Raw genomic sequence first — 230,686 nt, 5'->3', positions numbered from 1 at the left:
ATGCACGGCACGTCCGTGGACGGACACCGCGTCTTCGTGGGCCTGCCCCGCGGTGGAGGCACGTCGTGAAGGCCTGGCTGCTCGTGGGGGTCTGCGTGGCCGCGTGCGCGGTGGCGCCGTTCATCGGGCCGGCGCTGTCCCCGGACTCGGCGGACTTCATCTTCTGGCAGCTGCGCGTGCCCCGCACGCTGATGGCCATGCTGGTGGGCGGCACGCTGTCGCTCGTGGGCGCCGTGTACCAGTCCCTCTTCGCGAACCCGCTGGCCGCGCCCAGCACCGTGGGCACCACCGCGGGCGCGACCCTGGGGGCGCTGGTGGCCATCATCCTGGGGGCCCGGCTCGCCCCCGGCGGGCTGCCGCTCATCACCGCCGCCGCGTTCGTGGGGGCGCTCGGCGTCAGCCTGGTGGTGGCCGCCATCGCCGCGGGGCGCCGCGTGCGGATGAACGACGTGGTGCTCGCCGGCATCGCGTGCTCCATGGCGGCGAGCGCCATCGCCAGCGGCCTGCAGTTCACCGCGGACTCCGCGGAGCTCATGGCCGCCATGCGCTGGTCGCTGGGCCACCTGCCGCAGGTGGGCTACTCCGGCGTGTGGCTCATCACCCCGTTCGCGGCCGTCACCCTGGCGGGGCTGCTCGCCCTCACCCGCGCGCTGGAGGTGTTCATCGCGGGCGAGGAGCACGCGGAGTCCCAGGGCGTCCCCGTGCGCCGCGTGCGCACGGTGGCCATCGGCCTGGGAGCGCTGGGCGTCGCCGCCTGCGTCGCGTGGTGCGGGCCCATCGCCTTCGTGGAGCTCATCGTCCCGCACCTCGTGCGCCGGACGCTCGGTGTGAGCCGCCGCGTCCTGCTGCCCGGCTCCGTGGTGGTGGGGGCCGCGTTCCTCGCGTTGTGCGATGCGTCGGCGCGGGTGATCCTCCCCGGGCGGGAATTGCCCGTGGGAGTGGTGACGGCCGCGCTGGGCACGCCCCTGCTCGTCTCCCTGGTCGCCCGCGCACGCTCCTGAAGTCCCCGGCCAGACGAATGCGGCCCGCGAACGCCGGGGCCCTCGGGACGAGGGGTGTACGCGACGACTTCGGGTATATTCCGCGCCATGTGGGGCCCCCGGCTGGGACGCGCCCCTGGAACTTCACGAAAGGCTTTGGGCATGAAGCGGCTGGGTAGCGTGGGTTTGATGCTGGGCGTACTGACCCTGGGCGGGTCCTTCGGGTGCACCGACGAGAAGGAAGAGAAGGCCAAGGAGCACCGGGTCAAGGGCACCAACTTCCTCGCCGACAAGAACTACGCGGAGGCGGTGAAGGAGTACGAGGAGTCGCTGAAGATCGACCCGAACCAGGAGAAGGTCTGGGAGCGGAAGGCCTTCGCGCACCTGCAGGCGGGCCAGACGGACGAGGCCGCGCAGGCCGCGCTGAAGCTGGTGGACTTCGCGAAGACGCCCGAGGCGAAGTCCGAGGCCTACCGCAACGTCGCGGCGATGTACGCGAAGAACGGCCCGCTGGAGAAGGCCGAGCAGTACTTCCAGGAGTGCCTGAAGATCAACCCGAAGGACACCGACGCGCTGAGCTGGATCGCGGAGGTGCACTCGCAGCGCGGTGGCGCCCGCTCCATGTCCGCGCCCGCGGTCCCCGCGGAGCTGGACCTCGCGCTGAAGACGTATGATCAGGTCATCGCCATCAACCCGGACCTGCCCAATCCGTACCTGAACAAGCGCGTCGTGATGTTCAAGTACATCGAGCACGAGAAGGCGATGATGCAGGCCGCCGAGCAGGAGGCCGTGGAGGCCGCCACGCCGCCCAAGCCGGAGAAGGGCAAGAAGCCCGTGGTGGATCCGCAGGCCGCGGAGCGCGTCGCCGCCGCCAAGGCCAGCGCCGCCGAGCACGCCAAGCGCATCGAGGAGCTGACCGCCCAGGCCACCGAGGCGACCAAGCAGTTCGGCGAGGCGACCAAGCGCGCCAAGGCCGCGCAGGCGTCCGGCGCCACCAAGTAGTCCCGGCGGAGGGGACGGGGCCTAACGCCGGCCTCGTCCTCCCCCGAAGAGGGCCAGCAGCACGCCGCCCACGAGCGCGGCGCCGCCGCCCGCGACGTAGAGGGTGGTCTGCTCGGTGTTGCGGCCGGTGATGAGCTCGGTGGCGCGCTCGGTGAGCGAGTCCCGCGCCTTGAGCCCGGTGAACAGCAGCACGCCGCCCGCCACCGCGAGCATCAATCCCACGATTCGCACAGCACCCACACGGCCTCCTTGAGTGGAACGGCGGCGCGGCCGGAAGGCCCGGCCCCGCGCTCAACGCTTGCGCTTGCCCGGGGCTCCGCGCCCCGGCTTCTTCGCGCCCTTGGACCCGCCGGCCTTCTTCCCCGGCGCGGCCTTCTTCGAGGGCTTCGCCCGCGAGCTCGCACCCGCGGCCGCCTTGCGGAGCTTCTTGGACGCACCCGCGCGGCCGGCAGCCGCTCCCGTGGAGAGCTGGCCCTTCTGCGCGGCCAGCGCGCGGATCCGGTCGAAGCCCGGGTGTGGCGACGCGGCCGGAGCGGAGGCGTCGGCGTCGAAGCCCGGAGGCGTTAGAGCCTCGCGAGGCGCCCTGGCTCGCGGCGCCGACGCATCGTCCGAGTCCGAGCGCGCCGCCCCCCAGACTTCACGGGGGCGCTTCGCTCCGCGCGCGGCCTCACCGCCGAGGCGGTCCGCGTCCTGGAGCCCGCGAACGGGCCTCGCATCGCGAGCGGCCTCGTCACCGGAGCGGTCCGTGTCCACGAGGTCCTCGCGAGCCGCCGGGGCCTCCGGCGCCGCGCCGGGCTCACGGCCCTCATCGGACGCGGGGCGCGTGGGACGGATGACCTTGCGCTTGCCCTTGGCCGGCGTGGCCGGCGCCGCCCTGGGCGCGGGGGCCTCCTCCGTGCGGGCCCGCAGGACGCGGGAGGTGGCGCGGGCAGGCGCGGCCTCCTCGCGGCGTCCCTCCCGGCTGAACCGTCCTCGCGGACGCGACGTGGCCGGCGCCGCTCCCAGTGCCTCGTCGCCGTAGCCGGAGACCGTCGCGGCCTCGACCGTGGCGGCGTCCTCGGACGACGGCGGCTCCCACGCCTTCACACCGAGGAGCGGCTCCTCCGCCTCCCCGAGCGACCGCCACTGCGCCGCGTCCGCGGCCTCGTCCCCCGCGGGCTTCCGCCACGGCGTGCGGCCCGTCTTCGTGGCCTCGCGCTCGCGGCGTCCAGGGCGCTCGTGCCCCGCCGGGTGACGACGGCCCGGCGCCTCGTTCACGAACTCGCGGTGGCGCGACAGCGGGCGCGCCCCCCCGGTCCGCTGGAGCGGGGCCTCGTCCCCGAACTGGAGCGCCTCGAAGTCGATCTTCCGCGCCGTCGTGTTCGCCGACAGCAGCCGCACGCGCAGCTTCTGCCCCACGCGCACGCGCCGGCCGTTCGGATACACCAGCGAGTGCGTGCGCTTGTCCAGCTTGGAGCCCGGCCCCAGGGACTCGCCCTTCACCAGGCCCTCCACGTGGACCTCGTCCAGCTCCACGAAGAAGCCGAACTCGGCGATGCCCGCCACCGTCGCGTCGAACTCCTCGCCCACGCGGTCCTTCATCAGCAGGGCCGCGTAGAACGCCACCACCTCGCGCTCCACCGTCATGGCCGCGCGCTCGCGCTCCGAGCACTGCTGCGCCATGCCCTCCAGCCGCTCCTCTTCCCGGTCCAGCTGCGCGTCCGAGGGCCGCTTGCCCTTGCGCGCCCACACCGCCTTGAGGATGCGGTGCACCAGCAGGTCCGGATACCGCCGGATGGGCGACGTGAAGTGCAGGTAGTTCTCCGCCGCCAGGCCGTAGTGGCCCACGCGCGTCGCCGTGTAGACGGCCTGCATCATGGAGCGCAGCAACAGCTGGTTCAGCGCCCGCTGCTCCGGGTGCCCCTCCAACTGCGTGATGAACGCGTCCAGCTCCTTGGACGAGACGCCGTTCTCCACGTCGAGCTGGAAGCCATACGCCTCCGCCAGCACCGCGAACGCCGCCAGCTTCTGCGGATCCGGCTCGCCGTGGAACCGGTACACCGTGGGCAGGCCCTCGTCCTGGAAGTACGCGGCCACCGCCTCGTTGGCGGCCAGCATGCACTCCTCGATGAGCCGGTGGCTGTCCTTGCGCTCGCGCTTCTCCATGCGCAGCGGCAGGCCGTCCTCGCCCAGGACCACCTTGTGCTCCGGCACGTCGAAGTCGATGGCGCCGCGCGCCTTGCGCATGCCCATCAGCGCGCGCGCCAGCGCCATCAACTCCTCGAACCGGGGCTTGAGGAAGTTGCGGTGCGGCACGTCCTTGCCGTCCAGGACGTCCTGCACCTCGTTGTACGTGCAGCGCGCCACGCTGCGCATCACCGCCGGGTACAGCTCGTGCGAGCGCCGCTGGCCGTGGCGGTCGAACGTCATGTCCGCCACCATGCACAGCCGGTCCTCGTCCGGGCGCAGCGAGCAGATGCCGTTGGACAGCCGCTCCGGCAGCATCGGCAGCACGCGGTCCGGCAGGTACACCGACGTGGCGCGGTTCAGCGCCTCCGCGTCCAGCGCGCTGCGCTCCTTCACGTAGTGCGACACGTCCGCGATGGCCACCACCAGCCGCCAGCCCCCGGCCTTCGGCTCCGCGTAGACCGCGTCGTCGAAGTCGCGCGCGTCCTCGCCGTCGATGGTGATGAGCGGCAGCTGGCGCAGGTCGCGGCGGTTGCCCTCCGTGGCCTCGGCCTCCGTGACCTTCACCGCGAACGCGTCCGCCTCGTCCATCACCTCCGGAGGGAACTCGTCGGAGAAGCCATGCGCGAAGGCCGACCCCAGCACCTCCGCGCTCGGGTCGCCGGGCCGGCCCAGGGAGCCGGCCACCTCGCCGAACAGCCCCTGCCCGGGCTCCAGCAGGTCGGCGCCCACGCCCAGCCGCACCTTCACCAGGTCGCCGTCGCGCGCCATCTGCGTCGGCGGCACGCGGATGGGGCCCGGCAGGTTCGGATCCGTGGTCATCACCACCGAGTGCCGGCCCTGCGCCACGTAGGTGCCCACCGCCAGCTCGCGCCGCCGGCCGAGCACGCGCACCAGCCGACCCTCGAAGCGGCCCGGCCGCCCCGCCACCTCCACCAGGACGCGGTCGTTGTCGAGCGCCCGCTGCGCCTCGCCGGGCGGCAGGAAGATGTTCTCCCCCTCGCCCGACACGGGGTGCACGAAGCCGAAGCCGTCCCGGTGCACGTGGAGGATGCCCTCCACCGCGGGCTGCCCGGAGGCCTCGAAGCGGTCCTCCCGGAAGCCGCGCTGGAGCGAGCGCCGGAAGCCGCCGCCACGGAGGTCCGGGCGCTCGTCCCGGAAGCCGCCCCGGCGCTCCTCGCGCCCGCTCCCCGGCGCGGGGCCCCGCTTCTTGAAGGGAGGCGCGGACAGGTCGCGGCGGGCCGCGAAGGCGTCGTCGGGCGGCCGGGGCACGCGCGGCCCTTCCGGCCGGAAGCGCTTGCCCTCCTTGACGATGGCGCCCGCGCGCACCAGCTCACGCAGGACGCGCTTCAGCTCGGTCTGCTGGCCGGGGTTCAGCCCCGCGACGCGCAGGAGCTCCTTCACGCCCAGCGGGTGGTCGGCCTCGGCGAGGAGCTGTCGGATGTGATCTTGGGAGAGGCTCACGGTGGGGATGCGGCAAGGCCGCTGAGGGAACGGGTAAGCCCGAAGGGTGCGGGCGGGAACCCCCCGGCCCCCATTCGCCCTCCCTGGTAGACCTTGCGGTCCAGGGAGGGCCCGTGCGCCCGGACCGTCAGGGCTTGACCGTGACGTTGATCTTGAAGGAGCGCTCCACCACGCCCGGCGTGAACGCCTTGGCGAGGAAGAACTCCACTTCGAAGTTGCCGGGGTTGCGCGGCGTGAAGAAGAACTCGCGCGTGGCCGGGCCGCCCGCGGCCCCCGGCTCGAAGTTGGCCTCGCGCAGCCCCACGCGCTTGGCCAGCGTGGGCTCGATGGCCCAGGTGGCGCCGGGCTGCTCCTGGAGGCGCACGGTGAGGCCGTGGTTGAGCTTCACCTCCACGGACGCGGGCACCTCGCCCTCGACGTGCACCAGCTCCATCTCGTCGCGCGACACCGAGCGCGCCTCGGAAGGACGCGGCTCCACCGTCTCCGCGTTGATGCGGCCGCCCCAGCCGGACGTCTTGTCCACCACGCCCGTCACCTGGAGCGTCTGCCCCACGTGCTTGCGCAGGCCCTTGCTGGCCGCCTTTCCCTCGATGGCGAAGGACACCTGCTGGCGCGTGCCGCCGTTGGACACCACGAGCACGAAGTCCTCGCCCATCATCTCCAGGTTGCCCCGGATGCTGGCGAAGCCCTTGATGCCGGCGCCCATGCCCGCGGCGACGGCCATGGAGACCTCGCCGGGCGACAGGTAGCGCAGCTTCGGCTCCGTGTCCGCGGGCGTCGGCGAGACCTCCTCCACCTCCGGCTTCTTGGCGGAGTACTTGCGCACGTCCACCACGCCGCTGTGGTTGGTGGTCTTCTTGATGAGGCCGCTCACGGAGACCTTGTGGTCCACGTAGGCCGGCAGGACCTCCTGATCCGGCCCCTGCAACAGGAACGTCAGCTCGCGCTTGTCGCGGCCCACGACGACCAGGTGGGGCAGCTCGCCGCTGAGGACGAGCCGGCCCTTCAAGCTGCCCTCGCCCGTCACGCCGCGGCCCTCACCGGCGGTGAGCAGCTGCTCCATCTCGCGCTTCGTGAGCGGCTCGCCCACCGGCGGAAGCTTCGTCGCGCGCGGGCGCGGCTTCTCCACGGGAGGCGCGGCGGGGACGGTCGGAGGGGCCTTCGCGCCCGCCTTGCCCGCCGCCTTCTTCGCGGGCGCGGCAGCGGCGGGCTTCGCGGGCGCGGGCTTCGCGGCGGGCGCGGCCTTGCCAGGCTTCGCGGGGGGAGCCGCCTTGGCCGCCGCCTTCTTGGCGGCCGCGGGGGCCTTCTCCACCTTCTCCGCCACGGACTTCTTCGCCGCTGCGACCTTCCCCTTCGCCCCTTCAGCCACCGCCTTGACGACCTTCGTCGCGGCCGTCGCCACCTTCTTCGAGGCGTTCCTGATCAGATCCAGGCGGGCCGCGTTGTCCTTCTTCGCGGTAGGCTTCGCACCGGCTTTTGCAGCGGGAGTCGGCTTCTTCGCCCCGGACTTGGGCTTGGCCATCGACGCTGTCTCCTTGAGAATTTCCCGTGTGGTATCAACGGGTTGGCGGGACGCCCCTGCTGTTGGACGCGAGCCTCGCGATCACGGTTGCTTGTAACGATGATCAGCAGGGCTGTCAAACTAACACTTGATTTTCCCACGGACTTTGGGTGGGAGACGGACATGAGTGACGCCCCCGCATTGCTGCCGGTGGAGGAGGCCCGGGCGCGGCTCCTCGGGCTGTGCGCGCCGCTGCCCACCGAGTGGGTGCCCGGGGATGACGCCCTGGGGCGCGCGCTGGCCGAGGACGTCCACGCCCGCCGCACCCTGCCCCCCTGGGACAACTCCGCCATGGACGGCTACGCGGTGCGCTCCCAGGACGTCGCGGGCCCCCTGCCGGTGCGCCTCACGGTGGGCGAGACGGTGTTCGCCGGCGGACACCCCACCCGGGAGCTCACCCCCGGCACCTGCGCGCGGATCATGACCGGGGCGCCCCTGCCCCCGGGCGCGGACGCGGTGGTGATGCGCGAGCGCACCCGGTCCGCGCCGGACGCGCCGGACGCCGTGGACATCCTGGAGGCCGCGGGGCCGGGGAGCTTCGTCCGTCCCCGGGGCGAGGACGCGAAGGAGGGGGACGTGCTGCTGCGGCGCGGCACGCCGCTGGGCATCCCGGAGCTGGCGCTGCTCTGGGCGCAGGGCCAGGGCGCGGTGCCGGTGCCCCGCCGGCCGCGCGTGGCGGTGCTCTCCACCGGCGACGAGCTGTGCCGGGTGGACGAGCCCCCTGGCGACGGCATCGTGGACGTCAACGCCCCCGCCCTGGCCCTGGCCGTGCGGCGCGCGGGCGGCGTGCCCACGCTGCTGGGCATCGCCCGGGACACGCGGGAGGCCGTCCAGGAGGCCCTGTCCCGCGCGGAGGGCTTCGACGTGGTGCTGACCAGCGCCGGCGTCTCCGTGGGCGACCACGACTTCGTGAAGGACGCCCTGGAGGCCCTGGGCGTGAAGCGGCACTTCTGGCGCGTGGCCATCAAGCCCGGCAAGCCGCTGGTGGTGGGCCAGCGCGGCGGCGCCCTGTTCGTGGGGCTGCCCGGCAACCCCACCTCGTCCCTGGTGACCTTCGAGCTCTTCGTGCGCCCCGCCCTGCGCCGGCTCCTGGGCCACGCGGACGTGGAGCCGCCCCGGGTCACCGGCCGCCTGGAGGGGAGCCTCTCCAAGGCCCCGGGGCTCGCCCACTTCGTGCGGGTCACGGCCACCTGGCGGGCGGGCGAGCTGTGGGCGAAGCCCCTGGGGACTCAGACGTCGGGGGCCCTGCGTTCAGCTGCGGCAGCCACCCATCTGCTCCACTTCCCCCGGGAGCTCAGCAGCGTGACTGATGGCTCCCATGTGGAGCTGGTTCCCCTCTCGTGGGTCGCTTGAGCAACGCTGCCCCCTCCGCCTCATCCAAACAGGCGGGTTTCACCACCCCCATCGGGGTGTCACCTTGACTTGCATCCGATGGGGCGAGAAGTAACGGCCCCCTTCTGGGAGACGACCTACCATGTCCGACACTCGCACACCCCAGATCCTGCCGACCCGGAAGCCAACCCAGCACCTGGAGCGGTACTCGGAGGCGGACGTGCCCACGGCCCGCGGGGTGCTGAAGACCATCGTCTTCCGCGACAAGCGCAACGGGCGCGAGCACGTGGCGCTGGTGGTGGGCGAGCCCAAGGGCCTGGAGGGGGTGCCGGTGCGCATCCACTCCGAGTGCCTGACGAGCGAGGTGTTCGGCAGCCTCAAGTGCGACTGCCGCGAGCAGCTGGACCGGGCGCTGGACTTCGTGGCCCAGAACGGGCTGGGCGTGGTGCTCTACCTGCGCCAGGAGGGCCGGGGCATCGGCCTGGGCAACAAGATCAAGGCCTACGCCCTCCAGGCGAAGGGGCTGGACACCTACGAGGCCAACCGCCAGCTGGGCTTCGCGGACGACTTGCGCTCGTACGACATCGCCGCGGAGATGCTCCGGTCGCTGGATGTGCGGTCGGTGGACCTGATCACCAACAACCCGCTGAAGATCGCCGGGCTGGTGGAGGAGGGCGTGGCGGTCCGTCGCCGAATCCCTTCCCGGACCGAGCACAATCCGCATAACGTCGACTATTTGAGGACGAAGCGCGAGCGTACGGGGCACCTGATTGAGCTCTTCGCGGAGGACGACGACACGGAAGCCAAAGCCGGCTGAGCGCCCGGCCCGGCGGAGCACCGCGCGCTTCGAGGTGCGCTTCTGGGGGGTGCGCGGTTCCATCCCCTCGCCCGGCCCCGCGACGAAGCGCTACGGCGGCAACACGCCGTGCGTGGAGGTCCGCTGCGGCAATGAGCTGCTCATCTTCGACCTGGGCTCCGGAGCGCGGGGCCTGGGGGACGCGCTGGCGGCGACGCGAAAGCCCGTCAAGGCGTCCATCTTCATCTCGCACTACCACTACGATCACCTGCAGGGCCTGCCGTTCTTCTCGCCGATGTTCTCCCCGGCGAACGACGTGACGCTGTACGGCTCCCCCCGCGACGGCAAGTCGCTCAAGGAGATCCTGGCCGGGCAGATGGTGCACCCGTACTTCCCGGTGACGGCGGAGGAGGTGTTCCGCACGCGCCTGGCGTACCGGGACGTGGTGGTGGGCGAGGACATCCCGGTGGGCAAGGTCGTCGTGCGCACGCTGGAGCTGAACCACCCGGGCGGCAACGTGGGCTACCGCGTGGACTTCGGCGGGCGCTCGCTGGTGTACGCCACGGACGTGGAGCACGGCACCGCGCTGGACGCGAAGCTGTTCGACTTCGCGCGGGGCGCGGACGCGCTCATCTACGACTCCATGTACACGGAGGACGAGTACCGCGGCCGCAACGGTCCGGCCCGCACGGGCTGGGGCCACTCCACCTGGGAGGCGGCGGTGCGCGCGGCGGACGCCAGCGAGGTGAAGCAGCTGGTGCTCTTCCACCACGACCCGGGCCGCGACGACGCGGGCATGGATCAGCTGCTGCGCGAGGTGCGAAAGCACCGCAAGGCCACCATCGCCGCCAAGGAGGCGATGGTCCTCGAGCTGTAGCGGCGGTCACGGCCCGGGCGCGCGCAGCGCCCGGGTCACCGTCTCTCGCAGCCCCCGGAAGGGCAGCCGCGCGAGCGCCGTGGGCACGTCCACCCACTCGAAGGCGTCGTGCTCCGGGCCCAGGCGCACCTGCGTGTCCGGCGCGGCGCGCACCGCGAAGCCGTGCTCCTCCACCAGCCTCGGCGGCAGCGCTTCTCCCAGCGCGAACGCGTGGCGGTAGGCCAGGTCCACGACGGGGAGCGCGAGCCCCGTCTCCTCCGCCACCTCGCGGCGGGCGGCGTCCGCGGGGGACTCGCCCGGCTCCAGGCGCCCCGTCACCGTCTGCCAGAAGCCGCCGCGCTCCGGCGTCCGGCGCAGGAGCAGCACGCGCGCCTCCGGCCCCCGGCCGTGCACCACGGCGACGCTCACCGTGCGCAGGTCCACCGCGCCGTCCACGCGCCGCGCGTCGAAGACCTGGGTGAGCTCGCGCGCGAGCACCTCCTCCACGTCCGGGACGGACACCGGGTGGCCCAGCTCGCGCTGCATGGAGGTGACGCCCGCCTCGCGGATGCCGCACGGGACGATGAGCTGGAAGTGCTCCAGGTTCGTGTTCACGTTGAGCGCGAAGCCGTGCGTGGTGAGCCAGCGCGACAGGTGCACGCCAATGGCGCCGATCTTCCGCGCGTCCGGCGAGCCCTCCTGCCCCAGCCACACCCCCGGCCACTTGGGGATGGCGCCCGCCGTGAGCCCGAAGGCCGCGAGCGTCTGGATGAGGCCGCGCTCCACGTCGCGCACGTAGCGGCGCACGTCGCGGCGCTCGGGCGGCAACAGGAGGATGGGGTAGCCCACCACCTGTCCGGGGCCGTGGTAGGTGACGTCGCCGCCGCGGTTGGTGTCGAACACCTCCACGCCCTCCTGCGCGAGGCGCGCGTCGGTGGCGGTGATGTTCTCGCGCTTCGCGGCGCGGCCCAGCGTGAGGACGGGCGGGTGCTCCAGCAGCAGCAGCGCGTCCCCGATGCGCTCCTGAAGGCGGGCCTCGCCGAACAGGTGCATCAGCTTCAGCCCGTCCTCGTACTCCACCCGGCCCAGGCGGAAGACGGTGAGCGTGTTCATGGTGATCCCTTTCGCCCCCCTCGTGGGTTGTGGGATGGCACGGCGGGCGTCTGGGCCGCCTCCAGGCTCCAGCTGCCCGCGTAGACGCGAGCCAGCAGCGCCTGGAGCTCATGCCCCGCGCGTGGAGAGCGGACCGCCTCGGCCGCGAACGCGCCCAGGACCTCTTCCGACAGCGTGACCGCGGGCTGGCGCAGGGCCAGGGAGCGGCGGGCCACTTCGACCAGCTCCGGCACCGTGGGGCGGCGCACCGGGAGCAGCACCTGCACGCGCTCCAGCAGGGACACCGGCACGAGGCCCTGCACCGCTTCGATCATCCCGGCGGTGGTGGGGACGGGCAGGCTTCCGCCGTCCCCTCGCACCCACAGGCCCAGGGACGACGCGGCGCCCCGGGCGCTCATCACCACCGCGCGCGCCGGGTGGCTGGAGAGGAACGCGGTCAGCGTGGCCTGGGCCCGGGGCTCCAGGCGGTCCACGTCCTCCACGAGGAGCGGCTCGGTGCCCTGCGTGGAGTCCAGCGCGTCCACGGTCGCGAGCACGCCCTGGCCGCGCCGCTGGAGCGACTGGAAGAAGAGGCTCTTGCCGCAGCCCTCCGGCCCGACGAGCAGCAGGCAGCGCGCGCCCGCGTGGAGCGTGCGCTCCAGCAGGGTCTTCACCTCGTCGTGGCCCACCATCTCCACGGCCCCGGCGCGCGGCTCCTCCGCCACGGGCTCGCGCACCGCGGGCGCCGCGGCGACGCCGCCCAGCAGGGCCTGGGATTCGCCCAGGCAGCCCTTGCAGATGAACGCGCCCGCCGGGCCCGCCACCAGGTCGCCCACCTCGCCCCGGGGGCGGCAGCAGAACGAGCACCACGCGTCCAGCGCCGGATCCGCACGGGTGGGCCCCCGCTCGATGAGGCGCTTCTCGCGCCGACGGCCCCGCGTCGGCTCGGCGGGCGCGGACGCGGCGTCCTCGTCCGGCGGGCGCAGGAAGCCACCAGGGACGACGGAGTCCTCGTCCGGCGGGCGCAGGAGGCCGCTGGGGATGGCCGCGTCCTCGGCCCCGGAGGCGCGCAGCAGCCCGGTCGCCGGGTCGAGCGCGTCTTCTTCGGGGGGCATGAGCATGCCGCCAGGGACCACGACGTCGTCTTCACCAGCGCCGCGGTTCCCACCCGGGCTGACGGCCTGCGTCCGCCCGGACTGGGACCGCTGCTCGGTCGACGCGGCGCCCTTCGATGAAGTCGACGAGGCATCGCCGCTCGGAGCAGCATGCCGTTGGCCACCAGGAGCGGGAGCCTCCCGCTCCACGTGCGGGCCGTCCCCCTCGGTCCCGGCGGCATCCCCGGGCCGGGGAGCCGGGCTCGTGGCGTTGGCCTCGGAGGCGAGCCCGCCAGGAGGGGTGACCCCGCTCGGGGCGCACGGCGCGGCGGTGGACCCGCCACGCGGGGTTCCTTCGGGCTCGGGAGCCAGGCTCGTGGAAGCGGGCCCGTCATGCGGGGTGACCGCTTCAGCCGGCGACGGCGCGCCGACGGCGGCGATCCTCCCGGCGAGCCTGGGCAGGCCGGGCTCGGTGGCGAGCGGTGTGCCGCCGGTCACGGTGGGGTCCTCGTGGGCCGCCAGCGCGTGCGCCGCCGCGTCCGCCTTGTCGTTGAACGCGGCGGACACCTCATCGCTCCAGCTCACCGAGCGGAAGGTCATCGCGTCCTTGTTCCCCGCCATGGCCGCGGTGAAGGCGGGGCTGACGTCCGGCGCGCGGGCCTTCAGCTGGCGCGCCTGCCTCAAGAGCTGCGAGGCGCGCGAGGCGTGTCCGGACTTCTGGTACAGCGCGGCGGCCCGCTCCAGGCACTCCGCCGCTCGCGCGCGGTCCCCCTGGAGCTCGGCGGTCTGCGCGGCGCGGATCAACTCACGGGGATTGTCGGCCATCGCGGATGCCCGCCTTCAGCGCTGCTCTTCCGGAGGTCCCCCGCCTCCCGGCCGCCCCCCGGAGCTGGAGCGGTCGGGAGTCCCCACGACGCGTGCCCTCACGCCATCGCGAGGAACAACAGGTCCGGCGCTTCCAGGTACTTGATGATCTCGTACACGAAGCTCGCCGCGACATCGCCGTCGATGACGCGGTGGTCGCAGGACAGCGACAGGTTCATCATGTCCCGAACCACGACTTGGTCGTCCTTCACCGCCGGGCGCTTCTTCAGCTTGTGAACGCCCAGGATGCCCACCTCGGGGTGGTTCAGGATGGGCGTGGCGAACAGGCCGCCGCTCTGCCCCAGCGAGGTAATCGTGAAGGTGCCGCCCGTCAGCTCCTCCATCTTCAGCTTGCGGTCGCGCGCCGCCGCGCTCAGGCGGGAGATCTCCTTCGCCAGCTCGCCCAGCGTGAGCTGATCCGCGTTGCGCACCACCGCCACCGTGAGGCCGTCCGGCGTGGCCACCGCGATGCCGATGTTGTACTCGCCGCGCACCACCAGCTCCTGCGCCGCCTCGTCGAAGTTCGCGTTGAGGTGCGGGAACTTCTTCATCGCGGCGATGGTCGCCTTCACGATGAACGGCAGGTACGTGAGCTTCGTGCCGTCCCCGGCCGCCGCCAGCTGGCTGTTGAGCCGCGCGCGCAGCGCGACCAGGTCCGTGGCGTCCACCTCCTCCACGAACGCGAAGTGCGGCATCGTGAACTTCGAGCGCACCATCTTCTCGGCGATCTTCTTGCGCAGCCCGCGCAGCGCGATGCGCTCGTCGCCCTTGCCGGAGGCCACCGGCGCCGCCGGGCGCGCGGCCTGCGGCGCGAGGGCCGCGACCTCGTTCTTCTTCGGCGCGCCGGTGCCACCCTCCAGCGCCGCCACCACGTCCGCCTTCGTCACCCGGCCCTGCGGCCCCGTGCCGGAGATCTCCGCCAGGTCCAGGCCGTGCTCGCGCGCCATGCGGCGCGTGACGGGCGTGGCCAGCACCTTCGTGGCCTGCGCCGGGGCCGCGGGCGCCGCCTGCGCGGGGCTCGAGGCCGGAGCCGAGGGAGCGCCGTGCGGCGCCGGGGCGCCGTGGGCCGGCGCCTCCGCCGGGGGCGCGCTCCCCTCCAGCTCCAGCGTCACCAGCAGCTGGTGGACCTTCGCCATGTCGCCCTCACGGCCGTGCGTCTGCACGACGCGGCCGGCGTGGGGGCTGGGCACCGTGACGGTGGCCTTGTCCGTCATCACCTCGGCGAGCACCTGGTCTTCCTTCACCAGGTCGCCCGCCTTGACGTGCCACTTCACGAGCTCGCCTTCCGTCACGCCTTCACCGAGGTCCGGGAGCTTGAATTCGAAAGTCGCCATGAGGGGGAGTGTCTCTCTCGGGTTGGGGAAGGGGTGCGTCCGGTCAGCCGAGTCGCTCGACGCGCTCGCGCTCCATCAGGCCCTTCATGAAGAACTCGGCGGCGCGGTAGCTGGAGCGCACCAGCGGCCCGGAGGCCACGTAGAGGAATCCGAAGGACTCCGCCAGCGTCTTGTACGCCTCGAACTGCGCGGGCGTCACGAAGCGCTCCACGCGCAGGTGGTACTGCGACGGCTGGAGGTACTGGCCCAGCGTGAGCACGTCCACGCCCACGTCGCGCAGGTCCTTGAACGTGCGCTCCAGCTCCTCGTCCGTCTCGCCCAGGCCCACCATGACGGACGTCTTGGTGTAGACCCGCTCCGGGCGGTTCTTGAGGTACTCCAGCACGCGCAGGGACTGGCGGTAGGTGGCGCGGCGGTCGCGCACCGTGGGCGTCAGCCGCTCCACCGTCTCCACGTTGTGCGCCACCACGTGGGGCTTCGCCTGCGCCACCGTGGCCAGGTCCTCTTCCCTCCCCTTGAAGTCGGGGATGAGCACCTCCACGAGCGTGCGCGGGCTCTCCTTGCGCAGCTCCCGGATGGCGGACGCGAAGTGGCTGGCGCCCCCGTCCGGGCGGTCGTCGCGGTTCACCGACGTGACGACGATGTACTCGAGGTTCATCTCCCGCACCGCCTGCGCCAGATGGATGGGCTCCATCGGGTCCAGCGGCGGGGGCGCCCCCACCTTCACGTGGCAGAAGCGGCAGGCGCGCGTGCACACCTCGCCCATCAGCATCACCGTGGCGGTGCCTCCGCCCCAGCACTCGGCGATGTTCGGGCAGCGGGCCTCCTCGCACACCGTGGCCAGCCCCACCCGCTTCACGATGGCCTTCACCCGCTCATAGCCTTCGCCATGAGGCAGGCGCACCTTCAACCACTCGGGCTTCCGGGTGCTTTCTGGGACCTGTGGGAGAGGAAACCGATCAGGAGTCGCCATGGGTCGCGGGCCTTCTAGAAGGTGGGTGAAAGCAGGGTCAAGCGTGAAGCCCTAACGCCTCGCGTTAGCGCAAGCCAACCCCGAGGACAACTTCCAGCAGGTGTAACGCGGTGGACAGGGCGCGGCCATGTGGGGCGGGCAGGCCCATTCCGCCGTCGCCCACGATGAAGAACCCGGCCCCCGAGCGGCGGGGGCGCCTCCTCGCCCACCTTCCGGGCGACAGCCCACATGGCTTCGCGCTCCGGTTCGCGGCCCGGCCCCCGGAGGTGCGCGCTGGGTGAACCGTCGCGACAAGACAGCGGCGCCCGACCCTCCCAAGCGAGGACCGGGCGCCGCCGGGACCGCGTGCACGGGGGATTACTGACCGAGCACCTGCACCTCGATGCGGCGGTTCTGCACGCGGCCCTCGGGCGTGTCGTTGGAGGCGATGGGATTCGCGTCCCCCTCGCCGCTGACCTCGATGCGGTCCTGAGGAATACCGCGGCGCACGAGCGCCCGGCGCACGCTCTCCGCGCGGCTCTCCGACAGCTGGCGGTTGGCGTCCGCGTTGCCGGTGGAGTCCGTGAAGCCATTGATGCGCACGCGCGCGTCGGACTTCTCCTCCATCACGTCACCCAGCTCGCCCACCATGCGCTGGCTCTTCGCGGTGAGCTGCGAGGAGCCCGTCTTGAACTCCACGCCCTCCAGCACGAAGCCCTGCTCCGCGCTCGGGCCATTGAAGGCCTCGCGCAGGCTGTCGGCGTCCGTCACGCGCATCTTCTCCTGGCCGGAGCCGCCAGTGCCCTCGTCCTCCTGCTTCCCGGTGTCCGCCGCGCCCGCGGTCTGCTTCTCCGCGTCACCGGAGCCGCCGGTGCCCTCCTGGGGCTGCGTACCGGCCCCTCCCGTCGCGGGCGGGGTCGGCTGCTCGGCCCGCGGCGGGGTCGCGGGCTGCGTCGCCGGCGCGGGCGGGGGCGGCGTGGGCTGGGGCGCCTGCGCGACGCGGTTCTGCGCGGGCGGCGGCGTGGTGCGGCTCACCGGCGTGGCCCGCGCGGGCTCGTGCCTGCGTCCGCGCAGGGCGCCCCACGCGAGCGCGATCAAGGCCAGCAGGGCCAGCGGGATCGCCCAGCCGGCGATGCTCTTCTTGCGCTCCGGCGGGCGGTTGTAGGTCGCACGAGGCGTCGTCTCGCGCACGGTGTGCGTCTCCCGCACGGGCGCTGTCTCACGGACCTGCGACACGGTCTCGCGGTGGGGCTCGATGACCTCCGCGACCGCGTGGCGCGCACCGCCGAAGCCCAGGATGCCGCCCAGGCCGGCCGGCAGCGCGGCGGCGATGTTGTTGCGCTGGCCGTTGAGCATCTGCATCAGCCCGGACGCGCCCATGCGCTGGTCGCGCACCTGCTTGCCCAGCACGCCCATCAGCATGGGGGCGGCGAGGGACAGCAGCCGCATCGACGAGCCGGAGTTGCGCATCCCGCCGAAGCGCGTGAGCGCCTCGGTGATGCCGCCCAGCTTGTTGCCGAAGAGGCCGCTCAGCATCCCCTTGCCCCGCTCCTCCTCGTCGAGCAGCCCCTCGGCGACGCCGCCCGCGCGCGGGGGGGCGTCAGGGCCGGTGAAGCCTCCCTCGTTGAGCTTTGTCAGCAGGCGGTGGGCGCCGGCCTCGTTTCCCCCCTGGTCCACGACGCCCGCGGCCACGGCGGCGATGGCGCCGGGAAGCGCCTTGGTGGTCGCCTGCGGATCCTCGCCCAGCGAGCCGCTGACCTTCTGGAGCAACCCCTTCTGCATGAACTGTGATCCGACTGCTTCGATCAGATTGAACGCCATGTGATGCCTCCCGGTTGGGTTCCGCACCGGGATGGCCGGTGCGCGAAGCCAGCTCCCCACCGGACCGCGCGGGGCTGAGGGCTCTGAGCAATCGATACGGAGCCCCCCGAGTGCTGGTAAGCCCTTTACAGAGGGGCGTGGGAGAGCCCCCGGAGGCCCGTCACCTTCGCGGACGACTGCGAACGAGGGAGCCGTCCAGCCCCCGCGTTCACTTGCTCTGCGGCTTGTCCAGGAGGGCGCGTGGGAAGTAGTGCGCGAGCAACTGCTCCGCGGTCCATCCCTGACGTGCGAGCAGGGCCGCGCCGGCCTGGCAGAGCCCGACGCCATGGCCGAGGCCCTGCCCTTCGAGGAGGGCCTGGTCCCCCCCCAGCGTCAGCGAGAACCGCGCGCTGCGGATCCGATCCCACCCGGCGCGGGCCCCGAGCGCGCGGAAGAACGCATCCCCGCGGGCGTCGCGTCCCGATGCGCGATCCACGACGCGCACCACCGCGCCGCTGGAGTCCCGGTCCAGCAGCAGATCCTCCACCTGTGACGGCCCCCCGAGCGCCTCCGACGCGGCGGCCGACACCAGCGAGCGCGGCACGACGGCGCGCCATGGCGACGGGGGGCATTTGTCCGGCACGGCGGCGGCGCCGGTGAGGTCCGGCGCGCCGAACACGGCCACGGGCTCGGCCGTGTGTCCGCCGCAGCTGGCGTGGAAGGGAGCGAGGGCAATGGCCCCCCCGGGCAGTCGCAGCACCATGCCCTCCGTGGAGCGCGCGGCATCGCGGGCGCGGCGCAGGTGGCGGGCGAAGCCCTCACCGCGAAGGACCTGGCAGTGGGTGAGGTCGCAGGCCCGGGCCTCGTCGTGCCGCTTGCCGGAGGCGAGCACGTAGCTGCGGGCGGTGATGGCCTGGGCACGGAGCGCTTCGAAGGGCGTGTCGACCTCGGTCTCGCTCGCGGTGACGGCGGCGACGTAGGTCTCCAGCGCGAAGGTGGCGACGACGATCAACTCACCGTCCCGGGCCGCCAGCGACAGCGAGGCCTCGTAGCGCCGATCCAGGCCCCGGCCCCGGACGCGCCAGTTCCCCGCGGCGAGCCGCAGGGCGTGAGGCTGAGGGTGGCCATCCACGACGAGGGTGTTTCCCGAAGCCACGGCCTCCAACGAGCGAGGACCGTCGAGCCGCAGGCGCACGGGCCGGTGCTTGGAGAGGATCCGCACGTCGACCCGCGTATCGGGCGAGGGCTCCCGCGCATGGGCGTCAGGCTCGAAGGAGCTGCTCGCATCGGCCGGTGCGCGGACCGCGGGCGACGAACGCGCGTGGCGCGAGCGACCGGCCACCGGCTTCGCTTCGTCTCGCGCGGTTGACGCAGCCTTCCGCTTCGCCGCGTGGGCAGGCGCGAACCTCACCACGCCTGCCGCGCTCCTGCCGCTCCTTACGCGGGTCAGGAACGAAGCGCGCGGTAGCCGATGGGGCGCCGACCTCGATGGGGCGACCGCCTGTCGCTCCGCGAACGCAAGGACCACGCTCCCTGGGAATCGCACCCGCGCGGTGTCAATCGCGGGTGCCCCCTCGCACCGCGAAGGCGCGGCGTCATCCCACGCCCCCATGCTCGCGACGCCGGGCACCGTGCCCGCCACCAGCGCGGCGATGAGCACGGCCACGCCCGCCGCGTTCATCGGACGCGGTACCGCGTCACCGCCAGCGGTTCGGAGCCACCGGGCGCCCACAGCTCCAGCCGGCGCTCGCCCTCCACCGCCGGCAGGCGTGTCACGAAGGGTGGGCGCAGCTCGATGCGACGGCCGTCGTCCGTGCGCAGCTCCAGCAGCGTCGCGCCCTGGGGCGCCATCACCCGCACGGGCACCGCCTGCGCGCCTTCGGGCAGCTCCGGCTCCACCAGGAACTCGTCCCCGTTCGCCGGCAGGATGAAGCCGGGCTGCGCTCCCGGCCCTCCCCCGGCGCTCACGGACGCGGAGGCCAGGCCTTCCGCCTGGGCCCACGCGAGGTACGCCGGCCCCACGTCCAGCGCGCCGTCGCTCCGGTGCATGCTGCACGTGTGACGCGGCGCCGTGCCCGGCAGATAGACCTCCTTCATCGCGCCGGGGCAGTTCGGGCCCGCGCGATCACCGGACAGCGGGCAGATCTCCGCGGCCTCGAAGTGGCTCCGGTCCACCAGCGGCGCGGGACGAAGGCCCTTCATCGCCAGCGCCATCACCCGCGCGAACACCGGGCCCGCGCCCGTGATGCCGGACACCCCGCGCATCGGCGTGCCGTCGAAGTTGCCCACCCACACGGCCACCGTGCGCTCGCGCGTGAAGCCCGCCGCCCAGTTGTCCACGTGCGCCCGGCTCGTCCCCGTCTTCGCCGCCACGCGGAACGGCAGCCGCAGCGCATTGTCCAGGCCGAAGGCCGGCGCCCGCGCGGCCTCGTCCGCCAGCACGTCCGTGAGCAGCTCCACCGGGCGCGCCGCCAGGAAGCGGTGCTCCTCCAGCTCCAGCGGGATCCGCAGCGGCGAGCCATCCGGCCCGAACGCCGTGCGCACCTCCCGCAGCGGCCCCACCACCCCACCCCGCGCCAGCCCCCGGTATGCCCGCGCCAGCTCGCGCAGCGTCACGTCGCCGTTGCCCAGCACGATGCCCACGCCGTAGTGCGACGCGCTCTCCGTGAGGCTCTGGAAGCCCGCCTCGCGCAGCACGCGCAGCACCTGATCCGGCCCCAGCGCGTCCGCCACCCGCACGGCCGGGATGTTGTAGCTGGACGCCAGCGCCGCCCGCAGCCGCACCGGCCCGTGCACGCGCCGGTCGTAGTTCTTCGGCACGTACGCGCCGCCCGGCGTCGCCAGGTGCACCTCCACGTCCGCGAGCACGCTCGACGGCGTGAAGCCCTTGCTCAGCGCCAGGCCATACGCGAACGGCTTGAGCGCCGACCCCGGCTGCCGCAGCGACCGGACGCCATCGTTCTGCCCGCCCTTCTCCTCGTCCAGGAAGTCCGAGGACCCCACGTAAGCGAGCACCTCGCCCGTCGCGTTGTCCACGACGATGGCCGCCGCCTCGCCCACGCGCCGGTGCGCCAGCCCCCGCAGCTCCTCCGTGATGGCCTTCTCCACCGCCGCCTGGAGCGCGGGGTCGATGGTCGTCTCGATGCGCGCCGCGCGGTCCAGCCCCAGCTCCGGCAGCCGCTGGAGCAGCGCCGTCGTCAGGTGCGGCACCTCGAACACGCGCTCCGGAGGCACCAGGTCCAGCGGCGTCTCCTCCGCCAGCCGCGCCTCCTCCTTCGTCAGGAAGCCCTCCTCCACCATGCGCGAGAGCACGTCGCGCATCCCGGCCAGGGCCATCTCCGGCCGCCGGTACGGATCCCTCCGCGCGGGCGACCGCGCCATCCCCGCGAGCAGCGCCGCCTGCCCCACCGACAGGCGCTCCGCGGGCCGCCCAAAGTACCGCTGCGCCGCCGCCTCCACGCCGAACGTCGAGTTCCCCAGCGGCACGCGGTCCAGGTACTCCAGCAGCACCCGCTCCTTCGACAGGTGCGCCGTCAGCCGCAGCGCCCACAGCGCCTCGCCGGCCTTGCCCCACCACGAGCGCTCCCGGGGCACCAGCCTGCGCGCAAGCTGCTGCGGAATCGTGGACGCGCCGGACACGATGCGCCCGGCCGCCACGTTGTCGCGCGCCGCCCGGGCCACCGCCACCACGTCCACGCCCGGGTGCCTCGCGAAGCGTTGATCCTCCGCGGCGATGAAGGCCTGCCGCACCCGCGGGGGAACGCGGCCCCCCGGAAGCCCCACGCTCCGCCCATCCTCGCGGGAGAGCACCTCGCGCAGGGTGTGCCCCGTGCGGTCGGTGAGCACCAACGAGGACAGCGCTTCACGGGACAGCAACGTCCCCGGCAGGGGCCACGCGATGAACACCCCGCAGCCCACCGCCAGGAGCGCCGCGAGCACGACCACGGCGCGCGCCACCCCGCGAAGCGTGAGGCGCCTCCTCACTTCGAGGCGACCTCTTCCGGCAACAGCACCGGGAAGCGTCCGCCCTCGGAGCGACCGAACACCTCCGGCGCGTACATCTCCTCCGCGTGCGCGGGCTTGAGCAGGAAGTCGCCCGGCGTCGTGGCCCGGGCGACGAAGCTCGCCACGTGCACGCCCGGGGGAAGCTCGTCGGCGAAGAGCACCACGCGGTCATCGCGCATCTCCGTGTGGTTGAACGGCGACCAGAAGCGCGTCGCCCAGACGTTGCTGCCCTCGTCCGTCTCCGACAGGTCCTCCTCGCTCTCGTACTCGTAGCCCTCGCCGGGGCCCTCCTCCTCGCCGGAGCCCGCGGGGCCCGGCAGGCTCGCCGTGCTGGCCAGCGACGTGTCCACCGGCTCCAGGCCCGCGGGCAGCGGCACGTCCACCGCCACGAAGTTGCGCCGCATGGGCGTGGCCACGCGCACGCGCACGCGCACCAGCTCGCCCGCGCGCGCCGCCTTCGCCTGACCGCCGCCCGAGTACGGCTCGAACCAGCGCTGGACGATGATGCCCCGGTCCAGGGGGTCCACCGGCAGCTGCGCCGGCGCGTAGCGCAGGAGCGCCCCGTAGTAGAGGTTGCCCGTGCCGTTCACCCCGAAGGTGAAGGGCTGCGCCTTGTCCGCCGGCCCCAGCTTCTCCACCGGCACCTGCACCGTCTTCACCGCCATGTCGCGGCCGCGGAAGTCGGCGGAGGCAATCACCTGGCCGCCCAGCTTCACCACCGCCTCGAAGGACGGCGCGGCCGTCTCCTTGCGGCGCACGACCTCCGACAGCGCCATCAGCGTGAAGGCCGCCTCCTGCGTGTTGCGGAAGCGCCCGTCACCCTCGCGCGCGGACGCCAGGTAGCGGCCCATCTTCGACACGTAGGGGTGGTCCGGCTGCACGTCCACCAGCGTCTGGAGCACCAGCGCCGTGGTGCGCGTGTCGGAGGACCAGAGCGGCGCGTACGTCTTCGCGTCCGTCTCCTGGAAGTGCACGCCCGCCGCGGTCTCCTGGGCCGTGTTGAGCAGCTCCTGGAGCAGCTTCTGGCCCTGCGCGCGGTTGCCCTTCCCCACGAAGATGGCGTCCGTCAGCATCGCCCGCGCGAAGAGCGGCAGCTTCTGCCGCTGCTCGAACAGCTCGTTGTAGTACGACGGCCGCGGCGCCCCCATGCGCGCCAGCGTGTAGAGCGCGAAGGCCCGCGTCTCCAGCCCCTGCGCGGTGCAGCCATAGGCGCACTGCGAGCACACGCCCGCCGCGACCTTGTCCGCCAGGAACTTCTTCGCCTTGTCGAGCACGGCCGCGTCCACCGGGTAGCCCACCTCCTTCGCGCGCGCGAGCGCCAGCGTCGCGTACGCGGACGCATACGGCGACGAGCACTCGCTGGAGGTCCAGAAGCGGAAGCCGCCGTCGTGGTTCTGGAGCGCCTCGATCTTGCGCACCGTCGCCGCCACCACCGTGTCCGGATCCAGCGAGCCCTGCGTCTTCAGCGCGTCGTCGCTGAGGAAGCCGCGAACGAAGGCCTGCTTCTGCTCGTCCGAGCCGCCGGTCCACGGCACGCCGAACTTGCCGGACAGCTCGCGCAGCGCGACGAACGGCACCAGCCGCGACGACATCTGCTCCAGGCAGCCGTAGGGGTAGTCCACCAGCTGGTTCATGGACTCCTCGAACCCGCCCATCACCGTGGAGGACATCGTCACCGTGAGGCCGCCCATGCCCGGGCGCACGCCGCCCGGCGGCTGGAGCCCCTCCACGCGCTCGCTCGTGGTGTCGCCGTAGGTCGCCACCGCCTCCATGCCCATGGGCAGTTGCACGGGGATCTTCTGCTCCACCGCGTCCGTCTCCCCGCCGCCCGCGACGGCGAAGCGCAGCACCGCGGTGCCCGGCTGCTCGGCCACGAAGGTGAAGCGCACCTCGCGGGCCTTGCCATCTAGCGGCACCGTCTTCTCCGCCGGCCCCTCCACGCGCACGCCGGTGAGCTGCGCGGTGACCTTGGCCTCCTTGATGGCCGGGTTGGTGGTGTGGATGACCACGCCCGCTTCCGCCTTGTCACCCACGCGCACCAGCCGGGGGAGCGCCGGGAGCGCCAGCAGCGGCTTGGCCACCTGCACCTTGCTCTCGCCCACCCCGAAGCGGTCCGCGTCCGTCACGGCCACCGCCATGATGCGGAAGGTGGTCAGGTTGTCGGGCAGCGTGAACTCCACCTTCGCCTGGCCCTGGTCGTCCGTCTCCACGGACTGGAACACCGCCGTCGTCTTGAACTGGGTCCGGATGCCGGAGCCCGTCGTGTCGGAGCCGCCGGAGCCGCCCGGCCGCGAGCCCTTCTCGCCGTACAGCTTGCGCAGCACCAGGTGGATGAGCGGCTCGCCGATGCGCACCGACAGGCCGTGCTCCTGGAACATCGCGTCCACCGGATCCGGCGTCTTGTAGCCCGTCAGCCGCAGCACGCCCTCGTCCACGGCCCACAGGGTGACCTCGGACTTCGCGCCCTGGCCCGCCGCGTCCTTCACCGCGACGCTCACCGTCACCTTGTCGCGCGGGCGCTTCTCCTGCGCGTCCGGCGTCAGCGCCACCGACAGGCGCTTGGACTTCTTCTCCACCTTGAGCTGGGTGTAGCCCACGCGCACCGCGGGGCGGCCCGGGTCGTCGCCGGACTCGATGCCCTTGGCCGCCTCCACGCGGCCGCGCACCAGCACCACGCCCACGTAGACGTTGGGGATGGCGCCCTCGCCCAGCGGGACGTCCAGCGCGGTGGCGCTGCCCTTGAGCTTCACGCGGCGCACGCTGAGCACGCCCTCGCGCTCCACCGTGAGGATGGCGTCCGCCTGCGGGTACGGGCTCTTCACCAGGATCTTCGCGGTGTCCCCCACGTCGTAGAGCTGCTTGTCCGCCACCAGGTCGATGCGGTCCGTGTCGTTGCGCTGCCAGGACACCCAGCCGGAGCCGGTGACGTAGAGCGAGTCGCGCGTCGTCGCCTTGCGGCCCTTCGCGTCCGTGGCCACCGCCTCCATCACGTACAGGCCGGGCTCGGCGGGGGTGAACCTGCACGACTGCGGCGTCGCCGCGCTCTTCACGGAGCACTTCGCGGCCTCCGTCTCCACGGGCTCCGTGACGGTGAACCACTGGCCGCCGTCGCCCTTCTTGCGGATGGACTTCCACTCGCGGCGCTTGATGTTCACGTCCACCGCGACGCCCTCCTGGCGCTTGCCCTCGGGCGATACGGCGACCAGCTCCAGGCCCACCTCCTTGCCCGCCTCCGCGAAGCCGGTGGAGAGCACGCGCAGGCCCGCGTAGACGTCCGCGGGGTGCACCACGAGGAGGTTGCGGTTGGCCACGCGCTGGCGGTTGACGTCCTCCACCTCCGCCTCCACCGTGTACTCCCACGTCTTGCCGCCGGGCGCGTCCGCGGTGCCCAGCGCCAGCGCCAGCTGGCCCTGCGCGTCCGTGCGGCCGTCACCCGCGCCGAACGACTCGCTGCTGTGCTCCGGCTGGTCGTCGTCCCACCACCAGGTGTTCACGCCGAAGGTGAAGGCCTCGTTGCCCGGGGGCGCGAAGGAGGAGCTCTCGCGCTGCACGCTCCAGCGCACCTGCGCGTCGCCCATGGCGCCGCCGAACAGGTAGCGCGCGTCCACGCGGGCGGTGAGCGCCTCGCCGGCCGCGACGTCCTTCTTCGGCACCGCCACGTCCACGCGGAACTGCGGCGCGCGGTACTCCTCCACGCGGAAGCTGCCGCCGTAGCTCAGCGTCTCGCCGCCGACCTTCAGCTTCGCGGCCACGTCGTAGAAGCCCAGGGGCACGTCCTTGCCCAGCTTGAGGTCCGCGCGGAAGGTGCCGTACTTCGTGACGGTGGCCTCCGTCTGGAAGACCTTCTCGCCGCGCGAGCTGGTCACCGTCACCTGCGCCTTCGCGTTCGCGGGCGGCGACTTGAGGATGCCCAGGCGGCGGTAGCGCGCCACGCCCTTGAGCATCACGTCGTCACCCGGGCGGTAGATGCCGCGGTCGGCGAACACGAAGCCCAGGCTGTCCGGGACGCGGCCCTCCCACGCGCTCCGCAGCGAGAACGCGCCGGGCGACATGCCGCCCTCCCACGTGGACAGCGTCACGCCGATGTCCGAGTCCTTCACCGCGGACACCATGGCCCACGGCGTGCTCCAGTCGGACTCGTCCTTGGGCTTGAGCAGCTCCGACAGGCCCGGCACCTTCGCCAGGCCGTTGGCGTCCGTGGTGCCCGTCCAGTGCTCCGTGCCCGCCTTGTCCCAGAGCGTGAGCTGCGCGTCCGGCACCGGGGCGCCCGTCGCCAGCGACGTCACCCACACCACGCCGGAGGCGGCGCCCAGCTTCGCGTGCACCGCCAGGTCCGTCACCTGCCCGATGACGCGGCGCGGGTAGCGCTGCTTGAGCGACGGCGCATCGAGCTTCGCGAGGAACAGGCCCGTCTTCGCCCCGTTGAACGCCGGGCGCAGGTCGAGCGGCGAGGTGCGCTGCAGGTTGCGCTCCGCCTTCGTGTCCACCGTCGTCCGGTAGGGCTCCGTGGCCGGCCACGTGTTGGTGTCGATGAACCGCGCCATCTCCGCGGGGGACAGCGCCCACACCTCCGCCTGCACCTCCGGGACGTTCGTCGTGGTCAGCGGGATGGAGCCGTCGCCGGAGGCCTCCACCAGCGCCTCGCGCGAGCCGGAGTCGAAGGAGGGCTCCACGTCCGACAGCTTCACCTGGCCCTGGAAGGCGGGGCCCGCCTGGCCGAAGACGTCCTTGTAGCCCGCGGCGACCTTGATCTTGTACGTGGTGCCGGGGCGGTAGCGGCCGGGCAGCGACACGTAGGGGTTCTTCAGCTCCGAGCCCGACCAGGGCATCTGCGTCTGCACGCGCTCCCAGTCGATCTCCGCCTTCGGCTCCAGGGTCACCTTCCCCTTGAGCGAGGCCACGTCCAGCTCATTGGACGTGAAGAGGATGAGCGGGCCGTAGGAGCACGCCTCGTCGCCCCAGGCGAACACGCACGCGCTCGCGGACTCCACCTGGAGCGCGCCGTGGGTGGCGTAGGCGTAGCGGACCGCCTCGCCCATGGGCAGCGGGCCGTCCGTGCCCGTCAGCTCGCCGTCCACCACCAGGGTGAACTGCGTTCCCGCGGGCAGCTTCTGCGCGGGCTTGAGCTCGTACTTCACGCGCCGGTCCTGGGACTTGCGCTCCGGGCCGCTGCCCACCTGCACCTCCTTCAGCTCCGCGAACGGCGTCGCCTTCACCAGCGTGAGCGGCACGGGCGCGCCGGTCGCGGGCTCCAGGCGCGCGTGCTGCGCCAGGTCCTTCACCGCCTGGTTGAACACCAGGGTGAAGCCCTGCTCCGGCTGCAGCCAGCGGAACTCCGCCTCCGGCTGCGCGGACTGGAGCGAGGGGCGCGGCGTCTCGAACTGGAAGGTGTACGGCTGCGCCAGCGCGGTGCCGTCCATGGCCTTGAGGCCCGCGGGCACCGTCACCGTGTACCGCGTGCCCAGCTTCAGGGGCGAGCCCGGCACGAACTCCACGCTCGCAGAGCCCAGCCAGCGCCACTCGCCCTCCAGCGCCGGTTCGAGCTTCGCGGGGGCCGCCAGCCCGCGCTCCGCGGCGACCGAGCCCAGGGCGATCATGGGCTTGGTGAAGGTGATGGTCGGCCGGGCGTTGCCGTAGACCTGCCCCTGCGGCCGCGCGGCCGCGATGGAGAGCGGGCCCTGGGCCGCGGCGTCCTCGGCGTCGATCTTCAACGCGGGAGGCTCGGGCAGCGGCTCGACGGCGAGGCCAGGGGACTTGGAGGACGAAGCCGGCGCGGTGCCGGCCTCCGAGGGGCCGCCCTTCGCGTCCTTGTCGCCGCGCGAACACGCGGTGGCGACGGCGAGGCAGAGGGCCAGCAGAGAGAGTCTGCGCATGGTGGGGCTCACGGAGCTCCAGGGAGGGCACTCGTGCATGTCCCCCCTGAAAAATGACGCGAGCACCGTACCATGGGGCACCCCGCCCCGCTGTCACTCGTGCGTCATCCGGGGAGGCGTGGCGCGCCTCGAATTCCGAGCGATTGAGAGCCCCGGACCGGGACCGGAACCCGGCCGTAACGCAGCCGGCCATCCAGCACCGGGGGGCCGTCCGCGAGCACGGAGGTGGGCGCGAGGACCCGGGCGATGGACACGACGCAGCCGCCCAGCAGCTTGCGCCAGTAGGACCTGGGACGGCGAGGAGATGACGCCATGGGTGCCTCCATGCAGAGAGAGGAGGCATCAAGGTGGAAGGGGCGCGGCGGCCGGGCCATCGCCCCCGTGCGCAGGGGCCCTTCGTTCACCGGACAGTGGCGGGCCTCAGCCGCCGCGCAGCAGGGTGGCGCCCGCGCCGAGCCCCAGCAGGAAGGCCCCGAGGACGAGCAGCAGCACCCAGCGCGCGGCGACGCCCGTGGCGCGAGGTGTCTGCTGGCCGACGGTGGCGCGCGTGGGCGCGGACTCATCCGGCACGAGGATGCGGACCTGGATGGCGGCGGTGCGCAGCACCTCGTCCACGTCGGCGAGGAACTTCTCGTATTCCTCCGGGACCAGCTCCAGCGGCGTGCCGTGCTGGAACTCGTAGCGCTTCGCCACGGCCTCGTGGTTGCGCAGCGAGGCCTGTCCCTTGGCCACGTCCACCCAGCCCGCGACGAGCGCCGGCGCGACGCCCTTGCGGTCCACGAGCGAGATGGCCTGGCGGGCCTGCCTTCCGCCCGCGGTGCTGGGGCCCTCGGGCTCATCCACGCGGAGGATGCGGTGCGGGGTGCGGCCGTAGATCTTGTGCTGGAGCTCGGCCTTGAGGCGCTCCGCGAGCAGCGCGGAGTGGGTGGCGAACATGGTGCGCAGCTCGGGCGTCGCCTCCGCCTGCTGGCTGGCGGCCTGCGCGGAGGGGAGCGGCGCGAAGATCACCGGCTGGCTGGCCTTGCCGGGGGCGTCGCTGGCGCGGCTCGCGCGGGGAGGCTCGGAGGTGGAGCCATCCAACTCGGCGCCGCGGCCCGCGTGGATGAGCTCCGGGAGCGCGAAGTCCTCCTCCTTCGCGCCGCCGTCCTTGCCGTGGCTCCGCGCGGAGCCTCCGCCCCGGGCAGGACGGACGATCTCCGGAAGCCCCTGGCCTTCCTCACGAGCACCATTCCGACCCGGGCGGATGAGCTCCGGGAGGCCCTCCCCTTCCGCGCGCGCACCCGCGCGGCCCGGGCGGATGAGCTCCGGGAGGCCCTCTCCTTCCGCGCGTGGACCCACGCGGCCCGGGCGGATGAGCTCCGGGAGGTCCTGCCCCTCCTCGCGCGTCACCGCGCGCCCGGGACGAACGGCCTCCGGCGCGCCCTGCCCGCTCGCGCGCGCCTCTCCTCGCGCCGGGCGCCCTGGCCTCGCGGACTCCGGAAGCCCCCGGCCGTCCTCACGCGACGGACGCACGGCGGTCTCCGGTGCGGCGTAGGCCGCGTCGTCATCCTCCGCCCATGGGCCCGCGCGCTCGTCGTCCTCACGCGCCCGGGGCGGCGGCGGAGGCGTGAGCCCGTCCACGCGGGTCTCCAGGACGGGCTCGTCATCGTCGGGAACGGGAGGCGGCGTCATCCGCGTCTCGAGCCCCGTGAACTCGGGGACGCGCGGAGCCGAGGGGGGCGCGGCGCGCTTCTGGTTGCCCCAGGTCCTCCGGCCGGGATTCCCCGCGGCACGGGCAGCGGCCTCCGTGGCGTCGCGCTGCACGGAGGCCGGCACCTGGGTCTGCTCGGTCCGGACCTCCTCCGTCTCGTCCAGGTCGTCGTCGAGCGGTGCCACCCGGGTCTCGTCGATCCGCTCCGGCTCGTCGTTCCTGCGGTGCCCCTTGGCCATGTGCGCGACCTCTCGCGCCAGACCATAGCGCTTCGCACGACTTCCGGGGGATGCGCCGTACGCGTCAGTAGCGGGGCCAGTCCGGAAAGGCGATCTCGATGGCCCCCCCGAGCCACGACGCATAGGCCGCGTCATCCGCGAGGGGATACGCCTTCCCATACGTCCGCTCGAAGTGCTCCGCCCAGTGCGGCTGCGAGCCATCCAGGTCCGTGAAGCCGTACTCGCGCGCCAGCGTCCACGACGCGACCACGCGCCCCGCCCTGCGGTGGACCTTCGGATCCGCCGCGAGCGCCGCCACCGCGCGGCCCACGTATGCCGGCGTCTCCGACGCGATGAAGTCGGGGACGTCCTTCACCGCGTCGCGCCAGTTGGCCTCCGTCACCCCGAAGCCATCCAGCATCTCCTCCGAGCGCAGGAACCCCGGCGTCACCGCCAACGCCGTGATGTTCGTGCGGCGCAGGTCCCGCGACATCGCGAAGGCCAGCCGGATGACGGCCATCTTCGTCACGTCATACGAGACGCCGCCCCGGTACCCGAACGAGTCCCCATCCGTCACCTCCACGATGAGCCCCCGGTCGCGCTCCAGCATCAGCGGCACCGCGTAGCGGCTGGTGACGAGGTGCGTAGACACGGCGCGGTCGAACATGAGCCGCGCCTTCGCGGGCGACTGCTTCCAGAACGGCAGCCCCAGCTCGTGCAGCGCCTCCCCGCCCCAGATGTCGTTGACCAGCACGTCCAGCTTCCCGGCCTCGGAGCGGATGCGCCGACACAGCGCCTCCACCTCCTCCTCCACGGAGTGGTCCACCCGCACCGCGAGGCCCTTGCCGCCCAGCGCCGTCACCTGCTCCGCCGTCTCTTCGATGGTCTCCGGCCGGGAGGCCCCGCTCGCCAGGTTCCCCCGCACGCTGCGCCCGGTGCAGTACACCGTGGCCCCCGCCGCCCCCAGCATCGTCGCGATTCCCCGGCCCGCGCCCCGCGTCGCTCCCGCGACCAGGGCCACCTGTCCCTCGAGTGGCTTCATGTCCGTGCTCCCCTTTCACGCGCCACCTTGCCTGCCCAATCCTGACAACCCCTGTCATGATTCCCGCCCCAGGCTGCACCTCTCTCCCAGGCCGGAGGGCCCATGCGCGCGGATCGCCTCGTCCACCTGTTGATGCGCCTCCAGGCCCGCCCCCGCAGCACGGTGGGCCAGCTGGCGCGCGAGCTCCAGGTCTCCAGCCGGACCGTGCACCGGGACCTGGACGCGCTCTCCACGGCGGGCGTCCCCCTCTACGCCACGCGCGGGGCCGCGGGCGGCGTGGCGCTGATGGAGGGCTGGCGCACGCAGCTCACCGGCCTCACCCGCCCGGAGCTCCAGGCCCTGGCCACGGTGGGCGCCCCTGGAGCCCTGGAGGACCTGGGCCTGTCCACGCCGCTGCGCACGGGGCTGGTGAAGCTGGCGGCGGCCCTCCCCGCCCTCCAGCAACCCGCGCTGGAGCACGCGCGCCAGCGGCTCCACGTGGACGCCTCCGGCTGGTTCACCGGCCGCGAGCCCCTGCCCCACCTGGGCAAGCTGCGCGACGCCGCCTGGCAGGACCGCCGCGTGTCCCTCGGATACCAGGACTTCGAGGGCACCCGCTCCCGCCGGACGGTGGACCCCTACGGGCTCGTCATCAAGGCGGACCGCTGGTACCTCGTCGCCGGGACGGACAAGGGCCCGCGCGTCTTCCGGGGCGGGCGCATTGGCGACGTGCGGCTGCGCCCGCAGGGCTTCACCCGCCCGCCGGGCTTCGACCTGCCCGCGTTCTGGAAGGACTGGTGCGCGAGGTTCGCCACCGAGCGCCCCCGCTACGACGTCACCCTCTCCTGCACCGCGGAAGGGGAAGCCGCGTTGCGGAGGCTGCGTCCCCCGGCGGACGGTGAGCGCCTGGACAGGGCCCCCGCGGCACGCGGTGGGAAGCGGGAGGTGACGCTGAACTTCGAGCGGGAGGCCATCGCGGTCTCCCAGCTGTGCGAGATCGGGGCGGGCGTGGAGGTGCTCGCCCCGGAGCCGCTGCGCCAACGGCTGGCCGCGCTGGCGGCCTCGCTGCGGGCGCTCTACGGCGGGCCCGGCCGGGAGGGGCCGGGCCGCCGGGCCCGCTAGAAGTGCAGCGGGTGGCCCAGCGTGGCCTCGGCGCCCTCGTGCATGATCTCCGAGAGCGTCGGGTGCGCGTGGATGGTGTGGGCCAGCTCCTCGGTGGTGATCTCCAGCTTCATCGCGACGCAGGCCTCGGCGAGCAGCTCCGTGGCGTGCGGCCCGATGATGTGGATGCCCAGCACCTCGTCGTACTTCTTGTCGGAGACGATCTTGATGAGGCCCACCGACTCGTTGGAGATGGCCGACTTGGTCACGGCGCCGAAGGGGGCGATGCCCACCTTCACGTCATAGCCGCGCTCCTTGGCCTTCTTCTCCGTGAGGCCCACGGACGCCACCTCGGGGTAGCAGTACGTGGCGGACGGGGTCAGGTCGTAGTTGATGGGCGCGGGGTTCTTCCCGGCGATGTGCTCCACCACCATCACGCACTCGGCGCTGGCCATGTGCGCCAGCATCGGCGTGGGGATGACGTCGCCAATGGCGTAGACGTTGGGCTCGCTGGTGCGGCACAGCGTGTCGACCTTGATGAAGCCGCGGTCCACCTGGACGGCCGTCTTGTTCAGGCCCACGTCGTCCGTGACGGGCGAGCGGCCCACCGCCGACAGGAGGATCTCGGCCTCCAGCGTCTTGGTCTCGGAGCCCACCGTCATGGTGACGCGCACGCCGTCCGCGGTGTGCTCGACCTTCTCCACCTTGGCGCCCGTGTGCACGTCGATGCCGCGGCGGCGGAAGATCTTGTCCAGCTCCTTGGAGATGTCCGCGTCCTCGATGGGGAGCAGCGCGGGCATGTACTCCACGATGGCCGTCTTGCTGCCCACGTGGTTGAACACGGAGGCGAACTCGCAGCCCACCGCGCCCGCGCCCAGGACGATGATGCTCTTGGGGATGCGGTCGATGGTCAGGATGGAGTCACTGTTCATCACCCGCTTGTGGTCCACCACCACGTTCGGCAGGGACTTGGGCACCGAGCCCGTGGCGACGATGATGTTCTTCGTCTCCAGGGTCTGCTTGGAGCCGTCCTCCGCCGTGACCTCCACCTTGCCCTTGCCGGCGATGCGGCCGTGGCCCTTCACCACGGTGATCTTGTTCTTCTTCATCAGGAAGTCGATGCCGTTGGCACCCTTCGTGACGACCTTGTCCTTGTGCTTCTGGGCGTTGGCCCAGTTCACGGTGGGGTTCGCCACGTCGATGCCGAAGTCGGACGACTCCTTGATGTGGTGGAAGAGCGACGCCGTCCACAGGAGCGACTTGGTGGGGATGCAGCCGCGGTGCAGACACGTGCCACCCAGGCGCTTGTCCTTTTCGATGATGGCCGTCTTCAGCCCGAGCTGGGCCGCGCGGATGGCGCCGACATAGCCGCCAGGACCCGAGCCGATGATCACCACGTCGAAAGTCTCAGCCACACACGCCTCCGGTCATTTTTGCGGATGGAACTCGCGGGCGCTGATAACCCCCGGTCCCGGTTGGAATCAAGGAGTTTGCTCGTGCGTCGCTTCCCGCTCCACACGCTTCTCTTGATGCTAGTAGCGCTGCTGGCGTTCGCGCGCCTCTATTACGTGACGCACCGTGCCCCGCCCCCGCCGCCGGCCCCCGGGCAGGCGCCGGGCGCGACGCCGGTGAGGATCACCCCGCCCGACCTGGGCCCCGCCGCGTGCCGCGGGCTGGACGCCGTCCTGGGGGACCTCCTCGCCTCCGACGGCGGCACCGGCGCGGAGGCCGGCACGGCCTGGAGCGATGCGCTCCGGCAGCTCGGCGACTGCCCCGCACCTCCCGCCGCCGCCTGCGCCCGGGGCCCTGCGCTGGCCTCTCGCGCGCCTGCCTCGGGAGAGGGCAGCCCACCCCGCGAGCTGCTCGCCACCCTGTGCGAGCGCTGTGCCCCCGCCGACAACCCCTGCGGCCAGGCGGTGATGCGCGCGTTGCAGGAGGCCGCGCGGCGGGGGAGCCCCGACCTGCCGGAGGCGCGCTGGAGCCTGGAGCGCGCGGGGCCCGCCCTGGGCACGGCCTGCCAGGAGCTCGCGCGCCAGGCCGTGGGGCCCGCCGCCGTGACGGGGATGGTGATGGAGCCGGCGCTGCTGGCGCTGCTGGAGGAGCTGGCGCCCACGTGCGCGCGGACGGAGCAGGTGCCCATGTCGCTCGTGAACGCGGCGGCGGTGCAGCAGGGCCCGCGCGCGCCCCGGCTCGCGGCGGCGTACACGGCGGGCGCGCTGGAGACGAAGCCCCTCGATCCGGATCAGCACGCGGGGCCCGGGGACGCGCTCCGCGCCTTCGACCGGGACGAGCTGTCCGGCGTGCTGCTGCCCAAGGTCGATGCGGGCACGGACGGAGCGCTGCGGCTGGGGTACGCGCCGGCCCTGAAGGCCGTGGTGTCCTTCCAGGTCCAGGCCACGGGGCCGGGCTCCCTGCGAGCGCACATCCGCGCGCCGGAGGGCGTGGGGCGCGCGGAGCCGGACGGCAAGGGCTTCTTCGTGGATCCCACCGTGTGCCGCTTCCAGGGCACCGGCCGGTGGGAGATCTGCAAGCCCGCGGTCCCCGTGCTCGACGTGGACGCGGTGAGCGTCCTTCCGGAGCGGCCGGGGGTGGAGCTGAAGGAGCTGGAGATCATCGGCGCCCGGTAGCGCGGGCGCCACGACGCACGCGGCGCCGGAGGGCCTCCGACGTCGCCCGCGTGGGTCTCAGGCGATGAGGCCGCGCTCGCGCGCCTGACGGAAGATGGGCGCCGCGTCCTTCTTCAGGGCGGTGGAGACGTCCTTCACGATGGCGTCCGCCGACTTGGCGACCGACAGGTAGTTGTCGAACGTGCGCGTGAGGATGAGCACGCCCGAGATGATGACGCGCTGGAGGTTGTGCTGGAGGTCCGTGCCCTCGTACACGAGCCAGGACTGCTCACAGTAGCGGCGACCCTCGGCCACCATCTGGTTCAGGTGCGCGCGCTCGGTCGCGTCGGGAACCTTCGCCTTGGGGCTGATGGACGCGATGTAGAGCACGTTCTGTCCCAGCCGCTGCGTCGCGTCCTCCATCTGCGCCATGATGGCCTGGACGTCGTCCTTCGTCGGCGGGTTGTGCCAGCGCGAGAACAGGACGCGGTCGATGAGTTCGGATTGGTACGTGGCAGACACGAAGCCTCCGGGATGCGAACGCTGATGTCGACGGGGCCGCTTCGTCGGGCGCGGCCCGTGTCGCAGGCCGGAATCTGTACCAGGATCACCGAGGCGGTTGAAGAGTAGCGGACACACGCTTGCACCTTTGGGGCGCCTGTGTGCCAGCCACGCTGTGAGGATGCAGTGGGAGTGGACTACTGCACCCGGGTCGCAACTGACACGCCGGGATAATCCGGGAGTTCAGGGCACCTTCGGGCGTGCGCGAGCGGCGAAGACGGTGTCGAGCGTCATGGGTGGACTCCAGGGCGGAGCAGCTCACGCACGCGCCTGGCCAGCGCCGCGTTGGTGGCGGCCTCCATCCAGCCTCGCGGGTCCGCGTTCACGTCGTGCTCCGGACGGCGATGAAACGGCAGCGCGCGAGGGAATCCCAGCAGCGTCCACTGGGGCCCCCGAGTCAGTCCCGGTCTTGCTGCTTGCAAAGCCGTGCGCCCTTGAGCACAAGCGGCGCATGGCAACCTCCGACGTCCTCGTGGTGGGCGGTGGCGTGATGGGCTGTGGCATCGCGCTGAGACTCCGTCAGGCCGGCGCGCGCGTGACGGTGCTGGAGCGCTCCATCCCGGGCGCCGAGGCCTCCAGCGCCGCGGGCGGCATCCTCGCGCCCCAGTGGGAGGCGGACGGCCCCGGCCCCTTCTTCGAGCTGTGCCTGCGCAGCCGCGCCCTCTACGGGAGCTTCGCCGCCGAGCTGCGCGAGCTGTCCGGAGTGGACATCGCGTACCGGCCGTGCGGCCTCTTGCGCGTCGCGTTCGACGAGGCGGACCTCCACCGCGTGGAGTCCACCGTCGGCTGGCAGCACGGCCTGGGGCTGCGCGCCGAGCTGCTGGACGGAAAGGCCGCGCGCGCGCTGGAGCCGCACCTGTCCCCCACCGCAGTGGGCGCCGCGCACTTCCCGGATGATCACCAGGTGGACAACCGGCTCTTGGTGCGCGCGCTCACCATGGCCGCCGCGCGCGTGGGCGCGGTGTTCAGGAGCGGCTACGTGCGCGGCGTGGTGCACGAGCACGGCCGCGCGGTGGGCGTGGACCTGGATGGCGAGGTGCTGCGCGCGGACGCCGTGGTGCTGGCGGCGGGCTCCTGGTCATCCCTGGTCCAGGGGGCGGGCGTGTCGGCGCAGGCCGTGCGTCCGGCGCGCGGACAGATGGTGCAGCTACAGACGCGGCTGCCCCTGCTGGAGCGGGTGGTGACGTCCGCGAAGGGCTACCTCGTGCCGCGCGCCGACGGACGGATCATCGCCGGGAGCACCATGGAGCACGTGGGCTTCGACAAGCAGGTGACGGCCGCCGGCCTGGCGCGGATCCTCGACATGGCCCTGGAGCTATGCCCGGACCTGGCCAGCGCGCCCATCACGGAGACGTGGGCCGGCTTCCGCCCCTGGACCGAGGACGCCCTGCCGTACATCGGAGAGGGCCCCTCGCCCGGCCTGTTCCTCGCCACCGGACATTTCCGCAACGGCATCCTCCTGGCCCCCATCACCGCGAAGCTCGTCGCCCAGGCCGTGCTGGGGGAGAAGCCCTCGGTGGAGCTCGCCCCCTTCCGGTACGACCGGGGGACGCAGGCGCGCGGATGATCGGGGCGCTTGCCCGGCCTACCCTGGAAGGCGGGGAATGCCCAGAGGACCGGAGACGTTCACCCCGGCGCCAGGGCTCGCACCCCACCCTGGATGGCAAGGAGGCGAGGGGGTGATGATTTCTCGCACTCGTTCGCCTTTAATCCCTGGAAACCTCTAGAATCTTCGGCCGTGGAAGCCATCCCCCCCGCACCGCCCAGAATCCTGATCGTCGACGACGACGATTCCGTCCGCGACGTCATCTCCGTGCTCCTCCGCGAGGAGGGCTACAACTGCGTCGTGGCCAACGGCGCCGAGATGGCGCTCGACGTGGCGGGTGAAGAAGAGACGCCGCTCGTCATCAGCGACATGAAGATGCCGGGCCGCGACGGACTCTGGCTGCTGGAGAACCTGCGCGAGCGGCTGCCGGACACGTCCGTCATCATGCTCACCGGCTACGGCGACACCGAGTCCGCCGTGGACTGTCTGCGCCGGGGCGCGGTGGACTACCTGCTCAAGCCACCGAAGCTCACCGACCTCATCCGGGCGATCGAGCGCGCGCTCGCCAAGCGCCGCATCGAGATGGCCCGCAAGCGCTACCAGAAGAAGCTCGAGGGCAAGGTGCGCGACCGCACCGCCGAGCTTCGCAGCGCGCTGCACAACATCGCGAACACGTACCAGAACACGCTGCTGGCGCTGGTGGCGGCCCTGGACGCGCGCGAGCACGAGACGAGCGACCACTCCCAGCGCGTGGTCAGCTACACCTCCGCCATCGCCACCCGCATGGGCATCCGCGGCAAGGAGATGGAGGAGATCGGCCGCGGGGCGCTGCTGCACGACATCGGGAAGATCGGCGTGCCGGACGCGGTGCTGCTCAAGCCGGGCAAGCTGACCCCCGACGAGTGGCTGGAGATGCGGCGTCATCCGGAGATCGGCTTCCAGATGATCCAGAACATCCCCTTCCTCAACACGCCGGCGGAGATCGTCCTGTCGCACCAGGAGCGCTACGACGGGGCGGGCTACCCCCGCAACCTCCAGCGCAACGAGATCCACATCGGCGCGCGCATCTTCGCGGTGGCGGACACGCTGGACGCCATGACGAGCGACCGGCCGTACCGCAAGGGCACGACGTTCGCCAACGCCATCCAGGAGATCAAGCGCTGCGCCAACACGCAGTTCGACCCGGACGTCGTGAAGGCGTTCCTGGACATCGGGGAGGAGGGCCTCATCCGCATCAAGGAGGAGATGGCCCAGAAGAAGCTCAACCCGATGCAGGCCGCCGCGGACGCCGCCGAGTCCGAGGCCGAGCTGGCGCGGCTCACCGACCTGGATGACGAGCCGGACGCCTCGCCGCCGGTGGGCCCGAGCGCCACGCCGATTGGCGCGCCGCCCGTCACCATCCGTTCAGCGTCCGGCGGCGAAGGCTGACCCTGGCCACGGGAAGCGGTGCCTTTCCCCGCGGGGGTTGCTATCCATGAGGGCGGAAGGCCCCGTGATGACCGCCCCCCTGCCCGCTCCCGATCCGCTCGCCCCGCCGCTGTGTGACGCGCAGGGGCGGCGCATGACGTACCTGCGGCTGAGCATCACGGACCGCTGCAACTTCCGGTGCACCTACTGCTCGCCGGCGTCGTGGGGCGGCAGGAAGGACCTGCTCGACGCGGGCGAGTTCGAGCGCATCGTCTCCGTCTTCGCGCGCATGGGCATCCGGCGCGTGCGGCTGACGGGCGGTGAGCCGCTCGCCCGGCCGGACATCCTGGACATCGCCCGGCGCATCGCCGCGGTGCCTGGCGTGGAGCACCTGGCCATCACCACCAACGCCAGCCGCCTGGAGCCGCTGGCCGTGCCGCTGCGCGACGCGGGCGTCACCCAGCTGAACCTGAGCCTGGACACGCTGTCCGCGGACGTCTTCCGGCGCATCTCCAAGCAGGGGGACTTCGCGGCGGTGCTGCGCGGCATCGACGTGGCGGCGGGCGCGGGCTTCCAGTCGCTGAAGCTCAACGTCGTGGTGATGCGCGGCATCAACGACGCGGAGGTGCCGGAGCTGGTGACGTTCGCGCACGCGCGCGGCATCACCCCGCGCTTCATCGAGCTGATGCCCTTTGGGCAGGGCACGCCGGTGCCCACGGCGGAGCTGCTGGAGCGACTGGCGGCGGCGGGCCGCGTCCTCACGGAGGAGCCGCCGGAGGACACCGCCTCGCCCACGGCCGGCCCGGCGCGCTACTGGCGCACGGACAGCGGGCGCGTGGGGTTCATCTCCCCGCTGACGCAGAACTTCTGCGGCGGCTGCAACCGGGTGCGGGTGGCGTCCAACGGGGACCTGCGCAGCTGCCTGGGCGGCCGGGCGCAGGCGCCGCTGCACCAGCTCATCCGCGGCGGCGCGACGGACGCGGAGCTGGCCGTGGCCGTGCGCCGCGCGCTGGGGGAGAAGCCGGAGGGGCACCGCTTCACGGAGGCCGGAAACGGCGCCACGCTCCTGCCCATGATGGGCATTGGCGGCTGAGGGCTACTTCACCAGCCGCAGGTTCACGGGGTAGCGGTACAGCTGGCCCTCGTTCGCCTTGAGGCCGCCGATGACGCTGAACACCAGCGACGCGATGGCGACGATGGGCGCCAGGATGAAGCCCACGCCCACGCACATCAGCACGCCGGAGATGACCATGGCGATGAGCGTCGTGATCTGGAAGTTGAGCGACTCGACCGCGTTGCCGCGGATGAAGGACGACTCCTTGCCCTTCGCCAGCATCAGGAACAGCGGCACCGCCCAGCCCAGGAAGCCCGCGCCCACCACGAGGCCGGCGATGGAGCCGAGATGGGCCAACATCCCCATCGTCTTCTCGTCCTGCGTCGCCGTGGGCGAGCCGGTGATGAACGAACCAAACTGCTGATCCTCACGCTGCTGGGGGTCCATGTCCATGTGAGCCCTTTCTGAATTCAGGGGGCGCGATGGGTGCGCCCGGATGGGCGCACCATGACATGGCGTGTCGGTGCCTGTCATCCAGCGGACAAGGGGCGCGCGAGGAGGCCCCCGTCCGCCGGCTGGCTTCAGCGGTACAGCGCGTGTCCCGCCTTCTTGAATTCCTCGCTCTTCTCCTTCATCCCCTCCTCCAGGGCCTGGGCCTCGTTGACGCCGACCTTGTCCGCGTAGTCGCGCACGTCCTGGGTGATCTTCATGGAGCAGAAGTGCGGGCCGCACATGGAGCAGAAGTGCGCGACCTTGGCGCCCTCGGCGGGGAGCGTCTCGTCGTGGAAGGCGCGGGCGCGCTCGGGGTCCAGGGACAGGTTGAACTGATCCTCCCAGCGGAACTCGAAGCGCGCCTTGGACAGGGCGTTGTCGCGGGCCTGGGCGCCGGGGTGGCCCTTGGCGAGGTCCGCGGCGTGCGCGGCGATCTTGTAGGTGATGACGCCTTCCTTCACGTCGTCACGGTCGGGCAGGCCCAGGTGCTCCTTGGGCGTCACGTAGCAGAGCATCGCGGTGCCGAACCAGCCGATCATCGCCGCGCCGATGCCGCTGGTGAAGTGGTCGTATCCGGGCGCGATGTCCGTGGTGAGGGGCCCCAGCGTGTAGAACGGCGCCTCGTGGCACACGGCGAGCTGCTTCGTCATGTTCTCCTGGATGAGGTGCATGGGGACGTGGCCGGGGCCCTCGATCATCACCTGCACGTCGTGCTTCCAGGCCACCTTCGTCAGCTCACCGAGCGTCTCCAGCTCACCGAACTGGGCGGCGTCGTTGGCGTCGGCGATGGAGCCGGGGCGCAGGCCGTCGCCCAGGCTGAAGCTGACGTCATACGCCTTCATGATCTCGCAGATCTCCTCGAAGTGCGTGTAGAGGAAGTTCTCTTCGTGGTGGGCCAGGCACCACTTGGCGAGGATGGAGCCGCCGCGGCTGACGATGCCGGTGAGGCGCTTCGCGGTGAGCGGGACGTACTGGAGGCGCACGCCGGCGTGGATGGTGAAGTAGTCCACGCCCTGCTCGGCCTGCTCGATGAGGGTGTCGCGGAAGATGTCCCAGGTGAGCTCCTCGGCCTTGCCGCCGACCTTCTCCAGGGCCTGGTAGATGGGCACGGTGCCGATGGGCACGGGCGCGTTGCGGAGGATCCACTCGCGCGTCTCGTGGATGTTGCGGCCGGTGGACAGGTCCATGACGGTGTCCGCGCCCCAGCGGATGGACCAGACCATCTTCTCCACCTCCTCCTCGATGGAGGACGTGACGGCGGAGTTGCCGATGTTGGCGTTGATCTTCACCAGGAAGTTGCGGCCGATGATCATCGGCTCCAGCTCCGGGTGGTTGATGTTGGCGGGGATGATGGCGCGACCGCGGGCCACTTCATCGCGCACGAACTCTGGGGTGATGACCCGCGGAATCGCGGCGCCCCAGGAGTGGCCGGGGTGCTGGGCGGCGAGTGAGGCGTCGAGCTTCTGGTTCTCGCGCACGGCGACGTATTCCATCTCCGGCGTGATGATGCCCTTGCGGGCGTAGTGCATCTGGCTGACGTTGTGGCCGGACTTCGCGACGCGGGGCTTGCGGATGTGGCTGAAGCGCAGGCCGTTGAGGCGCGGGTCGGCTTCGCGGGCTCGGCCGTACTCGGACGTGATGCCGGCCAGCTCGTCGGTGTCGTTGCGGGCGCGGATCCAGTCCTCACGGACGGCGGGCAGGCCCCGGCGCAGGTCGATGTCAGCGGAGGGGTCGGTGTAGGGGCCGCTGGAGTCGTAGACGTGGACGGGAGGATTGGGGGTTTCGGGCCCGGAGTGGCCATGGTGGCGAGTGGGCGTCTGGGCGATTTCGCGCAGGGGGACGCGGAGGTCGGGGTGCAGGGCCCCGGACACGTAGACCTTGCGTGAGGCGGGAAGCGGGCCGCGGCTGATGCCCTCCAGCACCTTCCCATCGACCTTCAGGCTCTTGGACGCTCCACTCATCGGACGGCTCCTCGTGAAGGGCGGACGGGAGACGGGACGGGAGCATGGAGCGCCCAGACCGCTTCCCTCCGCCGGTGCTAACCGGTTCAGGTTCAAAGGGATCGGACGCGGAAACACGTCCATCTCAGCCCCCTTCCGGAGGCGCCCCTAGCGACTGCGGAGCGATGTAGCGCAGGGGGAAGCCCGCTTCAACCCGGCTGGAGGTGTGCTGGGGTCCAGTGGACGCACGGTGGCCCCCTGGGGAGGGGGCCGCCGCGGATCGGCGCGCCAAGGAGGCGCGCGCCCTTCTCAATGAATGCATGCGCCAACAGAAACCCTCTCATTCGAACCTTGGATGCATCACCCTCGGGCACACCTGGCTCCTTCTGCTCGCGTCAGCTTTTCCGCGCCCTCCTGACACGTCAACACCATCTCCTGACACGTCAAACACAAACCCTGTCACGTCAAGAATTTCCAGAATTTCAGCTTCAATCACAACAAAGCCTGCCGTAGACTGCGGACTTCCCCAACAGGAGTTCACATGCAACACCACCCAACCCGGACGGCACCGGCTCACGGCTTCGTGCGTCCCCGCTCGCTCGCGATGGTCGGAGCGCTCGCGATGCTGACGTCCTGCGCGACGAAGGGCCCTGTGGCTCCCGTGGTCGACGACACCACCCTCTTCGTCGGCAAGGTCATCACCCTGGACGACCAGGGAACCATTGCTGAAGCCGTCACCGTGGACCGCTACGGCCGCATCTTGAAGGTCGGGGCCGAGAAGGACCTGAGCGCGGGGCTCGGCGCGGGCGCCAGGCGCGTTGAGCTGAAGCCAGGCCAGGTCCTCCTGCCCGGGTTCATCGATCCCCACCTGCATGTGCAGCCGACGCTCCTCCAGAGCCTGCTGGGCACCCACAACCTGGCGCCCTGCCTGCCCCCGCCCTACAACCAGTCCGCGCCCGCGGAGTGCGCTCAGCACAAGGACCTGCTGAGCGCGCTGAGCTCGATGAAGGTGGCGCCCGCCACGCCCGAGACGGCCACCCAGTTCGTCCTCGGGATGAACCTGGACCCGTCGCGGCAGCAGTTCATCCCCGGCAAGTGTGACGTGAAGTCGGCTGAAGAGTTCATGCAGCAGCCGAAGCTCTACCTCGATGCGTGTGTGAGCAAGGAGCGGCCGGTCCTCATCCTCGACCAGTCGGGCCACCTCGCCTACGTGAACGAGAAGGCGTTCGAGATCGCCTGCCAGGGAAAGAAGCCCTGCATCCCGCCTGAGTCCGTCACGAAGAACGGAGGACGGTGGGTCCTCGGCAAGGACGGCCAGCACACGGGGCTGATCGAGGAGTCCGCCGGCTACGCTCCCTTCCTCGCGGCGACGCAGCAGGGGCTCCTGATGAACGCGGCCATCCCGAGCGGGAGCCTCCAGGAGCTCAACAAGGCCATCCAGGCCCTGCGTGAAGCCGGGCTCACCACCATCGCGGATGGCGGGCTGTCCAGCCGATCGCAGCTGGAAATGGTCAAGCTCCTCGCCGAGAACCCCGCCTTCCCGCTGCGCGTCACGGGCGTCGTGACCCACCTCGCGGCCGGAGCCGTCGTGAACAAGGACGGGGCCGTCGCCACGCCGGCGCTCAAGCCAACCGGGCCCGCGTGCACGCCGAGCCCGACCAATGACTGCGCGCTGCCCAAGTGGCTGGGGGCCGGCGCCATCAAGCTCTGGGTGGACGGCTCGACGCAGGGCTGCACCGCGCTCCTTGGACAGCCCTACGCCTACAGCGCGGACGGTCACTGTCCGAACGCCAAGGAGGGCCAGGGCGACTTCAAGAGCGCGAAGGCCCTCGCGGATGCCATGCGCCCGCTCTGGGCGAGCTCGGACTGGCGGTTCCAACTGCATGCCAACGGCAACGAGGCGAACCAGTGGGCCGTCGATGCGTTCTCACAGCTCCAGCTCGAGCAGCCCAATCCGCACCGGATGCTGCTCATCCACAACACCGTGGGTCAGGAGTCCGTCTCCCAGGCGATTGGTGAGCTGCGCAAGGGCACCCATGTCGCAGACCAGAAGACGGTGCCCAAGATGGACGTGCGGGTGACGCACCTCATTGGCCACGTCGCCTACTGGGGCGACGCCCTGGCGCAGATGCTCGAGAAAAACGGCGCACACAAGGACATCGACATCGACCCGGTGGACTTCGACCGCCGCAATGGCATCCCTTTCTCCTTCCACAGCGACTCGATGGTGACGCCAGCCCGGCCGCTCTGGTTCGTCGAGCAGGCCGTAACTCGCCGCACGTGGGCCTATCCGGACTTCCAGAAGACCTACGTGCTCGGCCCGCAGCACGCGACGACCGTCGAGGAGGCCCTGCGCGCGGTCACCATCGAGCCGGCCCGCCAGCATGAGATCGACAGCTGGGTGGGCAGCATCGAGCCGGGCAAGGTGGCGGACTTCGTCGTCCTCGGCGCCAACCCGCTCGACTACGACCCCTCCAAGGGCGGGAACCCGGCGACCATCAGCCAGATTCCGGTGATCCGGACGTACCTGGGCGGAAAGGACCCCGCGAGCAGGAACTGAGTGTGCTCCCAAGCGCGTCGTCTGTCTTTCGGGCGACGCGCGCTAGGACGCCTGGCGTTGGGCCCTTGCGAGCCCCGGCGTCACGATACGACTGCCACCCTCCCCAATCACACCTTCACGGTCTTCACCAACGGCAGCTCGCGCACGCGGGTCCCCGTGAGCGCGAACACGGCGTTGGCCAGGGCTGGCGCCACCGGGGGAACTCCGGGCTCTCCCACGCCTCCGGGGCGGCCGTCGCTGGGGATGATGTCCACGTGGATGCGCTTCGGCGTCTCCGCGATGCGCGCCAGACGGTAGTCGCGGAAGTTGCTCTCCACCGTGGCGCCGTCCTTCATCGTGATGGCGCCGTAGAGCCCCAGGCTCAGGCCAAACACCACCGCGCCCTCCATCTGCGCCCTCACGCGCTCCATGTTCACGATGGTGCCCGCGTCCGCGACGATCCACGCCTCGTCCACCCGGATGCGCTCGTCCGCGTCCTTCACCACCGCCACCACCACCGCCACGTAGGTCAGGAAGCTGCGGTGCGCCGCCAGCCCCAGCGCCCTTCCCTCCCGCTTGCGCTCGTCCCAACGCGCCAGCCCCGTCACCCGTTCAATCACCCGCCGCAGCCGCGCCGTGTCCACCGGGTGCTCTTCGATGGACTGGCCATAGTTGGGCACCTTCGCCACGCCCAGGTCCTTCGGCGTCACGACGCGCGAGGGACCCAGCACCTCCAACAACATGTCCCGCGGATCCGCGCCGCGCTCGTGCGCCAGCTCGTCGATGAAGCTCTGCACCGAGAACGCGTGGTAGATGTTCGCCACGGAGCGCAGCCAGCCGATGCGCGTGTGCGCCCTCGCCTCGCAGTTCTCCATCCGGACGTGGGGGATGGTCAACGGCAGGTCCAGGATGCCCTGCCCCAGCTCCCCGTCCCCCGCGAACGTCGCGTCGGAGAACGTCGAGCCGATGGGCGGGAACGCGATGCGCTGGTGCCACGCCACCACCTTCCCGTCCGCGTCCAGGCCCGCCTCCAGCCGCTGCGCGCTCGTGGAGTGGTAGTAGTCGTGGCGCACGTCGTCCTCGCGCGTCCACTGCACGCGCACCGGCGCGCCCACCGCCTTCGCCAACAGCGCCGCCTCCACCACGTAGTCCGGCTTCGACTTGCGGCCGAACCCACCTCCCAGCAGCGTCACGTGCACCGTCACCTTCGATGGGTCCAGGCCCAGCGCCTTCGCCACCTCGCTGCGCGCGGCCTGCGGGTTCTGCGTCGTGGCCCACACCTCGCAGGTGCCGTTCTCCACCTTCGCCACCGCCGCGGGCGGCTCCATGGGCGCGTGCGCCAGATGCGGCGTGTTGTACGTGGCCTGCACCCGCTTCGCCGCCTTCGCCAGCGCGCCCTCCGCGTCGCCGACGTTGCGCACCACCTTGCCCGGCCGGCCAATCACCTCCAGCAGCTGCTCGCGGTACGCCGCTGAATCGTAGACGGCGTTGTCCCCGCCCTCCCACGTCACGTCCAGCGCCGCGCGGCCCTTCATCGCCGCCCAGGTGTGGTCCGCCACCACCGCCAGCCCGCCCAGCGGCTGGAACAGGAAGGGCTTCGTCGCCGCCGGCAGCTCCACCACCTGCCGCACGCCCGGCACCGCCAGCGTCCTCGACGCGTCGTAGCGGGCCACCCGACCTCCCGCCACCGGCGGACGCGCGATGACCGCCGTGCGCATCCCCGGCAACACGATGTCCGCGCCGAACACCGCCCGGCCCGTCACGATGTCCGGCCCGTCCAAGAGCGGCAGCTCCTTGCCCAGGTGCTTGAGCTCGCTGCGCGGCCTCAGCGTCACCGCCTGCCTCTTCGGCACCTTCAGCTTCGCCGCATCGCTGGCCAGCTCACCGAACCTGAGCGAGCGCTGCGTGCCCTTGTGGAACACGGCGTGGTCGCGCGCCTCGCACTCCGCGGGCGCCACCTTCCAGCGCTTCGCCGCCACCGCCACCAGCATCGTGCGCGCCGTCGCGCCCGCGTAGCGCAGGTCGTCGAAGATCTTCCGCACGCTGCTGGAGCCGTCCGTGTTCTGGTCGCCGTAGGCTTCGTCACCGTCGCCCTGGACCACCTTCACGTGGGCCATGTCCGCGCCCAGCTCGTCCGCGATGAGCACCGGCAACGAGCTGCGCACGCCCTGCCCCATCTCCGAGCGGTGGCAGACGATGGTCACCACCCCATCCGGCGCCACGTGCACGAAGACGTTCGCCCTCAGGCCCTCCGTGGGCACCGCGGGCAGCGACGTGGGCATGGGCGCGGCGTGCGCCCTCGCGGGCAGGAACACCTCCAACCCCAGGCCCGCGGCCACGAGCCCCATGCCCTCCAACACCGAACGGCGCGACAGACGGATGCGCGTGTCTTGCATGGTGGCGGCCCTCACTCCGTCGGCAGTCCCGCCGCCTTCTTCACGGCGGTGCGGATGCGCGTGTACGTCCCGCAGCGGCAGAGGTTGCCCGCCAGCGATTGATCGATCTCCGCGTCGGTGGGCTTCGGCTTCCTCGCCAGCAGCGCCGCCGCCGTCATGAGCTGCCCCGCCTGACAGAAGCCACACTGCGGCACCGCCAGGTCCACCCACGCCTTCTGCAAGGGATGCGAGCCGTCCGGCGAAAGGCCCTCGATGGTCATCACCTCGCGGCCCTCCGCGCGGCGCACCGGCGTCACGCACGAGCGCACCGCCGCGCCGTCGATGTGCACCACGCACGCGCCGCAGAGCGCCTGGCCACAGCCGTACTTCGTGCCCGTCAACGTGAGCACGTCGCGCAGCGCCCAGAGCAGCGGCATCTCCGGATCCACGTCGAGGTCGTGCTCGGTGCCATTCACTCGCAGACGGATGCTCACGGTCGGATCTCCTCGCGCGGGCACTCCGCGCCATCCTTCACCCACGCGGCCACCAGGGCCCCGAACTCCGCCTGCGTTCCCGGCGCCGGCGCCCGGTCCGCTCCGGGCTTCCAGCCCCAGCCCACCAGCTCGTCATGCGCGGAGTGCTCGATCAGCTCCGCCAGGCTCTTTCCGCCGTTGCGCGCCGGGTCCTTCAGCTGCTCGCACAGCGAGCGCGGCGTGCGCCCCTCCCAGGCCATCACCTTCGGCGCCACGTGCCACCTGGGCGCGCCGGGGACCCGCGCCAGCTGCGCGTTGCGGTCCTGGTGGCACGACGTGCACTCCAGGCCGGGCACGCCCTGGTCCTCGGGGCCCCGGGCCACCGGCGGATCATGGACCCGGCCGTTCTCGCCCTGGAGGGGGCTGTCGCCCGCGGGGTGGCAGTTGACGCAGCGGGGATGCAGCATCACCCGGCTCGCCTCCAGGAACAGCGCCCGCGAGCGCTCCTTCTTGTCGCCGATGCCCGCGAAGGCCTCCGGCGGCCGGAGCGTCTGAGGATTCGAGGGCGGCGGCACCGCGGCCGGATGCGCGGCCCGCCCTCCGCATCCCGCGCTGAACAGGAGCGCCAGCGACAGCCCCGCGGCCCCCGCGCCCAGCACGGCTCCCAGTGCCTTCGAGCGAAGTCTCATCGTGCCCGGTCCATCCCTTCGGCCAGAGGTCGTCCAGCCCCACGCGCGGCCTCGCGAGGCCTGGAGGGGCCATGCTGCCCTGCCCCGGCCCTCGCCGAGCCTGTCAAAATGCCGCAAGGCCCGTGAAGGTTTTCTTCAGAACGGCTCCAACCCTGCGCGTGCAGGGCGCCGTCACGCGGCGTGGGAGACGGCGGCCGCCGTGAAGGCCCGGGCCTCCGCGCTCGCCGTGCGCCTGCACGCCCTGGTCGCGGTCCGTGCCTGGGTGACACGCGCCACCGACGGGATTGACGGAATGTCTTTCGGGGCGCGTGGAGGTTCCGCGCAAGTGCTCGGAATCGCAAGCGCGAGGCGTTGGAACGCGGTGTGTATTGGGAAGCGCGCAAGGAGATAGCCCGCCATGCGCCAGAGCCCCGCGTCGTCCGTGTTCTCCCTGACCCGCCTCTTCGTCGAGCAGTGTGCCCGCTGGAGGCTGCGCGAGGAGGTCATCGCGTTCATCCTGGAGTTCGGCACGCCTGCCCGGGCGTGCGGTGCCACCCACCTCACCGTGCACGAGCGCGACCTGCCGGTGGCGCTCCGGGACTCGTCCCTCGCGCGGCAGGCGCGAGGGTGGATCCTCATCCTCAATGACGAGGACCGGCTCCTCACCTGCTACCGCCGGCAGGACGCCTCGCGCTTCCTCAAGCAGAAGTCCAAGCGCCGCCCCGCGGGCATGCCGCGAGGCCACGATGACGTCCTGCGCGACCTGCGCCTCGTCCCTGCCTGAATCAGTCGAGCCCCGCCTTGCCCACGGACCAGTAGGCCTTTACCTTGGGCGTGGCACGCTCGCCGTCGCCTCGCAGCCGCGCGCGCAGCGCCTGGATGGACTGCGCCCGGCCCGTCATCACCAGCGTCGCTCCGGGCTTCGTGCGGAGGGCTTCACGCAGCCGCTCGTGGACCTGGGCCAGGTGTGCGTCGCCTGCCGTCCGCTCCACGTCGTGGCCCTCGAAGCCCAGCTCGCGCAGCGCGGGTGCGCAGTCCTCGCGGCGTGTGACCTCGAAGATGGGGGTGACGTCGCGCTTCGCGCCGGTGCGGAACGCGTGCGCCACCGCGAAGGACGTCTCGTCACCGAAGAGCACCACTGGCGCGTCTCCGGACGCGAGCGCCACCGAGCGCCCGGGCCCGAAGAACTGCACCGCGTCTCCGGTGCGCACCTCGCGGCCCCACTTCGCCCCCGGGCTGTCGCCGTGCAGGTAGACCAGGAAGGCCGTGGCCCCGCGCGCTTCATCCCACGACAGCGGCGTGTACGTGCGGAAGCCCAGCCCCGGCAGGAAGACCTGCACCTTGTCGCCGGGGGTCCACTTCTGCTCCCGCAGCGCGGGGCCCTCGCAGTCGATCCAGCGGAAGGCGCGCGACACCTCGCGCACCTGGGTCACCTTCGCGTCGGTGAAGAGGAAGCGGCCCAGCATGCTTCCCAGCATGGCCTTGGCGTTTGCCATTGAAACCTCCGTTCAGGCGTTCATACGCCCCTTGTGGGTGCATGGCTCGTGAAGTTGCGTGAAGGCGTCCGCACCTTCCAGGGAAGAACCCCCACGAGAGGAACCGGACATGGGCCCCTGGCACACCCGGGTGCGCTGGTTACGGACCAGCGGCGCCACCGTCCTTGCCATCCTGGCAACCAGCTCCTGCGCGATGGGCCCGGAGGAATACGGGCCGCAGGTGACGACGAGCTCGCAGAACCTGGACAGCTCCGTGTCCGAGTTCAGGGACGTGCTGTCCCCCTATGGCACCTGGGTCGACCTGCCGGACGTCGGCTGGGTCTGGCGGCCGGATCCGAACGTCGTGGGTCCGGACTTCGTCCCCTACGCCACCGGGGGCCGGTGGGTGTCCAGCGATTGGGGCTGGACCTTCGAGACGGATTGGGACTGGGGCTGGGCCCCCTTCCACTACGGCCGGTGGTTCACCACGCCCTCGATGGGCTGGGTGTGGTGGCCGGACAGTGAGTGGGCTCCCGCCTGGGTGGACTGGCGGTGGGGGGATGGCTTCGTCGGTTGGCAGCCCCTCGCGCCTCCGGGCATCAGCATCGGGCTCGGGTTGGGCTGGACGTTCGTGGGCGCGAGCGACTTCGTGCGGCCCGATGTCTGGCGCCACCGCCTGCCTCCTGAGCGCGTCCCAGGGTTGCTGCGCCAGACGCGCCCCGTGGGCGAGCACGTAGAGGCCCGCGCGGGACACTGGAACCGGGGGCCGGAGCCCAGCGAGGTCGCGCGGGTCACCGGGCAGGAGGTTCCACTCGCGAGGCCGATGACTCCGCCCACGGCCCACCCACCGCGAGGGCGCAGTGGGCTCGGCGTGGCCCCGTCACGCCCCTCGCCCTCCGTGCCACGTCACCCGGTTCCCGCGGCGCCGGTCCGCCCGCATGAGGAGGCGGCCCCACCGCCCGCCCCGACGATCCCCGGCGCGCCGCATGAGCCCGTGATGCCAGAGCCCGTCGCGCCTCATGAACCCGCGGCGCCGCACGAGCCCGTCGTGCCGGAGCCCGTCGCGCCTCATGAACCCGCGGCGCCGCACGAGCCCGTCGTGCCGCATGAGCCCGCGCCTCACGAACCGGCCCCTCACGAGCCAGCCCCCTCGCATCCGTCAGGTGGGCACACTGGCGGCTCGCATGGCCGCCGGTGACCGAAGCACCAACCTCGAAGACGCAGGGCCCTGGACCTCCTTCACGCAGTGGAGGGCGGGGCCGGTGGGGAAGCTGTCGCTGCGCAACGCGCTGGACGCGTGCACGCCTTGCGTCTACGCGGGCTGGAGGAACCGGCCGTCCACCAGGTGGTCGATGACATCGCGTGCGGAGTGCGGGTCCAGCTTCGCCTTCGCGCCCAGGTGCGTCACCGCGTTGGAGACGGTCGTGGGTTGCTCGAAGGCGGCCAGCGCGGCGAGGAGGATGGCGCCGTCCTCGCCCTGGGTCAGCGTGGGGTCGGTGAACCGGCGCGGGCTGATGGACGGCGCGCACGTCAGGGTGATGCCATCCACCGAGCGCAGGACCGTCACCGGCTCCTTCGCCAGCTTCGCGGGCGCCCGGTGGCTGCCCAGCCAGTCCCCCAGCGTGAAGCGCTTCATCGAGGGCGCGGTGTTGCGCAGCCGCGTGCGACCGCTGAGGGCGACGTGCTTCCTCGCGTCCCGGTGCTTCCAGGCCAGGGCGTCCACCCGGTCGGAGTTGCGCTGCACCGCGGCCTCCAGCTCCCGGTCCTGGAAGCGGATCATCGGCACGGAGACGTCGCCGGGCTCGCGGCGCTCGAAGTAGGCGAGGAACTCCGCGAACGTCTTCGCCTCCGTCACCATGTCGAAGCGCGCGGGGTGCTCCGTGACGAGCGCTCCGGGCTGCGCCTCCAGCCGCTGGTAGCCCACCACGCAGTCCAGGCCGATGATGCGCTCCACCAACCGCAGCTCCTCCGCGAGCCGCTCCTTGTTCGTGAACGGGAGGCCTCCGATGCCGGAGACTTCGATCTCCACGTTCGGGTGGCGGCGGACGGACTCGATGACGTCCAGCAGCTCAGGGTCCTTCGCGCACGGCTTGAGCAGGCCCTTGGCCATCTGCTCCAGCCGCTGCTGCTCGGAGAAGCAGCCGATGTCGATGACCATGTAGATGCGCTGGAACGTCTCCGCGAGCGCCGCGACCAGCTCCACGCGCGGCACGCCCCAGAGGAAGTACGTGCAGCAGTGGCGCGACAGGTCCACGCCCGCCCAGGTGCTCCCCAGGAACTCCGCCGTGCTGCCCGCGAAGTCGTAGCGCATCTGCCACGTCCGGCTGGCGATCTCCTGGTGGTCCCTGCGCACGTTCTCCTCCGCGCGCAGGAACGGCTTCGCGCGGCCGAAGTCCGCCTTCTGGTTGCCCCGCGCCCCGCCGCAGTAGAGGCAGTTCTCACCGCAGCCCTTCCCAGGCGCCACCCAGCCGGAGAAGGAGTGCAGGTCCATCTGACTGAGGAAGAGCTCGTTGAAGTGCGAGTAGTAGACGTCCTGCGTGTTGGTGGAGCGCTGCACGTACGCCAGCGGCAGCCTGCGCGGACGCCCCTCCGGGGTCCGCGTCACGCAGTTGGGTGGTGACGCCTCGCCGTTGCACAGCGCCAGCAGGGGGACCTCTCCGTCCCCCAGCACGACGTGGTCGATGCAGTCGTAGGCGCTCAGCTCCTTCCACCAGTAAGACGCGGAGTTGCCTCCCACGACGACGCGGATGGACGGGTCGATCTTCCGGACCGTCCGCGCGATGAGCAGCGCGCGATCCACGTGGTGGAACCACTTCAGGCTGATGCCAATGAGCTTCGGGCGCACGCGGGCGATGAGACGCTCGAAGGCGTCGGTCACCTCCCCTTCGCTCTCGTCTCCGTCGTACAGCCGCACGAAGGCCTCAATCCCGCCGCGCCGCAGATAGCTCGCCAGGTAGAGGATGCCGCACGTGGCCTCGCCCGTTCCGGCACCGACGAGGAGGACTGGCGAGAGGGCACGACCACTGCTCATGGGACGACCACCGACCTGGGAGGGAGACGGGGCCAGCGTAGGCGAATCCGGACAGCGCCCGCGTGGATTCGTCGCTCGCGCTCCCGCGGGGCCGCCGGCCTGCTCCCTGGCCGGCCCGAGCCCAGGGGGTCATGGGCGGTCGTCGAGCCGGCCCGAGCCCGCCGTCCCACGCCCGCGAGCCCCCCCCGCGTCCGGCGCCGTCGGCGATGGCTTCCGCCCCCGCCTGCGCCGTCGCCGCTTCGAGGCCGCGCCCGGGGGCGGTCCCCCCAGCGCGCGCAGGACCTGCGCGCGCACGCCGCCCTCCAACCGCAGCTGCTGCAAGAGCGCGTGCGCCTGACGGGCGCCCTGGGGATTGCGCACGGCCTCCCCCAGCCGCTCCATGATGTCGATGCGCAGCGCCACCGGCCCGATGACCTCGTAGCCGAAGGCCCGCGCGCTCCGGCCCGCCAGCGCCGCGACGCTCAGCACCGGCTCCTGGGGGACGCCCTGCGGACACGGCGCCTGGTTGAACAGCGCCGTCAACATGGCCCGCCGCTCCAGCGCCTGGGGCGCCAGGGCCTCCGCGACGTAGAGGAAACGCGGGCCCTCGTGGACGCCCTGGGCCCTCAATCGCTCACGCGACTCCTCGTCCAGGAGCCGCCACTGCTCGCGCGCCTCGCCCTGGGAGATGACGCCCAGCCCCTCCGCCAGCCGGTACGCGATGCCTCGCATCACCGGCGAGCGGCCCGCTCCCGTGAAGGACTCCGCGGGAAAGCCTCCCATGGCCTCCGTGACCAGGTCCCTCGCCAGCGCCACCAGCCGGCGCTCCAGGCGCTGCCGCGCGCCGCCCGTCCACACCTCCGGATCCGCCAGCGCCAGCTGCGGCGAGCGCCGGTCGCGCCCCCGCACCAGCCGGGCCAGCGGCTGCGCCTCGAACGAGATGCGCCCCGCCGCGTCCACCTCGAAGGCGTCGTGCGTCGCGTCCACCACGCGCTGGACGAACTGCTCCTCCGTCATCAGCCCGCTGTCCGCGCCCGGCACCTCCGTCAACAGCCGCCCCAGCTTGGCGAACGGACTGTCCGAGCCCCCCGACCGTGGCTGCGTGCTGGCCCTCACGAACCGGCGCGCGCTCCGCCTCGCGGCGCGTTGCACGAAGCGCTCCACCAGCCGCTCGTGCAAGGCATCGCCCAGCGCGTCCTCGATGCGGCGCGTGCGCTCCTGCCACTCCGCCGCGTCGTGCAGCCAGCCCGGGCGGTGGCTGATGTACGTCCAGATGCGGATGGCCGCGAGCCGATCCATCAGCGTGTGGAGGTCCCCGGACGCATCGTCCAGCGGCGACACCTGCCGTGTCAGCCACGCGGGGTCCAGCCTCCCGTCCCCGGCCGTCAGTTGGAGGAACACCTCGCGCAGCAGCGCGACGTGCTGCCCGAAGAGGCCCTTGCGGAAGTCCGGGACCTGGCAGACCTGCCACAGGAGCTCCACGGCGGCCTTGTCGGGGGTGAGCTCGCGGATGGCGGGCACCGCCGCCAGTCCCTTGAGCGCGTCGAAGTCGTCCGCGCGCTCCACCCGGATGAAGGCGCTGTCTCGCGGCGCCCGCGACAGCGAGTCCAGCAGCGCCTCCGGGCTGGAGAAGTCCAGCGAGGAGTTGCGCCAGATGAGGCTGCGCACCGCCGGGAAGCGGTGGGACTCGATGGCGGAGACGAGGCGCGGCGACAGCTCCGGCAGCGTGTTCAACGCCCCGAAGCTCCCGTCGTTGAGGTGGCGCCCCGCGCGGCCGGCGATCTGCGCCAGCTCGTCGGGGTACAGGTCGCGCTGCTCGGCGCCGTCGAACTTGGACAGCGTCGCGAAGGCCACGTGGTTGAGGTCCAGGTTCAACCCCATGCCGATGGCGTCCGTGGCCACGAGGTACTGGACCTCGCCGGATTGATACATCGCCACCTGCGCGTTGCGCGTCCGCGGCGACAGCGCGCCCAGCACCACCGCCACCCCGCCCCGCAGGCGGCGCAGCGACTCCGCCAGCTCGTACACGCGGTCCGCGGAGAACGCGACCACCGCCGAGCGCGGCGGCAGGCTCTTCAGCGAGCGACGCCCGGAGTAGCGCAGCTGCGACAGCCGCGTGGCGCGCTTCATGGACGCATGCGGAATCAGCGCCTGCACCATGGGCCGCATGGTGTCCGCGCCCAGGAACCAGGTCTCCTTGCGGCCTCGCGCGTGGAGCAGCCGGTCCGTGAAGACGTGCCCGCGCTCCCGGTGCGCGGCGAGCTGGATCTCATCCACCGCGAGGAAGTCGACCTCGCGGTCCGTCGGCATCGCCTCGACGGTGCAGATCCAGTAGTCGGGCCGGGGCGGCACGCGCTTCTCCTCGCCCGTCATCAGCGCGACCCGGCCCTCGCCCACCTTCGCGGTCACCCGGTCGTAGACCTCCCGGGCGAGCAGGCGCAGCGGCAACCCGATGAGGCCGGAGTCGTGCTCGAGCATCCGTTCGATGGCGCGGTAGGTCTTCCCGGTGTTCGTGGGCCCCAGCTCCGCCACGACGACGGACGGCCGGCTGGATGGGCGCGAGCTCATTGGCGAAGACTAACCCCGAACGCCCTCCTCCGCCCCCGAGGCTGCGAGGGACGTTCGCGGACGACGTCCTGGCCCGTGCCCGGCGTGGAGGCAGGCGTCGGCGACAGCCCCTTCCAGGAGCAACGGGCCCCGGGGCGGGACGGACAGGCGCGACGTCACCGGCCCGCGGGGGCAGGAGGGATGGCCATCCCTCCCAGGACCCTCCAGCTTCCCGACATGCAGCCGCCTGGAGGCAATCCCATGGACCGCCCGCCGTCCTCCATCATCGACCCGGGGATCCGCCTCACGCTGCTCAACGCCGCGCTCGCGAGCGAGGTCCTCTGCGTCCGGCGCTACACGCGCCACGCCCTCATGGCCGGGGGCGCCTGTCACGAGGCGATGCGGAGCGTGTTCGGCCTGCACGCGCGCGACGAGCAGGACCACGCGCTGCGGCTCGCCGAGCGCATCCAGCAGCTGGGCGGCCGGCCGGATTTCGTGGTGGGAGGACTCATGTCCCAAGGTGATACCCAGGACGACGACGGACGCACGCTGGTGGAGCTCTTGCGCGAGAACCTGGCGGCGGAGCGCGTCGCCATCGCGACGTACCGCGGCCTGCTCCACTCCTTCGCGGACCACGACCCCACCACGCGGCGGCTCCTGGAGGAGCTGCTCGACGAGGAGGAGGCGCACGCCACCGCCCTGCACGCCCTGCTGGAGCATTGAGCGCCCGGTCCGGCGGGTTCCTCGGGCGGGTCTCGAACGGACCCGCCGGGCCGTGGCTCCTCAGGCGCCGGGCGCCGGCTGCGCGTCGCGGTAGCGCACCATCCGATTCAGCGACGGGTCCCACAGGTTCAGCCGCAGGCAGCTCACGATGTCCTTGGCCGAGAGCGTGGTGACGTGCGGCCCCTGGAGCTCCGGGATGGCCGCCATCGCCTCCGGCAGCCGGTAGAACGGGATGCGCGGGTTGAGGTGGTGCACGTGGTGGTAGCCGATGTTGCCCGTGAACCACTCCATCACCGGCCCGAAGCGCATGTAGCTGCTCGCCTCCAGCGCCGCGTCCGCGTGGTTCCACGCGGCCTCCGGCAGGATGGCCACCTCGTCGAAGTTGTGCTGCGCGTAGAACAGGTACGTGCCCAGCGCATACGAGGCGAACAGCGGCCCCACGAAGGCGGTGAGGTACGCGCCCAGCCCCAGGAAGTGCCACACGGCCACGGACAGCGCGACGTGCAGGCCCAGCGCGAGCCCGGACGTCCAGTAGCGCTTCGGGTTCTTCACGAACGGCAGGAGGCACAGGCTGTAGAGGAACGCGGTGAAGTAGCCGAACAGCAGCGTCACCGGGTGACGCTCCACCACGTAGCCCAGCCGCTGGGCGCGGCTGGCCTTGCGCCACTGGTCCGTGGTCCAGGTGACGAAGGTGCCCGCCGAGTCCGCCGCGATGCGCGCGGTGTTGGCGTGGTGATGGTTGTGCGTGTCGTTCCAGATGCGCGCCGGCGTGAGCGTGAGCAGCCCCTGCACCTGGAAGAGGGCCTTGGCCCACCGGGACGTGGGCAGCAGCGCCCCGTGCATGGCGTCGTGGAAGAGGATGAAGCAGCGGATGAGGACCAGCGCTTCGATGAGGCCCCCCACGATGCGCAGGGGCCACCAGGGCGCGGCCACCGCCAGCGCCGCCGCGCCCGCGAGCGCCGCATAGGTGGTGGCGAGCGCCCAGAGGGAGCGAGCGGTGTCCTGGGCAGCGAAGGGACGCGTGCGGGCGATGAGGTCCTTGCTCGACGGCGACGCGGTTCGTTCCATGTCGACAGGGCTCCGGGGGTGACCGCCCGGCGACACACCGGGACGGATGACCGCGAGCGTTGTCCCATCCCCATGTCACGGCCGGGTCAGCGCCATCCATGACGCGCGAAAGGCGCCTCCGCGTCATGGATGACGCGGGAAGCCGTGGATCAGCGCTTCTTGCGCCAGGCGCGCAGCTCCGCCTTCTTCTCCTTGCCCACCGCGTCCAGCCGGTCCTGCCACACCTCGCGGTAGGGGCGCAGGGCCTCCACCACGGCGCGGGCCACCCCCAGGTTGCGGTACCACTTGGCGTCCGAGGGCACCAGGTGCCAGGGCGCCCGCTCGGTGGAGGTGCGTGCGAACACGTCTTCATACGCGCGCGTGTAGTCCGCCCAGTGCTTGCGGTCCTCCCAGTCGCCCGCGGAGATCTTCCACGCCTTGCGCGGCTCCTCCTCGCGCGCCAGCAGGCGCCGCTCCTGCTCGCCCTGGCTGATGTGGAGGAAGAACTTGAGGACGAGGGTGCCGTGCTCGGAGAGCAGGGACTCGAAGTCGCGGATGTGCTGGTAGCGCGACCGCCAGAGCGCCTTGGGGACCAGGTTGTTCACCCGCGCCACCAGCACGTCCTCGTAGTGCGAGCGGTTGAAGATGGAGAACTCGCCCAGCCGCGGGGTCTTGCGGTGAACGCGCCAGAGGAAGTCGTGCTCCAGCTCCTCCGCGCTGGGCACGCCGAAGGACGTGACGGACACGCCGCGCGGGTTGAGGCTGCCCACCACGTGCTTGATGGTGCCGTCCTTGCCGGCGGTGTCGCGGCCCTGGAGCACGATGAGGACGGAGTTCATCTTCGCGCCCCACAGCAGGTCCTGCAGGTCGAACAGCTCCTCGCCCAGGGCGTCGAACTCCGCCTTCGCCTCCCCCCGGTCCGCCTTCTTCGGCGGCGTCGTGGGGATGCGCTCCAGCTTCACCTTCGCGCCCTGCTTGTCGTTCAGGATGATGTCCATGGTCCCCTTTGCTCCAGGTGTGGCCCCAGCCTGCCTGAGCGCGAAGGGGGATTCCCACCGTCCCGGGCCAGGACGGCGGCGGAACGTCCGGGTCGAACCTTTCGAGGCCCGCCGGAGTCGCTCGGCCCCGCGCGGACGCAGGGCCGGCGCGCGACCTCCAGCGGCCGTGCAGGGCCTTCAGCGCCGCCACTCCAGCGCCGGCACCCGGGGCGGAGGCGGCAGGAAGGTGTGCGCCAGCCCCCGCAGGCCCCGCGCGAAGAACTCGTCGCGGATCCACTGGCTCAGCGCGGCCGTCTCGCCCTCGTGGCCGGGCGTCAGGCGGAACGTCGCGTGCCACTCCACGAAGGTCTGCCCGGTCGCCGTCACCGGCGTCACCCGCAGCTTCGCCACGTAGTCGCGCACGGGCAGCGGGCCCTCCAGCATCGCGTACGCATAGCTGCGCGAACGAGGGTCGTGCTCCAGCCGCACCTCCAGGTACACCTCGCCGTCGCGCGTGGTCAGCCGGCGCAGCGGGCCGCACCGCGGGCGCGTCACCCGTTCGCTGGAGACGACGCCCGGGTGCCAGCGCGGAAGGCTGTCGAAGCCCTCCACCCGGTCCCAGACCACGTCCGCGGGTGCCTGGATGAGCTGACTTGCATACGCCTCTGCCATCGGTGCCTCAGGTCGTTCTTGCATGGGTCGATTCAAGAAGGGCCTCCACGCCAGGGCGCACCCCTCGCGTGAGGCGGGTCCTCAGGCCGTCCGGCCCTGGAAGTCATCGCAAAGCCATACAGTCAACGAACACCGCTCCCCACCGCGTCGCACTTCGTTCATGCCGCCCCCCGTGTCAGGCATTGAGGCGCGTGATGTGCAGCGAGTACGGCGGAGGCGTAATCGTCCGAAAGGGCTGTTGTGAGTGCGCTGCAATCGGGCCACCTTGCTTGTGGCCTCGCGATCACCGGCCTGGCTGGAGGGGCTCGACCTTCAGGGCAGGGGTTCACGGGATGTAAAGCAATGCCCAGGCATGGCTGTTGAAGGCGCGGCGTGCCTGCACCTCGCCGAGGAGATGCCCGATGACCTCCGCTTCCGTCACCGAATACGAAACGCGCCTCTACTGGCAGGGCGCGAGGGGCGCGGTGCTGACGAGCGACCGTGCGCCCCCCGTGCCCATCGGCTGTCCGCTGGGGGGCCGGGAGGGTGGCCCCGAGGACGGGCGGTGGGACCCGGAGGCGCTGTTGGTGGGCGCGGTGGAGGGGCGCACGCTGCACGCGTTCCTGGACGGGGCCCGGGAGGCCGGCGTGGACGTGCTCTTCTACCAGAGCTGCGCCACCGCCCGGCTGGTGAGCGGAGGCCCCGAGCAGGCTGCCCAGTTCACCGACCTCATCGTCCGGCCGCATGTCGCCGTGGCCAGCCCGCGCGAGGCAGAGGACGTCCGCGAGCTCTTCGCCCGGCTGCCGGCGCGCTGCTTCCCCAGCTCCATGCTCCAGCTCACCCCGCGCATCGAGCCGGTGGTGGAGGTCTGGGCCCACGCCCGCCGCGCGGACGCCGGGGCTCCTGTCGAAAACCGCGCAGCCGGCCGCGACGAGACGGGCGCGGCGGTTCCCTGGGAGCGCGGCGTGCGCAGTGTGGAGGTGCATGCCGACACATCCACAGACGAATCCGCCCGCGAAGCCGGTGAAGGAGCCGGATCCGAAGCCCACGCCTGAGATCGAGCCGCCGCGGCCGCCCGCGCCGGAGAAGGACCCACCACCGGGCGAGCCCCGGCGCCGGGAGCCCCCGCCGCCCCGGCAGGACCCCGAGGTGGAGCCGGGCATCCAGGATCCACCGGCGCATGATCCGAGCCGGCCGGGGCCGCCGGAGATCATCGCCAGGCCGCCCGCCTGAGGGCTCCGCGCCGCGCGGCGGGAGAGCGCCTGCCCGCGCGGCCTCGCGGCCTTCTCGCGGGGCCGACACCCCCGGCGCCTGGCTGCTTTCACCGCAAGGAGCGGATTTGGCGGCCTTCCCTGAACCTTCGTCCAATGACCGCGTTGGCTGGAGCCGCGCGACGATGCAACTCGATGCGAGGAATCGTAGAGTGAACCGCGCTCGGCGCGCGCCATGCTCACGTCCTCCTTGACTCCCCTCCTCGTCCGAAGCTTCGCCGTCGCCGCCGCGTGCGCGGTGCTCCTGGGGCTGGTCGGGGCCTGGAGCGAAGGCCAGCCCCCGGGCGTCCGCGTGGCCCTGCTGACGGCGAGCGCGTTCGCGCTGGCGGCGGTGGGCGCCGGGCTCGCGCTGCGGGCGCTGACACAGCGCGAGCGCGAGTGCGCCCGGCTGCGGGCCCAGGCGGATGATGCGCGGGCGCTGCGCGACGCGGTGATGGACATCACGCCGGTGGGCTTCGCGTTCTACGACCGCGACCTGCGCTACGTGCACGTCAGCGCCGCGCTCGCCGCGATGAACGGCCTGCCGGTGGAGGCGCACCTGGGCCGCCACGTGACGGAGGTGCTGCCCGCGCTGGGCACGGCGCTCGCGCCCCGGCTGGCCCGCGCGCTGGAGTCGGACGCGCCCCTCCAGGACCTGAGCCTCCAGGTGGAGACGCCCGCGGCGCCCGGCGAGACGCGCTTCTGGTTCGGCAGCTACTCGCGCGTGCGCGGCGCGGGCGGCGCGGTGCTGGGCGTCATCGCGTCCCTGTCGGAGGTCACCGAGCGGATGCGCACGGAGGCCTCGCTCCAGGAGCACGAGGGCCGCCTGGACGTGCTCACCCGGTCGCTGCCGGACTACCTGTGGGGTGGGAAGCTGCGGGACGGCGGGTTGCGTGACTTCTACTGCACGCCCGTCGTGGAGCGCACCACCGGCTACCCGCCCAGCGCCTTCAGCGGCGCGGGTCCGGAGGGCGCGCCCTCGCCGCTGTGGGCGGAGATGATCCACCCGGAGGACCGGACGCGCTATCGCGAGTGCATCGAGTCGCTGGCGCTGGCCCCCAGCACGGAGGTGGAGATCGAGCACCGCATCATCTGCGCGGACGGGCGCGTGCGCTGGGTGCGCAGCCGCGCCGCGGCCTCCGGCCTGGACGACCGGGGGAGCGTGCACCTGGGCTGCGTCGTCACCGACATCACCGACCGGCGCCTCGCGGACGACCTGCGCCAGCGGCTGAACGACAGCTTCCGCCGCTCCGCGACGGAGTGGCGCCGCACCTTCGACGCGGTGTCCTCGCCGCTGGTGGTGCTGAGCGCGGACGGCGTCATCTACCGGCTCAACGACGCGGCCCGCGCGCTCTTCGACGAAGCGGATCCCTCCGGGCAGCCGCTGTCCGTGACGGCCGTGGGGGCGCCCTGGTCCAGCGCGGCGCCGCTGGTGGAGGAGCTGCGCGCGACGCACGGCAGCGCCAGCCGCCAGGTGCACGACGCGGCGTCCGGGCGGACCTGGGAGCTGTCCGCCGCCTGGATGGACGAGCAGGCCAGCCAGGATGCGCGCATCATCCTGGTGGCGCTGGAGGTCACCCGGCTGCTGGAGCTACAGGCCCACGTGCGCCGGAGCGAGACGATGGCCGCGATGGGCGCCATCGTCGCGGGCGTGGCCCACGAGGTGCGCAATCCCCTCTTCTCCATCTCCGCCGTCGTGGACGCGATCGAGGCCACCCATGGCGCCCAGCCGGAGCTCAAGCCCTACCTGGACGTGCTGCGCGGCGAGGTGCGCCGCCTGACGCACCTCACCCAGGAGCTGTTCGAGTACGGCCGCCCCACCCGGGGCGAGTGGACGGATGGCGCGGTGGGCGCGGTGGTCGCCGACGCCCTGTCCGCCTGCGCGCTCACCAGCGACAAGGCCTCCGTGAAGCTCGAGCGCACGGTGCCGGAGGCGCTGCCGCCGGTGCGCATGGACGCGCGCCGCCTGTTCCATGTCTTCCGCAACGTGGTGGAGAACGCCGTGCAGCACTCCCCGCCGGGCACGACCGTCCACGTCACCGCGGAGCCCGTGGAGGAGGCGGGGCGCGCGTGGGTGCGCTGCACCGTCCATGACGGAGGTGCCGGCTTCAAGAACGAGGACCTGCCCCATGTCTTCGAGCCCTTCTTCAGCAAGCGGCGGGGAGGGACCGGCCTGGGCCTGTCCATCGTCCAGCGCATCCTGGAGGAGCACCAGGGGCGCATCCGTCTGTCCAATCACCCCGAGGGAGGCGCGGAGGTGACCATCCTGCTGCCCGCCCTCTCCCCCGCCGGCAACACCGGCCCCACTTCGCAGTCACAGGTGTCATGACCCGCACCCGCATCCTCATCGTGGACGACGAGCCTGGCGTCCGTCTGGGCATGAAGGGCTACCTCACGCAGCACGGCTTCGACGTGGACGAGGCCACGAGCGTGGCCGAGGCCCAGGAGGGCTTCCGCGCGCACCGGCCCGACGTGGCGGTCATCGACTACCGCCTGCCGGACGGCACGGCGCTGGAGCTGCTGCCCCGGCTCAAGGAGCTGGACGCGGCGGTGCCCCTGGTGGTGCTGACCGGGCACGGCTCCATCGAGCTGGCGGTGCAGGCCGTGAAGGAAGGCGCCGAGCAGTTCCTCACCAAGCCGCTGGAGCTGTCGGTGCTGAAGGTCGTGCTGGAGCGGCTGGTGGCGCAGCGGCGCGAGCGGCAGCGGCTGTTGGCGGACCGCTCGCGCACGGCGCGCACGCAGGTGGAGCCGTTCCTGGGGCACAGCCCGGCCATCCGCGCGCTGCGCGACCAGGCGGAGCGCGTGCGCGACAGCGACAGCCCGGTGCTCGTCACCGGAGAGACGGGCAGCGGCAAGAGCGTGCTCGCGCGCTGGCTGCATGAAGGCGGTCCGCGCAAGGAGGCCCCGTTCGTGGACCTCAACTGCGCGGCGCTGTCGAAGGACCTGTTGGACTCGGAGCTGTTCGGCCATGAGAAGGGCGCGTTCACCAGCGCGGTGGCCGCGAAGCCGGGCCTGCTGGAGGTGGCGGACCGGGGCACGCTGTTCCTGGATGAGATCGGGGACATGGACGTGGCGGTCCAGCCCAAGCTGCTCAAGGTGCTGGAGGAGAAGCGCTTCCGGCGCCTGGGCGACGTGAAGGACCGGCGCGTGGACGTGCGGCTCGTGGCCGCCACGCACCAGGACCTACAGGTGGCCGCGAGAGAGAAGCGCTTCCGCAGCGACCTGTACTTCCGCATCAGCACGCTCATCCTCCACGTGCCGCCCCTGCGCGAGCGCGCCGAGGACGTGCTGGTGCTCGCGCGCCACTTCCTGGCGGAGATGGGCGCGCTGAGGGGCCGCGGACAGGTGGAGCTGGAGCCCGACGCCGAGCGCGCCCTCATGGCCTACAGCTGGCCGGGCAACATCCGCGAGCTGCGCAACGTGCTGGAGCGCGCCGTGCTGCTGTCCGGCGCGACGCGCCTGTCCCGCAGCGCCCTGCGCTTCGAGTCCCTCCTGCCCGCGGAGGAGCCGCTGGGCGACGACCTCACGCTGGAGGAGCTGGAGCACCGCCACATCGAGCGCGTGCTGGCGCGCGAGGGGGGCCACGTGGAGCGCGCGGCGACGAAGCTGGGCATCTCCCGCAGCTCGCTGTACGCGAAGATCAAAGGCTGGCAGCACAAGGGGAGCTGACGGTCGCGGGCTCGCAGCCCGCCCTTCGCGCCACTGGTTCCCCCTGACCGAACCACGGGAGCGAGAGCACGGCCCGGAGTCCAGCCCAGCCCCCGCGCGGCCCCATGACCCCGCCCGCGAGCAGGCGGACTCAGCTCTCCGCGGGCGGCCCGTTGCGGGCCTCCGCCACGAAGCCGGGCGCGGGCGGCACGCCGAAGTAGCGCGAGAGCTCCGCCTGAGCCTCGCGGGCCTGCGTCGCGCTGATGCGCCCCTCGCGCTCCAGCCTCCCGATGATGATGCCAGCGCGGGTGCGCAGAGACTCGGGCCGCTGGGCCGGCAGCCAGCGGCGTGGGGCGGGCAGCATGCCCGCGAGCATCGCGCCCTGCGCCACGCTGAGCGCCCGCGCAGAGACGCCGAAGTGCTCGCGCGCCGCCGCCTCGACGCCGTAGACGCCCTCGCCCCACTCCACGACGTTCAGGTACAGCGCGAGGATGCGCTGCTTGGACAGGTGGGACTCCAGCTGGCGGGCGATCAGCAACTCCTTCCCCTTCCGCAGCAGGCTGCGGTCCGTGGAGAGGTAGAGGTTCTTCGCCAGCTGCTGCGTGAGGGTGGAGGCGCCGCGCCCCAGGCGCGCCTCGCGCACCGACTGCTCGAAGGCGTTCTCCACCTCGGTCCAGTCCACGCCCTCGTGTCGGTAGAAGCGCGCGTCCTCGGAGCTCAGCACGGCGTCCACGACATGGGGGGCCACCGCGTCGAGTGCTACCCAGGTCTGGCGCACGCGAGGCCTCTGGCCCGCTTCGAGCGCCTCCTCGGCTCGCTGCGCCATGAGCGCGGTGGTGCGCGGGTTCTGCGTCCGCAGCAGGCTCACGTCGGGCAGCCGCGCGAACGTCACGCCGATCCAGACGGCGAGCAGCAGCCAGCCGCCGAGTGCCCAACGCCCCCAGCCGGGGCCGGCGCGCTTCCCCACGGCGCGCCGGGCGCCGGAGGAGAGCTGCTTCGTCTTCTGCGTCCGGACATGGGAGGCGCGCACGGAGGGAGGACGGGAGGCCATCGGTGCACGCACATCTGCCCCGATCAGGCGCCTCTGTCCAGAAGACGGCCAGCGCACACCCCACCGGCCCACCCATGACGGCGGCGCGCTGACGCGCTGTTTTACAATGCAGCCCACGCTCCACCGCTCCACTGGAATCCGTGGCACCTGTTTCACGCACCGTGATGGACCGCGTATGGTTTGAGCCCCCTCACGGAGGGCACATGCGATCAATCATTCTCGGTGGTCTGTTGGCGACGGCGCTGATGGCAGCGGGCTGTGGCGGTCCCATGGAGGAGGAGGAGGCCGCGGAGCTGGCCACGCAGGAGGCGCCGCTGCCGGACTGCTCCAACGTGCCGAACGCGGACCTGCGCAGGTACTACAACGACGCCGCGCACTCCCAGCTGATCGGCGAGTTTGGCTGCTACTGCGGCGGGCTCTACAACTGGGGCGGCCGGTCGGTCTACTCGGAGTACATCCTGGAGTGCTGAGCCGCTGACGTCGCAGGCGGGTGCCCCGGCTGCGCGCGCCGGGGCACACCTTCGAGCGGGTGCCTGAATGGGCCTGTGTCCCCCGTGAGCTTGACGCGTCAGCCGTCGCCCCGGATACGTCAGGCGGGTGGCGAGCCGTGGACCCGCCACGGAGTTCCGGTGGGTTCAGCGCTGCAAGTCATTGGCGTAGGAGGTGCAAAGGCATTCCCGCATCCGCGCGGAACCTCTCCGCTCGCGGATGTCACCCCCGAAGAGGAATGCCAATGACCACGATGTATGACGACCTGTTCTTCCGCTCCAACCTGTCGGACTACGGGCAGCTCCCTTCTCCCCCGCTGGCCTACGAGTCGCCGGACATCATCCCCGCGGGCCTCTACCCCACCAACAACCCGCAGGCCTTCTTCTCCGGCAACTACAACCAGGACGTGGGCCAGAACCTGGTGACCGACGGCCCCAACTACATCTACCTGCGGAGCAAGAACCTCTCCAACAGCGCGGAGAGCGGCAAGGTGTCGCTGTATTACACGCCGGCCAGCCTGCTGCTCTACCCGAACAAGTGGCAGAACAACGCGCTCAAGACGAGTGATTCACAGACGGAGGTCTTCCTGCCGTCCACCGCCCCGGGCGGCATCGCCGTGACGGACAACCCCTTCTTCTGGGAGCCGGGCGCCATCAGCGGTGACCACTACTGCCTCATCTGCCGCGTCTCCACGCCCAAGCACGACAACCCCGTGCCCCAGGTGGGCAGCTACACGGACATGACGGAGTTCATCCTCAACAACCCGGGCTTCGGCTGGCGCAACGTCCACCTCACGGACGCCAACAGCCCCACCTTCGACACGACCGTGGACTACACCCAGGGGACGGAGGCGGGGCGCATCACGTTCCAGCTCGAATGCACCAACGTCCCCGGCGGCGCCGCCGTCGCCTTCTCCGCGGGGACCCCGGGCCCCACTCCGCTCATCTCCCTGGAGCGGACGCCCGTGCCGCCGAACAACGGCAGCTGGAACACCTCCGTCACCTGCGACGTGCCCGCCAACTACCAGACGAACATCACCTACTCGTACTGGGCCAACGGCACCACGCCCCCGAAGGGCTTCCAGATCCGCCTCAAGGCCCTGGCCTACTTCGATGAGAGCAGCCGCTTCTTCCACAAGCTCCGCACGCCCCAGGAGCTGGGCGCGTCTCCGGAGCTGGCGCGGCGGATGAGCGCCCAGCGCGGCATCGTGCTCGGCTCGCACGCCACCATCGGCCGCTGAGCGGCCCCCTCGCGCGGTTCCAGGAGCGGTCACCGGGACGGGTCGTCGAACCGTCACCGGTGGTCGCTCCTCCTTTTTGGAACCGACGCCCCGCCGGCGGCCCTAGACGACCGCTCGCGATCCTCGATCGGCAGGTGGCGCCTGGGGCCGAAGACTCGGCCCCAGCCACAGACCAGACGCCCAGGAATCACGCCCCCTGGTTCAGTTCTTCGTCACCCGGGCCTCGCTCAACACCATGGACCAGTTGTCCATCAGGTCCACCTGCTGGCCGCCCTGCCCCTGCGCCGGGTACTTCAGCGACGCCTTCGTGTTCAGGTGGCTGCTCATGTAGATGAGCCGCTGGACCGCCGGCCCCGGCGGCCTGGGCTGGCCGTTCGCATCCCGCAGCGAGTCCCGGAAGCGCGCGTTCAGGTAGAAGGGCGGAATCGTCTGGTAGTTCATCCGCACGCGGATGCTCTTCCAGCCGCTCACCGCCGACAGCGGCACCTGGTAGACGAGCTGGTCCACCCCCTTCGCGGGCGACGTGCTGAAGTCCGGATCGGACGTCACGCTCGTGTCCTGGGGACCGAGCACGTAGGAGAACGGCTCGGTGAGGCGGGCGAGCTGCTGGAGGTTCAGGCCGAGGAGCACCTCATCCGGCTTGCGCTGCGCCGGGGCCACCCAGCCCTCGGGCAGCAGGCGGTTGTCCTTCACCTCCTTGAACTGCTGGAGCTCCAGGCTGGTGAGGTGGTTCGTGTCGTCCACCGCGCGCAGCTCGTAGATCTGCGCCTGGTCCTGCCGGGTGATGACCTGGTGGTGCGGCTGGAGCTGGGATGGGTCGGTGGTGAACTCGCTGGCCAGCAGCGCGCTGTCGCCCTGCTTGCAGACACCGTCGCAGATGACCCCCAGCGCGTTCGGCTGACCGGAGGCCCACAGCACCTTGTCGGCGGCATCCAGCACCTCGAACTGGAGGAACGCCCGGCGGAAGCCCGCGCCGCTGGGGAACTTGTGGCCCACGTTGCTGGTGACGGTGACGGGCACGTTCAGCGTGCCGCCAGCCTCCTGGTAGCTCCCCACCGAGACCAGGACCGCGGGCTGCGTCGGATCAAAGACGCCCTGCGCGGTGTTCACCGCCAGGTCCAGGATGGACTGCTCCGCGTTCAGCAGGTTCTTGGCGAAGGTGTAGTCGCGCTTGCCGTCCGCGAGCGGCTTCACCGAGCCATCCGGGAACTTCAGCGCGAGGAACACGTCGTCCACGCTCACCGCGCGGCCGGGCTGGAACACGAGCCGCAACGCGCGGGTCCCCCCGGGGATGGGCGTGGGGGTCGAGGCCCGCACGGACAGCCAGCGCTGCTTCGTCGCCGCCACCGGGGCGGAGCCGGCCGTGTTCGTCCAGGTCCCCGCGCCGGACTGCTGCTGAAGGGACAGCGTGCCGCACGGCTCGACGCCATCGCAGTACACCGTGGCCCCCCACTGCACGGTCGCGGCGCCCGCGGCCCGGTCGATGAGGTCCTGGTACGCGGACACGTCCACCGTCAGCGAGGCGCCCCCGCTCAACTGGAAGAACCGCGCGCCGTGGCTGGGGCGGATGGTCTGCCGGGCCAGCCCCTGCTGCTCGGTCACCGCCGTGACCGTCGCGCCGGAGTCCGGCGCCCAGCCGTCCGCCGTCAGGTCCGCCGTGGCGCCGACCTCCGCGCCCGGGTTGGTGACGAGGTTGGGCGTGCGCGCGAGGAGCTCCGGGCTCTGGAGATACGGCGGCACGCGCGAGTCCGGCTGGGCGTAGAAGTCCAGCCCGAGCACGTCCGGGAACTGCTGGAACATCTCATGGACGAACAGGTTGATGCCCAGGAGCGTGTGGCGGTTGTACTGCCGGGGCGGGAGCGTCGCGTTGTCGCGATAGAAGGCCGCCAGGTCCCCGTTCTGCTGCGCCACCTTCACGGCGCCATCGAACGGATCTGCGGGCGCGGTGAGCTGCATGTGGCACGTCATGCAGGTGGAGGTGGACTGGGCATAGCCGCTGTTGAGCCACTCGAAGTAGGTCGTCTGCTCGTAGGCCAGCTCCACGCACGGGTCGGTCAGGAACTCTCCCGTGGAGCTGAAGGTCGTCTGGTTCTGCGGGCAGCTCGCGGGGCGCTTGTAGACCCCCTTCGCCTCCACCTCCGCGATGGGCATGGAGGGCCGGTAGTCCGTGGGCACCTTGGGCAGCACGACGACGTGGCACGAGCCACAGACCATGGAGTCGCGCAGGTAGCTGTGCCCGCCCACCGTGGCGGCCGTCTCCAGGCTGAGGCCCGCGGCCGCCATGGGCTGCGTGTTCAGGCGCGTGTCCGGGCCCACGATGGCGCCCGGGCGCAGGTTCATGGACGCCGTGAAGGGGAACGGCGGCGGCTGCACGTCGTCGTCGAAGTTCTTGAGGCGGGCGGACACGTTGTCACCGAAGAGGGTGCCCTGCTGGGGGCCGTAGAAGGCCGTGTAGTCCGTGCCACTCCAGGGAAGGCCGCTGTCGGGCGCCACGGAGTGGCACGCGCTGCACGAGACGCCGTCGCGCCCCAGCGCGCCCAGCACCGCTTTTTCGGGATCACCCTTGGAGTTGTCAGGCGTCGCGTAGAGCAGGTCGTGCGTGAAGGGCCTGTGCTGGCTCTGCGCCTGGCGCTGGCCCAGCGGCGAGTGACAGCGCAGGCAGAGGTTGTCCACGTCGGGGGGGCGGTGCGGTGACAGGCCGCGCGTGGTCTCCACCTGCGCGAGGAAGATGGGATCGCGCCCCGCAAGCGCCTTCACGGACGCGCTCCAGTCACCGAAGGGAGACCAGTTGGCCGCGAGCGGCAGGGGCGCGCCGGGGTCCAGGTAGGACGGCTGCGCGTCGGCGTTCCAGAGCGTGTCCACGGAGGGCATCTGCCAGAAGGCCATGGACGGCAGGGCCTTGTAGGTGGACGGCGCATCGGCGGGCAGCGTGAGGTCGCTGTTGGCCAGCCAGTCCGCGTCATGGCAGGACTGACACACCAGCGAGGAGTTGAACCGCTGGCTGCCCAGGTCCAGCCCGTTGTGCGCGATGTCCAGGGTCCGGGCGGGCAGCGCCTGGAGCGAGCCCTTCGTCAGCGAGGGAAACGTGACGTCGCCTTGCCGGGCATAGAATGCGAGGAATTGCTGGGCCTGGATGTCATTCTCCTCCAGGGGCTGGGTCAGCTTGTCGCCGTGGGGAAAGACGGGATACGGCGTGGGCACGGTGCCCGGCGTGGGCACGGAGGTGACCTGGGCCGCGCTCACGGCCCCGCCGAGGGGCGGCGGCTGAACGGAGTCCGCCCCCCACTGCGCGCGTCCGACCAGGGCCACCACCACGGACAGGGCGCTCACGCCTCCCAGCGTGAGCAGGAGATATCGCTGACGACGTGTCATCATGGGACCATCCCGGTTGGGGTGAAGAAGAGAGGGCCGTCACGCGGCCAGGGCGCGGACAGCCAGGGACTGGCGCCGGTTGCGCCAGAAGGGGGCGTCGGGCCACCGCCGCTCCTCGCGGTAGTAGTGGTCCCGCGTCCGCAGGTGCTCCGCGAAGCCCAGACGCACCCGGGCCGCGTAGGCCTCCAGCGCGCCCGGACGGCCCCGCAGGTGCTGCTCCAGGGCCTCGGCCGCCAGCAGCGCGGAGCCGAGCGCCTGGGTGATGCCCTGGGACGACAGCGAGTCCAGCGTGCACGCCGCGTCCCCCACCGCGAGCCAGTGCTCCGCGTGGACCCGGTCCAGGCAGGCGACCGCCGCCGGCACCGCGCGCGGCGGCGCTCCGCTGAAGTCGCAGGCCTCCAGCCGCTCGCGGGTGGCGGTGGTGCGGGCCAGCAATCCCAGCCAGGCGTCCGGGCCGCGCACGCCGCGCAGGGACTCGCCATCTCCCATCAGCCCGACGACGACGCGGCGTCCAGGCAGCAGCGCGGAGTACCACCACCCCTCCGGCCGGGCCTCCACCAGCGCCTGCGTGCTGAAGGCCGCGCCCTCGCGCAGGAGGAAGTCGCCGTAGAGGGCGAAGCAGCGGTCCGCCACCCTCCGCCGCCCGCCCCGCGACGTGGCGAAGGCGGCCCTCCACCCGGTGGCGTCCACCACGAAGCGCGCGCCCAGGGTGGTGGGGCCCTCCACCGGATGGGACAGGCGCAGCTCAAAGCCCTCCGCGCCCAGGGCCTCGCACCCCACCAGCGCGGTGCCCGTGCGCACGGTGCCGCCGCGCTCCGCGACCTGGGCGCACAGGCTCGCGTCGAAGCGGGCGCGGTCCAGGTGCCAGGCCGACCCGAACGGGGCCATGAGCGTGTCGTGATGGCCCACGGTGGCGGAGCCCCAGCAGGACGCCGTGCCGCGCGACCGCAGGTGCCCGTCGCGCAGGAAGCGCTCCCAGACGCCCAGCCCCATCAGGGGCCGCCGTGCGTCGGGGGGCAGCGTCTCTCCGATGCGGGGCGCGCCGTGGGAGGTGCGCTCCACCAACGTGACGGACAGCCGCGTCCGGGCGCGCAGGGCCAGCGCCACTCCCGCGCCGGCCGGTCCTCCCCCCAGGACGGCGACGTCACAGTGGGCGTCGCTCACGGCAGTTGACCGTCCGACGTCAGCAGACGCTCCACCTCGATGTAGCGCGGCGCGGGATCATCCGCGGTGTCGGGCCCCTGGTCCTGCGGCCGGGCGTCCTTCCGGGCGAGGATGAAGCCCAGGCCCTTCCAGTTGGCGACCATCTGCTCGTCCTTGTCGAAGTTGATGTCGAAGGGACGCGTCCAGTAGCCCTGCTGCCATTGCTCGTCCGACCCCAGGTAGCGCACCTCGTAGGGGCGCTGCGACGGCCACCACCACAGGGAGGTGTTCTGCACGACCTGGTTGGAGCACTCGTTGAAGTCCGCCTGCCACGGCAGCGCCATGTACTTGGTGGCGTCCCCCGGCTCCAGGCCCTGGCCTTGGCTGGGGTTGGTGTCCCAATGCAGGCCGGTGCCATCCAGCGGGCGGTGCTTGAAGCGGAACGGCTCCATGAAGAAGTTCGGGTCGCGGGCGATCCAGGTCATCTCGATGCCCGGGCAGAAGGGCCCCCCCACGCAGTTCTCAAGCACCCCGCGGTCCAGCAGCTGCCCCGGGGTGGGCGTGGCCGTGCTGGGGGTGTCGTCGAAGAGGCCCTTGCTGAACTGGCTCAGCAGGAAGTACTGCGTCCGCGTGAGGGTGAGGAACCGCCGGGTGTGCTTGTCGGAAAGCGGATTGTCCCCCGCCATCTTCGGCATGCGGCCCGGATAGTCATTGGGCGAGTCCGGGTCGCGCACGTACTTCATGAAGTTGTGGGCGCTGGTCTGTGGCTTGGGAAGGTCCGCGTGCGCATCCACGCCCTGGTCGTTGATGCGCGCGGTCCAGCGATAGTCATTGGGGCGCTGGAGGATGGGCAGGATGTCCGCCTGGAAGTTGGGCCGGTAGCTGTCGTTGAAGTTTCCGCCCTGGCAGAGCGCCGGCTCCAGGTCCCGATGGATGACGAAGGTGTCCCGCAGCGTGTCGTACAGCGTGACCATGTTGAGGAGCTGGGGCGCGTAGGCTGGCGGGGCCACGACCATCCACGCCGGGAACTCCACCACCACCCGGGTGCCCCCCTCCAGGATGACCGTCGCGGTGACGGGCCCGTCCGACGTGTCGTCCCACCAGAAGTTGTTGTTGGCGTAGGTGTCCAGCCGCGGCTGCATGTAGGCCCGGGCCTGCATGAAGTCAGCGGTCTCCTGGATGTCCGCCGGGCTGTTGGACGTGTCCTTCGCCAGCTCCGCCACCATGGCGGCGCGGAGCGCCTCCTGCGTCGGGTAGCACTGGTCCGCCACAGGCTTGAGCTCCTTCAGGCGCTTGCGCTGCGGGTCCGTGAGGGTCGAATCGTCCTCCAGGATGTTGTCGATCAGGCCGGTGGAGAGGTCCCACACCGCCGTGGTGCCGGAGTGCCCCATGCCTCCCACGGTGTAGAGGTAGCCCTGGTCGTCCGCGATGACGCTCCCCAGCGTGGTGATGTCATTGCCTTCCGGCAGCAGCTGCGTCCGGGGAAAGGTCCGCGGGTAGCTCTTGCCCTGGGGGTCGTCGTTGGAGAACTCCGCGCGGAGCGGGAGCTGGTTGTTGCCCCGGCATGCCACGGTGCGGGGCCCCGGGTCGATGATGAGCGCCTTGCGGCCCGCGTCGTCCGTCGTGCGCGGATTGCGCAGCGGATGCGAGGCGTCATACACGCCGTCAGCGCCCTCCTGCTGCTGGAACTCGTACCAGGCGGCCTTCTTGTTCGCGACGTGGACGGTCCACTCGATGTCCACCACGCCATCAACGCCCGGCTGGACGCGCTTGCCCGGGGCGGTGGGGTTGGCGGGGTCGAACGTGTGGATCTGGAACCGGGCGGCCTGTCGGCGGATGCCCCCCTGCGCGTCGCGAAAGCGCGTCACGTCCCCGCCGGTCCGCTCCTGGGGCAGCCCTCCCGCGGTCTCCGGCCCCAGGTAGTAGTCCTCGCTGTCCCCGACACGGGCCACCCCGATCGCCGGGTGGATCTTGTAGCTGATGCCCATTGCAGCGCTCCTCCGGTGTTGGCCGGGAGTCCTGCAATTCATGGACCTTCATGAACAAGACTGGACTTGAGGAGCCGCGGAGGTTTGCGAGGCACCCGCCGCGAACCCTGACACGTCAGACTTGAAGACTGACGGGTCATGGCCCTGGCCTGACATGTCAGGTTCGAGCCGTATGGAGAGCGAAGCCAGGCGCCCCGACCGCTCCTGGCGACAACGCGGAGACGCGCACCCTGCCCGCGCGTGCCACTGCCGGGAGGTACTACGACATCGTGCAAGGCCATACGGCCTACACGGGAGTGACGCGCGAGGGACTGGGGTCGCCGTGCGTGGTACTTCGCCGTTCACGAAAGGAATGACCCCATGAGCACAGGAAGCTTCATCTGGTACGAGCTGATGACCCGCGACCCCGACGCCGCCGCGAAGTTCTACGGCGCCGTGGTGGGATGGGAGATCTCCGGCCCGTCCGCGCCCATGCCAAACGGAGTGGACTACCGCACGATCATGCGCGGCGATGGCGGCTCCGCCGGTGGCGTGCTGCGCCTCTCGCAGGACATGCTGGAGCATGGCGCACAGCCCGGCTGGTTCGGCTACCTGCACGTGGCCGAGGTCGATGCGGCCCTCCAGGCCATGGTGGCCGATGGCGCCAAGGTGCTGATGCCGAAAATGGAGCTGCCCGTCGGCACCATCGCGATGGTCGCCGACCCGATGGGGACGCCCTTCTACGTGATGGCGCCGATTCCACCACCCGGCAAGCCCGGAGCGAAGAGCGACGTCTTCGACGTGAAGGCGTCGCAGCACATCCGCTGGAACGAGCTGGGCAGCCCTGACCTCGCGCGCGCCAGGACGTTCTACGCGAAGCACTTCCACTTCCAGTTCAACGACGCGATGCCCATGGGCCCCCTGGGCGACTACTGCTTCATCGACCACGATGGCGTTCGGCTCGGGGCCATCATGCAGAAGCCCGCCGAAAGCCCTGGCCCCATCGGCACCTGGCTGTTCTACTTCGGCGTCGCCTCGGTCGCCGAGGCGCAGCGCGCCATCACCACCCACGGCGGCAAGGTGCTGCAAGGTCCGCACGAGGTGCCCGGCGGCGACTGGATTATCGTCGCAGCGGATCCCACGGGCGTCACTTTCGGGGTCGTAGGCCCCAAGGGCGAATGAAGCGAAGGAGCGCACTCATGGCGAACATCGAGAACAAGACCCGCCTCTGCCTCTGGTACGAACACAGCGCCGAAGAAGCCGCGGCGTTCTATGCCCGCACCTTCCCCGGCAGCTCCGTCGGCGCCAGGCACCTCGCGCCGGGCGACTACCCGGATGGCAAGGAGGGCGACGTCCTCACGGTGGAGTTCACCGTGCTGGGCATCCCGTGCATCGGCCTCAATGGCGGCCCCACCTTCAAGCACAGCGAAGCCTTTTCGTTCCAGGTCAGCACGAAGGATCAGGAAGAGACGGACCGCTACTGGAATGCCATTGTCGGCAACGGCGGCCAGGAAAGTCAGTGCGGGTGGTGCAAGGACAAGTGGGGACTCTCGTGGCAGATCACGCCTGCCGCCCTGACGGATGGCATGGGCGACCCGGATCCTGCCGCGCGCAAGCGGGTGTTCGCCGCGATGATGAAGATGAAGAAGATCGACATCGCGGCGATCAATGCGGCGCGCAAGGGTTGAGGCAGCCTCCCCGCGAGCCTGAACAAGGGGCCTGCGCCCACGTCGCGCGCAGGCGCCGGTGCTCAACTCGGTCTGATGCCCCCCGCCTGGTGTCTCAACAATCCGGTGCGGTGCAGGCTCGTCCTTCGACCCACCTTTCGACATGGGGACACCATGAACAAGCAGATCATCTTCAACCTGCCGGTCAAAGACCTCGATAAATCCAAAGCCTTCTTTTCCGCGCTCGGCTTCAGCTTCAATCCCAAATTCAGCAACGAGCGCGCGGCGTTCATGGACATCGTGGATGGCAGCATCCATGCCATGCTGACGACCGAAGCGTTCTTCAAGACCCTCATCCACAAGCCCGTCGTGCAGGCGAAGGACGCCAACGAGGTCGTCATCTGCCTGAGCTGCGAGAGCCGGGAGGAAGTGGACAGGCTGATCGCCAAGGCCCTCGCCGCCGGCGGCCGCACTCCGCATCCGCCCGAGGACCACGGCTTCATGTACGACCAGGGCTTCGAGGACCTCGACGGCCACCTGTGGAACCTTGTCTGGACGGCGCCGCAGGCATGATGCGGCCGGCCGGGCTGCTCGGCGCGCGGCCCTGATGGCGTGACGTTCAGCCCAGCGCGGCCCAGACGTAGACGGCCGAGTACGTCTGCGCCTCCGTCCAGATCTCCTTGCCCGTCTTCACGATGGTGGTGCAGTCGGCCAGCCACCGGGTGGAGTCGAACTCGAAGACCCCCGGCTCGGCCGCCACCACCACCGGCTCGCTCGCGCCCATGGTCACCGAGCTGAGCGGACTGGCGGACAGGCTGGTCGCGCTGAAGCGCCCGTAGAAGGACTGGAGCAGCACCGCGGCCTGGGTCAGCGCGACCGTCGCGTCCGTCCGCACGCGGAGCTTCGTCTTCCCCCAGTTGGTGTCGTTGACGGTGGAGGTCGACTCGTCGGCGACGATCCCGAACCACGCGTTCTCCTGGGCCTCGCCCAGCACGAGTCCCGACGGGCTCACCGTGCAGTTGGAGGCGCCCTTGCCCGTCAGCGTCCCCGCGCCCGTGACGTACGCGCCGCCCGGCTCGGTGAGGGACGCGGAGATGCCCGCCGACGCGCCCACGCCCCCGACGTCGTGGCTGCCCGAGGCGAAGTCGAGCTTGAAGCCCGACAGCACGGCGGAGGAGAACTCCGGCCAGGCCACCACGGCCTGGGGCCGGGACATCTGCCCCGTGGCCAGCTCGTCGCCGCTCACGACATAGCGCGTGCTGGACTCTCCGCCGACCCAGGCGATGACGGTGATCCACACCCTGGCGGACGACAGCGGCGTGCCCGTCACCTCCGCCTTCACCTTGACCTGCCGCCGGCTGTCCTCCCCCGCGTTCTCCCGCGTCAGCTTCACGCCGAACCCGGAGATGGGCGAGCCCCCCAGGTTCCCTCCCGAGGCCTTCGTGGCGAAGTTGATGTCGAAGCGCGAGATGCCATACAGCGCGAGCCCCACGTCGCCGGAGAAGTCGAACGTCGCCGTGTCCCCGGCCACCACTTCCTTGCGGCTGAACTCCCAGCTCATGACGCACCTCCAGGCCGCGGCCTTGCGATTTCGGCGATGACGAACGCCGTCAGGTTGCTCGACGGGGGCGGCGCGACTCCGTAGTCGTCTCCCGCGCGCGCGTTGAAGATGTTCAGGATGAGCGTCCCGGAGATGGTCTTCCCATTCGAGATGCTCAGCGCGTCGCTCGTGACGCCCGCCTCGAACAGCTCCAGGTCGCTCGTCTTGTCCCTCTCGAAGCTGAGGTTCACGTTCTGGAGGAGCACCCCAGCCCGGCGCACCGTCTCGCCCGTGTCCAGGGTGGGCGTCACGCTGAAGGCGCACGTCACGCCGTCGCGCTCGTCGTCGACCTCCGTCCACTTGCCCGACGACGTGTCGATGGACAGGACGCGGTAGCTGGTCACCCCGTCGGTGGACAGGAAGGCCACGTCCGCCGTTCCGGTCCGCTCCTCACCACCGCTCTGGGTCGCCGTCCCGCCGACCTTCGCCAGGGCGCCTCCGGGCTTCTCCACGGAGGAGGTGAAGGACAGGCTGCTCACCTCCTTCGCGCTGCTGCCCGCGATGTAGAAGCCGGCGAGGAACGCGCGGGCCTCCGCCGACGCGGAGGCGATGGGGATGGCCTCCGGCCACTGCCCGGCGAGCCCGTAGAGGTTGCCCGCCACCGCCTGGTACGCGGGGTTCATCAGCCCGAGCACCGCGACCACGGTGACGCGCACGAAGCTGTCGTGCCCGCTGCCGTCCGTCGAGCTGGCCGCCTCGGCGCCATCGTAGTTGGTCATCACCAGCGCCGCCGTCACGTGGACGGCGTCCTCGGTGAGGTTGGGCACCAACGTCACGCTGGCCTGTCCCACCGACTCGGAGGTGGAGCCGTTGTCGGCGTAGTACAGCCGGAAGTAGCTCAGCCCCGCCATCGCGGCGAGCACGCGCTCGCCGGGCAGCAGGTCTTCACTGAAGTCCACCTTCATGGGGGACGCCCAGGTCTTGTTCTTGGGCATCACCGCCGTCTTCACACAGATTCGCATCGACGCTCCCCCTGCTCAGGAAATTCCAAAGGGGCCGATGAGCCGGCCGGCAGGCCCCAGGTCCATGCCTCCCGAGCTGCCCATCACGCTCAGGTCCGACAGTCCTTCCAGCACCGCGCTGCCCGCGGATTCGAGCTTGCGCGTCAGCCGCTCCTTGAGCTTGTAGCGATTCTTGACGTAGCCGAAGGACGTCCCGCTCACGCCCACGGTCAGCCCCCAGGCCCCGTCCAGGAAGACGTTGAGGGCGTCCTTCCAGCCCGCCCCGAACTCGTTCTCGCCGTAGACGGCGAGCGTCACCAGGTTGGTCAGGGGAATCGAGACCAGTCCGGCGACGGTGTAGCCGATGGTGTTGCCCAGCGCGCTGTGCGGCAGCGCCACCGCGAATTGCTCCCAGGCGTCCTGGGCGGGGCTGAGCTTCTTCTGCAACTTGTCCCAGTAGGTGGCCTCGGACATCCACTTCTTCGCCTTCGTCGCGCGCGAGGCGTCTGGCTTTGCCGCGGCGTCGGCCAGCAGGCCGGCATGCTGCGTGAAGCCACGCACCTTCTCCTCGCGGCCCGCCCTGGCGCGTCCCTGGATGCCGCCAGAGATGCCTCCGCGGATGAAGCCGCTCACCGCCCCCACGCCCACCATTCCGGCGAACTCCTTCCAGCTCCATTCGTCGGCGGTCAGCGCGTAGGTCATCCCGTTCCAGCCGGCCGCGGAGAGGCTGCTCGCGAGCGCTGACAGCCCCGCGGTCCTCCCCATCGTCGTCACGTCCACGACCAACCCCGCCACCGTCCCCGCCGCGGTAGCGATGCCCGAGAACACGATGACCGCCGCGCGGGCGCCGCTCGAGATGGCGCCCGTGCGGTCCACCCGCGTGGTCGGGTGGTTGCCCGCGTAGGTGTAGGGGCTGGGGAACTCGTCGGCCGGGTCCGGCGCGTAGAAGCGGCCCAGCACCGGATCCAGGAGGCGGGCGTTGAGGTTGTAGAGGCCCGTCTCCGCGTCGTACTCGGCGCCGGAGAAGCGCAGGCGCATCCACGGCGCGGCGCCCGTCGCCTCCCGGGTCGCGCCGAAGGCGGCGTAGCCGAAGCCCTCCACCAGCGTGCCCTGCGCGTCGAACAGCGCGCGGGTGGAGCGCAGCCGGTCGCTCGAGGCGTGGTAGCGGACGCCGTCGCGGTAGACCAGGGGGCAGCCCGTGGGCCCCGGCACGTACAGCACGGTGCCGCTCCTCCCGCCCGTCACGAACAGCGGCTGGTTCTCCCCCGGGAAGCGCACTTCGCGCTGCTCACCGTCGGAGCCCTTCACCCGGGTGGCCACGCGGACGCCGTCGGCGTCGTAGGCGTACTCGACGGTGCGCGCGTCGCTGGCGCCGGGGCGGACCTGGATCCGGCGGGGCAGCGCCATGCCGGGCGCGTAGGCGAAGTCCAGGTCCACCGGTCCGGTGCCTCGGGTGCGGCGCGATGAGACCGTGCCATCGGCCCGCCAGGTGAACGACGTCTCGCCGCCGTCCGGCCACGCCACCCTGTCCAGCCGGTTGCCGCCCGGCGCGTAGGACAACCGCGCGCCGGAGAGCTCGCGGATGTTGCCGTTGAGGTCTCCCTCGTACTGGAAGCGCTCGGGGGCATCGGTGCCCTCCACGGTGTCGGAGGCGGTGATGCGGCCCAGCCCGTCGTAGCCGTAGGCGAGCTGCTCCCGGTGCGCGCCGAGCACCGCGCTGGTGCCCCGCACGTTGCTGTCGGGCGCGAAGGTGTACGCCTGCGTGGCGCTCGTCCCGGCGGAGGCGGCGGAGCGCAGCAGGTGGCCCGGCGAGTCGTATTCCAGCGCCCACGTCACGGGGCCGGAGCGGCTCGCGCGCACCCGCGCCATCGCATCCCACGCGAACGAGGCCAGCTCCGTGCCCGCCTCATCCTGGATGGAGGTGATGTTGCCCTGGACACCTCGGCCGTACCGCAGCGGCCCGGGCTGGGGGAGCAGCTCCCGCGGCAGTCCGAGCCGCACCAGCGCGTTCGTGTTGTCGTAGCCGAAGGTCACCTCCAGCGGCGCGGCCTCCTCGCCGTCGTCCCACGTCACGCGCAGGGTGCGCGCCTCAAGCTGTCCCAGCGGCGTCCAGCGATACGCGGAGTCCACCGTCGCGGGCGCGCCCGTGTCCTGGGAGCGCGAGCCCACCAGCTGCCCCAGCGCCAGCGCGTCCCAGCCGTCGCCGTCGTAGCGCCACACGCCCGTCGTCACCGCGCCCGAGCCCGGCTCCGTCAGCGGCCAGCCCGGGAGCTCCGCCCGTTCGAGCAGCAGCGGCTCGTTCCACTCGGCCGTCACGTGGCCGCGCGCCGTCATCCGGCTGAGCGCGTCGTAGGTCGTCCAGGTGATGCGCCCCTCGGCCGCGTCCGCCGCGGTCTGGGCGAAGCGCGCGCGGCCCCCCCGGTCGTGGACGTAGCGCGTCTCGCCCGCGTCGGGCGTGGACTCGCGCAGCAGCCGGCCCAGGCAGTCGTAGTCACGGACGATGGCCGCGTCCGTGCCGCTCCGCCAGCCGTCGGGGAGGATGACGCGCGTGCGCGTACCCGTGGGCTCCATGCCCAGGTCCATCGCGGAGACATAGGTGGATCCGTCCACCAGCGGCACGAGCACGGCGAGCGCGGCGTCCTTCGCGTCGCGCACCCGCAGGCGCCGCTCGCCCACGGGGGAGATGAACGTGGTGACGCGGAAGTCGGTGGCCGGCAGGTCCAGCCCCGGGAGCACCGCCGCGTCCGGCGCGTAGCGCACCTTCGCCGTGGGCCGCGAGTCGGCGGACGTGGTGTACGGCTCGACGATGGCCCACGCGGCGCCCGGCAGGCCCACCTCCACGGTGCGCCCCAGCGGTGACGCCTCCAGCAGGCGCCGCGAGTACGGGTAGCCCCCGTCCGCGGAGCAGCCCGCCTCGCCGTTCCAGTAGTCCGTCGCGTCGCCGGCCATGACGCCGCTGCCCGCGAGCGAGGCCTGGAAGGCCGGCAGGTCCACCAGCCCCGTCCGGTAGAGCAGCGGGGCCAGCGCCGCGCCCGAGCCGAAGTCACCGGGCACGGACTTCGTCTTCACGATGGTGCGCCCCAGCGCGTCCTCGATGAGCTGGTTGACGAGATAGGTGTCGCCCCCGAGCGCCTGGAGCTGACGGTCCGCGCCGGTGGAGTCCTGCAAGCGAGCCTGGATCACCGGCCCCTCCATCCACGCCAGGTTGCGCAGGCCGAGCGCACCGGTGCCGGACGTGAGCGCCGCGCCTCCGCGCACGCCCGCCGCCACGGAGAACACCAGGCCGCCGTCCGTCCAGAACAGCAGCCGGCCCCCCGTCACCACCAGCAGCAGCGAGGCCGGGCTGGATGCGCCCGCCCCCACCGGCGAGACACCCTGCCCGCCCACGTCCAGGCGCCAGCCGGCGTCCCAGGTGAGCCGCGCGGCGGTGCCCACCGTGAAGCCGAATCCCGGCGAGAGGCGCACCGGCCCACCGTCGACCGCGGTGGGCTCCACGTAGAGGGCCCACTCCTCCGCCTCCGGCGCGGTGGCGGTGAGCGACGCGGCGGTGGTGCCCTCGTGCAGCAAGAGGCCCGAGTCCGCGCGCCAGGCGCCCTCCGCCGAGGGCGTCCAGGCATCGCGCCACGCCTCGCCGTCGCGGAACGTCTGCACGGTGCCGCCGCGCGTGGCCTGGAGGGCCACCTGGGTGTTCGGGTCTCCCGGCTCGAAGGTGGCGTTGCGCTGGCGCGAGCTGAACTCCAGCTGCACGCCCTTCAGCTGTCCGTCCGCGCGCACCTGGCCCACCATGCGCCGGGTGGGGCCATAGAACGCCCGCGACGTCAGCCCTCCAGGGCCCACGTTGGCCGTCAGCTTCCGCGTCCCCGGCTCGAAGGCCTGCGCCATGACGTTGGCCTCGCGCGGGTAGAAGCCCACGTCGTCGACCCACAGCTCGCCGCCGCCCGCGTCGACGCGCAGACGGATGGAGAGCGGACCTTCGGACGCGAGGCGCGCGCGGTACTCGCCCAGCGCGATGGCCGCCTGCCCCCAGGTCCAGCGCCCGGAGGTGTCGTCCAGCGCGAGCCGGAGGGGCTCGCCCACCACCGTGCCTCCCGAGGTCACGGTGATGGTCAGCACGGGCGACGCGCCGGCCGCGGCGCCACGGGGACGCGCATACCAGCAGCCGGCGACGTAGGTGCGCGCGTTGTCGGCGGGCGTCAGCGGTGCGCGCTCCACGGCGGCGTCACCCCCTGGAAGCCACGCGCAGCGGACGCCGGTGTGGGCGCGCTCCGAGGTGATGGCGGCGCCTCCGGTGAAGGACCACGCGGCGACGGGCTCCTGCGACTCGAAGCCGCAGGCGTCGGCCTCCTGCGCGGCCAGGTCCGCGTTCGTCACCATCAGCAGCGGGAGCTGCCCGCTGGCATCCACCCGCGTGGAGTGCGCCATGCCCGAGGCGTCCTTCGACAGCGTGGCGATGCCCCGGGCGTCGCGCGTCAGGATGCGCGTGCGCGTGAACCATTCCGGAGGGACGGTGGCCGCGCCGAACGGGAACCGGGCGCCGTCGGAGGCAGTCGGGCCGCCCCAGTCGTAGCGGGCGGACACGTCGAGCACCGTGCAGCCTCCGGCCGTCTCGAAGGGGCCGTAGGTGGTGGCGGCGCACGCGGACACGGTGTCCACGCCGTCCTTCGGCCGCACCCGGGTGCGCATCTGCGCGACGCTCGTCAGCACGTTCTCCCACGCCAGGGCGCGGTAGGCGGGCACTTCGGCGGCGAAGGTGGTGGCCATCTCCGTCGTCCACGTCACGCCGTGGACGTCGCGTGTGTCGAACGACTCGGAGGTGGTGCCCCCCGTCAGCGGCGCGGGGAGTCCTCCCAGGTAGCCATAGCGCGTCTCCAGCGCGAGGCCGTCTTGCATGGAGCGGATGCTCGCTGGCCGCACGTAGGCGCCATGCAGCACCACCTCGCTCCACGTTCCCCGCGCCGCGTCCTGGAGCGACGTGAAGCCGGCGCGCGACGTGAAGACCTCCCAGGTGTTCGTCTCGCTGGCGACCAGTCCTCCGGTGTAGCCGCGCACCGCCGTGGGGGACCTCGGATCCTCGTCGCTGTCCACCGTGTAGCGGCGCCGGGTCGTGGGGTCCTCGACGGACCAGTAGAGGGCGCGCCCGTCCACGCGGCGGGCCTCGTAGACGGCCTGGGCGGACAGCGCCGCTTCGGCGGGGAACAGCGCGCGCAGGGCCTCCGGCACGGGGGTTCCCGGCGGTACGTCCGGCGTGAGGCCCAGCGCGGCGGAGGCGGGCGCGGCGAACAGCGCGGCGCCCTCGAAGGTGAGCGTCTGGAGGGGCTGGCCGTCCAGCATGCTCAGGCCCTCGCCCGTGGCCCCGTTGTCGTAGGTCGTCACGGTCCGCCCGGCGCGCGCGGCGGAGGGGTCGTCACAGCCGTCCCAGGCCGTGGAGCGGTAGTACTTGATGATCTCGCCGGATGGGTCGCACGCGGCGCTCACCCGGTCGAAGCTCCACACGGTGCGCAGCCGCTCGCCCAGGCCGGTGTCGATGGACAGCGAGCGCACCGGGAAGTCGACCAGCGCGCCCTGGATGTCGCCCCCCACGAAGCGGTGCAGCGTGAGGCTCGGCGCGCGCTCGAAGTCGGGCGCCGTCTGCGGGTAGGTGACGAGGGTCGAGGGGCCCGCGGGGCTCTTTCCCGCGCGAGGTGGAGACAGCAGCCCCTCGGGCGACAGGGGGCTGACGAACGTCTGTCCGGCGATGGTGGAGGTGGCCTTCGCGCGGCCGTTCTCCAGCAGCGCCAGGGCGATACGCGCGGCGCCCGCGCCCGGAGGCAGCCGCCACCCCGTGAAGTCCGGGGCCGCGTCGACGACGCTGAAGAAGTCCGTGCCTTCCGGAGCCCCCTCGTAGACGGGCTGCTCGCTCTCCGGCCCCTTCCACCCGGGCGCGGCGCCGCGGTACCAGACGGTGTTGGAGGCGACGATGAAGTCCTCGCCGGTGGCCGCGGGGTAGCCGGAGTCCTCTCCTGGCGGCAGGGCCGGCAGCGTCCTCGGCGCGCGCGCGAAGGTGCCGCTGTCGGCGTCGTACGCGAGCAGCCGCGTGGTGACGCCATCCGCCACGTTGAGCACCTGAAGCACCACGTCGCGCCCATATGCGTAGGCCAGCCAGCCCGGCCGGCCGCGCCCCTGGTCGGTCAGCGCCTCGGAGGTGTTCCAGGTCACGCCATCGAAGCGCCACAGGTAGCGGTCGGTCCCCACCAGCTCGTTGCCAGACACGGACGGCACCGGCGGCCATGAGGGCCGGGGCACCTGCGTGACGGAGGACAGGCGCAGGTCTTCCGCGTCCACGCCCTGCCCTGCCTGGAACTGGTAGTCCGCGTCCCAGCGGCGCACGCGCAGGGCGTAGCGGCCGGTGGCGTTGGAGTCCAGGGCCTCGCACCACGCCACCATGGAAGGACCGTCCGCCCAGGCCATCTCCGTCTGCCGGGGCCCCAGCTCCACGTCCAGGGAGCCGCCGTCGCTCCACCGGTGGTCGCCGTCCAGCCACGCCAGCGACACCGTCCCCTTGCCGTTGAGGTGCTGCCACAGCAGGTAGCGCTCGCCGCGCGCGAGCACCTGCATCGTCCGGCCGCGCACCGCGGGCGCATCGCCGCCACTCCACGCGCGCCGCTGCCAGTCCCACGTGAGCCGGTAGAGGTTGTCACCGGCGCCGTCGAAGCCGGAGACGACGGCCAGCAGGAAGCTCTCTCCGGCGGCGAGCCGGGCGCCCGTCGCCCTCGGGAAGGACAGCCACGAGGTGCCGGCTTCGCCCGAGTACGGCTCCCACTCCCACGCGCGCAGCGTGCCGCGCCGGAACGGGAGCACGCGCACCTCGTCGCCCACGCGGAAGGTCAGCCCGAAGAAGTCCATGGAGGTGACGCCCGCGAGCGTGTCCGCGTCCAGCGCCTGCTCCCCGTCGTAGACGAGCCCCTCGCTGGAAGTGGAGCGCTGCCAGCGCCCCGTCCACGTGTGGACCTGGAGGCTCAGCCGCCTGCGCTGCGCATCCAGCCAGCAGGTGACGGCGTAGTCCGGCCCCAGCCAGACGAAGGGCGTGTTGCCGGTGGCGCCGAAGCCCGCGGGCGGCGTGACGGTCAGGTCCCGCTCGCAGATGTCCAGCGGGATGGCGCCGTCGTACGTGAAGGTGCCGGTGGCGCCCTCGGGATAGGTGACGCGCGTGAGCGCGCCCGGGTGGGCCGCGCCCTCCTCCAGCGCATAGGCGAACACGTAGCCGGGCAGGCTGCGCCCGGCAGGGTCCTGCTCGGTGATGCCCGTGAGGAAGCGCTTGCAGAGGTCGGCGGACGACGCGGCGGGGGTGCCGGGCAGGGCCTGGGGCCGGGCGTAGTCCAGCGTCACGCGGTACAGCTCGCGGCCCGCGTCGTCCAGGACGCGCAGCTTGTCGAGGTACAGCGTCTCGTAGCGGTCCTGGAAGGCGTTGGGGGTGGTGAGGTTCTCCGGCGCCACGCCGTCGGCGGCGGGCACGAGCACCTTGTGCGGATCCTGGTACTCGTGGACGGTGGCCGTGTACCACTTGGGCGCGTAGTCCAGCGCCACGCTCCGGCCGCCCACGCCGGTGATGCGCGAGAGGTAGCAGGCCTTGGTGTACGGCAGCCCGTCGGGGCCCACGCGCTGCTCGACGGTGGGGAGCAGCCCGTCCGCGCCGCGCTCGAAGCCGTTGTACGCGTAGGTGACGCGGTCGCCGTAGCGGTCCACGCGCGCGACCAGGTTCCACGCGCGTGCGTACTGCGCCTGGCCCTCCCCGCGCGTCGAGCTGCCTACCCAGCCGCCCCGCTCGCCGCCGAAGCGCACGCCCCACTCGATGCCGTGGCCGGCGCTGGTGGCGAAGCCCTGGGAGGTGACGGAGACGCCACCGCCGAAGACCCGCTGCGTGCCCGAGTCGTCCACCGCCACCCAGCGCTCGTAGGTCGGGTAGTAGCGCACGCGCCAGAAGCTGAAGTCCTGCGGCTCGAAGCCGAGCCCGCCCGCCGCCACCGCGAGCACCTGGGCGCCGTCCGCGCCGGCCTGCTCCGACAGGACGAAGGACTGCTCGTGGATGGGATCCTCCACGTCCCAGGGGCCCTGCCCGCTGACGGTGGCCTCGGGGGACAGGGGGAGGCCGGCTCCGGCGAAGGCGGCGATGAGCTCCCGCGAGACGTGGGGTCCACCGAGCCGCGAGCCCAGCGCCGCGTCCAGCAGCGCGCGGACCCACGGGCGGGTGGTGGGCACCAGCCGGTTGCGAGCGCCTCCGGACTCCAGGCTGAAGCGCCGCGCGGCGAGCGACAATCCGCCATCCGACTCCGCGACGATCCGCTCGCGCGGGAGCATCCAGCCCAGGCCGACCACGCTCGTGGGCGCGTCGAGGTTCCAGCGCGTCGCGGCGAGGTGGATGGAGCTGTCGTAGGAGAGGCCCAGGTCGACCGCGAGCGTGTCGTCTCCGAGCTTCCCGGGGAGCTGGACCAGCGGGCGCTGGTAGCTCACCGAGCCTCGAAAGAGGTTGATGCTCTGCCTGAGGGAGCCGACGTCGGTCGAAGCGAATTGGGCAGGACGCTGCGGGGGGACCTGGTGGGGGGCGAGCGAGGAGGGCATGACGGTCCAGGGAGTGGATTTGATGGGCGCCCGTGATCCGCGGCGCGAGGCCCGCCGTCTTGCGTGGAGCGTGCCAGCACGCATCCAGGCCCGCGCGGGAGCGCCTCCCTGGGGAACACGGCGATGGAGCACGGGCTGACGCGTTGCCTGGACACGCGTGTGCGTTCGCGCGGAACGCACGGCGGCCTGGGGTGCCCACCTCTCCCCGCGCACGCGCGGATCCCTGGATCCTCGCCATCGCCTGCGTCAGCCTGTCGCGCGGTTCCCGTGCGCCCTCCCCGCCCGCTGCCAGTGAAGGCGCATCCCCAGCGGGTTCACGGCTTCGGCGCGGGCTCCTGGGCCGGAGGGTCGCGCAGGTCCGCGCGCACCACGGCGTCGCCGAAGCGCTCCACGTTGCTCAGCCACGCCGCCGCGTTCTTCACGTAGCGCGCGGTGCCCGCCGTGTCCCACTTGTTGTAGAGGCGCGTGAAGCCACCGTCGAAGATGGCCCGCTTGCCACCGTTGTCATAGAAGGCCGCCACCAGGTTGCCCGCCGAGCCATGAAGCAGCGGCGTGAGCTGCGGGCTCGGCTGGATGGTGGCGATGGTGATGCCCTCGTAGAGGTACTCGAGGCCCGTGGTGAGCAGGTGTCGGCGCAGCAGCCCCGGCCCCGCCCCATCCTTCCGCAGGCCGACGGTCTGGTCTCCCATGACGTCCCCCACCATGCTCGTGCCCAGCAGCGCCTTGCCCACCACGTTGGCGTCCGCGTAGTAGGGCGCGTTGTCGCCCCAGATGTACACACCGTGTCCCGCGTCGAAGAACTCCTTGATGACCTTCACGTGCTCGGGCGTCAGGTGCTGCGTCGAGTCGGAGATGATCCACAGCTGACACGCCTTCTGGAGTCCCTTGCGCAGCTTCTTGGGCTCGGGCGCGCTGTTGACCCAGCGGTACACGGAGAAGCCCTTCTCCTTCAGCGCGGCCTTCGGCAGGGAGAAGTCGAAGCCCTGCGTGTAGAACTGGAGCACGGCCACCGTCTGCCCCTCGAAGGCGCCGTCCACGGCGAGGTCGTTCTGGTTGCCTTTCGCGTTGCCCCAGCTGTCGCGCTGCGCGGGGCGCACCACTTCGCGCACTTCCCGGGAGCCGTCATCGCGCGTCACCTCTTCGCGAATGCGCTCCACGGGCGCGTTCTGCCCCGCCGCCCTGTTGTACTGCGCGAGGGCCGAGGTGGAGGACAGGACAATGGCAATGCAACAGAACAGCGGGCGGAGTGCGAGCACGAGAGCCTCGATGGGAAGGACGTGGCCCCTTCCACGCATGGCCCCGCGAAAAGTTCTCCCTCCCGTGCGCCATCACGCCGCTGATGCCAATAGCAGCCAGACATCGCGACGGCCCTCTCCATGAACTGCTCCTCTCTCACGCGCATCCAGGGGGCCTCGCCAACTCCAAGCGGGGGCCCGACCGCCCGCCTGTCCCTCCAGAAAACGCTGTCGCGCTCCCCGCGGGATTCCAGATTCCGGAGACCGGTCCAGGAACTGGAAAACAGACGCCGCAGGTCTCTCCCCTTCGCCCGCAATCCCTTGCAATGACTGAGATAGAGGGATGACGCCTTGCGTGGCACAACCGCTGCACTGTTGCTGTGCATGCACGGTAAAATCCTCCTCCTCGACTCCAAGCCCCCGGTTCGTGGGGCGACGGCGCGTCACCTGACGGCTGCGGGCTTCACCGTTCTCACTGCGCGCACGGATGGACAGGCGCGCGGCCTGCTGGACACGCACCCGTTCGACGCCGTCCTCATCGACCACCCCTTCGGCCGGCCCGGCCTGGAGGAAGGCCTGCGCTTCGCTCGCGACCTCCGCCTGCACGACGCGCACCTTCCCATCCTGCTGATGACGGCGCAGCCCCTGGACGAGGTGCGCCACTCGGCGTGGTCCAGCGGCATCACCAAGCTGCTGCCCAAGCCGCAGCTGATGCCCGTGCTCCTCCTCCACCTGTCCGCGCTCATCCCCGCCGCGGCCAACGAGGACCAGCCCCAGCCCATCCCGCTCGTTCGCTAGAGAACCGGACACCTCTTCTTCCCGGTTTCCGTCCGGATTCCGGAAAATGGATCCGCAACCTGGACAACTGCGCGTGGCGGACGCCCGTCCGCCTGGCCAAGTGGCTGTAAAGACTTCATCGCTCGTGGCTCCGGGTCCCTGGCCTCTCCCTTGCTCATGCCGCCTCGCGTGCCCCGGAACCTGCTGATCATCGACGACGAGACGGTCCTGTGCTGGGTCCTGGGCCGCTTCTTCTCCAGCGCCGGGTACGAGGTCGATTCGGCCACGGACCTCGACGAGGCCCTGGAGCGGGTGAAGCACGGCCGGTACGACCTGGTCATCAGCGACCTGCGGCTGAGCGGCACGCAGTCCGAGGAAGGGCTGATCATCGCGCAGCGGCTGCGCGAGGCCTCTCCCTGCACGCGCATGGTGCTGCTGACCGCTTTCGCGACCCCGGACCTGGGCTCCCGCGCACGGGCGCTGGGAGTGGACCTGGTGCTGAGCAAGCCCCAGCCCCTGCCGGACCTGGCGGAGCACGTGTCGCAATTGCTGGCAGGTTCGCGCTAGGACCGTCGTAGCGCGTGTGGACCGTGTCGGCCCTGCCCATTCACCGGGCAGCGGGACAGCGGGCTCCCGTCGAGGCGCGGCGCACGGCGGATCCACTCCGCGTTCGGGTGCCCCTCCGCCCCTGCACCTTCCAGCCATCCCGTGCCGCGTCTCTCGCGCGTCCCCAGGTGACGCGCCGGGACTTCGACCCGAGCGGATCCGCTTTCCGGAAAGTGGATCCGGATCCTGGACGACGCTCTCCGGGCGGGCGGGTTCAATATTCCAACCACTCGGAAGAACTCAGCGTCGTCCGGTCAACACGGCTGGCCCCGGCCTTGCTCTTCCGCAGCCCCGTGCCCCCGCGCCTCTTGATCTCCGACGACGCGCCTCCTCAGCGAATGTCCTCGGGTTCGGCGTTTCCCCTGTTCGTGAGCCGGTGCCTGTCAGGGCCGGTTCGCACGGCGCGAGCGGGTCGCGGCACCTCCCTGTCCCCCCTCCACCGACCCTCGACGCCGCACTCCCAACGGGTTCCCATGGCCCTCCCCCCCAGCGACCTCGCTCCCGTTTCCGACCGGGCCCCCGCCCCCCTCGCGCGTGCCTGGATGTTGTCGTGCCTGGTGCTCCTGGCACTCCTTCCCGCGAGGGCCTCCGCCGCGCCGGCGCTGCGCTACCAGGTGGATCAGCGAGGCGACTTCGTGCTGTTCGGCAACACGCTGTCGCAGGAGTGCCGCGGCGGAACGCCGACGCCGCTGGAGGGCACGGTGGGCGCCTGCGGCAGCAACACCGCCGACATCGCGTCGGACGTGCACTGGACCACCGACGGCCTCACGGCGTCCGCGAGCACGGCGGTGGCGCCGGGCGACTCGAAGAGCCAGGCGGTGCTGGTGCTGCCCCCGGGCGCGGAGGTGACGTACGCGCGGCTGTACTGGGGCGCGGTGCGCTCGGTGCAGAGCCGCGCGGGGCCCATGGCGCCCGGCACGTCCGTGACGCTGTCGCGGGTGGGGACGGACGCCTTCTCCACGCCCATCACCGCGGACAGCAGCAAGAGCTACACGTCCAGCAGCAACTATTCCTATCAGTCCACGGCGGACGTGACGGCGCTGGTGCAGCAGCGCGGCCCGGGCGCGTACCTGCTCTCTGACGTGGACGTGCTGGACTTCCGCAACGTCAACGACACCTTCCCCTACTCCGGCTGGGCGATGGTCGTCTTCTACCGGCTGGCCAGCGAGCCCCTGCGCAACCTCACGCTCTTCGACGGGCTGGATTCGGTGAGCAGCGGCTCAAGCGCGACGGCGACCCTGTCCGGCTTCCTGGTGCCGGCCTCGGGCTACTCGGCGAAGCTGGGCGTCATCGCCTACGAGGGAGAGAATGGGTACTCGGGCGACGCGCTGAAGTTCAACGGCGTGGCCCTGTCGGACGCGCAGAACCCGGCGACCAACTTCTTCAATGGCACGCGCAGCCAGCTGGGCGTGGCGCAGAGCAACGACGGGGACCTGCCGCGCCTCGCCGGCACGCCCGGCTCCTCCGAGGGCCTGGACCTGGACGTGGTGGACATCACCGCGCGCGTCTCCGCGGGCCAGACGTCCGCGACGGTGTCCGCCACCTCCTCGTCGGATCAGTACCTGCTGGGCGCGTTCATCACGTCCATCTCCACGCAGAAGCCGGACTTCGTCCAGACGGTGAAGAGCGTGGCGCCGGTGGCGCCGCGTCCGGACGGCAGCCTGCGCGGCGGCGACGTGCTGGAGTACACGGTGCATACGACGAACACGGGGGATGACTCCGGCATCCTCACCGTGCTCACGGACGACCTGCCGTCGAACGTCACCTACGTGCCGGGCTCGCTGCGGGTGACGTCGGGCGCCAACACCGGCGCGAAGACGGACGCGGAGGGTGATGACCAGGCCGACTACGACGCGGCGAACCGCCGGCTGACGGTGCGCCTGGGAACGGGCGCCGATGCCACGCAGGGCGGCGTCATCGAGATTGGAGAGAGCACCGAGGTCGTCTTCCAGGTGACGATCAACGTGGGGGCGACCGGCAGCATCGACAACCAGGCCATCGTGCGCAGCACCGGCGAGAAGGGCGCGCCGGAGACCTCCTTCCCGTCCTCGCCGCCGGTGGGAACCGGCCCCACGACGATCCCGGTGGGCGCTCCGTCCGCGCCCACGGTGACGGCGCCCACGGAGGGGACCACGCTGGCGACCTCCCAGCCCACCTTCAGCGGCACCGCGGAGGCAGGCAGCACCGTCACCGTGCGCGAGGGTGCGACGGTGCTCTGTACCGCGGCGGTGAACGCGTCCGGCGACTGGTCCTGCGCCTCCACCGTGTCGCTTCCAGACGGCGCGCACACGGTGAGCGCGCAGGCGACGGACGCCAACGGCAACCCCAGCGCCACGGCCTCCGTCGGGTTCAACGTGGACGCGACGGCGCCGGTGGCGCCGGTCATCTCCACGCCCACGCAGAACGCGGCGCTCAACACGACGACGCCGACGTTCACCGGGACCGCGGAGGCGGGCAGCACCGTCACCGTGCGCGAGGGCACCACCGTGCTGTGCACCACGACGGCCAATGCGTCCGGCGCGTGGTCCTGCCAGTCCGCCACGCTCCCGGACGGCCCGCATACGGTCACCGCCACGGCCCGTGACGACGTGGGCAACACCAGCCCGGCGAGCACCGCCGTTCCCTTCACCGTCGACACCACCGCCCCGGCGCTCCCCGTCGTCACCGCGCCCACGCCCGGTCAGCTCGTCGCCACGCCGACGCCCGTCATCGCGGGCACGGCCGAGGCCCACAGCACCGTGACCGTGCGCGAAGGCACCACCGTGCTGTGCATCACGACGGCCGACTCCAACGGCGCGTGGTCCTGCCAGTCCTCCTCGCTCCTGGACGGCCCGCACACCGTGTCCGTCACGGCCAGCGATGCGGTGGGCAACACCAGCCCCGCCCGCACGGTGTCCTTCACCGTCGACGCGACCGCGCCCGACGCGCCGGTCATCGCCACGCCCGCGAACGGCGCGACGCTGGACGCGGCCCCCATCAGCTACAGCGGCACGGCCGAGCCCGACAGCCACGTCACGCTGACCCTGGACGGCGCCCCGCTGGGCACCGTCACCACCCACGGCGACGGCGCGTGGAGCTTCTCGCCCGGCCCCGCGCTCGGGGACGGCGGCCACACCCTCACGGCCGTCGCCCAGGACGCCGCGGGCAACACCAGCCCCGTCGCCACCTCCAGCTTCACCGTGGACACCGCCGCGCCGGGCTCGCCGGTCATCACCGCGCCCGCCGCGAACGCCATCGTCACCACCGCGCGCCCGACCATCACCGGCACCGCCGAGCCCGGCTCGGAGGTGACGCTCGTCATCGGCGGGACCGCCTACGGTCCGCTGACCGTGGATGGCGCCGGCCACTGGAGCTTCACGCCGACCACCGACCTGCCCCAGGGCCCCATCACCGTCAGCGCCACCGCGATGGACGCGGCGGGCAACGTCAGCGACGCGGCCCAGCGGATGTTCAGCGTGGACTCGGTGGCGCCCGACACCGTCATCACCTCGCATCCCCCGGTCGCGAGCAACAGCCCGACCGCCACGTTCACCTTCCAGGGCACGGACGCGGACGTCGCCGACTTCACGTGCAGCCTGGACGACACCAGCGTGGCGTGCGCGTCGCCGTACACCGCGACGGGCCTGGAGGAGGGCCCCCACATGTTCACCGTCGCGGCCATCGACGCGGTCGGCAACGTGGATCCCTCGCCAGCCAGCTATACCTGGACCGTGGACCTCACGCCTCCCGACGCCCCCATCGTCCTCCAGCCCACGAGCGGCCAGGTGCTCACCTCCGCCTCGCCCGTCATCACCGGCACCGCCGAGCCGGGCAGCACCGTGTATCTGGTGCTCGACAACGGCGCGCCGCTGGGCCCCGTCCTCGTCAACGAGCAGGGCGAGTGGCAATACCCCGTGCAGGCCACGCTCGCGGACGGCGAGCACACGCTGAGCGCCACCGCCACGGACGCGGCGGGCAACACCAGCCAGCCCGTGTCGCTCACCTTCTCCATCGACACCGACGCGCCGGACACCACCATCGAGTCCGGCCCCGCCCAGCCCTCGAACAGCGCCAGCGCCACGTTCGAGTTCAGCTCCACCGGCGGCGGCATCGGCTACGAGTGCAGCGTGGACGACGCGGAGTTCACCTCCTGCGACAGCCCCTTCACCCTCGACGCCCTCTCCGAGGGTGAGCACACCCTCGCCGTGCGCGCCGTGGACGCGGCCGGCAACGCCGACCCGACGCCGGCCGAGTACACCTGGACGGTGGACCTGAGCCTCCCGGAGGCGCCGGCCATCACCTCGCCCGCGAACGGCGCCCTCCTCAACACGGGCGCGGTGTCCTACACCGGTACGGCCGAGCCGGGCACCACCGTGCGCGTCACCGTGGATGGCGTCTTCGTGGGCACGGCCGTGGCTGCGTCCGACACCGGCGCGTGGAGCTTCTCCACGGGCCCGGTGCTGGACACCGGCGCGCACACCGTCTCCGCGGTCGCGGTGGACGCGGCCGGCAACGTCAGCCCGTCCACGAGCGTCGCCTTCGGCGTGGACCTCGTGGCGCCGGACACGTTCCTCACCGCGTCCGTGCCCACCGTCACCTCGAACCGCGACGCCTCCTTCGAGTTCACCTCGGACGAGTCCACCGCGACCTTCGAGTGCCGCTTCGACGCGGGCGCCTTCGCGCCCTGCACCAGCCCGCAGGCGCACACGGAGCTGGCGGACGGCACGTACACCGTCCAGGTGCGCGCGGTGGACGCGGCCGGCAACGTGGACCCCACGCCCGCCACCTTCACGTGGACCGTGGACACCACCGCGCCGGACACGTTCATCCGCTCCGGTCCGGTCGCGGACGACGCGCCGAACCCGGCCACGTTCGACCTGGACGCCGACGAGCCGGGCGTCACCTACGCGTGCAGCCTGGACGACGGTCCGTTCACCTCCTGCGCGGATCCGGCCATCTTCACCGTGACGGCCGGCCCCCACACCCTCGCCGTGCGCGCCACGGACGCGGCGGGCAACACGGATGGGTCGCCCGCCACCTGGTCCTGGTCCGCGACCGATGACGCCGACAACGACGGCCTCACCGACGCGGAAGAGGCGCTGGCCGGCACCGACCCGCACAACGCCGACACCGACGGCGACGGCCTGTCCGACGGCGTGGAGGTCCACTCCGGCCGCACCGATCCGCTGGACGATGACTCCGACGATGACGGCCTGCTCGACGGCAACGAGGACGCCAACCACGACGGCATCACCCAGGACACCGAGACCGACCCCACCCTCGCCGACACCGACGGCGACGGCCTGACGGACGGCCTGGAGCTGGGCCTCACCCAGCCCCAGGGCACCGGCACCGACCCGGCCCGCTTCGTCGCGGACGCCGACCCCGCCACCACCACCGACCCGCTCCAGGTCGACACCGACAACGGCGGCGTCTGGGATGGCATCGAGGACAAGAACCACAACGGCCAGGTGGACGCGGGGGAGACGAACCCGCTCGACGCCTCCGACGACGTGGACGCGGACGGCGACGGCGTGGACAACGCCACCGAGTTGGAGCTGGGCCTCGACCCCTTCAACCCGGACAGCGACGGCGACGGCCTGACGGATGCCCTCGACGGCCTGGTCGACACCGACGGCGACGGCCTCATCGACGCGCTCGACACCGACAGCGACAACGACGGCCTGCTGGATGGCGAGGAGGACGTGAACCACGACGGCATCACCCAGGCCACGGAGACCGACCGCCGCAACGCCGACACGGATGCGGATGGCCTGAGGGATGGCCTCGAGGTGCGCGGGCAGAACCCCACCAACCCCCTGGTCAGCGACACGGACGGCGACGGCCTCTCGGATGGCGCGGAGGACGCCAACGCCAACGGCCTCCGCGACGCCAACGAGTCCGACCCCAACAACGCGGACACCGACGGCGGCGGCATCTCCGACGGCGTCGAGGTGAAGGGCGGCACCAACCCGCTCGACCCCGACGACGACTTCCAGGTGTTGGGCCGGGGCTGCTCGACGGGCGGCGCCGGGGGGCTCCTCCCGCTGGCGCTGGGCCTGCTGTCCGTGCCGTTCCTCGGCCGTCGCCGCCGGTCCCCCTCCGCCCTGGGGACGCTCCGGGGGCTGGCGCTGACGGTGGCGGCGGGGCTGGCGCTGGGCGTCGCGCCGCGCGCGGAGGCCCAGCCGACGGTGTCGCAGGCCATCGACGTGCAGCAGTACAGGCCGGGGCCGGGCGCGTATGACGTGCTGGGGCTCAACAGCGCCCGCGTCGCGCCGCACCTGACGTGGAACGTGGGCGCGTCGCTCAACTACGCGCACCAGCCGCTCAACTTCTACGACCCGCGGGAGGAGGCGTTCGTCTACCACATCGTGGAGCGGCAGGTGTCGCTGGACCTGATGGGCTCGGTGTCCCTCTTCGACCGGTTGGAGGTGGGCCTGGTGCTGCCGCTGACGGTCACCGGCTCGCAGCCCGCGGGCGCCGTGGCCGCGCCGTTCGCGGACGGCGTGGGCACGGCGGGCCTGGGCGACCTGCGCGTGGTGCCCAAGCTGGCGCTGCTGTCCAGGGGCGCGCTGAGCCTGGCGGTGGTCGCGCCCTTCACGCTGCCCACCGGCGGAGGGGACCACTTCCTGGGCGCGGACGGCCTCACCTTCCAGCCGCGCGTGGCCGGTGAGTGGGCCACGCCGTCGCTGCGGCTGCTCGCCAACGTGGGCGTGAACCTGCGCAAGGCGCAGGACCTGCGCAACCTGCGCGTGGGCAACGAGCTCGCGTTCGGCGTGGGCGCCGAGGTGCCCATCACCCAGGCGCTGTCCGCGCAGGCGACGCTCGCGGGCGCGGTGGGCCTCACGGAGTCCGACAAGGAGGAGTTCCCCCTGGAGCTGCTGGGCGCGGTGAAGTACCGCTTCGCCCAGGGCTTCGCCGCGCACGTGGGCGCAGGGCCGGGCCTCACGCGCGGCTATGGCACGCCCGCCTTCCGCGTCCTCGCGGGGCTGGCCTACACGCCGGGAGGCCCCCAGCCCCCGGCGGCCGCCGCGGCCCCGCGCGCGCCCACCTGCGCCCTGGGCCCCGAGGACTTCGACGGCTTCCAGGACGACGACGGCTGCCTGGATCCGGACGACGACAACGACGGCATCCCGGACACGGCCGACACCTGCCCCACCGAGCCGGAGACGGTGAACGGCTACCGCGACGACGACGGCTGCCCGGACACGGCGCCGGAGGCCCAGCCGACCCCCGAGGGCGTCTCGGCGCCGGCCCCGCTCACCCTCCCGCCCGCGTCCGTGGACACGGACGGCGACGGCATCCCGGACGCCGAGGACCGCTGCCCCACGGCGGCCGAGGACCAGGATGGCTTCGAGGACGAGGACGGCTGCCCCGACCCGGACAACGACAGGGACGGCATCCCGGACACGGCGGACCGGTGCCCGCTGGAGGCGGAGGTCATCAACGGCGTGAAGGACGACGACGGGTGCCCGGACAAGGGCGCGTCGAAGGTGCGCCTGGAGGGCTCGCGCATCGTCATCCTGGACAAGGTGTATTTCGCCACCGGCAAGGACGTCATCCTGCGCAAGTCCTTCCCGCTGCTGGGCCAGGTGGTCTCCATCCTGCGCAGCCACCCGGAGCTGGAGCTCGTGCGGGTGGAGGGCCACACCGACAGCCAGGGCGACGACGCGAAGAACCTCAACCTGTCGCAGCGGCGCGCGAACAACGTGCGCGACTGGCTGATGAAGGGCGGCATCGAAGGAGCGCGCCTGGAGGCGGTGGGCTACGGTGAGACGAAGCCGGTGGACACCAACGCCACGGCCAAGGGCCGGGAGAGCAACCGCCGCGTGGAGTTCAACATCCTGAGGACCGCCGGCCAGGCGGAAGGAGTGTCGCCGTGAGGAAGACGGGCGCCCCCCTGCTGCTGTCGCTGCTGCTGTCGGCCTCGCCCGTCACCGGGCTCGCGGCCGAGGCGGACGGCGCCTGCGGCGGACTGTCGTTCGACAACGGGCGGCTCACGACGGGCCACCCCCTGGCGCCGAAGGGGCCCCAGACGGAGGCCTGCCTGCGCGAGGTGGCGGAGGCCGTGAAGGCGCGCCCCGCCATCCGCGGCCTCACCGTGGCCGCTAAGGTGCCGGACGCGGAGCGCCTGGATGGCCAGGGGCTGGCGGTGGCGAAGGCCGCGGCGGAGGTGCTGGTGAACGCCGGCGTCCCCCGCACGCGCGTGTCCTTCGTGGCGCCCCCGGCCGACCCCAGCGCCCCGGCCCAGCTCCAGCTCGCCTACGTGGAGCGGCCCGCGCAGGCCCCGGTGGCGCGACTGCGCACGGCCAGCGGGCAGGTGACGGTGAGCCCCGGCGAGGGGCCGCCCACGCCGCGCCTCGCCGGAGACGCGCTGTACGCGGGCGAGCTGGTGGCGACGGACGACACCGGCCGGGCGGAGCTGGCGCTGGCGGACGGCAGCCTCCTCATCCTGTCCCCTCGCAGCGCCGTGCGCCTGGGCACGCTGGAGCTCACCGCCGAGCGCCAGCGCAAGGTGCTGCTGGACCTGGTGAGGGGCACGGTGGAGACGCAGGCGGCGCCGGGCGGCGCGGGCTCCACCTTCGAGGTGCGCACGCGCGGCGCGGTGGCGGGTGTGCGCGGCACGCGCTTCCGCGTGTCCCAGCAGGAGGACAGCACCAGCCGCCTGGAGACGCTGGAGGGCAAGGTCGCCCTGGGCGCGGAGCAGGGCTCCGTGGATGTGGACGCGGGCTTCGGCTCGCGGGTCCGGCCCTCCGAGGCGCCCGAAGCCCCCCGCGCGCTGCTGGCGGCGCCGACGCTGGAGCGGCCCCGGGGCGGCGCGTACCCGAAGGCGCCCCCGCTCGTGTGGAAGGGCGTGCCGGGCGCGAAGGTGTACCGGGTGGAGCTGGGGACGACGGCGGACTTCACGGGCGACGTGAAGGTCCAGGAGTCGACGAACCCCACGGTGGACGCGGCGGCCGGCCCAGGCAAGTGGTTCTGGCGGGTGCTGGCGGTCGACGCCGACGGCTTCGTAGGCTACCCGTCGAAGATCTTCAGCTTCGACGTCGCCGGGTGAGATGACGCTGCCTGCTCGTGGTCCCAGCTCCTCGTGGCTGTCCTCGCCCGCCCTGCCCCGGTGGCTGGGCGCGGGCGTGGGGCTGCTGCTCGCGGTGGGCGCGGCGGTGACGGGCGGCGCGCCGGGCGCGGGCGAGCGGACGCTGTACGACTTCACGGCGAGCCGGCTCCTGCCCCCGCTGCCGCCCGCCCCGGACCTGGTGCTGGTGGAGGTGGATGACCGCGCGCTCGCGATGCTGGGCGAGCGCTGGCCGCTGTCGCGCGCCACCTGGGCGAAGGCCTTCCAGGCGCTGGCGGCCTCCCGCCCCAAGGCGGTGGTGGTGGACATCCTCTTCGACGCGCCCGAGCCCCGCGACGCGCTGGACCTGGGCGAGGACGTGCTGGAGCGCCTGCGCGCGTCCGGACTCGCGGACACGCCCGCGGGCGCCTCGCTGGCCCAGGAGCTGGAGGCGCGGCTGTACGCGCAGGATGGCGACGCGCGGCTCACGGAGGCCCTGTCCTCGGTGGGCACCGTCATCCTGGGCAGCGTGGCGCTGGCGGACGAGCCCGGCGGCCTGCCCGTGCCGGGGGACCCGCTGTCGCCGGTGCCCTTGAAGGCGGACGCGCTGCGGCTGGCCGCGAAGGGCCTGTCCACGAACATGGCCCCGCTGCGGCTGGCGGCCTGGGGCAGCGGGACGCTGAACGTGCTGCTGGACGCGGACGGCGTCATCCGGCGCTATCCCTACGCGGTGCGGGTGGACGGCAAGGCGTGGCCGTCGCTGGCGCTGGCGACGGCGCTGCGCCTGTGGCCGGAGCGCGCGGAGGCGCTGCTGCGCGTGGCGGCCATCGACGACGGCTCGCCCCTGATGCGGCTGCCCGCGCCGGAGTGGCTGCCCCGCGTGAGCCTGGCGGACGTGCTCGCCGCCGGGCCGTCCTCGGTGGGGCTGGACCGGGTGCTGCGGGAGAAGACGGTGTTCGTGGGCGTCACCGCCACGGGGCTGCACGGCCAGAGCACCCTGCCCGGCCAGCTGGCGGTGCCCGGCGTGGAGATCCACGCCTTCGCGATGGACAACCTGCGCACCGGCCGGGTGCTGCGAGCCATGGGCCCCGCGCGGCTCGTGGGCCTGGTGGAGACGGCGCTGGTGCTGGGCGTGCTCCTCTGGCGCCGGGGTCGCGCGAGGAGCCTGGGCGCGGTGGTGGGCCTGGCCGCGGGGCTGCTCGTCGCGCACACGGCGTTCGTGGGCTGGCTCCTCGCGGTCCCGGGCTGGGTGGTGCCGCTGGTGCCCGCCGTCGTGGGCGTGGTGCTGGTGACGCTGGCGGAGACCGTCGAGCGCACGGAGGACCTCCAGCGGCAGCGCGGCGCCCTCAAGCGCCTGTTCGGCCGGTTCCCCCGGGAGGCGCCCCCCCCGCGTCGTGCAGCGCAGGACGCCGGAGCCCCCCCGGCGGACGGGGAGGCCGGGACGTCGCGCGCGCGTCCGGGCGATCCCCGCTCCTGACCGGGGACGGGACGGATCGTGGAAACCCGCGAGTGCCCTGCACCGCGGGCCCGTGGACAGGCGACACCTCACTTGAACAAAGGACCAGGGTACGCGCGCGAGGGCCGCGTGGCAGCATGGGCTGGACGCCATGCCCCGCTACGCCCTCATCGCCGAACCGGACCGCCACCGCGCCGCGGGCCTGCTCTCCCTCGTGCGACAGGAGGGGCTGGAGGGCGTGGTCGCGCGGGATGGCGCGGAGGCCCAGGACCTGGTGCGCCTGCGCGGCGCGCCCACGCTGCTGGTGACGGACCTGGCGCTGCCCCGGGTGGACGGGTTCGCGCTGCTGGCGTGGCTGCGGGGCCGCTCGGACGCGAGCGACACGGCGGTGATGGTGGTGACGGCGTTCGACGAGCTGCGCGTGCGCGCCTGGCAGCTCAAGGACGCGCTGGGCATCCACGCGCTGCTCAGCCGGCGCGCGGGGCCGGAGGCGATGCGCGACGGGATGCGGCGCGCGCTCGCGGGACAGCTCGCGGGCCACGGCCAGCTGGAGCTCGACGCGGAGGTGGAGCAGCGCCGGCTCGCGCGCATCGATGAGCTGAAGCTGGTGGAGCCGGGCCTGCCCGACGCCGGGTTGCAGGAGCTGGTGGCGGAGGTGGCGCAGGCCTTCGGCGTCCCCGTGGCGCTGCTGACGCTGGTGCTGGGCGACCGGCAGTGGTTCAAGGCGCACGTGGGGCTCCCCCCCGCGCTCGCGAAGGACCGCGGCACCCCACGCGACTGGTCCTTCTGCCACCACGTGGTGCAGGGCCGCGAGGCCATGGTGGTGCCGGACGCCACGCGCCACCCGGTGTTCCGGGACAACCCGCTGGTGCGCGACGGCATCGTCGGCAGCTACGCGGGCGCGCCGCTCATCGCCTCCACGGGGGACGTGCTCGGCTCGCTGTGCGTCATCGACACGCGCACGCTGATGCTCGGCCCGGAGGACCTGGCGGCGCTGCGCGAGCTGGCGGGCCGCGTGGCGGAGGACCTGGAGTACACCACGCTCCGGGGCCGGACACGCCCCGCCGCGCCGCGGCCCCCGGCCGCGACGGAGCCGGTGCTCACCGAGGCGGCGGCGCTGGCGCTCGTGCGTGAGGCGGTGAGCGCCCTGGCGGTGCCGGTGCTGGTGGTGGCGCCGGGCCGCAAGCCCTTCGCCGCCAACGCGGCCCTGGCGGAGCTCCTGGGACTGCCGGAGGACCGGCTGTCGGGCATGCCCTTCGATTCACTGCGCCAGCACGTCGCGAGCCTGACCGCGGATCCAGGCGGCACGCTGCGGCGGCTGGACCTGGCGGCGGAGGGCTCACGCGGGGTGGACCTGACGCTGTCCCTGGAGCGCCCCCAGCCGCGCGGGGTGCGCTGGGTGGCGCGGCCCTTCCTGGTGCCCGGCGGCGTCGCGCAGCTCCTGTCGCTGATGGACCTGAGCGGCGGCGCGGACCTGGAGGCCCAGCGCGAGCGGCTCTTGCGTCAGGACGCGCTCACCGGGCTGGACACGCGGCGCGTGGGCGAGGAGCGGCTGGCCAAGGAGATTGGCCGCTGCCGCCGGGAAGGGCTGCCCGTCAGCCTGGTGCTGGTGGACCTGGTGGAGCTGGGCGACATCAACCACTCCCGGGGCTTCGACGCGGGCGACGAGGCGCTGCGCGAGCTGGCCCGGCGCGCGGAGGGCCTCTGCCCTCCGCCGGGCTTCGCGGTGCGCTGGACGGGGGGCAGCTTCCTGCTCGCCCTGCCCGGGGCGGACGCGGTGGCCGCGGAGGCGGTGCGCCAGCGGCTGCACGACGCGCCCGGCCCGCCCGGCTGGGTCTCCATCGCCGTGACGGTGCAGGGCGAGGAGGATCCGAACGGCACCCTGGACCGGGCGCACGCCGCGCTGGCCCGCGCGAAGCCGGAGCGCAAGCCCGCCATCCAGAAGGACTGACGCGCCCCCCCGGGGCCCTCCGGGCGACAAGCCGGGCTGATGGGTGGGATGGCCCCCGGCTGGCAGGTCGGAGGCCGTGGGGAGCGTCAATGCCGTGAAAACCCCGGCGCCCCTGGCTATCGAAGGGCTTTCCCGCCCACCCGTGGCGCGAGGGTCCCCCACGATGATCCCCTTCTCCGTCCTCGACCTGTCCCCCGTCATCGCCGGGGGCGACGCCGCCCTGGCCCTCCGCAACAGCCTGGACCTGGCCCGCCACGCGGAGGCCTGGGGCTACAAGCGCTTCTGGCTGGCGGAGCACCACAACATGACGGGCATCGCCAGCGCGGCCACGTCGGTGGTCATCGGGTACGTGGCGGGCGGCACGTCGACGATTCGCGTGGGCGCGGGCGGCGTCATGCTGCCCAACCACGCGCCGCTCGTCATCGCGGAGCAGTTCGGTACGCTGGAGACGCTCTACCCCGGCCGCATCGACCTGGGCCTGGGCCGCGCGCCGGGGACGGACCCGCGCACCTCCGCGGCCCTGCGCCGGGGGCTGGGCGGCGCGGACAGCTTCCCCCAGGACGTGGTGGAGCTGCAGAACTACTTCAAGGCCCCCATGGAGGGTCAGGCGGTGCGCGCGGTGCCGGGCGCGGGCCTGCATGTGCCGCTGTGGCTGCTGGGCTCCAGCACCTTCAGCGCGCAGCTGGCCGCGGTCCTGGGCCTGCCGTTCGCGTTCGCGTCGCACTTCGCGCCCGCGCAGATGATGAGCGCGCTGCACCTGTACCGCACGCAGTTCCGCCCGTCGGACGTGCTCCAGAAGCCGTACGCGATGATTGGCGTCAACGTCTTCGCCGCGGACACGGACCCGGAGGGACAGCGCCTCTTCACGTCCCTGCTCCAGGCCTTCGTCAACCTGCGGCGGGGCCGGCCGGGCCCGCTCCTGCCGCCGGTGGACAGCCTGGACGGCCAGCTCAACGAGCTGGAGCTGGCGGAGATCGAGCACATGCTGGCGTGCACCGTGGTGGGCTCGCCGGACAGCGTGCGCGCGGGGCTCCAGTCCCTCCTGGAGCAGACCGGGGCCGACGAGCTGATGGTGACCGCGCAGATCTACGACCACGCCGCGCGGCTGCGCTCCTTCGAGATCGTCGCCCAGGTGCGCGATCAGCTCACGGCCGCTGACACGCGGCCCGCACCGTCCCCGCAAGCCGGGCGATGAGCCGGGCGTCGTGGCTGCCGAAGACGCGGCGCGCGCCGCCCGGCAGCCCCAGCACCAGGTAGTGGGTGTCCTCCACCACGAGCAGCGCGGCCATGGACGCGAAGAAGCCCAGGGCGGTGGCGACGAGCCCCGCCTCGTAGGCGCCCTTGAACGCGGACACGCTGACGGACAGCGCGGACAGCAGCGGCAGCCCCAGCGCCGCGGCCAGGCCCACCACGAGCAGGTAGGGCCACACCTTCGGGGTGCGGCGCGCGGTCTCCACCTGGAGCACGTCGCGCAGCGCCCAGCTCCGGGCGCCCACGACGAGCCGCTCGCCGGTGACGCGGACCTGGCCGGCCTGGAAGAGGCACGGCTCCCCGGTGTCCACCGCCGGCTCCGGTGCGGCCACCGGGCGGCGCTCCGCTTCACGCAGGGGGACAACGGGGCGCAGCACGGTGACGACGGCCATCGGTTCACCCATGGGTGGTCTCCAACAGAGGAAAGTGCGAGCGCAGGAGGGCGCGAAGCTCATCGAGCGGACGGCCCAGCGCGAAACATGCCCGGGCCCCCTGACACAGGGCGCGGGACACCAGGCGCTCGTCCGCGAAGGGCAGCAGGACGAGGACGGGCGCGGCGGCGGCGCAGGCCCGCGCGCGCGTCAGCACCGGGAGGATGCCCTCCCCACGCTCCACGTGCGCCAGCACCAGGTCCGGTCGGGCCGCGTCCGCGGCGTCCAGGAACAGGGCGATGCCCAGGTCGCCCAGCACGTCCGCCAGCAGCGACGCCAGGGACTCATCCGCACCGAGCAGCAAGGCCCGGGTTGTGCGCAGGGACACCACGGCCCCACGTCACAGCAAGCTACATGCCGGAACCACCGTCCCCCGGGGCCGCCGGGTGCTCACCCGTGGACCGTGGCAATCCGCCAGCCCGCCGTGGCGGATTGCCATTCCCGCCTCGGACCGGGGGGCAGGACGCGGCTACCGCTCCCGCTCGCGACGATGGATGGTGGACACATCGATGCCCAGCAGCTCCGCGGCGCGGGTCTTGTTCCCGCCGCAGTGCTGGACCATCCAGTGGATGTACTCCCCCTCCAGCTTGCGCAGGGTCCACACGCCTTCCTGGGCCTGCGCGAGCGGGGACGCGGCCTCCGGCACCGGCGCGTGCGGGCGCAGGTCCTCCAGCGTCACCAGCTCCCGGGGGACGAGCACCACCAGCCGCTCCACCAGGTTCTCCAGCTCGCGCACGTTGCCCGGCCACGGCATGGCGCCCAGCGCGGCCACCACCTCCGGTGCCAGCGACGTCACGCGCGAGCGCGGGTTGCGCGCGCGGGAGCGGGCGGTGAAGTGCTCCACCAGCTGCGGGACGTCCTCCCGGCGCTCCTTCAGCGAGGGCACCCGCAGCGTCACGACGTTGAGCCGGTAGAAGAGGTCCGCGCGGAAGCGCCCCTCCCGCACCCGCGCCTCCAGGTCCTGGTGCGTGGCCGCCACCACGCGCACGTCCACGGTGCGGCTCGCGTCCGAGCCCACCGCGCGCACCTCGCCGTCCTCCAGCACCCGCAACAGCCGCGCCTGGAGCTCCGTGGGCATGTCGCCAATCTCGTCCAGGAACAGCGTGCCGCCGTGCGCCTCCACGAACAGGCCCCGCCGCACGGACGTAGCCCCGGTGAAGGCGCCCTTCACGTGGCCGAACAGCTCGCTCTCCAGCAGCGGCCCCGGCAGCGCGGTGCAGTTGACCGCCACGAAGGGCCCGGCCGCGCGGGGCCCCTCGAAGTGGAGCGCGCGGGCCACCAGCTCCTTGCCGCTGCCGCTCTCGCCCCGGAGCAGCACGGGGGCCGCCGCGTGCGCCACCCGGTCGATGAGCTCGTACAGCGCGCGCATGGGCGCGCTCCGCCCCACCAGCGCGCCCAGCCCGGAGCGCTCCTGGGACGCCTGCTTCAGCGCCCGGTGCTCGGCGCGCAGCCGGCGGTCCTCCAGCGCGCGGCCCAGGTACAGCCGCACCTCGTCCAGGCGGAAGGGCTTGGTGAAGTAGTGGAACGCGCCCCGGCGCATCGCCTCCACCGCGCTCTCCACGCCGCCGAAGGCCGTCATCAGCAGCACGGGCAGCTCCGGGTCCACCGCGCGCGCGGCGTCCAGCACGTCCAGCCCGTCCACCTTCTCCATGCGCAGGTCGGTCAACACCGCGTCGTACACGCGCGAGCGGATGAGCGTCAGCGCCTCCTGGCCGCTCGTGGCCAGGTCCACCGTCCAGCCCGCGTCGGCCAGCGGCTCCTGGAGCATGCGCCCCATCTCCACGTGGTCGTCGACCACGAGGATGCGCGCGTCAGACGGCGAGTCGCTCGGCATGGCGCTCCTCTGGGACAGGGCGGGCCACCGGCCACAGCACGGTGACGCGGGTGCCCTGCCCCGGCGTGCTCTCCAGCTCCACCCGCCCGCCGTGGTTGCGGACGACGTGGGCCACCATCGTCAGCCCCAGCCCCGTGCCCTGCCCGCGCTTCTTCGTCGTGAAGAACGGATCGAACACCTGGTTGAGGCGCTCCTTGGGGATCCCGCAGCCGTCGTCGCGCACGGCGAGCGCGACCATCCCCCACGGCCCCTCCTCCGGCCCCGCCAGCACGGAGGCGGAGATCTCCACCGCGCCGCCCTCGCTGCACGCGTCGCACGCGTTGAGCGCGAGGTTGATCAACACCTGCTGGAGCTGATCCGCGTCCGCCGCCAGCGCGGGCACGGACTCCGGCACGTCCACGCGCAGGGTCACCCGCCGCCGCTCCGCCTCCACCAGCAGCAGCTCGTGCACGCTCCGGGCGAGCGGCCCCAGCGCCACCGGCCGCACCATCGCGGGCTGGAGCCGGGAGAAGTCCAGCAGCTGGCGCAGCGTGCGGCTCACCCGGTCGATCTGCTCGACGATGACGCCCAGCCCCGGGCCCTGCGGGTGCGAGGGCCCCAGCTTGCCCTGCACGTACTCCGCGCGGCCGCGCACCACGCCCAGCGGCGTCCCGATCTCGTGCGCGATGCCCGCGGCCAGCACGCCCACCGTGGCCATCTTCTCCGCGCGCAGCAGCTGCGTCTCCAGCGCGCGCACGTCGCTCAGGTCCTCCACCACCAGGAGCGCGCGCGTCTCCTCCTTGGGGTCGTCCGCCGTGAGCGGCACCGCGTGCAGGTTGTACGTGCCCTCGCCGCCGAAGAGCGCCAGCGGCTCGCCCAGCAGGCTCACCGGCCGGTCCTCCTGCCGCGCGGACGCCACCAGCGCGGCCAGCCGCGCCACCACCGGCGCCGGGGCCCCGGGGAACGCGGACGACAGCGGCGCTCCCGTCACGTTGCCGGGCACGCGCGAGCGCAGGGCCTGGTTGACCGCGCTGATGCGTCCGTCCTCCGTCAGCGCGAGGACGCCCGTGGGCAGGTGGTCCAGGATCTTCCGCGTCCGGTCATGGAGCGCGGCGAGCTGGGCCGCGTGCCGCCGGCTCTCCGTCAGCGCCACCGCGCGCCGCCGCGCCAGCACCACGTACACCGCGAAGGCCACCAGGAAGAACGCCACCAGCGCGCCCGCGCCCAGCAGCCGCACCACCAGCGCCTGCTCATGCGAGCGCAGCGCCGCGGTGGACACCAGCGTCGCCACCGCCCAGTGGCTGCCGCCGCGCATGCGGATGGGCGTGTAGACGGCCACCACCTCCGCGCGCCCCAGCCCCAGCCGCTCCGCCTCCAGCTCGGACAGGGGCAGCATGCCGCGCGCGCCCGCCTTCAGCCGGGACACGAGGAACGCGAAGCCCGGCACGCCCGCGTCCTTCTGGCCCGCGCGGCGGAACCACTCCGCGAGGCCCGGGTCGCTCGCGGAGGTGGGCTGGCCCTGCGTGCCCACCAGCAGCAGCCGCGCCTCCAGGTCCGACGTGACGATGCGCAGCGGCGCGAAGAACGACTCCGTGTCCACCAGCACCGCCACCGCGCCCTCGGGCTTGCCGTCCGTCGCGGGCAGGGCCGTGGCCAGGATGCGCAGCCAGCCGCCGTTGGCCGCGTCCAGGATGGGCGACGTCGTCAAGTCCCCCGGCGGACGCAGGAGCGCGCGGCGCGCCGTCTCCGCCATCTGCGCCACCAGCCCCTCGCGCGACACCTGCGGGTCCGGCTTCCGGTCCAACAGGAGCAGCCGCTCCGCGCCGTCGCCGTCGTACGCCGCGATGGCCTTGTAGTGGCCCACCGCCTCCAGGAGCGCGCGCAGCTCCCGCCGGTGCTCCGCCAGGCTCCCCGGCTGGGACATCAGCTCCCCGGCGAAGCGCAGGTTCTTGCCCACATCCTCCAGCGAATCCGTGACGCCGCCCACGGCCTCGTCCAGCTGCTTCTGCCGGTCCCCCGCGAACTGCTCCACCAGCGCGGTCCGGCTGCGCTTCACGAGCGTCCAGACCCCCACCCCCACGCTGGCCAGCGCGATGGACAACAGGAGGATGGGCAGGAGCGTGGACCGCATGGGTGCCCGCACCCTAACCCGCTGGGTGGTCCCAAGTCCTTGTTTCCAAAAGCTTTTGCCCTCCCTGCCCTCCAGCACTTGCCCGTTGACGAACCGCGTCGAGCGGTGCTACCTACCGGTCGGTAGGTGGATTGACCTACCGGTCGGTAGGTGGTTTCAGCCCGGCAGCGGCAGGCAGGCCGGCGAGGGAAGGCACGCATGACACCCACGGGGCGCAGACCGGACGAGGGCGAGCGGTACCGGACCATCCTGGAGACGGCGGCGCGGCTCATCTGCGAGCGCGGCTACGAGGGCACGTCGATGCAGGAGATCGCCGCCGCGTGCCGGATGACCAAGGCGGGGCTCTACCACCACATCCAGAACAAGGAGCAGCTGCTCTTCGCCATCATGAACTACGGCATGGACGTGTTCGAGGAGCAGGTCCTCGCGCCCGTGCAGGACGTGGCGGATCCGGTGGAGCGGCTGCGCCAGTGCATGCGGCAGAACATCCACCTGGTGACGAGCGGCCGCAGCAAGGAGGTCATCATCATCCTCCACGAGCACGCCACGCTCACCGGCGAGGCGCGCGAGTACATCGACCGGCGCAAGAAGCGCTACGTGAGGTTCCTGGAGGACTCGTTCGCGGAGGCCCACCGCCAGGGCCGCCTGCGCGGCGCGGTGGACCCCACGGTGGCGGCGTTCTCGTTCCTGGGGATGATCCTGTGGGTCTACAAGTGGTTCAAGCCGGACGGGCGCCTCTCCGAGGAGCAGATCGCCGACGGCATGGTGGAGCTGCTCTTTCCCTCCGGCGCGGCGGCCGTGAGCGCCCCGGCCCCCTCGGGTGACGACGCAAACGCGCCCGCGCTGCGCATGGTGCCGCGCGCCGCCTCCGGGGAGGAGCCCCAGTGAACCGCGCCCGGTGGAGCTCCCTGTCGGAGGCGGTGGCCTCCATCCCGGACGGCGCGTCGCTCGCGGCCGGCGGGTTCATGCTGGGCCGCGCGCCCATGGCGCTGGTGCTGGAGCTGGTGGCGCAGGAGAAGCGCGGCCTCCAGCTCATCTCCCTGCCCAACCCGCTGCCGGCGGAGTTCCTCGTCGCGGGCGGGTGCCTCGAGCGCGTGGAGCTGCCCTTCGGCGCGCTGGTGCTGGAGAACCGCGTGCGCCCCCTGCCCTGCCTCAAGCGGGCCATCGAGGCGGGCGACCTCGAGTGGCGCGAGCACGACGGCTACCGCGTGGTGCAGCGGCTGCGCGCGGCATCCATGGGGCTGCCGTTCATCCCGGCGCCGGACTCGGACGTGTCGGAGCTGGCGGAGGTGGACGCGCCGCGCACGGTGGAGGATCCGTTTACCGGCCGCCGCGTGCCGGTGGAGCCCGCCTACTTCCCGGACGTGGCGCTCATCCACGCGCGGGCGGCGGACGACAAGGGCAACCTGCTCATCGAGGACCCCACCACGGACCTGCTCGTCGCGGGCGCCGCGAAGCGGATCATCGCCACGGTGGAGGAGCGCGTGCCGAGGCTTTCGCGCGTCACCCTCCCCGCCTTCCAGGTGGAGCGCGTGGTGCTCGCCCCTGGCGGCGCGCTGCCCACGGGCTGCCTGGGCAGGTACCCGCATGACGACGCGATGCTGGCCGCCTACCTGGCCGCGGCGGACGCGGGTGACGCGAAGGGCTTCCTCATGTCGCTTCGCGCGACGCGGAGCGCGGCATGACGGCGACGGTGGACGTGACGCCCGCGGAGACGGTGGTGTCGCTGCTGGCGCGGGAGATCGAGGACGGCTCGGTGGTGGCCACGGGCGTGGCGTCGCCGCTGGTCATCCTGGCCATCGCGGTGGCTCGGGCCACGCATGCGCCGGGGCTGACGTATCTGGCGTGCGTGGGCTCGCTGGACCCCGCGCTGCCGGAGCTGTTCCCGTCGTCGGAGGACCTGCGCTACCTGGACGGCCGGTCCGCGGAGGTGAGCATCGCGGACCTGTTCGACCACGCGCGGCGCGGCCGGGTGGACACGGTGTTCTTCGGCGCGGCGGAGGTGGATCCGGCGGGTCGCACCAACATGACCGCGTCCGGCAGCCTGGAGAAGCCTCGCACCAAGTTCCCGGGCGTGGCGGGCGCGGCCACGCTGCGCCAGTGGGTGAAGAACCCGGTGCTGCTGGTGCCCCGGCAGTCTCGGCGCAACCTCGTCCCCCAGGTCCAGGTGGCCACGACCCGCGACCCCAGCCGTCCGGTGCGGCTCATCTCCGACCTGGGCACGTATGAGCTGGGCGGGCCCCGGGGCGCGCGGCTGTTGTCGCGGCACCCCTGGACCACCGTGGAGGGCATCTTCGAGCGCACCGGCTTCGAGCTGTCCGTGCCGGACGCGCTGCCCGTCACGTCGCTCCCGGACGCGCGCACGGTGGCGGCCATCCGCGCGCTGGACCCCCGCAACCTGCGCGACGCGCTCGTCGGCGGCTGAAGCACCGCTCCCCCACCCTTCAAGTCACACGGAAGAGAGGTACCGCATGGAAGCCGTCGTTCTTCGCCAGTTCGGGAATGCAGAGAACCTGCGTCTGGAGACCGTCCCGGTGCCCCGCCCGGGCAAGGGCGAGGTGCTGCTGAAGGTCCACGCGTGCGGCGTCTGCTACCACGACGTCATCAACCGCCGCGGCAACCTGCCCCGCACGCACGTGCCGGCCATCCTGGGGCACGAGGCCGCGGGCGAGGTGGTGGAGGTGGGCCCGGACACGGTGGGCTGGAAGGTGGGCGACCGCGCGGCGACGCTCCAGCGCATGTCCTGCGGCGAGTGCGCGCTGTGCCTCTCCGGTCGCAACAGCCTGTGCAAGACGGACAACCGCTTCTTCGGCGAGGAGCTCCAGGGCGGCTACGCGCAGTTCATGGTGGCCCCGGTGCGCGGCCTGGGCCGCGTGCCCGCCGACCTGCCCTGGGCGGTGGCGGCGACGGTGTGCTGCACGCTGGGCACCGCCGTCCACACGCTGCGCACGCGGGCGAAGGTGAAGGCCGGGGAGACGGTCCTCATCACCGGCGCCAGCGGCGGCGTGGGCCTGGCGGCCGTGCAGCTGTGCAAGGTGGACGGGGCGCGCGTCATCGCCATCACGTCCGGCGAGGCGAAGGTGGCGGCCCTCAAGGAAGCGGGCGCGGATGAGGTCATCGTCTCGCGCGGCCTGGACTTCGGGGCGGAGGCGCGCAAGCGCACGCAGGGCCAGGGGGTCGATGTCGCGGTGGAGATCGTGGGCAGCGCCACCTTCGATCAGACGCTCAAGGCCATGGCGCCCGGGGGGCGCGTGGTGGTGGTGGGCAACCTGGAGTCCGGGGTGGTGAACCTCAACCCGGGCCTGGTCATCGTGAAGGAGCTGGAGATCCTGGGCGCCTACGCGACGACGCGCGAGGAGCTGGATGAGTCGCTCCGGCTGACGGCCCGGGGCCTCATCCGCCCCTTCGTGTCGGAGGAGGTGGCGCTGGCGGACGCGGGCCGCGCGCACTTCCGGCTGGAGAACCGGGAAGTGGCGGGCCGGCTGGTGCTGGTGCCGCCGGCGGCGTGACGTGGACTGGACTCTCGACCTTTTTGACTTGAGGAGCTCCCCATGAAGAAGCGGGTTGGAATCGAAGCGCTGGCGGTGGCGGTCCCCCGGCGGTACGTGGACATCGAGGACCTGGCGCGGGCGCGCGGCGTGGACCCGGCGAAGTTCACCGCGGGCCTGGGCGCGAAGGAGATGGCGGTCAACGACCCGGGCGAGGACTCCGTGTCGCTGGCGGCCACGGCGGCCGCGCGGCTGCTCAAGCAGCAGGACGTGGACGCGTCCAGGCTGGGCATGCTGGTGGTGGGCACCGAGACGGGCGTGGACCACTCGAAGCCCATCGCGTCGCACGTGCACGGCCTGCTGAAGCTGCCGCGCGCCATGCGCACGTTCGACTCGCAGCACGCGTGCTACGGCGGCACTGCGGGCCTGATGGCGGCGGTGGAGTGGATCGCCTCCGGAGCGGCGGCGGGCCGCTCCGCGCTGGTGGTGTGCACGGACATCGCGCGCTACGGCCTGAAGACGGCGGGCGAGCCCACGCAGGGCGGCGGCGCGGTGGCGCTGCTGGTGTCGGAGACGCCGGACCTGCTGGCGGTGGACGTGGGGCTCAACGGCGTGAGCACCGCGGACGTGTATGACTTCTGGCGGCCGGTGGGCCGGCGCGAGGCGCTGGTGGACGGGCACTACTCCATCACCTGCTACCTGGACGCCCTGGCGGGCGCGTACCGGGGCTGGCGCGAGCGCGCCATGGCGCAGGGGCTGGTGCGCTGGGACTCGAAGCTGCCCAGCGAGCAGCTCGCTCGCATCCTGTACCACGTGCCCTTCTGCAAGATGGCGCGCAAGGCGCACGCGCAGGTGCGGCTGTGCGACCTGGAGGACTCCGGCGGCGGCCCGGCCACGCCCGAGGCGCGCGACGAGGCGGCGAAGTCGCAGGCCAGCTACGACGCGCAGGTGGCGAAGTCGCTGGGGCTGAACGCGCGCGTGGGCAACGTCTACACGGCGTCGCTGTACCTGGCGCTGGCGGGCCAGCTGCATGCGGAGGGCGCGGCGCTGGCGGGGCAGCGCATCGGCCTCTTGTCCTACGGCAGCGGCTCCTGCGCGGAGTTCTACTCCGGCGTCGTGGGGGAGAAGGCGGCGGAGCGCATGGCCCGCGCGGACCTGGACGCGGTGCTGGCGAAGCGCGAGCGCGTGTCGGTGGAGGAGTACGAGCGGCTGATGAACCTGCCCTACGACGCGCCGGAGGCGATTGCTCCGGAGCCGGGCACGTTCCGGCTGGCGGAGATCCACGAGTTCCGCCGCAAGTACGCGGGGGCGTAGGGACGCAACCGTCTCACGGTCGGATGCACGGGCGATGCGCGCTCCGGCGGGCATCGCCCGCCTGCTTTCACCGACCGTGGCGCGGGCGCCGCGGGGCCCGCTGGAGCCGGGGCGCCGGGCCTGAGAGGGCCCATGTCCCAAGTCGCCGGGGTCGCGTGTCCCAACAGGGCGGGCCCGGTGGCCGCGCGCGTCTCCGAGGGGACCATGAACGTGAATCGGCTGCGGACGTTGTTCTCCCAGGCCCTGCGGGCCTCCCTGGCCACGCCCCTGCTGCTCTCGGGCTGCGAGCGGGAGCCAGCTCCGGTGGTGGAGCCTCCCCCCAGGCCCGAGCCCGTCGACCTGAGCCAGCACTCGGAGGTCGCCTGTGTGAACGGCTTCCCTGCCCTCACGGGGCTGACCATCGACCCACCTCCGGACGTGCTCCAGGTGCGCACCGTCCAGCACCGGTTTCCTCCCGGTACGCCTCCGGCCGTCGTCCTCAAGGCGTCAGAGGGCGAGCCCTGCGCCACGGCGACGGCTCCCCAGGCATGCCTGGACCGGTTGGAGGCGGTGTTGGTCGATGGCGGCTTCCCGCGACTCTGTGGCTACAGCATGGAGTGCGACAAGAGCTTCCTCGCCACGACCCGAGGCGACGAGGTGGCGACCTACGCGACCGCGGACTCCGTCCGGGCCCTGCTCGGCCGCATCGATACTCCCGAGGAGGCCGCCCTCCTGGTCTACGCCTCGGGCTATGCCCTGTGCAGCCACCCGGCCTACGAGCGCGGCAAGGTGCGGGCCCTCCCCGACGGGACCTTCAGCGTCGTCAGCATCCAGGACTACGACTGCGAGACTCACGTGTACGAGACCCGGCACGACCTGACCGTGACGCCGTCCGGGGTCGTGACGGAGGTGGGCACGTTCCCCTTCAAGGAAGGCACGCCTGACTGCGTCGTCGGCCGCAGGCCCGTGGGGCTCCAGGGCTCCGGCGACAAGGTCTGCGAGGACGCGCGGGGAAACTACTTCGCGAAGGCCGCTCGCCTGGAGGCCGCCGCCATCCACGCCTTCCTGCGCCTGCGCGACGAGCTGGCCCTGCACGGAGCCGGGACGGGGCTACAGGACGCGGCGCTCGCGAGCGCCACGGACGAGGTCCGACACACCGAGGTCACCCTGCGGCTGGCCCGTCGCTTCGGCGCCACGCCGGTGCCTCCCGCCGTCACCGCCCTGCCGCTGCGCCCACTGGACGAGGTGCTGCTCGACAACGCGGTGGAGGGCTGCGTGCGGGAGACGTATGGCGCGCTGGTGGCGCACCATCAGGCGCTGCACGCCCGCGACCCGGAGATCCGCGAGGCCATGGCGCGCATCGCCGACGACGAGACCCGGCACGCGGGCCTGTCCTGGGACATCGACGCCTGGGCCATGCCCGGCCTGTCCTCCGAGGCTCGCGCCTCACTGCACGAGGCCCGGCGGCGGGCCCTCGCGGTGCTGCGCGCGGAGGTGGCCGTGCCGCTCGACCCGCGCCTCGCGGTGGAAGCCGGGCTGCCCTCTCCCGAGGTCGCGAGCGCGCTCCTGGATTCGCTGGAGCAGTCGCTCTGGAGCTGAGGCGCCCCGCGCTCACAGCCCCAGGAACGCGAGCACCGCCGCGAGGTCCTCGTCCGACAGGGCCTCGAGGCTGTAGAGCGGCATGGTCCCGCCCACGCCGAAGGAGCTGCCGTGCCGCAGCTTCTCGATGACCACCAGTCGCCTCGGGATGCCGGGGAAGAGCCTGTCGTAGTCGTCCGTCACCTCCGGCAGCAGCGACGCGAAGGAGGTCAGCCGCCCCTCGCCCGTATGCGGGGCGCCGTGACAGGTCTGACAGGCAGCGCGGTACACGGCGCCGCCCCGCCCGGCATCCCCCGGAGGCACCTCCTGGATGTCCTTCACCACCGTGAGCGGCAGCGCGGGCGCGTCCGCGGCCGGGCTGATCCGCGCCAGGTATTCGTACAGGGCCCGCGCCTTCGGCTCCTCGCGCGTGAGGGGCGTCACGCCGCGCATGAAGCCCAGGTAGCAGAAGTTCACCGCGCTCAGCAGGTCCGTCTCGTAGCCGCCCCACCACGTCTTCCGGGAGACCACGTTCCCCAGCGGGTAGCCCGCCAGCATGCGGTCCGGCTCGGGCGTGGTGCTGGCGGTGTGGCAGGTCGCGCAGGAGAAGCTGTTGAACTGGCTGTCCGACAGCCGCGCATCCTGGAACAGCGCCTCCCCGAACTCCGCCGCGGGCGTCGGGCCACCACAGCCCACCAGCAGCACGGCCAGCAGTCCCAGCCACCTCATGGCCGCCGCCCCAGCAGCGCCACCGAGTCCGGGAAGAGCCCCACCTGGACCGTCTTCACCACCCGGCGCTCCTCCAGCGACACCACGTGGAGCGTGCCCGGCGACAGGTGGTCTCCCTCGCAGACCGCCAGCGCATGGCGCTCGTCCGGCGTGAGCATCAACTGGTGCACGTTGAGGCAGCCGCTGGCCGCCAGCGGGATCTCCCCGGGCGCCGCCTCCGGGTGGGCCACGTCGATGACGGCGATGGAGTCCACGGACTGGTACGGCATGAAGAGCGTCCGTCCGTCGGACGTGAAGGCCCCGAACATCGGCGCGCCCGGCAGCCAGACCGTGCGCGCGGGGTCCATGGTGAGCGTCTCCGGATCCAGGTACTGCACCGCGCGGCTCGCGAGCGAGCTGACCCAGACCGCGCCCGTCGTGGGCGACACCGTGAGCGCGTAGGGCTGGTGGATGGGCACCACCGCCGTGCCGACGTTGTCCGCCACCTTCACGCGCTGCACCGGATGATCCGCCCGCTCCAGGTCCACGATGGCCACCTCGTCGGACCAGCAGGCGACGTAGGCGCGCTTCCCGTCCAACGACAGCCGGACCGCGTGGGGCGCGGGGCAGACCGGCACCATCGCCGTGCGCGTCATCGTCCGCGCATCGAGGATGGCCAGCCGCGCGTCCATCTCCGCCTCCGTGCCTCCCCGGCGGGCCACCTCCGCGATCCTCAGCAGGTCGAAGTGCGTCTGGTAGAGCGTCCGCCCGTCCGCGCTCAGGATGACGTCACCCGGGTTGGGATCCACGCGCGCGGACCCCACGACGGCGTGGGTCGTCGCGTCCAGCTTGAGGCAGTAGCCGTCCGCCTTCCCCGAGCCATGCGCCCCGTGCGGCCCGGAGCCGGAGCCGGGCACGTAGTTGGAGATGCCCACGTAATAGAAGTCGTTCTCCGGCGAGACGGCGGTGTGGTGCGGCCCCTCCAGCTCCACCGGATTGAGCCCCACCGGGAGGCGCGCCAGCTCCCCCCAGGCGGGTGACTCCATCCCCTCCAGGTCCAGCAGGCTGAGCGTGTCCTCCAGGTTGTTGGTGATGATCAGCCGCCCGGCGGGCCCCACCGGCGGCAGCGGCGCGGGCGCGGGCCACGGCGCGCCAATGCCGTACTCCAGCTCCGGCACCTGGAGCGGCCCCTCCGCGTCCGACGCTCCACACCCACCAAGCACCGCCACCAGCGACACGAGCGCCAGCAGGGCCCCCGCGCCGATGCCCCGCTTCACGCGAAGCCGAGCACGACGCCGCCCCAGCACCGCGAGCATCAGCCACGCGCCCGGCATCAGCCCCGGCGCCGCGGCACAGCCGTCCGAAGCCGAGGGTGGCTCCGCGGGCCCCGCGTCCGGCCGCGGGGCCACGCCCCCATCCGGCTCGGGCGCGCCGAAGAGCGTGGCCAGCTGCGGCCACAGGGTCGGACACCGCTGCTGCACCGGCGTCGAGGCGGGACAGAGGTGCGCGCCCTGCACGTCGCCGAGCTTGAACAGGGGCTCCCAGGTCGTGCCCTCGTCCTCGCTGCGCGCCAGCGCCCAGCCCCCGATCCAACCCGGGCCGCAGCCATAGAGCCTGCCGTTGAACCGCAGCGCGCAGGCGTTCCCGTTCGGCTCCGCCAGCTCCGTGAAGGGCCCCTCATCCAGGCTCCGGAACAGGCGCGTCGTCGTGGAGACCCAGACCGTGCGCCCGTCCGGGGACGCCTCCACGCTGGAGATGCGCTCATACGTGTCCATCACCGGCGTCAGCGTGGCGCCGCCGTCCGTGCTCTTGAGCAGCGAGTCGCGCCCCTGGGCGGAGATCTTCGCCCAGAGCACGTCGGGCGAGCTGTCACTCACGCGCAGCAGCACGAGGTCATACGGGAGCTTGAAGCCGGTGAGCGGCTGGGGCAGCCGCGTCCACGCGCGCCCGCCGTCGTCGCTGCGGACGAGGAACTGCCCCTCCGCGTCCTGGCCGGAGGCGTAGACCCGCAGCGGATCCGACGCGGCGACGCGGATGGCGGAGTACTGGGAGCCCGGCGTCGGCGCGAGCGCCTGGAGCCATGACTCGCCGCCGTCCTCGGAGCGGTACAGCCCGTTGCTCAGCGACGGCCGGCCGGTGCTGACGTACAGCAGCCGCTCGTCCGCCGGGTGCACCGCCAGGCTCGTGACCCAGGTGTCCTTGAAGAAGCCGTGCGGCGTCCAGGTGCAGCCGCTGTCGTCCGAGCGCACCAGCGCGCTCCCCGTCGCCGCCAGGATGGCCCCGCCCGACAGCCAGAAGTAGCGCTCGGGACGCCAGATGGCGATGCCCATCCCCTCCGGGCAGATCCACCGCCACGTCGTCCCGTGGTCGCGGGAGATGAGCGCGCCGGACGCGTCGCCCATGATCCAGTCGTCCTCGTGGCCACTGCGCACGCTGATGCTGCTCGCCTCGTCGGGCATGCCCCAGTGGGCCCCCGCCGGAGCGGCCCACAGCGACAGGAGCAGCGGCAGCCTCCAGGACAGGAGGACGGATGTCTTCTTCACGGTGTGGCTCCGGCGAGGCAACGCGCGGCCACGCCCCGGAACCGCTCCGGGACGCGGCCGCGCCTGGGGGACCGCTTCAGTTCGGGGCGTTGCGGTACTCGAAGTCCTCGAGCGTCATCAGGTAGTCGCCCTTGTCCTCGCGGTAGCGGATGCAGTAGCGCGTCGGGTAGAGGCCCGAGACCTCCATCGCCGGAGGCGCCTTGATGGGGCGGCAGTCCTCGGTGGGCTTGCTCCTGGCGAAGCTGCCCTCGACGACGGTCTCGAAGTAGGTGATGTGGCCGTCGTAGGCGCCGTAGACGAACGCCTGCGTGAAGGGCTCACCGTTGAAGGGCGACTCGGCGATGTCCGCCAGGTGGTTGCCCATGCGCGCGGACACGCCCTTCTGGTTCTCGAAGCCCGTCGGGTAGAAGGGCGCCGGCGGATCCTTGATGGCCTTCGCGTAGTCGTTGCAGTCCGTGTAGACGCCGCACGGGCCGGTGCGGATGAAGTTGCGCGTCACGAAGTCCTGCATGAAGAAGTGCAGGTCGAAGTGGCCCTTGTCGAACGCCCCGATGGGGCCGTGGCCCTTGCCCTGCCAGTTGAACATGATCCACTGGAAGGGGACGTCCTTCATCTTGGGGAACCAGAGCACGCGCTCGTGGCCGCCGTTGCACTCCTTCTCCGGGTCCGTCACGCCGTCGTTGTTCATGTCCCAGCACGTCTGCCCGTCGTTCGTCGGCTGGTGGGGCAGCATGGGCAGCGTGTCCATGGCGGCCTGGTCCACCGTGACGCCAATGGCCTTCACGGAGCCGTCCGCGTTCCTGTGGACGATGGACTGCACGTAGCCGTCGCCAAACGACACGCGGTTCTCCATCAGGTCGCACGTGCCGCGGTACGCGCCGTCCTTCAACCGCTTGGACAGCTCCTTCTCGGAGATCTTCTGGACCTTGTTGTCGACACAGGCCTCCACGGTCTCCCCTTCATCGGAACAGCCAGCCAGGCCCAGCAGGGCCGCACCCAGGATCCACGGACTCAGACGATGAAACACGGTTGCACTCCTTGTGAACGAAACGTGAACGAGGCAGGAACCCTGGCGACGGCTCACGCGCGCAGGGCGGACGACAGCGAGCCCACGAGCGCGTCGAGCCCGTGGCTGAACAGCGTGTAGTGATTGCCTTCCAGCTCCACGAGCTGGCCGCCCGAGGTGAGCCCCAGCCACGCCTCCGCGTTCTGCCGCGAGGCGCCGCCCGGCTGCGCGCCCCGGCAGAACCAGACGCGGCCGGCGTAGGGGCGGGCCTGGTAGGCGGTGAGCGCGCGCATGTTCGCCTTGAACACCTCCGCGTGCGCCCCCAGCGTCGCGTGGTCGAGCTCCGGCGCGATGGCCTCCTGCGCCCGCAGGTCCTCCACCACGCGCTCCAGCACGGCCTCCGCGGGCAGGTCCCGCAGCGCGCCCGCGTCCACCGACACGCGGCGGGCCGCCAGCGCGCCCAGGTCCTCGGCGAAGCGCGCCATCAGCGCGGCCTCGTCCATGACCTCCCCGCCCTGCCCCGCCGGCGGGACGAGCACGTCGATGAGCGCGAGCGTGGCGACGGTGTCACCCTGGGCCTGGAGCTGGCGCGCCATCTCGTAGGCGACGACGCCGCCCATGGACCAGCCGCCCAGGTGGTACGGGCCACGCGGCTGCACGTCGCGCAGCGCCTCCAGGTACGCGGAGGCCATGGCCTCGATGGACCGGGGCGGCGCGCCGGGGGGCACCTGGAGCCCGAAGACGGGCTGATCCGACCCCAGCTTCCGCGCCAGCTCCGCGTAGCAGAGGACGCTGCCTCCCACCGGGTGCACGAGGAAGAGCGGCGGCCTCGTGCCGGAGGGCTGGATGGGCACCAGCGCGCCCCGCCCCTCGCGCCGCGGCGCTCCGGGCCCGGACAGGGACGCGGCGAGCAGCGCGATGGTGGGCATCTCGAAGAGGGTCGCCAGCGGCAGCTCCCGGCCCAGCTCCTGGCGCAGCCGCGCCATCAGCCGCACCGCGAGCAGCGAGTTGCCGCCCACCTCGAAGAAGTTGTCGTGGATGCCCACCGGCCCGGGCAGGAGCCCCTCCCAGAGGCGGGCCAGCGCCGTCTCCAGCTCGGTGCGCGGCGGCACCCGGACGCCGGACTGCTTCTGCGGCTGCGTGCCCTCCAGGGCCGGCAGCGCGCCGCGGTCCACCTTCCCGTTCGCGCTGAGCGGCAGCGCGTCCAGCGTCACGAAGGTCTGCGGCACCATGTACTCCGGCAGCTTCGTCCGCAGCGCCTCGCGCAGCGCGTCCACCGCCGGGGGCGCCTCCGCGTCCAGCACCACGTAGGCCACGAGCCGCTTGTTGCCCCGCTTCTCCCCCACGGCGGACGCGACGGCGGCGCGCACGCCCGGGTGCTGGAGGAGCGCGTTCTCGATCTCCCCCAGCTCGATGCGGAAGCCCTGGACCTTGACCTGGAAGTCCTCGCGGCCCAGGAACTCGATGTCGCCGGAGGGCAGGAAGCGGCCCAGGTCGCCCGTGCGGTACAGCCGCTCGCCCGTCAGCGGGTGGCGGATGAAGCTCCTGCGGGTCTTCTCCTCGTCCCGCCAGTAGCCGCGCGCGACGCCCACGCCCCCGATGAAGATCTGCCCGGGCACCCAGGTGGGGCACGGCATCAGCGCGCCGTCGAGCACCAGCATCTGCTGGTTCAGCATCGCCTTGCCGTAGGGGATGCTGGGCCAGGCCGGATCCACGTCGCCGATGGGGTAGACGATGGACCAGATGGCCGCCTCGGTGGCGCCGCCCATGCTGTAGACGGCGGCGTTCGGGGCCACCGCGCGGATGCGCTCCGGCAGCGACACCGGGATCCAGTCGCCGCTCATCATCACCGTCTTCAGCTGGGGCCAGGTCTCGCCCAGGCCGGCCAGGTGGTCGGTCATCATCTCCATCAGCGCCGGGACGCTGTTCCACACCGTCACGCGGTGCTCGCGCACCAGCTGGAGCCAGCGGCCGGGCTCGCGCAGCTCGCCGGGCTCCGGGATGACCAGCGCGCCGCCCGCGGCCAGCAGGCCGAAGACGTCCCACACCGACAGGTCGAAGTTCATCGCCGACAGCGCGAAGCCGCGGCTGTCCGCGTCGACGCCGTAGCGCGCGTTGACGTCCAGGAGCGTGTTGAGCGCGGACCGGTGTTCGATCATCACGCCCTTGGGGTGGCCCGTGGAGCCGGACGTGTAGATGACGTAGGCCAGGTCCTCCGGGCGCTGCGCGCTCGGCAGCGCGTCCGCCGAGGGGCGCTGCGCCTCCGGACCGTCGACGGCCAGCACCGCGCCGGGCTCCACGCCCGTCAGGTCCAGCTGGAGCCAGGACTGGGTGAGCACCTGCCGGGTGCCCGTGTTCTCCAGGAGGTAGCGCAGGCGCGCCGGAGGCAGGTGGGCGTCGATGGGCACGTAGGCGGCGCCGGACTTGAGGACGCCCAGCGCGGCGACGACCTGCTCCCAGCCCTTCTCCATCACCAGGGCCACGAGCGCGTTGGGCCGGGCCCCCTGCTCCCGCAGCCACCGCGCGACGCGGTTGGAGGCCGCGTCCAGCTCCCCGTAGGTGAGCGTGCGGCGCGAGGTGATGACCGCGGGCCGCTCCGGCTGGAGCGCCGCGGCCCTGACGAAGGGCTCATGCATCAGGCCCCGCGGCACGGGCGCGGCCGTCGCGTTGGCCTGCCGGCGGATGTCCAGCTGCTCCGGGGGCAGCAGGAGCCGCGTGCGCTCCGTCCAGGCGGACGGCTCCTCCGCCAGCCGCGTCACCAGGCCCGAGTAGGCCTCGAACATGGCGTCGATCATCCCCGCCGGGAACAGCTCCTCCACGACGTCCCAGTTGAGGACGATCCCGCCGCCGTCCTCCACCACCTGGTGGTCCAGGAACACCTGGGGCGTGCGGATGCTGCTGTGGATCTCCTCGCCGCCCGTGCCCAGGGCGAGCAGGTGCTGGGCCAGGCCGGCCGGGGCCGCGTCGCCCTCGCGCGAGTGGAAGTTGATGGTGCTCGCGTAGACGACGGGCATGCGGGCGCGCCGCATGTCGCCGTCGCGCCGGTTGAGCTCGCGCAGGACGCGGACGCCGCTGAACGACGCCTGATCCAGGTCGTTCCACAGCTGCTGCTGGAGCCGCTGCGCCCGCGACGCGAGCGACTCGCCGCGCTCCACGTTCACCTCCAGCAGCGTGGTGGCGCTGAAGTTGCCCAGCACCCGGTCCACGTGCGGGTGCAGCGGCACGCGGTTGAAGAACAGCACGTTGAGCGTGAAGGCGCGGCTGCGGCCCCAGGTGGCCAGCACCTCGGCGTAGGCCGCGCACATCACCATGGAGGGCGTGACGCCCGCCTCGCGCGCCGTCTCCTTGAAGCGCGCCCACTGCGCCCTGGGCAGCCGGAACGAGCGGTGCGTGAAGCGCGGCAGCTCCAGCGTGCCCGGGTGCCGGGCCAGGGGCAGCTCCGGCGCGGGCGGCAGCCGGGGGACGCGCTCGCGCCAGTACTTCTCCGCGGCGGCGTACGCGGGGCCCTGCTCCAGCGCCTGCACGCCCAGCACGTAGTCCCGGAAGGTGATGTCGATGGGCCGCAGCGCTCCGGCGCCCTCGCGGTACACCGTGGACCATTCCTTGAAGAGCAGCGACGTGCTCCACGCGTCCACCACCAGGGCGTCGAAGCCCAGGTGCAGCCGCGTGCGCTCGCCGTCCAGCCGCGTGGCGCGCACGTCGAACAGCGGGAAGCGGTCCGTCTGGAAGACCTGGGTGGCCATCTCCGTGCGCAGGGCCGCGAGCGCGTGCTCCACCCGCGAGGCGTCCTGCCCCCGCAGGTCCACGGTGCGGATGACGAACGGGGGCACCGTGGGCAGCACGCGCTGCTGCCCGTCCGGCGTCACGACCGCGCGCAGCATGTCGTGGCGCTGGATGATGACGTCCAGGCTCGCGCCCAGCCGCTCCAGGTCCACGCCCAGCAGGTCCACCTCCAGGAAGAAGTACGTGGACACGCCGCCCAGCTCGAAGGAGCGGGTGCGGCCCAGCAGGTACGCCTGCTGGAGGTCGGTCATGCCGAAGGGCTCGTGGCGCCCCTCCGCGTCATGCCGGAGCACCTCCACCGACGCAGGCTCCGCGCTCGCGGCCGGCGCCAGCGCTGCGGGGGCGTCCAGCGGGAGCTGTCCCAGGATCTCCGCGCACAGCGCCTTGAGGCTCGCGCCCGCCAGCAGCCCGCCGAGCGACAGCGCCACGGACAGCTCGTTGGCGACCGCGCTCTTGAGCTCCAGCGCCATCAGCGAGTCGAAGCCCGCGTGCGCCAGCGGCGCGTCCACGTCCACGTCCGACGCGGAGGCGCGGAGGATGACGGCGACCTGTCCGCGCAGCCACTCGACGAGCCGGGGCGCGCGCTCCGCCACCAGCAGGCGCGCGAGCACGTCCCGCAGGCCCGACGCAGCAGGACGGGCGGCGCGCGCCGACGGCGTGGCCTCCGCCCGCGTCACCTTCTGGAGCGCTTCGGTCGTGGTGCGCTTGAGCAGCGCCCCCTCCGCGCGCAGGAAGACGCGGCCCTGCGCGTCCGCCACGTCCACGTCCGCGACGAGCGTCGTGTCCCCTTCCTTCCAGGGCCGCAGCCGCACGTGCGCCCGGGTCGCGGTCGCCGGCGTGGCGGGGCCGACCACGAAGCGCGCGACCTCGACGATCATGTAGATGGCGTCCGCGGGCACGTCCCCCGGCAGGCACGCGAAGACCGCCTGGAAGAGCGCGTCCACCAGCCCCGGGTGGACGCGGTAGCCCTCCGCCTCCTTCGCGTCGGGCGCCCGCATCGTCGCGAGCGCCTCGCCCTCGCGGAAGCGGACCTGCTCAATCCACCGCGCCGAGCGCCCCAGCACCAGCTGGCGCTGCTCCATGCGCGCGTAGAACTCCGCGCCGTCCAGCGTCTGCCCGCACCGCGCGAGGATGGCGTCCTCGGGCTCCAGGCCCCGCTCCTCCCGGGCCTCCGCGACGCGCCCGTCCACGTGCACCGCCCAGGCGCCGGAGTCCTCCGACGCGCCCGGCGGCAGGCTGTGGAGCGCGAAGCCCCGCTCGCCCCTCGCGTCCGGGGGCTCCACCACCAGGTGCGCGACGCGCGCCTCCTCCTCGTCCATGAGGAGCCCGCGCCGCACCGACAGGCCCTCCACGCGGCAGGCTCCCCCCTCGGGCGTCAGCGCGTGCCAGGCCTGGAGCGCGGCCTCCAGGAAGACGCCCACGTTCACCACCCGCATCCCGCCCATCCGGCAGTCCGCCAGACACGGGTGCCGAGCCGCGTCGTACCGCACGCGGAACTGCGCCGCGGGCAGCGGCGACGGCAGCCGGCTCCCCAGCAGCGTCGTCGAGCCTCCCTCCTCCAGCATGGCCGCCACGGGCCGGCTCCCCGCGCCGGGCGCGGGGGCGGCGTACCAGTACCGCTTCCGGTCGAAGGTGTACGTCGGCAGCGGGACCCGGCGTGGCTCGAGGCCCGCGTGCAGGCGGTCCCACTCCAGGTCGGCGCCGCGCGTGAACAGGGCGCCCGCGCTCTCCAGCATGGAGCGCTGGGGGGGGAGCCCCTTGCGCATCGACGGCAGGAAGGCGCGGTCCCCGGCGGGGGCGTAGCGCTTCACCATCCCGATGAGGTGCGGCGCGGGGCCGACCTCCACGAACGCGTCGAAGCCGTTCTCGAACAGCCACTCCATGCTGGCCTGGAAGCGCACGGCCTCGCGGGCGTGGTCGCGGAAGTAGCGCGGCCCCAGCGCGCCGGCGTCCACGGGCTGGCCGGTCAGGTTGGAGATGAGCGGGATGGACGGCTCGCGGAGCGTGAGCCCGGACGCCGCCTGCTCCAGCGCGTCCAGCATCGGGTCCAGCAGCGGCGAGTGGAACGCCTGCGAGACGTTGATGCGCTTGTGCTTGTGGCCCTGCGCCGTCAGCGCCTGGAGCACCTGCTCCACGGCGGCGGCCTGGCCGGAGATGACGATGTTGTCCGGCGCGTTCACCGCGGCCACGGACACGCGGTCGGCCTTCCCCTCCAGCGCCGCCCGCACCTGGGCCTCGCTGGCGAAGACGGACGCCATCGCGCCCGCCTCCGGGAGCGCCTGCATGAGCGCGCCGCGCACGGCGAGCAGCGCCACGGCGGCCTCGGGCTCGAAGACGCCCGCGACGCAGGCCGCGGCGTACTCCCCCACGCTGTGGCCCAGCACCGCCGCGGGGACGACGCCCCAGCTTCGCCAGAGCATGGCGAGCGCGTACTCCACGGAGAAGAGCGCGGCCTGCGTGTAGCGGGTCTGATCCAGCAGCCCCGCCGTGAAGCCCTCGCCGCGCAGGAGCGTGAGCAGCGGCACCTCCCAGTGGGCCTTCAGCGCCTCCGCGCAGCGGTCCAGCGCCTGCCGGAACACCGGCTGCGAGGCGTACAGCTCCACCGCCATGCCCGGGAACTGGCTGCCCTGGCCGGTGAAGAGGAAGGCCACCTTCGGCCCCTGCCCCACCTGCGCGCGCCCAACGGACGCGCCCGCGGGCAGCTCCCCCGCCGCGATGGCGGACAGGGCGTGCTGGAGCGACTCCAGGTCGTCCGCGGGCACCGCCACGCGCTCGGCGAACCGGGCGCGGCCGGTGTTCACGCTGAAGCACACGTCCTCCAGCAGCAGGCCCGGGTGCGTCGCCAGGTGCGACGCGTGCCGACCCGCCAGCCGCGCCAGCACGGCCGGGCTGCGCGCGGACAGGGTGAAGAGCTGGGTGCCGGGCTCGAAGGCGCGCGCCGGGCGCACCACCGCCGGGGCCTCCTCCACCACCAGGTGGGCGTTGGTGCCGCTCGCGCCAAAGGAGCTCACCCCCGCGATGCGCGGACGCGCGGCCCGCGGCCACGCCTCCGGCCGCGTGGAGATGGCCACCGGCAGCGCCTCCAGGTCGATCTCCGGGTTCAGCTCCCGGAACTGCACCTGGGGCGGCAGCTCCTCGTTCTGGAGGGCGAGGATGACCTTCATGAGCCCCGCGGCCCCCGCCGCCGGCTCCAGGTGGCCGATGTTGGCCTTGATGGACCCGATGCGGATCCGGTCCCCTTCCGCGCGGCCCTCGCCCAGCGCCGCGCCCAGCGCGCGGACCTCTATCGGGTCGCCGAGCGGCGTCCCCGTTCCGTGCGTCTCCACGTAGCTGACGCGGTCCGCCCCCACGCGCGCCGCCTTGAGCGCGCCGCGGATGACGTCCTGCTGGGCGGCCGGGTTGGGCACCGTGAGGCCGCCGCTGCGGCCGTCCTGGTTCACGCACGAGCCCCGGATGAGCGCGTGGATGTGGTCCTTCGCCGCCACCGCGTCCGACAGGCGCTTGAGCACGAAGACGACGCAGCCCTCGCCCCGGGTGTAGCCGTTGGCGTCGCGGTCGAACGTCTTGCAGTAGCCGTCCGGCGACAGCATGCCCGCGCGCGACAGCACCACGAACCACTCCGGGGACAGCAGCACGTTGACGCCGCCCGCCAGCGCCAGCGAACACTCTCCCGCGCGCAGGCCCTGACAGGCCTGGTGGAGGGCGACGGCGGAAGATGAACAGGCCGTGTCCACGGACAGGCTGGGACCGCGCAGGCCCAGCCAGTACGACAGGCGCCCGGCCGCGAACGTGGACGCGTTGCTGGTGAGGCAGTAGGCGTCCAGCTGCTCCAGCGGCGTCTCCTGCATCAGCTTCTGGCAGTAGTCGTAGTTGGTGATGCCCACGAACACGCCGGCCAGGCTCCCTTCGAGCTTGTCGAAGGGCTGCGCCGCGTTCTCCAGCGCCTCCCAGCTCACCTCCAGGAACAGGCGCTGCTGGGGGTCCAGCGTCGCGGCCTCGCGCGGGGAGATGCCGAACACGCCCGCGTCGAACCGGTCCACCTGCTCCAGGAACCCGCCCCGGAAGGGCTGCCCCTCGGGGGTCGTCGCCACGCCGCGCTCCGGCGGGAACGCGCGGATGCCGTCGCCTCCGGAGCGCAGGAAGCGCCACAGCGAGGCGGGGTCCTCGTTTCCTCCCGGCAGGCGGCAGGCCATGCCGACCACGGCGATGGGCTCGGAGCGCTGGGACTCGACGGCGTCGAGCTTCCCGCGGAACTCGCGGATGCGCTCCAGGGCGCGCTGGAGCAGCTCGTCGCGGTTGGGCGCCTCTGCGGAAACCGGCTGGTGGCTCATGACAGGTCCTTGCTGGAAATGGAGGAGGTCTCTTCGAGCTCCCGGGCCAGGAGGTCGGCGATGCTGTCGACGCCGCCTCCCGTCTCCAGGGCCCGCCCCTGGGAAGGCAGGGGCTGCGGCTCACGCGGCGGGAGGGGCGGCGCCGGAGGTGGCGCGACGAGCGTGCCCAGGTGCCGGGACAGCCGCTCCACGGTGGGGTTCTCGAAGATGACCGTCACCGCGAACTTGCGCCCCAGCTGCTGCTCCAGCCGGTTGCGCAGCTGCCCGGCCATCACGGAGTCCATGCCCATCTGGAAGAAGCCGCCCTTGGGGTCGAGCCGCGCGGCGTCGAACTTCAGGATGCGCGCCACCTCCGCGTGCACCAGCCCCCGCAGCTTCGCGGCCCGCTCGCGCTCCGGCAGCTCCGCCCAGCCCGCGAGCTGCGCGGAGGCAGGGGCGCGGACGTCGGCGGCGCGGCGGGCGGGCTCCGGCGGCGTGTCGCGCACGGCCGCGCGGGGCAGCTCCAGGCTGGTGGCGCGCGCGGACGCGAGCAGCGTGACCGGGCGCTCCTTGAACCAGAAGGACTCGCGCTCGAAGGGATAGGTCGGCAGGCGGAGGAAGTGCCCGTGGGGCGCCAGCAGCCGCTCCAGGCGCAGGCCCAGGCCCGCCGCGTGGAGCGCCGCCGCGGACGTCAGCAGGGCGCCCAGCGCGTCCTCGCTCGCGCGGAGGCTGGACACCGCCAGCACGTCCGTCAGGCCCTGCCGCCCGGCGGCCTCATCCACTTGGGCGGAGAACCCCGGCCCCGCGCCCAGCTCCACGAAGAGCAGGTGGCCCGCGCGCAGCGACTCCTCGACGCCCGGCACCACCGACGCGGGCCGGCGCAGGCAGCGCGCCCAGGCTCCGGCGCCCAGCGACTCCCCGTCCAGCGCCGTCCCGTCCGCCGAGGCCAGGGGCACCGCCGTGGGGCGCGGCGTCAGCCCCGCCAGCGCCGCGCCCAGCGCTCCGTCGGCCGCGTCCCCCTGCTCCATCAGGGCGGCGCACTCGCGGGCGACGCGCGCGGCGTCCTCCAGCGACAGCGCGCCCGCGACGTGGGCCGCGGCGATCTCCCCCACGCCCTGCCCGACCACCGCGCCCGGCTCGACGCCCCACGAGCGCCACAGCTCGGCGAGCGCCACCTGCACGGCGAAGTGCTCACCGACGCCATCCGCGCCCTGCCCCGGTTGGAGCGCGTCGCGACACCGCGCCAGCGCCTGGGCGAACACCGGACAGTCGCGGCCCAGCGCCGCGAGCCGGCTCGCGGACGGCCGGGGCTCCGCGGGGAAGAAGAACACGGGGCGCCCCGGCCTCCCTGCGGTGCCTTCCCATGCCCCCGGGGGCCGGACGCCCTGCTGGAGCGCGCGCAGCTGCTGGACGGCCTCCTCGCGGGTGCGGACGACGAGCCCCACGCGGTGATCGTGGTGCGTCCTGCGCAGCGCGGCGGTGGCGCAGACGTCCTCCAGCGACGCGTGCTGGCCGGGGCCGCTCGTCAGGTGCTCCGCCAGGCGGCGGGCCACGTTCGCGAGCGCCGCGCGGCTGCGCGCGGAGAGCAGCAGCAGGTGGGCGCGCTCCGGGCCAGCCAGGGCGGGCCGGGGGGCGGCCTCGGGCCGCGCGGACTCCAGGGTGCCGAGCACGACGTGCGCGTTGGTGCCGCCCGCGCCGAAGGCGCTGACCGCGCCATACCGGCGCTCCGCGGGGTCCGTCCACGGCGTGGACTCCGTGGGGACGAAGAGGCGCGTGCCGTCCAGGGAGATGTGCGGGTTGAGCGCCTGGAAGTGCAGGTTCGCCGGGATGAGGCAGTGCTTGAGCGACAGCGCCACCTTCAGGACGCCGACGATGCCGGCGCCCGCCTCCAGGTGCCCGATGTTCGTCTTGATGGAGCCGAGCGCGCAGGGCCGCGGCGCTCCATCCGCGGCGCCATAGATTTCAGAGAGGGCCTCCACCTCGATGGGGTCGCCCAGGGAGGTGCCCGTCCCGTGCGCCTCCACGAGCCCGACCTCCGCGCCGGTGAGCCGCGCGCGCTCCAGCGCCTTGCGGATGACGGCGCGCTGGGCGCCCCCGTTGGGAGCCGTGAGGCCGTTGCTGAGCCCGTCCTGGTTGACGGCCGAGCCGTGGATGACGGCCCACACCGGATCCCCGGCCGCGAGCGCGTCCGACAGCCGCTTGAGCACCACGACGCCGCAGCCCTCGCCGCGCACGTAGCCGTCCGCGCGCGCGTCGAACGTCTTGCAGCGCCCGTCCGGCGCCAGCGGCAGGCCCTTGGAGTGCGCCACCGACACCACGGGCGACAGGAGCAGGTTGAGGCCTCCCACGATGGCGGTGGAGCTCTCCCCGTGGCGCAGGCTCTGGCAGGCCTGGTGGACGGCCACCAGCGAGGAGGAGCAGGCCGTGTCGAAGGCCATGCTCGGCCCGCGCAGGTCCAGCAGGTAGGAGAGGCGGTTGGGGATGATGCAGTTCGTGCCGCCCACCAGCGAGTAGGTGCCCAGCGCCTGCGGCTCGGCGAGCTGGAGCTGGAGGTAGTCGTTCCCGTTGGCGCCCACGAAGACGCCGGTGTCGGTGCCCGCGAGCGCCTTCGCGCTCAGCCCCGCGTCCTCCAGCGCGTGCCACGCCACCTCCAGGAAGAGGCGCTGCTGCGGATCCATCTGCTCCGCCTCGCGCGGGGAGATGCCGAAGAAGTACGGGTCGAAGCGGTCCGGCGCGTCGAGGAACGCGCCGTAGCGCATGTGCATCCGCCCCGGCGCGGCGACGTCCGCGTCGTAGTAGCGCGACAGGTCCCAGCGGTCGGCGGGCACCTCGCTGACGGCATCCACCTTGCCGCACAGCATCTTCCAGAGGGACTCCGGGGTCTCCCCGCCCCCCGGGATGCGGCACCCGAGCCCGATGATGGCGATGGGCTCGCGGCCCCGGGACTCCAGGGCCTCGTAGCGGGCCCGGAGGTCCTTCAGCGCGTCGAGGCTGCGCTTGAGCAGCGTGGGGTCATTCGCGGTGGGCAGCGGGGCCGTCATGGTCAGGACTCCTTGATGAGCTGGTGGACCTGGACGAGCTCGGCCTCCAGCAGCCGCTCGAGCTCCAGGTCGGAAGGCAGGGCCCCGGCGGCGGGCGCCTCGGGCGCGGGCGGCGGCGGAGGCACGCGCGCGGGGGCGGGCCGGGCCGCGGGCGCGGACGGGGCCTGGCTCAGCACGAACCCCGTCAGCGCCTCCACGGTGGGGTGGTTCCAGAGCGCGGTGGCGGAGAGCCGGATGCCGGTGCGCGCCTCGACGCGGTTGCGCAGCTCCAGCGACATGACGGAGTCCATGCCCAACGTGCGCAGCGGCTGGTCCATGGGGACTCGCGCCGGGGCCAGCTTGAGCACCGTGGCCACCACCTGCCGCAGCTCGTCCTCGGCGCGGGACCGCCGCCGCGAGGGCTCCAGCGCGCCCAGCTCGTCGAACAGCGTCCGGGCTGGGGCGGTGGCCTGCCGGCCCTCGTCGCTCCGGGCCGCCGCAGGGCGCGCCACGTCCAGCACGCGGACCTTCAGCCCGTCGACGTGGAACAGCGGCTCGCCCGCGTCGGTGAACGCCACCAGGTCCACCTGGAACACCGGGCCCTCGCCGCCCGCGCGGCGGAGCGCGTGGACGTGGAAGGGCCCCTCCGGGAGGCGGTGGAGCGCGAACCCGTCCACCCCGACGCTGATGAGCTGCCGTCCCCGGAACACCAGGCTGGGCGGAAGCGTGGCGATGGAGAGCTGGAGCGCGGAGTCGATGCAGGCCACCTGGGCCAGCTCCGGCGCCACGGAGGCCGCGGGCGGAAGGACGCGCCCCAGCGCCTGCGCCTCGCGGGACCAGACGCAGTCCACGCCCCGGAAGGCGGCGCGGTACTCCAGCCCGCAGCCGGCCAGGAGCTCATAGTAGCGCACCGAGTCCAGGAGCATGGCCGCGGAGCCGCGCAGCGAGTCCCGGAGCGCGAGCGCCTCGCGCGCCCGCTCGCGGCCCACCGCCGCCCCCGGCCCCGTGTCCACCAGGGCCCGCGCGTGAGGCACCCACGCGCCGCCCTCGCCCGGGGAGAGCGTCTGGAGCTCGCGCTGGGACTCCCTGACGGACAGCACGGTCTGCACGCGCGGCGCGGGGCCCGTGCCCACCACCAGCGGCTGGGGGAACGCGATGTCCCGCAGCGCCACGGGGGCGCTCCCCAGCACCTCGCGCGCGGCCCGCACCGCCATGGACAGGAAGGCGGCGCCGGGGACGATCGCGTCACCGCCCACGCGGTGGCCCGCCAGGAAGGCGGACACGTCCTCGCCCCACTCCGCCTGCCAGTGGTGCAGCCGCGGCTCCACCGCGGACGGGAAGTGGCTGCCCAGGAGCCCCTCGCCGCGCGGGCTGGGGCCAGAGGAGGCGCGGGCCACGGCGGGCGCGGGCTCCAGCCAGAAGCGCTCGCGCTGCCAGGGGTAGGTCGGCAGCGGAACGCCGGGACGGCCCGCGCGGGCGATGGCGCTCCACGTGGGCTCCAGGCCCCGCGCGTAGAGCGCCGCGACGGAGCGCAGCAGCGTCTCGCGCTCGGACTCGTTGCGCCGCAGCGACGGCAGCACCTCGCCCGGGAGGCCCAGGTCGGCCAGCTCCTGCTCGACGGCCGGGAGGAGGATGGGGTGCGGGCTCATCTCGATGAAGACGTCGTGCCCCTCCTCGCGCGCGCGCCGCACCGCGGAGGCGAAGAGGACGGGGTCGCGCAGGTTGCGCACCCAGTAGCCGGGGTCGAAGTCTCGGCCGTCCGTCCGCGTGTCCAGGACGGTGGAGTGGATGGGCACCGCCGCGGGCATGGGCTGGACGCCGGCCAGCACCTCCAGGAGCTCGTCCTTCAGGGCGTCCATCTGCGGGCTGTGCGAGGCGACGTCCACCTTCACCCAGCGCCAGAAGACGCCGCGGGCCTGGAGGGCCTGGGAGATGACCTCCAGCGCCTGGGGCTGGCCCGACAGCACGGTGGACCGGGAGCTGTTGCTCACGGCCACGGCGACGTGCGCCTCGTGGCCGCGAAGGACCTCGCGGGCCTCGTCCAGCGTGAGCTCCGCGGCGAGCATGGCGCCCTGCCCGCTCACCCGACGGAGCAGCTGGCTGCGGCGGCAGATGATCCGCGCCGCGTCCGCGAGGCAGAGCGCGCCCGCGACGTACGCCGCGGCGACCTCCCCCATGCTGTGGCCGATGACCGCCCTCGGCCGCACGCCCCACGAGCGCCAGAGCGCCGCCAGCGCCGCCTCCACCGCGAACAGCACCGGCTGCACCACGTCCACGCGGGCCATGCGGGACGCGGACTCGGACGCCTCCAGCTCCTCCAGCACGGACCAGCCGGTGAGCGCGTGGATGGCGGCGTCACACCGCCCGAGCTCCGCGCGGAAGACGGGCTCCTCGCGCAAGAGCTGCCGCGCCATCCCATGCCACTGCGAGCCCTGGCCCGGGAAGACGAACACCACCGACGGGGCCTTCGCGAGCGCCGGGGTGATCAGCCGCTCGTGGGGCTCGTTGCGGGCGTATGCCTCCAGCGCCTGGGCCAGGTCCTCCCCACCGCGCGCCACCACCGCCAGGCGCTCCACGTGGTGCGTCCGGCGCAGCGCGGCCGTGCTCGCGACGTCCTCCACCGGCGTCCAGGGCGCCTCACGGAGCGCCCCGGCCATGCGCGCCGCCAGCTCCTGGAGCGCCCGCGACGTGTGGGCCGACAGCGGCACCAGCACGTCGCGGGCGGCGGGGGGGGCCGCCCCCGCGCATCCCAGGCGGAAGAGCGTGGCGCGCGACTCGTAGAGGGCCAGCCGCTCGTCCTCGTCCCGGGTGGTGGACGGCAGGACGACGGGCGGAGGCCGCCGGCCCTCCGCGGCCTGCTGGAGCGCGCCCACCAGCACGGGGTGGGGGCTGAGCTCCACCAGCGCGTCCACGCCGTCGGACACCAGCGACGCGAGCACGGGGGCGAGCCACACGGGCGTGCGCAGGTTCTGGCCGAAGTAGCGCCCGTCCACCTCCGGCCCGTCCAGCCGCCGCTGCCACGCGGTGGAGATCATCGGCAGGCGCGCGGGCTTCGGGCGGAGCCCGGCGAGCACCGCCTCCAGCTCCGGGAGGATCTCGTCGATCTGCGGGCTGTGCGCGGCGACGTTCACGCGGATCCGCGCGCACAGCTCCTTGCGGCGCTTGAGCTCCGCGAGGAGCGCGTCGAGCGCGGCCGGCTCCCCCGACAGCACGGTGGACCGGGGCCCGTTCTGGCCGGCCAGGACGACCGCGCCGCCCGTGGCCTCCAGCGGCCCGGTGAGCGCCTCGGGCGGCAGGTTGACCACGGCCATGCCGCCGCGGTCGGCGAGGAGCCTCTGGAGGCGGCTGTAGTGGTGGATGACGAGCGCCGCCTCCTCCAGGTCGAGGATGCCCGCGATGTGCGCGGCGGCGATCTCCCCCAGGCTGTGCCCCACGACGACGTCCGGGGTGATGCCCCAGGCGCGCCACTGCTCCGCCAGGGCCACCTGGAACACGAACAGGAGCGGCTGGACCACGTCCACGTCGTCGTAGCGGGCAGCGCCCTCCGCCTTGAACAGCTCCTCCCGCAGCGACTGGCCGGAGTGGACCGCCAGGGCTGCGTCCACGCGCTCGAAGGCCGTGCGGAAGGCGTCCTCCGACAGGAGCATGCGCCGGCCCATGCCCACCCACTGGCCCCCCTGGGGCGCGCAGACGAACGCCACTCGCGGAGGCCGGCCGGGCGCCGTCCCCAGCGACACCGCCCCCGTCACCCCGTCCAGGAACCCGCGCAGCCGCGCCTCCAGCTCGTGCCGCGTGCGCGCGCACAGCGTGAGCCGCTCCGGGCCGGCTGCGTCCGCCGCCAGCGCCTGGGGGAGCGCGTCGAGCGGCACGCCGGCCCGCACGGCGTCGAGCGCGCGCAGGGCCGCGGCCTTCAGTCCCTCCGCGTCGGAGGCCCCAAGCCCCACCCAGGCGAGCCGCGACGGCGGGGCCTCCTGGAGGACGACGTGGGCGTTGGTGCCGCCCCAGCCAAACGCGCTGACGCCAGCCACCGCCGGCCCGTCCGGCACCGGCCACGCGCGCGTCTCACGGGCGACCTCCAGGCGGAGCGCCTCGAAGGGGATGAGCGGGTTGGGCCGCGTGAAGTGGAGGCTGGGCACCACCGTGCGCCGCTCGACGCACAGGCAGGCCTTGAGGAAGCCGGCGATGCCCGCGGCCCCCTCCAGGTGGCCGATGTTGGTCTTCACCGAGCCGATGACCAGCGGCGGGCCCTCCGCGCGCGCCTTCGCGAACACGGCCCCGAGCGCGCCCGCCTCGATGGGGTCCCCCAGCGCGGTCCCCGTGCCGTGCGTCTCCACGTAGCCCACCGCGCCGGGCGCCACGCCCGAGCGCGCGTGGACCTGCCGGAGCAGCTTCTCCTGGGCCTCCGGGTTGGGGGCGGTGAGGCCGTTGCTCGGGCCGTCGTTGTTGCTGCCCGTGGCGCGGATGACGCACCGGATGGTGTCGCCCGCGGCGAGCGCGGCGGAGAGCGGCTTGAGGACCACCACGCCCCCGCCCTCGCCGCGGCCGAAGCCGTCCGCGCTCGCGTCGAACGCCTTGCACACGCCGTCCGGGGACAGGCCCCCGAAGCGGGTCAGCGCCACCATCGTGTGCGGCGAGGCCATCACGCTCACGCCCCCGACGATGGCGGCGGTGCTCTCCCCCGCCCACAGGCTCTGGCAGGCCAGGTGGACCGCCACCAGCGACGACGAGCACGCGGTGTCGATGACGAGGCTGGGCCCCTGGAGGCCCAGCACGTAGGACAGCCGGTTGGCGACCATGTTGAGCGCCTGCCCGGTGGCTGTGTGCGGGGTGATGCGTCCCGGCTCCGCGCCCCCCAGCTCCGCGTAGTCCCGCCAGATGGCGCCGACGAACACGCCCGTCGCCGTCGCGTGCAGCGCCCGCGGCACGATGCCCGCGTCCTCCAGCGCCTCCCACGCCAGCTCCAGGAACAGGCGCTGCTGCGGATCCATCTCCGCCGCCTCGCGCGGGGAGATGCCGAAGAACAGCGGGTCGAACCCCGCGATGTCCGGCAGGAACCCGGCGCGGCGCGGCACCCGCGCACCGCTCCCGTCGCGGTCCGCCTGCTGCAACCGCCCATCCGCCCAGCGCCCCTCGGGGACCTCCGTCACCGCGTCGCGCCCGGAGCGCAGGAGCTCCCAGAACGCGGAGAGGTCCGGCGCGCCGGGGAGGCGGCACGCCATGCCCACCACGGCGATGGGCTCCTCGCGGGCCACGGAGGGCGGCCCGGCCACCTCGGGGGCCGCCGCGTCCGCGTCGCCGGAGGCCAGGTGCCTCACGAGCGCGTCCACGCTGGCGCAGCGCCAGAAGACCGTGGGAGGCACCTCCCGGCCCAGCAGCTCGGAGAGCGCGCGGCCGAGCGCCACCGCGCCCAGCGAGTCCAGGCCGTAGTGGCTGAAGGGCCGGCGGACGTCGATCTGCTCCGGCGACAGGCCGTTGCGGGAGGCCAACGCCTCCAGCAGGTGGGCCCTGAGCGCCGACACCGCGGACACTTCCGTCGCAGGAGCAGAGTTGGTCAGCGCACCCATGGCAGTTCCCCCTGTCAGCCCTTCCCCAAGGGCCCGGTTCCCACGTCAGCGCGAGGCGGACACCGCCCGCGCCGGACACGACTCAAGACAAGACAATCCCGTCACCGCGAGGCGCGGTCGCGCGCGCCAGCGCGGAGGGCCTGGGCGCGGGACTTCGGATGGCTGGGATGAAGCCCGGGGGGCGCGGCCCCCGGGAGCGCTACGCCTGCCGCGCCGCCGCCGTCGCGGACGGGCGGGTCCACGCGAACTCCTTCAGGGCCGGCTCCAGCTCGACGCCGCCCAGGTGGTTCGCGTAGTTCACCAGCACCTGCTGCGACAGGGCCAGGAGGACGTCGAGCGCGGTGGCGCCCGTGAAGCCCTGGGCCGTGAACCGGCTCCAGAGGTCATCCCCCACGTACCCCTTCTCACGGACCACCGTGCGGGTGAACTCCGCGAGCACGTCCAGCCGGGGCTCCGGCAGCGCCGTCCCCGAGCGGAGCGCGGCCACGACCGCGTCCGGGACCTGGAGCTTGCGACACAAGTAGCTGTGGAAGGCCATGCAGTACGAACAGTCGTTCTCCCAGCCGATGGTCATGATGACCACCTCGCGCTCCACGGCGCTCAAGGAGGACTGGCCCAGCAGCGGCCCCATCTGGGCGAAGGCCTGGGTCGCGCTCGGTGACTCCGCGATGAGCCCCAGCAGGTTCGAACGGAAACCGGCGGACTTCTCCACCGCGGCCAGCACCGGACGGGACTGCTCCGGCGCGCTCTCAATCGTGTGAATCCTCAGTCGCCCCAAGACACACCCTCCCCTGATTTGGAGTGTCGGATTCATTTGACAATGCCACCTCAAGCATTGCGTTTCAACAAAGATTCACATTCCTCTCAAGATTTCCTTGCGCACCTCGCGCGGGATTTCAGGGTGAATTTCTGCATGATTATTCAGGACGAAATCACCTGCAATTTCAGTGGGTTGAAAATATCCCGGGAAGAATCGGCAGGTCCAGCGTAACGCCGGCCAGGGGTCGCGACCTTAATGACTGGCAAACCGCAATCCTGCGGCCTCAGGAGTATTCATGTCCCGTCTGAACCTTGTCGACGCTTCGCACGCCACGCTCAAACCCATCAAGGAGAAGCTGGGCGCCAACCTGCCGCCGCCGGTCCGGGTGCTGGCCAACTCGCCCGCGGCGATGAGCGCCTTCTTCGCGCTGCACGGGACGCTGGGCCAGGGGCAGCTGACGCCGCGCGTGCGCGAGCAGATCGCGCTCGCGGTGGGCAACGCGCAGGGCTGCCGCTACTGCGTCTCGCACCACACGCAGCTGGGCCGCAAGGCGGGCCTCTCCGACCTGGAGCTGGATCACGCGCGCTCGGGCAAGGCGCCGGACGCCAAGGTGGAGGCGGCGCTCCAGTTCGCCCGGCAGATCGCCGCGCGCCGGGGCGCGGTGACGGACACGGAGCTGGCGGCGGTGCGCGCCGCGGGCTGGAGCGACGGCGACGTGGTGGAGATCCTGGCCCAGGTCGTCGCGACCAGCTTCGGCAACTACCTCAACCACCTGGCCCAGACGGAGATCGACATCCCGCCGGTGGACCTGGTGCCCGCGGCGGTCATCGACGGAATCCACGCGTGACGGCGACCTTCGAACCCGGGGCCCGCTTCCCCGACCTGGAGCTGAGGGACGGCGCGGGCAGGCCCACGCGCCTGGGCGAGGCCATGGGCGGCGAGGCGGCGGTGGTCTTCTTCCTCCGCAACGCCGCGTGTCCGGTGTGTCGCAACCACCTGAAGACGCTGGCGAAGCGCCAGGGCGACATCGCGGCGAACCGGGCGAAGGTCCTCTCCGTCGTGCCGGATGGACCCGACGAGGCGCGGGAGCTGGCGTCGTGGCTGGGGCTGGCGGCGGTGCCGGTGCTCACCACCGGCACCGGCTCGCACGCGGAGGCGGGGCTGGAGCCCATCCTCTGGGGCAGGCTCCAGCCGAGCGGCACCGTATTGCTGGCCCCCTCCCGGGAGGTCGTCTACGGGAGGCAGTCCGCCCTCCCGCCGCTGGGCTTCAACGAGAAGGAGCTGATGACGGCGCTCGCGCGCGGGGCGCACCTCACGCAGTAGCGGACGAGGCGCGCCGTCCTGCGTCATCCAGGCTTTCCGGCCTTCCCCCTTCGGCGGATTTCGTCGAAGGGGGTTAGGATGGCGGAGCCATGTCTGAAGACACCCCTCCGGATTCCGCCACGGAGCGCGCCGCGTTCCTCTCCTGGATCACCCTGCTCGTCCACCAGCACCGCGCGCGCCTGGTGACGAGCGCGAGGCGCCGGGGGCTGCCGCCCGAGGACGCGCTGGATTGCGTCCAGGACGCGTTCGTCACGTTCCTGCGGATGCCGGAGGCCACGACGCTGTCCGCCCGCTCCAACGAGGTCGAGCGCCTGCTGTCGACGCTGGTGGCCCACGCCGCGCTCAACCAGCGGCGCAAGCTGGCGCGCCGGGCGTTGCCGGCGGAGTTCGACCTGCAAGAGGTGGCCGCGGACCTGCCTTCCGCGGACACGCTGGTGGCGGAGGCGGAGGCGCGGGTGAGCCTGGTGCGCTGCGTGGAGCAGCTGTCGCAGATGCAGCAGGCGGTCATCCGCTTGCGGCTCCTGGACGAGTGTCCGGGCGAGGAGGTCTCCACGCTGCTGGGGGTGTCGCCGGAGAACGTGCGCATCCTGCTGTTCCGCGCGCGCCAGCGCCTGCGGGAGTGCCTGGTGCTGGCCATGAAGGACCCGGGGCCGCCGCACCTGGCCGCCACGGAGACCGCGCCCCGGTCCCTCCAGGACTCCGCGGAGGCCCGGCGGCTCCGGCACTCCTGAGCGTCGCTACAGCACCTCCGCGCGCAGGTCGGGGAACACCTTCCCCACCTTGCCGAGCAGGTAGTCCCCATAGGTGCCCTGGAACGCGTGGACGCTCTGGCGGTCCCACCGCTCCGCGTGGTCGTCCGCGCCCGCGTCCTTCAGTGCGGGCGAGTCGATGGCCCGCACCTCCGCCGTCCAGTCCGGGTCGAAGAAGAGCGGCAGGGACAGCCGGTCGCGGCCCGCGCGGTTGCGCACCCGGTGCGGGGTGGAGCGGTACACGCCGCGCGTCATCCGGTCGAGCATGTCGCCGATGTTGCACACGAACGCGTTCTCCACCGGAGGCGCGTCCACCCAGCGCGTATGGCCGTCCTGGCGCGTCTTCACCTGGAGCCCGCCCGCGTCGTCCTGCTTGAGGATGGTGAGCACGCCGTAGTCGGTGTGCTCGCCCACGCCCCAGACCGGGAGCCCCTGGGAGTCCACCTCCGGGCCCGGCGGGTAGTTGAAGATGCGGAACAGCACCGTTGGATCCGCCATGTACCGCCTGGCGAAGAAGTCCGCCTCCAGGTCCAGGCTGAGCGCGATACCGGACATCAGCGCGTGTCCCAGGGACGTCAGCGCCGCCATGTACTCGAGCACCGCGCAGCCCAGTCCCGCCGGCTCCAGGGGGAACAGGTTCGGACCATGCAGCGGCGTGCCGGCGCGCACGCGAGGGTCATCCGGCGGCAGTTCCGTCCCGAAGTAGAGCCCCTCCTTGCGGTCCGGCCGGCCTGAAGTGAGCTCTCCGCCCACGGGGAAGAAGCCCCGCCACGCCCTCCCCCCGAGCCCCATGCGCACGCGCTGCTTCTCCTCCTCCGGCCGGGCGAAGAAGTCCCGGGCCAGCGCATCCAGCCGGGACTGGAGTCCCTCGTCCACGCCGTGGCCCACGACGTAGAAGAAGCCGGTGTTCCTGCAGGCCGCGCCCATGTGGGCGGCGACCTCCCGTCGGGACTGGGGACTCGACGTGGGGTCGACGAGGGCACGGACGTCGATGAGGGGCACGGTGTCCATGGTGCGAACTCTATGCAGGACATGAGGAGTTCGTTGAGCAATCCGGAGTGGAGACCAGGCTCGGGAGGACGCGTCCGGAGAGCCCCGGGTCCGGTGTTGCCCCTCAAGCGGGGACAGGCGGAGCGTCATGGGCAACTTCGTGGGCGCGCAGCGCTGCCGCCGCTCACGAGGCACGTGGGCCTGGAGAATGGGCCATGAAGCGCCAGAGGCGCGCAGTCCACCGAGCGAAGCGGCGCAGGGTCCCAGACCTCGAGCCGCCAGCCGTCGCAGCGCCTCACGCATGGTGCCCCGGCATACCCTGTCACGACGCGCCAGCTCCGCTTCCGAAGCGAACTCCCCAGATGGGTGTATCTGCCCCAGCGCGATCTTGCGCTCAATCTGCGCTTCCACGTACGCCACGAGCCCGCCCCGCTCCATCCCCATCCCCTTCCTTGTCTCAGCGTCGCCATCCAACCATGGGGGTCTGACATGGATGGATGCGCGACCCCGCCGTCCGCGTCGGCCCATATGGCGCGGCCCCGCGGAGCGCGAAAACCTGCCCGACTGTCGGACACGTCCGTGAGCTCCGGTTGCGGGTCGCGAAGCCCAGTCAGACTGTCGGACAGGCGCGTGGGCTCGCTCCTCAGTGTGAAACCCAGTCCGACAGTCCGACAGGTTCGCTGGCTCTGGCCCCAAAGCGTAGACCCGTCCGATTGCCGGACTCGTTCACGAGCACGGACCGCGGGCTGTGAAAACCAGTCCGACTATCGGACACGTTTGCTGACTCTGGTCCCGCAGCGCAGACCTGTCTGACTGTCGGACTCTCTCGCGAAACGAACCTCAGTTGGCGCGAACCTGTCCGACTGCCGAACTCGTTCGCGGAATCGGCCCCAGTTGGCGAGGACCTGTCTGACTGTCGGACTTGTTCGCGAGATCGAACCTCGGTTGGCGCGGGCCTGTCTGACTGTCGGACTCGTTCGCGACTTCGGCCCCCGTTGGCACGGGCCTGTCCGACTGTCGGACTCGTTCGCGACTTCGGCCCCAATTGGCGCAGGGCTGGCCGACTGTCGGACTCGGTCTCGAGTTCGGGCACCGTGTGGCGAAAGCTTGTCCGACTGTCGGACAGGTTTCCGGAAAGCGAGCCCGGCAGGTGGCCCTGTCCGTGCCCCATCATTGAGGCCGCGCAGGGATGAAGTCGCGCCCACCGGTGCCTCCGTTCGCAGCTCCACTTTGCATCCGCGAAGGAAGGCACTGCGGCCTCTGCCTGTGGCTTCGCGCTTGTCCCTCGTCGGCAAGGTGTCCCGACCTATCGCGACCTCCATTCGTGCCCTTACCCTTGGCCTCGTAATGGCACGACGTCGCGGTTCATCGCTGTCTCCGCCCGTGGCTTTGCCTCTGCATCCGCGTTGGCACGACGTCGCAGAGGACCGCCGATTCCATCCGTGGTTCACCTCTGCGACCGCGTCAACGTGACGTCGCGGTTCGCCGCAGACTCCCCCTGTGGCTTCGCCTTTGCGGCCGCCGTGACACGACCTCGCATTCCCCCCTGCTTCCATCCGGGGCCTGTGTGGGCATTCACCCAGGCACGACGTCGTGGCCCCCTGCTGCGTCCTTCTCCTGATGCCCTTCGTGGCGGCGGATGTCGGGAAGGTGGCAGGGACAGGTCCTCATGTCTATCCGCATCGGGAGCACTTCCCGCTACCCTTTCGGGCCATGACCTCCACTCGCGTCCCTGGCTCCCCGTTGCGGGTGGGCCTCCTCGGCTATGGCTTGTCTGGTTCTCGCTTCCATGGACCCCTCATCGCCGCGGAGCCCGCGTTGACCCTGGCCGCCGTGGCATCGAGCCGCGTGGACACCGTGACCCGCGACTGGCCTGGCGTCCGCACCGGCACCGTGGAGTCACTGCTGGCGGATCCGGACCTGGATGTGCTCGTCGTGTGCACTCCCAATGACTCGCACGCGTCGCTCGCGCGACAGGCGCTGCGCGCGGACAAACATGTGGTGGTGGAGAAGCCCGTCACGCTCGACGCGGACGAAGCGCTGCGACTGGATGCGCTCGCCAAGGAGCGTGGGCTGTGCCTCTCCGTGTTCCATAACCGCCGCTGGGACGGGGACTTCCTCACCGTGCGCCAGTTGCTGGAACAGGGACGGCTCGGGACGCTCTACAGCATGGAGAGCCACTTCGACCGCTTCCGGCCCCAGGTGAAGGCTCGCTGGAAGGAACAGAATGTGCCCGGCGGCGGCACGCTGTGGGACCTGGGCTCGCACCTCATCGACCAGGCCGTGCAGCTCTTCGGCCTGCCGGAGTCCGTGACCGCCGACCTCGGCCGGCAGCGCCCGGGCGCGCAGGGGACAGACTGGTTCCACCTGGTCCTTCGCTACGGCACGCTGCGAGTGGTGCTGCACTCCGGCTCCGTCGTGCATGCACCGTGGCCCCGCTTCGTTTTACAGGGCGACCGGGATGCCTACCTGAAGCACGAACTGGATCCGCAGGAGGGACAGCTCGAAGCAGGCTTGCGTCCCGGCCATCCGGACTTCGGCCGCGAGCCCGTGGAGCGCCATGGCCGGCTGCTCGCCTCGGGGGAGACCGTCACCACCGTGCCCGGCGACTACGGCCAGTTCTACCGGCAGCTCGGCGCCGCCATCCTCCATGGAGCGCCCGTGCCCGTGACGGCGCTGAGCGCGAGCGAGACCGTGCGCGTCATCCAGGCCGCGCTCCAGAGCGACCTGGAAGGCCGCCGCATCCCGCTGCTCCCTCGCGACTGACGCGCAGAGCATCTTCTCCAACACCCGGAACGTCGGCGACGCATGACCGGCATGCGTGCCATGGGAATGGAAGGCACGGCCCAGGTGTGAGTACCACGCATGGTGCGGCGTGAGCGCGCGCCTCACCAAAAGCCGCGCGCGCCGCTGCCCCAGCTCTCTCGCTCGAGTCTCCACCTCCTCGATGAGGTGCAGTGCCATGCCCTGGCCCCGTGCAACGGCAGCGCCACGTGCCGATCCAGGGACGGGGGCACTCCCTTCGGATGGAAGAACACGCAGCCGAAGCGGATGCCCTCCGCCTCCGCGACGAACGCGCCGCCATATCTGACAGCTCGCGCCGCATCACGGCCTCTGCCTTGTCGCGCGCGCCGGACGGTGGATACAGACAGCCACGGGATGACTCGGGGCGTCGCGTAGCACCTGCGAGCTCCGCGCAGCATCGGCGAGGTGGGCTTCGCGGATCCGGAAGAGCTCGGGCCTTCCCAAAGTCTAGCGGAAACGTCCAGCGCGAGCGTTCCAACACCACGGTGAAACACCGCTGAAATACGTCACCAGACACCATGCGTGGAGCGGAATTTCCGCAGGGTCCACGCGCCTCGCACCTCCGCGCTCCCCAGTTGGCTGACCGCCAGGTCCCCATGAGCAAATCGCTGCGGCCGTGTCGGAGGGCCTGTCTACTATCCCGCGCGCTCGCGAGTCCGGGAACCCGTCACATCGCCTTCCCGAGCGTTCGCGAGGCCCCCTCCCAAGGAGTCTCCGACCCATGGCCTCCACCCCTGAGCAGAAGCGCGCGCGGCTGGCGGAACTGCTTCGCGAGAAACGTCGCCCCGCGTCGCGGGTCCCGGCGTCGTTCGGTCAGGAGCGCATGTGGTTCCAGGAACGCCTGACGCCCGGGCAGGCCGGCTTGAACCTGCTCTATTCGGTGCGCATGCAAGGGCGGCTCGACGTGCCCTCGCTGGCGGGGAGCCTGAACGAAGTGGTGCGCCGCCACGCGGTGCTGCGCACCACCTTCGTGGAACAGGATGGACGGCCGTGGCAGCGCATCGCGCCCGAGATGGACGTGCCGCTGCCCGTGGTGCCGGTGGCGGATGCCGCGGAGGCCTGGCGCAAGTTGCACGAGGCGGCTCGCGAGCCGTTCGACCTGGAGCAGGGTCCGTTGCTGCGCGCCGTGCTGTTCGCCGTCTCCTCCACCGAGCACCTGTTGCTGCTCGCGCTGCATCACACCGTGTCCGACGGCTGGTCCATGGGCCTGCTGGTGCATGAGCTGGGCGTCCTCTATGAAGCCCTGGCGTCGGGCAGGACGCCGGAGCTGCCCGCGCTGGCGTTGCAGTACGCGGACTTCTCCGTGTGGCAGCGCGAGGCGTTGAAGGGGGAAGCGCTGGAGGCCGCGATCGATGCGTGGCGCTCGCGGCTGGATGCACGTGCCATCCTGTCGCTGCCCACCGATCGACCTCGCGCCAGCGGGGCGGACAGCCGGGGCGCGACCTTGTCCGCGATGCTTCCCGCGGCGCTGCTCCAGCAGTTGGCGGCCCTTGCGGCCCAGGAGGGCACCACCCTCTTCACCGTGCTGCTCGCGGGCTTCAAGGTGTTGCTGCTGCGCTACTCCGGACAGGAGGACCTCACCGTGGGCACTCCCGTCGCGGGGCGCTCGCGCGCGGAGCTGGAGCCGCTGGTCGGGCTGTTCGTCAACACGCTCGCGCTGCGCACCTCGCTCGCGGGTGACCCGTCGTTCCGCGCCCTCCTGGGCCGCGTGCAGGCGACGTCGGTGGAGTCCTTCGCGCACCAGGAGGTGCCCTTCGAGAAGCTCGTGGAGGTCCTCCAGCCGCCTCGCCACCTGGACGTGCCTCCGTTCTTCCAGGTGATGTTCGTCCTGCAGAACACGCCCCTTCCCACCGTGCGCCTGCCCGGGTTGTCGCTGGACGCGCAGCTCGTGGACAGCGGCTTCGCGCAGTTCGACCTCACCCTCTTCGCCTTCGAACAGCCAGAGGGCCTGCGCCTCACCGCCGAGTACCGCACCGCCCTCTTCGAGGAGGCCACGATGGCGCGGTTGCTGGGGCACCTGCGGGTCCTGCTGGAGGACGCTGGCTCCCGCCCGGATGCGCGCCTGTCGGAGCTGTCCCTCCTGGATGCGGCCGAGCGGGAGCGGGTGCTCCATGCGTGGAGCGGGCCCCGGCAGGCGTTTCCTCACGGCTTGCTGCTGCATCAGCTGGTGGAAGCGCAGGTGGCTCGCACGCCGGACGCGGCGGCTGTCACGTTCGCGGACGCCTCGCTCACGTACGCGCAGCTGGAGGCGCGGGCCAACCAGCTTGCGTGGCACTTGCGGTCGCTGGGCGTGGGGCCGGAGGTCCGCGTCGGGTTGATGCTGGAGCGGTCGCTGGAGCTGGTGGTGGCGCTGCTCGCGACGTTGAAGGCGGGCGGAGCTTACGTTCCGCTGGAGCCCTCCCTTCCCGCTCAGCGGCTCGCGTGGATGTTCGAGGACGCTCGGCCCGCCGTGGTGCTCGTCCAGGAGCGGCTGTCGGCGCGGCTGCCGCCCGGAACTGGCGTGCCGGTGCTGCGCCTGGATTCCCAGTGGGTGGAGGTGGCCCGGCAGCCGTCGGCGACACCGCCTCCCGTGGCCTCCGAAGACTCGCTCGCCTACGTCATCTTCACCTCCGGCAGCACCGGCCGTCCGAAGGGCGCGATGAACGCGCACGCCGGCATCGTCAACCGGCTCCTGTGGATGCAGGGGGCACAGCCGCTGTCACCAGACGATGCCGTGCTGCAGAAGACGCCGTTCAGCTTCGACGTGTCCGTGTGGGAGCTCTTCTGGCCGTTGATGACCGGTGCCCGGCTGGTGGTGGCCCGGCCCGGTGGACACCAGGAGCCGGGCTACCTGGCGGACCTCATCGCGCGGGAGCGCATCACCGTCACGCACTTCGTGCCGTCCATGCTCCAGGCGTTCCTGGAGGAGCCCGGCCTGGGCAAGTGCGCGTCGCTGCGCCGGGTGGTGTGCAGCGGTGAGGCGCTGCCGCTGGAGCTGGCGGAGCGCTGCCTGGAGCGGCTGCCCGGCATCCGGCTGCACAACCTCTATGGCCCCACCGAGGCCGCGGTGGAGGTCACCGCTCACGAGTGCGTGCGCGGAGCGCCGGGACGCTCCGTGCCCATCGGCCATCCGGTGGCGAATACGCGGATCCGGCTGCTGGATGCGTCGCTCCGGCCGGTGCCCCAGGGAGTGCCCGGAGAGCTGTTCATCGGCGGTGTGCAGGTGGGCCGCGGGTACCTGGGCAGGCCGGACCTGACCGCGGAGCGCTTCCTCCCGGACGCGTACAGCGACGCGCCGGGAGCCCGGCTGTACCGCACGGGGGACCTTGCCCGGTGGCTCCCCGACGGCGTCATCGAGTACCTGGGCCGCACCGACTTCCAGGTGAAGGTGCGCGGGCTGCGCATCGAGCTGGGAGAGCTTGAGGCCGCGCTGGAGCAGCATCCGTCCGTGCGGCGGGCCGTCGTGGTGGCGCTCGCGGGCGTCACGGCGGGCGACACGCGGCTGGTGGCGTATCTCGTCGGCGGGACGGACGTGCCGGGGACGGAGGCGCTGCGCGCGTTCCTCTCGGAGAAGCTCCCCGAGTACATGGTGCCTGGGACCTTCGTTTTCCTGGAAGCCCTGCCCCTGACGACCAGCGGCAAGGTCGACCGGAAGGCGCTGCCCGCGCCGGATGTGGGCTCGGGGATGGCGCCGGAGTACGTCGCGCCGCGCACGCCCTCGGAGGAACGGCTGGCCTCGCTCTGGGCGGAGCTGCTGCGCGTGGAGCGCGTGGGCGCGCATGACGACTTCTTCGCGCTCGGGGGACACTCGCTGCTCGCCACGCGGCTTCTCTCGCGCATCCGGGCGGCGTTCCAGGTCGAGCTGCCCCTGCGGGCGGTCTTCAAGGCGTCCACGCTCGCGGGGCTGGCTTCGGCGGTGGATGAGGCTCTGGGGCGGACCGCGGGTGCCCAGGCGCCGCCCTTGCGGCCCGTGTCGCGCGAGGGGGAGCTCGCGCTGTCCTTCGCGCAGCAGCGCCTGTGGTTCCTGGAGCAGCTCCAGCCCGGTGGCGTCGCGTACAACCTGCCGGGGACCGTCCTGCTCGAAGGCGCGCTCCACGTCTCCGCGCTGCGACGGGCCCTGGACGCACTGGTCGAGCGGCATGAGGTGCTGCGCACCACGTTCGTCCCCGGGACTCACGGCCCCGTCCAGCGCATCGAGCCGCGTGGCACGTGCCCGTTCGAGCTCGTGAACCTGGAGGAGCTGCCTCCGAGCACCCGCGACTCCAGGTTGAGGGACTTCATCTCCGCCCAGGCACAGCGGCCCTTCGACCTGGGCCGTGGCCCCATCTTCCGCGGGGTGCTCGTGCGGTTGGAGGAGACGCGGCATGTGCTGCTCGTCCTCACGCATCACATCGCTTCGGATGGTTGGTCCACGGGCGTGCTCGTGCGCGAGCTCGTGGCCCTCTACCGGGCCTTCGCCTCCGGACAGCATCCTTCGCTTCCGGTCCTTCCCATCCAGTACGCCGACTTCGCCGCGTGGCAGCGACAGTGGCTCCAGGGGGAGGTGCTTGCCTCGCAGCTTGCGTGGTGGCGCGGGCAGCTCGCGGGGGCGCCTCCACGCTTGATGCTCCCCACGGACCGGCCGCGTCCGGCGGTGCAGACGTTCTCGGGAGACTCGCTGGCGGTGCGCCTGTCGCGGGAGCTGACGGACGGAGTACGGACCGTGGCGAGGCAGACCGGCGCCACGCCCTTCATGGTGCTGCTGGCCGCATACCAGTTGTTGCTGTCACGGTACGCCGGGCAGGACGACGTCAGCGTGGGCGCGCCCGTCGCGGGCCGTACCCGCGCGGAGACCGAGGGCCTCATCGGCTTCTTCGTCAACACGCTGGTGCTGCGTGCGCGCATCGACCCACGCGCGTCGTTCCGCGCGCTGCTGGCCCAGGTGCGCGCCACCACGCTCGGGGCCTTCGAGCACCAGGACGTCCCCTTCGAGAAGCTGGTGGAGGAGCTCCAGCCCGCGCGCGACCCGAGCCACAGCCCGTTCTTCCAGGTCACCCTCACCCTCCAGAACACGCCCGCCGCGGAGTGGCGGCTGCCGGACCTCACGCTGCGCGAGCTGCCACCGCCCTCCACGCCGTCGAAGTACGACTTCAGCCTCATCCTCGAAGAGTCGCCGGACGGCTTCACCGGCGGCCTCCACTACAACACCGACCTCTTCGACGCGGCCTTCCTCCAGGGGTTGCTGCAAGCCTACGCCGCGTTGCTGGACGCGCTCCCCGGACAGCTGGACGTCCCGGTGGAGCGCCTGCCGCTGATGCCCACCGAAGCACGGCGCCAGGTCCTGGAGGACTGGAGCGGCGTCGCCTCCGTCCGTGACTTCTCCACGCAGTCCATCCCCGCACGCTTCGCGGAGCAGGTCGCGCGGGCGCCGGAAGCGGTGGCGCTCGTGTCCGAGTCCGGCAGCTGGACCTACGCGCGGCTCGATGCGCTGGCGAACCAGCTGGCGCACCACCTGCGCGCCTCGGGCATCTCCGAGGGCAGCCGCGTCGCGGTGCTGTTGCCTCGCTCGCCGGACCTCATCGTCTCGCTGCTGGCGGTGCTCAAGGCCGGGGCGGCCTATGTCCCCCTCGACCTGAAGGTGCCTCCCGAGCGCGGGGCCCTGCTGCTGGAACAGTCCGGGGCGGCGATGGTCATCACGCGGGAGGCGCTCGCGGATGAGCTGCCCTCGCTGCTGACGCCGCTGGTGCTGCTGGACGCGGACGCGCCCCGGGTGGCCTCCCATCCGGAGACCGCGCTCCCGGAGCCGCGCGCGACAGGGGACCGGCTGGCCTATGTCCTCTTCACGTCAGGCTCCACGGGGACGCCCAAGGGCGTCTGCGTCCCGCACCGCGCCGTGCTGCGGCTGGTGGCGGACAGCGGGTTCATGCGCTTCGGGCCGGATGAGGTCTTCCTCCAGCTCGCACCGGCCGCGTTCGATGCGTCCACGCTCGAGATCTGGGGCGCGCTGCTTCATGGGGCCCGGCTGGTGCTCGCGCCTCCGGGAGAGCTGTCCCTCGCGCGCATCGCGGAGGCGCTGACCGGGCACCGCGTCACCACGCTGTGGCTCACGGCCGCGCTCTTTGAACAGCTGGCCGTGCATCATCCAGAGGCGCTCGCGTCCGTGGCGCAGGTCCTGGCGGGCGGCGACGTGCTCCCGGCGTCCCGCGTGCGGGAACACCTGGCGCGGATGCGTCCGGGCTCGGTGTTGCTCAACGGCTACGGGCCCACGGAGAACACCACGTTCTCCACCACGCACCGGATGCAGGCGGGCGACCCGGTGGGGACCGCCGTTCCCATCGGGCGGCCGCTGCCCCACTCCACGGTCTACGTGCTGGACTCGACGATGCGGCCGGTACCTCCCGGCATGCCCGGCGAGCTGTACGTCGGTGGCGAGGGCCTCGCGTGGGGCTACCTCCACCAGCCCGCCCTCACCGCCGAGCGCTTCGTGCCCCACCCGTTCAGCGCGACGCCGGGTGCGCGGCTCTATCGCACCGGCGACCGGGTGCGCTGGCGCGCGGAGGGCGCGTTGGACTTCCTCGGGCGCACCGACTTCCAGGTGAAGCTGCGCGGCTTCCGCATCGAGCCGGGCGAAGTCGAAGCCGCCCTGCGCGGACTGCCGGACGTGCGGGAAGCCGTGGCCGTGGTGCGCGAGGACGTCGCTGGCGACAAGCGACTGGTGGCCTACGTCGTCGGCGAGTCCCTGGACGGCAAGGCCCTGCGCTCGGGCCTCCAGCGGCGGCTCCCCGACTACCTCATCCCCAGCGCCGTCGTGGTGCTGGACGCCCTGCCCCTCAACGCCAACGGCAAGCTGGACCGCTCCGCCCTCCCCGCTCCCGAGGCCCCCGTGGCTCCAGCGGAGACGGATGTCGCGCCTCGCGACGCGGTGGAGGAACAGCTCGCCGCCCTCTTCGCCGAGGTGCTGCACGTTCCTCGCGTGGGCATCCACGAGGACTTCTTCGAGCTGGGCGGGCACTCGCTGCTGGCCACGCAGGTGGTCTCGCGCGTGCGCTCGATGCTGGGCGTGGAGCTGCCCCTGGGTGACCTCTTCGCCGCGCCCACGGTGGAGACGCTCGCGGTCCGCGTGGCGTCCCTGCGCTCGGGAGCGGCTCCCCGGACGGGGACGCCGCCGCTCGTCGCGATGCCGCGCTCGGGTCCCGCGCCGCTGTCCTACGCGCAGCAACGGCTGTGGTTCCTGGATCAGCTCCAGCCCGAGAGCGCCTTCTACAACGTGCCCGGCATCCTGGTGCTCGAAGGCGCGCTGGATGCCTCCGCGCTGGAGCGGTCCCTCCAGGCGCTGGTGCGCCGGCATGAGGTCCTGCGCACCACGTTCGTGTCCGAAGGGGACTCGCCGGTCCAGCGTGTCCATCCCGATGCGACGCTCACGCTGTCCACGGTCTCACTGGAGGAGTTCCCAGCGGACCGACGTGAGGCCGAGGCGCACCGTCACGCCGCCGCGGAGGCCACGCGACCCTTCAAGCTGAGCACCGACCCCCTGGTGCGCGCCGTGTTGCTGCGGCTGGCCCCGCGGTGTCACTGGCTGCTGCTCACGCTGCACCACATCGTCTCCGACGGCTGGTCCATCGGGGTCTTCGCTCGCGAGCTGGGCGCGCTGTACCGGGCCTTCGCTGCGGGGCAGCCTCCGGCGCTGGCGCCCCTGCCCCTCCAGTACGCGGACTTCGCCGTGTGGCAGCGCTCGTGGCTCCAGGGAGACGTGCTCCAGGCGGAGCTGGGCTGGTGGCGTGAGCAGCTCGCTGGCGCTCCCACCACGCTGGAGCTCCCCACCGACCGGCCGCGCCCCGCCGCGCAGTCGTTCCGAGGCGCGTCGCTTCCGGTGGCCCTGTCCCCCGACGTGTCCGAAGCGGTGAAGGCGCTGGCGGCCCGGGACGGCGCCACGCCGTTCATGGTGCTGCTCGCGGGCTTCCAGCTGCTGCTGTCGCGCTACACGGGCCAGGACGACGTGCTCGTGGGGTCGGCCATCGCCAACCGCAACCGCGCGGAGACGGAGGGGCTCATCGGCTTCTTCGTCAACACGCTGGTGCTGCGTGCGCGCATCGACCCACGCGCGTCGTTCCGCGCGCTGCTGGCCCAGGTGAGGGCGACGACGCTCGCGGCCTACGCCCACCAGGACCTTCCTTTCGAGAAGCTGGTGGAGGACCTCCAGGAGACCCGGGACCTGAGCCGGTCTCCGCTGTTCCAGGTGGCGTTCACGTTCCAGAACGCACCCGGGGGGCCGCTGGACCTCCCTGGGCTTCACCTGGAGCTGCGCGGCGGGGAGAGCGCCACCGCGAAGTTCGACCTGGACCTCAGCCTCCGGGAACGGGACGGCGCGCTCTGCGGCGACCTCCAGTTCAGCACCGACCTCTTCGATGCCACCACCGTCACCCGGCTGATGGCGCACTTCGAGGCGCTGCTCGGCGCGCTCACGGCGCGGCCGGACGCCCCCGTGCGGGAGCATTCATTGCTCGATGCCACGGAACGCCGACGCGTGCTCGTGGACTGGAACGCCACGCACCGTCCGCTCGCCCCCCACACCGTGCCGGAGCTGTTCGCGGCCCAGGTCCTCCGTGCTCCAGACGCCATCGCGGTGCAGCACGAAGGGCAGGTGCTCACCTACGCGACGCTGGCGGAGCGGGCGCGGCGGCTGGCCCGGCGCCTGCGGGCTTTCGGGCTCCCCCCCGAGGCGCGGGTCGCGCTGTGCGTGGAGCGGGGGCTGGAGTTGGTGGTGGGGATGCTCGGCATCCTGGAGGCGGGCGGCTGCTACGTGCCCATGGACCCCGCCTATCCGCGCCCGCGACTGGCGTTCATGTTCGAGGACGCGGGCATCTCCGCGGTGGTGGGCCAGCGAGCGCTGCTGAGCGCCCTGCCCGACCACTCCCTGCCCACGGTGTGCCTGGACGTGGACGCGGACACGGACTGTCCTGAGCAGGCTCCGGCGCCCGCCTCCGCTGGCGACACCGTGCGGCCGGAGCAGCTGGCCTACGTGCTCTACACGTCGGGCTCCACGGGCACGCCCAAGGGCGTGGGCATCACGCACCAGTCCATCGCGCACCTGGTGCGGGACACGAGCTACGTCCAGGTGGGGCCGGACGACTGCATGGTGCAGGCAGGCACGCCCTCGTTCGACCTGGCCACCTTCGAGGTCTGGGGCGCCCTGCTCAACGGCGCCCGGCTCGTCATCCTGCCGCGCGAGGTGACGCTGGCTCCGGCCGAGCTGGCGCGCACGTTGCGCGAGGTGGGCGCCACCACGGCGCTCTTCGCCACGGCGCTGTTCCACACCGTGGCGCGCGAGGTGCCGGAGGCCTTCGCGACGATGCGGACGGTCCTCCATGCCGGCGAGGCGGCGAACGCGGACGCGGCGCGCGCGGTGCTGCGCGCCGGCCCTCCCGGCCGGTTGGTGAACCTGTACGGCCCCACGGAGGCGACCGTGGGCGTCACCACGCACGACATCGTGGAGCTGCCGGAGCACGCGACGTCGGTGCCCATCGGCCGGCCGATGTCGCGCGTCCAGACCTATGTGTTGGATGCGCACGGTCAGCCCGTGCCCGTGGGCGTTCCGGGCGAGCTGTACCTGGGCGGTGACGGCCTGGCGCGGGGCTACCTGGGCCGCCCCGCGCTGACGGCGGAGCGCTTCGTGCCTTCGCCGTTCGGCGACGCGCCCGGCGCGCGGCTGTACCGCACGGGCGACCGCGTGCGCTGGCGGGCGGATGGGACGCTGGACTTCCTGGGCCGCCTGGACACGCAGGTGAAGCTGCGTGGCTTCCGCATCGAGCTGAGCGAGGTGGAGGCCCTCCTCCGCCAGCACCCGTCGGTGAAGGCCGCGGTGGCTGGGGTGGTCGAGGACCGCCTCGTGGCGTGGTACGTGCCAGGCGGTCCGGTGGGGGCCTCGGCGTTGCGCGCCTTCATCTCCGAGCGGCTGCCCGCGCCGTGGGTGCCTGCCGCGTTCGTGTCGCTGGACGCCCTGCCGCTCACGCCCGTGGGCAAGGTGGACCGCAAGGCGCTGCCTGCTCCGGATGCGCGCTCCGCCGCCACCGGGCCCGCGGCTCCGGAGCGGATGACGCTCTTCCAGCAGCGCATCGCCGCGCTGTTCCAGGAGCTGCTCCGCCTGGAGTCCGTGGGGCTGCACGATGACTTCTTCGCCGTCGGGGGCCACTCGCTGCTGGCCACGCAGCTCGTCTCGCGGCTGCGCTCGACCTTCGGCGTGGAGCTGCCGCTGCGCGCGCTCTTCGATGCGCCCACCGTCGCCCGGCTCACGGAGCGGGTGGAGGCGCAGCTCCTCTCGCGCGTCGAAGGGCCGCGCGTCCCCGCCCTCGTCCCCACGTCGAGGGACCGGGACCTTCCGGTGTCCTTCGCGCAGCAGCGGCTGTGGGTGGTGGAGCAGCTCCACCCGGGGGGCGGTCGCTACAACCTCGCCACCGCGCTGCGGCTGGACGGCGCGCTGGACGAGGAGGCGCTGCGCCGCGCCCTGGAGTGGGTCGTCTCCCGGCATGAGGCCCTGCGCACCACCTTCGCGATGAAGGAGGGACAGCCCGTCCAGCGGGTGCACGCGGCAGGCGCGTGGGAGCTGCCGGTCACCGACCTGACCGCCGTCCCCCAGGACTCCCGCGAGGCCGAGGCCCAGCGGCATTCCGTGGACGAGGCCGCGCGCCCCTTCGACCTGGGACGTGGGCCGGTGCTGCGCACGAGGCTGCTCCGGCTGGGTGAGCGCGAGCACGTGTTGCTCCTGTGCATGCACCACCTCGTCTCCGACGGCTGGTCGCTGGGCGTGCTGCTCCGTGAGGTGGCCGGAGGCTACCAGTCCTTCGCCTCCGGCCGCGTGCCCGTGTTGCCGTCGCTGCCGGTGCAGCCCGCGGACTTCGCCGTGTGGCAGCGCGCCTGGCTCCAGGGGGACGCGCTGGCGCGGGAGGTGGCGTGGTGGAAGCAGCACCTCGCCGGGGCTCCCCAGGTGTTGGAGCTGCCCACGGACCGGGTGCGGCCGGCGCTCCAGTCCTCGAAGGGTGCGCTGCTTCCCGTGCACCTCCCCTCGGGAGCGGTGGACCGGCTGGTGGCGCTGGGCCGCTCGGCGGGAGCGACGCCGTACATGGCGCTGCTCGCGGTGTGGCAGGTGCTGCTGTCGAGGTACTCGCGGCAGGAGGAGCTGCTGGTGGGTTCGCCCATCGCCGGCCGCGACCGCGCGGAGCTGGAGGGGCTGGTCGGCTTCTTCGTGAACACGCTGGTGCTGCGCTGCCGCGTGCGTCCGGGGGACTCGTTCCGGACGTTGCTCTCGCAGGTCCGGGCCACGGCGCTCGCCGCGTTCGAGCACCAGGACCTGCCCTTCGAGAAGCTGGTGGAGGAGCTCCAGGTGACTCGCGACCTGAGCCGCAACCCGCTGGTGCAGGGGGTCTTCGCGCTCCAGAACGCGCCCACCGGGGAGCTGAGGGCACCGGGGCTCACGCTGCGGTCCGTGCCCGTGGACAACGCCACGGCGCGCTTCGACCTGGGCCTGTTGCTGCATGAGGCGCCGGACGGCCTGCGCGGCGTCCTCGAATACAGCACGGACCTCTTCGAGCGCTCCACGGTGGAGCGGCTGGCCGGGCACCTGCGCACTTTGCTGGACGCCGTCGTCGCCGCTCCGGACGCTCCGCTGGCCCGGCTGGAATGGCTCACGCCCGAGGAGCGCCAGCAGGTGCTCACGGCCTGGAGCTCCACCAGCGTGGAGTATCCGCGCGAGTCGAACCTGGTGGAGTGCTTCGCGCGCCAGGTCTCCCGGCGACCGGAGGCCATCGCGCTGGAGTTCGGGGATGCGCGCCTGACGTACTCGCAGCTCGACGCGCGGGCGAACGCGCTGGCCTGGACGCTGCGCTCGCACGGCGTGGGGCCGGAGGCGCTGGTGGCGGTGTGCCTGGAGCGCTCGGTGGAGCTCGTCGTCACGCTCCTGGCCATCCTCAAGGCAGGGGGCGCCTACGTCCCGCTGGAGGCCGCGTATCCCGCGCGGCGGCTGGCCCACATGCTGGAGGACGCGCCCCCGCGGCTGCTCGTCACCACCCGCGCGCTGCGCGCCTCGCTGCCGGTCTCCGAGCACGTGCCGTGCGTCTTCGTGGAGGAGGCACGCCTGGAGGGACAGCCCGCGACCGCTCCCGAGGTGGCGCTCTCCTCGCGAAACCTCGCGTATGTGGACTTCACGTCCGGCAGCACCGGCCGCCCCAAGGGCGTCGCCGTGGAGCACCGGGGTGTGCTGCGGCTCCTGCACGGCGGCTCCTGGGCCCGCTTCACTCCTGACGAGACGTTCCTGCTGATGGCGCCGCTGTCCTTCGACGCGTCGACGCTGGAGCTGTGGGGCCCGCTGGTGTCCGGGGGCAGGCTCGTGGTGTTCCCGCCCCAGCCGCCCACGGACCTGGCGCTGCTGGGGCAGGTCCTCCGCCGTCATGGCGTCACGTCGCTCTACCTGTCCGCGGGGCTGTTCGCGCAGGTGGTGGACGCGCGGCTGGAGGTGCTGCGCGGGCTGCGGCAGCTCTTCGTGGGCGGAGACATCCTGTCCCCCACGCACACGCGCCGCGTGGTGGAGACGCTGGGCCTCCCGGTCGTCAACGGCTACGGCCCCACCGAGGCCACGGTCTTCACCTGCTGCCTCCGCATGGAGCGGCCCGAGGACGTCCCGGGCGAGGCGATTCCCATCGGGCCGCCCCTGCCGAACACGCGGACCTTCGTGGTGGACGGCTCGCTGCGGCCGGTGCCCGTGGGGGTGCCGGGCGAGCTGCTCATCGGCGGGGACGGGCTCGCGCGCGGCTACCTCTCCCGCCCGGACCTCACCGCCGAGCGCTTCATCCCCCACCCCTTCGCCACCACACCCGGCGAGCGCGTGTACCGCACGGGAGACAGCGTGCGCTGGCGCGCGGATGGGAGCCTGGAGTTCCTGGGCCGCATCGATCGTCAGGTGAAGGTGCGCGGCTACCGCGTCGAGCTGTCGGAGGTCGAAGCGGCCCTCCGGGACTGGCCCGGCCTCACGGACGCGGCCGTGCTCGTGCGCGAGGACGCCCCCGGCGACAAGCGGCTGGTGGCCTACGTGGTGGCGGGCTCGCTGGACGTGCAGGCCCTGCGTGGCCACCTGCGGCAGCGGCTGCCCGAGTACCTGGTCCCGGCCGCGTTCGTCCCGCTGCCCGCGCTGCCCCTCACCGCGACCGGCAAGCTGGACCGGCAGGCCCTGCCCGCGCCGGACGTCGCGGCGAGCGCTCGCAAGGGGCGATTCGTGGAGCCCGCGGATCCGCTGGAGGCGCAGCTCGCCGGCATCTGGGCCCGGGAGCTGGGGGCCCGGAGCGTCGGCGTGCACGACCACTTCTTCGAGGACCTGGGCGGCACGTCGCTCACCGTGGTCCGCGTCGCCAGCCGCCTACAGGAGGCGCTCGGGCGCGACGTGCCCGTGGTCTGGTTGTTCGAGCATCCGACGGTCCACGGGCTGGCCCAACGGCTGGTGCGCGAGGGGCTGGGCCCGCGCCCCGACCTCGTTCCCGAGCCGCCACAAGCGCCGCCCACGGTCGCGGTCACCACCGCGGCGGAGGAGCCCGCCATGGCCGGTCCCGTCAGCGCTGGAGCTGGCTCCGGGTCCTCGGCGTCCGTGCCGGCTCCCGTCCCGATGCCTTCCAGCTCCGCGGCTCCTGTCGCGCCGGTGTCTTCCGCGGCCACGAAGGACGGGACGGCGGCGGCGCTGCTGTCGAAGGCCATCGCCATCATCGGCATGTCCGGGCGCTTCCCCGGCGCCGCGTCGGTGGAGGAGTTCTGGCGCAACCTGCGCGAGGGCGTGGAGTCCATCTCCCGCTTCACCCCCGAGGAGCTGGAGCCGATGCCCGGCCTTCCTCCGGGCGTGTCGCTGTCACAGCACCCGGGGTTCGTGCCCGCCCAGGGCGTGCTCACGGACATCGATCAATTCGACCCCGCGTTCTTCGACATGTCCCTGCGCGAGGCGCAGTGGACCGACCCGCAGCAGCGAATGTTCCTCCAGTGCGCCTGGGCGGCGCTGGAGGACGCGGGCATCGACCCCTCGCGCTTCCCGGGCGTCATCTCCCTCTTCGCCGGAGCGAACGAGTCCGGCTACGCGAACGAGGTGCGGCGGAGCCTGCCGTTGGACTCGGCGGCGTTCTTCGAGCTGTACGGCACCGCGACCTACCAGAGCCTGCCGACGAAGGTGTCCTACAAGCTGGGGCTCACCGGCGAGAGCATGCTCGTCTACACGGCGTGCTCCACGGGGCTCGTGGCGGTGCACGTCGCGTGTCAGAACCTGCTGGCCGGCCTGTCGGACGTGGCGCTCGCGGGGGCGACGCGGCTGTCGGTGCCGCAGCGCACCGGCTACGTGCACCAGGAGGGGATGATCTACTCCCCGGACGGGCACTGCCGCGCCTTCGACGCGAAGGGCCAGGGCACCGTCTCCGGCAGCGGAGTGGCCGCGGTGGTGCTCAAGCGGCTGGAGGACGCGGTCCGCGACGGCGACCCCATCCACGCCGTCATCCGGGCCACCGCCGTCAACAACGACGGGCGCGACAAGTCCGGCTTCACGGCGCCCGGTGTTCAGGGCCAGGCAGCGGTCATCACGCAGGCGCTGCGCCGGTCGGGCGTGACGGCGCGGGACATCGGCTACGTGGAGGCGCACGGGACGGCGACGCCGCTGGGCGACCCCATCGAGGTCGCGGCGCTCCAGCGCGCCTACGGCCTGGGTCCCGAGCACCGGGGCACCATCCCGCTCGCGTCGCTCAAGACGAACGTGGGACACCTGGACACGGTGGCGGGGCTCGCGGGGCTCATCAAGGTCGCGCTGTCGCTGCGCGAGGAGGAGATTCCCCCCAGCCTCCACTTCGAAGCGCCGAACCCGCGGATCGACTTCGACGCGGGGCCGTTCTTCGTCAACACGCGCTTGCGCCCCTGGCCTCGGGGGAAGACGCCACGGCGCGCGGCGGTGAGCTCGTTCGGCGTGGGCGGGACGAACGCGCACGCCGTGCTGGAGGAGGCTCCGGTCGCCCGGAGCGCTCCCTCGACGCGCTCGCACCAGCTGTTCGTGCTGTCGGCGCGCTCGCCGGAGTCCCTGGAGGCGGGGGCGCGAGCGCTGGCGTCGCACGTGCTGGCGGACCGGTCTCCGGAGGGGGTGGCGGCGGCGTCGCTGAAGCTGGCGGATCAGGTGCTGTCCGCGCGTTCGCCGGAGGCATTGGAGGCGGCGGCGAAGCAGCTGGCGCTGCGGGTGCTGTCGGCGCGCTCCGCGGAGTCCCTGGAGGCGTTGTCGGCGCGGTTCTCCGTGGAGGTCGCGGGGGATGCGGGGGCGTTCGCGGATGCCGCGTACACGCAGGCGGTGGGACGGCGGGCCTTCGAGTACCGGCGCACGGTGGTCGCCCGGGACGCGGAGGACCTGGCGAGGCAGCTTCGCAAGCCGGCCACGCCCGCGCGGCTGAAGGACGTGGAGGCCGCACGGCGGAAGCGCCTGGCCTTCGTCTTCTCCGGTCAGGGCTCGCAGCAGGTGGGCATGGGCCGGGAGCTGGACGCATCCGTGCCGGCGTTCCGAGCGCAGGTGGAGGCGTGTCTCGCGCTGATGGAGGCGCCACTGCGCTCGCGCGTGGAGGCGCTGCTGCGTCCGGGACCGGCCCCGGAGGCGGAGGCCTCCGCCGCGCTCTCCGACACGCGGGTCGCGCTGCCCGCGCTGTTCACGGTGCAGGTGGCGCTGGCCCGGCTGTGGCAGGCGTGGGGCATCGTCCCGCACGCGGTGCTGGGACACAGCTTTGGGGAGTACGCCGCCGCCTGTGTCGCGGGCGTGCTGTCGCTGCCGGACGCGCTGCGGTCGGCCGTGGTGCGGGGCGAGCTGATGCACCGGCTGCCGCCGGGCGCGATGCTCGGCGTGGCGCTGGCGGCGGCGGACGTCCAGCCGCTGCTCTCCGGACGGCTGACGATCGCGGCGCTCAATGCACCGGACCGGTGCGTCGTCTCCGGGCCCGTGGATGAGGTCGAGCGCCTCCAGGCGGTGTTGCAGCAGCGCAAGGCGGGTGCGGTGCGCATGCCGTCGTCGCATGCCTTCCACTCGGCGGACGTGGAGCCGTTGATGGGGGAGCTGGCGCGCGTGGTGGGTTCGCTCCAGCGGAACGAGCCCTCCGTGCGGTACGTCTCCAGCCTCACGGGGGCGCTCGCGCGTCCGGGCGAGCTGGCGGCGCCGGAGTACTGGGCCAAGCAGATGCGGCAGCCCGTGCGCTTCACCGACGCGGTGGGGGCGCTGCTGGAAGAGGGTTGCAGCGTGCTGCTGGAGGTGGGGCCCGGCCAGGACCTGACCCCGCTGATGCGCGCGTGCCTGGGCGAGGACCGGGAGCGCGTGAAGGCGCTCTCTTCGCTGCGCCGGGGCGGTGCGACGACGGAGCAGTCTGGCTTGTTGCAGTGCGTGGGGGAGCTGTGGATGCAGGGCCTGGACGTGGACTGGTCCGCGTTCTACGCCCACGAGCAGCGACGCCGCGTGCACCTGCCGACGTACCCGTTCCTGCGCAAGCGCTGCTGGGTGGAGCCTCGTGGCCCGGGTGGCGTGTCCGCGCACGATGCCATGGACAGCCGTGCTCGAACGACTGCTGCTGTGTCCGCCTCCAACGTGGCGGCGCCCGTGCTCCCGGACGAGGGAGCGGCGCTGGCACCTCCGCCGACCAGAATGACGGGGCCGTCCCCCGCTTCGCTCCCCGGCGTGGAAGCAACGCTGGCGCCGCCGCCTGCCACGATGACGGGGCCGGCCTCCGCTTCGCTCCCAAGCATGGGAGCAACGGCGACACCTCCGGCCGCTGAGCGCCCTGCCCTCTCCATCCCCGGTGGCCGTGAGGACGCGCCTCGCGGTGACGTCGAGGTCCGCATCGCCACGCTGTGGCGTGAGCGCCTGGGGGTGGACTTCGTCGGACGCGACGACAACTTCCTGGAGCTGGGCGGCAACTCGCTGATGGCCGCGCAGCTCCTCAACCAGCTCCGCGACGCGTTCCACGTCCAGGTGCCGCTGGCCGCGCTCTTCGAAGCGCCCACCGTCGCGGGCCTTGCCTCGCGCATCGAGCCGCTGCTCCAGCAGGCCCCCGCGCAAGAGCCCACGCGCGAGCTGCCGCTCGTGCCCCGCCCCCGGACGGAGCCGCTGCCCCTGTCCATCGTCCAGGAGCGCGTCTGGCGCCTGGAGCAGCACCTCCCCGGCCTCTCCGCCTATACGATCCCCTTCGTCCTGCGCCTGGAGGGCCCCGCCGACGCCGCCATCCTGGAGCGCGCCATCCAGGAGGTCGTCCAGCGCCACGAGGCCCTGCGCACCACCTACGACGCCGTGGATGGCCGCCCCGTGCAGCGCTTCCATCCGCACGTGCGCATCCCGCTCCCCATCGTGGAGGTGGGGGGCACGCCCGACGAGCGCGAGGAGGCCGCCCTCCGCCTCGCCCGCGAGGACGCCGCGCGCCCCTTCGACCTCGTGCGCGGGCCGGTGCTGCGCACCACGCTCGTGCGCCTGCGCGCGGACCTGCACCTGCTGGTCTGCGCCATCCACCACATCGTCTGCGACACGCTCTCCACGTCCCTCTTCCTCCAGGAGGTGGGCCAGCTCTACGCCGCCTTCCTCCAGGGCAGGCCGTCCCCGCTGGCCCCCCTGCCCGTGCAGTACGCGGACTTCGGCGCGTGGCAGCGACAGTCGCTCGCGGAGGCGCGCTTCCCGGAGCAGGACCCGTGGTGGCGCCAGCGCCTGGCCGGCATGCCCCGGCGGCTCGGAATCCCCACGGACCGGCCCCGGCCCACGAGCTGCCTGCTCACCTCCGAGCGCATGGTGCTCGACTTCCCTCCTGAGCTCGCCGAGGCGCTCGTCGCCTTCGGGCGCGGCGAGGGCTTCACGTCGTACATGACGGTGCTCGCCGCGTGGAACGCGCTCCTGCACCGCTACACCGGCCAGACGGACCTCATCGTCGGCACGCCCATCGGCAACCGCACGCGGCCGGAGCTGCTGCCGCTCATCGGCTACGTGGCGCACTCGGCCGCGTTCCGCACGCACGTCGGAGACGACCCGAGCTTCCGCGAGCTGCTGCACCGCGTGCGGCGCGAGGTCACCGACGTGCAGTCCCGGCCGGACGTGCCCTTCGAGCTGCTCGTCGAACAGCTCATCCCGGGCCGGGACATCGGCCGGGAGCGCATGACGGACACCGTGTTCGTCTACCACTCGAACCTGGAGATGGGCGGCGACGCGCTGGCCGCCGTCGGGGCCCGGGGCACCTTCATCGAAGTGCCGGGCACGCCAGTGCAGTGGGGCGCCACGCTGTCCGACCTGACGCTCATCCTCACCGAGGAGCCCGGCCGCGTGCACGGCGCGCTGGAGTACGCGACGGAGCTGTTCGACGCGTCCACCGCGCGGCGGATGCTGGAGCACCTCCAGGTGCTGCTCGCCGCGGCGCTGGCCCGGCCCGAGGAGCGCCTCTCCCGCCTGCCGCTCACCACCGACGCCGAGCGCCGCGTCTGGCCCGCTCCGCCGAACGTCACGCAGGCGCCGGTCCTGCCCGTCCGGCTGCGTGAACACGCCCTGCGGCATCCGGACGCCGTCGCCGTGGAGCAGGCAGGCCGGACCTGGACCTGGGCGGAGCTGGCCTCGCGCGCGCGACGGCTCGCCGCGCGGCTGCGCGAGCACGGGCTCCGGCACGGTGAGCCCGTGGCCCTCTGCCTGCGCGCGTCGCCGGAGAAGCTGGCCGCGCTGTGGGGTGTCCTGGAAGCCGGTGGTGCTCCGGTGGCGCTCGGGCCCACGGACCTGGACTCGCTGGCCGTCTATGCCGTGGAGGGCGGCGACGTGCCCCGGCTCGTCACCTGGCGGGGACTCTTCACATCCACGCGCCTGGAGGCCTCTCGCGTCCTGCACATCGACGAGGTGTTGGGAGACGCGTCGCCTGTGACGGACGCGCCGCCGCAGTCCTCGCCGGACTCCCTGGCGTGGCTGCTGCCCATGGGGGCGGGGCAGCCCGCGTGGGCCCTGAGTCACACGTCGCTCGCGGCCTTCTTCGCGGGGCTGGATGCCCGGCTGCGCCCGGCGCCGGGCACCACCTGGCTCGCCGCCTCCGAGCCCGCTCCCGAGAAGCCGGAGCTGGAAGCCCTCTGGGCGCTGTCTCGCGGCCTGCGCGTGTTGTTCCCGTCCGAGGCCACCTCCTCGCGCCGGAGCGCCTCGAACGCGGAGGCCGCGCGTCCGCTCCAGCTCAGCCTGTCGTACTTCGCCAATGACGAGGACTCGCTCTCCGGGCCCAAGTACGAGCTGTTGATGGAGGGCGCGAGGTTCGCGGACGCGAATGGCTTCTCCGCCATCTGGACGCCCGAGCGGCACTTCCACTCCTTCGGCGGCATCTACCCGCAGCCCGCGGTGGTCTCCGCCGCGCTCGCGTCCGTCACGAAGAACCTGCGCCTGCGCTCCGGCAGCGTCGTGCTGCCGCTGCATGATCCGCTGCTCGTGGCGGAGCAGTGGGCCGTCGTGGACAACCTGTCGCAAGGCCGCGTGGACGTGTCCGTGGCGACCGGCTGGCATGTGCAGGACTTCATCTTCGCGCCGGGGAACTACGCGGACCGGCGCAACATCCTGCTGCGCCACCTGGAGACGCTGCGCGGCCTGTGGCGCGGCGAGCGGCTGCGGCGCCCGGGCGGCAACGGCGTCACCGTAGAGGTGGGCCTGCGCCCGAAGCCGGTGCAACGCGAGCTGCCCGTGTGGCTCACCGCCACCGCGAACCCGGAGACGTTCCGGCTCGCGGGCGAGCTGGGCGCGGGCGTCCTCACGGGCCTCTTCGCCCACTCCCTGGAGGAGCTGAAGCCGAAGGTGGCGCTCTACCGCGAGGCCTGGCGCCGCAACGGGCACCCGGGCCGGGGCCACATCACCTGCATGCTGCACACGTTCCTCGGTGACGACGAGGCCGAGGTCCTCCAGCAGGTCCGCACGCCGCTGCTGGCGTACTTCCGCAGCTCGGCGGACATCACGACGTCGCTGCTCGCCGCGCAGGGGTATCAGGGGGAGATCGCCAAGGTGTCCCGCGAGGACCTCGACGCGCTCCTGGAGCACACCTTCGAGCACCACGCGAAGGGCACCGGCCTCATCGGCACGGTGGAGAGCGGCCTCCAGCGGCTGCGCGACGTGCGCGCCTCGGACGTGGACGAGGTGACGTGCCTCATCGACTTCGGGTTGGAGACGCCGGTCGTCCTCGAAGGGCTGAGGCGCCTGGCCAGGGTGCGCGAGGCCCTCGCCGCCGACGCGGCGTCACCCGCGGTGCGCGTGCGCGGAGAGCAGGAGACGGGCGCGGAGGAGCTGCTGGCCCTGGCGAGGCAGGCCGGTGCGGTGCTGGTGAACACCACGGCGCGGCTGGCCCGTGCGCTGACGGACCTGCCGGGAGCGCGCGAGGCCCTGGCGCCGGTGGGGGCCTGGGTCCTGGAGAGCGCGTCGGCGGAGCTGGCGTCGGCGCTCCAGCGCACCGCGGGCGGCGCCGTGTTGCTCGCGGGCGAGGCCCGTGACGGCGGGCTGTTGCCGCGTGCACCGGGGGAGCCGCTGCCTCCGGGCTTGGACGTCTGGGTGCTGGACGCGGCCGGAGCGCCCGTGCCCGCGGGCGTAGTGGGTGAACTGGCCCTGTCGGGCGCGGGCCTCCCCGCGTCGCTCTGGAGGGCGGCGGGCGAGACACCGCACCAGCTGGTGCCGCATCCGCGGAGCGCGTCCGCGAGCCTCTACCGCACCGGTCGTCCCGTGCGCCTGCGCGCGGATGGGCGCGTCGAGTCCGTGAACCTGCCGGGCGACAAGCTGTCCGCGCCGCGCCCCGCGTCGCCGCATGTGGCGAGTGCTCCAGCCTCGACCTGGCAGGCGGGAGCGCCGCACGCACCGGTGCGCCCAGGGACCTCGGCGGCGCCAGCGGGCACGGGCCCTGCCGTCACCCCGCGAACCGCGGCTCCGGACTCGACGTCTCCTGCCGCTGTCCCGGCCTCCCTCGCGGGTGTCCGGCCTGCATCGACGGTGTCCGCTGTCGTGGCCACCGGTGCCATCCCACGTGCGCCGCGAGACCGGCCGCTGCCGCTGTCGTTCGCGCAGCAGCGCCTCTGGTACCTCCAGGAGCTGGAGCCGGAGAGCACCGCCTACAACAACGCGATCATCTTCCGGCTCACGGGAGCGCTGGACGTCACCGCGCTCCAGACGGCGCTCCACGCGCTCGTGGAACGCCATGAGGTCCTGCGCACCACCTACGCGCTGGGCGAGACCGGCGCCGTGCAGGTCATCCACGCGAACGGCTCCCTCCCACTGGAGACGGAAGACGTCCCCGGCGACACGGCCGAAGCGCGCGAGGCCGCCATGCTTCGCCGGTGCCAGGCGTACACCGCCACGCCCTTCCACCTGGGCACCGGTCCCGTGGCCCGAGCGCTCCTGCTGCGGCTGGCGCCCGACACGCACGTCCTCCACCTGCTCCTGCACCACGTCGTCTCCGACGCCTGGTGCGCCCTGGTCCTCAGCCGCGAGCTGCCAGTCCTCTACGCCTGCGCCGCCACGGGCGTCCCGTCCGTCCTGCCGCCACTCCCGGTGCAGTACGCCGACTACGCCGTCTGGCAGCGCGCGTGGCTGCACGGCCCGGTGCTGGAGGAGCAGGCCCGCTGGTGGAGGGACCTGCTCCAGGGCGCGCCGCCGCTGGAGCTGCCCACCGACCATCCCCGCCCCGCCACGCAGTCCTACGCGGGCGCCGCCCATTCCTTCCACCTGCCCCGCGAGGTGTCCGAACCCCTGCTCGCGCTGGGTCGCCGTGAAGGCGCCACGTCCTTCATGGTCCTGATGGCGCTGTTCCAGGTGGTGCTCTCCCGCGCCTCCGGACAGGACGACTTCGCGGTGGGCACGCCCATCGCGGGCCGCTCCCGGCCCGAGGTGGAGAGCCTGCTGGGCTGCTTCGTCAACACGCTCGCCTTCCGCGCGAAGCTCGACGGGGCCCCGGGCTTCCGGGAGCTGATCGGTCGCGTGAAGCAACAGGCCCTGGGCGCCTACGCGCACCAGGACATGCCCTTCGAGCAACTGGTGGACGTGTTGCAGGTGCCCCGCGACCTGAGCCGCACGCCGGTGTTCCAGGTCATCCTCAACGTCATCAACGTGCCCGAGGCCCAGACGACCGGCGGCGCCGGGCTCCAGATTGGCGGCGTGGACGTGCCGGTGACGACGTCCAAGTTCGACCTGACGCTGGAGGTCTGGGAGCAGCGCGACGGCCTGCGCTGCCGCCTGGAGTACGCCACCGCCCTCTTCGACGCAGCGACCCTGGCCCGCATGGCGGAGCACCTGACCATGCTGGCGAAGGCCGTCGTCGCCGAGCCGGACGCGCCGGTCACCACCCTGCCGCTGCTCACGCCGACCGCGCGTGAGCAGGTGCTGCGCGGCTGGAACGACACGCGCGCGGACTTCCCCCGGGGCGCCACGCTCCATCAGCTCTTCGAGTCCCAGGCCAAACACGCGCCCGAGGCCATCGCGCTCCAGTTCGAGGACCAGCGCCTCACCTACGCGCAGCTCGATGCCCGCGCGAACCAGCTCGCGCATCACCTGCGTGCGCGCGGCGCGGGCCCGGAGACGCTCGTGGGCGTCTGCCTGGAGCGCTCGCTGGAGATGGTCGTCGCCCTCCTGGGCGTCCTGAAGTCCGGCGCGGCCTACGTGCCGTTGGAGCCGACCATGCCCGCGGAGCGGCTCGCGGGGATGTTGGAGGACACCGCCGCCCCCGTGCTCCTCATCCAGGAGCGCTTCCGCGCCTCGCTGCCCGCGCACGCCGCGCACGTCATCGCGCTCGACGGCCAGTGGGAGTCCATCGCCCGGGAGCCCTCCGTCCCGCCTTCGCCGCTCGCCGGTGAGGACTCGCTCGCCTACGTCATCTTCACGTCGGGCAGCACGGGCCGGCCCAAGGGGGCGATGAACGCGCACGCGGGCATCGTCAACCGCCTGCGCTGGATGCAGGCGCGCTACGGCCTGACGCCGGCGGACACGGTGTTGCAGAAGACGCCGTTCAGCTTCGACGTGTCCGTCTGGGAGTTCTTCTGGCCCCTGATGACGGGCGCGCGGCTGGTGCTCGCGCGGCCCCGCGGACACCAGGAGCCGGACTACCTCGTGGCGCTCATGGCGCGCGAGGACGTGACGGCGGTGCACTTCGTGCCGTCCATGCTGCGCGCCTTCGTGGAGGAGCCCGGCCTGGAGTCCCTGACGCGCCTGCGCCAGGTGATGTGCAGCGGCGAAGCCCTGCCCGCGGACCTGGTGCTCCGCGCCCAGGCGCGCATGCCGCACGCCACGCTGCACAACCTCTACGGCCCCACCGAGGCCGCCGTGGACGTGACGTCCTGGGAGTGCCCGCGCGACGCCGCGCTGCGAGCCGTCCCCATCGGGCGCCCCGTGGCGAACACGGCGATGTACGTCCTGGATGCCCACGGCCAGCCGGTGCCCGTGGGAATCCCGGGCGAGCTGTTCATCGGCGGCGTGCAGGTGGGCCGGGGTTACTGGCGCCGCCCGGGGCTCACGGCCGAGCGCTTCCTCCCGGACAGCTTCAGCGACACGCCCGGCGCGCGCATGTACCGCACCGGCGACCTCGCCCGGTGGCGCACCGACGGCACGCTGGAGTACCTGGGCCGCGCGGACTTCCAGGTGAAGCTCCGCGGCTTCCGCATCGAGCTGGGCGAAGTCGAAGCCACGCTGCTCTCCCATCCGGACGTGCGGGACGCCGTGGCCGTGGTGCGCCAGGACGTCGCGGGAGGACCGCGCCTCGTCGCCTACGTCATCGTGCGAACCGGGGCGCTCGATGTAGCGGGGCTGCGCGCGTTCCTGCAATCGAAGCTGCCCGAGTACATGGTGCCCTCCGCCATCGTGCGCATGGAGGCCTTGCCGCTCACCTCCAGCGGCAAGGTGGACCGCAAGGCCCTGCCCGCGCCGGAGGCAACCACTCAGCGGAGTGAAGAGCCCATCGCCCCGCGCGACGACAGCGAACGAGCCCTCGCGGAGATCTTCGCGCAGGTGCTCGGCCTCGCGCGGGTGGGCGTGCGCGACAGCTTCTTCGAGCTGGGAGGCCACTCGCTGCTCGCGACCCAGGTGGCCGCGCGCGTGCGTGCGCGCCTGGGCCGGGAGCTACCGCTGCGCACGTTGTTCGAGGCCCCCACCGTGGAGGCGCTCGCCCGGCGCATCGCTCCGGCCGAAGCCCGGGTGCAGGCTCCGCCACCGAAGGAGGCGACCGACCCCACCGGCCTCACGCCGCTGACCCGAGGCGTGCGGCCCGCCGTGCTGCCGCTGTCGTTCGCGCAGCAGCGGCTGTGGTTCATCCATCAACTGGGCGCCTCGGACGCGGCCTACAACATGCCGTTCTCGCTCCGACTGGAGGGCACGCTCGACCTCGGCGCGCTCCAGCGGAGCTTCGACCGGCTGGTGCGCCGTCATGAAGCGCTGCGCACCACGTTCCGCGAATACGAAGGAGCCCCGGAGCAGGTCATCCACGCCCCCGGTCCGCTGCCGCTGCGCCAGGTGGACCTCACCGGCCTCCCGGACCTGGAGCAGCGCCGCGCCGAAGCGTCGAGGCTGGCCACGGAGGAAGCGCGCACCCCGTTCGACCTGGAGCAGGGTCCGCTCCTCCGGGCCCTGCTGCTGAAGCTGTCACCCACGGAGCACGTGCTGGTGCTGAACCTGCACCACATCATCTCCGACGGCTGGTCCACCGGCGTCCTGGTGCGCGAGATGGGTGCGCTCTACGCCGCCCTCTCGCGGAACCTGCCCGCCCCGCTGCCCGAGCTACCGGTGCAGTACGCCGACCACGCGCTGTGGCAGCGCGGCTGGTTGCAGGGCGCGGTGCTGGAAGCGCAGCTCGGCTATTGGCGGAGGCAGTTGGAGGGCGCCCCGTCACACCTGGAGCTGCCCACGGACCACCCGCGTCCGGCGCGGCAGACCTTCCAGGGCGCCCTGATGCCGCTCACCCTACCGGCCGCCACCAGCGAGGCCCTGGAGACCCTGGCGAAGCGCGAGGGCGCCACGCCGTACATGGTGTTGCTGGCCGCGTTCCAGACCCTGCTCGGCCGCTACGCCGGTCAGGACGACGTGCTGGTGGGCTCGCCCATCGCGGGCCGCCGCCACGCCGAGTCCGAAGCGCTCATCGGCTACTTCGCGAACACCGTCGTCCTGCGCACCCGGCTGCGCGAGGACGACACGTTCCTCTCCCTGCTGACGCGTGTGCGGGACACCACCCTGGGCGCCTACGAGCACCAGGACCTGCCCTTCGAAAAGCTCGTCGAGGCGCTGCACCCCGCGCGCGACGCCTCCCGCACGCCGCTCTTCCAGGTCACCTTCACGCTCCAGAACGCGCCATTGCCGCCGCTGGCCCTGCCCGGCCTGACGCTCCAGCCGATGAACGCCGACCCGGGCGCCATCCGCTTCGACCTGGAGCTGCTGCTACACCGCGCGCCCGAGGGCTACACGGGAGGCCTCAACTTCAACACCGCCCTCTTCACACCCGGCACGGTGGACAGGATGACCCGGCACCTGCGGGTGCTGCTCGACGCGGCGGTGGCTTCGCCCACCACGCCGCTGACGCGCCTGTCCCTGCTGACGGCCGAGGAGCGGCACCAGGTGCTGGTCACCTGGAATGACACCGCGACAGAGTACCCACGCGACGCCTCCGTGCCCGCCCTGTTCATGGAGCAGGCCGCGCGCACGCCGGACGCCGTCGCGGTGAGGATGCCCGCGACCTCAGGGGTCCTCTCGCCGGGAGACGCCGAGCCCGCCGTTGCACGGGAGCTCACGTATGCCGAGCTGGATCGACGCTCGAATCAGCTCGCGCACCACCTGCGCCGGATGGGCGTGCGCCCGGGTGACCGCGTGGGGCTGTGCGTGGAACGTTCGCCGGAGCTCGTCATCGGCCTGCTCGGCATCCTCAAGGCGGGCGCGGCCTATGTGCCCGTGGAGGCGAAGGCGCCAGCGGACCGCACGACCTGGGTGCTCCAGGAGGCGGGCGTCAACGTGCTCGTCACGCAGGAGGCGCTGGCGGATGAGCTGCCGGCGGTGACCGGGCTCCTCGTGCTGCTGGACGCGGAGGCGGACCTGATCGCGAAGCAGCCGGACACGCCGCTGGACGTGCGGGTGCCCGCGGAGGCGCTGGCCTACGTGATGTTCACGTCGGGCAGCACGGGCCGTCCCAAGGGTGTCAGCGTGCCCCACCGGGGCATCGTGCGCCTCGTCCGGGGCAACGGCTTCATCGCCTTCGGCCCGGAGCAGGTGTTCCTCCAGGCCGCGCCGGTCGCGTTCGACGCCTCCACGCTGGAGCTCTGGGGCGCGCTGCTGCATGGCGCGAAGCTGGTGCTCGCACCGCCGCGCGCGCTCTCGCTGTCGGACCTGGGCGCACTGCTCGCCGTGGAGGGCATCACCACGCTGTGGCTCACCGCCGCCCTCTTCGAACAGATGGTCCTTCACGAGGGCGCATCGCTCGCGGGCGTGCGTCAGGTGCTGGCGGGCGGAGACGTGCTGCCCGTGTCCCGAGTGCGCGAACACCTGTCACGGATGGCGCCGGACGCCGTGCTCGTCAACGGGTATGGCCCCACGGAGAACACGACCTTCTCCACCACGTACGCGCTGCGCGCGGGTGACGCCGTGGCGCGCTCGGTGCCCATTGGCCGGCCGCTGGCGAGCTCCACCGCGTGGGTGCTGGACGCGCACCTCCTGCCCCTGCCGCCGGGGCTCCCCGGTGAGCTGTACGTCGGCGGCGACGGCCTCGCCTGGGGCTACCTCCAGCGACCGGACCTCACCGCCGAGCGCTTCATCCCCCACCCCCTCGCCACCACGCCAGGCGCCCGCCTGTACCGCACGGGCGACCGGGCGCGCTGGCGCGACGACGGCACGTTGGAGTTCCTCGGCCGCACCGACTTCCAGCTCAAGCTGCGCGGCTTCCGCATCGAGCCTGGAGAAGTGGAGGCCGTGCTGCGCCAGGTCCACGACGTGCGCGAGGCCGTGGTGCTCGCGCGCGAGGACGTGCCCGGTGACAAGCGGCTCGTGGCCTACGTGGTCCTCGACGAGGACAGCGCCGGCACCGCCCCCGTGAAGGCACATGCGCAGCGGCAGCTCCCCGACTACCTGGTGCCGTCCGCGTGGGTGGTGCTGCCAGCGCTGCCGCTGTCACCGAACGGCAAGGTGGACCGCAAGGCCCTGCCCGCACCCGAAGCACCCAGGTCGACCGAGGCAGCGCGCGAGGCTCCTCGCAATGCCCTGGAGTCCCAGCTCGCGGCCATCTGGGCGGAGGTGCTGCACCTGGACGCCGTGGGGGTCCACGACGACTTCTTCGACCTGGGCGGCCATTCGCTCCTGGCCACGCAGGTGGTGTCGAGGATCCGCGCGGTGCTGGGCGTGGAGCTGCCCCTGGGCGAGCTGTTCAACGCGCCCACCGTGGCCGCGCTCGCCGAGCACCTGGGCACTGTCGCGAACCGCCACGCGCAGGTGCCGCCGCTCACCCGGGCCCAGCGGCCCACACTGCTGCCGCTGTCGTTCGCGCAGCAGCGGCTGTGGTTCATCGACCAGCTCGAACCGGGCAGCGCCCTCTACAACATGCCCGTCGCCCTGCGGCTCCTGGGGGCGCTGGACGCGACCGCGCTGAAGGGAAGCCTGGACGCGCTGATGGCGCGGCACGAAGCCCTGCGCACGACCTTCCGCATGGAAGCGGGCCAGCCCGTGCAGCACATCCATGCCCAAGCCGCCGTGCCGTTGGAGCGAGTGGACCTGACGGCGCTGGAGGACGCCGAGGCCCGGCATCGCGAAGCGGAGCGCCTGGCGACGGAGGAGTCCCAGCGACCATTCGACCTGGAGCGCGGGCCGGTCATCCGCGCCCTGCTGCTCGAGCTCGGGGCGGAGGAGCACGTGTTGGTGCTCCACCTGCATCACATCGTGTCGGATGGTTGGTCGCTGGGCGTGATGGTACGCGAGCTCACCGCCCTCTACGCGGCCCTGCGCGAGGGCCGCCCGCCCGCGCTCCCGGAGCTGCCCGTGCAGTACGCGGACTACGCGCTCTGGCAGCGCGGCTGGCTCCAGGGCGAGGCGCTGGAAGCGCAGCTCGGGTGGTGGACCCGGCAGCTCGAAGGCGCCCCCCGCGCACTGGAGCTGCCCACCGACAAGCCCCGGCCCGCCGTCTCCAGCCAACGCGGTGACACGATGTCGGTGCACCTGCCCCTGGGCCTGTCCGAGCGGGTGGAGGCCCTGGCGAAGCAGGAGGGCGCCACGCCCTTCATGGTGCTGCTCGCGGCCTTCCAGACGGTGCTGCACCGCTACTCCGGCCAGGAAGACGTGCTGGTGGGCACGCCCATCGCGAACCGCCACCACGCGGCGACCGAGGGCCTCATCGGCTTCTTCGTCAACACGCTGGTGCTGAGAGGAAGCATCAGTCCCCGGACGACCTTCCGTGAGCTGCTGGCCCAGGTGCGCACCACCACGCTGGGGGCCTACGAGCACCAGGACATCCCCTTCGAGCGGCTGGTGGAGTCGCTGCAAGCGAAGCGCGACCTGGGGCGCATGCCGCTGTTCCAGGTGCTGTTCGCGCTCCAGAACGCGCCGGTGCCGGAGCTGTCGCTGCCCGGCCTCACCGTGCGCCCCGCCACGCTTGGGAAGCGGACCACGTCCCAGTTCGACCTGAGCCTGGACCTGGACCGCCGGGCGGACGGTTTCCGGGGAACGCTCGCGTACGCCACGGACCTCTTCGAGCGCCCCACGATGGCGCGACTCTTCACCCACCTGCGCGTGCTGCTGGAGGCGGTGGTCACGCGACCGGACGCACCGCTGTCACGGCTGTCGCTCATCTCGGAGGAGGAACGCCGCCAGCTCCTCGGTGACCTGGCAGGCAGCGCGTCACCCTTCGACGGAGAAAGCACACTGCACGGCGACTTCGAGGAGCAGGTGCTGCGGACCCCGGACGCGGACGCCGTGGTATTCGGGGACACGACGCTGTCCTTCCGGCGGCTCAACATCCGGGCCAACCAGCTCGCCTGGCACCTGCGGTCGCTGGGCGTGGGCCCGGAGGTGACGGTGGGCCTGTGCCTGGAGCGCTCGGCGGAGGCCATCATCGCGCTGCTCGCGGTGAACAAGGCCGGCGGCGCCTTCGTGCCGCTAGACCCCAGGGCGCCGGCCGCACGCAAGTCGTTCGTCCTCAAGGATTGTGGCGCGTCCGTGCTGGTGACGACACGGGCGCTGCAAGAAGCATGGCACCCGGAGGTGCCCCACCTGGTGCGGCTGGACGCAAAACCTGTCGGACAGTCGGACAGGTTCTGGGAGACCACGTCGGCCACGGGTGACCAAGAACCTGTCGGACAGTCAGACAGGTTTCGGACGACCACGCGAGTCCCAGGCGATCACGAACGCGTCGGACAGTCGGACAGTCATGAACCGGCTGGGCGAACGCTGGAGGCCCTCGAACCTGTCGGACAGCCGGATCAGCGCCGGGAGACCGTGTCGGCATCGGGCGACCACGAACCTGTCAGACAGTCGGACAAGCTTGAAGGGGCTGGGCGAGCACGGGGGGACAGCGAACCTGTCGGACTATCAGACCGGTTCTCAGAGTCACCGACGACGACGCTCGGAGACTTTGGACCTGTCGGACGGTCGGACCGATTGGGGAGCACCGGACCGGCACCGGGGACTCGCGGGCCTGTCGGACAGTCTGACCGATTGGGGATCGCTGGACCGGCACCGGAGGCCCGCGAACCTGTCCAACCGTCGGACTCGTTGGGGATGGCCGGGCCGGTAGTTGGGGCCCGCGAACCTGTCCGACTGTCGGACTCGTTGGATGGTGCCGTGCCAGAACCGGAAGCCTGCGAACCTGTAGGACAGTCGGACAGGTTTGGAGTGAGAGGGCGGGCGCAGAGGGGCCCTGGACCTGTTGGACAGTCGGACACGCTGGGTGTGGCCGACCCGGTACCAGAGGCCCGCGAGCCTGTCCGACCGTCGGACTCATTGGGTGAGGCCGGGTGGGCGCCGAGGGAACTCGAACCCGTCGGGCTGTCGGACACGATTGGGGAGGGCAGACGGGCTCCGGTGGACGCCAGACCTGTCGGGCTGTCGGACCGCTATGGCGAGGCCGGGCCGATACTGGGGGCCCGCGAACCGGTCCGACTGTCGGACCAGTTTGGCGCGGCCGGGCCGATACCGGGGGCCCGCGAACCTGTCCGACTGTCGGACCGGTTTTCGGAGAACCTGCCGCCGGCGGCGGGGCCGGGGAATCTCGCCTATGTCATCTACACGTCCGGCTCCACCGGCGCGCCCAAGGGCGTGATGGTGCGCCACCGCTCAGTGCTGCATTTGCGTCATGCGCTCCGGCGGACCGTGTACGAAGGACAACCGCCAGGGCTCCACGCCGGCCTCAACGCCCCGCTGTTCTTCGATGCATCCATCGGACAGGTACTCCCGCTGCTGGACGGCCACTGCGTATGCCCCATCCCGGAGGACCTCCGATTGGAGCCGGAGCAGTTGCTCGCGTGGCTGGAGCGGACGCGGGTGGACGCACTGGACTGCACGCCCGCGCAACTGAAGCTCCTCCTGGATGCGGGGATGCTGGAGCGCCCCCACGTTCCGGCGCTGCTGCTGGTCGGTGGCGAAGCGCTGGATGAAGGGATGTGGCAGCGGCTCGCCACGACCCGGCGCACGCGGACCTTCAACGTCTACGGCCCCACCGAGTGCACCGTGACCACCACCACCCTGGACCTGCGCGGAACGTCACACGCGCGGCCCGTCATCGGACGGCCGTTGGACAACCTGCGCGCTTACGTGCTCGATGAACGTCAGGAACTGGTGCCCTTCGGGCTGCCGGGAGAGCTGTGCTTCGCCGGTGAGGGCCTCGCGCGGGGCTACCTGGGGCGTCCGCACCTGACGGCGGAGCGCTTCATGCCGGATCCGTTCAGCACGGAGCCCGGCGCACGTATGTATCGCACGGGTGACAGGGCCCGCTGGCGCGAGGACGGCACGCTCGACTTCATGGGCCGCCTGGACTTCCAGGTGAAGCTGCGCGGCCACCGCATCGAGCTGGGTGAAATCGAGTCCATGCTGCGCACGCAGCCCGGTGTCCGGGATGCCATGGCCCTGGTGCGCGAGGATGCGCCAGGTGACGCGCGCCTCGTGGCCTATGTCACGCCAGAGGTGGACACCGGCTCACTGCACGATCACCTGCGGAGAAACCTGCCCGACGCAATGGTGCCGGCCGCCATCCTCGCCCTGCCCGCCCTGCCGCTGACACCGAACGGCAAGCTGGACCGCCTGGCGCTGCCCATGCCGGATGCGTCACGGCCCTCCACGCGGGGCTCCGAGCCACCGGCCACGCCCACCGAAGCACGCCTCGCCGCCATCTGGGAGGAGCTGTTGCGCGTGTCCGGCATCGGCTGTCACGACAACTTCTTCGAGCTGGGCGGACACTCGATTCTGGCCACACAGGTGGTGGCCCGCGTGCGCGCTCGCTTCGGGGTGGAGCTGCGCGTCCGGACGCTCTTCGAAACCCCCACCGTGGCGGGCCTCGCCGAGCGGCTGACGGACGCCGCGCCCAGGCCCGCGCTACCGCCGTTGACGAGGACGCACGAGGACGGACTCGCGCCCCTGTCCTTCGCGCAGCAGCGGCTGTGGTTCATCGATCAGCTGGAGCCAGACAGCCCGCTCTACAACATGCCCTTCGCGCTGCGGCTGTCCGGAGCGCTGGACGTGCCCGCCCTCGATCGCGCCTTCGACGTGTTGGTGCAGCGCCACGAAACCCTGCGCACGACATTCGAGGCCCTCGACGGCACACCCCGGCAGCGCATCCATCCCGCGCCCACGGGCGTGCTGCGCAGGGAGGACCTGGAGGCGCTGCCAGCGGAGGAGCGCGAGGCTGCGCTCTGGCGCCGGGTGGAAGCGGATGCGCTGCGTCCCTTCGACCTGGGCACGGGGCCGCTCGCGCGCTTCACGCTGCTGCGGCTCGACGCGCGGGAGCACGTGCTCCTCCTGTGCACGCACCACACGGTCTCCGACGGCTGGTCCTTCGGGGTGCTCGTGCGCGAGCTGGTGACGCTCTACGAAGCGTTCCATCAGGGTCAGCCGTCGCCCTTGCCGGAGCTGCCCGTGCAGTACGCGGACTTCGCTCGGTGGCAGGCGGCGTGGATGGAAGGCCCGGTGCTGGAGGGGCAGCTGGACTGGTGGAGGCAGCAGCTCGAAGGGGCACCCCACGCGCTGGCGCTGCCCACCGACCGGCCCCGTCCAGACCGCCGCTCCGCGCGCGGCGCGCAGTTGCCCGTCCAGCTGACGCCGGCCTCGAGTGACGCGGTGGAAGCGCTGGCGAAGCGCGAGGGCGCCACACCCTTCATGGTGCTCATGGCCGCGTTCCAACTGCTGCTGTCGCGGTACGCCGGGCAGGACGACGTGCTGGTGGGCACGCCCATCGCGAACCGCCGGCAGGCGGAGACCGAAGGACTCATCGGCTTCTTCGTCAACACGCTGGTCCTCCGAGCCCGCTTCACGCCGGATACGTCATTCCGGAAGCTGCTCGCCCAGGTGCGAGAGACCACGCTCGGCGCCTACGAACACCAGGACCTGCCCTTCGAGCGGCTGGTGGAAGCACTCCAGCCCGAGCGCGACCTGGGCCGCACGCCGCTCTTCCAGTCCCTCTTCGCGCTGCACAACACCGCCGAGCCAGAGGCCATCCTGCCCGGCCTCACGCTCAAGGCAGTGGAGGTCACCCCGCCAACCGCGAAGTTCGACCTGGACCTGGCCCTCACCCGGCGGCCCGACGGCTTCCAGGGGGCGCTCACGTACAGCACGGACCTCTTCGACTCCGCCACGGTCCAGCGGCTGATGGGGTACTGGAGCACCTTGCTGGAGACGGTCCTCGCCGATCCCGATGCGCCCCTGGATCGGAACTCCCCTCTGACGGACGAGGAGCGGCAACGGATGCACGTCCCGGAGGCCCCAGCCTCCCGTCCCTCCGAAGCCACCGAAGTCGCCCCACGCGACGACCTGGAGCGGGAGCTCGCGGCGCTCTGGGAGGAGCTGCTCGACGTGCGCCCCATCGGCGTGACGCGGCCGTTCTTCGAGCTGGGCGGCCACTCGCTGCTCGCCGTGAAGCTGATGGTGCGCATCCGCGAGCGCTTCCACCGCGAGCTGCCCCTGGCCGCCCTCTTCCAGGCGCCCACGGTGGAGACGCTGGCCCGACTGCTGCGCCAGGCGCCCGCGGTCTTCTCCCCGCTCGTGCCCATCCAGCGAGAGGGCTCGCGGCGGCCGTTCTTCTGCGTCCACCCGGTGGGCGGCAACGTGCTCGCGTACGCGGCGCTGGCGAAGCAGCTGGGCCCGGAGCAGCCCTTCTACGGGCTTCAGTCCCAGGGGCTCGATGGAAGCCGGCCGCCGCTCGACTCCGTGGAGGCGATGGCCGCGCTCTACGTAGCCGCCATGCGCACCGTTCAGCCCCACGGCCCCTACCGGCTCGGCGGCTGGTCCCTGGGCGGCGTGGTGGCCTTCGAGATGGCCCGTCAGCTCCAGGCCCGCGGAGAGGCCGTGGAGCTCGTGGCCCTCATCGACCCCAGCCCGGCGACGGAGGACCGCGTACCGCTCGACGTGGACGACGCGGACCAGGTGGCCGCGCTGTTCGAGCTCGACCAGGGGCAGCTCGCGACACCGGAGGCCGCCACGGCGACAGGGCGCGCGCTCCTGCACGTCTTCACCCGCAACCTGCGGGCCCTGAAGCACCACCGTCCCGGCACGTTCAAAGGCCGCGTCCTCCTGCTCCAGGCGGGCGACGCCCCGGCGCGCGGGGACGACGGCTGGAACGAGCGCGTCCACGGAACGCTGACGCGGGAGGTGCTCCCCGGCACCCACTACACGCTGCTGCGCGAGCCCCACGTCCAGCGGCTCGCGGAGCGGCTGACGCAGGCGCTCCAGCGCGATGAGGGGCGCCCCTGAGAGGACTGACAGGGCATCCCCAGGGAGGTGCCAGCGCGCGGGGCCAGGACGGGCACGCTCCCGGGGCGGCCACCTTGGCAAGGGCGCACGCACTTCACGCGCATCCGGTTGGCCCGCGCGACCTTGAGCGTGGACACCAACGAGCAGACCTACGCCACGGCCACTGGCGCGCTGGTGCACTCGCCGGACACCGTCACCTCCATGCCCTACGCCACGGCCATAGGCTGCAACACGACGGGCCCGGCCAACGCGGACCTGGGGGCACGCCGTTCTCCGCGCCCACCGAGCAGCTCGTCCCGTCACTGGCGAAGCGCGGGGCCGTGACGGTCGTCGGGGAGTTCCTCTGGTCGCCCAGCCGGGGGCCCGCGCAGTACACAGGCTTTCGTGGCGCGCATCCGGACCGCGAGGCCGCCCACCTTCCCCCCGAGGAGGTGGCCAACGCCGCGGGGGCCGTGCTCACCGAGGCGCTCTCGCTGGAGCGCGAGGACCTGCTCCGGGAGACAGCCCGCTGCTTCGGCATCCAACGGCTGACCCGGGCGGTGATCCCGGTCCTCGAAGCCGGGCTGACCTTGCTTCTTCAGCGAGGGCACTGCCAGGCCGATGGGGACCGGGTGGTGTGGAAGCGATAGCGCCGGAGGTCGTAGACCGCCGGACCGAGGTGGAGGGCGCGTCACGACATTGCCTTGCGCCGCGCTCGGCGCTCACCACCCCGTCAGCCCGGCGGCCTCACTCCTTCGTGAGGTCGTAGACCTCCTGGATGCTGTGGAGCGTCTGCTCGAAGTCCAGCTTCAGGTCCTGGAGGATGCCGTTGCGCAGGTCGAACACCCACGCGTGCACCGTGGGGAAGCCCCGCGCCAGATAGGACTTCTGCACGGCGGCGGTCTTGATGATGTTGATGCTCTGCTCCAGGACGTTGAGCTCCACCAGCCGCTCGTAGCGCCGCGCCTCGTCCGTGATGGCGTCCAGCTCCTGCTTGTGGAAGCGATACACGTCGCGGATGTTGCGCAGCCAGGGGTTGAGGATGCCCAGGTCCTTGGGCTGCATCGCCGCGCGCACGCCGCCGCAGCCGTAGTGGCCACAGACGATGATGTGCTTCACGTCCAGCTGCCGGACGGCGTAGTTGATGACCGACATCACGTTGAGGTCGACGTTGTTGACCAGGTTGGCGACGTTGCGGTGCACGAAGACGTCACCCGGCGCCAGGCCCATGATCTGGTTGGCCGGCACGCGGCTGTCCGAACATCCGATGTAGAGGAAGTCCGGCTGCTGCGACACCGACAGCTTGGTGAAGAAGTCCGGATCCGAGCGGAGCTGCTCCTCCGCCCAGAGCTTGTTGTTCTCGAAGATCTTGTCGTAGGGCGTCACGGCCGCGAACGTCGCACGAGCAGGGCCCACCGTCGAGCAGTCCCTTGCGCGAGTGTTCACGCGCGCCCACGAAGCATGCCGTCCCAGTACAGGCGCGGCAGCCCGTACTTCTTCAAGAGCCACAGGTCCCGGCGCTCCACGAAGGTGTTGATGAGCGGCAGGCTCGGCGCGGGCCGGCCCTCGTAGTCGAACTCGGCGAGCAGCATCCGCCCGTAGCCCGTCACCAGCGGACAGGACGCATAGCCGTCGTAGCGGGCCGTGGGCTCGCGCCCCGCCATCACCGCCACCAGGTTCTCCACGAGGACGGGCGCCTCCGCCCGGACGGCGGCGCCCGTGCGGGAGGTGGGCAGGTCGCTGGCGTCTCCAATGGCGAAGACGTTCGGGTGGTCCGGGTGCTGCAGCGTGTGCTTGTGCGCCTTGACCCAGCCCGCGTTCGGTCCGTCCGCGTGCGCCAGCGCGCTGCGCTTGATGAAGTCCGGCGCGCTCTGCGGCGGCGTGACGTGCAGCAGATCATACCCCAGCGTCACCTCCTCCCGGCGCCCCTCGCGCGTCACCGCGAAGACGGCCTCGCGGCGGGCCGCGCGCACCTCGACCAGGTCATGGCCGAAGTGCGTCTGGATGCCGTAGCGCTCCACGACGCCCTCCAGCACCCGGGCGAAGGGCTGCACCGCGAAGAGGGCCTTCCCTCCCGAGCCGAAGACGACCCGTGACCTCCCGGCGAGCGCGCTCCGGCGCAGGTGGTCCGCCACCAGGTACATGATCTTCTGCGGCGCCCCCGCGCACTTCACCGGCGTGGCCGGGTGGGTGAACAGGGCCGTGCCCCCCTGGAACGCCCGCACCATCTCCCACGTCTTCGGCGCGAGCCGGAAGTCGTAGTTGCTGGACACGAACGGCGTCTCCAGCGCCTCGCGCAGGCCGCGCACCCGGTCCCAGTCCAGCTGGATGCCGGGAGCGACCACGAGGAAGTCATAGGACACGCGCTCGCCACCTCGGGTGAGCACCTGCCGCTGGACGGGGTCCACCTCCTCCGCCCGGTCCCGGATCCACTGCGTCCCCCGGGGGATGTAGTCCGCCTCCGGCCGCACGGTGCTCGCGATGTCCGCGGCCCCGCCGCCCACCAGCGTCCACAGCGGCTGGTAGTAGTGATGCGCGGAGGGCTCGAGGACGGCGACGCCCTGCACGCCCTTGCGCTTCAGCCGCGCCGCGACCGTGAGGCCCGCGGTGCCACCGCCGATGATCAGCACCCGGTGGTGCTGCGTGGAACGGGACATGCCGTCCTCCATTGAACGCGGGCGAGCCTGCGCGGCGAGGCGGCCCGCGCCTACTGACCTCCGAGGTGGCGGAACGTCGAGGAGCGGACACCCCTGCCGCGCCCCCTGGCAGCCGGAGGAGGCGCTCCTCCCGTGATAGGAGCCTCGTCATGGTCTTCCGCCAGCTCTTCGACTCCGAGTCCTCGACGTACACGTACCTCGTCGGTGACGAGGCCACGCGTCAGGCCGTGCTCATCGACCCGGTGCTGGAGCAGGTGGAGCGCGACCTGCGGCTCGTCGGCGAGCTGGACCTCACCCTCACCCACGTCTTCGACACCCACGTGCACGCCGACCACGTCACCGCGTCGGGGACGCTGCGCGAGCGCACGCGGTGCCAGGTGGTGGCCGGAGCCGGCGGGGCCGAGTGCGCCGACCTCCACCTCCGGCACGGCGACACGGTGCGCGTCGGCGGGTGCGCCTTCCAGGTGCTCGCCACGCCGGGCCACACGGACGACAGCGTGAGCTACCTGCTGGGGGACCGCGTGTTCACCGGCGACGCGCTGCTCGTGCGCGGAAATGGCCGCACCGACTTCCAGAACGGCAACGCGGGCCAGCTCTATGACTCCATCACCCGCGTCCTCTTCCGGCTCCCGGACGCGACGCTCGTCCACCCCGGGCACGACTACCACGGGCACCTGGCGACGAGCATCGGCGAGGAGAAGCGGCACAACCCGCGCCTCGCGGGGAAGCGCCGCGAGGAGTTCATCCAGGTGATGAAGGACCTCCGGCTGCCGCCTCCCCGGAAGATCGACGTCGCCGTCCCGGCCAACCGCGCCTGCGGACGGCTCCCGCCGCCGGAGCGCTGACCTCAGGCCGGCTTCGCCAGCTCCGCGTCGATGGCCTGCACGAGCCGCGGATCGTCCGCCGTCACGTCCGGCGCGAAGCGGCCCGCGACGCGGCCATCCCGGCCGATGAGGAACTTCTCGAAGTTCCACTGCACCTCCGGCTGCGGGTTGGGCTCGATGCCGTAGCCCTTGAGGTTCGCGCGCATGGGCCCCTCCCCCGTGGCCTCCGGGATGGCGCCCGTCAGCGCGTGGTAGAGCGGGTGCTTGTCCGGCCCCACCACGGAGATCTTCGAGTACAGCGGGAAGGTCACGTCGTACGTGGTGGTGCAGAACTGCTGGATCTCCGCCTCGCTCCCCGGCTCCTGCCCCAGGAAGTTGTTCGCGGGGAAGCCCAGCACCTCCAGGCCCTGGCCCTGCCGGCTCGCGTAGAGCTTCTGGAGGCCTTCGTACTGGGGCGTCAGGCCGCACTTGGACGCGACGTTCACCACCAGCAGGACCTTGCCCCGGTACTGACCGAGCGTGCGGGGGGAACCGTCAATGCCGGTGAGGGGGATGTCGTAGAGGTTCTGGCTCATGTTCAGGCTCGGGCTCCGTTCGAGGGGCCGGCCACTCTAGCGCAGGCCCGGAGGGGGCCGGCGCCGGTCGGGTCCGGCAAAGTGCCAGCCCCGGTGTGGTGATTTGCGGCGGTCGCGGCGGGGCCCGTGGCGAGGTCCCCTGGGGGAACGACTGGCCCGGGCCTTGCGTTGTCCTGGCTCCTCTCCCCCATGCACCGGCTCCTCGCGCCCCTCGTCCTCCTGCTCGTCTCCCTGGCCAGCGTGGCGGGCGGCGCCGTGTGGTTCATCCAGCGCGACCGGCAGGCCCTGGTGGAGCAGTTCGCGCGCGACCGGCAGGCCCAGCTGGATGAGGCCGCCAGCGGCGTCGCCCGGTCCCTCGAGGACCTGGGGGACAACCTGCGCTTCGCGAGCGAGCTGCTCGCCCAGCCCGGCTCGGCCGCGGATCACCACAACGAGCTGCGCGCCCTGCTGGAGTCCGTGGGCCAGTATCGCGCCATCGCCGTGCTGGGCCCGGACGGCGACGAGCGGCTCTTCCTGGTGGACCACAAGTCGCGCCACCTGTCCCGGGAGGCCGTCCACCCCGCGGCGCTCGTGGAGACCGCGCGGCAGGCGCTCACGGCCCCGGCGGGGTACGTCATCCCCTCGCACCCCATCGAGGGGCCCGCCTCCTCCGGCTGGATGCGCGTCTTCGCCACCCGCCTCGACGCCGACGCGCCCGGGGGCGGAGGCGCCGTCGCCATCCTCGTGGACACCGAGCCCCTCTTCGCGCCGCTGCGCATGGTGACGGTGGAGGAGAACACGCGGCTGCTCCTCCTGGGCGCCCACGGCACGCCCGCCCCCATGAGCGACCCGACCCTGGCGTCCTGGTACCGGCGGCTGGAGGGCCCCGACGGCGCGCGCGTGCCCGGGCTGCGCGCGCTGGTGGAGCGGATGCGCGCGGGCGGGTCCGGGACGCTGCGCCTCCACGAGGCGGTGGCCTCGCGCCTGGGCCTGGGCTCCGCGGACGCGGTGGCCACGTTCCGCCCGCTGCGCATGCGGGGCGAGGCGTCCTGGTCCGTGGCGACGCTCTCCTCCACCAGCGCCCTGCGCTCCCACGAGCGCACGCTGGTGCTCCGCCTGTCGCTGGCGGCGCTCCTCGTGGCGGTGTTCCTGGTGGCGTTCGGGACCTATGTGGTGCTCGCCAACCGCCGCGCGGTGGCGCTCCGGGAGAGCCTGCGCCACGCCGCCCGGTTCGCGCACCTGCACGAGAAGACGCAGAAGATCCTCGACCACATCCCCACGGGCATCCTGGCCCTGAACCACGAGGGCCGCATCAGCGCCGTGAACCAGGCCCTGCGCGCGCGCCTGTCCGCCACCGCCGTGGGCAGCACGCTCCCTGAGGCCTTCCCCGCCGCGCCCGCGGCGGCGGTGCAGCGGCTGGAGGCGATGGTGCTGGCCGCGCGGGACCAGGGCGCCGTGCGCAGCCTGCACGGCGAGCCGCTCAGCCTCTTCAACGAGAAGGACCAGTTCAACGTCCACGCCGTCCCGCTGGAGCACGGCGACGGCGAGGCCAGCACGCTGCTCGTGCTGGAGGACCTGAGCAACGTGCGCATGCTGGAGGACCAGCTGCTGCGCGCGGAGAAGCTGGCCACGGTGGGCGTGCTCGCCGCGGGCGTGGCCCATGAGATCGGCACGCCGCTGGGCATCATCCGCGGCCACGCCGAGTACATGCTCCTGAAGGTGGGCGGCGTGGAGCACCCGCAGGGCCGGGGCCTCACCGCCATCGTCACGCAGATCGACCGGGTGAGCCGCATCATCCGCCAGTTGCTGGACCTGTCGCGCCTGCAACCCGCGCGGGCGGGCGTCGTCCCGCTGGCGCCCGTGGTGCGCGGCCTCCAGGAGCTGCTCGACGTGGAGGCCGAGCGCCGGCGCGTCCACTTCGAGCTGGACGTGCCCGAGCGGCTGCCCAGCCTGGCCGCGGACGCGGATCAGCTCCAGCAGGTGCTCCTCAACCTCGCGCTCAACGCCTGCGACGCGTGCAGCGCCGGGGGCCACGTGCGGCTGAGCGCGTCCGCGTGCATGGCGGGGGACACCCCGGCGGTGGAGATCCGCCTCCAGGACGACGGCCGGGGCATCGCACCGGAGCACCTGCACCAGGTGTTCGACCCCTTCTTCACCACCAAGAAGCGCGGCCAGGGCACGGGCCTGGGGCTGAGCGTGGTGGCGCAGATCGTCCGCAATCACGGTGGCCAGGTGGGGGTCGAGAGCGAGCCCGGCCGGGGCACCGTCTTCACGCTGCGGTGGCCGGTGGCCGCGGCGTCCGGCTGGGAGGAACGGCATGCCGTCTAGCGCGCGCATCCTCGTGGTGGATGACCACGAGGAGATGGGACAGATGTTGAAGGAGCCCCTCACGGACGCGGGCTACCGCGTGGACCTCTCCACGAGCGGCGCGGACGCCATCGCCCAGCTCAAGGCCCGCGTCTACGACGTCATCCTGTGCGACCTGCGCATGGAGGAGGTGGACGGGCTGGACGTGCTCGCGGCGGCGCGCCGCCACGACCCGGAGCTGCCGGTGCTGCTGATGACCGCCTTCGGCGCGGTGGAGAGCGCGGTGGAGGCGATGAAGCGCGGCGCCTGGCACTACCTCACCAAGCCCTTCCGGCTGGACGAAGTGCTGCTCCACGTCGGTCGGGCGCTGGAGACCCGCCGGCTTCGCTCCGAGCACCGCGACCTCAAGCGCCAGGTGGTCCAGCGCAACGGCATGGGGGCGCTGCTGGGCCACAGCGTGCCCATGCGCACGCTCTATGAGCTCATCGACCGCGTGGCGGCCTCCGAGGCGCCGGTGCTCATCCGGGGCGAGAGCGGCAGCGGCAAGGAGCTGGTCGCGAGGGCGCTGCACTCCGAGGGGCCGCGCAGCCAGGCGCCCTTCGTGGCGGTCAACTGCACCGCCCTGCCCCACGCCCTGCTGGAGAGCGAGCTGTTCGGCCACATCAAGGGCGCCTTCAGCGGCGCCACCACCACGCGCCGGGGCCTCTTCGTGGAGGCGGACGAGGGCACGCTCTTCCTCGACGAAATCGGGGACATGCCCGCAGAGCTCCAGGCGAAGCTGCTGCGCGTCCTCCAGGACGGCGAGGTGCGCGCGGTGGGCGCGGACGGCTCGCGCAAGGTGGACGTGCGCATCCTCGCCGCCACGCACCAGGACCTGGACGCGCGGGTGAAGGAAGGCCGGTTCCGGGCGGACCTCTTCTACCGGCTCAACGTCGTCTCGCTCCGGGTCCCCCCGCTGCGCGAGCGCACGGAGGACATCCCGAAGCTCGCCGAGCACTTCGTGGCCCAGGCCCGCGCCCGCAACCCGCGCTCCCCCGTCACCACCCTGTCCCCGGAGGTCGTGGCCACGCTCACGCGCATGCCGTGGCCCGGCAACGTGCGCGAGCTGGAGAACCTGGTGGAGCGCCTGGTCGTCCTGGGGGCGCAGCCCACCGTGGACCTGGCCCAGCTGCGGCTGCACACCTCCGACGGAGCGCCGGAAGCCCACCCGCTGGCCGCGGCCCACGGGCAGGTGGTGCCGCTGCGACAGCTGGAGGGTGAGTACATCGCGTGGGTGGTTGCCCGCTGCGGAGGCAACAAGACGCGGGCGGCGGAGCTGCTGGGGATTGATGTCTCCACCATCCACCGCCGGGAGCGGACCGACAGCGGCGTTTCGCAACGCTAGGACGACGCGCTTTGCCAGTCAGCGCGCCCCGCCGCGCGAGGCCCCAGAGGAGAGAACCGCGGCACAGCCCTTGCTCATGTCTCAGGGCATGAACCGAACCTCCTGGGTGCTCCTGATGTCTGTGATGGGTCTCACCGGATGCGCGCGGCGCGCGGCCAACCCCAGCACCGCCGACGCGGCGACCCATCCACCGCCGCCCGGCGTCAGCGACCGGGACCGCGCGCCACGGCCCGGACCGGATGACACGGAGCAGGCGCTCGCGGCGCTCAACGCCGCGCCCATCTACTTCCCGCTCGACTCGTCCCTCCTCCCGCCCGAGGCCACCGAGGAGCTGTCGCGCATCGCGCGGGCCTTGCGTCAGCGGAGCCTGGCGAAGGTGACGGTGGCGGGCCACACCTGCGAGCTGGGCACGACGGAATACAACCTCGCGCTGGGCCAGCGCCGGGCCGCGAGCGTGCGCGCCTACCTGGTGAACCTGGGCGTCGAGCCCGGGCGCATCTCCGTCATCTCCTACGGCGAGGAGCGGCCCGCCGACCCGAACGCCCCGGAGAAGAACCGCCGCGCGGAGTTCTCCTTCCGCCTGGCCGAGCAGGCCCGCGCCGGCGAGCTGTAATCCCTCTCAACCGACCTCCACCGCAGCCCCACTCATATGAGCCCCAGCGAAAACGCCCCCCTCCCGCCGTCTCTCGTCCGTTCCATGCGCTGGCCCCTGGGCATCGCCACCGTCGTGGCGCTCCTGAGCGGAGCGGGCATCTTCCTCCTGCGCACGTCGGAGCCGCCTCCCGCGCCCACGCCCGCCTACGCCGAGCCGACGCCTCCGGCGCCGCCTCCGCCCCCGGCGGTGCAGCTCTCCGGCACCGACGCGCGCGTGAGGGAGCTGTTGCGAGGGCTCTCCACGGACGCGGACTTCGCGCGCTGGCTGTCCGCCGGGGACCTGGCCCGCCGCTTCGCCGCGTCCGTGAACCTGGTCGCCGAAGGGCAGAGCCCGCGCATGCCGCTGTCCTTCATGGCACCCGCGGGGACCTTCCGCGTGACGAAGCGTCAGGGCCACACGGTGACGGCGCCGGAGAGCCATACCCGTTACGACGGAGTGGTCCGCGTCATCGTCTCCCTGGACGTGAAGAAGGCCGGGCCGGTGTATCAGGAGCTCAAGCCGCTGCTGGACGCCGCCCACGCGGAACTCGCCCCGCCGGGCCGGAGCCTGGACGCGACCCTGTCGCGGGCCATCGGACGCCTCACCCGGGTCCCCGTCCCGAAGACGCCTCCGGAGCTCACGCCGAAGGGCGCGCTCTATGCCTACGCGGATCCGAACCTCGAAGCGCTGAGCGCGGCGGAGAAGCACCTGCTGCGCATGGGCCCGGAGAACATGCGCAAGGTGCAGGCGAAGCTCACGGAGCTCGCGGCGGCCCTGGGCCTGCCATCAGCGGAGCAGGCCCGTCAGTAGGAGCGGGCTGCCTTCTCTCAACCGCCGCCGCGCGCAAGGCGGTCCGGGTCGCGGCGCCGACGCATCCACGAGGCCGTCACCCCTGCATCCGACGGCCTCGTCGAGGACCGCCTGCGCGACACGCCCCGAAGCCTCCGGGAGTCGGGCCTCCCCGCGCCGCACGCGTTCATGAAGCAGCTCCGCTCCAGCGCTGACATCGCGCCCGGCGCGGGCTCGATGTCTCGCATCCGCTGCCGTGGGGGCGGACGGGCCTGGCCGCCACTCCCTCCTTCGGCGCCCTCCCGACTGGCGGGAGCCACCCCTACGGCGCAGCTTTGATGCGGCCATGGACGTCCCTGCCTCGCTGCTCGACTTCTCACTGGTCCAGGGCCCCGTGCTCGGCTGGTCGCGGCGCCGCGCCCTTCCTCGGCGGGCTTCGAGGTGGGCGCGCATCCTCGCCCTGACGCTGGTGAGCTGGCTTCCGCTCTTCGCCCTGTCGCTCCTGGATGGAGGGGCGGTGTCGCGCGCCTTCCTCCGCGACGCGGCGACCCATGTCCAGTTCCTGGTGTCCCTGCCACTGCTCGTCGCGTCCGAGCGCTACATCGACCTGAGCCTCTCGGCGGCCGTGCGCCAGTTCGTCGTCTCGGAGCTGATTGCCGCGAAGGACCTGCCCCGCTACGAGGGCATCGCCAACAGCGTGGTGCGGACGCGGCGGAGCGTCCTCATCGAGGCGGGGTTGCTGGTCCTCTCCTTCGCCGCGTCCTTCCTGGACGTGCCCCACCTGACGATCCGTCCGTCCTGGCTCCACGCGGAGCCCCGGGGCCCGCTGACCCTGGCCGGGGGGTGGTACCTCGCGGTGAGCATGCCCCTCCTCCGGTTCCAGCTCCTGCGCTGGCTGTGGCACGGGGTCCTGTGGGCAAGGTTCCTGTTCAAGGTCTCCCGGCTGCCGCTCGCCCTCGTGCCCACCCATCCGGACGCGGCGGGCGGACTGGGCTTCCTCGGGACGGTCCAGGCCAGCTTCTCCCTCATCGTCCTCGCCGTGGCCGCCACGCTCACCGCGCATCGCCTGCCGCACGCCCCCACCACGGACTTCACCGACTACGCCCTGCACCTGTTCGCCTTCGCGCTCCTCTGCCTCGTCGTCGTCTTCGCCCCGCTGCTGCCCTTCTTCCGTCAGCTGCTGAGGGCGAAGCAAAAGGGGGACCAGGACCTCTCGGCCGTGGCGGCCTGGCACTCGCAGCGCTTCGAGCGGCGGTGGTTCCACCGCGAGCTTCCGGAGGGGCTGGACCCGCTGAGCGCGGATGACTTCTCCTCGCTCGCGGACCTGGGCACGTCCTTCAAGACGACACGCGGCATGCGCTCGCTCCCGGTGGACCTCCGCGCGGCGCTGACCGTCGTCGCCGCGGCCATGGCGCCCCTGGTGCCCCTGCTCCTCGCCAACCGGCGCTTCATCGAGGTGGTGCTGGAGCTCGGCAAGAGCATGCTCTGACTGGCCACGGGCGAGCCAGGCGGCCGAGGTGGCGCACGCGAGGCCCCCCTCCCCAAGGCTGTCCGACTGTCGATGGCGACCTAGGTTGCGCGGTGAAAGCCATTCACAGTGGGAGGGGTCCTCATGCTCGAAGGCAACCGTGTTCGCAGGAGCGCCCTCTGGGCGGCGCTCACCGTCGTCACGCTCACGACAGGCGCCTGGGCACAGGCGCCCGCCAGCGCCCCGGCGGAGGCCCCCGCGCGCACCCAGAGCGCACCGGAGGCCGGCCTCCCCACCGATGAGGAGTTCCAGTCCGCCATGCAGCGGTCCTACTCCGCGAACAAGGGGGTCACCGCCGGCAAGAACGCCGATTACATCCCGGTGCTCGCCAGGGTCGACCCGAAGCTGTTCGGCATCGCCATCCTCACCGTGGACGGAAGGGCCTTCTCCATTGGAGACACCGGCCACGCGTTCTCCATCCAGTCCATCTCCAAGCCCTTCATGGCGGCGAAGCTGATGTCGGAGCTGGGAATCCAGCGCGTGGAGGACAAGCTGGGGGTGAATGCCACCGGCCTCCCCTTCAACTCCATCGAGGCCATCGAGCGGAACAAGCAGCAGAAGGAGCCTCCCACCGGCAATCCCCTGGTGAACGCGGGCGCCATCGCCACCGTGGGGAACCTGAAGGCCGCGAACGCCGACGCGCGCTGGGACAGCGTCCTGGGCACCCTCAGCGCGTTCGCCGGCCGCGAGCTCTCGGTGGATCAGGAGATCTACAAGTCCGAGTCGAAGACCAACACCCGCAACCGCTCCATCGCGGACCTGCTCAAGGCGTATGACGTGATCCCCGGCAACCCGGCGGAGGCGCTCGACGTCTACACGCGGCAGTGCTCGGTGGCGGTGACCGTGAAGGACCTGGCCGCGATGGGCGCCACCCTCGCCGCGGGCGGCACCAACCCCCTCACCGGCAAGGCGGTGGTGAGCCCCGACGTGGCCGCGCACACCCTCGCGGTGATGATGACCGCCGGCCTCTACGAGGACTCCGGCACCTGGGCCTTTGACGTCGGCGTGCCCGCCAAGAGCGGCGTGGGCGGAGGCATCGTCGCGGTGGTGCCCGGCAAGTACGCGGTGGCCGCGTTCGCGCCGCCCCTGGATGAGGCAGGCAACAGCGTGCGCGCGCAGCGGTCCATCGAGTCCATCGTGAAGGACCTGGGCGGCAGCGTCTTCCACGTCGCGCGGCGTCCCGCGGCCCGGCCCTCGCCGCGGTAGGCGGAACGCACGGGGTTACCATGCCTTCCTGGATGGGATTGAGCTCACGCCCCGGGAGCCTTCACAGCCGCCTGGCGCTCAGCTCCTTCGCGACCTCGATGAAGTGGCGCAAGGGCATGGAGCGCTGGGCCCGGCTGGGGAAGTAGAGGAAGAAGCCAGGAACGGTGGGCGCATAGGCCTCCAGCACCCGCACGAGCCGCCCCGCGCGCAGCCGCTCCTCCGCGGCCGGCTCGAAGGCATACGCCAGCCCCAGCCCCGCCTCCGCGAGCGCCACGGTGGTCTGATTGTCATTGCTGACGACGCCGCCCCGCACCGGCACGCGCCAGCTCCGGCGGCCACGCTCCAGCTCCCAGGCGTAGAGCGTCCCGGTGGACTGCGAGCGGAAGGTGATGCACTCGTGCTTCAGGAGGTCCTCGGGGCGCTGGGGCGAGCCCTGGCGCGCGAGGTAGCCGGGCGCGCCCACCACCACGAAGCGGAACGCGTCGGTGAGCCGCACCTGCACCATGTCGCGCTCGATGGCCTCGCTCAGCCGCACGCCCGCGTCGTAGCCCTCGGCCACGATGTCCACGAAGCGGTCCTCGACGACGACCTCCACCTCCACCCGGGGATGGCGCTCCCGGAAGGTGGGGAGGACCGGGGTGATGAGGAACGGCACCGCCGAGCGCGGCACCGACAGCCGCAGCCGGCCCACGGTCTCGCCCGGCTGCGCGGAGACCTCGCGGATGGCGGAGAGGGCCTGGCCCAGCCCGGGACCGGCGCCTTCCACCAGGCGCCGGCCGGCATCCGTCAGCGACACGCTGCGCGTCGTGCGCGCGAGCAGCGTCACCCCCAGCTGCTCCTCGAAGTGACGCACCGACTGGCTCACCGCGGTCGTGGAGACGCCGAGCTCGCGCGCCGCGCCGCTGAAGCTGCGCAGGCGGGCCACGACGAGGAACACCTGGAGGTGGGGAAGGAGCGCCGGCTTCATCGCGAAGGTCCCTTCTCGGACAGCGTCACTTCATCATCAACCCTGGCTTCAAAGCCCATCCCCCCCTGCCTCCTGGTCGTCGGTTGGGGGCGGACATACCTGTAGGGAGCCATGACCCTGAAGAAAGAACCTTCCGCGCTCCAGAAGCAGCTGGGCGACTTCGCGCCCAAGCTGGTGCAGCTCACGGATGACGTGCTGTTTGGCGATGTCTGGGAGCGCCAGGGGCTTGCGCCCCGCGACCGCAGCCTCGTCACCGTCGCCGCGCTCACCGTGGGCGGCAACACCGAACAGCTGCCCTTCCACCTCGCCAAGGCCCGGGAGAACGGCCTCTCCGAGTCGGAGCTCGTCGAGGCCCTCACGCACCTGGCCTTCTACTGCGGCTGGCCCAAGGCCCTGTCCGCGATGAACGTCGCCAAGGAGACGTTCAAGAAGGCGGATCCACCGCGGGCCCCCGGAAAGGACCCGGCCCCACGCTAGAGGTCTCCCCGATGGACTGGCCGGAGGCGGTCTACCGGCCGGAGGGCGCCGGCCCGTGGGACCGCCTCTTTGAGCAGCCCGGCGACGACCCGCTCCAGCAGGCCGCGGGTCGTGGCCGCTCAGCGCTCGGCGAAGGCCTTCTCGGTGACGTAGTGGCCGGCCTCTCCCGGGGTGCCCTCCCGGAAGCCGCGCTCCTCCAGCATGACCGTGAGGTCCGCGAGCATGGCGGGGCTGCCGCAGAGCATCACCCGGTCGACCTCCGGGTTCAGCGGCGGCAGGCCCACGTCCTTGAACAGCTTCTCGCTGCGGATGAGATCCGTGATGCGGCCGGTGTTGCGGAAGTCCTCGCGCGTGACGCTCGGGTAGTACGTGAGCTTCTGCTTCACCAGCTCCCCGAAGAACTCGTTGCGCGGCAGCTCATGGAGGAAGAGGTCGTGGTAGGCCAGCTCCTCGGCCCGCCGGCAGGTGTGCGTGAGGATGACGCGGTCGAACTGCTCGTACATCTCCGGGTCCTTCACGAGGCTCAGGAACGGCGCCAGGCCCGTGCCCGTGCTCAGCATGTAGAGGTTCTTGCCGGGCAGCAGGTGCTTGAGGACGAGCGTCCCGGTGGCCTTGCGGCTGACCAGGACGTTGTCGCCCTCCTTGAGGTGCTGGAGCCGGGAGGTCAGGGGCCCGCCGGGCACCTTGATGCTGAGGAACTCGAGGTGGTCGTCATAGTGCGCGCTCACCATGCTGTAGGCGCGCAGCAGCGGGCGGTTCTCCACCTCCAGGCCAATCATCGTGAACTGGCCGCTGGCGAAGCGGAACCCCGGGTCGCGCGTGGTGACGAAGCTGAAGAGGGTGTCGGTCCAGTGGTGCACGCGCAGCACGGACTCCTTCATGAGGTTGCTCACGGTCGTTGACTCCCGAAGAGGGCCGGCGGCGTTCCCGTGCGCCTCGCACGAACGGCCGAACGCGCCAGTTAACGGGTGACGTTGTGCGACAGATTCCCTGTTGACACCAGGGAAAGCAGGCAGGCGGCCAGCTTCGGGCTTATCGCCGGGTTCAGGTCGCCAGCGGGTCGGCCGGCCAGGGCCCCCTCCCCCTCGTTTCCCCCCGGCGTCCAGGCTCGGGCCCGGGAAGCCACTGCCGCGGGAGGCAGGTGGGCCCCCTCTGGGTCCGCGTCAGGCCCCCCGGGCCGAGCCGCGAAGAGGCGCGCCTGCCCTGACGGCCTGGGGTCAGGTCCCAGGCGGCAGCGCGCGGACTCCATCCGCTTCACATCGCCATTCCCCGGACGCCGAGGTGCCAGCGCGGCGGCGCTCCCGAAAAAGCGCTCGCTCGAGTCATGACGCTGGCGTCGCGCCCACGCTCGCGGACTCCGGGTCCGCGGCGTCCGCACGCCCGCCGTGCCGCGACCGCCACCCGTGGGCGAGCCCCATGCCCACCAACATCGCGGGCACGAAGAGGAGCACCCCTGACGCCCCGCTGGCGAGGGAGGTGAGCGCGGGGCCCGGGCAGTAGCCTCCGAGCCCCCACCCCACGCCGAAGAGGCCCGCCCCCACGAGGAGCCTGGGGTCCACCCGCGTCGATGTGAAGGCAGGGAACGTCCCGGCGAACAGGGGGCGCTCACGTCGGAGGACGAGGGGCCGCAGCGCCGCATGGACGGCGATGGCGCCCGCCATCACGAAGGCGAGCCGGAAGTCCCAGTCCCCCGCGACGTCGAGGAACCCGAGAACGTTGGCCGGGTCCGTCATGCCCGCGAGGCCCAGCCCGACCGCGAAGAGAGCGCCGCTGAGCAGCGCACTGAGGTTGGAACGCATGGAGCGGCCTCCCTAGAAGACGTGGCGGACGAGGAAGACGGTGAGGCCGCCAGTGGCCATGAAGGTGAGCGTGGCGGCGATGGAGCGGGTCGCCCCCCGGCTGATGCCGCAGACGCCGTGTCCGCTCGTGCAGCCGTTGCCCAGCAGCGAACCGAAGCCCACCAGCAGTCCGGCGCCCACCAGCGTGATGGCGCCGCCGACGCCCGGGGGCGCGGTGGCCGCGAAGGTCCCGGGGCGCACCGCCGCCAGCAGCAGCCCGCCGCCCAGGAGCCCTGCGAGGAAGGACAGGCGCCAGGCGATGTCGCCGCGGGCGGGGGTGAGCAGCGAGCCCACCACCCCACTGATTCCGGCCACCCGGCCATTGGCCAGGAGGAGCAAGGAGGCGCTCAGGCCGATGAGCGCCCCGCCCACGAGGGGAAGGAGGATGAAGGAGGTCATGCCGGATGAGAGCCAGGTTCCACCGCGGAGGATTCGGACCGCGGCCAGGATGTATCACCGGGCCCCCTCCTGAATCCTTTCGCGGCGCCCTGGCTCTCACGGGCAGGAGGCTTCGACCATGATTTTCCGCCAGCTTTTCGATTCCGAGTCCTCGACGTACACCTACCTCCTCGGTGACGAGGCCACGCGGCAGGCCGTCCTCATCGATCCCGTGCTGGAGCAGGTCGACCGCGATCTACAACTGGTCCGCGAGCTGGACCTCACCCTCACGCACGTCCTCGACACCCACGTGCACGCCGACCACGTCACCGCGTCGGGCGTGCTGCGCGAGCGCACGCGGTGCACGGTGGTGGGGAGCGTGGGCGGCGCCGCCTGCGCCGATCTCCAGGTGCGCCACGGGGACGAGGTGCGCATCGGGCAACTCGTCTTCCAGGTGCTCGCCACGCCGGGCCACACGGATGACAGCGTCAGCTACCTGCTGGGCGATCGGGTCTTCACCGGCGACGCGCTGCTCGTGCGCGGCAACGGCCGCACCGACTTCCAGAACGGAGACGCGGCCCGGCTCCACGACTCCATCACCCGCGTCCTCTTCCACCTGCCGGACGCGACGCGCGTCTACCCCGCCCATGACTACAGGGGCTTCACGATGACGACCATCGCCGAGGAGAAGCGGCACCACCCGCGCCTCGTCGGCAAGAGCCGCGAGGAGTTCATCCACATCATGGAGAACCTCCATCTTCCCAAGCCCCGGAAGATGGACCTCGCCGTCCCGGCCAACCGCGCCTGTGGTCACACGGCGCCCTCACCCCAGGACGCGTGACGTCCCACGCGGCCCTCAGGAGACAAGCGATGACGCCCTCCCCCTATCAAGACCTCCAAGCCTCGCGGCTCGCCACGCTCGGCCTTCGTGGGCTTCGCCGGCTACCTGGGCCACGTGGAGGTCCCCTGGCGCGCGCTGGGGATCTTCACGGCCATCGCCGTGGCCGGGATCCTCCTCGGCACCTGGGCGTCCCACTACGTCTCCCAGGCGGCGCTCAAACGGGCCTTCTCCCTGTTCCTCGTCGTCATGGGTGTCTTCATCTTCTTCAAGAACCGCGAAGCGCTGCTCCCCTCGGGAGGAGCACCCGCGACGCTGTCGCGCCCCTGACCGACCGTCAGTGAGGCTCGTGCGGTCCGGTCACACGCTCGAACGAAACGCCCAGGTTCCCGACTGCTTCGAGGGCGGTCTTGATGTCCTCAGAGACGATGAACGCAGAAGAATAGCCTTGTATCCGAAAGACCCGGGCACCCTCTGATTTGGAAGGGTCGATACGCAGTCCGTAAATGGCACGGTACGTTCCGACTCTCTCCGGTGCGACACCCTCTGGAGGATAGATCTGCACCTCCTTGGAGTTTGTCTCATCAACGCATTTGAAGCACCTGGCTGCGTTGATGACAAAGAGTGGCTTCCTCGCTCCTGCGACTTCGATGGGGAACACCTGAACATCAGCAGGCGCCAGCTTGCGAAAGACATTCGCAGCCTGCTCGTCTGCGATAGGCGTTCTCCCTGAATTCGCCACAGAGAAGGACCGTTGTGGCCCGTCACGGAACGGCCTGCTCTTGAGGAGTCCTGGCTCTGGCAGGCGCCTTCCGTCCCCAAACATCCACGGGTCGTCTAGCTCGTCGCCAGATGCAAGAACAGGCAACTCCAGCACCCACTGAGGGACATCCGCAATTCCAACATCATAGTAATTTCCATTGAACATCCACTAGCCCTCTTTCGGCACAATCAGGCGCCGAAGCGCTGAACCTGGCGTCAGAAGCTCCTCTGCGATTCTGGCAAGCTCTTCGACCAGGCGACTCCGACACGCGTCCATGCTCCTGCATTTTCCTAGCGCGTCATTCAAGCGCCGCAATACCGCCTCGTGGTATTCGCGTGGATGAGGTCCCTGGTGTCCCCCGAGTCGGACTTTGTTGGAGACATCTTCCAGGGACATCCCGGCTCGGGCAAAGACCTCTTCGCACAACGGTGTCCAGGGACCGCCTGATACAGCCGAAACCGGGTTCTTGTTCGTACAGATGTGGTGAACCGGACCTTCAGCGTCACCCTGAATACCATTCGAGTACATCGCGACGACAGCGGTCGCGCCCGGAGCCAGCGTCACGTTCAGCACTCCAGCAGCGGGCAGCGCGATGGACGACACGCCGCCATTCATCGCCGCTCCGAGTTGGAAGCCCGCCTCGGCTTGTCCTCGGGACACAGCCTGGGGGAAGCCCGGGAGCCGGGGCCCCTGGGCCGCCATCGCGTTCCTCCCACCCAGGGCCGCCGTGACCAGCAGCACCAGGACACGCGTGCCGTTCGTCCCCAGCACCTTCCCGAAGCGATGACCGATGTCCTGCAACTCGAGGACGCTCGTTGCCCTCTCCGCGTTGTCCCACAGCCGCACGAAGCCCCGTCCCATCTCCCAGACAGGCACCACCCCCAGGTAGGCCACCATCGCCGCCGTCAACGCCACGGCGAGGACCTTCGTGACAGGCTCGGGCAGCGCCATCGTGAGGAGCACGGTCAGCGCCGCGGAGGTCACCATGGCCTTGAGCACCACCGGGTTCAGCAGCTTGCCGATCTCGGCCTCGACGCTCCCCCAGACCGTATCCAGCGCGAACGACAGGGCCATCAACGTTCGGTCCTTGCGCGAGAAGGGCAGCCCCGTGCCGTCCACCAGGGTCAAGCACTCGTCGCCCTCGGGGCAGATGCGCGAATACAGGGACTCCGGAGACACCCCAGCCCCCGAATCCGCGAGCCCCTTCGAGGATGCGAGCAACGACCGGGACCTCACCCACCCTCGCCGGTCGGCTGCATCCGTCTCGCGGAAGGCAACGTCCATTCGCATGTCGAGGAGGAGCTGCGTGAGGGCCGCCTTGAACTCGTCCTCACCCACCTGAACTGGGTCAACCTCCACCGACTCATGGACGACTCGCTGCCCATTCCCAACGTCGATGTGGACAACGCGGGGGGTCGCGCACCCCGCCAACAGAAGCAGCAAAGACGCCACTGCAATCAATCTCATACTCCCCCCAAGGTACCTTCCTGGAATCAGGAGGCGCGGCATCCTGACTTCAGGGTCCGACAATCCCAGCGAAGCTTGCGCGGTCCTCCCGCTCGGCACCGGCACGAGCGACCGGTCGCTGTTCGCGCCACGATTGGACGGGGGGAGTGGAGGACGTCAGGCTCCTTGATGCACCAGTTCCTCGGCCCGGTCGCGCGGGCACTCGAAACGGCGCGGAGCCTCGTAGGCAACATAGAAAAAGGGCTTGGGCGACCGAAGCCACCCAAGCCCTTGGACTTCTTGGAGCCGACATCCGGATTTGAACCGGAGACCTACTGATTACGAATCAGTTGCTCTACCAACTGAGCTATGTCGGCGCACCGAAAGCGGCGCGTAAGTACCACCCGCATCCGGACCCGGCAAGGAGTTTCTCCGGGGATCTTCAAGCCCCCGCCTCCACGCCCGCTTCTACCCCCCAGAAGCCCTGACATCCATGACACGGCGCATTCGTCGCGGTGACACACCGCGTTGGCTAAGTCCGCGACATTTCTCCATTAATTTGGAGAAATGCCCCTCCGCCAGACGGGTTGAATCCCCCGAGCGCCTGTGCACATAAGGGCGCCGCTTTCCCAGTGGCCCCCATTCCAGGTGGGCCCTCAAGGAGCGAGTTTCATCATGGCCAGCGAAGAGACTTTCATGCGCGCCCCGGCCCCTACGCCCAAGCGCACCATCTACACGGAGGCGATGGAGATCTTCCACTTCGCGGCGGATCTCATCGGCCTGGACAAGCGGGTGCGTCTGGAGCTCGAAGAGCCCGACTACGAGCACATCTTCTACGTCACCGCGAAGCTCAAGGACCGGCTCGTGCCGCTGTCCGCCGAGGCGGCGAAGTCCTTCGCCGACCTCTCCGTCACCCAGGTGCGCAACCCCGAGGGCCTGGAGCGCCTGGCCAACGGCAACCTCATCCTGAACGGCCGCGCCCTGCTGGGCTCCGACGTCGCCATCCGCCACGGCCACCTGCGCCTGCCGGACGGGCTGGTGTACCAGCTGGTCCCCGGTGAGTCGCAGCGCTTCAAGGCCTACCGCGTCCAGCACAACCAGGCCCGCGGCCCCTACAAGGGCGGCCTGCGCTACCACCGCGAGGTGTCCCTGGACCTCTTCAAGGCGCTCGCCGCGGAGATGACCTGGAAGACCGCCATCGCGGAGGTCCCGTTCGGCGGCGGCAAGGGCGGCATCCAGCTGGATCCGCGCGAGTACGGCCGCGAGGAGCTGGAGGCCATCACCCTGCGCTTCATGTACCGGCTCAAGAGCCTCATCGGGCCGAACATCGACATCCCGGCGCCGGACGTGGGCACCAACCCGGAGATCATGGCGCTGCTGTACCGCCAGTTCTCCGACGGTGAGCGCGAGCGCCACAACCTGCGCGGCATCGTCACCGGCAAGGACGTGCGCATCGGCGGCTCCGAGGGCCGCGGCAAGGCCACCGGCCAGGGCGTCGCGTTCTGCATCGAGGACTACTACGCCGACCGCGGCGAGAGCGTGAAGGGCAAGACCTTCGTCCTCCAGGGCTTCGGCAACGTGGGCAGCAACGCCGCCCTCATCCTGTCGAACATGGGCGCGCGCCTGCTGGCCGTGAACGACGCCGACGGCTCCATCTTCAACGGCGACGGCATCGACGTGAACGCGCTGGCCGCCTACGTGGCGGACCCCAAGAACCTCAAGCGCTCCGTCGTGGGCTTCCCCGGCGCCCAGCGCATCGAGAAGAAGGACCTCTGGGACGTGCAGGCGGACATCCTCGTCCCCGCCGCCCTGGGGGGCGAGATCACCGCGGACATCGCGGAGCGCCTCAAGGTCAAGCTCATCGCGGAGGGCGCCAACGGCCCCACCACCCCGGAGGCCGACCGCGTCCTGCAGAAGCGCAACATCGAGCTCATCCCGGACATCATCGCCAACGCCGGCGGCGTGACGGTGTCCTACTACGAGTGGATCCAGAACAAGCGCATGGAGCGCTGGAGCGAGGCGGAGGTCGATCAGCGCCTCGAGCGCGCCATGAAGCGCAACTACCGCATCATCCGGGACATCTCGCGCAACCAGCCGCGCAAGACGGAGATGCACGACAGCCGCCCGTACTGCATCGGGAAGACGGTGGACAGCCGCTGCGCCGCGATGATCCTCGCGCTCAAGCGCATCGAGGCCCACTACCTCCTCGAGGGCTTCTCGCAGTAGCCGGCTGAAGGCCGCTTCCCGCTTCGCCCCCCGGGGCACGGTGTCTTCCCGCTTCCATGGGGAAGGGCCGTGCCCCGCGGTGTCTCAGTGCATCACCCGCTCGCGGTCCACCAGGAGCAGCGGCGCGTCGTCCAGGGTCTCGTAGGCCACGATGCGCAGCCCCACCCCGCGGCTGTTGCCGGGCCGCCCGTCCTTGCGGCCGAAGGCCAGCGCCACCTGGTAGCGGACCTCGCACAGGCACGTCATCTCCGTGCCGTCCTCGCCCGCGAACGTCACCTTCAGCTTCTCGCCCAGGCTGAGCGAGTCGCGCACCTCGATGAACATGCCCCGCGCGCTGATGTTGCGGCCGATTCCCCGCATCATCCCATCCTGCGTGGACAGGTAAACGGTAAAAATCTTGTCAAAGCGCAGATGGGAGCGGCGTTCCTGGGGCTGCGTGTTCATTCGGGGAGGGCTCCGAAACAGGTGGGGACAGGGGCAAACTACACGGTAGCCAGATGTAGGCAAATAATCACCTACATCCACCCTGGCGCACCGTGACGCACCATGTTCCGGGCTCGGGAAAGCGCTGCCCCCGGCGCGGCCGGAAGTGGCACCATCGCCGGGCAGTCCTTCCCCCTTTTTTCCGGGAGTTCCTCTCCGTGAATCGCTTCCTGGCCGCCGCCTTTGCCCTCCTCGTGCCCACGCTCGCCCTGGCCGACGTGGACTCACGCTTCGCGAAGCTCCGCGACGAGTCCGAGCCCCTGGGGGGGCTGGGGGCCTTCCTGGAGAAGTACGTGGGCGAGTGTGACGGGGCGCTGGTGGATCCGCAGTGCAAGCAGCAGGCGGAGGCCTTCCGCAAGAAGTACACGGGCAAGCGCCTGTACATGATCGTCACCGAGGACGACGCGAACATGCTGTCCCCCGGCGACTTCAACCCCGGCACCAACGAGTACACCATCAACATCACGCCCTTCTTCGCGGGCGGGAAGTACGGCCTGTGCCACGGCGCGCCCAAGAAGACGGACGCGCAGGGCAACCCGGTGATGAACTACCTGGTGGTGAGCGGCACGGCGCCGGACATGTGGAACGGCGGCACCTTCGACCGCATGTTCCGGGCGCGGGGCGTGCGCGCGCAGGTCGTCTTCACGCCGCAGTCGGTGTGGACGCTGCCCAAGAAGGGCGGCGGGAAGAACTACGGCGTCAACGCCCGCATCGAGGCCATCCTCGTCACCGAGGGCCGCACCGGCAACCAGCTGGGGCTGTGGCTCAACGGCAAGGACGCGGGCGGCAGGTAGCGCGCCCGTCCTTCAGCGGGCGATGGCGATGTACTGGAGCGCGTCGCCCCGCTGGACGCGCAGGAGGATGCTGGCCCCGCTGCTGCCCCGCTCCAGGGCGGCCTTCACCGCGGCGGAGTCCTTCACCCGGCGGCGGTTCACCTCCGTGACGACGTCGCCCGCGCGCAGTCCGGCCTGCTCCGCCGGGCTGCGCGGCACCACGCCGGACACGAGCGCCCCCAGGAAGGCCTCGTAGCCCAGGGGCGCGGCCACCTCCGGCGTCAGGTCCCGCAGCACCAGCCCCAGGTCGTTCGCGCTGCTGCCGCCCCGCTTCGTGAGCCCCTCGGTGGCCTCCTGCGCGGGCCGGGCCACGAGCCGCACCGCCACCTCCTGGGTGCCGCCGTCGCGCAGCAGCGTCAGCCGCGCCTCCGTGCCCGGGGCCAGGAGCGCCACCTTGCGCAGCAGCTGGAGGTAGCTGCCAATGGGCCGGCCGTTCACCGCCACCAGCCGGTCCCCGGGGCGGATGTGCGCCTGGGCGGCGGGGCTGCCCCGGTAGACGTCCTTCACCACCGGCGCCGTGGCGGTGGTGTCCGCGCCGTCCTCGTTGATGACGACGCCCAGCCAGCCGCGCTCCAGCTTGCCGTTCTCCCGCAGGTTGGGCAGCAGGTCCTTCACCAGGTTGATGGGCACCGCGAAGCCGATGCCCTGCCCCTCGCTGATGATGGCGGTGTTCACGCCAATCACCTCGCCCTTCATGTTGAAGAGCGGGCCGCCGGAGTTGCCGGGGTTGATGAGCGCGTCCGTCTGGATGAAGTCGTCGAACTGGCCCACGCCCAGCACGCGCTCCTTGGCCGAGATCATCCCGTGCGCCACCGAGTGGTCCAGGCCGAACGGGTTGCCGATGGCCACCACCCAGTCCCCCACCTCCAGCGCGTCCGAGTCCCCCAGGAACACCGCCGGCAGCGTCCCCAGCCCCGCGCCGTTCAGCCGCAGGAGCGCCACGTCCGTGGACGCGTCCCGGCCCACCACCTCCGCGGGGAACTCGCGGCCGTCCGCCAGCCGCACGGACACCTGCTGCACTGGCACCTCGCGGGGGCCGTCCTTGCCCGGCGTGACGCCCGCGCCACTGGCGGACTCCGCCGGGCCCTGCGCGCTGGCCACCACGTGGTTGTTGGTGACGACGAGCCCGTCCGGCGTCAGCACGAAGCCGGAGCCGGTGGAGCGCTTCACCGCGCCCGCCACCGCGCCGGGCCCCACCGTGGTGATGTTCACCACGCTCGCCTCCACCGCGCGGATCAGCGGCGCCAGGGACGTGGGCGGCGTGAAGCGGGGCAGGCCCGCGTAGCCCGCGGGGCGCTCGCGCCACAGCGAGGACGCGCCCGCGGTGGCCGGCGCCTCGGTCGTCGCGGGCGGAGGCGCGGCGAACCAGGCCAGGTGCTCGCGCACGCGAGCCTGGAGCCAGGGCGTGAGCGGATCCCCGGCGGCTCCCGCCACCGGGGCGAGCGACACCACGAGAAGGACGCTGAGCAGTCGGACGGACACGGAGCGGCAGCTTACACGGCGGGCCATGGCGACAGGGCCCAACACGCTGACGGCCTCCGCCCTTCCCCGTCCGCGCCCCCGCCCGTGCGGGGGCGCGAGGGGGTGAGCTCAGGCCTGGGCGGGGGCCACGTACCGGGCCACCTTCACCCGGGCGGGGCGGATGACGCGGTCCTTCAGGCGGTAGCCCGCGCGGAACTCGGCGACCACCTTCTGGTCGTCGCCCTCCACCGGCGTCACCTCCATGTCCGCCGCCTCGGCCACGTTCGGATCATACGGGTGCCCCACCACCTGGATGCGCTCGATCCCGGTGGCCTGGGCCTTGGACAGCAGGCTGTCGCGGATCATCCGCACGCCCTGCACCACCGGGGACGTGTCCTGCGGGCTGGCGTTCAACACCAGGTCCAGCTCGTCGATGGCCTCCAGCAGCGTGCGGGCCACGTTGCCGCGCTCCACGTCGAGCATGCGCTCCCGCTCCCGGGAGATGCGCTGCTTGAACTCCTCGCGGTCCTTGGTGAGGTCCTGGAGGCCCCGCGCCAGCTCGTTCACCCGGCGGCGCGCCGCCTCCAGCTCCGCCTGGAGCCGCGCCACCTCGCCGTCCTGGGCGGACTCGGGCTGCGTTTCGGAGCTCGCGGCCTCCACCTCCGTGTCGGCGGGGGGCTGCGTGTCCGGGGTTTCGTCGCTGCGGGGATTGCCGTCCATTGTCGAACCTGCGCCAGGGGTTGGAAGAAGCGAACCGCGTGAGTGGCGCGAACGTAACCGCGAGGGCGGGTCTGTCAACGCGCCTAGTGATTGGACGGGGCCGCGGGCGGAGCCTCCGCCATGAAGCCGTGGTCCACCTGCCCGGTCACCTCGTCGATGATCTCCACCTGGGCGGCGCGAAGGGAGTAGTAGAGGAGCCACCGCTCGGCGGCCGTCAGCGTCCCCGCGGGCAGCGCCTCCTCGATCTCCTGCACCGTGAGCCGGCCGTCCTTCAGGCCCTTGGCGAACAACGCTTTGCGCGCGACGTAGCTCTTTCCGATCCGGTTCTCCACGGCGACGCCTCCTTGTCGCATGAAAGTAATTTCGCCCACCGGCCACCGCAGGCTGACGGTGAATCCGGTGGGCGACGGTCTGCCCGGAGGGCAGGCAGGCACGCGCTACGAGTCGAGCTTGCCCTCGGAGTGCTGCGTGGGCGGCACCGGCGGCTCGGTCTCCGTCCCCCCCACGGGGTGGGCGGAGATGACCGTGCGCGCCTCCGGGTGGAGCAGGCCGCGCTGCGCCTGCACCTTGGGCCCCAGGATGGTGATCATCGCCTCCTCCTCGATGACCTCCGTGGCCAGCAGCCGCGCCGCCAGGGCCTCCACCTTTTCACGGTGGGTGTGGAGGAGCGCCCGGGCCCGGTCCAGCGCCTCGGAGACCATCTTTCGGACCTCCTCGTCGATCATCCGCGCCGTCTGCTCGGAGTAGCTGCGCGACTCCGGCAGGCCCGCGGACCGCAGGAAGCCCGGCCCCTGCTCCCCGCTCAGCGCCACCGGCCCCAGCGTGCTCATGCCGTAGTCGCGGACCATCATCTTGGCGATCTCCGTCGCCTGCTTGATGTCGTTGGACGCGCCGGTGGACACCTCGCCGATGAAGATCTCCTCCGCCGCGCGGCCGCCCATCATGCCGGCCATCTTGTCGCGCAGCTCGTCGAAGGACATGAGGTAGCGGTCCTCCAGAGGCAGCGACATGGTGTAGCCCAGGGCCGCCAGGCCGCGCGGGATGATGGACACCTTCGTCACCCGCTCCGCGTAGGGCAGCATCCAGCCCACCACCGCGTGGCCGGCCTCGTGGTGCGCGACGATCTCCTTCTCGCGCTCGTTCATGCGGCGGTTCTTCTTCTCCAGGCCCGCCACCACGCGCTCGATGGCCTCGTCGAAGTCCGCCCGCATCACCGCGTCGCGGTTCTTGCGCGCGGCGAGCAGCGCCGCCTCGTTGACCACGTTGGCCAGGTCCGCGCCGGCGAAGCCCGGCGTGCGCGAGGCGATCTGCTTCAGGTCCACGTCCGCCGCCAGCTTCACGCCCTTGGCGTGGATCTCGAGCACGCGCTCGCGGCCGCGCTTGTCCGGGCGGTCCACCAGCACCTGCCGGTCGAAGCGACCCGGGCGCATCAGCGCGCTGTCCAGGATCTCCGGGCGGTTCGTCGCCGCCAGGATGATGAGGCCCGCGCGGCTGTCGAAGCCGTCCATCTCCGCCAGCAGCTGGTTGAGCGTCTGCTCGCGCTCGTCGTGGCCGCCGGCCACGCCCGAGTTGCGGCTCTTGCCGATGGCGTCCAGCTCGTCGATGAAGATGATGCACGGCGCCTTGGCCGTGGCCTGGGCGAAGAGGTCGCGGACGCGGGCCGCGCCGACGCCCACGAACATCTCCACGAACTCCGAGCCGGAGAGGTTGAAGAAGGGCACGCCCGCCTCGCCGGCCACGGCGCGCGCCAGCAGCGTCTTGCCCGTGCCCGGCGGCCCCACCAGCAGCACGCCCTTGGGGATGCGACCGCCCAGGCGGCGGAACTTCTCCGGCGTCTTGAGGAACTCGACGATCTCCCGGAGCTCGTCCACGGCCTCGTCCACGCCGGCCACGTCCTTGAAGCCCACGCCGGTGTCGGACTCCGCCTGCACCTTCGCGCGCGTCTTGCCGAAGGACATGACGCTCTGCGGCCCCTGGCCCATGCCGCCGGACATCCGGCGCATCATGAAGCTCCAGAAGAGGATGAGCAGGCCCATGGGGATGAGCCAGATCCACAACACCTCGCTGAAGCTGGACTGCGGGACGGCCTCGAACTGGATGCCCTTCTGCTCCAGCAGCGGCACCAGGCCCTCGTCACCGGGGACGCGGTAGGCCATCCACGGCAGGGCGCTGGGCTCGCTGCGCAGCGTGCCGCGCTCGCCCGGGGGCGGCTGGGCGTTGTCCTTCAGGTAGCCCTTCACCCACTCGTTGGAGATCTGCACGCGGCTGAACTGGTTGTTCTCCACCGCGTCGCGCAGTTGGCTGTACGACACCCGGCGCACGCCCGCGTCCTGAAACACGTTCCGGAACAGCAGGAACCCCAGGACGAGCAGGAGGATGTAGCCCAGTGGTGAGCCAAACTTGAACCCACCTTTCGTGGGCGTTGGCTTGTCGCTCTTCTTTCCGCGCGGGCCCATCCCCGGCGGCAGGTCCTGTGGCTTCATCGTCGGCACGCTCGCCCTCCCCCTCCCCCGTACACACCGACACCATGTCGTGTGACGGTTCCCTCAGCCGGCCAAAGATGGTCACCACCGCCAACCCGTCAACCGCAAGGCGTGACAGGACGATGACGAAACCGGCCGGGACTGTCCGCTCAGCGGCAGTCGACGCGCACCAGGGGCTCGCCCGCGAACTCACTGCCCAACAGGTAGCCGCGGCCATCCTGGAGGTACGTCACGGCCTCCGCCTGGGCCTGGCTGGCGCCCGGCACCTCCACCACCTGGGCCTGGACGAAGTCCTCCAGCCGCTTCGCGTCCGGGCGGCGCAGCTCCCACACGCGGGTGTACGTGCGCACCAGCAGGCGCTGGCCGGACGGGTGCAGGGCGGCGGCGGTGGACAGGCGGTCCACGTCGTCCGGCACGCGCAGGGTGCCCAGCTTGCGCGCCTTGCCGGTGGCCCCGGGCTTCAGCCCCTCCACGGCGTACAGGTCCCCCAGCGACGCGCGCGTCTTGGTGAGGATGCCCACCTGCCCGGAGCGGTCGTCGACGATCAGGGACTCGGCGTCGTGGGCGCCGTCCTCGTAGGTGAAGGGCAGCGCCTCCACCGGGAGCGTGGCGTCGGCGACGGTCGCCGGCTCCGGCAGCCGGAACAGGCGCACCTCCTTGCGCCGCTCGAAGTTGTCGCCGGTGTCCGCGAGGAAGACGCAGCTGTCCTTGTCGCCCGGCGCGCAGGGCCCCACGGCGACGTCCTCGATGTCGCGGGGGTCCGCGCCGGTGAGCGTCAGCGTGGCCTTCACCGCGCCCGTCTCGTCCAGGGCGAACAGCTCGAAGGCGTTGTTGGAGTCGTTGTGGCCCCAGAAGATGCCCGGGTGGCGCTGGCTGGCGGCCAGGCCGGACAGCTCCGGCACCTGGCGGGGCACGGTGCCCGTCTGGCGACCGTCCGCGTAGAGCAGGCACCCCTCCAGGCCGGTGGCGGGCACCTGCGGCATGCCGGCGTCCGGAGCCTGGGAGCCCGTGGGCGTGGGGCGGGAGCCGGAGCAGGCGGTGGACAGCAGGAGGCCCGCGGCGGCGAGGAGGCGCAGGGAGGGCCGCACGGTCAGTGGTCCAGGTCCAGCAGCCGGGCCAGCGTCTTCGCGTCCGCGTCGGGGAAGCGGTACTGGCCCATCTCCTCCAGCGCGACCCAGCGGTGGTCGTGCACGCGCAGGTGCTGGATCTCCGCGTCCGGGTGGCTCAGGCGGCAGCGGAACACCCGGAAGTCGATGTCATAGGTCGGGTACTCGTGGCGGGTGTGCATGACCCGCTCGAGCACCTCGATGTGGATGCCCATCTCCTCATGGAGCTCGCGGGCGAGCGCCGCCGTGTCCTGCTCCCCCTCCTCCACCCGGCCGCCCGGGAACTCCCAGAGCAGGGGCAGCGACGCGGTGGGAGGACGCTGGGTGATGAGGTAGCGACCCATCTCGTTCTGGAGCATCGCGCCGACGACTCGCACGTGACGACGGGTCATTCACTTCTCCTCGATTGGGGTCCCAAAGATGAACGGCAGGGTGCGGCGGCGTAACACAGCCCCTGCCCGGCGCCAATGCGCAAGGCCCCTCCTGGGAGCAGCGTGCGCACGCCCGGGACGCGTGGCCACCCCACCCGGCCCTGTCCGCCAGGAGCGGGCGCGGGGGCGGCGGGAGACGTGGCGGAGGCCCGGGCCTCGGGGGATGAGGGCTGTTGGGGACTTCACGTCCCGGGGAGGCGCCTCCCGGCCGGGCCACCGTCCTCACTGGGGGCATGTGGGATTCAAGTGACGTGCGGGCCGGATGGCGCCATGCTCGGGGGATGACACAGAGTCGGAGAGAGCGGGCCGAAGCGCTTGGCGCCGCGCTGAAGGCAGCGCGGCAGCAGGCGGGGCTCTCCATGGAGGAAGTCGCCGAGCATCTGGAACTGGGCGTGGAAGTCCTGGCCCGCGTCGAGCGAGGGGTGATGGTCCCCACCATCCCCACGCTGAGCCGGCTGTGCGCCCTGATGAAGTTGGATCCGGACAGCCTGCCGGACCTGCCGGAGCTGAGTGACTGACGCGGCTGGCGGGCCCCTCTCCGGCCCGCCGGCGCGTCGCCCGCCCGCCTCAGCCCAGCCGCCCCACGAGGTGCGGCTTCCCCTCCTCCGACAGCACCCGGAACGCCACGCCCGCGGACTCGCGCGCCGTCTGGAACGTCACGCGCGACGGCAGGAGGAGGGGCTTCTTGAAGTCGCACTCCAGGTGGAGCAAGTCCGCGTGGGCCGCCTCGCCCAGCTCCGCCACGCAGCGCGCGAGCGTCCACATGCCGTGCGCGATGGCGCGCGGGAAGCCGAAGGGCTTCGCGGTGAGGGCGGTGAGGTGGATGGGGTTGAAGTCGCCGGACGCCTGGGCGTAGCGGCGCCCGGTGTCCGCGGGGATGCTCCAGGAAGCGGGACGGCTGGACGCGAAGCGCGGGTCCTCCGGCGGGGCCTTGCGCGCGCCGTCCTTCTCCCTCCGGGCGGCGTGGCGGCGCAGCATGGTGCTGAGGGCCTGCCAGAGCAGCTCGCCGGTCTCCTGGGACTCGACGCGCGTCTCGATGTCGAACTCGTGGCCGACGGGCACTTCGCGCCGGGCCTCGAAGCGGCAGGTGACCGTGAGCGCGGTGGTGTCCGGCACGCGGCGGTGCTGCTGGATGTGATTGCGCACGTGCACGATGCCCATCGCGGAGTACGGGAAGTCGGGCAGCCCCAGCAGCTCCAGGTGCAGCGGCGTCGCCAGCACCTGCGGGTACGGGAGCGGCAGGAAGCCGTCGGCGTCGAAGCCGCAGGCGGCGCGGTAGCGCTCCAGCAGGACGGGCGACGCGCGGCAGCCGTGCGCCCGCAGCGCCAGGGCCGGCAGCGCGGCGCCGCCCCGGGACTTCCCGAAGGGATTGGCCGCGCGCAGCAGGGTCGCGGGCATCGACGGGAGCGAGTGCAGGTCGAGGATGGGTGCGGACATGCGGCGGATTCTCCGCCACCCGCTCCCGTCGCGCGCGGGATTTGTGCGAGGGCCCGCGTCAGCTCTTGAGCCCGTGCCGGCGCAGGAGCCGGTACAGGTAGACGCGGTCCATGTCCGCGGCGGCGGCGGCCTGGGACACCTTGCCTCCGTGCAGCTTGAGGAGCGCCTCGACGTAGTCCCGCTCGAAGGCCTCCAGCGCGCGGCGGCGCGACTCCGCGTACGTCTGCGAGGCGTCCACCGTGCGGGGCGCGACGGGGGCCTGGGAGCCCACGGCATCGGGCGCAGGGGGCGGCAGCGCGCGCTGGAAGACGAGGCAGCGCTCCAGGTGGTTGCGCAGCTCCCGCACGTTGCCCGGCCAGGGGGCGCGCTGGAGCCGCGCGAGGAAGTCCGGCGTGGTGAGCTTCGCCAGCTGCTCCGGCGTGGCCCCCAGCCCCTCCAGGATGCGCTCCACGATGAGCGGGATGTCCTCCGTGCGCTGGCGCAGCGACGGCAGCGGGATGCCCACCACCGCGAGGCGGAAGTAGAGGTCCGCGCGGAAGCGGCCCGCCTGGACCTCCGCGCGCAGGTCCCGGTGCGTGGCCGCGATGACGCGCACGTTGACCGGCTGGTGCGTGTTGGTGCCCAGGCGGCGGATCTCCCGGTTCTCCAGCACGCGCAGCAGCTTGGGCTGGAGCTCGGCGGGGAGCTCGCCGACCTCGTCCAGGAAGATGGTGCCTCCATCGGCCTCCTCGAAGGCGCCCATGCGGCGCTGGATGGCGCCGGTGAAGGCGCCCTTCTCGTGGCCGAACAGCTCGCTCTCCAGGAGGTTGGCCGGGAGCGCGCCGCAGTCCACGACGAGGAACGGCGCGCTCGCACGGGCCCCGGCGCGGTGGATGGCGTGCGCCGCGCGGCTCTTGCCGGTGCCCGTCTCCCCTTCCAGCAACACCGTGGCGTTGGACGCCGCCGCGCGCGCCATGCGCTCGAAGCTGTCCCGCGCCGCGGACGAGGTGGCGATCAGGTCTCCGAAGGTCGCCCGCATCGGCTCCGGGAGCGCCTCCACGGCCCCCGGCGCCACCTGCATCCGGAGCGTGGGCGGGGCCTCGTCGCGGTCCAGCGGCTCGGCTGTCACGGCCTCGTCTTGCGCGTCGTGGAGCGCGGGCGCGTACGCCGCCGCCGAGCCACCCCGCCCCCGGGCCCGGAAATGGCGCCACCGGACTCCGTCCACGAACGTCCCCGGCCGGTCGTCCGAAGCCCGTGCGCGCGCCCCCTTCTGCTCCGACTTCACCTCGCAGTGGAAACGCGGCACGGCGGACTCCTCGCTCGACGGATTCATTGAGGAAACGGTCCCCCCGGAACCGGTGACGGATGGTGGACCGCGCTCAGGAGGCGCGGAGGCTGTCGAGGCATGCCATCTCCGTCAGCCCACGGACGGACCTGTGCCCGGGACCCCTCCCGGGTGTGTTCCAGCACCCCTCACCCGGCTTTACGCCGGGGCTTTTGGATATTCCCGGACAATTTCGGGGCCGTTCCGGCTGCGCCGGAGCGCCGGGCCGTCAGCGGATCGTGACGTCCACCACGAAGCCCGCGGCGGCGGCTCCCTCGCGGGCGGCGTCGATGACGTCGGGGCGCTCATCGCCCACCCACAGGCCCAGCACGTCGTACACCAGCCACTGGGCCAGGGGCCGGGACGCGGCCTGCGCGGCCTCGCGGGGCACGCCGGACAGGGCGCCCTGAGCCTCCATCAACGCCCGGGCCAGCCGGGCCGGCGTCACCCACAGCTCCGGGCGCACGAAGGCGGGCACCAGGAAGAGGCAGAAGGCGGCCTCGGTGCGGGAGAGCAGCGCGTCCAGGCGCTCGCGGCCCAGGCGGAGCGTGGGCAGCCACTGCCCCTCCCCGCGCTGCTCCAGCTTGGCCACCGGCACGCGGACGACGCGGCGGGTGCGCGCGAAGCCCTCGCGCTCCACCGACACGACGAAGGCGACCTCGGATGCGGCTTCCGGCGGAGGCTCGGCGTGGCGGTGCACCGCCATGGACAGCGACAGCGGCGATGACACCAGCGACCCCAGGTCCGCCTGCACGCGCTCCAGCTCCGAGCGCAGGCCTTCGAGCAGCCCCGCGATCAGCTCCGGCGTCTCCTCGCGGAAGCGCCGGGGGTGGTGCTGGGCGGCCTCCGCCTCCACGCGGCCCACCGCGCCCACCAGCAGGTCCTCCAGGTCGCGGTCGCGCAGCCACGTGCGGCCGCCCACCGGCACCGAGCGCGTCGCGTGCAGGTGGCGCAGGGAGCCGGTCAGCGTCGCGGGTTCGGAGGGCTCGACGGGAGCGGCGCCCTGCCCCGCTCCGGCCTGGAGGAAGGACTGGAGCGCGCGGGCGCGGAAGCGGGCCCGGGGGGACGGGTGCTCCAGCATGCGGCGCACCAGCCGCCGGTCCGTGGCGGTGCGCACCAGCGACAGCGTGGCCAGCTCCGCCTCCGACGAGGCCTCGTCCGGCGCGCACCACAGGAGGAACTCGATGGCCGCCTTGCGCAGCACGGGCTTGTTGCCCATGCGCCGCGCGACCTCCGCGCGCCACGCGACGAGCCCGTCCAGCCCGGGACGCGAGGGCGTGCGGAAGCGCGGCCACATCTCCGCGCACTCCTCCGCCAGCCACACCAGGTGCGTGAAGCCGGACAGCGCCTCCAGCTTCGCGCGAGCGCGAGTGCGCCGCTCGAAGGCCTCCGGCACACCGCGCCGGACGGAGGCGCGGAACAGGCGCTCCTCCAGCCACAGGAGCGTGAGCGCCAGCGCGGGCTCGCTCTTGCGCATCGTGGCCTGGCAGTGGTCGAGCACGAAGCGCGCGTGCCCCAGGTCCGCGGCCGTCTCGAAGTCGCTCTGCACGAGCGCGCCCAGGGCGCCGCGCAGCCCGTCCACCGGGGGCGCGTCGAAGAGCGTGAGCAGGTCGCAGAGGTTCTCCACCACCGCGGGCGGCCCGCCCACCTCCACCGTGCGCGCCAGGAGGAGGCCCGCGCGCGAGCACCAGTCCGGCTCCTTGCGCCCGTTGGGGTAGCACGCGAGGAAGCCGCGCATGCTGCTCCGGCCGTCCGGCGACGTGGCCAGCGCGAAGAGGCGCTCGCCCAGCACTTCACTGGCCTCGCGCCACGGCATGCGGGCCGCGCGCGTGCGGATGAAGTCGGTGAGCTTGTCGCGGCCGCCATCGCGCGTGTCGGGGAGCAGGGAGCGCAGCTGCTCCAGCAGGTCCACCGACCTCGCCCCCGTGCCCATGACGTACTTGAGATCCACCTCCACCGCGCCCAGGAAGCGCAGCGCGCGGCCGTCGTAGGTGCAGGGCACGTCGCGCACCAGCGCCGACAGCGTCTCCGGGTGGCGCTTGAGGTAGCGCGTGAGCACCGTGGAGATGGTGACAGCGGACTCGCGATGGACGCGGTCCGCGCTCTCCGGATCGCCCGCGTCGCGGAGCGCCGTCACCGCGGCGTCCCGGCGCGCGAGCAGCTGCTTCAAGAGCCCGGGGCGCGGCTCTTCATACGGCCAGAGCAGCTCGCTGAGGGTGGACAGGAGGAAGAGGAGCTCCGCCGGGGTGCGCTCGCCCGGGGACAGCCGCTCCCACGCGGCGGCCTGGGCGCGCGTGCGCTCCTCCAGCGAAGCGCCGCGCACCCAGCGGGCGAAGTCCTCGCGCCACTCCGCGCTCGACGCCACGGCCTCTCGCGGCGCCGCGGCGGCGACGCGAGCGTGGAGCGCCAGGAGCGGCGCTGGCCAGGAGGCTTCAACCGACGGCGGCATGGGACCTCGAGAGGCTCACGCGAATGGCGCGTGGGCGCAAGCCCCGAGCACCCTGGAGCCTGGAGCCCAGCACCTGGAGCCTCGACGGGCTCACCCGGACCTCGGAGCGCTGGCGGGCACCAGGGCCGCGGGCTCGGGGCTGGGGGCCACGGTGATGACCACGGACTTCGACGTGGGCGTGCGGCTCTTCTCCGCGTAGCTGCCCACCGGCACCAGCACGTTCGCTTCCGGGAAGTACGTCGCCGCGCACTGGCGCGGGATGTTGTACGGCACCACCAGGAACTCGCGCGCCACCCGCCTCTCCCCCTGGAAGTGGCTGGTGAGGTCCACCTTCTGCCCCGCCGTCAGCCCGCGCGCCCGGAGGTCCTCCGGGTTGAGGAACACCACGCGCCGCCCCTGGCGGATGCCCCGATAGCGGTCGTCCAGCCCATACACGGTGGTGTTGTACTGATCATGCGAGCGCAGCGTCATCATCATCAACTGCCCGGGCTCCAGCCGGTGGCGCGGCATCTCGTGCACCGTGAAGTGCGCCTTGCCGTCCTTCGTCGTGAAGCGGCCCTCGCGAGGGCCGTTGGGCAGCGCGAACCCGCCGGGCTGGTGCACGCGGCGGTTGAAGTCCTCGAAGCCCGGGATGCAGCGCTGGATGAGCTCGCGCACCCGGTCATAGTCCTCCACCAGCGTCAGCCACGGCACCTTCGAGCGCGCCCCCAGCACCGCGTGCGCCAACCGGGCCACGATGGCGGGCTCGCTGAGCAGGTGCTCGGACGCGGGGGCCACGGCGCCGCGCGACGCGTGCACCATCCCCATCGAGTCCTCCACCGTCACGAACTGCCGCCCCGACGCCTGCACGTCGTGCTCCGTGCGCCCCAGGCACGGGAGGATGAGCGCGCGCTGGCCGTGCACCAGGTGCGCGCGGTTGAGCTTCGTGGACACGTGCACGGTGAGCCGCGTCCGACGGAGCGCCCGCGCGGTGAGCTCCGTGTCCGGCGTCGCGGACAGGAAGTTGCCGCCCATGGCGAAGAACACCTTCACGCGCCCATCGTGCATCGCCTGGATGGCGCCCACCGTGTCCAGGCCCGTGTGGCGCGGCGGCTCGAAGCCGAACTCCCGCGCCAGGGCGTCCATGAACTCCGGCTTCGCGTGCTCCCAGATGCCCATGGTGCGGTCGCCCTGCACGTTGCTGTGACCGCGCACCGGGCACACGCCCGCGCCCCGCTTGCCGATGCTGCCGCGCAGGAGCGTGAGGTTCACGATCTCCTGCACGTTGCCCACCGCGTTCCGGTGCTGCGTGAGCCCCATGGCCCAGCAGAAGATGGTGCGCTCGGAGCGCGCCAGGATGTCCGCGGCCGCTTCAAGCTGGTCGCGCGGCACCCCGCTCTGCTCCACCACGTCGTCCCACGACACCGTGGCCAGGTGCGCCACGTAGGCGTCGAAGCCCGTCGTCTTGCCCTCGACGAAGGCCCGGTCCACCACCGTGCCCGGCGCCTTCGCCTCCCGGTCCAGCAGCGCCTTGCCCAGCCCCTGCAAGAGCGCCACGTCCCCGTTGATGCGCACCTGGAGGAACAGCCTGTTCAGCGCCGTGCCCGGGCCGAACAGGTGCAGCACCTCCTGCGGGTGCTTGAAGCGGTTGAGCCCCGTCTCCGGCAGCGGGTTGACGCTGACGATCTCACAGCCCCGCCGCGCGGCCGCCTGGAGCGCCGTCAGCATGCGCGGGTGGTTGGTGCCCGGGTTCTGCCCGATGACGAAGATGGCCTGCGCGTGGTCGAAGTCCTCCAGCGTCACCGTGCCCTTGCCGATGCCGAGGGTCTCCGACAGCCCCGTGCCGCTGGACTCGTGGCACATGTTCGAGCAGTCCGGCAGGTTGTTGGTGCCGAACTGCCGCACGAACAGCTGGTAGAGGAACGCGGCCTCGTTGCTGGTGCGGCCGGACGTGTAGAAGGCCGCCTCGTCCGGGGAGCCCAGCGCGTTCAGCTCCTCCGCCACCAGCGCGAACGCGTCATCCCAGGAGATGGGCTCGTAGTGCGCGGCGCCCTCGCGCAGCACCATGGGGTGCGTGAGCCGGCCCGCCTTGCCCAGCCACAGGTCGGACTGCTCCGCGAGCCGCGCCACGCTCCACTCGCGGAAGAACTCCGGCGTCACGCGCTCCCGGGTGCCCTCCTCCGCCACCGCCTTCGCGCCGTTCTCGCAGTACTCCTGCACGGAGCGGTGCGCAGGGTCCGGCCACGCGCACCCAGGGCAGTCGAAGCCGTCCTCCTGGTTGATCTTCCAGACGAGCCTGCCGCCGCGCCACGGGCCCGCTTCGCCCAGCACGTGCTTGAACGCGCTCAGCACCGCGGGCACCCCGCCCGCCACCGTCTTCACCGGCCCCACGTCCGGAGCCCGGGTCTCCAACGGAGGCTGGGCCGCCGGCACCGCCAGCGCGCTCCCCTTCCCATCCTGGCCCTGATCCATGTCCCACCTCCGCGCGGCGCGACTCTACCGCACCACCGGCCCGAGCCAGCCCGCGGGCCTCGACAGCCCCTTCAAGGCCCGCCCGGGGCTCCCCCGTGCTCCACGCCAGCGCCTCCATCGACGCGCGCAAGGCCTGCTGACGCACAGCGTCCAGCGGGCTCCAGGGTGGCGGCGGCCCCGCACGCCGGCCCCCCCGCGGCCCCGGTGTTCGGTTAGGGTGCCCGCCAAAGCGCCCCTTCCTGGCGCCCTCTTTCCAGGAGCACTCCGCATGTCCCGCATCATCCGCGCCTCTCGCGGCACCACCCTCTCCTGCAAGGGCTGGGTGCAGGAGGCCGCGCTCCGGATGCTGATGAACAACCTCGACCCGGAGGTGGCCGAGCAGCCCGGCGACCTGGTCGTCTACGGCGGCACCGGCAAGGCCGCCCGGGACTGGCCCTCGTTCGACCGCATCGTGTCGAGCCTCCAGGGCCTCACCGACGAGGAGACGCTGCTCGTCCAGTCCGGCAAGCCCGTGGGCATCCTGCGCACGCACCCGGACGCGCCCCGCGTGCTCATCGCCAACTCCAACCTCGTGGGCCACTGGGCCAACTGGGAGCACTTCCACGAGCTGGAGAAGAAGGGCCTGATGATGTACGGCCAGATGACGGCCGGCTCGTGGATCTACATCGGCACGCAGGGCATCCTGCAGGGCACCTACGAGACCTTCGCCGCCGCGGGCCGCCACCACTTCGGCAGTGACGACCTGTCCGGCCGGCTCATCCTCTCCGGCGGCCTGGGCGGCATGGGCGGCGCGCAGCCCCTGGCCGCGACCATGAACAACGCCGTGTTCCTGGGCGTGGAGATCGACCCGCACCGCGCCCGGCGCCGCGTGGAGACGCGCTACCTGGACGTGGTGGCCAAGGACCTGGATGAGGCGCTGGCGCTGGCGAAGGACGCTCAAGCCAGGCGCGTGGGCCGCTCCATCGCCATCATCGGCAACGCGGCGTCGGTGTTCCGGGAGCTGTACAAGCGCGGCATCAAGCCGGACCTCGTCACGGACCAGACGAGCGCGCATGATCCGCTCAACGGCTACATCCCCACGGACCTGTCGCTGGAGGCCGCCGCGGAGCTGCGCAAGCGCGACCCGGAGGGCTACGTGAAGCGCGCCCGCGAGTCGATGATCATGCACGTGCAGGCCATGAACGACTTCCAGGCCGCCGGCAGCCACGTCTTCGACTACGGCAACAACCTGCGCGGCCAGGCGAAGGTGGGCGGCATGCCGAACGCCTTCGAGTTCCCCGGCTTCGTGCCCGCGTACATCCGCCCGCTGTTCTGCGAGGGCCTGGGGCCCTTCCGCTGGGTGGCGCTGTCCGGAGACCCGGAGGACATCCGCCGCACGGACCGCGCGGTGCGCGAGCTGTTCCCCGAGAAGAAGTCCCTCAACCGCTGGCTGGACATGGCGGGCGAGCGCGTGGCGTTCCAGGGCCTGCCCGCGCGCATCTGCTGGCTGGGCTACGGCGAGCGCGCCAAGGCGGGCCTCGCCTTCAACGAGCTGGTGCGCAAGGGCGAGGTGAAGGCGCCCATCGTGATTGGCCGCGACCACCTGGACTGCGGCAGCGTCGCGTCCCCCAACCGCGAGACGGAGGCCATGCGGGACGGCTCGGACGCGGTGGCGGACTGGCCCATCCTCAACGCGCTGGTGAACGCGGTGAACGGCGCGTCGTGGGTGTCGTTCCACCACGGCGGCGGCGTGGGCATGGGCTACTCGCTGCACGCGGGCCAGGTCATCGTCGCGGACGGCACGCCGGAGGCCGCGCGTCGCATCGAGCGCGTCCTCACGTCCGACCCCGCCATGGGCGTGCTGCGCCACGCGGACGCGGGCTACCCGGAGGCCATCGACGTGGCGAAGGAGCGGGGCGTGCGCATCCCCGGCCTCACCGCCTAGAGTGCGCCGGATGCCACGTCGCGTCCGAGCGTTGCTGATGACAGCGGGGGTGGGGGTGCTCGCCGGCTGCACGCCCACCACCGCCGGGCCCATGGTGATGCGCCTGGGCCCGGGCCTGCCCCGGGAGAACTTCTTCCAGTTGGGCGTGCGCGCCGGCCCCCGCCTCAACGCCCCGCAGCTGTCGGAGCGCGGCGAGCACGGCGCCTTCCAGGGCGACGCGAAGCCCTTCATCAACGAGCAGTGGGGCCTCGACCTCGACGGCTCGGTGACGGTGCCCGTGAGCGACCGGCTGTCGTGGCACCTCGGGCTCCAGGGCGAGTTCGTCGGCCTGCCGGTGCCCGGCTACGGCGTCTACTCGGGGGTGTCGTACTACGTCGGGTCGGAGCGGCTGGGGCTGGCCCCGGCCCTCTCCCTGCGCGGCGCGTCCGACTTCGGCCTGGGCGACACGGACAGCACCAGCAGCCTCTTCGGCGTGGAGGCCACCTGCGCCTTCACCGTGCAGCCGGAGCCCGGCATGTCGCTGGGCCTGGTGCCGTTCGTCAGCGTGCAGCAGTCGCTGGTGAACCCCGGCTCGCAGGTGACCACCTACCTCTATGGCGCCGTGGTGGCGGCGCAGCTCAAGTTCGGCGAGTCGCGCACGAAGCTGGAGCTGTCCGGCGGCTTCGGCCGCGCGCACTCGGGTGACACCCGTTGGAACGCGCCCCTGGCGGGCGTACGCGGAGGACGTTGAGGATGGAAGCCCTGGACCTGTGGGTGCGCAACACCTCCGAGGTGCTCACCGTGGAGGGCACCCACCGCCAGCCGGCGGAGGAGGCCCTCACGCCGCGCCCGGCGGCGGGCATCGGCGTGAGGGACGGCCGCGTGGCCTACGTGGGCCCCGAATCCGGCCTGCCGAAGGGCGCGCTCACGGACGCGACGGAGGTCATCGACGCCGAGGGCGGCTTCGTCGGCCCGGGCTTCGTGGATCCGCACACGCACCTCGTCTTCGCGGGCGAGCGCTCCCGGGAGTTCGACCTGCGCAACCAGGGCGCCACGTACCTGGAGATCGCCAGGGCCGGCGGCGGCATCGTCAACACGGTGAGCGCCACGCGCGCCGCGAGCGAGGAGGCGCTGGCCGCGCTCGCCCTGCCCCGCCTGGAGCGGCTGCTCGCGCAGGGCGTGACGACCGCCGAGGTGAAGAGCGGCTACGGCCTCTCCCTGGAGGACGAGCTCAAGATGCTGCGCGCGGTGCGCCGGCTGGGCGGGATGTCCCCGCTGGAGCTGGTGCCCACGCTCTTGTGCGCGCACGCCGTGCCCGCGGAGTACAAGGACCGCCGCGCCGAGTACCTGGACCTCTGCATCAACGAGATCCTCCCCGCCGTGGCGCGCGAGGGCCTGGCGCGCTTCTGCGACGTCTTCACGGAGGACAGCGCCTTCACCGTGGACGAGTCGCGCCGGCTGCTCAACGCGGCGAAGGCGCTGGGCCTCACGCCGCGCCTGCACGCGGATCAGCTCACCGCGTGCGGGGCCTCCGCGCTCGCCGCGGAGGTGGGCGCCGCCAGCGCGGACCACCTGGAGCAGGTGACGGACGAGGGCATCCGCGCGCTCGCCGCCGCGAACGTCACCGCCGTACTCGTACCCACCTCCACCCTCTTCCTGCGCATGCGCCCCTACGCGCCCGGCCGGAAGCTGCGCGACGCGGGCGTCAACATTGCTTTGGGTTCCAACGTGAATCCGGGCTCCTCCATGACGGAGAACCTGGCGTTGGTGCTGGGGCTCGCCTGCCTGGAGAACGGCCTGTCGGCCGCAGAGGCCTACTGGGCCGCCACCCGCGGGGCCGCGCAGTGCTTGGGGTTGCAACGGCAGGGGCGGATGGCCGTGGGTGACGCGGGCGACCTGGTGGTGTTCGCCTGTCGCGACTACCGGCATCTGCCTTATCATCTGGGGGTCAGTCACGCGCGCGTGGTGGTGAAGGGCGGACGTGTGGTGTTTCGCGCGCGAATGAATCACTGCCCCTGATTGGATGCCGCTGAACACCCGGCATTGGACAAGGGGGCAGGTGGAACTTCCGTCGTGGGCCGGCCGTTGTAGAGATCAGCTGCCACCATGTGCCGATTATTTGGTTTCAGGAGTGCCGTTCCCGCCGCTGTCCACACCGCCCTTGTCACGGAGAGGAATTCCCTCCTCATCCAGTCGCGTGAGCACAAGGACGGCTGGGGCATCGCCACCTACGGGGTGGATTCCTCGCCGCTCGTCGCGCACGGCGTAGGGCCCGCGCACAGCGACCCCGACTTCGAGCGCGTGTCGAGCCAGGTCTCCGCGCGCACGGTCGTGGCGCACATCCGCCTGGCCAGCGTGGGCGCGGTGGAGCTGCGCAACTCGCACCCGTTCCACTTCGGCCGCTGGTCCTTCGTCCACAACGGCACGCTGCGCGAGTTCGCGAAGCACAAGGCCGCCGTGGAGGCGCTCATCCACCCAGAGCTGCGGGTGAACATCAAGGGCACCACGGACAGCGAGCGCTGCTTCTACCTGTTCCTGTCGCGGCTGTCGGCGCGCGGGCCGCTCGACGGCACGGTGAGCGTGGAGGCGATGGCGCAGGCGCTCGCGGAGACGATGACGCTGGTGTCCGCGATGACGGACGTGCCGGGAAGTCGCGAGCCGAAGGAGCGCTCCGCGATGAACTTCCTCGTCACGGATGGCGAGGCGATGGTGGCCACGCGCCGCAACCGCACCCTCTTCATCTCCTCCGGCCTCAGCGGCTGCCCGGAGGTGCTGCGCGGGCAGAACACGCGCGTGCCGCTCCAGCAGTTCCTCGTCGCCAGCGAGTCGCTGTGCGGCGGGCCGCACTGGGTGCCCGTGGATGAAGAGGACGTGGTGGGCGTGGACGCGCGGCTCGTGTTCCACCGCTGGAAGGTGCAGACGCTGGCGGACGGCGTGCTGAATCCGCGGCCCGCGGCTCAGCACTCCATGGCCTGACTCACCCCAGCCACGCGTCGAGCAGCGCCGCGGGCCGCGCGCCGAAGGCCTCCACGTCGAGGCTCCGCGCCTCCTCGCCCTCGTGGCGGAGCGTGACGCGCAGGAAGTCGCGCGGCGCGGCCTGGGGGATGCGGTCCAGCCACTCCACGAGCATCGCGTGGTCGCCGCCCACCAGGTCCAGGAACCCGGTGGCGTACAGCTCGTCGTAGTCCGTCAGGCGGTACAGGTCCGCGTGGTACAGCGGGATGCGGCCCGCGTACGGATACACGATGGCGAAGGTGGGGCTGGCCACCTCGGAGCGCGCGACGCCCGCCCCTTCCGCCACGCCGCGCGCCAGGTGCGTCTTGCCCGCGCCCAGGTCGCCAATCAGCCCCACGAAGTCCCCGGGCTGGAGCAGCGCCCCCAGCTTCACGCCCAGCCGGTGCGTCTCCTCCGGAGACGGAGACACGAGCCGCCAGGAGCGCGTGGGCTGCGCCGCGCCGCTCATCGCGACCTCCGCGCCGCGACGAGGCCGCGGCCCACCCGCACGACCGCGCGCCGCGACGACACGCGCCACGGCGTCCGCGCGCCCGCCGCGCCGCTCATCGCGACCTCCGCGCCGCGACGAGGCCGCGGCCCACCCGCACGGCCCGCCCGACGCGCTGACACGCGCCACGGCGTCCGCGCGCGCGGCCCGTCCGACGCGCCGCTCATCGCTCCCACCGCACCCAGACGTGGCCCAGGCCCTTCAACAGGTCCGTGGCGATGAGGCCCATCAAGCCGCGCTGCCGGGCCATCAGGTCGCCCGCGAGCCCGTGGGCGTACACGGCCGTCCACGCGGCCTTGGGCAGCGGGATCCCCTGCGCGAGCAGCGCGCCGCACACGCCCGACAGCACGTCGCCCGTGCCGCCCGTGGCCATGCCCGCGTTGCCCGTGGGGTTGATGAACACGCGCCCGCCCGCCTCCGCGATGAGCGTGCGCGAGCCCTTGAGCACCACCGTCACGTTGAGCGACGTGGCCATGTTGAGCGCCACGCCCACGCGGTGCGCCTGCACGTCCTTCGTCGTCCGGCCCCACAGCCGCGCCATCTCCCCGGGGTGCGGCGTGAGCAGCACGGGCCCCTTCGCCTGGCTCAGCACCTTGAGGTCCTCCGCGACGGCGTTGAGCGCGTCCGCGTCCAGCACCGCGGGCATCTCCACCGAGGCCAGCAGGTCGCCAATCAGCGCGCCCGTCTCCGGCCCGCGGGGGATGCCCGGCCCGATCACCAGCGCGTCCTTGCCCTCCAGCGCGGCCTTGAGGGCCTCCAGGTCGCCCTTGCCCAGCGGGCCCTCGCCGGGCAGCGGGAGGCCCATGATCTCCGGCGAGTGCGCCATCACCCACGTCAGCGCCTCCGGGCGCGTCGCCACCGTGACGAGCCCCGCCCCGCTGCGCAGCGCGGCCAGGGCCACCATCGCCGCGGCGCCCGTCTTGCCCGGGCTGCCCGCCACCACCAGCACGTGGCCGTAGGTGCCCTTGTGCGAGTCCGCGCGGCGCCTGGGCAGCGCCTCCCGCGCGTCCTTCTCCTCCACCCGGAACAACTCCGCGCCGGACACCGCGCGCGAGGACTCGCCGCCCAGGCCGATGTCCACGCGCCGCACCTCGCCGCACAGCGACGCGCCAGGCTCCAGCTCGTGCGCGGGCTTCACGAAGCCAAAGGCCACCGTGACGTCCGCCTCCACGCACGGCGTGTAGGGCTCCGCCGTGTCGCTCTGGAGGCCCGACGGCACGTCCGCCGCCACCACCTTCGCCCCCGCGCGCCGCCACCGCGCGACCGTGCCGATGGCGTCCGCGAAGGCGCCCTCCGGCGCGCGCTTCAGGCCCGTGCCGAAGAGGGCGTCCACCACCACGTCCCCCGGGCCCGCCTCCGGCAGCGCCTCGAAGGCGCGCGGCGACTCACCGAAGCCCTCCAGCGCCTGGAGGTTGCGCTTCGCCTCCGAGGTGAGCTTGCCGGGGTCCCCCACCAGCGACACCACCACCCGGGCGCCGCCCTCCAGGAGGAAGCGCGCGGCGACCAGGCCGTCCCCGCCGTTGTTGCCGGGGCCGCAGAGCACCGTGAAGCGCCCCCCCGGGCCCGCGACGCCTCGGGCGGCCTCCGCGAGCGCGCGGCCCGCGTTCTCCATCAACAACCCGGACGGCATCCCGTGCTGGTCCTGGGCGGCCTTCTCGGCCTCTCGCATCTGGTTCGCGGTGAGCACGCGCTGCATGGGTTCCTCCCTCCCTACTTCGTCTGGAGCACCACCGTGGCCGCGGCCACGCCGGCATCATGGGTGAGCGCGAGCATCGCCTCCCATCCTCGCGCTTCCATCACCTCGCGGGCCACCCCGGAGAGCACGAAGCGCGGCGGGCCGCCCTCGCGCACCACCTCCATGTCCCGCCACTTCACGCCCGGAGGCACGCCCATCGCCTTCACCAGCGCCTCCTTCGCCGCGAACCTCGCCGCGTACGCGCTGGCCGCGTCGTGCCGGGGCGCGCAGTACGCCCGCTCGCCGTCCGTGTAGACGCGCTTCAGGAACGCGTCCGCGCGCGGACCGTCGAGGATGCGCTGGATGCGCTCGATGGAGCAGAGGTCCAACCCCAGGCCGACGATGGGCATACGGTCCTACCCCGGGTCGCGCATCAGCTCGAGCATCTCGCGCACCGCGCGCTCGAAGCCCACCAGCACCGCGCGCGCCACGATGGCGTGGCCGATGTTCAGCTCGTCGATCTCCTGGATGCGCGCGATGTCCTGCACGTTGTCGTAGTTGAGCCCGTGGCCGGCGGCCACGCCCATGCCCAGCTTGGCGCTCGCCTTGGCCGCGTCCACGATGCGCGCCAGCTCCCGCGCGCGCTCCTTCTCGTTGCGCGCCTCGCAGTAGCGGCCCGTGTGCAGCTCCACCCGGTCCGCGTTCACCTTGTGCGCCGCGCGCACCTGGTCCAGGTCCGGGTCGATGAACAACGAGACGGCGATCTCCCCGTCCTTGAGGTTCTTGATGATCTTCGCGATGGACTCGCGCTGGCCGGCCACCTCCAGGCCGCCCTCGGTGGTGAGCTCCTCGCGCCGCTCGGGGACGAGCGTCACCACGTCCGGCTTGTACTCGTAGGCGATCTTCACCATCTCCGCGGTGGCGGCCATCTCCAGGTTCAGGAGCGTCTGCACCGTCTCCCGGAGGATGCGCAGGTCGCGGTCCTGGATGTGGCGCCGGTCCTCACGCAGGTGGATGGTGATCTGCCGGGCGCCGGCCAGCTCCGCCATCGCCGCGGCCGTCACGGGATCCGGATACACGGTGCGCCGCGCCTGCCGCAGCGTCGCCACGTGATCCACGTTGACACCCAGTCGCTGTCCCATCGTCCCGCTCCTTGCGCTGGCGCGGTGCGGGATTGTCCGAAGGCCCGGGCCCGCGCCGGCCCCTCTATTCGTGGCCGGCGCCCGGAAGTCAACCGCTGTCGCTAGCCGTTGAGCGCCTTGGAGAGCGCCTCGACGATTTCGCGGGCGTATGCCTCGTTGCGCGCCGCGTCCTCGCCTTCAATCAGCACGCGGGCCTTGGGCTCCGTGCCGGAGAAGCGCACCAGCACGCGGCCGGCGCTGCCCAGCTTCTGCTCCACGTTCTTGATGGCCTTCATGACCGTGGGCAGCTCGCCCAGCTCGCGCTTCTGCTTCACCACGACGTTGAGCAGGGTCTGCGGCACCGGCTGGAAGATGGCGGCCAGCTCCGACAGCGGCTTCTGCTGGCGGCACATCACGGCCAGCAGCTGGAGCGCCGCGAGCGTGCCGTCGCCCGTGGTGGTGTGGTTCAGGAAGATGAGGTGGCCGCTCTGCTCACCGCCCAGGTTGTAGCCGTTGCGGCGCATCTCATCCACGACGTGCCGGTCGCCCACGCGCGTGCGGGCCACCTTCACGCCCCACCGGGACACCGCGCGCTCCAGGCCGATGTTGCTCATCACCGTGGCGACGAGCGTCTTCTTCTTCAGCTCCTTGCGCGCGACGAGCTCGCCCGTGCAGATGGCCATGATGGCATCGCCGTCCACGACGTTGCCCTTCTCGTCCACCACGATGAGGCGGTCCGCGTCACCGTCCAGCGCGACGCCCAGGTGGGCGCCGTGCTTCACCACCGCCTTGGCCAGGCCCTCCGGGTGGAGCGCGCCGCACTTGTGGTTGATGTTCTTGCCGTCCGGGGACACGCCCAGCGCGATGACCTTCGCGCCCAGCTCCTCCAGCACCGCCGGCGCCGTGCGGTACGCCGCGCCGTTGGCGCAGTCCACCACGATGGTCATCCCCTCCAACGTCAGCTCGCGGGGGAACGTGGCCTTCAGGTAGACGATGTAGCGGCCGCGCGCGTCGTCCAGGCGGATGGCCCGGCCAATCTTCGTCGCCGTGGGGCGGATGTTGTCGATCTCTCCGCTGGAGACCAGCTCCTCGATCTTCGCCTCCGTCTCGTCCGGCAGCTTGAAGCCGTCGCGCCAGAAGAACTTGATGCCGTTGTCCTGGTACGGGTTGTGGGACGCGGAGATCACCGCGCCCGCGTCCGCGCGCATGGACGTGGTGAGGTTGGAGATGCCGGGCGTGGGCAGCGGGCCCACCTGCTCCACGTCGACGCCCATGGAGATGAGGCCGGCGGCCAAGGCCTGCTCCAGCATGTACCCGGACAGGCGCGTGTCCTTGCCCACGATGACGCGGTGGCGGTGCGGACCGTTGCGGATGAGGTACGCCAGGGCGCGGCCCAGCTTCATCGCGACCTCGGCCGTCATCGGATAGACGTTGGCCACGCCACGGACGCCGTCCGTGCCGAACAGCCGCTCCGTCTTCTGCGCTTCCTTGAGGGGCATGCCCATCCTGTACGCCATGTGTGCCGCTCCACCTTTCCCATTGCCGGAAGGGCTCCGGCCACTCACGTCCGGGGCTTATACCCCGTCCGGCACGTGCGCCCGAAGCTAGGGATGCGGCGCCACCCAGGCAAGCACCCGGGCAGGCGGAACGGGCCCGTTCGCGACGCGCGGGCTTGCGCCCGTCATCCGCCGTACAGGTCCCCGCCGCCCCGGGCCCGCCGGATGGCGTCCGCCACGGCCAGCGCGTCCCGGACCTCGCCCACGTCGTGCACGCGGACCACGTCCGCGCCCCCCATGATGGCCATGGCCGCCACGGAGCCCAGGGTGGCCGCCAGGCGCTCCTGGGGGCCCTTGCCGCCCGCCAGCGTCCCGAGGAAGGACTTGCGGCTGGTGCCCACCAGCAGGGGCTGCCCCAGCCCGCGCAGCTCCTCCAGGCGGCGCAGGAGGAAGAGGTTGTGCTCCAGCGTCTTGCCGAACCCGATGCCCGGATCCAGGAGGATGCGCTCGCGCGGGATGCCGGCCTCGGTGGCCTGGAAGATCCCCTCCTCCAGGTAGTCCATCACCTCGCCCACCACGTCCTCGTAGCGGGGGGACTCCTGCATCGTCCGGGGCATCCCCTGGGTGTGCATCAGGCAACACGCGGCGCCCGCGGCGGCCACCACGCCGGGCAGCGCCAGGTCCGAGTGGAAGCCGGTGACGTCGTTGATGAGGTGGGCGCCCGCCTTGAGCACCTCCCTGGCCACCGCCGCCTTCGTGGTGTCCACGGAGATGGGCACGGTGCAGCGGCGCTTGATGCCCTCCACCACCTTGAGGACGCGCGACAGCTCCTCGTCCGCGGACACCGGCAGCGAGCCCGGCCGGGTGGACTCCCCGCCCACGTCGACGATGTCCGCGCCCGCGTCCACCAGCCGCAGCGCGTGCTCCACCGCGCTGTCCGCGTCCGGGAGGCTGCCGCCGTCGGAGAAGCTGTCCGGCGTGACGTTCACCACGCCCATGAGGTACGTGCGCGAGCCCCACTCGAACCGGCGTCCGCTCAGGGCCAGCGCCGGCACGACCTGGGGGGCCAGCGCCTCCTCCAGCGCGCGCGCCAGGCCGTCCGTGCGCGGGGACTTGCGGGCGAGCATGATGAGCCGGTCGAACTGCTGGCGGCTGCCGGACAGGAGCGCCTCGCCGGGATGGTCCAGGTGGCCGCCCGCCGTCCAGGTGGGCAGCTTCTCCCGCTCCCTGGAGCCGTGCGGCGGCACCAGCTCCTCCTCGTAGGAGGGGCGGCCCCCGGTGATGAGCACGTGCGCGTGGCCCAGCTCGCGCGTCAGGTGCTCCCGCAAGCGGGGCGACAGGTTCAGACGACGCAGGACGAGTGACAGGTCGTCAGGACGGTCTCGCGAGATGAGGCGGGCACGCAGCACGTTCGGGTCCCCTGCGGAGAGTCATGGAGGCGGTGGCGAACCCCAGGTCGACCGGCCCCATCCCCCCTGGATAGCAGGCCGTGACGAAAACGGAAAAGGCCCTCCCCGTGAAGCGGGGAGGGCCTTCGTCACTTCAGGAGGGAACCCCCAGAGGCGCTACGCCTTCTTCGGCTCCATGTTGGGCAGGCCCTCGAGCGCGTCGAGGATCTTCCGCTTGTCCTTCTTCTCCGTCGGCTTCGGCGTGGAGCTGATGCGCGGCGCCGGGCGCTCGCGGGTGAGCTGGCCACCCTGGAGGATGATGTTCACGTCCTCCGCGTCGAGCGTCTCGTACTCCACCAGGGCGTCGGACACGCGCTGGAGCACGTCCAGCTTGTCCGTGAGCAGCTGCTTGCCCAGGTTGTAGCAGCCCACCACGATGCTGCGGACCTCCGCGTCGATCTGCCGGGCGGTGTCCTCCGAGTAGTCCTTGGACGCGTTGAAGTCGCGGCCCAGGAAGACCTCACCGTCGCTCTTGCCGAACGCCAGCGGGCCCATCTTCTCGCTCATGCCCCAGCGGCACACCATGGCGCGCGCCGTCTCCGTCGCACGCTCGATGTCGTTCGCCGCGCCGCTGCTCATCTCGTTGAACATGAGCTCCTCGGCGATGCGGCCGCCCATGGCCATGGTGATCTGGTCGAGGATCTGCTTGCGGTAGCCGTTCACCTTGTCCTCGGTGGGCAGGCTCCAGGTGACGCCCAGGGCCTGACCGCGCGGGATGATGGTGACCTTGTGCAGCGGATCACAGCCGGGCAGCAGCTTGGCCAGGAGCGCGTGGCCGGCCTCGTGGACGGCCGTGTTCCGCTTCTCCTTGTCGGTCATGATCATGGACCGCCGCTCCGGGCCCATGAAGACCTTGTCCTTCGCCTGCTCGAAGTCCGCCAGGTCCACGCGCTCCTTGTTCTGGCGCGCGGCCATCAGGGCCGACTCGTTGACCAGGTTCTCCAGGTCCGCGCCCGTCATGCCGGGCGTCCCGCGGGCGATGACCTCCAGCTCCACCTCCGGGGCCAGCGGCACGCGGCGGGTGTGCACCTTCAGCACGCCCAGGCGGCCCTTGAGGTCCGGGCGGGGGACGATGATGCGGCGGTCGAAGCGGCCCGGGCGCTGGAGCGCCGGGTCCAGCACGTCCGGACGGTTGGTGGCGGCGATGAGGATGACGCCGTCGTTGGACTCGAAGCCGTCCATCTCCACCAGCAGCTGGTTGAGCGTCTGCTCGCGCTCGTCGTGACCGCCGCCCAGGCCCGCGCCACGGTGGCGGCCCACGGCGTCGATTTCATCGATGAAGATGATGCAGGGGGCGTTCTTCTTGCCCTGCTCGAAGAGGTCGCGCACGCGGCTGGCGCCGACGCCCACGAACATCTCCACGAAGTCCGAGCCGGAGATGGAGAAGAACGGGACGCCCGCCTCGCCGGCCACCGCGCGGGCGAGCAGCGTCTTGCCCGTGCCCGGGGGGCCCATCATCAGCACGCCCTTGGGGATGCGGCCGCCCAGCTTGGTGAACTTCTTGGGGTCCTTGAGGAAGGCGACGATCTCCTCCAGCTCCTCCTTGCACTCGTCCACGCCGGCCACGTCCGCGAACGTGACCTTGTTGTGGCTCTCGCTGAGGAGCTTGGCCTTGGACTTCCCGAACGTCATCGCCTTGCCGCTGCCGCCCTGGAGCTGGCGCATGAAGAAGATGAAGAACAGGAACAGGAAGACGACGGGCATCCACTGCCCGAGGATGGTCAGCCAGAGGCTGTTCTGCTCCTCGCGCTCGTACTTCACGTCCACGCCGGAGGCGCGGAGCTGGTTGAGCACGGCCACGTCCGGCGCGGGACCCGTCGTCCGGAACTTGTCGTTCGAGTCGCTGAACGTGCCGGAGTAGGTGTTGCCCTTGACGGAGACGGCCCGGACCTTCTTCTCCTCCACCTTGGTCAGAAGCTGGGTGAAGGTCGGTTCCTGCACCTGCTCGTTGCCCTGGGAGAAGAAATTGTAGAAGGCGACGAAGAGGACGATCAGGATGACCCAGAGCCCGATGGTCTTGTAGGTCGAACGCACGTTTCAGCTGCCCTTTCGGTACTCGGCGGGATGAGGGCCGTGCCAGGAGAAACCCTGGCGGAGTTCGTCATGTGCCCGGCGCCCGCCCGTGTGCAGGCCAGCGACGGACCGTATCAGCAACAGCAAAAAGCCCTCAACTATTTAGGGGACCGCGACCATCCCCTCGATTCGAGGCATCGACTCTATAACGGAGGGGTCTTTCGTTCGCTCGTGGGCGGCGGAAGGGCCCACAGCGACTGTCGGGAAGACCCCTCGCGCGAAGCGGCGCGGGGCTCGCTGGAGCGCGGCAGGACGCCGGGAAGCCACAGCGCTTCGCCGCGCGCGTCCACCACCACGGGTTGAGCGTCGCGCGCCTCCGAGGGAACGCGGGCATCCACCAGGGCGTCCTGCACCTTGCGGTGGCCCGCGCGCGTCCGGATGCGGTCGCCCTGGGTCCTCGAACGCACCGTGAGGGGCCATGCCGTCTCCGCTTCCAATCCCAGGGCCAACACACCTGGGGGCGGCGTTCCTTCCGCCACCTGGAAGCGCCACGCGCCGAAGTCGCCCCGCGCCCCCGGCCCCTCGAGCACGAGCGGCGCGGGCGCCGCGTCCCGCCGCGCCCCCACGCAGCGCACCCGGCCGCCGGTGGCCTTGAGGAGGAGGCCGCCGCTGAGCGGCATGGCGCCCCCGCGAGCCACCACCTCGCGTCCGCGCTCGAGCGTGGCGTGGTCCACCCGCGCGCCCGCCGCGCCCAGCAGCCGGGCGAGCACGCGGCGCGCCAGGGGCGGCTCCAGCGCGCGGAGCCCCACGGCCTCCAGCCCCCCGCCCGGCAGCGCCAGCCGCTCCCACGCCGCGTCCGCCAGCCCGGCGAGCAGGGCTTCGTCCTCCGAGGCGAGCCGCGCGAAGGTGGCCAGGTGCTCCACGGTGCTGAAGCCCGCCGCGCGGTTCAGCGCGGGCAGCACGTCCCGGCGCACGCGCGTGCGGAAGAAGGAGGGGTCCGCGTTCATCGGATCGCGCACGAACCCCACCTCCTCGGCGGCCAGGAAGGCGAGCACGTCCTCGCGCGAGCACGCGAGCAGCGGGCGGAGGAGCGTGGAGGCGCGCGCGTGGATGGCCCGCGCGCCCCGGAGCGCCGCCCCCCGGGACAGGCGCATCAGCAGCGTCTCCGCCTGGTCGTCGAGCGTGTGGCCGGTGGCCACGAAGTCCAGCCCGAGTTCCTTCCGCAGGGCCTCCAGCGTCGCGTAGCGCGCCTCGCGCGCCCGCGCCTCCAGGCCCGCCCCGGGTCCCAGCGCCAGCCGCCGGACGTGGCAGGTCAGGCCCAGGCGCGAGGCCAGCCCCACGACGGAGGTCACCTCCCCCGCGGCCTCAGGCCGGAGGCCGTGGTCCACCGTGGCCACCTCCACGCGCAGCGCCAGCGCCTCGCGCACGCGCGCCGTCCCGACGAGGAGCGCGGTGGAGTCCGCGCCTCCGGACACCGCGAGCAGCACCGAGCGCGAGCGGGCGCCCTGCTCGGCATAGGAGCGGGCGAGCGCGGCGGTCAGCGAGGGACGTGCAGGAGACGCGCGAGGCATGGCGCCCAGGTCCGGAATGGAGTGTCAGATGGCCGGGTTACAGAGTCGCGGTGGCCGGAAGGCGTGGGAAGACATTCCATGATTCCCACAACAGAAGGACGCGGGGCGGAAATAGAACGGCGCCTCGCGGTTGTTGGTCGGACGTTCTGGACTTCATGACGTTGGGCCTAGGGGTCCCCCCCCTCCCCCTCTGGGCCCACGGGGCCGCTTGGAGATTCGCTCCCGGCGGTCCCTCTTTCCGAAGCGCCCCGGTCTCCCTCGCGGAGGCCGGGGCGTTTCTCTTTTTTCACTTGCCACGCATTGTCGGAAGCGGAGCGTTCAGCGCGCGGGCGCACGCTTGAGTGCTCCGAAACCGTTGACCCTTCAGGGAGTCTGTCGGATAACCGCTCCGGTGTGTTCAGGTCGTCACCTCGAATCCGCCCCGGAGACCCAGGCATGGCAGGCACCGACAAGCGCAAGCAGTCGCTGTACTTCCCCGAGGAGATGCTGAAGGAGATCCAGGAGGAGGCGAACCGGCAGGACCGCTCCCTCTCATGGGTGGTGCAGCAGGCCTGGAAGATCGCCCGCGACCGCATCAAGTCATTCCCCGCCGTCAATGACGTCACGGGCGACGAGCGCAATGACCCGCGCGAAGAAAGGCCGTAGACAGGGCAATGGCCACCACGGATCACCGCAAGCAATCCCTCTATTTCCCCGAGGACATGCTGGAAGAGATCCAGCGCGAGGCGACCCGACAGGATCGTTCCCTGTCGTGGATCGTCCAGCAGGCGTGGAAGGTCGCCCGCGCTGACATCCGTCGGATGCCCTCGGTCAATGACGTGCTGGGCCCCCTGCCTCCACGGCCGGTGGCCGCCGCGGCGCAGACCGCCACCTCCGCTCCGGCGGCGGTGACGACCAGCGCCCCGGCCTCCTCGGACGAGCCCTCCAAGCAGTAGGGCACCGTCCGCCCCGGCCCCCGCAAGCCTCGCATCCGCGCGCGCTGTCAGCGCGGGGTGGGCCGGGCGGGCCGGGCACAGCTTTCGAACACGACGCGTGGGGCCTCCTTCAGGGCCTGCACCGGGCTGGGGTACGTGCTCTTCATGTACGCCGCCGCGATGTTGGCGTCCGTGCCGCCCAGCTTGCGCGCCGTCACCGGGTTGCGGTCCGGGTCCTGTCCGACATTGCCCAGGATGTTCCCGTAGCCGTCCCCTCCGTTCAGCAGGAACGTGGACATCGCCACGCGGTAGCGGATGGACGCGTCGTCGCGCGCGGGGATGGCCACGTCGCGCCCGCGCACCCGCAGCGCCGTCACCCGCTGGCCCACGGGACGCGAGCAGTCCACGCGCAGGGTGGTGCCCTCGGACACGTGGAGGAACGCGCCGGACGGCGACACGATGGCCTGCCCTTCCACGGCCAGCGCCTCCACGGAGTGCTCGAAGAGGTCCACCAGCTGCTTCTCCGTGAGGTCCACCGTCACGACGAGGTTCTCGAAGAGGATGACCTCGTGCAGGACGCCGTCGGTGAGCGGCCCCGTGCGCAGGGACGTGCGGGTGACGCACAGGCCCTCGTCGCGCAGCGAGCCGCCGTTGATGATGCCCAGGTCGGTGGGCTTCGAGGCGCCGTCCTCCGCGTGGAGGAACGCGTCCGCGGCCAGCTGCCCCAGCGCGTTGTTGTCGTGGCGGGTGAAGGCGGAGCCCAGCTGCACCTCCTCGCCCAGGTAGCCGACGATGGCGTCGGGATCGTCCACCAGGGGGGCGCAGGAGTCGTTGTAGGCGAGGCACCCGGGCAGCAGCGCGAGTGCCGCGAGCGCGGCGGTCAGGTGGCGGCGATCCATCAGTAGAAGGCCCTCAGGGTGAGGTAGCCGGACACGCCCTCGCGCGGCAGCAGGCCGGTGAGGCGGTCCGGCCGGGGCACGTCGTCGCGCAGGTCGTGGTCGAAGAGGTTCTGCGCGAAGAGCGTCACCTCGAAGTGCTCCCAGATGGGCTCGGTGCGCAGCTGCGCGGTGATGAGGCTGTAGGCGGGAATCTGGTAGCGGCGGATGAGCTCCAGCGTGGAGCGGTTGTTGTTGCGGCGCTCGGCGCCGGAGCGCACCACCACGTCCAGGTTCAGCCAGTCGCCCAGCGGCATGGACACGCCCGCGTTGAAGCGCGCCTGGGGCACGTCCGTGAGCAGGCGGGACTGGTCCGGCAGCTCCAGGTCCTGCGCGCGCGACAGGCTGGCGTTGACCCACGCGGCGGCGCGCTTCGACGCCTCCAGCCGGGCCTCCGCCTCCACGCCGTACACGCGCACGCCCAGCTCGCGGTTGCGCAGGGGGACGATGTTGCCGCTGGTGTCCACCGGGGTGATGGGCGAGGCGAAGTTCTGGAGGAAGGCGTTGGCGCGCACGCGCACGCGGGTGTCGCCCGCGGCCTGGACCAGGTCCATGCCCAGCTCGAAGGTGTCCACGGTGGTGGGCTGCAGGAGCGGGTTTCCCTCGAAGCGGCCCTGGTTGTAGGTGGTGTCGGGGATGCGCTCGACCAGTTCCTGGGGCGTGGGGGCGCGGAAGGCGCGGCCGTACAGCGCCTTGAGCACGAGCGCGTCCGACGCGGCGACGACCAGGCCCACGCGCGGGTTGACGCGCACCACCATCTTGCTCGTGTCGAGCACGCCCTCAGCCGCGTCCGCGTCCGGTAGCTGGATGGCGTCCAGGCGCAGACCGAAGGTGAGCGTGAGCGCGGAGAGCACGGTCCACTGGTCCTGCGCGGACAGGCCCAGGCTGAGGCGGCGGGCGGCCGCGCCCTGCGTGAGGTCCACCAGGCCCTCGGGGGCGGCGGGGCTGGGGCGCAGGCGGCCGTCGAGCGTGTAGTTGGTGGTGTAGTCGTAGCGGGACAGGGACTGCTGCTCGGCGACGAAGCCCAGCGTGAGGTGGTTCTCCTTGGCCAGCGCGAGGTCCGCGTCCACGGCGCCCGACACGGTGCGCACGGTGACCTGCGTCTGCTCGCGGAGGCCGTCGGGGAAGAGGCGCTCCGCGCCGGCGCCGGTGCGGAAGTCGTGGGGGGTGAGCTGGAACAGGCGGTCGGTGGACTGCTGATCGAACCCCAGCCGGGCGCGCACCTGGCCGCCGTCGGCGAGGGGCCGCTCCCAGGTGAGGTCCGCGAGGAGCACGTCCCAGGACAGCCGCGAGTCGTTGCCCACGGTGTCGAACAGGCCGACGAGCGCGTCCCGCTTCTCCGTGAGGTAGCGCGCGGTGACGCCCACGCGGCCGGCGCTGTCCAGGCCGTAGGACACGCCCCCGCCCGCGTTGAGGAGGAAGCGGCCGTCGCGGGTGCTGCCCGCCGGCTGCTCCACGTCGCGCAGCCCCTGGGCCACGGCCTCGTCGTCGAGCGCGTCGTGGCTGACGACGAGCGAGCCTCCCTCCTGGCTCCACAGGTCCAGGTCCGCGAACAGGCGCAGGTCGCCGGTGGTGTGCGCGGCGGACAGGTGGCCATCGGTGGCGAGCGCGAGGCGGCCATCGTCGCGGGGGACGCCGCCGGTGGTGATGGCGCCGCGCACGCCGTCCGCGTGGTTCGTGATGAGGTTGACGACGCCCTGGAAGGCGCCCGCGCCGTAGACAGCGGAGCCGGGGCCGCGGATGACCTCGATGCGCTCCAGGTTCTCCACCGGCAGGTTCATCAGCGCCTTGCCGTCGTAGAAGTTGTTGAGGCGGTGGCCGTCGAGGAGGAAGAGGACCTCCGCGTCGTTGCGCAGGCCCCGGATGGCGGTGCGGTGGAAGCCCTGCACGTCGCGGCTGACGGACACACCGGGCACCACGTCCAGCACGTCCGCCACGGTGCGGGCGCCCAGGGCGATCATCTGCGCGCGGTTGAAGGACGCGCCGATGGCCGGCACGGTGCGCACGGCCTCCTCCTGGAGGGTCGTCACCGCCAGCACGTCCTCCGCGCTGTAGAGCGCCAGGTCGTCATCCATGGTGGAGCGGGAGGAAGGCGACGCGCGGGAGTCGGAGCGGGTGTCTGGAGGGAGGTCCGCGTTGAGCGCGGCCATGGCGTCATCGGAGTCGCCCGGAGCCCGTGAGCCCTGGGTGTCCGCACGGCCGGGCGCCCGTGCATCCGGACCGCCCGTGCGGGTGGAGGCGCGCGGGTCGGACGCGTCCGCGCGGCGCGGGGCCCGCGGGTCCGCGCCATCCGTGCGGCTCGAGGCATGCGGGTCCGTCCCGTTCACGCGGGTTGGGGCGCGCGGGTCGGACGCATCCGCGCGGTTCACGGCGCGTGAGCCCGTGCCATCCGTGCGGCCCGGCTCGGCCGAGTCCGGACCATTCGCATGCGTGGAGGCGCGCGGGTCCGTGCCATCCGGAGTGCTCGCTGCGCGGGAGTCAGCGGCTCCCGGCCGGGTCGCAGCCCGGGAATCCGTGCCTGAGGCCGGGGGCGAAGCCGATGCGCCTCCCGCGTCGTTGCCCTCCCCTGCCGCCGACGGCGGCGCGAACGCATCGATTTCGGGTGCGGACCTCGGAGGCTCACGGGCCCCCCTGCGGCCCGGCGACGCACGGCCCGGCGGAGGCTCCGCGGGCTGCGTCCCCACCATCACCCTCGCGGGCCGGAGCGCGGACATGAAGAGCGGCGTGCGCGCTCCGTCCACCATGGCCGCCTCGACGAAGTACTCCACGCCGGGGGGCACCATGTGCTCGGCGGGGATCAGCGCGCGGTACAGGTCCCCGTACTGCCGCTCCATGGGGACCTGGACGTACGGCTCTCCCGGTCCACGATAGCGGACGAAGAGCTCCAGCACCCTGCCGCCATCCACCAGCGTCGCATCCAACTGGAGGGGCTGCCGGGCCTCGGCGCGAGGCGGCGCAGCGTGCAACAGCGCGGCCTCCTGCGCGTGGACGGGGGCCGCGGCGAAGACCGCGACACAGAGGATGAGCGTGCGAGGAAGAACGGTCTGCAAGATTGGAGACGATGGTCCGTTGCAGGGCGGTGCGAGTCAAGCCACCACCCCTGTCACATCCCGCTGATTTTTTGCCGCCCCCGCGAGCGCATGCGACGGTGCCTGCCGCTCCATGCGCGCGTCGCTTGCCCTTCACCTCGCCCTCTTCCGCCGTCAACGCGCCCAGATTGCCCGGGTGGTCGAGGGCCGCACCGAAGCCTTCCGCGCCTACGAGGCCCGCTACCGCCGGCGCACGAGCACCTATCAGCGCGTGGTCCCCCTGCACCACGTGCACCAGCGCATCGCGGCGTCGGACCTCGTCTACGTCGGCGACTACCACACGCTGCCACTGGCCCAGCAGACCTACCTGGAGCTCGTCGAGCGCGCCCTCGCCTCCGGGCGCCGCGTCGTCCTCGCGCTCGAGTGCGTGGAGGGCCGTCACCAGGCGGCGCTCGACGCGTACCTCGCGGGCCGGATGCCCGAGCGCACCCTGATGGCCCGGCTGGGCCACGGCCCCACCCCGGGCTTCGGTCCCGGCGCCGGCATCCGCGCGGTGCTGGCCTTCGCGAAGCGCCTCAAGCTCCAGGTGGCCGCCATCGACCGGCGGGCCCAGGGCGAGCGCTCGCTCGCGCTGCGTGACGCCTTCGCCGCGGAGCGCATCGCCCGCGTGGCCCGCGCGGAGGACGTCCCCCTGGTGATGGTGCTGGTGGGCCAGTTCCACGCCGCGCCCTGCCACCTGCCCGCGCAGGTGGAGCGCGCCCTGGGTGAGGCCCACCCGCGCCGGGGCCTCGTCGTGTACCAGAACGCGGAGGGCCTCTGGTGGCGGCTCGCGCGCGAGGGGCGGCTGGGCAGCGCGGAGGCCGTGGAGCTGGCGGACGGCGCGCTGTGCCTGATGAACGCCTCGCCCGTCCTCTGCCAGCAGAGCTTCCTGGACTACCTGGAGGCCGAGGGCGACGACGCGCCCCTCCTGGACCGCAGCGCCGCGGAGCGCTTCCGGGACATGGCGGAGCTCATCGGAGGGCTCGCGGGCGTGCCCGTGGGCCGCGAGCTGGACTCGGTGGAGGTGACGACGGCGGCGGACGGCGACGTGCTCGCCCGCATCCGCCGACGTGGCCGCTTCACCCAGTCGGAGCTGTCCCAGCTGCGCAAGCACATCCTCTCGCGCGAGAGCGGCTACATCCCCCGCGCGCGCACGGCCTACCTCGCGTCGCTGTCCCTCAACCACGCCGCCGAGGAGGCCACCCACTTCGTGCGCCACTGCGCCGTGGGCGACGCCATGGACGCCCCGCGCGGCGCGTCCGAGGCCTTCTATGCGCGCTGCCTGGAGGAGGCCCTGGGCTTCTTCGGCTCCAAGCTGATCAACCCGCGCCGCACCTGCCCCGGCATCCCGGAGTGGGCGAAGCGCTTCGGCGAGGCCCGGGGCCTGGAGCGGCAGATCGCCGCCTTCGTCCTCGCCCACAAGGCCACGGAGTCCGAGGCCCCCGACGAGGCCGTGAAGCTCCTCCCCCTGCGCCGCGACCGCCTGTTCCACGGCGTCAGCCACGCGCTGGGCTACCTGCTGGGGGACAGCCTCTACCGCGCCTTCGAAGCGGGTCAGGTGGACACCGACGACGTCCGCTCGCTCTTCCGGGATCCGCTCGAGGAGCCACGCGGCGCGTACCTCGCCTGGGCTGCTCGCCTGCGCGGGCTCTAGCCCATGGTCACGGTGACCCAGCTGAATTCCCCGAGCGCTTGAAGCTACATTCCGGCGGATGACCCCATCCCCTCGTCCGCGCGCGGGCGTTGTGTCCGCCGTCCTCCTGTCCCTCGCCGTGGGTCTCGTCCTGCCAGGGTGCTTCCTCGATCAGGGCGCCTGCGTCCATGGCTCGACGCTGTACTTCTGCTCGGACGACACCGAGGACGAGTGCCGCGACTTCTGGTGCGAGAGCTGGGACTACTGCGGCTACTTCGACGGTGACTCGTGCGAGGACATCGGCTTCACGGACGACATGGTCTCCCAGACCTCCTTCTCCGAGCCGAGGTCGCCTGACTGGAGCTGGGGAACGCCGTCCGGGGGCTCCAGCGGCAGCGGCAAGGGCGCGTGCGCCTATTACGACTCGAGCCTGAACCGCGTGCTGTGTGATCAGCGCGCGGGGGCCTCCAGCTGTTCGGGCAAGTGGCTGGGCAGCGGCACCGCCTGCTCCGACATGCGCTGCACCAGCAACACGGACCCCAACACCTGCACCGTGTCGGGCGGGAGCTCGGGCGGCACGTGCACGGCCACCTACCAGGGGCCCACCGGCGACGCGCAGGTCTACACGCAGTGCGCGTCCGTGTGGAACCACCGCTGCCAGCAGAAGAACGACAGCGCCGCGGACCAGAACTGCCTCGTGTACGACTCGCTCGAGGCGTCGGTGGACTGCCCG

General features: G+C 72.2%; 142 protein-coding genes, 1 tRNA gene, 1 pseudogene and 1 riboswitch (2 of these 145 only partly in view). Of the genes and pseudogenes, 65 read left to right on the top strand and 79 right to left on the bottom strand.

The window, feature by feature from the left end; genetic code table 11:
- The 3 genes from U8525_RS01510 to U8525_RS01500 form a co-directional block, all read left to right on the top strand.
- Positions 1–69, top strand: the 3' end of a protein-coding gene (locus tag U8525_RS01510) for an ABC transporter ATP-binding protein (RefSeq protein ID WP_374260097.1). The gene continues 726 nt to the left of window position 1, outside the view; 69 of the gene's 795 nt are visible here — the last part of the coding sequence; the start codon falls outside the window, past its left edge; it ends in the stop codon at positions 67–69.
- Positions 66–1,001: a FecCD family ABC transporter permease gene (locus U8525_RS01505; RefSeq protein ID WP_374260094.1), complete on the top strand. Its 936-nt coding sequence runs from the start codon at positions 66–68 to the stop codon at positions 999–1,001. The genes U8525_RS01510 and U8525_RS01505 overlap by 4 nt, the downstream gene beginning before the upstream one ends.
- Before the next feature lie 141 nt (positions 1,002–1,142).
- Positions 1,143–1,982 (top strand): tetratricopeptide repeat protein, encoded by an 840-nt coding sequence (locus U8525_RS01500; RefSeq protein ID WP_374260092.1) that lies wholly within the window; start codon positions 1,143–1,145, stop codon positions 1,980–1,982.
- 21 nt (positions 1,983–2,003) lie between these two features.
- Here U8525_RS01500 and U8525_RS01495 read toward each other — a convergent pair whose 3' ends face one another.
- The 3 genes from U8525_RS01495 to U8525_RS01485 form a co-directional block, all read right to left on the bottom strand.
- Positions 2,004–2,222, bottom strand: coding sequence for a DUF3185 family protein (locus U8525_RS01495; RefSeq protein ID WP_014396547.1), 219 nt, complete (start codon positions 2,220–2,222; stop codon positions 2,004–2,006).
- Between the two features lie 51 nt (positions 2,223–2,273).
- Positions 2,274–5,612: a ribonuclease R gene (gene rnr / locus U8525_RS01490; protein ID WP_374260090.1), complete on the bottom strand. Its 3,339-nt coding sequence runs from the start codon at positions 5,610–5,612 to the stop codon at positions 2,274–2,276.
- Positions 5,613–5,739: 127 nt separating this feature from the next.
- Positions 5,740–7,134 (bottom strand): protease inhibitor I42 family protein, encoded by a 1,395-nt coding sequence (locus U8525_RS01485; RefSeq protein WP_374260088.1) that lies wholly within the window; start codon positions 7,132–7,134, stop codon positions 5,740–5,742.
- 162 nt (positions 7,135–7,296) lie between these two features.
- Here U8525_RS01485 and glp point away from each other — a divergent pair, with 162 nt between their 5' ends.
- From glp to U8525_RS01470, 3 genes are all read left to right on the top strand, one after another.
- Positions 7,297–8,526 (top strand): gephyrin-like molybdotransferase Glp, encoded by a 1,230-nt coding sequence (gene glp, locus U8525_RS01480; protein WP_374260086.1) that lies wholly within the window; start codon positions 7,297–7,299, stop codon positions 8,524–8,526.
- 121 nt (positions 8,527–8,647) lie between these two features.
- The gene (ribA, locus tag U8525_RS01475) at positions 8,648–9,322 is read left to right on the top strand and encodes a GTP cyclohydrolase II (protein ID WP_374260084.1); all 675 of its coding nucleotides are present in this window, start codon (positions 8,648–8,650) and stop codon (positions 9,320–9,322) included.
- 34 nt (positions 9,323–9,356) lie between these two features.
- Positions 9,357–10,178: an MBL fold metallo-hydrolase gene (locus U8525_RS01470; RefSeq protein ID WP_374260082.1), complete on the top strand. Its 822-nt coding sequence runs from the start codon at positions 9,357–9,359 to the stop codon at positions 10,176–10,178.
- A 6-nt stretch (positions 10,179–10,184) separates the two neighbouring features.
- Here U8525_RS01470 and lipB read toward each other — a convergent pair whose 3' ends face one another.
- The 11 genes from lipB to U8525_RS01415 all read right to left on the bottom strand — a co-directional run bounded on the left by lipB (position 10,185) and on the right by U8525_RS01415 (position 30,121).
- Complete coding sequence (lipB, locus tag U8525_RS01465; RefSeq protein WP_374260079.1) at positions 10,185–11,270, bottom strand: lipoyl(octanoyl) transferase LipB; 1,086 nt, start codon at positions 11,268–11,270, stop codon at positions 10,185–10,187.
- The gene (locus U8525_RS01460; protein WP_374260076.1) at positions 11,267–13,168 is read right to left on the bottom strand and encodes a ClpX C4-type zinc finger protein; all 1,902 of its coding nucleotides are present in this window, start codon (positions 13,166–13,168) and stop codon (positions 11,267–11,269) included. Before U8525_RS01460 ends, lipB begins: the two co-directional genes overlap by 4 nt.
- A 98-nt stretch (positions 13,169–13,266) precedes the next feature.
- Positions 13,267–14,541, bottom strand: a complete 1,275-nt coding sequence (locus tag U8525_RS01455) for a dihydrolipoamide acetyltransferase family protein (RefSeq protein WP_374260073.1) — start codon at positions 14,539–14,541, stop codon at positions 13,267–13,269.
- Between the two features lie 43 nt (positions 14,542–14,584).
- On the bottom strand, positions 14,585–15,514 hold the full coding sequence (lipA, locus tag U8525_RS01450) for a lipoyl synthase (RefSeq protein ID WP_374260071.1): 930 nt from the start codon (positions 15,512–15,514) through the stop codon (positions 14,585–14,587).
- 357 nt (positions 15,515–15,871) lie between these two features.
- Positions 15,872–17,314, bottom strand: a complete 1,443-nt coding sequence (locus tag U8525_RS01445) for an OmpA family protein (RefSeq protein WP_374260068.1) — start codon at positions 17,312–17,314, stop codon at positions 15,872–15,874.
- A gap of 208 nt (positions 17,315–17,522) precedes the next feature.
- Entirely contained in the window at positions 17,523–18,515 is a 993-nt protein-coding gene (locus U8525_RS01440) for a SpoIID/LytB domain-containing protein (RefSeq protein WP_374260066.1), read from the bottom strand.
- 455 nt (positions 18,516–18,970) lie between these two features.
- The gene (gene pbpC / locus U8525_RS01435) at positions 18,971–21,277 is read right to left on the bottom strand and encodes a penicillin-binding protein 1C (protein ID WP_374260063.1); all 2,307 of its coding nucleotides are present in this window, start codon (positions 21,275–21,277) and stop codon (positions 18,971–18,973) included.
- Positions 21,274–27,171, bottom strand: a complete 5,898-nt coding sequence (locus U8525_RS01430; RefSeq protein WP_374260061.1) for an alpha-2-macroglobulin family protein — start codon at positions 27,169–27,171, stop codon at positions 21,274–21,276. The genes pbpC and U8525_RS01430 overlap by 4 nt, the downstream gene beginning before the upstream one ends.
- 104 nt (positions 27,172–27,275) lie before the next feature.
- Entirely contained in the window at positions 27,276–27,485 is a 210-nt protein-coding gene (locus U8525_RS01425; protein WP_374260058.1) for a hypothetical protein, read from the bottom strand.
- A gap of 106 nt (positions 27,486–27,591) precedes the next feature.
- Complete coding sequence (locus tag U8525_RS01420; protein ID WP_374260056.1) at positions 27,592–29,100, bottom strand: hypothetical protein; 1,509 nt, start codon at positions 29,098–29,100, stop codon at positions 27,592–27,594.
- Between the two features lie 64 nt (positions 29,101–29,164).
- Positions 29,165–30,121 carry an SDR family oxidoreductase gene (locus U8525_RS01415; protein WP_374260054.1) on the bottom strand — a complete coding sequence of 319 codons (957 nt, stop codon included), beginning with the start codon at positions 30,119–30,121 and terminating at the stop codon, positions 29,165–29,167.
- Positions 30,122–30,223: 102 nt separating this feature from the next.
- On the opposite strand from U8525_RS01415, the gene U8525_RS01410 reads away from it, so the two are divergent.
- Positions 30,224–31,222 carry a helix-turn-helix transcriptional regulator gene (locus tag U8525_RS01410; RefSeq protein WP_374260051.1) on the top strand — a complete coding sequence of 333 codons (999 nt, stop codon included), beginning with the start codon at positions 30,224–30,226 and terminating at the stop codon, positions 31,220–31,222.
- On the opposite strand, the gene lpdA is transcribed toward U8525_RS01410, so the two are convergent.
- A complete protein-coding gene (lpdA, locus tag U8525_RS01405) occupies positions 31,219–32,616 on the bottom strand; it encodes a dihydrolipoyl dehydrogenase (protein ID WP_374260049.1) in 1,398 nt (465 codons plus the stop codon). The genes U8525_RS01410 and lpdA overlap by 4 nt on opposite strands.
- 114 nt (positions 32,617–32,730) lie before the next feature.
- Between lpdA and U8525_RS01400 the strand changes: the two genes are divergently transcribed.
- Entirely contained in the window at positions 32,731–33,828 is a 1,098-nt protein-coding gene (locus U8525_RS01400) for a hypothetical protein (protein WP_374260047.1), read from the top strand.
- A gap of 57 nt (positions 33,829–33,885) precedes the next feature.
- On the opposite strand, the gene U8525_RS01395 is transcribed toward U8525_RS01400, so the two are convergent.
- Positions 33,886–34,329 carry a DofB protein gene (locus U8525_RS01395; protein WP_223646109.1) on the bottom strand — a complete coding sequence of 148 codons (444 nt, stop codon included), beginning with the start codon at positions 34,327–34,329 and terminating at the stop codon, positions 33,886–33,888.
- 490 nt (positions 34,330–34,819) lie between these two features.
- Here U8525_RS01395 and thiO point away from each other — a divergent pair, with 490 nt between their 5' ends.
- The 3 genes from thiO to moaA all read left to right on the top strand — a co-directional run bounded on the left by thiO (position 34,820) and on the right by moaA (position 38,414).
- Positions 34,820–35,935 carry a glycine oxidase ThiO gene (thiO, locus tag U8525_RS01390; RefSeq protein ID WP_374260042.1) on the top strand — a complete coding sequence of 372 codons (1,116 nt, stop codon included), beginning with the start codon at positions 34,820–34,822 and terminating at the stop codon, positions 35,933–35,935.
- Positions 35,936–36,106: 171 nt separating this feature from the next.
- Entirely contained in the window at positions 36,107–37,342 is a 1,236-nt protein-coding gene (locus tag U8525_RS01385) for an HD-GYP domain-containing protein (protein ID WP_374260040.1), read from the top strand.
- 67 nt (positions 37,343–37,409) lie between these two features.
- Positions 37,410–38,414, top strand: coding sequence for a GTP 3',8-cyclase MoaA (gene moaA / locus U8525_RS01380; protein ID WP_374260532.1), 1,005 nt, complete (start codon positions 37,410–37,412; stop codon positions 38,412–38,414).
- 3 nt (positions 38,415–38,417) lie between these two features.
- Here moaA and U8525_RS01375 read toward each other — a convergent pair whose 3' ends face one another.
- Positions 38,418–38,828, bottom strand: a complete 411-nt coding sequence (locus U8525_RS01375) for a DUF4870 domain-containing protein (RefSeq protein WP_374260038.1) — start codon at positions 38,826–38,828, stop codon at positions 38,418–38,420.
- A gap of 128 nt (positions 38,829–38,956) precedes the next feature.
- On the bottom strand, positions 38,957–40,828 hold the full coding sequence (gene thiC / locus U8525_RS01370; protein ID WP_374260036.1) for a phosphomethylpyrimidine synthase ThiC: 1,872 nt from the start codon (positions 40,826–40,828) through the stop codon (positions 38,957–38,959).
- Between the two features lie 46 nt (positions 40,829–40,874).
- Positions 40,875–40,987, bottom strand: a riboswitch (TPP riboswitch).
- 361 nt (positions 40,988–41,348) lie between these two features.
- Here thiC and U8525_RS01365 point away from each other — a divergent pair.
- Entirely contained in the window at positions 41,349–43,367 is a 2,019-nt protein-coding gene (locus U8525_RS01365; protein ID WP_374260033.1) for an amidohydrolase, read from the top strand.
- A 107-nt stretch (positions 43,368–43,474) separates the two neighbouring features.
- Here the strand turns inward: U8525_RS01365 and U8525_RS01360 are convergent, their stop codons facing one another.
- From U8525_RS01360 to U8525_RS01350, 3 genes are read right to left on the bottom strand one after another with little or no spacing between them, the layout of a single operon-like run.
- The gene (locus U8525_RS01360; RefSeq protein WP_374260030.1) at positions 43,475–45,742 is read right to left on the bottom strand and encodes a molybdopterin cofactor-binding domain-containing protein; all 2,268 of its coding nucleotides are present in this window, start codon (positions 45,740–45,742) and stop codon (positions 43,475–43,477) included.
- Between the two features lie 11 nt (positions 45,743–45,753).
- Entirely contained in the window at positions 45,754–46,215 is a 462-nt protein-coding gene (locus U8525_RS01355) for a (2Fe-2S)-binding protein (protein WP_374260027.1), read from the bottom strand.
- A complete protein-coding gene (locus U8525_RS01350) occupies positions 46,212–46,883 on the bottom strand; it encodes an Isoquinoline 1-oxidoreductase subunit (protein ID WP_374260025.1) in 672 nt (223 codons plus the stop codon). Before U8525_RS01350 ends, U8525_RS01355 begins: the two co-directional genes overlap by 4 nt.
- A gap of 397 nt (positions 46,884–47,280) precedes the next feature.
- Between U8525_RS01350 and U8525_RS01345 the strand changes: the two genes are divergently transcribed.
- Positions 47,281–47,646: a hypothetical protein gene (locus tag U8525_RS01345; RefSeq protein WP_374260022.1), complete on the top strand. Its 366-nt coding sequence runs from the start codon at positions 47,281–47,283 to the stop codon at positions 47,644–47,646.
- A 1-nt stretch (position 47,647) separates the two neighbouring features.
- Here the strand turns inward: U8525_RS01345 and U8525_RS01340 are convergent, their stop codons facing one another.
- Positions 47,648–48,358: a siderophore-interacting protein gene (locus U8525_RS01340; protein WP_374260020.1), complete on the bottom strand. Its 711-nt coding sequence runs from the start codon at positions 48,356–48,358 to the stop codon at positions 47,648–47,650.
- Positions 48,359–48,578: 220 nt separating this feature from the next.
- Between U8525_RS01340 and U8525_RS01335 the strand changes: the two genes are divergently transcribed.
- Positions 48,579–49,535 (top strand): DUF6600 domain-containing protein, encoded by a 957-nt coding sequence (locus tag U8525_RS01335; RefSeq protein WP_374260019.1) that lies wholly within the window; start codon positions 48,579–48,581, stop codon positions 49,533–49,535.
- 114 nt (positions 49,536–49,649) lie between these two features.
- On the opposite strand, the gene U8525_RS01330 is transcribed toward U8525_RS01335, so the two are convergent.
- Both U8525_RS01330 and U8525_RS01325 read right to left on the bottom strand, forming a co-directional pair.
- Complete coding sequence (locus U8525_RS01330) at positions 49,650–51,368, bottom strand: radical SAM protein (protein ID WP_374260016.1); 1,719 nt, start codon at positions 51,366–51,368, stop codon at positions 49,650–49,652.
- Between the two features lie 129 nt (positions 51,369–51,497).
- Positions 51,498–53,915 carry a helicase-related protein gene (locus U8525_RS01325; RefSeq protein ID WP_374260013.1) on the bottom strand — a complete coding sequence of 806 codons (2,418 nt, stop codon included), beginning with the start codon at positions 53,913–53,915 and terminating at the stop codon, positions 51,498–51,500.
- Positions 53,916–54,155: 240 nt separating this feature from the next.
- On the opposite strand from U8525_RS01325, the gene U8525_RS01320 reads away from it, so the two are divergent.
- Entirely contained in the window at positions 54,156–54,617 is a 462-nt protein-coding gene (locus U8525_RS01320; RefSeq protein ID WP_374260011.1) for a bacterioferritin, read from the top strand.
- Positions 54,618–54,677: 60 nt separating this feature from the next.
- On the opposite strand, the gene U8525_RS01315 is transcribed toward U8525_RS01320, so the two are convergent.
- From U8525_RS01315 to U8525_RS01305, 3 genes are all read right to left on the bottom strand, one after another.
- Positions 54,678–55,685, bottom strand: a complete 1,008-nt coding sequence (locus U8525_RS01315) for a fatty acid desaturase (protein WP_374260009.1) — start codon at positions 55,683–55,685, stop codon at positions 54,678–54,680.
- Between the two features lie 149 nt (positions 55,686–55,834).
- Positions 55,835–56,662, bottom strand: coding sequence for a PPK2 family polyphosphate kinase (locus tag U8525_RS01310; RefSeq protein ID WP_374260007.1), 828 nt, complete (start codon positions 56,660–56,662; stop codon positions 55,835–55,837).
- Between the two features lie 177 nt (positions 56,663–56,839).
- On the bottom strand, positions 56,840–57,337 hold the full coding sequence (locus U8525_RS01305) for an SRPBCC family protein (RefSeq protein ID WP_374260005.1): 498 nt from the start codon (positions 57,335–57,337) through the stop codon (positions 56,840–56,842).
- Between the two features lie 377 nt (positions 57,338–57,714).
- Between U8525_RS01305 and U8525_RS01300 the strand changes: the two genes are divergently transcribed.
- The 4 genes from U8525_RS01300 (at position 57,715) to U8525_RS01285 (ending at position 62,211) form a co-directional block, all read left to right on the top strand.
- Positions 57,715–58,347, top strand: coding sequence for an OsmC family protein (locus U8525_RS01300; RefSeq protein ID WP_374260003.1), 633 nt, complete (start codon positions 57,715–57,717; stop codon positions 58,345–58,347).
- Complete coding sequence (locus tag U8525_RS01295; protein WP_374260001.1) at positions 58,277–58,525, top strand: hypothetical protein; 249 nt, start codon at positions 58,277–58,279, stop codon at positions 58,523–58,525. Before U8525_RS01300 ends, U8525_RS01295 begins: the two co-directional genes overlap by 71 nt.
- Before the next feature lie 213 nt (positions 58,526–58,738).
- Complete coding sequence (locus U8525_RS01290; RefSeq protein WP_374259999.1) at positions 58,739–60,871, top strand: ATP-binding protein; 2,133 nt, start codon at positions 58,739–58,741, stop codon at positions 60,869–60,871.
- Positions 60,868–62,211, top strand: a complete 1,344-nt coding sequence (locus U8525_RS01285) for a sigma-54-dependent transcriptional regulator (RefSeq protein WP_374259997.1) — start codon at positions 60,868–60,870, stop codon at positions 62,209–62,211. The genes U8525_RS01290 and U8525_RS01285 overlap by 4 nt, the downstream gene beginning before the upstream one ends.
- A gap of 130 nt (positions 62,212–62,341) precedes the next feature.
- Here the strand turns inward: U8525_RS01285 and mtgA are convergent, their stop codons facing one another.
- Entirely contained in the window at positions 62,342–63,241 is a 900-nt protein-coding gene (gene mtgA, locus U8525_RS01280) for a monofunctional biosynthetic peptidoglycan transglycosylase (RefSeq protein ID WP_374259995.1), read from the bottom strand.
- Positions 63,242–63,444: 203 nt separating this feature from the next.
- Here mtgA and U8525_RS01275 point away from each other — a divergent pair, with 203 nt between their 5' ends.
- Together U8525_RS01275 and U8525_RS01270 are read left to right on the top strand one after the other, a co-directional pair.
- Positions 63,445–63,711, top strand: a complete 267-nt coding sequence (locus U8525_RS01275; protein ID WP_374259992.1) for a hypothetical protein — start codon at positions 63,445–63,447, stop codon at positions 63,709–63,711.
- A gap of 263 nt (positions 63,712–63,974) precedes the next feature.
- Positions 63,975–64,970 carry a hypothetical protein gene (locus U8525_RS01270; RefSeq protein WP_374259991.1) on the top strand — a complete coding sequence of 332 codons (996 nt, stop codon included), beginning with the start codon at positions 63,975–63,977 and terminating at the stop codon, positions 64,968–64,970.
- Between the two features lie 201 nt (positions 64,971–65,171).
- On the opposite strand, the gene U8525_RS01265 is transcribed toward U8525_RS01270, so the two are convergent.
- The 3 genes from U8525_RS01265 to U8525_RS01255 are packed head-to-tail and all read right to left on the bottom strand — an operon-like array spanning position 65,172 to position 71,473.
- The gene (locus U8525_RS01265; RefSeq protein ID WP_374259988.1) at positions 65,172–68,345 is read right to left on the bottom strand and encodes a hypothetical protein; all 3,174 of its coding nucleotides are present in this window, start codon (positions 68,343–68,345) and stop codon (positions 65,172–65,174) included.
- Between the two features lie 36 nt (positions 68,346–68,381).
- Positions 68,382–69,506, bottom strand: coding sequence for a tryptophan 7-halogenase (locus tag U8525_RS01260; protein ID WP_374259985.1), 1,125 nt, complete (start codon positions 69,504–69,506; stop codon positions 68,382–68,384).
- Complete coding sequence (locus U8525_RS01255) at positions 69,503–71,473, bottom strand: LodA/GoxA family CTQ-dependent oxidase (RefSeq protein WP_374259983.1); 1,971 nt, start codon at positions 71,471–71,473, stop codon at positions 69,503–69,505. The genes U8525_RS01260 and U8525_RS01255 overlap by 4 nt, the downstream gene beginning before the upstream one ends.
- Positions 71,474–71,833: 360 nt before the next feature.
- Here U8525_RS01255 and U8525_RS01250 point away from each other — a divergent pair, with 360 nt between their 5' ends.
- The 3 genes from U8525_RS01250 (at position 71,834) to U8525_RS01240 (ending at position 73,692) form a co-directional block, all read left to right on the top strand.
- Positions 71,834–72,634 carry a VOC family protein gene (locus U8525_RS01250; protein WP_374259980.1) on the top strand — a complete coding sequence of 267 codons (801 nt, stop codon included), beginning with the start codon at positions 71,834–71,836 and terminating at the stop codon, positions 72,632–72,634.
- Between the two features lie 17 nt (positions 72,635–72,651).
- Entirely contained in the window at positions 72,652–73,140 is a 489-nt protein-coding gene (locus U8525_RS01245; RefSeq protein WP_374259977.1) for a VOC family protein, read from the top strand.
- Between the two features lie 153 nt (positions 73,141–73,293).
- Positions 73,294–73,692, top strand: a complete 399-nt coding sequence (locus U8525_RS01240; protein ID WP_374259975.1) for a VOC family protein — start codon at positions 73,294–73,296, stop codon at positions 73,690–73,692.
- 46 nt (positions 73,693–73,738) lie between these two features.
- On the opposite strand, the gene U8525_RS01235 is transcribed toward U8525_RS01240, so the two are convergent.
- The 4 genes from U8525_RS01235 to U8525_RS01220 form a co-directional block, all read right to left on the bottom strand.
- Positions 73,739–74,680 (bottom strand): hypothetical protein, encoded by a 942-nt coding sequence (locus tag U8525_RS01235; protein WP_374259973.1) that lies wholly within the window; start codon positions 74,678–74,680, stop codon positions 73,739–73,741.
- Positions 74,677–75,681 carry a hypothetical protein gene (locus U8525_RS01230; RefSeq protein WP_374259970.1) on the bottom strand — a complete coding sequence of 335 codons (1,005 nt, stop codon included), beginning with the start codon at positions 75,679–75,681 and terminating at the stop codon, positions 74,677–74,679. The genes U8525_RS01235 and U8525_RS01230 overlap by 4 nt, the downstream gene beginning before the upstream one ends.
- Positions 75,682–75,696: 15 nt before the next feature.
- Positions 75,697–84,147: an RHS repeat-associated core domain-containing protein gene (locus tag U8525_RS01225; RefSeq protein WP_374259968.1), complete on the bottom strand. Its 8,451-nt coding sequence runs from the start codon at positions 84,145–84,147 to the stop codon at positions 75,697–75,699.
- 422 nt (positions 84,148–84,569) lie between these two features.
- Positions 84,570–85,511: a hypothetical protein gene (locus tag U8525_RS01220; RefSeq protein ID WP_374259965.1), complete on the bottom strand. Its 942-nt coding sequence runs from the start codon at positions 85,509–85,511 to the stop codon at positions 84,570–84,572.
- Between the two features lie 363 nt (positions 85,512–85,874).
- Here U8525_RS01220 and U8525_RS01215 point away from each other — a divergent pair, with 363 nt between their 5' ends.
- The 7 genes from U8525_RS01215 (at position 85,875) to U8525_RS01185 (ending at position 100,506) form a co-directional block, all read left to right on the top strand.
- Positions 85,875–86,288 (top strand): response regulator transcription factor, encoded by a 414-nt coding sequence (locus U8525_RS01215; protein WP_374259963.1) that lies wholly within the window; start codon positions 85,875–85,877, stop codon positions 86,286–86,288.
- 156 nt (positions 86,289–86,444) lie between these two features.
- Positions 86,445–86,834, top strand: a complete 390-nt coding sequence (locus U8525_RS01210) for a response regulator (protein WP_374260530.1) — start codon at positions 86,445–86,447, stop codon at positions 86,832–86,834.
- A gap of 596 nt (positions 86,835–87,430) precedes the next feature.
- Positions 87,431–94,735: an Ig-like domain-containing protein gene (locus U8525_RS01205; protein ID WP_374259960.1), complete on the top strand. Its 7,305-nt coding sequence runs from the start codon at positions 87,431–87,433 to the stop codon at positions 94,733–94,735.
- A complete protein-coding gene (locus tag U8525_RS01200; RefSeq protein WP_374259957.1) occupies positions 94,732–95,907 on the top strand; it encodes a FecR domain-containing protein in 1,176 nt (391 codons plus the stop codon). The genes U8525_RS01205 and U8525_RS01200 overlap by 4 nt, the downstream gene beginning before the upstream one ends.
- Before the next feature lies 1 nt (position 95,908).
- Positions 95,909–97,381: a CHASE2 domain-containing protein gene (locus tag U8525_RS01195; RefSeq protein WP_374259955.1), complete on the top strand. Its 1,473-nt coding sequence runs from the start codon at positions 95,909–95,911 to the stop codon at positions 97,379–97,381.
- Positions 97,382–97,511: 130 nt separating this feature from the next.
- Positions 97,512–99,311, top strand: a complete 1,800-nt coding sequence (locus U8525_RS01190) for a diguanylate cyclase domain-containing protein (protein ID WP_374259952.1) — start codon at positions 97,512–97,514, stop codon at positions 99,309–99,311.
- 163 nt (positions 99,312–99,474) lie between these two features.
- On the top strand, positions 99,475–100,506 hold the full coding sequence (locus tag U8525_RS01185) for an LLM class flavin-dependent oxidoreductase (RefSeq protein WP_374259950.1): 1,032 nt from the start codon (positions 99,475–99,477) through the stop codon (positions 100,504–100,506).
- Here U8525_RS01185 and U8525_RS01180 read toward each other — a convergent pair.
- The 4 genes from U8525_RS01180 to U8525_RS01165 form a co-directional block, all read right to left on the bottom strand.
- Positions 100,457–100,966: a DUF6232 family protein gene (locus tag U8525_RS01180; protein ID WP_374259948.1), complete on the bottom strand. Its 510-nt coding sequence runs from the start codon at positions 100,964–100,966 to the stop codon at positions 100,457–100,459. The two genes, U8525_RS01185 and U8525_RS01180, sit on opposite strands and share 50 nt — an antisense overlap.
- Positions 100,959–101,321: a DNA-binding response regulator gene (locus U8525_RS01175; protein ID WP_374259945.1), complete on the bottom strand. Its 363-nt coding sequence runs from the start codon at positions 101,319–101,321 to the stop codon at positions 100,959–100,961. The genes U8525_RS01180 and U8525_RS01175 overlap by 8 nt, the downstream gene beginning before the upstream one ends.
- A 141-nt stretch (positions 101,322–101,462) precedes the next feature.
- Positions 101,463–102,827, bottom strand: a complete 1,365-nt coding sequence (locus U8525_RS01170; protein ID WP_374259943.1) for a sigma-54-dependent transcriptional regulator — start codon at positions 102,825–102,827, stop codon at positions 101,463–101,465.
- Positions 102,805–104,937 (bottom strand): ATP-binding protein, encoded by a 2,133-nt coding sequence (locus tag U8525_RS01165; protein WP_374259940.1) that lies wholly within the window; start codon positions 104,935–104,937, stop codon positions 102,805–102,807. The genes U8525_RS01170 and U8525_RS01165 overlap by 23 nt, the downstream gene beginning before the upstream one ends.
- Positions 104,938–105,135: 198 nt before the next feature.
- On the opposite strand from U8525_RS01165, the gene U8525_RS01160 reads away from it, so the two are divergent.
- The 6 genes from U8525_RS01160 (at position 105,136) to U8525_RS01135 (ending at position 111,317) form a co-directional block, all read left to right on the top strand.
- Positions 105,136–105,825, top strand: coding sequence for a TetR/AcrR family transcriptional regulator (locus U8525_RS01160; RefSeq protein ID WP_374259937.1), 690 nt, complete (start codon positions 105,136–105,138; stop codon positions 105,823–105,825).
- Positions 105,822–106,622, top strand: a complete 801-nt coding sequence (locus tag U8525_RS01155; RefSeq protein WP_374259935.1) for a CoA transferase subunit A — start codon at positions 105,822–105,824, stop codon at positions 106,620–106,622. Before U8525_RS01160 ends, U8525_RS01155 begins: the two co-directional genes overlap by 4 nt.
- The gene (locus tag U8525_RS01150) at positions 106,619–107,362 is read left to right on the top strand and encodes a CoA-transferase subunit beta (protein ID WP_374259933.1); all 744 of its coding nucleotides are present in this window, start codon (positions 106,619–106,621) and stop codon (positions 107,360–107,362) included. Before U8525_RS01155 ends, U8525_RS01150 begins: the two co-directional genes overlap by 4 nt.
- A 46-nt stretch (positions 107,363–107,408) precedes the next feature.
- A complete protein-coding gene (locus U8525_RS01145; protein ID WP_374259931.1) occupies positions 107,409–108,446 on the top strand; it encodes a zinc-binding dehydrogenase in 1,038 nt (345 codons plus the stop codon).
- A 42-nt stretch (positions 108,447–108,488) separates the two neighbouring features.
- Positions 108,489–109,739 carry a hydroxymethylglutaryl-CoA synthase family protein gene (locus tag U8525_RS01140; protein WP_374259928.1) on the top strand — a complete coding sequence of 417 codons (1,251 nt, stop codon included), beginning with the start codon at positions 108,489–108,491 and terminating at the stop codon, positions 109,737–109,739.
- A 204-nt stretch (positions 109,740–109,943) separates the two neighbouring features.
- On the top strand, positions 109,944–111,317 hold the full coding sequence (locus U8525_RS01135) for a ferritin-like domain-containing protein (RefSeq protein ID WP_374259925.1): 1,374 nt from the start codon (positions 109,944–109,946) through the stop codon (positions 111,315–111,317).
- Between the two features lie 12 nt (positions 111,318–111,329).
- Here U8525_RS01135 and U8525_RS01130 read toward each other — a convergent pair whose 3' ends face one another.
- The 7 genes from U8525_RS01130 to U8525_RS01100 all read right to left on the bottom strand — a co-directional run bounded on the left by U8525_RS01130 (position 111,330) and on the right by U8525_RS01100 (position 133,008).
- Positions 111,330–112,025: a c-type cytochrome gene (locus U8525_RS01130; protein ID WP_374259923.1), complete on the bottom strand. Its 696-nt coding sequence runs from the start codon at positions 112,023–112,025 to the stop codon at positions 111,330–111,332.
- Positions 112,022–114,547 carry a hypothetical protein gene (locus tag U8525_RS01125; protein ID WP_374259921.1) on the bottom strand — a complete coding sequence of 842 codons (2,526 nt, stop codon included), beginning with the start codon at positions 114,545–114,547 and terminating at the stop codon, positions 112,022–112,024. Before U8525_RS01125 ends, U8525_RS01130 begins: the two co-directional genes overlap by 4 nt.
- Before the next feature lie 76 nt (positions 114,548–114,623).
- Positions 114,624–115,574: a hypothetical protein gene (locus tag U8525_RS01120; protein ID WP_374259918.1), complete on the bottom strand. Its 951-nt coding sequence runs from the start codon at positions 115,572–115,574 to the stop codon at positions 114,624–114,626.
- Between the two features lie 53 nt (positions 115,575–115,627).
- Positions 115,628–123,667: an amino acid adenylation domain-containing protein gene (locus tag U8525_RS01115; RefSeq protein ID WP_374259915.1), complete on the bottom strand. Its 8,040-nt coding sequence runs from the start codon at positions 123,665–123,667 to the stop codon at positions 115,628–115,630.
- A complete protein-coding gene (locus tag U8525_RS01110; protein ID WP_374259913.1) occupies positions 123,664–126,687 on the bottom strand; it encodes a type I polyketide synthase in 3,024 nt (1,007 codons plus the stop codon). Before U8525_RS01110 ends, U8525_RS01115 begins: the two co-directional genes overlap by 4 nt.
- A gap of 2 nt (positions 126,688–126,689) precedes the next feature.
- Positions 126,690–132,230: an acyltransferase domain-containing protein gene (locus U8525_RS01105; protein ID WP_374259910.1), complete on the bottom strand. Its 5,541-nt coding sequence runs from the start codon at positions 132,228–132,230 to the stop codon at positions 126,690–126,692.
- Between the two features lie 199 nt (positions 132,231–132,429).
- On the bottom strand, positions 132,430–133,008 hold the full coding sequence (locus U8525_RS01100) for a carboxymuconolactone decarboxylase family protein (protein WP_374259907.1): 579 nt from the start codon (positions 133,006–133,008) through the stop codon (positions 132,430–132,432).
- 277 nt (positions 133,009–133,285) lie between these two features.
- Here U8525_RS01100 and U8525_RS01095 point away from each other — a divergent pair, with 277 nt between their 5' ends.
- The 3 genes from U8525_RS01095 (at position 133,286) to U8525_RS01085 (ending at position 135,044) form a co-directional block, all read left to right on the top strand.
- The gene (locus U8525_RS01095) at positions 133,286–133,837 is read left to right on the top strand and encodes a carboxymuconolactone decarboxylase family protein (RefSeq protein ID WP_374259905.1); all 552 of its coding nucleotides are present in this window, start codon (positions 133,286–133,288) and stop codon (positions 133,835–133,837) included.
- Positions 133,834–134,313, top strand: coding sequence for a redoxin domain-containing protein (locus U8525_RS01090; protein ID WP_374259902.1), 480 nt, complete (start codon positions 133,834–133,836; stop codon positions 134,311–134,313). The genes U8525_RS01095 and U8525_RS01090 overlap by 4 nt, the downstream gene beginning before the upstream one ends.
- A gap of 89 nt (positions 134,314–134,402) precedes the next feature.
- Entirely contained in the window at positions 134,403–135,044 is a 642-nt protein-coding gene (locus tag U8525_RS01085; protein WP_374259899.1) for an RNA polymerase sigma factor, read from the top strand.
- Between the two features lie 6 nt (positions 135,045–135,050).
- Here U8525_RS01085 and U8525_RS01080 read toward each other — a convergent pair whose 3' ends face one another.
- Together U8525_RS01080 and U8525_RS01075 are read right to left on the bottom strand one after the other, a co-directional pair.
- Positions 135,051–136,073, bottom strand: a complete 1,023-nt coding sequence (locus tag U8525_RS01080; RefSeq protein ID WP_374260527.1) for an isopenicillin N synthase family dioxygenase — start codon at positions 136,071–136,073, stop codon at positions 135,051–135,053.
- A gap of 243 nt (positions 136,074–136,316) precedes the next feature.
- A pseudogene (locus U8525_RS01075) lies at positions 136,317–136,496 on the bottom strand (GntR family transcriptional regulator); the annotation flags it as partial.
- A gap of 1,269 nt (positions 136,497–137,765) precedes the next feature.
- On the opposite strand from U8525_RS01075, the gene U8525_RS01070 reads away from it, so the two are divergent.
- From U8525_RS01070 to U8525_RS01055, 4 genes are all read left to right on the top strand, one after another.
- Positions 137,766–138,818, top strand: coding sequence for an oxidoreductase (locus U8525_RS01070; protein ID WP_374259896.1), 1,053 nt, complete (start codon positions 137,766–137,768; stop codon positions 138,816–138,818).
- A gap of 760 nt (positions 138,819–139,578) precedes the next feature.
- On the top strand, positions 139,579–172,722 hold the full coding sequence (locus tag U8525_RS01065) for a non-ribosomal peptide synthase/polyketide synthase (protein WP_374259892.1): 33,144 nt from the start codon (positions 139,579–139,581) through the stop codon (positions 172,720–172,722).
- A 108-nt stretch (positions 172,723–172,830) separates the two neighbouring features.
- Entirely contained in the window at positions 172,831–173,046 is a 216-nt protein-coding gene (locus U8525_RS01060) for a hypothetical protein (protein WP_374259889.1), read from the top strand.
- A complete protein-coding gene (locus tag U8525_RS01055) occupies positions 173,043–173,351 on the top strand; it encodes a hypothetical protein (RefSeq protein WP_374259886.1) in 309 nt (102 codons plus the stop codon). Before U8525_RS01060 ends, U8525_RS01055 begins: the two co-directional genes overlap by 4 nt.
- Positions 173,352–173,448: 97 nt before the next feature.
- Here U8525_RS01055 and U8525_RS01050 read toward each other — a convergent pair whose 3' ends face one another.
- Both U8525_RS01050 and U8525_RS01045 read right to left on the bottom strand, forming a co-directional pair.
- Positions 173,449–174,147 (bottom strand): carbonic anhydrase, encoded by a 699-nt coding sequence (locus U8525_RS01050; RefSeq protein ID WP_374259883.1) that lies wholly within the window; start codon positions 174,145–174,147, stop codon positions 173,449–173,451.
- Complete coding sequence (locus tag U8525_RS01045; protein ID WP_374259881.1) at positions 174,144–175,358, bottom strand: FAD-dependent oxidoreductase; 1,215 nt, start codon at positions 175,356–175,358, stop codon at positions 174,144–174,146. The genes U8525_RS01050 and U8525_RS01045 overlap by 4 nt, the downstream gene beginning before the upstream one ends.
- 149 nt (positions 175,359–175,507) lie before the next feature.
- Here U8525_RS01045 and U8525_RS01040 point away from each other — a divergent pair, with 149 nt between their 5' ends.
- Positions 175,508–176,203, top strand: coding sequence for an MBL fold metallo-hydrolase (locus U8525_RS01040; protein WP_374259879.1), 696 nt, complete (start codon positions 175,508–175,510; stop codon positions 176,201–176,203).
- A 2-nt stretch (positions 176,204–176,205) separates the two neighbouring features.
- Here U8525_RS01040 and U8525_RS01035 read toward each other — a convergent pair whose 3' ends face one another.
- Positions 176,206–176,757, bottom strand: coding sequence for a glutathione peroxidase (locus U8525_RS01035; protein ID WP_374259876.1), 552 nt, complete (start codon positions 176,755–176,757; stop codon positions 176,206–176,208).
- A gap of 189 nt (positions 176,758–176,946) precedes the next feature.
- Here U8525_RS01035 and U8525_RS01030 point away from each other — a divergent pair, with 189 nt between their 5' ends.
- The 6 genes from U8525_RS01030 to glsA all read left to right on the top strand — a co-directional run bounded on the left by U8525_RS01030 (position 176,947) and on the right by glsA (position 184,584).
- Positions 176,947–179,064: an ATP-binding protein gene (locus tag U8525_RS01030; RefSeq protein WP_374259873.1), complete on the top strand. Its 2,118-nt coding sequence runs from the start codon at positions 176,947–176,949 to the stop codon at positions 179,062–179,064.
- Positions 179,054–180,427, top strand: coding sequence for a sigma-54-dependent transcriptional regulator (locus tag U8525_RS01025; RefSeq protein WP_374259870.1), 1,374 nt, complete (start codon positions 179,054–179,056; stop codon positions 180,425–180,427). Before U8525_RS01030 ends, U8525_RS01025 begins: the two co-directional genes overlap by 11 nt.
- Positions 180,428–180,515: 88 nt before the next feature.
- Positions 180,516–181,040, top strand: coding sequence for an OmpA family protein (locus tag U8525_RS01020; protein WP_374259868.1), 525 nt, complete (start codon positions 180,516–180,518; stop codon positions 181,038–181,040).
- Positions 181,041–181,124: 84 nt separating this feature from the next.
- Positions 181,125–181,871 carry a DUF3014 domain-containing protein gene (locus U8525_RS01015; protein ID WP_374259866.1) on the top strand — a complete coding sequence of 249 codons (747 nt, stop codon included), beginning with the start codon at positions 181,125–181,127 and terminating at the stop codon, positions 181,869–181,871.
- Between the two features lie 325 nt (positions 181,872–182,196).
- Entirely contained in the window at positions 182,197–183,339 is a 1,143-nt protein-coding gene (locus U8525_RS01010) for a hypothetical protein (RefSeq protein WP_374259864.1), read from the top strand.
- A gap of 123 nt (positions 183,340–183,462) precedes the next feature.
- Positions 183,463–184,584: a glutaminase A gene (gene glsA, locus U8525_RS01005; protein ID WP_374259862.1), complete on the top strand. Its 1,122-nt coding sequence runs from the start codon at positions 183,463–183,465 to the stop codon at positions 184,582–184,584.
- 61 nt (positions 184,585–184,645) lie between these two features.
- Here glsA and U8525_RS01000 read toward each other — a convergent pair whose 3' ends face one another.
- On the bottom strand, positions 184,646–185,551 hold the full coding sequence (locus tag U8525_RS01000; RefSeq protein WP_374259859.1) for a LysR family transcriptional regulator: 906 nt from the start codon (positions 185,549–185,551) through the stop codon (positions 184,646–184,648).
- 111 nt (positions 185,552–185,662) lie between these two features.
- Here U8525_RS01000 and U8525_RS00995 point away from each other — a divergent pair, with 111 nt between their 5' ends.
- Positions 185,663–186,028: a carboxymuconolactone decarboxylase family protein gene (locus U8525_RS00995; protein WP_374259857.1), complete on the top strand. Its 366-nt coding sequence runs from the start codon at positions 185,663–185,665 to the stop codon at positions 186,026–186,028.
- Between the two features lie 119 nt (positions 186,029–186,147).
- Here the strand turns inward: U8525_RS00995 and U8525_RS00990 are convergent, their stop codons facing one another.
- The 3 genes from U8525_RS00990 to U8525_RS00980 form a co-directional block, all read right to left on the bottom strand.
- Complete coding sequence (locus U8525_RS00990) at positions 186,148–186,921, bottom strand: ferredoxin--NADP reductase (RefSeq protein WP_374259854.1); 774 nt, start codon at positions 186,919–186,921, stop codon at positions 186,148–186,150.
- A 429-nt stretch (positions 186,922–187,350) separates the two neighbouring features.
- Positions 187,351–187,827: a DUF6691 family protein gene (locus U8525_RS00985; RefSeq protein ID WP_374259851.1), complete on the bottom strand. Its 477-nt coding sequence runs from the start codon at positions 187,825–187,827 to the stop codon at positions 187,351–187,353.
- A 12-nt stretch (positions 187,828–187,839) separates the two neighbouring features.
- Positions 187,840–188,265 (bottom strand): YeeE/YedE family protein, encoded by a 426-nt coding sequence (locus tag U8525_RS00980; RefSeq protein ID WP_374259849.1) that lies wholly within the window; start codon positions 188,263–188,265, stop codon positions 187,840–187,842.
- A gap of 118 nt (positions 188,266–188,383) precedes the next feature.
- Between U8525_RS00980 and U8525_RS00975 the strand changes: the two genes are divergently transcribed.
- Both U8525_RS00975 and U8525_RS00970 read left to right on the top strand, forming a co-directional pair.
- Positions 188,384–189,085 (top strand): MBL fold metallo-hydrolase, encoded by a 702-nt coding sequence (locus U8525_RS00975; protein ID WP_374259846.1) that lies wholly within the window; start codon positions 188,384–188,386, stop codon positions 189,083–189,085.
- A gap of 87 nt (positions 189,086–189,172) precedes the next feature.
- Positions 189,173–189,412 carry a TSUP family transporter gene (locus tag U8525_RS00970; protein WP_374259843.1) on the top strand — a complete coding sequence of 80 codons (240 nt, stop codon included), beginning with the start codon at positions 189,173–189,175 and terminating at the stop codon, positions 189,410–189,412.
- A gap of 7 nt (positions 189,413–189,419) precedes the next feature.
- On the opposite strand, the gene U8525_RS00965 is transcribed toward U8525_RS00970, so the two are convergent.
- The 3 genes from U8525_RS00965 to U8525_RS00955 all read right to left on the bottom strand — a co-directional run bounded on the left by U8525_RS00965 (position 189,420) and on the right by U8525_RS00955 (position 191,668).
- The gene (locus U8525_RS00965) at positions 189,420–190,010 is read right to left on the bottom strand and encodes an imm11 family protein (RefSeq protein ID WP_374259841.1); all 591 of its coding nucleotides are present in this window, start codon (positions 190,008–190,010) and stop codon (positions 189,420–189,422) included.
- Between the two features lie 3 nt (positions 190,011–190,013).
- Positions 190,014–191,312, bottom strand: coding sequence for an AHH domain-containing protein (locus tag U8525_RS00960; RefSeq protein WP_374260524.1), 1,299 nt, complete (start codon positions 191,310–191,312; stop codon positions 190,014–190,016).
- 280 nt (positions 191,313–191,592) lie between these two features.
- Positions 191,593–191,668, bottom strand: a tRNA-Thr gene (locus U8525_RS00955).
- Positions 191,669–191,966: 298 nt separating this feature from the next.
- Here U8525_RS00955 and U8525_RS00950 point away from each other — a divergent pair.
- Positions 191,967–193,517: a Glu/Leu/Phe/Val dehydrogenase gene (locus U8525_RS00950; RefSeq protein WP_374259838.1), complete on the top strand. Its 1,551-nt coding sequence runs from the start codon at positions 191,967–191,969 to the stop codon at positions 193,515–193,517.
- Positions 193,518–193,601: 84 nt separating this feature from the next.
- Here the strand turns inward: U8525_RS00950 and U8525_RS00945 are convergent, their stop codons facing one another.
- Positions 193,602–193,961 (bottom strand): PilZ domain-containing protein, encoded by a 360-nt coding sequence (locus U8525_RS00945; RefSeq protein WP_374259836.1) that lies wholly within the window; start codon positions 193,959–193,961, stop codon positions 193,602–193,604.
- Between the two features lie 197 nt (positions 193,962–194,158).
- Here U8525_RS00945 and U8525_RS00940 point away from each other — a divergent pair, with 197 nt between their 5' ends.
- Complete coding sequence (locus U8525_RS00940; protein ID WP_374259834.1) at positions 194,159–194,794, top strand: DUF6066 family protein; 636 nt, start codon at positions 194,159–194,161, stop codon at positions 194,792–194,794.
- A 12-nt stretch (positions 194,795–194,806) separates the two neighbouring features.
- Here the strand turns inward: U8525_RS00940 and U8525_RS00935 are convergent, their stop codons facing one another.
- The 6 genes from U8525_RS00935 to U8525_RS00910 all read right to left on the bottom strand — a co-directional run bounded on the left by U8525_RS00935 (position 194,807) and on the right by U8525_RS00910 (position 200,995).
- Positions 194,807–196,342, bottom strand: a complete 1,536-nt coding sequence (locus tag U8525_RS00935) for a trypsin-like peptidase domain-containing protein (protein ID WP_374260521.1) — start codon at positions 196,340–196,342, stop codon at positions 194,807–194,809.
- An 81-nt stretch (positions 196,343–196,423) separates the two neighbouring features.
- Entirely contained in the window at positions 196,424–197,014 is a 591-nt protein-coding gene (locus U8525_RS00930) for a nucleotide exchange factor GrpE (RefSeq protein ID WP_374259831.1), read from the bottom strand.
- Between the two features lie 83 nt (positions 197,015–197,097).
- Positions 197,098–197,346: an RNA polymerase sigma factor region1.1 domain-containing protein gene (locus U8525_RS00925; RefSeq protein ID WP_120574329.1), complete on the bottom strand. Its 249-nt coding sequence runs from the start codon at positions 197,344–197,346 to the stop codon at positions 197,098–197,100.
- 105 nt (positions 197,347–197,451) lie between these two features.
- Positions 197,452–199,497, bottom strand: a complete 2,046-nt coding sequence (gene ftsH / locus U8525_RS00920; RefSeq protein WP_374260518.1) for an ATP-dependent zinc metalloprotease FtsH — start codon at positions 199,495–199,497, stop codon at positions 197,452–197,454.
- A gap of 149 nt (positions 199,498–199,646) precedes the next feature.
- A complete protein-coding gene (locus tag U8525_RS00915; protein WP_374260515.1) occupies positions 199,647–200,480 on the bottom strand; it encodes a hypothetical protein in 834 nt (277 codons plus the stop codon).
- Between the two features lie 107 nt (positions 200,481–200,587).
- Positions 200,588–200,995 (bottom strand): (deoxy)nucleoside triphosphate pyrophosphohydrolase, encoded by a 408-nt coding sequence (locus U8525_RS00910; protein ID WP_374259828.1) that lies wholly within the window; start codon positions 200,993–200,995, stop codon positions 200,588–200,590.
- 272 nt (positions 200,996–201,267) lie between these two features.
- Here U8525_RS00910 and U8525_RS00905 point away from each other — a divergent pair, with 272 nt between their 5' ends.
- Entirely contained in the window at positions 201,268–201,552 is a 285-nt protein-coding gene (locus U8525_RS00905; protein ID WP_374259825.1) for a multiprotein-bridging factor 1 family protein, read from the top strand.
- A gap of 49 nt (positions 201,553–201,601) precedes the next feature.
- Here U8525_RS00905 and U8525_RS00900 read toward each other — a convergent pair whose 3' ends face one another.
- The 4 genes from U8525_RS00900 to U8525_RS00885 all read right to left on the bottom strand — a co-directional run bounded on the left by U8525_RS00900 (position 201,602) and on the right by U8525_RS00885 (position 208,674).
- Positions 201,602–202,471: a MaoC/PaaZ C-terminal domain-containing protein gene (locus U8525_RS00900; RefSeq protein WP_374259823.1), complete on the bottom strand. Its 870-nt coding sequence runs from the start codon at positions 202,469–202,471 to the stop codon at positions 201,602–201,604.
- Between the two features lie 58 nt (positions 202,472–202,529).
- A complete protein-coding gene (locus U8525_RS00895; protein ID WP_374259821.1) occupies positions 202,530–203,756 on the bottom strand; it encodes a sigma-54 interaction domain-containing protein in 1,227 nt (408 codons plus the stop codon).
- 247 nt (positions 203,757–204,003) lie between these two features.
- Entirely contained in the window at positions 204,004–206,223 is a 2,220-nt protein-coding gene (locus U8525_RS00890; RefSeq protein ID WP_374259819.1) for a hypothetical protein, read from the bottom strand.
- A 90-nt stretch (positions 206,224–206,313) separates the two neighbouring features.
- Positions 206,314–208,674: an FdhF/YdeP family oxidoreductase gene (locus tag U8525_RS00885; protein ID WP_374259816.1), complete on the bottom strand. Its 2,361-nt coding sequence runs from the start codon at positions 208,672–208,674 to the stop codon at positions 206,314–206,316.
- 268 nt (positions 208,675–208,942) lie between these two features.
- Here U8525_RS00885 and hutU point away from each other — a divergent pair, with 268 nt between their 5' ends.
- From hutU to U8525_RS00865, 4 genes are all read left to right on the top strand, one after another.
- Complete coding sequence (hutU, locus tag U8525_RS00880) at positions 208,943–210,598, top strand: urocanate hydratase (protein ID WP_374259814.1); 1,656 nt, start codon at positions 208,943–208,945, stop codon at positions 210,596–210,598.
- A 10-nt stretch (positions 210,599–210,608) separates the two neighbouring features.
- The gene (locus U8525_RS00875) at positions 210,609–211,328 is read left to right on the top strand and encodes a hypothetical protein (RefSeq protein ID WP_374259812.1); all 720 of its coding nucleotides are present in this window, start codon (positions 210,609–210,611) and stop codon (positions 211,326–211,328) included.
- Positions 211,329–211,330: 2 nt separating this feature from the next.
- Positions 211,331–212,596, top strand: coding sequence for an imidazolonepropionase (gene hutI / locus U8525_RS00870; protein ID WP_374259810.1), 1,266 nt, complete (start codon positions 211,331–211,333; stop codon positions 212,594–212,596).
- Positions 212,597–212,683: 87 nt separating this feature from the next.
- Positions 212,684–213,553, top strand: a complete 870-nt coding sequence (locus tag U8525_RS00865; RefSeq protein WP_374259808.1) for a class II glutamine amidotransferase — start codon at positions 212,684–212,686, stop codon at positions 213,551–213,553.
- 1 nt (position 213,554) lies between these two features.
- On the opposite strand, the gene tsaE is transcribed toward U8525_RS00865, so the two are convergent.
- From tsaE to tilS, 8 genes are all read right to left on the bottom strand, one after another.
- Positions 213,555–214,040, bottom strand: a complete 486-nt coding sequence (gene tsaE / locus U8525_RS00860; protein WP_374259806.1) for a tRNA (adenosine(37)-N6)-threonylcarbamoyltransferase complex ATPase subunit type 1 TsaE — start codon at positions 214,038–214,040, stop codon at positions 213,555–213,557.
- Positions 214,041–214,242: 202 nt separating this feature from the next.
- Complete coding sequence (locus U8525_RS00855; RefSeq protein ID WP_374259804.1) at positions 214,243–215,775, bottom strand: NAD(P)H-hydrate dehydratase; 1,533 nt, start codon at positions 215,773–215,775, stop codon at positions 214,243–214,245.
- A 14-nt stretch (positions 215,776–215,789) separates the two neighbouring features.
- Positions 215,790–216,164, bottom strand: a complete 375-nt coding sequence (locus tag U8525_RS00850; protein WP_374259801.1) for a holo-ACP synthase — start codon at positions 216,162–216,164, stop codon at positions 215,790–215,792.
- A 6-nt stretch (positions 216,165–216,170) separates the two neighbouring features.
- Positions 216,171–216,896, bottom strand: coding sequence for a pyridoxine 5'-phosphate synthase (locus U8525_RS00845; RefSeq protein WP_374259799.1), 726 nt, complete (start codon positions 216,894–216,896; stop codon positions 216,171–216,173).
- A gap of 101 nt (positions 216,897–216,997) precedes the next feature.
- Entirely contained in the window at positions 216,998–218,392 is a 1,395-nt protein-coding gene (glmM, locus tag U8525_RS00840; protein WP_374259796.1) for a phosphoglucosamine mutase, read from the bottom strand.
- A gap of 164 nt (positions 218,393–218,556) precedes the next feature.
- On the bottom strand, positions 218,557–219,780 hold the full coding sequence (gene folP, locus U8525_RS00835) for a dihydropteroate synthase (RefSeq protein ID WP_374259793.1): 1,224 nt from the start codon (positions 219,778–219,780) through the stop codon (positions 218,557–218,559).
- Between the two features lie 156 nt (positions 219,781–219,936).
- Positions 219,937–221,853 carry an ATP-dependent zinc metalloprotease FtsH gene (gene ftsH / locus U8525_RS00830; protein WP_374259790.1) on the bottom strand — a complete coding sequence of 639 codons (1,917 nt, stop codon included), beginning with the start codon at positions 221,851–221,853 and terminating at the stop codon, positions 219,937–219,939.
- A gap of 182 nt (positions 221,854–222,035) precedes the next feature.
- Positions 222,036–223,403, bottom strand: coding sequence for a tRNA lysidine(34) synthetase TilS (gene tilS, locus U8525_RS00825; RefSeq protein WP_374259786.1), 1,368 nt, complete (start codon positions 223,401–223,403; stop codon positions 222,036–222,038).
- Between the two features lie 435 nt (positions 223,404–223,838).
- Here tilS and U8525_RS00820 point away from each other — a divergent pair, with 435 nt between their 5' ends.
- Both U8525_RS00820 and U8525_RS00815 read left to right on the top strand, forming a co-directional pair.
- Positions 223,839–224,048 carry a TIGR04563 family protein gene (locus U8525_RS00820; protein WP_223645933.1) on the top strand — a complete coding sequence of 70 codons (210 nt, stop codon included), beginning with the start codon at positions 223,839–223,841 and terminating at the stop codon, positions 224,046–224,048.
- 8 nt (positions 224,049–224,056) lie between these two features.
- Positions 224,057–224,338, top strand: a complete 282-nt coding sequence (locus U8525_RS00815) for a TIGR04563 family protein (protein ID WP_374259784.1) — start codon at positions 224,057–224,059, stop codon at positions 224,336–224,338.
- Positions 224,339–224,385: 47 nt separating this feature from the next.
- On the opposite strand, the gene U8525_RS00810 is transcribed toward U8525_RS00815, so the two are convergent.
- Both U8525_RS00810 and U8525_RS00805 read right to left on the bottom strand, forming a co-directional pair.
- Positions 224,386–225,216, bottom strand: a complete 831-nt coding sequence (locus tag U8525_RS00810; RefSeq protein WP_374259782.1) for a 5'-nucleotidase C-terminal domain-containing protein — start codon at positions 225,214–225,216, stop codon at positions 224,386–224,388.
- Complete coding sequence (locus tag U8525_RS00805; protein WP_374259779.1) at positions 225,216–228,302, bottom strand: TonB-dependent receptor domain-containing protein; 3,087 nt, start codon at positions 228,300–228,302, stop codon at positions 225,216–225,218. The genes U8525_RS00810 and U8525_RS00805 overlap by 1 nt, the downstream gene beginning before the upstream one ends.
- Positions 228,303–228,414: 112 nt before the next feature.
- Here U8525_RS00805 and U8525_RS00800 point away from each other — a divergent pair, with 112 nt between their 5' ends.
- Together U8525_RS00800 and U8525_RS00795 are read left to right on the top strand one after the other, a co-directional pair.
- Complete coding sequence (locus U8525_RS00800) at positions 228,415–229,974, top strand: ChaN family lipoprotein (RefSeq protein WP_374259776.1); 1,560 nt, start codon at positions 228,415–228,417, stop codon at positions 229,972–229,974.
- 58 nt (positions 229,975–230,032) lie between these two features.
- Positions 230,033–230,686: the 5' portion of a hypothetical protein gene (locus tag U8525_RS00795; protein WP_374259774.1), read on the top strand. The gene runs 12 nt beyond the window's last position; only the first 654 of its 666 coding nucleotides appear in the window; the start codon lies at positions 230,033–230,035; its stop codon lies beyond the right edge, outside the window.

It is taken from the genome of Corallococcus sp. RDP092CA, from assembly GCF_041903675.1.
Lineage (GTDB): Bacteria > Myxococcota > Myxococcia > Myxococcales > Myxococcaceae > Corallococcus.
This window is presented reverse-complemented; position numbering and strand designations above follow the sequence as displayed.

Excerpts from the sequence above, each read along its gene's own strand:
- U8525_RS01350 (WP_374260025.1), bottom strand. The coding sequence starts at position 46,883 with ATGAGACTTCGCTCGAAGGCACTGGGAGCCGTGCTGGGCGCGGGGGCC.
- U8525_RS00985 (WP_374259851.1), bottom strand. The coding sequence starts at position 187,827 with ATGCGTTCCAACCTCAGTGCGCTGCTCAGCGGCGCTCTCTTCGCGGTC.
- U8525_RS01320 (WP_374260011.1), top strand. The coding sequence starts at position 54,156 with ATGGACCGCCCGCCGTCCTCCATCATCGACCCGGGGATCCGCCTCACG.
- U8525_RS01150 (WP_374259933.1), top strand. The coding sequence starts at position 106,619 with ATGACGGCGACGGTGGACGTGACGCCCGCGGAGACGGTGGTGTCGCTG.
- glsA (WP_374259862.1), top strand. The coding sequence starts at position 183,463 with ATGCTCGAAGGCAACCGTGTTCGCAGGAGCGCCCTCTGGGCGGCGCTC.
- U8525_RS01115 (WP_374259915.1), bottom strand. The coding sequence starts at position 123,667 with ATGAGCCACCAGCCGGTTTCCGCAGAGGCGCCCAACCGCGACGAGCTG.
- U8525_RS01190 (WP_374259952.1), top strand. The coding sequence starts at position 97,512 with ATGCCCCGCTACGCCCTCATCGCCGAACCGGACCGCCACCGCGCCGCG.
- tsaE (WP_374259806.1), bottom strand. The coding sequence starts at position 214,040 with ATGAGCGGCGCGGCGCAGCCCACGCGCTCCTGGCGGCTCGTGTCTCCG.
- U8525_RS01025 (WP_374259870.1), top strand. The coding sequence starts at position 179,054 with ATGCCGTCTAGCGCGCGCATCCTCGTGGTGGATGACCACGAGGAGATG.
- U8525_RS01095 (WP_374259905.1), top strand. The coding sequence starts at position 133,286 with ATGTCCCGTCTGAACCTTGTCGACGCTTCGCACGCCACGCTCAAACCC.
- U8525_RS01240 (WP_374259975.1), top strand. The coding sequence starts at position 73,294 with ATGAACAAGCAGATCATCTTCAACCTGCCGGTCAAAGACCTCGATAAA.
- U8525_RS01275 (WP_374259992.1), top strand. The coding sequence starts at position 63,445 with ATGCGATCAATCATTCTCGGTGGTCTGTTGGCGACGGCGCTGATGGCA.
- ribA (WP_374260084.1), top strand. The coding sequence starts at position 8,648 with ATGTCCGACACTCGCACACCCCAGATCCTGCCGACCCGGAAGCCAACC.
- U8525_RS00885 (WP_374259816.1), bottom strand. The coding sequence starts at position 208,674 with ATGGATCAGGGCCAGGATGGGAAGGGGAGCGCGCTGGCGGTGCCGGCG.
- U8525_RS01285 (WP_374259997.1), top strand. The coding sequence starts at position 60,868 with ATGACCCGCACCCGCATCCTCATCGTGGACGACGAGCCTGGCGTCCGT.
- U8525_RS01235 (WP_374259973.1), bottom strand. The coding sequence starts at position 74,680 with ATGAGCTGGGAGTTCAGCCGCAAGGAAGTGGTGGCCGGGGACACGGCG.
- U8525_RS01420 (WP_374260056.1), bottom strand. The coding sequence starts at position 29,100 with ATGGCCAAGGGGCACCGCAGGAACGACGAGCCGGAGCGGATCGACGAG.
- U8525_RS01325 (WP_374260013.1), bottom strand. The coding sequence starts at position 53,915 with ATGAGCTCGCGCCCATCCAGCCGGCCGTCCGTCGTCGTGGCGGAGCTG.
- tilS (WP_374259786.1), bottom strand. The coding sequence starts at position 223,403 with ATGCCTCGCGCGTCTCCTGCACGTCCCTCGCTGACCGCCGCGCTCGCC.
- U8525_RS01445 (WP_374260068.1), bottom strand. The coding sequence starts at position 17,314 with ATGGCGTTCAATCTGATCGAAGCAGTCGGATCACAGTTCATGCAGAAG.
- thiO (WP_374260042.1), top strand. The coding sequence starts at position 34,820 with ATGGCAACCTCCGACGTCCTCGTGGTGGGCGGTGGCGTGATGGGCTGT.
- U8525_RS01230 (WP_374259970.1), bottom strand. The coding sequence starts at position 75,681 with ATGCGAATCTGTGTGAAGACGGCGGTGATGCCCAAGAACAAGACCTGG.
- lipB (WP_374260079.1), bottom strand. The coding sequence starts at position 11,270 with ATGAACACGCTCACCGTCTTCCGCCTGGGCCGGGTGGAGTACGAGGAC.
- U8525_RS00980 (WP_374259849.1), bottom strand. The coding sequence starts at position 188,265 with ATGACCTCCTTCATCCTCCTTCCCCTCGTGGGCGGGGCGCTCATCGGC.
- lipA (WP_374260071.1), bottom strand. The coding sequence starts at position 15,514 with ATGGCGACTCCTGATCGGTTTCCTCTCCCACAGGTCCCAGAAAGCACC.
- U8525_RS01250 (WP_374259980.1), top strand. The coding sequence starts at position 71,834 with ATGAGCACAGGAAGCTTCATCTGGTACGAGCTGATGACCCGCGACCCC.
- U8525_RS01110 (WP_374259913.1), bottom strand. The coding sequence starts at position 126,687 with ATGACGGCCCCGCTGCCCACCGCGAATGACCCCACGCTGCTCAAGCGC.
- U8525_RS00865 (WP_374259808.1), top strand. The coding sequence starts at position 212,684 with ATGTGCCGATTATTTGGTTTCAGGAGTGCCGTTCCCGCCGCTGTCCAC.
- U8525_RS01210 (WP_374260530.1), top strand. The coding sequence starts at position 86,445 with ATGCCGCCTCGCGTGCCCCGGAACCTGCTGATCATCGACGACGAGACG.
- U8525_RS01105 (WP_374259910.1), bottom strand. The coding sequence starts at position 132,230 with ATGGGTGCGCTGACCAACTCTGCTCCTGCGACGGAAGTGTCCGCGGTG.
- U8525_RS00965 (WP_374259841.1), bottom strand. The coding sequence starts at position 190,010 with ATGTTCAATGGAAATTACTATGATGTTGGAATTGCGGATGTCCCTCAG.
- U8525_RS01070 (WP_374259896.1), top strand. The coding sequence starts at position 137,766 with ATGACCTCCACTCGCGTCCCTGGCTCCCCGTTGCGGGTGGGCCTCCTC.
- U8525_RS00850 (WP_374259801.1), bottom strand. The coding sequence starts at position 216,164 with ATGCCCATCGTCGGCCTGGGGTTGGACCTCTGCTCCATCGAGCGCATC.
- U8525_RS01010 (WP_374259864.1), top strand. The coding sequence starts at position 182,197 with ATGGACGTCCCTGCCTCGCTGCTCGACTTCTCACTGGTCCAGGGCCCC.
- U8525_RS01375 (WP_374260038.1), bottom strand. The coding sequence starts at position 38,828 with ATGGACATGGACCCCCAGCAGCGTGAGGATCAGCAGTTTGGTTCGTTC.
- U8525_RS00910 (WP_374259828.1), bottom strand. The coding sequence starts at position 200,995 with ATGACCCGTCGTCACGTGCGAGTCGTCGGCGCGATGCTCCAGAACGAG.
- thiC (WP_374260036.1), bottom strand. The coding sequence starts at position 40,828 with ATGAGTGGAGCGTCCAAGAGCCTGAAGGTCGATGGGAAGGTGCTGGAG.
- U8525_RS01145 (WP_374259931.1), top strand. The coding sequence starts at position 107,409 with ATGGAAGCCGTCGTTCTTCGCCAGTTCGGGAATGCAGAGAACCTGCGT.
- U8525_RS01160 (WP_374259937.1), top strand. The coding sequence starts at position 105,136 with ATGACACCCACGGGGCGCAGACCGGACGAGGGCGAGCGGTACCGGACC.
- U8525_RS01035 (WP_374259876.1), bottom strand. The coding sequence starts at position 176,757 with ATGAGCCAGAACCTCTACGACATCCCCCTCACCGGCATTGACGGTTCC.
- U8525_RS00875 (WP_374259812.1), top strand. The coding sequence starts at position 210,609 with ATGCCACGTCGCGTCCGAGCGTTGCTGATGACAGCGGGGGTGGGGGTG.
- U8525_RS00855 (WP_374259804.1), bottom strand. The coding sequence starts at position 215,775 with ATGCAGCGCGTGCTCACCGCGAACCAGATGCGAGAGGCCGAGAAGGCC.
- U8525_RS01265 (WP_374259988.1), bottom strand. The coding sequence starts at position 68,345 with ATGATGACACGTCGTCAGCGATATCTCCTGCTCACGCTGGGAGGCGTG.
- glmM (WP_374259796.1), bottom strand. The coding sequence starts at position 218,392 with ATGGCGTACAGGATGGGCATGCCCCTCAAGGAAGCGCAGAAGACGGAG.
- U8525_RS01130 (WP_374259923.1), bottom strand. The coding sequence starts at position 112,025 with ATGAGGTGGCTGGGACTGCTGGCCGTGCTGCTGGTGGGCTGTGGTGGC.
- U8525_RS00815 (WP_374259784.1), top strand. The coding sequence starts at position 224,057 with ATGGCCACCACGGATCACCGCAAGCAATCCCTCTATTTCCCCGAGGAC.
- U8525_RS01410 (WP_374260051.1), top strand. The coding sequence starts at position 30,224 with ATGCGCGCGGATCGCCTCGTCCACCTGTTGATGCGCCTCCAGGCCCGC.
- U8525_RS01065 (WP_374259892.1), top strand. The coding sequence starts at position 139,579 with ATGGCCTCCACCCCTGAGCAGAAGCGCGCGCGGCTGGCGGAACTGCTT.
- U8525_RS01000 (WP_374259859.1), bottom strand. The coding sequence starts at position 185,551 with ATGAAGCCGGCGCTCCTTCCCCACCTCCAGGTGTTCCTCGTCGTGGCC.
- U8525_RS01170 (WP_374259943.1), bottom strand. The coding sequence starts at position 102,827 with ATGCCGAGCGACTCGCCGTCTGACGCGCGCATCCTCGTGGTCGACGAC.
- U8525_RS00995 (WP_374259857.1), top strand. The coding sequence starts at position 185,663 with ATGACCCTGAAGAAAGAACCTTCCGCGCTCCAGAAGCAGCTGGGCGAC.
- U8525_RS01085 (WP_374259899.1), top strand. The coding sequence starts at position 134,403 with ATGTCTGAAGACACCCCTCCGGATTCCGCCACGGAGCGCGCCGCGTTC.
- U8525_RS01015 (WP_374259866.1), top strand. The coding sequence starts at position 181,125 with ATGCGCTGGCCCCTGGGCATCGCCACCGTCGTGGCGCTCCTGAGCGGA.
- U8525_RS00930 (WP_374259831.1), bottom strand. The coding sequence starts at position 197,014 with ATGGACGGCAATCCCCGCAGCGACGAAACCCCGGACACGCAGCCCCCC.
- U8525_RS00810 (WP_374259782.1), bottom strand. The coding sequence starts at position 225,216 with ATGGATCGCCGCCACCTGACCGCCGCGCTCGCGGCACTCGCGCTGCTG.
- U8525_RS00960 (WP_374260524.1), bottom strand. The coding sequence starts at position 191,312 with ATGAGATTGATTGCAGTGGCGTCTTTGCTGCTTCTGTTGGCGGGGTGC.
- U8525_RS01080 (WP_374260527.1), bottom strand. The coding sequence starts at position 136,073 with ATGGACACCGTGCCCCTCATCGACGTCCGTGCCCTCGTCGACCCCACG.
- hutU (WP_374259814.1), top strand. The coding sequence starts at position 208,943 with ATGTCCCGCATCATCCGCGCCTCTCGCGGCACCACCCTCTCCTGCAAG.
- U8525_RS01290 (WP_374259999.1), top strand. The coding sequence starts at position 58,739 with ATGCTCACGTCCTCCTTGACTCCCCTCCTCGTCCGAAGCTTCGCCGTC.
- mtgA (WP_374259995.1), bottom strand. The coding sequence starts at position 63,241 with ATGGCCTCCCGTCCTCCCTCCGTGCGCGCCTCCCATGTCCGGACGCAG.
- U8525_RS01215 (WP_374259963.1), top strand. The coding sequence starts at position 85,875 with ATGCACGGTAAAATCCTCCTCCTCGACTCCAAGCCCCCGGTTCGTGGG.
- U8525_RS01140 (WP_374259928.1), top strand. The coding sequence starts at position 108,489 with ATGAAGAAGCGGGTTGGAATCGAAGCGCTGGCGGTGGCGGTCCCCCGG.
- U8525_RS01360 (WP_374260030.1), bottom strand. The coding sequence starts at position 45,742 with ATGCAAGACACGCGCATCCGTCTGTCGCGCCGTTCGGTGTTGGAGGGC.
- U8525_RS01165 (WP_374259940.1), bottom strand. The coding sequence starts at position 104,937 with ATGCGGTCCACGCTCCTGCCCATCCTCCTGTTGTCCATCGCGCTGGCC.
- U8525_RS01195 (WP_374259955.1), top strand. The coding sequence starts at position 95,909 with ATGACGCTGCCTGCTCGTGGTCCCAGCTCCTCGTGGCTGTCCTCGCCC.
- hutI (WP_374259810.1), top strand. The coding sequence starts at position 211,331 with ATGGAAGCCCTGGACCTGTGGGTGCGCAACACCTCCGAGGTGCTCACC.
- U8525_RS01245 (WP_374259977.1), top strand. The coding sequence starts at position 72,652 with ATGGCGAACATCGAGAACAAGACCCGCCTCTGCCTCTGGTACGAACAC.
- U8525_RS00950 (WP_374259838.1), top strand. The coding sequence starts at position 191,967 with ATGGCCAGCGAAGAGACTTTCATGCGCGCCCCGGCCCCTACGCCCAAG.
- U8525_RS00915 (WP_374260515.1), bottom strand. The coding sequence starts at position 200,480 with ATGCCGCAGGTGCCCGCCACCGGCCTGGAGGGGTGCCTGCTCTACGCG.
- U8525_RS01030 (WP_374259873.1), top strand. The coding sequence starts at position 176,947 with ATGCACCGGCTCCTCGCGCCCCTCGTCCTCCTGCTCGTCTCCCTGGCC.
- U8525_RS01345 (WP_374260022.1), top strand. The coding sequence starts at position 47,281 with ATGCGCCAGAGCCCCGCGTCGTCCGTGTTCTCCCTGACCCGCCTCTTC.
- U8525_RS01315 (WP_374260009.1), bottom strand. The coding sequence starts at position 55,685 with ATGGAACGAACCGCGTCGCCGTCGAGCAAGGACCTCATCGCCCGCACG.
- U8525_RS00945 (WP_374259836.1), bottom strand. The coding sequence starts at position 193,961 with ATGAACACGCAGCCCCAGGAACGCCGCTCCCATCTGCGCTTTGACAAG.
- U8525_RS01485 (WP_374260088.1), bottom strand. The coding sequence starts at position 7,134 with ATGGCCAAGCCCAAGTCCGGGGCGAAGAAGCCGACTCCCGCTGCAAAA.
- U8525_RS00975 (WP_374259846.1), top strand. The coding sequence starts at position 188,384 with ATGATTTTCCGCCAGCTTTTCGATTCCGAGTCCTCGACGTACACCTAC.
- U8525_RS00890 (WP_374259819.1), bottom strand. The coding sequence starts at position 206,223 with ATGCCGCCGTCGGTTGAAGCCTCCTGGCCAGCGCCGCTCCTGGCGCTC.
- U8525_RS01020 (WP_374259868.1), top strand. The coding sequence starts at position 180,516 with ATGAACCGAACCTCCTGGGTGCTCCTGATGTCTGTGATGGGTCTCACC.
- U8525_RS01185 (WP_374259950.1), top strand. The coding sequence starts at position 99,475 with ATGATCCCCTTCTCCGTCCTCGACCTGTCCCCCGTCATCGCCGGGGGC.
- U8525_RS01430 (WP_374260061.1), bottom strand. The coding sequence starts at position 27,171 with ATGCGCAGACTCTCTCTGCTGGCCCTCTGCCTCGCCGTCGCCACCGCG.
- U8525_RS01295 (WP_374260001.1), top strand. The coding sequence starts at position 58,277 with ATGCCGACACATCCACAGACGAATCCGCCCGCGAAGCCGGTGAAGGAG.
- U8525_RS01045 (WP_374259881.1), bottom strand. The coding sequence starts at position 175,358 with ATGTCCCGTTCCACGCAGCACCACCGGGTGCTGATCATCGGCGGTGGC.
- U8525_RS00905 (WP_374259825.1), top strand. The coding sequence starts at position 201,268 with ATGTGGGATTCAAGTGACGTGCGGGCCGGATGGCGCCATGCTCGGGGG.
- U8525_RS01040 (WP_374259879.1), top strand. The coding sequence starts at position 175,508 with ATGGTCTTCCGCCAGCTCTTCGACTCCGAGTCCTCGACGTACACGTAC.
- U8525_RS00800 (WP_374259776.1), top strand. The coding sequence starts at position 228,415 with ATGCGCGCGTCGCTTGCCCTTCACCTCGCCCTCTTCCGCCGTCAACGC.
- U8525_RS01365 (WP_374260033.1), top strand. The coding sequence starts at position 41,349 with ATGCAACACCACCCAACCCGGACGGCACCGGCTCACGGCTTCGTGCGT.
- U8525_RS00900 (WP_374259823.1), bottom strand. The coding sequence starts at position 202,471 with ATGTCCGCACCCATCCTCGACCTGCACTCGCTCCCGTCGATGCCCGCG.
- U8525_RS00820 (WP_223645933.1), top strand. The coding sequence starts at position 223,839 with ATGGCAGGCACCGACAAGCGCAAGCAGTCGCTGTACTTCCCCGAGGAG.
- U8525_RS00845 (WP_374259799.1), bottom strand. The coding sequence starts at position 216,896 with ATGGGACAGCGACTGGGTGTCAACGTGGATCACGTGGCGACGCTGCGG.
- glp (WP_374260086.1), top strand. The coding sequence starts at position 7,297 with ATGAGTGACGCCCCCGCATTGCTGCCGGTGGAGGAGGCCCGGGCGCGG.
- U8525_RS01135 (WP_374259925.1), top strand. The coding sequence starts at position 109,944 with ATGAACGTGAATCGGCTGCGGACGTTGTTCTCCCAGGCCCTGCGGGCC.
- U8525_RS01340 (WP_374260020.1), bottom strand. The coding sequence starts at position 48,358 with ATGGCAAACGCCAAGGCCATGCTGGGAAGCATGCTGGGCCGCTTCCTC.
- U8525_RS01460 (WP_374260076.1), bottom strand. The coding sequence starts at position 13,168 with ATGGCCGACAATCCCCGTGAGTTGATCCGCGCCGCGCAGACCGCCGAG.
- U8525_RS01400 (WP_374260047.1), top strand. The coding sequence starts at position 32,731 with ATGCTAGTAGCGCTGCTGGCGTTCGCGCGCCTCTATTACGTGACGCAC.
- moaA (WP_374260532.1), top strand. The coding sequence starts at position 37,410 with ATGACCGCCCCCCTGCCCGCTCCCGATCCGCTCGCCCCGCCGCTGTGT.
- U8525_RS01270 (WP_374259991.1), top strand. The coding sequence starts at position 63,975 with ATGACCACGATGTATGACGACCTGTTCTTCCGCTCCAACCTGTCGGAC.
- U8525_RS01305 (WP_374260005.1), bottom strand. The coding sequence starts at position 57,337 with ATGCAAGAACGACCTGAGGCACCGATGGCAGAGGCGTATGCAAGTCAG.
- ftsH (WP_374260518.1), bottom strand. The coding sequence starts at position 199,497 with ATGAAGCCACAGGACCTGCCGCCGGGGATGGGCCCGCGCGGAAAGAAG.
- U8525_RS01255 (WP_374259983.1), bottom strand. The coding sequence starts at position 71,473 with ATGGGCATCAGCTACAAGATCCACCCGGCGATCGGGGTGGCCCGTGTC.
- U8525_RS01425 (WP_374260058.1), bottom strand. The coding sequence starts at position 27,485 with ATGGCGTCATCTCCTCGCCGTCCCAGGTCCTACTGGCGCAAGCTGCTG.
- U8525_RS01300 (WP_374260003.1), top strand. The coding sequence starts at position 57,715 with ATGACCTCCGCTTCCGTCACCGAATACGAAACGCGCCTCTACTGGCAG.
- U8525_RS01330 (WP_374260016.1), bottom strand. The coding sequence starts at position 51,368 with ATGAGCAGTGGTCGTGCCCTCTCGCCAGTCCTCCTCGTCGGTGCCGGA.
- U8525_RS01310 (WP_374260007.1), bottom strand. The coding sequence starts at position 56,662 with ATGGACATCATCCTGAACGACAAGCAGGGCGCGAAGGTGAAGCTGGAG.
- U8525_RS01500 (WP_374260092.1), top strand. The coding sequence starts at position 1,143 with ATGAAGCGGCTGGGTAGCGTGGGTTTGATGCTGGGCGTACTGACCCTG.
- U8525_RS01180 (WP_374259948.1), bottom strand. The coding sequence starts at position 100,966 with ATGGGTGAACCGATGGCCGTCGTCACCGTGCTGCGCCCCGTTGTCCCC.
- U8525_RS01415 (WP_374260054.1), bottom strand. The coding sequence starts at position 30,121 with ATGAAGCCACTCGAGGGACAGGTGGCCCTGGTCGCGGGAGCGACGCGG.
- U8525_RS01455 (WP_374260073.1), bottom strand. The coding sequence starts at position 14,541 with ATGGCGACTTTCGAATTCAAGCTCCCGGACCTCGGTGAAGGCGTGACG.
- U8525_RS00935 (WP_374260521.1), bottom strand. The coding sequence starts at position 196,342 with ATGGCCCGCCGTGTAAGCTGCCGCTCCGTGTCCGTCCGACTGCTCAGC.